We start from the raw sequence: 230,686 nt of genomic DNA, 5'->3' as shown, positions 1-230,686 counted from the left end.
TTTGACTGAATGAGAATGCGCTTGTAACAAGCTTTTCATTTTTATCCCACTCCTTATTTTTCGTAATGTGTTAATACTTCATATCCTTCATTAGTGACAAGTATGTCATCTTCAATTCTTACACCTGCAACACCTGGTACATAAATACCTGGTTCGATTGTAATAACCATGCCAGCTTCTAACAAATTAGAATTAGTACTTGAAACATCTTGATATTCATGTTCTTGTAATCCTAGGCCATGACCTAAGCGATGAGGGAAATATTCACCATAACCTTTTTCTGAAATAATATTTCTAGCGATATGATCGATATCTTTTAAAGGTATTCCAGGTTTAATTGCTTGGATTGCAGATGTTTCTGCTTCTAATACAATATTATAAATTTCTTGTGCTTCTTTGCTAGGTTCACCAAATTTAATGGTACGTGTCATATCGCTACAATAATGCTCATAAATTACACCTAAATCAAATAGTACATATTCATTGCTTTTTAATCTGCGATTTCCTGGTGTGCCATGAGGTGATGCGGCATGATCTCCAAATAAAACCATCGTATCAAAACTCATTTCATTGACGCCATATTGTTTGATAGTTTGCTCAATATGGTTGACTACTTCACGTTCAGTCACACCTTCTTTTAAATAAGAAACACCTATTTCGATACACTTATCTGCTAACTCAGCAGCTTTACGTATTTTGCTAATTTCATCTTCGGATTTAATATTTCTCAATTGTTTGATTGTTAAATCAACATCTCCGAATGAATTGACATTGAAACCAGAGGTTAATTGTTTTTGGCGTGCTACTGTTAAGTGCTCGCTTTCAATTAGTAATTTATTGATTGTTTGAGGATAAAGTGAGAAAGGGTTTTCAGTGTCTAAATATCCAACGATTTCACCTGTGAAAGGTGATGCTTTGACTTCTTCGACTTCCATTTTTGGACAAAATAGTACTTGTTTACCATCTTTCTTAATCAATAATGCAAATAATCTTTCATGGGGTTCGCTACGGTATCCAGTAAAATAATATACATTCAACGGTGTTGTAATCCATGCTGCATCAGCTTGTTGATTGTTCAGTTCGTCTATTATTTTTGATATTTTTGTCATTTTATAAACACTCCTCAACATAATATTACTTCCATTTTATGCCAATTATTATTAGATTTCAAAATCGAGCTAATACATTAACTAGATTTTCAATTTTTAAAATTTGAGAATTTGTTATAATTAAGTGGCAAAAGGGTACTAAATTTATATAGCAATTGATAGGAGGATGCTCAAATGAAGTTATCATTTCATGGTCAATCAACGATTTATTTAGAAGGGAACAACAAAAAGGTTATCGTAGATCCGTTTATTTCAAATAACCCTAAGTGTGATTTGAATATTGAAACAGTGCAGGTAGACTATATCGTTTTAACGCACGGTCATTTTGATCATTTTGGTGATGTTGTGGAACTAGCAAAGAAAACAGGAGCAACAGTAATTGGAAGTGCAGAAATGGCTGACTATCTTTCTTCATATCACGGTGTTGAAAATGTTCATGGTATGAATATTGGTGGTAAAGCAAACTTTGATTTCGGAAGCGTTAAATTTGTTCAAGCATTTCATAGTTCAAGTTTTACACATGAAAATGGTATTCCAGTTTATTTAGGTATGCCAATGGGTATCGTGTTTGAAGTTGAAGGAAAAACAATTTATCATACTGGTGATACAGGTCTGTTTAGTGATATGTCACTTATTGCGAAACGTCATCCAGTTGATGTATGTTTTGTACCAATTGGAGATAATTTTACGATGGGTATTGATGATGCAAGTTATGCTATTAATGAATTTATTAAACCAAAAATTTCTGTACCGATTCATTATGATACATTCCCATTAATCGAACAAGATCCACAACAATTTAAAGATGCTGTTAATGTAGGGGACGTGCAAATTTTAAAACCAGGTGAATCTGTTCAGTTTTAAATAGAATATAGATTTTACACTAAAAAACACCTCGCTAATCTATGTGGAAGTTATCGTCTGCATTTTTTTAGTGGGTGTTTTTATATTCTACTGATTCAGTTACGACGTGGACGGGGGACATCAGTGGTTCTTTATCATTTCTGACCTACTCTCGTAATTTTAGTTTTATACAATTAGACATTGATTATAAATTTACTACGATATAAAAAATCCAGAACCACAGTCATAATCATTTCTTGTGTTTACTCAGTCGTTTGAGACTGCATCATGATTGAAAGATTATTTGTGATTCTGGATAAAAATTTTATTTAACGATTAATACAGGGATAGTCGCACGTTTTGCTACTTTGTGGCTGACACTTCCAAGTACAAATTTCTTTTTGTCTTCTGCTTTACGGTTACTTAAAACAACAATTTCGTATTTACCGCTATTAGCATGTTTTAATAGTTCTTCTTTTGCATTACCACGAACAATTATTTGGTCATAATCAATACCATAATCTTCTAAAGCTTTGCGTGTTTTTTCCAATCGCTTGCTTCGTTCTTCAGTAAGTTTGTTTAAATGAACACCTGCTTTAATTGATGCTTGAGCATCTTGTTCGCTGATTGCGTTTAAAACTGTTACGACTGTACCTTCGCCAGCTAATTTAGACACTTCTTTTAGTGCTTTTTCATTTTTTAACTGAGTGTCTACACCAAGTAATATATTTTTATACATTAGTACATCCCTCCTCACTTACATTCTAATAAATAATAATGGATTTTTCCATTTAAAATTAAAGATTTTGTGATCTTTGTGTTTGTTGTATATTTTCAAAAAATAAAATAGGTGAAACGATCATTATTTCATTTCACTTCAATGCTTTTTATCCAAAATAAAGTTATAATGTAGTTAATACTGTTCGAAAAGAAGAGGTAAAGAATGACAAAACATGAACAAATTTTAGATTATATTGAATCGTTATCTATAGGCTCTAAAATTTCGGTGCGTAAAATCGCTAAATTTTTAAACGTATCTGAAGGGACAGCATATCGTGCAATTAAAGATGCTGATAAAATGGGCATGGTCGCAACGATAGATCGTGTTGGGACGGTTCGAATCGAAAAACGTAATCGTAATGAAATTGAACATTTAACTTTTAATGAAATTGTCAATATTATTGATGGCCAAGTGTTAGGTGGCAACAAAGGTATCACTAAGATGGTATCTAAATTTGCAATTGGAGCAATGGAACTCAAAGATATTTTAAAGTATATTGGTCCAAAGACATTATTGATTGTCGGAAATCGTGAAGATGTGCAGATTGAAGCTTTAAAAAGAGGTACGGCTATATTAATTACTGGTGGATTTAAGCCATCTAATAAAGTTATTAATTTTGCGAATGAACATGATTTACCTGTTCTATCATCAAGTTATGATACATTTCTAGTTGCAAATATTATCAACAAAGCACTTTTTAATCAGAAAATACGAAAAGATATCTTAATAGTTCAAGATATAATGACGCCATTAGATGATTTATCTGTGCTGTTTGATACGATGAAAATAGCAGATTATAAGCGTATGGCGAATCGAACTGGCCATACAAGATTTCCGGTAGTCAATGAGTCTTATAAATTAGTAGGTATTGTAACAAGTCGAGAGATGATTAATACAAAGGACGACGACGAAATAGATAAAGTGATGACGCGAAATCCTATTTATGTAAATGCTATGAGTACAGTAGCAAGTTGTGCGCATATGATGATTTGGGAAGGTATTGAATTGATTCCTGTCGTTTCGAGTAATAAAAAGACAGTGGGTGTGATTAATAGACAAGATGTTTTAAAGTCTATGCAACTTTTAGGAAGACAGCCTCAGATGGGTGAAACAATTAACGATCAAATCGCCAAATATATAACAATGAATCAAGATGGAATTACAGTAGAAGTTTCACCACTTTTAATCAATCATTACGGAACAGTAAGTAAAGCGGCATTTGTAAGTATTATAGAAGAAACAATACAATATGAAATGCGTAAATTTAAAAAAGGTAATGTCATGATAGAGAACTTAAATATCGTGTATATTAAAACAGTACCTATTGAATCACATATAACAGTGCGCTTTGGCATACTAGACGTCGGAAGAAACTTCGCCAAAATAGAAGTGAACATGCATAGTCAAAACGACAAAGTAGCGAGCGCTCTCGTGATATGCCAAATGTTTGACGAAGTATAGGAACTTAGCAGAGAAAATAGGCATAAGATAGATTTCGCACAAACGTTGGGGCCCAACTTGAACATTATAGTAAGCTGACATTACGTCAGCTTCTATGTTGGGGCCCCACCCCAACTTGCATGGTCTGTAGAATTTCTTTTCGAAATTCTCTGTGTTGGGGCCCCTGAATTAAATAAAGCTTGTTATTTGTGCATTTTTATTTGGTCAACTGTTGCTAATATAATATTGCTTGATGTCCTATAATCGTTATGAACTAAATAGTATGAAAATATATATATCTAAATAATTAAAACGGGCAAATAGTTTAATATGGTAGTAACAATTTTTATAATTTAGATATTTTGATATAGACTAATGCTTAAATTAAGCAACTTTTCTAAAAAAGGGAGTATGAAAATGATTAGTACTTTGAATGAAATTATGAAATGTATCGAAGACAACGATACAATTATTATACACAGACATGTTAGACCAGATCCTGATGCATATGGTTCACAACTTGGTTTAAAATACTATATTCAGCAGAAATTTCCGCAAAAGCAAGTATTTGCAGTGGGTGAAGCGGAATCATCATTAAGTTTTATTGGAGAGTTAGATAACATTGATGATAAAACATATCAAGATGCGCTTGTAATTGTATGTGATACTGCCAATGCTCCACGAATTGACGATGAACGTTATAGTACAGGTCGTAAACTTATTAAAATAGATCATCATCCTGCAGTTGATCAGTATGGTGATATTAATTTAGTTAATACGAACGCGTCATCTACAAGTGAAATCATTTACGATTTAATCTCACATTTTAATGATGAAGCAATTGTTAATAAAGATATCGCGAGCGTTTTATATCTTGGTATCGTCGGTGATACTGGGCGATTCCTTTTTAACAATACCTCAGAACATACTATGGAAATTGCTGGAAAGTTAATTGGGCATGATATTGATCATAATGCGCTTTTAAATAAAATGATGGAGAAGGACCCAAAAATGTTGCCGTTTCAAGGTTATGTTTTACAACATTTCGAACTTATGGATGATGGATTCTGCCAAGTTAAAATAACTGAAGATGTATTGGAGCAATTCGGTATTCAGCCAAATGAAGCATCTCAGTTTGTTAATACAATTGCTGACATCAAAGGCTTGAAAATATGGGTATTTGCAGTCGATGAAGGTAATGAAATCAGATGTCGATTACGTTCTAAAGGGCAATTGATTATTAATGATATTGCGCAAGATTTTGGTGGCGGTGGTCATCCGAATGCGTCAGGAGTTTCAGTGGACAGCTGGGATGAATTTGAGCAACTTGCTACAGCTTTACGCACAAAACTTAACTAATAGAAAGGGGCCATTCAATCATGGTGGCATATTTAAATATTCATACGGCTTATGATTTGTTAAATTCAAGCTTAAAAATAGAAGATGCCGTAAGACTTGCTGTGTCTGAAAATGTTGATGCACTTGCCATAACTGACACCAATGTATTGTATGGTTTTCCTAAATTTTATGATGCATGTATAGCAAATAACATTAAACCGATTTTTGGTATGACAATATATGTGACAAATGGATTAAATACAGTCGAAACAGTTGTTCTAGCTAAAAATAATGATGGATTAAAAGATTTGTATCAACTATCATCGGAAATAAAAATGAATGCATTAGAACATGTGTCGTTTGAATTATTAAAACGATTTTCTAACAATATGATTATCATTTTTAAAAAAGTCGGTGATCAACATCGTGATATTGTACAAGTGTTTGAAACCCATAATGACACATATATGGACCACCTTAGTATTTCGATTCAAGGTAGAAAACATGTTTGGATTCAAAATGTTTGTTACCAAACACGTCAAGATGCCGATACGATTTCTGCATTAGCAGCTATTAGAGACAATACAAAATTAGACTTAATTCATGATCAAGAAGATTTTGGTGCACATTTTTTAACTGAAAAGGAAATTAATCAATTAGATATTAACCAAGAATATTTAACGCAGGTTGATGTTATAGCTCAAAAGTGTGATGCAGAATTAAAATATCATCAATCTCTACTTCCTCAATATGAGACACCTAATGATGAATCAGCTAAAAAATATTTGTGGCGTGTCTTAGTTACACAATTGAAAAAATTAGAACTTAATTATGACGTCTATTTAGAGCGATTGAAATATGAGTATAAAGTTATTACTAATATGGGTTTTGAAGATTATTTCTTAATAGTAAGTGATTTAATCCATTATGCGAAAACGAATGATGTGATGGTAGGTCCTGGTCGTGGTTCTTCAGCTGGCTCACTGGTCAGTTATTTATTGGGAATTACAACGATTGATCCTATTAAATTCAATCTATTATTTGAACGTTTTTTAAACCCAGAACGTGTAACAATGCCTGATATTGATATTGACTTTGAAGATACACGCCGAGAAAGGGTCATTCAGTACGTCCAAGAAAAATATGGCGAGCTACATGTATCTGGAATTGTGACTTTCGGTCATCTGCTTGCAAGAGCAGTTGCTAGAGATGTTGGAAGAATTATGGGGTTTGATGAAGTTACATTAAATGAAATTTCAAGTTTAATCCCACATAAATTAGGAATTACACTTGATGAAGCATATCAAATTGACGATTTTAAAAAGTTTGTACATCGAAACCATCGACATGAACGCTGGTTCAGTATTTGTAAAAAGTTAGAAGGTTTACCAAGACATACATCTACACATGCGGCAGGAATTATTATTAATGACCATCCATTATATGAATATGCCCCTTTAACGAAAGGGGATACAGGATTATTAACGCAATGGACAATGACTGAAGCCGAACGTATTGGGTTATTAAAAATAGATTTTCTAGGTTTGAGAAACTTATCGATTATTCATCAAATCTTAACACAAGTCAAAAAAGATTTAGGTATTAATATTGATATCGAAAAGATTCCGTTCGATGATCAAAAAGTGTTTGAATTGTTGTCGCAAGGAGATACGACTGGCATATTCCAATTAGAGTCTGACGGTGTAAGAAGTGTATTAAAAAAATTAAAGCCGGAACACTTTGAAGATATTGTGGCTGTAACTTCTTTGTATAGACCAGGTCCAATGGAAGAAATTCCAACTTACATTACAAGAAGACATGATCCAAGCAAAGTTCAATATTTACATCCGCATTTAGAACCGATATTAAAAAATACTTACGGTGTTATTATTTATCAAGAGCAAATTATGCAAATAGCGAGCACATTTGCAAACTTCAGTTATGGTGAAGCGGATATTTTAAGAAGAGCAATGAGTAAAAAAAATAGAGCTGTTCTTGAAAGTGAGCGTCAACATTTTATAGAAGGTGCAAAGCAAAATGGTTATCACGAAGACATTAGTAAGCAAATATTTGATTTGATTCTGAAATTTGCTGATTATGGTTTTCCTAGAGCACATGCTGTCAGCTATTCTAAAATTGCATACATTATGAGCTTTTTAAAAGTCCATTATCCAAATTATTTTTACGCAAATATTTTAAGTAATGTTATTGGAAGTGAGAAGAAAACTGCTCAAATGATAGAAGAAGCAAAAAAACAAGGTATCACTATATTGCCACCGAACATTAACGAAAGTCATTGGTTTTATAAACCTTCCCAAGAAGGCATTTATTTATCAATTGGTACAATTAAAGGTGTTGGTTATCAAAGTGTGAAAGTGATTGTTGATGAACGTTATCAGAACGGCAAATATAAAGATTTCTTTGATTTTGCTAGACGTATACCGAAGAGAGTCAAAACGAGAAAGTTACTTGAAGCACTGATTTTAGTGGGAGCGTTTGATGCTTTTGGTAAAACACGTTCAACGTTGTTGCAAGCTATTGATCAAGTGTTGGATGGCGATTTAAACATTGAACAAGATGGTTTTTTATTTGATATTTTAACGCCAAAACAGATGTATGAAGATAAAGAAGAATTGCCTGATGCACTTATTAGTCAGTACGAAAAAGAATATTTAGGATTTTATGTTTCGCAACACCCAGTAGATAAAAAGTTTGTTGCCAAACAATATTTAACGATATTTAAATTGAGTAACGCGCAGAATAATAAACCTATATTAGTACAGTTTGATAAAGTTAAACAAATTCGAACTAAAAATGGTCAAAATATGGCATTCGTCATATTAAATGATGGCATTGAAACTTTAGATGGTGTGATTTTCCCTAATCAGTTTAAAAAGTACGAAGAGTTGTTATCACATAATGACTTGTTTATAGTTAGCGGGAAATTTGACCATAGAAAGCAACAACGGCAACTAATTATAAATGAGATTCAAACATTAGCCACTTTTGAAGAACAAAAATTAGCATTTGCCAAACAAATTATAATTAGAAATAAATCACAAATAGATATGTTTGAAGAGATGATTAAAGCTACGAAAGAGAATGCTAATGATGTTATGTTATCCTTTTATGATGAAACGATTAAACAAATGACTACTATAGGCTATATTAATCAAAAAGATAGTATGTTTAATAATTTTATACAATCCTTTAACCCTAGTGATATTAGGCTTATATAACTTTTATCAACTAATAAATTATGATATAGTAAACTGATGGTTAGATATTTTTTAACCATCAGTTTGCGTTTATATTAGTTTTTTATGCTTATTATTTTTATGAGTTTCACTTTACATTATTGATTAATCCATAAGAATAATTAGCACAAAAAGCAGTATACATAAATTGAGTAAAGAATTTTGTCGATATATCGTGCGGAAAAATAATAACTTTTTGATATATTGGTTTTTGCTATCCATTATAATAATTAAAGGTATATCTTTAGATAGTATGGTTTAATGTATCTTTATAAATATTATTTTATTATCGTTTATCGCTATCTGTGTTACATAATCAAAACCATAAATTCTTACTCATTCAGATTTACCCAATATTTTTACTTTTATAATGTAATGCGTTTTATCCAAGTTATTTTTTAAAAATAAATATTGAATTAGGGGCTGATTTCATGTCATTAAGAGATGAAGCATTGGAAATGCACAAACGTAATCAAGGTAAATTAGAAGTTAAACCAAATGTAAAAGTTACTAATAAAGAGGAATTAAGTTTAGCATACTCACCTGGCGTTGCTGAACCGTGTAAAGATATTTATGAAGATAAAAGAAAAGTATATGATTACACAATTAAAGGAAATACAGTTGCAGTTATTACTGATGGAACAGCGGTATTAGGTTTAGGTAACATTGGACCTGAAGCAAGTATTCCTGTAATGGAAGGTAAAGCAGTATTATTCAAAAGCTTCGCTGGTATCAATGGGGTGCCTATTGCGTTAAATACAACTGATACCGAAGAAATCATTAAAACAGTTAAGTTGTTAGAACCTAATTATGGTGGTATTAATTTAGAGGATATTTCGGCACCACGTTGTTTTGAAATTGAAGAACGATTGAAAAAAGAAACTAATATTCCGGTATTCCATGACGATCAACATGGTACAGCAATTGTAACAATGGCAGGTTTGGTAAATGCATTGAGAGTTGTTAACAAAGATATTGCTAAAATAAAAGTTGTACTAAATGGTGCTGGTGCAGCAGGAATAGCCATTGTTAAATTACTATACGCGTATGGTGTAAGAAATATGGTTATGTGTGACTCAAGGGGCGCAATTTTTGAAGGACGTTCATATGGTATGAATCCTACGAAAGATGTTGTAGCTAAATGGACAAATAAAGATAAGATTGAAGGGTCTTTAGAAGAAGTCGTAAAAGATGCAGATGTATTTATCGGAGTTTCTGTAGCTAATGCGCTGTCACAAGATATGGTTAAGAGTATGGCAGATAATCCAATTATATTTGCAATGGCTAATCCAAATCCTGAAATAATACCTGATGATGCCAAAGCGGCAGGTGCACGAGTTGTTGGTACAGGACGTTCAGACTATCCTAACCAAATTAATAATGTATTAGCTTTCCCTGGTATTTTTAGAGGTGCATTAGAGGTTGAAGCTACACATATAAATGAAGAAATGAAAAAGGCAGCTGTAGAAGCGATTGCTGATTTAATCGATAGTTCTGAATTAAATGAAGACTACTGTATCCCAGGACCGTTTGATAAACGTGTAGCGCCATCAGTTGCTCGTAATGTTGCTAAAGCGGCAATGGAATCTGGAGTAGCTAGGATTGAAGTTGATCCGCAAGATGTGTATGATAAAACAATGAAACTTACAGATTTACAATAAAAATAATTAACGTTTAATTAAATTGCTTAAAAGTTAGCAATAAAGAGTCATTAAAATGATGAAAATGAAAGTTTATGATAAACATTCAACAGTCAAACGAATATAAATCAAATAAATTTAAACCCGTTTTTAACTGGTCAAGTTCAGTTTAAGGCTCTAAATGGTTAGAACAGAGGTTATTTGGAGGTTTTCCTATGTTTAAAGATTTTTTTAATCGAACAAAGAAAAAGAAATATCTTACAGTACAAGACTCTAAAAATAATGATGTGCCTGCAGGTATTATGACTAAGTGTCCAAAGTGTAAGAAAATTATGTACACAAAAGAATTAGCTGAAAATTTAAATGTGTGCTTTAATTGTGATCATCATATTGCTTTAACTGCGTATAAACGTATAGAAGCAATTTCTGATGAAGGATCATTTACAGAATTCGATAAGGGAATGACCTCTGCGAATCCATTAGATTTTCCAAGTTATTTAGAAAAAATTGAAAAGGACCAACAAAAGACAGGTCTTAAAGAAGCAGTTGTGACTGGTACAGCGCAATTAGATGGTATGAAATTTGGCGTTGCTGTCATGGATTCACGTTTTAGAATGGGAAGTATGGGATCGGTTATCGGTGAAAAGATATGTCGCATCATTGATTACTGCACTGAGAACCGTTTACCATTTATTCTTTTCTCTGCAAGTGGTGGTGCACGTATGCAAGAAGGTATTATTTCCTTGATGCAAATGGGTAAAACCAGTGTATCTTTAAAACGTCATTCTGACGCTGGACTATTATATATATCATATTTAACACATCCAACTACTGGTGGTGTATCTGCAAGTTTTGCATCAGTTGGTGATATAAATTTAAGTGAGCCAAAAGCGTTGATAGGTTTTGCAGGTCGTCGAGTTATTGAACAGACAATAAACGAAAAATTGCCAGATGATTTCCAAACTGCAGAATTTTTATTAGAGCATGGACAATTGGATAAAGTTGTACATCGTAATGATATGCGTCAAACATTGTCTGAAATTCTAAAAATCCATCAAGAGGTGACTAAATAATGTTAGATTTTGAAAAACCACTTTTTGAAATTCGAAATAAAATTGAATCTTTAAAAGAATCTCAAGATAAAAATGATGTGGATTTACAAGAAGAAATTGACATGCTTGAAGCGTCATTGGAACGAGAAACTAAAAAAATATATACAAATTTAAAACCATGGGATCGTGTGCAAATTGCGCGTTTGCAAGAAAGACCTACGACCCTAGATTATATTCCATATATCTTTGATTCTTTTATGGAACTACATGGTGATCGTAATTTTAGAGATGATCCAGCAATGATTGGTGGTATTGGCTTTTTAAATGGTCGTGCTGTTACAGTTATTGGACAACAACGTGGAAAAGATACAAAAGATAATATTTATCGAAATTTTGGTATGGCGCATCCAGAAGGTTATCGAAAAGCATTACGTTTAATGAAACAAGCTGAAAAATTCAATCGTCCTATCTTTACATTTATAGATACAAAAGGTGCATATCCTGGTAAAGCTGCTGAAGAACGTGGACAAAGTGAATCTATCGCAACAAATTTGATTGAGATGGCTTCATTAAAAGTACCAGTTATTGCGATTGTCATTGGTGAAGGTGGCAGTGGAGGTGCTCTAGGTATTGGTATTGCCAATAAAGTATTGATGTTAGAGAATAGTACTTACTCTGTTATATCTCCTGAAGGTGCAGCGGCATTATTATGGAAAGACAGTAATTTGGCTAAAATTGCAGCTGAAACAATGAAAATTACTGCCCATGATATTAAGCAATTAGGTATTATAGATGATGTCATTTCTGAACCACTTGGCGGTGCACATAAAGATGTTGAACAGCAAGCTTTAGCTATTAAATCAGCGTTTGTTGCACAGTTAGATTCACTTGAGTCATTATCACGTGATGAAATTGCTAATGATCGCTTTGAAAAATTCAGAAATATCGGTTCTTATATAGAATAATCAACTTGAGCATTTTTATGTTAAATCGATACTGGGTTTTACCATAAATTGAAGTACATTAAAACAATAATTTAATATTTAGATACTGAATTTTAACTAAGATTAGTAGTCAAAATTGTGGCTACTAATCTTTTTTTAATTAAGTTAAAATAAAATTCAATATTTAAAACGTTTACATCAATTCAATACATTAGTTTTGATGGAATGACATATCAATTTGTGGTAATTTAGAGTTAAAGATAAATCAGTTATAGAAAGGTATGTCGTCATGAAGAAAATTGCAGTTTTAACTAGTGGTGGAGATTCACCTGGAATGAATGCTGCCGTAAGAGCAGTTGTTCGTACAGCAATTTACAATGAAATTGAAGTTTATGGTGTGTATCATGGTTACCAAGGATTGTTAAATGATGATATTCATAAACTTGAATTAGGATCAGTTGGGGATACGATTCAGCGTGGAGGTACATTCTTGTATTCAGCAAGATGTCCAGAGTTTAAGGAGCAAGAAGTACGTAAAGTTGCAATCGAAAACTTACGTAAAAGAGGGATTGAGGGCCTTGTAGTTATTGGTGGTGACGGTAGTTATCGCGGTGCACAACGCATCAGTGAGGAATGCAAAGAAATTCAAACTATCGGTATTCCTGGTACGATTGACAATGATATCAATGGTACTGATTTTACAATTGGATTTGACACAGCATTAAATACGATTATTGGCTTAGTCGACAAAATTAGAGACACTGCGTCAAGTCACGCACGAACATTTATCATTGAAGCAATGGGCCGTGATTGTGGAGATCTAGCATTATGGGCTGGATTATCAGTTGGTGCTGAGACAATTGTAGTTCCAGAAGTGAAAACAGATATTAAAGAAATAGCTGATAAAATTGAACAAGGTATTAAACGTGGTAAGAAACACTCAATCGTTCTTGTAGCAGAAGGTTGTATGACTGCGCAAGATTGTCAAAAAGAATTATCACAATACATCAATGTTGATAATAGAGTGTCTGTGTTAGGTCACGTTCAACGTGGTGGTAGCCCAACAGGTGCGGATAGAGTTTTAGCATCACGTTTAGGTGGATATGCGGTAGACTTATTAATGCAAGGTGAAACAGCTAAGGGTGTTGGAATTAAGAACAATAAAATTGTAGCAACATCTTTTGATGAAATTTTTGATGGTAAAGATCATAAATTTGATTATAGTCTATATGAACTTGCTAACAAGTTATCTATATAAGATTTCAGGAGGAATTATAAAATGAGAAAAACTAAAATTGTATGTACAATTGGACCAGCTTCAGAATCAGAAGAAATGATTGAGAAATTAATCAATGCTGGTATGAACGTTGCACGATTAAACTTTTCACATGGTAGTCATGAAGAGCATAAAGGTAGAATTGATACAATTCGTAAAGTAGCTAAAAGATTAGACAAAATTGTAGCAATTTTATTAGATACAAAAGGTCCAGAAATTCGTACGCATAATATGAAAGACGGTATCATTGAACTTGAACGTGGTAACGAAGTTATTGTTAGCATGAATGAAGTTGAAGGAACACCTGAAAAGTTCTCAGTAACATATGAAAACTTAATTAACGATGTTCAAGTAGGTTCATACATTTTACTTGATGATGGCTTAATTGAATTACAAGTTAAAGATATTGACCATGCTAAAAAAGAAGTTAAATGTGATATTTTAAACTCTGGTGAGCTTAAAAACAAAAAAGGTGTTAACTTACCTGGCGTAAGAGTAAGTTTACCTGGTATTACAGAAAAAGATGCTGAAGATATCCGTTTCGGTATTAAAGAAAATGTTGACTTCATTGCAGCAAGTTTCGTACGTCGTCCTAGTGATGTTTTAGAAATTCGTGAAATTTTAGAAGAACAAAAAGCTAACATTTCAGTATTCCCTAAAATTGAAAACCAAGAAGGTATTGATAATATTGCGGAAATTCTTGAAGTGTCTGATGGTTTAATGGTTGCACGTGGTGACATGGGTGTTGAAATTCCACCTGAAAAAGTACCAATGGTTCAAAAAGATTTAATCAGACAATGTAACAAATTAGGTAAACCAGTTATTACAGCTACACAAATGTTAGATTCTATGCAACGTAACCCACGTGCTACACGTGCAGAAGCTAGTGACGTTGCCAACGCAATCTATGATGGTACAGATGCAGTAATGTTATCTGGTGAAACTGCTGCTGGTTTATATCCTGAAGAAGCTGTTAAAACAATGAGAAATATTGCTGTATCAGCTGAAGCAGCCCAAGATTACAAAAAGTTATTGTCAGATCGTACTAAATTAGTTGAAACTTCATTAGTGAATGCTATCGGTATTTCGGTTGCACATACAGCTTTAAACTTAAATGTTAAAGCAATTGTAGCTGCTACTGAAAGTGGTTCAACGGCACGTACTATCTCTAAATATCGTCCACATTCAGACATTATTGCGGTGACTCCAAGTGAAGAAACTGCACGTCAATGTTCAATTGTTTGGGGAGTTCAACCTGTAGTTAAAAAAGGACGTAAGAGTACAGATGCATTGTTAAACAATGCAGTTGCAACAGCTGTTGAAACTGGTAGAGTATCTAATGGTGATTTAATCATTATTACTGCTGGTGTACCAACTGGTGAAACTGGAACTACTAATATGATGAAAATCCACCTAGTTGGTGACGAAATTGCTAATGGTCAAGGTATTGGACGTGGATCAGTTGTTGGTACTACGTTAGTTGCTGAAACTGTTAAAGATTTAGAAGGTAAAGATTTATCTGACAAAGTTATCGTTACTAACTCAATCGATGAAACGTTTGTACCTTATGTAGAAAAAGCTTTAGGCTTAATTACAGAAGAAAATGGTATTACATCACCAAGTGCAATTGTTGGTTTAGAAAAAGGTATTCCAACAGTTGTAGGTGTAGAAAAAGCTGTTAAAAACATAAGCAATAACATGTTAGTTACGATTGATGCTGCTCAAGGTAAAATCTTTGAAGGATATGCAAACGTACTATAATTTATAAAAAAACGTCTTTCCATTTATCAACAATGGAAAGGCGTTTTTTGGTTCATCTGGTATTTTATGACGTAATTAATAGGTTATTTGATAATGATAGTGTATGAATGGCAATCTATATAAATGTTTATATCTTTTATACATGTACATTATCACCTTCAAACTTTCACTCATATTACTTTGGAAATTTATTATAAAATAGAAGTATGGATGTATTTCTGAAATGATACATTATTAAATAGATGAGAAAGTAAAAGTTTTGAGCCAAGTACGCAATTTAATATTATAAGTTGCATATAAAAACCCCTGTTGAACTTTAGTATATTCAACAGGGGTAAAACTTGTTGTTATTTATTTGATTTAGCAGCGATACGTTTATATCTTAAGTACATAAATGCTAAAAGTATAAACCAAATCGGAATAAAATAAATTGCACGTCTTGTATCAACATTAATAAATAATAACCCGAACACAAAAATGAAGAATACAAATATTAAGTAGCCCATATATTTGCCACCTAATAGTTTGTACGTAGCATTTTTATGTAGATCTGGGTTTTTACGACTATAATTGATATATGCAATGATAATCAGACCCCATACAACTAAAAATAACACTGTAGAGATGGTAGTCACATACGTAAATACTTTTGTCGCATCTGGGAAAATATAGTTTAGTAATGCTGCCACAAGTAATAATGCTGATGAAGCAAAGATTGCAACATGTGGAACGCCATATTTATTCGTTTTAGAAAAGTTTGGAGGTGCTTGTTGTTGACTTGATAAACCGAAAAGCATACGGCTATTTGAGAATATACCACTATTACATGATGAAGCAGCAGCGGTTAATACTACAAAATTAATCAAGCCCGCAGCAAACGGAATTCCGATCAATGCGAATAATTTTACGAATGGACTGTTATCAGGATCAACTTGCTGCCAAGGAATAATAGACATGATAACAGCTAACGCACCAACGTAAAATATTAAAATTCTAATGGGTACACTGTTAATTGCTTTTGGAATTGTTTTAACTGGATCTTTTGTTTCCCCAGCTGTAACACCAATCATTTCAATTCCTACAAATGAGAATAATGCCATTTGGAAAGACATAAAGAATCCAGAAGCACCTTTAGCGAATATGCCGTGTTCATATAGATTTGTGAAACTGGCATGCCCGAATTGAGTTTTAAATGCAAATAGAATCATGACGAAACCAACTACTATTAAACCAATAATTGTCGCTATTTTAATGATAGAGAACCAAAATTCTAATTCTCCGAAAAGTCTTGCGCTAAGTAGGTTGAATGACATTAATAACAGTACACAAAATAGTGCACTTATCCAGTTTGGAATTTCTGGGAACCAAAAGCTAACATATTTTGCCACAGCCGTTACTTCAGCCATACCTGTAATAATCCAACAGAACCAGTATGTCCATCCGGTAACAAATCCTGCAAAAGGCCCAATATATGTATTGGTTACATCTGCGAAAGATTTAAATTCAGTATTCTGTATAATGATTTCTCCTAAACCTCGCATAAACATAAATAACATAAATCCTATAATGATGTATGTTAATAGAATTGAAGGGCCGGTTAATGCAATCGTTTGACCAGCACCTAAGAATAAGCCTGTACCAATTGCACCGCCAATTGCAATTAATTGTATGTGGCGATTGCTCAGTTCCCTTTGTAATTTTTCAGCCATAATACATCTCCCTTAAATATAGATATGTTTATTATGCACTTATATTGAGATATATACAATTATTTTCGGTAAAAATGTGTAAAATTCCATGTTAATATACTTTGGTTTTTATAATCATATATAATAACCAATTGAAAATTTAATTCTATTGTAAAATTCATGGATTATTCACATCTTGAAAAAGCTTTAATGGTGCTATTTGTGGCTATTCTGTGACATTTACATAGATTTACAAAAAAATTGTTGCACATATAATGCCAGTTTTTATATTTCACAAACGAAATGCGTTTAGCTATAATATTAGTTGAAAGCCATTTCATAAAGAAACAGTAAAGGGGAAATTTATCATGGCAGAATTACAAAGAGGTTTAGAAGGGGTTATCGCAGCGGAGACTAAAATAAGTTCAATTATAGAAAGTCAATTGACTTATGCCGGCTATGATATTGATGATCTAGCTGAAAATGCGCAATTTGAAGAAGTTATTTTCCTATTATGGAACTATAGATTGCCAAACGAAGAAGAGCTTGCTCATCTAAAAGGGAAATTAAATCAATACATGACATTAAATCCTCGTGTGTATACACATTTTGAGGAGTATGTTACAGATCACGTGCATCCAATGACAGCATTACGTACGTCATTATCATATATTGCACATTTCGATCCTGATGCTGAAAATGAATCAGATGAAAATCGTTATGAAAGAGCAATGCGTATACAGGCTAAAGTAGCATCATTAGTTACAGCGTTTGCTCGAGTAAGACAAGATAAAGAACCACTTAAGCCTAATCCTGACTTAAGTTATGCGGCAAACTTCCTATATATGTTACGTGGGGAATTACCAACAGATATAGAAGTAGAAGCCTTCAATAAAGCACTTATTTTACACGCTGATCATGAGTTGAACGCATCTGCATTTACAGCACGTTGTGCGGTATCATCATTGTCAGATATGTACTCAGGTATTGTAGCAGCCGTAGGTTCTCTGAAAGGGCCATTACATGGTGGTGCAAACGAACAAGTTATGACGATGTTATCTGAGATTGGGTCAATTGAAAATGTTGATGCTTACTTAGATGAAAAATTTGCTAATAAAGATAAAGTAATGGGCTTCGGTCATCGTGTATATAAAGATGGTGATCCTAGAGCGAAATATTTAAGAGAAATGAGCCGTCAAATTACGAAAGACGCTGGTCGTGAAGAATTATTTGAAATGTCAGTGAAAATGGAAAAACGTATGGCAGAAGAAAAAGGATTAATTCCTAATGTTGATTTTTATAGTGCGAGTGTTTATCACTGTATGGAAATACCTCATGACTTATTCACGCCAATCTTTGCTGTAAGTCGTTCTGCAGGATGGATTGCTCATATTTTAGAACAATATAAAGATAATAGAATTATGCGTCCTAGAGCGAAATATATTGGCGAAACGAATCGTAAGTATATCCCGCTTGAAGAAAGAAAATAATCAATACAAATTAAAAATGAAGATGTAAAATTTGGAGGTAAAATAACTATGACTGCAGAAAAAATTACTCAAGGAACTGAAGGATTAAACGTACCTAATGAACCAATTATCCCATTTATTATCGGTGATGGAATTGGACCGGATATTTGGAAGGCAGCAAGCCGAGTTATAGATGCTGCTGTTGAGAAAGCCTATAATGGCGAAAAACGCATTGAATGGAAAGAAGTGCTAGCTGGCCAAAAAGCATTTGATACAACTGGTGAATGGTTACCTCAAGAAACACTTGATACAATTAAAGAATATTTAATTGCTGTTAAAGGACCTTTAACAACACCAATTGGTGGTGGTATTAGATCATTAAATGTGGCTTTACGCCAAGAATTAGATTTATTTACTTGCTTAAGACCGGTACGTTGGTTTAAAGGAGTACCATCACCTGTTAAACGTCCACAAGATGTTGATATGGTTATTTTCCGTGAAAATACTGAAGACATTTATGCTGGTATTGAATTTAAAGAAGGTACAACAGAAGTTAAAAAGGTAATTGACTTCTTACAAAACGAAATGGGTGCGACAAACATTCGATTCCCAGAAACTTCAGGTATTGGTATTAAACCAGTTTCTAAAGAAGGAACTGAGCGATTAGTTAGAGCAGCTATACAATATGCTATCGATAATAACCGTAAATCAGTTACTTTAGTTCATAAAGGTAATATTATGAAATTTACAGAAGGCTCATTTAAGCAGTGGGGTTACGATTTAGCATTATCTGAATTTGGTGATCAAGTATTCACTTGGCAACAATATGACGAAATTGTTGAAAAAGAAGGCAAAGATGCCGCTAATGCTGCTCAAGAAAAAGCTGAAAAAGAAGGCAAGATTATCATTAAAGATTCTATTGCTGACATTTTCTTACAACAAATTTTAACTCGTCCAGCTGAGCATGATGTTGTAGCAACTATGAACTTGAATGGTGACTATATTTCAGATGCTTTAGCTGCACAAGTTGGTGGTATTGGTATTGCGCCAGGTGCAAACATTAATTATGAAACAGGTCATGCTATTTTTGAAGCAACACATGGTACAGCTCCAAAATATGCAGGTTTAAATAAAGTGAATCCATCTTCAGTAATTTTAAGTTCTGTATTAATGTTAGAACATTTAGGATGGCAAGAAGCGGCAGATAAGATTACAGATTCAATTGAAGATACAATTGCTTCAAAAGTTGTTACTTATGACTTTGCCCGTTTAATGGATGGTGCTGAAGAAGTTTCTACATCAGCATTTGCAGATGAATTGATTAAAAATTTAAAATAAGCAAAATAAAATTAGGTGAGTCTAGCAACTTTAATTGCTAGGTTCGCCTTTTTAAATGAATTGAAGTTGGCAACAGGATAGAAATAATAAAGAGTCACCAATGATTGATTATGTAGTGTTTCTTAAACATTAGACAAAGCGAATATGTACATAAGCTTAGGAATAAATGAGTAAAACTCATGCATAGGTAGTGGGGTAGAAATGATATTTTTACAAAATTTATTTCGTTGTCCCAGAGTAAATAATGCAAATGATAGAAGGAAATATAAGAAGTATTTTATTTATATGTAAAGTAATGTAAAAAATGTGTAAAGATAATGTGTAGGATGTTATTTTTATAAATAGTTCGGTTATAATGTAAATATAATTATAAGTTAGGGAGGCATACCATGTCGCAAAAAGTGTTGGTAGTAGATGACGAACATTCAATCGTAACATTACTTAAATATAACTTAGAAACAGCTGGTTATGAAGTTGTTGTCGCATTTGATGGTGATGAGGCTTTAGAAAAGGTAGAAAGTGAACAGCCAGATTTAATTATTTTAGATGTTATGCTACCTAAAAAAGATGGCATTGACGTATGTAAGACTGTAAGAACAAATAAAAATTTAGTCCCTATATTAATGTTAACGGCGAAAAATGATGAGTTTGATCGGGTATTAGGTTTAGAATTAGGTGCCGATGACTATATGACTAAGCCTTTTTCACCTAGAGAAGTTGTTGCCCGTGTGAAAGCCATTTTAAGACGTTCTCAATTTGTAAAAGAAGTAGAAGAGATTGATGATGATATTACCATCGGATCGATACGTATTAGACCCGATTATTTTGAAGTATATAAGCATAATGAGTTATTGGAGCTAACACCGAAAGAATTTGAACTCTTGCTTTATTTGATAGAAAGACAAGGCAGAGTCATTACGAGAGAACATATGTTAAATACGGTATGGAATTATGAATTTGCAGGAGACTCAAGAATTGTTGATGTACATATCAGTCATTTAAGAGATAAATTAGAAGATAATCCTAAGAAGCCACAACTTATTAAAACTGTGCGTGGCTTAGGCTATAAATTGGAAAGACCTAAAGAACAATGATGAAGTTTCACCACCGCTTAATGTTATTGATAAGCAGTATATTAATTATCAGTTTTGTTACATTAGGCATTATTATTCACGCTTCCATCACATATGTTTTATCAGAAAAACACGAACAAGCTCTAGCAACAGATGCAAGATCATATATTTATTTAGTCCAAGATAATGAGATTGATAAAGTTAAAGAAATTGTAAAACAGCAAAATATAGATTTATTGATAACTAAGCATGATAAAAAGGTGTTTAGTAGTGGCAAACTGAAAGCTATCCCAAATAGTGATAGCTATATTCAAAAAAGGGACGTTTTTATTTTTAATAAGAAGGTTAACGGTTATCATGTATGGATTAAAGGTTACAATAACGATATTACAGAAATGCATTGGACGTTGTGGAAATATCTTATTTTGACATGTTTAGTTGTACTCATTTGTCTGTATTTTGCAAGCCGTAGTTTTAAGCGTACATTAATCCGTCCCATTCAAGAAGTTACTTATGCAACACAATTGTTGGCAAATGGTTATTATCACATACGTGTACCTGAAAGTAATGTTGTAGAAACTAAAGCGCTTTTTGTGTCTACCAATGATTTAGCACGACGCCTTCAAAAGCTTAATAATGAGCAAAAAATTCAATCCAACCGTTTAAAAACAACGATTGAAAATATTCCAAGTGCTATTTTAATGATAGATCGAAATGGAAAAATCGTTGTTGCAAATAAAGCGTATTATGAACAGTTCAACATCTCGCATAATATTGAACAAGTAGGCTATCACGGTTATGTTAATACTGAAATTGAGCAATTAATTTTAGAAAGTTTTAAAGTTGAAAAACCTATTTATGAACAATTGGAAGTTGCAATAAACCAAGTCCATGCCAAGTACTTTGATATTTCATGCGTTCCGATTTTAACTAGGTCTCAAAAAAGTTTGCAAGGGATTTTAGTTGTGATGCATGACATAACAAATCTGAAACAACTTGAAAATCTAAGACGTGAGTTTGTAGCAAATGTTTCACATGAATTAAAAACACCTATTACTTCAATTAAGGGATTTGCTGAAACGCTTATTGATGGTGCAAAAAATGATGCGGAATCATTAGACATGTTTTTAAACATAATTTTAAAAGAATCAAATCGAATAGAATCTTTAGTAACAGATCTGTTAGATTTATCGCATATTGAGCAACATACAGAGTTAGATACAGACTATATGAATTTATCAGATTTAACGCGGCGTATTATTGATAATATGATGACTCAAGCCAATCAAAAAAATATTTCCATTCATACTGATATTGAAAAAGATGTCATTGTTAAAGCACAAGAAAGTAAAATTGCTCAAGTTATCACGAATTTGTTAACGAATGCAATTAACTATTCTTATGAAGATGGAGATATTAACGTTCGTGTGTATCGAGATGACTTTCGTGTCATTTTCGAAGTACAAGATTTTGGTATAGGTATTAAATTAGAAGACCAACAACGTATTTTTGAAAGATTTTATAGAGTAGATAAAGCACGAAGTAGAGATTCTGGTGGGACAGGTCTTGGATTATCAATTACAAAGCATATAGTAGAGGCCCACCAAGGCAATATTGAAGTGAATAGTCAAGTTGGCAAAGGCTCAACGTTCAAAGTTATTCTAAAAGATTATAAAGAATAAAAATTAAAGTGGTAACAGCGCGTGTATTTTTCACGAAGTTGTTGCTGCTTTTTTATTTCGTTCAAATCTCTATTGGTATTAAATTAGAGTTAATGAAGTGGAATAAATTCGGTTGTCAATTTTGTCATTTGCATATGTCGATTTGTAAGTTATAAGTAATAGATTGTTGTGAATCAAGCAATTTTATAATATATTTATTATAATAAAGAAATTTTAGTAACGCGCTTAAAATAGATGCTTAATTAAAAAGTAATAAGTTTTATTTGAACGGAAATAAATCTTAATTTAAACACTTGAATAGACAAGTGTAATCATTCGTCATAGAAAAAGACGAGGGGCGATTTAGATAAATTGTTGAAAGTAATATTAAATACCTTGTTTATCTAATTTGATTGAGGAAACATGCATAGGTGAAAATTAGAAATACATTAAAAATATTGAATTAATTTTTCGACCTACAAGTTGAGGAAAATTTAACTAGATTTGAGGATTAGCAAAGTGAAAACAATTCAATTACACAAGACAACTTTGATATTAATTGCGATATTATTGTTTTATACTTTTATGGGTATCTTACTACCACTCATGCACGATGATTTACAATGGTTTAGCAATTATAATACTGATATTTTAAAAGTAGGATTTGCATCACTTAATGGTCGCTATATCGGAAATATCTTTGAAATTATAGCTGTACATGTAAGCTGGTTACGTTGGCTTTCATATGGTCTCATTAGTATGGGCATCATTTGGATGATTATGCACATTACACGTTGTAAAGCGTGGACAAGCTATTATTTGTTAGCATTTTCTTTAATGTTAATTTTACCAAGTGCTATTTATGCAGATACATATGGCTGGTTTGCAGGATTTTATAATTATGCGACATCAACACTAATTTCACTCTTTATTATTTATTATTGTATTAATGCAATTATATATAAAGAAAAGCAGCCGGTAAGTGTTACTGTACTATTCTATGTTTTATGCTTCTTCGGTCAATTATTTATGGAGAATGTGACATTATTCCACTGTATCATTTTAATTTTAGCTTTTCTATATGAATTTACTGCAAATCGAACACTTAATTATAAATTATTGTTTTCATTTATGATTGCTACTATAGGTACAATCATTATGTTTTCCAATCCAAATTATCGCAAAATTTTATTTGAAGGATCAGAATATCAACAAGTTTCAAATAATCAAGGTATCTTTTCAAAATTTGCAGAAATGATATCAACGTCACTTCCATATGGTGTCATTTTCAGTCAGATTATAATTTTAAGTATGATTGCAGCGCTTATTATTTATCTACTGCTTAGAAGTGATCGGTATGTACATTTAACAATATTAAAGCGTCGTATCATTATGATAGGATTTATCACTTTACCGCTTTATTATTTACTATTTTACAATCAGTTTTTATTAAATAAAAATACAGATATTGGATTGGTTGGTTTTGTGAACGTAATTGTATGTGGTTACTTTGCGTTTTCGATATTTGTAGGTATTTATTTGTCTATTAATGATCGTAAAACACAAATCACTTTATATTCCTTACTTATTGCAATATGTGTTTCGGCGTCGACACTAGTCATTGTTACTCCAATAGAACCAGGTAATTTTTTGATTGTTTATACGATACATGTAATCATTTTAATTATTTTATTAAAAGAATTTCGGAAATATAAGTCAATCAATGTTAATTTTATTAAAGGTGCATCACTAGTTTTAGCTGTGATATATCTTAGTGCATTTATTTATGTTCATTATGAACATGAAAAAAGAGTTCAGTTATTAAAACAACAAATTAAAGATCATCCACGACAAGAGGTTTATACAGTGGAATCATTGCCGTTTGAACATTATATGCATCATCCGTCACCAATCAATAAAAATTACCAAGAGTGGTTTAATAATTATGAAGAATTACCGAAAATGACCAAAGTTAAATATATTCCATTTGGTTCAGACGATTCATAACTTATTCTTACCTATAAAAATTTAAAATAGCAGCATAAAAATATTAAAAAGTAGACATAATCATGAAATGATAATGTGCATCTCAAAAGTTGGACTTTTAACCTGACTTTATGGAGTGCTCATCAAGAACAATCATGATTATGTCTTTTTTATTTTTTAGCTAAGTCTATATAGGCACTTGTTTTATTTGAAATTAGGTCGTGTATAAATACTCTATGAGATAGTTTCTTTAATTACGACATCACAGTCGAATATGCTAAAATATATATAAATTAGTTCTGGAGGTTAAAATTGTGAATAAATTAGTATTAATCGATGGTAATAGCTTAAGTTTTAGAGCTTTTTATGCATTACCTTTGTTATCAAACAAAGCAGGCATTCATACCAATGCAGTATATGGTTTTGCAATGTTACTAGAGAAGATTTTAAAAGAAGAAAAGCCAAATCATTTTTTAGTAGCGTTTGATGCAGGTAAAACGACTTTCAGACATGAAAAATATAGTGAATATAAAGGTGGACGCCAGAAAACGCCGCCTGAACTAAGTGAGCAATTTCCTTATATTCGCCAATTATTAGATGCTTATCATATTAAACGTTATGAATTAGATAACTATGAGGCAGATGATATTATCGGAACTTTAAGTAAAGAAGCAGATAAAGCGGGCTTTCAGACAATTATTATTACGGGAGACCGAGATTTAACACAACTTGCAACGGATAATGTAACCATTTATTACACTAAAAAAGGTGTTACTGATGTTGATCATTATACACCTGACTTTATTGCTGAAAAATACAACGGGTTAACACCTAATCAAATTATTGATATGAAAGGATTAATGGGAGATACTTCTGATAATATACCAGGTGTTGCAGGTGTTGGAGAGAAAACAGCAATAAAATTGCTAAACCAATTTGACACAGTAGAAGGTGTCTATGAACATTTAGATGAAATTTCAGGTAAAAAGTTAAAAGAAAAACTTCAAAATAGCAAAGAAGATGCATTAATGAGTAAAGAATTAGCAACGATTAATGTAGATAGTCCGATTGAAGTAAAACTTGAAGATACGTTAATGACTCATCAAGATGAACAACAAGAAAAAATCGAATTGTTTAAGAAGTTAGAATTCAAACAATTGTTGGCTGACATTGATCAATCAGCAAGCGTTGAAGATGCAATAGAAAAGACATTTGAAATTGAAACGTCTTTTGATAATATTGATTTTACTTTATTGAAAGAAGCGGCCATCCATTTCGAATTAGACGGTGGTAACTATTTGCGAAATAATATTTTGAAATTCTCTTTATTTACAGGTGAGAAACATATTGTAATTAATGCGGATGACATAAATAATTATGCCGAACTAGTTTCATGGTTAGAAAATCCGAATACGAAAAAAGTCGTATATGATGCTAAAAAAACATATGTAGCATCACATAGATTGGGAATTGATATTCAAAATATTTCTTTCGATATTATGTTGGCCAGTTATATAATTGATCCATCTCGTACGATTAGTGATGTTCAATCAGTTGTTTCATTGTACGGTCAAAGTTTTGTGAAAGACGATGTGAGTATATATGGAAAAGGTAAGAAATTTAAGGTACCTGAAGATGATGTTTTAAATCCATATGTTGCTTCTATTACTGATGCAATTTACTTTGCGAAACCAAATATGGATAAACAATTAGAAGAATACAATCAGGTAGAACTCTTAGCTGATTTAGAGCTACCGCTAGCTAAGATTTTAAGTGAAATGGAAGAAATTGGTATATTTACAGATGTTCATGATTTAGAAGAAATGGAAAAAGAAATTCAAGAAAAATTAGACGTCTTGATTCGAAATATCCATGATGCAGCTGGTGAAGATTTTAATATAAATTCTCCTAAGCAATTAGGTGTTGTATTGTTTGAGACATTACAATTACCTGTTATTAAAAAGACGAAAACAGGATATTCTACTGCTGTAGATGTCTTAGAGCAATTGCAAGGTGAACATCCTATCATTGATTATATTTTAGAATATCGTCAATTATCTAAGTTACAGTCTACTTATGTTGAAGGATTGCAAAAGGTAATTAGTGATGATCAACGTATCCATACACGTTTTAACCAAACTTTAGCGCAAACTGGACGTTTATCAAGTGTAGATCCTAATTTACAAAATATTCCGGTTAGACTTGAAGAAGGGCGTAAAATAAGAAAAGCCTTTAAACCAACTTCAAAAGATAGCGTTATATTATCAGCAGATTATTCTCAAATTGAATTGCGTGTATTAGCACACATTACACAAGATGAGAGTATGAAAGAAGCATTTATCAACGGCGATGATATTCATACAGCAACTGCTATGAAAGTATTTGGTGTAGAAGCTGATCAAGTCGATAGTTTAATGCGTCGTCAAGCAAAAGCGGTTAACTTTGGAATTGTTTATGGGATAAGTGATTATGGTTTAAGTCAAAGTTTAGGTATTACTCGTAAAAAAGCAAAAGCATTCATTGATGATTATTTAGCTAGTTTCCCAGGTGTAAAACAATATATGTCTGATATTGTAAAAGATGCCAAAGCTTTAGGTTATGTGGAAACATTGCTACATCGTCGACGCTATATTCCTGATATTACGAGTCGTAACTTTAATTTACGCGGCTTTGCTGAACGTACTGCTATGAATACGCCAATACAAGGCAGTGCTGCAGATATCATTAAACTGGCAATGGTTAAATTTGCACAAAAAATGAAAGAGACAACATATCAAGCTAAACTATTATTACAAGTACACGATGAATTAATTTTTGAAGTACCTAAGTCAGAAGTAGATTCATTTAGTGAATTTGTAGAAGAGATAATGGAAAATGCATTGCAATTAGATGTTCCATTAAAAGTAGACTCAAGTTATGGTGCAACTTGGTATGATGCAAAATAAAGTGAGGTTAATGGTATGCCCGAATTACCAGAAGTAGAACATGTAAAAAGAGGAATTGAACCCTACGTTATAAATCAAAAAATTGAACACGTTATATTTTCGGATAAAGTAATCGAAGGTAAAGCTCAAGGCAAGGAAACAATTATAAAAGGAATTGAATTAGATACTTTTAAAACTTTATCGGAAGGCTATACCATTACAAATGTAGAACGAAGAAGTAAATATATCGTTTTTCAGCTAGATAATAAACGAGAACAACGTACATTAATTAGTCATTTAGGTATGGCGGGCGGTTTTTTCATTGTAGATGAACTTGAAGATATTATGATACCTAATTATCGTAAGCATTGGCATGTTATTTTTGAGTTGTCAAATGACAAAACGTTAATTTATTCAGATATACGTCGTTTTGGAGAAATTAGAAATGTTGCGTCTGTAGCATCTTATCCTTCATTTTTAGAAATAGCGCCTGAACCTTTTTCAAATGAAGCATTGACGTATTATTTAAATCGAATTCATCAACAGTCTAATAAGAATAAACCAATCAAACAAGTGATTTTGGATCATAAAGTAATCGCAGGTTGTGGAAATATTTACGCATGTGAAGCGTTGTTTCGTGCAGGTGTTTTACCAGATAAAAAAGTAAAAGACTTAACACACCAACAACAAGAAATGGTTTTTTATTATGTTAGAGAAGTACTAGAAGAAGGTATTAAATATGGCGGTACAAGTATTTCAGATTATCGTCATGCTGATGGAAAAACTGGTGAGATGCAATTGCATCTTAATGTATATAAGCAGCCGGTATGCAAAGTGTGTGGAAGTCAAATTGAAACAAAAATCATCGCGACAAGAAATAGTCATTATTGTCCAGTATGTCAAAAATAAAGAAAGAGTGAAATTATGCCGAAAGTTATTGGTCTAACAGGTGGAATCGCCTCAGGAAAATCAACAGTATCAGAACTCTTATCCGTATTCGGTTTTAAAGTAGTAGATGCTGATAAAGCAGCCAGGGAAGCTGTTAAAAAGGGGAGTAAAGGTTTAGCTCAAGTACGAGAAGTCTTTGGTGATGAAGCAATTGATGAAAATGGTGAGATGAATCGTCGTTATATGGGTGATCTAGTGTTTAATCATCCAGAAAAACGCTTAGAATTAAATGCTATCATACATCCTATCGTGCGAGATATTATGGAAGAAGAAAAGCAAGAATATTTAAAACAAGGATATAATGTAATCATGGATATTCCATTATTATTTGAAAATGAATTGGAAAATACAGTAGACGAAGTGTGGGTTGTATACACTTCTGAAAGTATACAAATGGATCGTTTAATGCAACGTAATAATTTGTCATTAGAAGATGCGAAAGCACGTGTCTATAGCCAAATTTCTATTGATAAAAAAAGCCGAATGGCCGATCATGTTATCGATAATTTAGGGGATAAACTTGAATTAAAACAAAACCTTGAGAGATTGTTAGAAGAAGAAGGTTATATTGAAAAGCCGAATTACGGAGAAGAAGATTAATATTACACTATAAATAAGGGCTTGGGACATTAAGTTCTTAGGCAATGTAAAAAAGCTGATTTCTATTAATTACTTGATAGAAATCAGCTTTTTTGATATGTATTTTATAATGTACAGCTCGTTGAGCTGCTATTTTCCTTATATTAAGTGCCATTAATACAAAACCTAGCTCTCGTTTAACTTTATTTATTCCTCGAACTGACTGACATTCGAGTGAAACCCAAAATAGCTTTCATAAATCCAAAAACAGGCTCTACATCAATTTTTTTTTGACTATAGATTTTTTTCGTTTCTGGTTCAGAAAGCTTTTGATTAATTTGGGCTTTAAAGTATTCCCAATTATAATTCTTCATGATTTTCTTATTGGATTTCGAATTTGGCTTCATGCATTGATGTCTCAAAGAACATGATGAACAGTCATCGCATTCATATAGCTTGAAGTCACGTTTAAAACCATATCTATCATTACGGTATGCATATATCTTTTAAAACCTATTCTTTTGTTATTAGGACATATAAATTCATCATTAAGTTCGTCATATTTCCAATTTTGAGTGTTAAAAATGTCACTTTTAAACTTTCTCGTTTTATCTTTAATAAACATGCCATACGTAATAAGTGGCGTTTTATTAAAGTCATCTATAATAGCCATATAGTTTTGCTCACTACCATAACCTGCATCAGCTACAATATACTCCGGTAAATAACTGAAGGTATTTTGAATCATTGTTAAAAATGGAATTAAAGTTCTAGTATCTGTTGGGTTTTGAAATAGGTCATAGGATAAAACAAATTGAGAATTTGTCGCTATTTGTTTTATCCTGGCTTAAGTTGGCCATTTTTCATATGGTCTTCCTTCATTCTCATAAAAGTTGCATCATGATCAGTTTTAGAAAAGCTATTTCTATCTTTAAGAATCGATTTTTGCTCTTCATATTTACGTTTTCTCTCAGAATAATCATCAAATTTCTTTTTGAACTTCTTAATCTCAGTTCTTTTTTTACGGGTCTGTTTTCTAATTTGAGTACTATCTTCGTTCTCAATAGAATGATTTAAATCTTCGATTTCTTTATCTAAATGACTACCAATTAAATCTATTTCTTCTATTGTTAAATCGCTATCTCCATCTTCTTTTATCTCTGGTATTATTTTTTCTTCAACTAAGTCACGATATAATGCTTTTGAATTTTCGTTCAATTTCGATTCGTGATTTTGAATACTTTTCTTCCACACAAATGTATATCTATTGGCATTAGCTTTTACTTTTGTACCATCAATAAAAATTGAATTATCATCAATAAGATTTTGCTTTAAACATTGACTATGGAACTGAATAAATAAAGATTCAATTAACGCATCAGTGTTAGGATTCACTCTAAAACGATTAATAGTTTTATAAGAAGCTGTTTGATTTTGAGCTAACCACATCATTCGAATACTGTCATGAAGTAATTTTTCTATTCTACGACCAGAAAATACAGATTGAGTATATGCATATAAGATAATTTTTAACATCATTTTTGGATGATAGGATGTTGCGCCACGATGATGTCTGAATTCATCGAATTCGCTATCAGGTATCGTTTCAACAATTTCATTAACATATCGCGAAATATCATTTTGAGGGATTCTAACAGAAGTTTCTATTGGTAGTGTAAGTTGGGTCAAGTTATAATTTTTATACATAAGGCACCTCGTTAATTTAGTTTAGTGGTATTTATTAAATTATACGAAGGGACCCAACACAGAAAATTCATTTTATTGAATTTTACATTTATGTGCAAGTTGGGCAAAGTGTCTTATTTTTTTAAAGTATGTAAAAGTAAAATTACATGTTAATACGTAGTATTAATGGCGAGACTCCTGAGGGAGCAGTGCCAGTCGAAGACCGAGGCTGAGACGGCACCCTAGGAAAGCGAAGCCATTCAATACGAAGTATTGTATAAATAGAGAACAGCAGTAAGATATTTTCTAATTGAAAATTATCTTACTGCTGTTTTTTAGGGATTTATGTCCCAGCCTGTATTTTTTATAAAAAAGATAAATAAATCAACGGAAAACGCTTTCAAATTTCATATAATATGCTATACTAATTCCATAAAGTATAACACATAAAAATCAAGGGGTGCTTTTAATGTCAACGAATATTGCAATTAATGGTATGGGTAGAATTGGAAGAATGGTATTACGTATTGCATTACAAAATAAAAATTTAAATGTAGTAGCGATAAATGCTAGTTATCCACCCGAAACAATTGCACATTTAATCAATTACGATACAACACATGGAAAATATAATCTAAAAGTTGAACCGATTGAAAATGGATTGCAAGTTGGTGATCATAAAATTAAATTGGTTGCTGATCGCAATCCTGAAAACTTGCCATGGAAAGAATTAGATATCGATATTGCTATAGATGCAACTGGTAAATTTAATCATGGTGATAAAGCCATCGCACATATTAAAGCAGGTGCCAAAAAAGTATTGTTAACTGGTCCTTCAAAAGGTGGACATGTTCAAATGGTAGTTAAAGGCGTAAATGATAACCAATTAGATATAGAAGCATTTGACATTTTTAGTAATGCTTCATGTACTACTAATTGCATTGGTCCAGTTGCAAAAGTTTTAAATAATCAGTTTGGAATAGTTAATGGTTTAATGACTACTGTTCACGCTATTACAAATGACCAAAAAAATATTGATAATCCACATAAAGATTTAAGACGTGCACGTTCATGTAATGAAAGCATTATTCCTACTTCTACTGGTGCGGCGAAAGCTTTAAAAGAAGTATTACCAGAATTAGAAGGTAAATTACACGGCATGGCATTACGTGTACCAACAAAGAATGTATCGCTCGTTGATTTAGTTGTTGATTTAGAAAAAGAAGTAACTGCAGAAGAAGTAAACCAAGCTTTTGAAAATGCAGGTTTAGAAGGTATCATAGAAGTCGAACATCAACCACTAGTGTCTGTTGATTTTAATACTAATCCAAATTCAGCTATTATTGATGCAAAATCAACAATGGTCATGTCAGGGAATAAAGTAAAAGTTATTGCTTGGTATGATAATGAATGGGGTTATTCAAATAGAGTTGTAGATGTTGCTGAGCAAATTGGAGCACTTTTGACATCAAAAGAAACTGTAAGTGCAAGTTAATACAATTAATTTATAGCCTAACTCTGACTTCGGAGTTAGGTTTTTTATTTTTTAATACAATAATATTGTCATGCAAATTACTTAATAAGTAACGATATAATGTTTTTTATTGTTTCATTATTTGGTTAAATGAATTAAATTGAGGGATTCTTTTTTCATCTCTAGATTTATAGTATAATTAGGCATAATCAAAATAAAGAGGGTGATGTAATGAAATGCCCGAAATGTAATTCTACACAATCTAAAGTTGTAGATTCAAGGCATGCCGATGAATTAAATGCCATTCGAAGACGAAGAGAATGTGAAAATTGTGGAACACGTTTCACTACATTTGAACATATCGAAGTTAGTCAGCTTATAGTTGTGAAAAAAGATGGCACAAGAGAGCAGTTTTCAAGAGAAAAAATACTTAATGGACTTGTGCGTTCTTGTGAGAAACGACCAGTTAGATATCAACAACTTGAAGACATAACAAACAAGGTTGAATGGCAATTACGAGATGAAGGTCATACGGAAGTGTCTTCACGAGATATAGGTGAACACGTTATGAACTTGTTAATGCATGTTGATCAAGTTTCATATGTTAGATTTGCATCAGTCTATAAAGAATTTAAAGATGTTGATCAATTGTTAGCATCGATGCAAGGGATTTTAAGCGAAAACAAACGGAGTGATGCTTAAATGGGACGACAAGCCTTCGAATTCGGCTTAAGACCAAAGGATCAATTCAAAGTTATGCAACACTTTGATTTAAATACGAATCATTTAGAGGTATTGAATCGACTGTATACACCGCTAATTGGAACGCAAGCAGTGGGTTTATATCATTTTATGACTCAATTCGTTAAAGAAAGTCATAATGAAACATTGATTCTTTCTCATTATATTTTTATGAATGAACTTAAAATTAATTTACTAGAGTTTAGACAACAAATGGACTTACTTGAAGCGATTGGATTGTTAAAGGCGTTTGTCAAACATGATGAACAAGAAACACAATTTGTTTACCAATTAATTCAACCGCCTTCAGCACATTTATTTTTTAATGATCCAATGTTGTCAATCTTTTTATATAGTGAAGTCGAGCATCGTCGATTTCATGAGTTGAAGAAATACTTTGAGTATCAACAAATTGATTTGAGTGAATTTAAACAGGTAACAAGACAATTTACTGATGTTTTTAAAGTGCCGTCTACAAAAATAGATATCGATACAAGTGATATTCCGATTAATGAACCGTACCAAGGTATCGATTTATCAAATGAATCTTTTGACTTTGAAATGTTGAGACAAATGTTAGGTAAACATTTTATTAGTCAAGACATTGTTACCAAAGATGCAAAGCGTTTAATTACACAACTCGCGACTTTATATGGTTTAACAGCAGATGGCATGAAGCATGTTATTTTAAATTCAATTACAAGTGGACAACAGTTATCCTTTGAAGAAATGCGTAAACAAGCACGCTCGTATTACTTAATGGAACACGAAAATCAAATGCCTAAATTACAGGTGAAATCTCCTGCTACATCATCTTCGACGGGCAAATCTTCAGAAGTGAATCCAAAGCCACAAAGTGATGAATGGTTTGAGTTACTTGAACAAACGAGTCCAATTGATATGTTAGCTTCTTGGTCTGAATCAGAACCAACTATATCGCAAAAGACAATGGTTGAAGAATTAATTGAACGTGAAAAAATGTCTTTTGGCGTCATTAATATTTTGTTGCAATTTGTCATGTTAAAAGAAGATATGAAACTTCCTAAAGCGTATATTTTGGAAATAGCATCAAATTGGAAGAAAAAAGGTATTAAGACAGCTAAAGAAGCATATAATTACGCTAAAAAAGTTAATCAACCTAAAAATGAGGGTTCTAGCGGAAATTACCAAAAGCGTGGTTCATACTATGGGCAGCGTAATCGTATTTCAAAAGAAAAAACACCTAAATGGTTAGAAAATAGAGATAAAGCTAGTGAAGAAGATTCGGCTAAAGATAATAGCGTAGATGATCAACAATTAGAGCAAGATCGACAAGCATTTCTAGATAAATTATCTAAAAAATGGGAGGAGGACAGTCAATAATGAAGCAATTTAAAAGTATAATTAACACGTCGCAGGACTTTGAAAAAAGAATAGAAAAGATAAAAAAAGAAGTAATCAATGACCCAGATGTTAAGCAATTTTTGGAAGCGCATCGAGCTGAATTAACGAATGCTATGATTGATGAAGACTTAAATGTGTTACAAGAGTATAAAGATCAACAAAAACATTATGACGGTCATAAATTTGCTGATTGTCCAAATTTCGTAAAGGGGCATGTGCCTGAGTTATATGTTGATAATAACCGAATTAAAATACGCTATTTACAATGCCCATGTAAAATCAAGTACGACGAAGAACGCTTTGAAGCTGAGCTAATTACATCTCATCATATGCAACGAGATACTTTAAATGCCAAATTGAAAGATATTTATATGAATCATCGAGACCGTCTTGATGTAGCTATGGCAGCAGATGATATTTGTACAGCAATAACTAATGGGGAACAAGTGAAAGGCCTTTACCTTTATGGTCCATTTGGGACAGGTAAATCTTTTATTCTAGGTGCAATTGCGAATCAGCTCAAATCTAAGAAGGTACGTTCGACAATTATTTATTTACCGGAATTTATTAGAACATTAAAAGGTGGCTTTAAAGATGGTTCTTTTGAAAAGAAATTACATCGCGTAAGAGAAGCAAACATTTTAATGCTTGATGATATTGGGGCTGAAGAAGTGACTCCATGGGTGAGAGATGAGGTAATTGGACCTTTGCTACACTATCGAATGGTTCATGAATTACCAACATTCTTTAGTTCTAATTTTGACTATAGTGAATTGGAACATCATTTAGCGATGACTCGTGATGGTGAAGAGAAGACTAAAGCAGCACGTATTATTGAACGTGTCAAATCTTTGTCAACACCATACTTTTTATCAGGAGAAAATTTCAGAAACAATTGAATTTTAAAATGATTGGTGTATAATGAATACAAATCTAAATCGTTTAAATGATTGAAGACAAGATGATCTAATCAATATTACACAGAAAGCCATTGTTTGATGAGAATATGGTTAATAAATTAGATGATTACTACTTCATTTATGGTATTTGTAATGAATACCCGGATCAAGACCGTTATCTTAAGCAGAGATATTTAATACATAAATTGTATTAGATAACTAGGGTGGTACCACGACGATCTCGTCCCTTGTATAGGGGCGGGATTTTTTGTTTTTTTCAGACATAAATGTTTGTTGGTGTCATATATTCCCTGTTTATTGTTAATAGGTTTAATGTTAAAACGATGATTGTTGTTCAATTTTTTAACGAGGTCAGATAAAAGTATTTATAAAGCAAATAGGAGGGTTTAACATGGAACAAATTAATATTCAATTTCCAGATGGTAATAAAAAGGCGTTTGATAAAGGTATTACTACTGAAGATATAGCACAATCAATTAGTCCTGGATTACGTAAAAAAGCTGTTGCCGGCAAATTTAACGGGCAACTTGTAGATTTAACTAAACCGCTTGAAACTGATGGATCAATTGAAATTGTGACACCAGGTAGTGAAGAAGCGTTAGAGGTATTACGTCATTCTACTGCACATTTAATGGCACACGCAATTAAAAGGTTATATGGTAATGTTAAATTTGGTGTAGGTCCTGTAATAGAAGGTGGATTCTACTATGACTTCGACATTGACCAAAACATCTCATCTGATGACTTTGAACAAATTGAAAAAACAATGAAACAAATCGTTAACGAAAATATGAAAATCGAACGAAAAGTGGTTTCACGAGATGAAGCGAAAGAGTTATTCAGCAATGATGAATACAAATTAGAATTAATCGACGCGATTCCTGAAGATGAAAATGTAACATTATATAGTCAAGGTGATTTTACTGATTTATGTCGTGGAGTTCACGTTCCATCAACAGCTAAAATTAAAGAGTTTAAACTATTATCTACAGCAGGTGCATACTGGCGTGGAGATAGTAACAACAAAATGTTACAACGTATATACGGTACTGCTTTCTTTGATAAAAAAGAATTAAAAGCACATTTACAAATGTTAGAAGAGCGTAAAGAACGTGATCATCGTAAAATTGGTAAAGAGTTAGAATTATTCACAAATAGCCAATTAGTTGGTGCTGGTTTGCCATTATGGTTACCTAACGGTGCAACAATTAGACGTGAAATTGAACGTTACATTGTTGATAAAGAGGTGAGCATGGGTTATGACCACGTTTATACACCAGTACTTGCTAATGTTGATTTATACAAAACATCTGGTCACTGGGATCACTATCAAGAAGATATGTTCCCACCAATGCAGTTAGATGAAACTGAATCTATGGTATTACGTCCAATGAACTGTCCACATCATATGATGATTTATGCGAATAAACCACATTCATATCGTGAATTACCTATCCGTATCGCTGAGCTAGGAACGATGCATAGATATGAAGCAAGTGGTGCTGTATCAGGATTACAACGTGTTCGTGGTATGACTTTAAATGATTCACATATCTTTGTTCGACCTGATCAAATTAAAGAAGAATTCAAACGCGTTGTAAACATGATTATTGATGTGTATAAAGACTTTGGTTTCGAGGATTATAGCTTTAGATTAAGTTATAGAGACCCTGAAGATAAAGAAAAGTACTTTGATGATGATGACATGTGGAATAAAGCTGAAAATATGCTTAAAGAGGCAGCGGATGAGCTTGGCTTATCGTACGAAGAAGCGATTGGTGAAGCGGCATTCTATGGTCCGAAACTAGATGTTCAAGTTAAAACAGCGATGGGTAAAGAAGAGACATTATCAACAGCACAACTTGATTTCTTATTACCAGAACGTTTTGATTTAACTTATATTGGTCAAGATGGTGAACATCATCGTCCAGTTGTTATTCATCGTGGTGTTGTATCAACAATGGAACGATTTGTAGCATTTTTAACTGAAGAAACTAAAGGTGCATTCCCGACTTGGTTAGCGCCAAAACAAGTTCAAATCATTCCAGTTAACGTTGATTTACATTATGATTATGCGCGCCAATTGCAAGATGAATTGAAATCTCAAGGTGTTCGTGTAAGTATTGATGACCGTAATGAAAAAATGGGTTATAAAATTAGAGAAGCTCAAATGCAAAAAATACCTTATCAAATCGTAGTTGGGGATAAGGAAGTTGAAAATAATCAAGTGAATGTGCGTCAATATGGATCGCAAGACCAAGAAACAGTTGAAAAAGATGAATTTATCTGGAATCTAGTTGATGAAATTCGTTTGAAAAAACATAGATAGACAGTTGTCGCAATAAAATGCTTTAAAACTTTTATTGCGTATCAAGTTTTACAGGGTTGATTATGCGTGATGAATCCTGTATATTACAAGTTAGTTAAAATATTAAATTGAGTTAGAGGTTGCATGTTTAATTAGTAACTTGTCAGAAGTATTTATGGTACATAAGTTGAACAAGTGAAAGGTAAAGATGCCGAAATAGATATAAACCATAAATTATATCTATTGGGACAGTTTTCGAATAGGAACTGTACTGTCACAGAATGTGATGTGCTACCTTATATAGATAATTGCCAAAGTGGTTGCATATCTTAAAGGTATGTAGCCACTTTTTTACTTTTAATATCACTATGTTCTGTAAAAAAAGGGTATGAAAGTGAATAAAGGTTATTTATTTCTTGGCCTCTAAAACATGGAAAGGGAGCTTATATGTCAAAAGTTCAAAATGAAAGTAACAATGTTGTCAAAAGGGGACTTAAAGATCGTCATATTTCTATGATTGCGATTGGGGGTTGTATTGGTACAGGTTTATTTGTAACTTCTGGTGGAGCAATTCATGATGCAGGTGCTTTGGGTGCATTAATAGGATACGCAATTATCGGAATAATGGTATTTTTCTTAATGACGTCACTTGGCGAAATGGCTACGTATTTGCCAGTATCAGGTTCATTTAGTACATATGCTACAAGATTTGTTGATCCATCTTTAGGGTTTGCGCTTGGTTGGAACTATTGGTTTAACTGGGTAGTAACTGTAGCAGCAGATATTACGATTGCAGCACAAGTCATTCAATATTGGACACCATTGCAAGGCATACCCGCTTGGGCATGGAGTGCGTTGTTCTTAGTTATAATTTTTAGTCTGAATTCGTTATCAGTTCGCGTCTATGGTGAAAGTGAATACTGGTTGGCATTGATAAAAGTGGTTACAGTTATTGTTTTCATTGCAATTGGTTTATTAACGATTGTCGGAATCATGGGTGGTCATGTTGTAGGATTCGAAATATTTAATAAAGGTGAAGGTCCTATTCTTGGTGGCAACTTAGGAGGAAGTTTGTTATCAATTCTAGGTGTATTCTTAATCGCTGGTTTCTCATTCCAAGGTACTGAGTTAATTGGTATTACGGCTGGTGAATCAGAAAATCCTGAACGTGCTGTGCCGAAAGCAATTAAACAAGTATTCTGGAGAATTTTATTATTTTACATTTTAGCCATTTTTGTTATCGGTATGTTAATTCCTTATGATAGTAGTGCATTAATGGGTGGTAGTGATAATGTAGCAACGTCTCCATTCACATTAGTGTTTAAAAATGCTGGATTTGCGTTTGCAGCATCATTTATGAATGCAGTCATTTTAACGTCTGTGTTATCAGCAGGTAACTCAGGTATGTATGCTTCAACTCGAATGCTATATTCAATGAGTAAAGATAAATTAGCGTTTGAAGCATTTGGTAAAACAAATAAAAACGGTGTGCCATATATGTCGTTACTCGTTACAGCAATCATTGTAGTGATAATTTTCGTATTACAAAGCCTTACAAAAGGTGCATACGAATATATCGTTGCAGCAAGTGGTTTAACTGGTTTTATTGCTTGGGTAGGTATAGCAGTAAGTCATTATCGATTTAGAAGAGCATTTGATAAACAAAATTATGACAAATCTAAATTAAAATATACTGCTAAATTATTCCCATTCGGACCATTATTTGCTGGCTTTTTATGTATTGTAGTAATTATTGGTCAAGATGTTGACTTTATTAAAACAGGAGATTTTAATTTTAGTCGCTTCTTAATTACGTATATGGGAATCCCAGTATTTTTAGCATTCTTTATTTATCATAAGCTTCGATATAAAACGAAAAAAATTCCATTAGAACAAGTAGATTTACGTCAAGACGTGTCAATGGATGAAATAAAAGGTTAAAATAAAAATAATTACAGTTATAGTGTTGACTTAAATGTGAATTGTTGATATGATTAACAACGTTGAATACGAAACGAACCAAGTAGAAGCACCCGCTTCTCACCTGTAGCGACGCATAAAGCAGTTGGCAGGTTAATCACATTACACATAACTGTGTATAAGGAAGAGCGGGTATTTTATACCTGCTCTTCCTTTTTGCTTGGTGCAAATTTCGTAAAAATTTTGGAGGTGTCAACCATAGCAAAAGATCAAACTCAAATCAATGACAAAATTCGTGCAAAAGAATTACGTTTAATCGGTCAAGATGGTGAACAAATTGGTGTTAAATCAAAGCGTGAAGCTTTAGAAATGGCTGAACGTGTAGATTTAGACTTAGTGGTCGTTGCACCGAATGCGAAACCACCAGTTGCAAGAATTATGGATTACGGTAAATTCAAATTCGAACAACAGAAAAAAGAAAAAGAAATGAAAAAGAAACAAAAAATTATCAATGTTAAAGAAATTCGTTTAAGTCCAACAATTGAGGAACATGATTTCCAAACTAAGTTGAAAAACGGACGTAAATTCTTAACTAAAGGCGATAAATGTAAAGTATCTATTCGTTTCAGAGGGCGTGCCATTACGCATAAGGAAATTGGTCAACGTGTGCTAGAAAAATATGCAGATGAATGCAAAGATATAGCAACAGTTGAACAAAAACCTAAAATGGACGGGCGTCAAATGTTTATCATGTTAGCGCCAACAGCTGAAAAATAATTAAAGCTATTACAGGAGGACTTATATTATGCCAAAAATGAAAACTCACCGCGGAGCAGCTAAACGTGTTAAAAGAACTGCTTCAGGTCAATTAAAACGTTCAAGAGCTTTCACATCTCACTTATTCGCAAACAAGAGCACTAAACAAAAACGTCAATTACGTAAAGCTAGATTAGTGTCTAAGAGCGATATGAAACGTGTAAAACAATTATTAGCATACAAAAAATAAGAACAAATACAGAAATCGGTAGGAATTACCTAAGGAGGAATTTTTTATGCCACGAGTTAAAGGTGGAACAGTAACAAGAGCGCGTCGTAAAAAAACGATTAAATTAGCTAAAGGTTACTTCGGTTCAAAACATACATTATACAAAGTAGCTAAGCAACAAGTAATGAAATCAGGTCAATATGCTTTCCGTGACCGTCGTCAACGTAAACGTGACTTCCGTAAATTATGGATTACACGTATCAACGCAGCAGCTCGTCAACATGAAATGAGCTACTCACGTTTAATGAACGGTTTGAAAAAAGCTGGTATCGACATTAACCGTAAAATGTTATCAGAAATCGCAATTTCTGACGAAAAAGCATTTGCTCAATTAGTAACTAAAGCTAAAGATGCTTTAAAATAATAACACTTATAAAAAAGAGATGGCATTGTCATCTCTTTTTTATTTTTTAAATAGCAAAATGCCACATTTAATCGCTAAAATATGACATATTTGCTAAAATGCATTTAAGAGAACAAACATTAAAGTGAGGAGTTTTATACGATGTCTAAATTTGATGAACAAATCATTGTAGTACCTAGAGAAATTATTTTTAATAATGAAAAGAATACTTTCAATGGGTTTTTAAATAAGAATAAACCAGAAGGTCAAAATATTTTTGATGCGCTAAGTCAATATGAAGTTAAGCGACGCGGCGATATGGAAGAGGATCCATCATATAAACAACTCATTTCTTATTGTTTACTTGAAAATGAGCATGGCGAGATATTAGTGTATGAACGATTATCTGGCGGTGGAGAAGCTCGATTGCATGGACAATCTTCAATAGGTGTAGGCGGTCATATGAATGATGTTCCAGGAGCAGAATCTATTAACGAAGTATTGAGAGTTAATGCACAGAGAGAATTAGAAGAAGAAGTAGGTTTAAGTGAGCAAGATTCACAAAATATGGAATATATCGGTTTTATTAATGACGATAATAATGAAGTGGGCAAGGTACATATTGGTGTTGTATTTAAAATCACTGTAAGTACGAATGATGTAGAAGCTAAAGAAACAGATACTTTACGAATAAAATGGGTTGAAAAAGGCAACATAGAGTCATATGATGATTTCGAAACGTGGAGTGCATTAATCCTTCAAGATTTATAATCAAACGAGGTGACATATATGTCAGATATTATTCAGTTTCCTAACTCTTCGAAAAAGTTATATAAAGATATAAAACGTGCTGAACAAGACCAAAACTATGACCTGATGTATGAATATATTGTGCAATATGAACGTCAATTTGAACTCACTGAAGAAATAGCAATGATGAAATGCCGTATGTTATATGAGACGGGGTCATTTCTTGAATTAAGAGAAGAAACAATTGTCTTATTGAAAACTGGCATACAACAATATGATGCATTGATGATTTATTACGTGAAAAGTTTGATTGGTTTGGGACAATATTTTGAAGCGGTAGAAGTAATTCATCAAATTATTGATGAAGTCAAAGATCACAAAACAAGAATGGCATTACATCCTCTTAAAGAATTTGCTAAGTCAAAATTAATTGAAGATGAAAAACGATTGACTCAGTCATTAGCTGATTTTGATACGTTATCAATGAGGGAACAGACGCACTTGATTTTGAAGTTAATAGACAATGGTCATTTTCAATTTCAAGAAACGGTATTATATATATTAAAATCTAATACGTACAGTTATAACCTCATTAGTTTAATGATTGAGTATTTAAGGTTCGCAAATTGTACACAAGAACTGACAATTGAAAAGTATGGTATGGATGTAACTTTTGTACCAGCTAATTTAAAAGGGCTAGAACATACAACACTTAAAGAAAAAGTTATACCTAACGTTATGGAAACATTAAATGATGGTGCTTTACATATCGCTGAAGAAGCACACCATATTATGAATAATCACTCTATCATGATTTATCCAATTGATATTGAAACTTTGTTTGAAACGAATAAATGGATTAATGCATACGAATGTTATTTCAAAAATATGTTAGGACTTAAATGTGAATTACAAAGTATCGATGCATTTAATTTTATTCAGCAATTAGATTTGAATAATAATAGTTAAATTGTTGCAAAATAATACTCAGCATTTTAATATAGTTTTGACGAAAAAAGTTGATTTACAAATATATAAACGTTGTGATTTCAATGTTTGTATAGGGAATAGACCTATGATATAATAGGGAAGTTGAAAAAATAAATTAGTTAATCATGGAGGTATATATACATGACAGCAACTTGGGAAAAAAAGGAAGGTAACGAAGGTTTATTAACTGTTACTGTTCCTGCAGAAAAAGTAAACAAAGCGTTAGATCAAGCATTTAAAAAAGTGGTTAAACAAATTAACGTACCTGGATTCCGTAAAGGTAAAGTGCCACGTCCAATTTTCGAACAACGCTTTGGTGTAGAAGCATTATATCAAGATGCTATCGACATTTTATTACCAGATGCTTATGGTGAAGCAATTGACGAAACTGATATTAAACCAGTTGCACAACCAGAAGTAAGTGTTACTCAAATTGAAAAAGGTAAAGATTTCATTTTTGAAGCAACAGTTACAGTTGAGCCAGAAGTTAAATTAGGAGACTATAAAGGTCTTGAAATTGAAAAACAAGAAACTGAATTATCTGATGATGAGTTACAAGAAGCGATTGACCACAGCTTAGGACATTTAGCTGAAATGGTAGTTAAAGAAGATGGTGTTGTTGAAAATGGCGACACAGTTAACATCGACTTTAGTGGTTCAGTTGACGGAGAAGAATTCGAAGGTGGACAAGCTGAAGGTTACGATTTAGAAATCGGTTCAGGTTCATTCATTCCTGGTTTCGAAGAGCAATTAGAAGGTATGAAAGTTGACGAAGAAAAAGATGTTGTCGTAACATTCCCAGAAGAATACCATGCTGAAGAATTAGCTGGTAAAGAAGCAACTTTTAAAACAAAAGTTAACGAAATTAAATTTAAAGAAGTTCCAGAATTAACAGATGAAATTGCTAATGAATTAGATGCGGAAGCAAATACAGTAGACGAGTACAAAGAAAACTTACGTAAACGTTTAGCTGAACAAAAAGCTACAGATGCAGAAAATGTTGAAAAAGAAGAAGCGATTACAAAAGCTACTGATAATACAACAATCGATATTCCTGAAGCAATGGTTAATACTGAATTAGATCGTATGGTGTCTGAATTTGCACAAAGAATTCAACAACAAGGTTTAGATTTACAAACGTACTTCCAAATCTCAGGTCAAGATGAATCTCAATTAAGAGAGCAAATGAAAGACGATGCAGAACAACGTGTTAAAACTAACTTAACTTTAACTGCGATCGCTGAAGCTGAAAAAATCGAAGCTACTGATGAAGATATCGATAAAGAATTAGAAAAAATGAGTAAACAATTTAATATCTCAGTTGAAGATATCAAAAATACTTTAGGTAATACTGATATCATTAAAAATGATGTTCGTATCCAAAAAGTTATCGATTTATTAAGAGATAACGCAAAGTTCGTTGAAGGAACTAAAGAAGATTAATCTTCATTAAATATTAAATTACAAAAATGAGTAGCAGATGCATAGCTTATGTATCTGCTACTATTCTTTAAGCAAAAAGTTTGTATGTTAATATGTTGCATTGTAATATCCAATCTAGTATAGTCTTTAACGAATAGGGGTGTAAAAAGAATGTTTAAATTCAATGAAGATGAAGAAAATTTGAAATGCTCTTTCTGCGGAAAAGACCAAGATCAAGTAAAAAAACTTGTAGCAGGAAGTGGTGTATATATTTGTAATGAGTGTATTGAATTATGCTCAGAAATCGTCGAAGAAGAATTAGCTCAAAACACTTCTGAAGCGATGACAGAATTACCTACTCCTAAAGAAATTATGGATCATTTAAACGAATATGTTATTGGTCAAGAAAAAGCTAAAAAATCTTTAGCTGTAGCTGTTTATAACCACTATAAGCGTATTCAACAATTAGGACCAAAAGAAGATGATGTTGAATTACAAAAAAGTAACATTGCATTAATTGGGCCAACAGGTAGTGGTAAAACATTATTAGCTCAAACATTAGCCAAGACGTTGAATGTACCATTTGCAATTGCAGATGCGACAAGTTTAACTGAAGCTGGTTATGTAGGCGATGATGTTGAAAATATCTTGTTGAGATTAATTCAAGCAGCTGACTTTGACATTGATAAAGCCGAAAAAGGTATTATTTATGTAGATGAAATTGATAAAATTGCACGTAAATCTGAAAACACATCTATAACACGTGACGTTTCAGGTGAAGGTGTTCAACAAGCATTGCTTAAAATCTTAGAAGGTACGACTGCAAGTGTTCCGCCACAAGGGGGACGCAAACATCCAAACCAAGAAATGATTCAAATTGATACAACAAATATCTTATTTATTCTTGGTGGTGCCTTTGATGGTATTGAAGAAGTGATTAAGCGCCGTCTTGGTGAAAAAGTTATTGGTTTCTCAAGCAATGAAGCTGATAAATATGACGAACAAGCATTATTAGCACAAATTCGCCCAGAAGATTTGCAAGCCTATGGTTTGATTCCTGAATTTATCGGACGTGTGCCAATTGTAGCTAATTTAGAAACATTAGATGTAACTGCGTTGAAAAACATCTTAACGCAACCTAAAAATGCACTTGTGAAACAATATACTAAAATGCTGGAATTAGATGATGTGGATTTAGAGTTCACTGAAGAAGCTTTATCAGCAATTAGTGAAAAAGCAATTGAAAGAAAAACAGGTGCGCGTGGTTTACGTTCAATCATAGAAGAATCGTTAATCGATATTATGTTTGATGTGCCTTCTAACGAAAATGTAACGAAGGTAGTTATTACAGCACAAACAATTAATGAAGAAACTGAACCAGAACTATACGACGCAGAAGGCAATTTAATTAATAATAGTAAAACATCAGCTTAATCATTGATGTGTTATAAAAGTGAAAAGCTCCAATCAAAGTTGACGCTCAAATAGTTTAACTTTGATCGGAGCTTTTTTATAATGTATACCGAAAGATTCAAATATTATATAATGGTAGAGTTGAAAGAGAATATAAAAAAGTGAGGATATAAAATGAAAGTTAATCCTAATAATATAGAATTAATCATTAGTGCAGTAAAAGAAGAACAATATCCAGAAACAGAATTGTCTGAAGTTGCACTGAGCGGTCGATCTAATGTAGGTAAGTCTACATTTATCAATAGTATGATTGGCAGAAAAAATATGGCACGTACATCACAGCAACCCGGCAAAACGCAAACGTTAAATTTTTATAATATAGATGAACAACTTATTTTTGTGGATGTTCCAGGGTATGGATATGCTAAAGTAAGTAAAACACAACGTGAAAAATTTGGGAAAATGATTGAGGAATATATAACTAAGAGAGAGAATTTGCAATTAGTTATTCAATTAGTTGATTTAAGACATGATCCAACACAAGATGATATCTTAATGTACAATTATTTGAAACATTTTGATATTCCTACTTTAGTTATATGCACTAAAGAAGACAAAATTCCAAAAGGTAAAGTTCAAAAGCATATTAAAAATATTAAGACACAATTAGATATGGACCCAGACGATACAATTGTAAGTTATTCATCAATTCAAAATAATAAACAACAACAAATATGGAATTTAATTGAACCGTATATTTCATAGTTTTTGTACGACAAAACTTATACAAAAATTTTAAAAATAATGTAAGCACGAAACTTTTAATTAGTACACAATTGATAACATTTTTCAACGTTCATCATTTTGTCAAAAACTCAAAAGTAAATTAGAAAGATTATAATTTATTTAAGCATCGTACTTAATTGGATTTTAAATTATGTTATAATATTTGTATTGTTAGTATATATGGGGGCGTTTCAAATGCATTTTATTGCAATTAGTATAAATCATCGCACAGCTGATGTTGCACTAAGAGAGCAAGTTGCTTTTAGAGATGATGCCTTACGAATTGCCCATGAAGATTTATATGAAACTAAATCTATTTTAGAAAATGTCATATTATCAACATGTAATCGAACTGAAGTATATGCTGTTGTTGATCAAATTCACACAGGTCGTTACTATATTCAACGATTTCTAGCTCGTGCATTTGGATTTGAAGTAGATGATATTAAAGCAATGTCAGAAGTAAAAGTGGGGGACGAAGCAGTAGAACATTTATTGCGTGTCACTTCTGGTTTAGATTCAATCGTACTTGGAGAAACTCAAATTTTAGGTCAAATAAGAGATGCATTTTTCTTAGCGCAAAGCACAGGTACGACAGGAACAATTTTTAATCATCTATTTAAACAGGCAATTACTTTTGCAAAAAGAGCACATAATGAAACAGATATAGCTGATAATGCTGTAAGTGTGTCTTATGCTGCGGTCGAGTTGGCGAAAAAAGTATTTGGCAAATTGAAAAGTAAGCAAGCTATCATTATTGGTGCAGGGGAAATGAGTGAATTATCACTATTAAATCTTCTTGGTTCTGGAATTACTGATATTACAGTAGTAAATAGAACAATTGAAAATGCTATGAAATTAGCAGCAAAGCATCAAGTGAAATATGATGAACTATCATCATTACCAAATTTACTTGAAAGTGCAGATATTGTGATTAGTTCAACGAGTGCACAATCTTATATCATTACAAATGAAATGATAGAAAGAATTGCAGAAAATAGAAAGCAAGATTCACTAGTATTGATTGATATTGCAGTTCCTCGAGATATTGAACCTGGTATTAGTGCCATCACAAACATCTTTAATTATGATGTTGATGACTTAAAAGGTTTAGTTGATGCAAACTTACGTGAGCGACAATTAGCGGCTGCAACAATTTCGGAACAAATTCCTGCAGAAATACATGCACACAATGAGTGGATTAGTATGTTGGGTGTTGTTCCAGTGATTAGAGCTTTACGTGAAAAAGCTATGGCAATTCAAGTAGAAACGATGGACAGTATTGATCGTAAATTGCCAGGGTTAAGCGAAAGAGAACGTAAAATTATATCTAAACATACAAAAAGTATCATCAATCAAATGTTGAAAGATCCTATTAAACAGGCCAAAGAATTAAGTAGTGATAAGAAAAGTAATGAAAAATTAGAGCTATTTCAAAATATATTTGATATCGAAGCTGAATGTCCTCATGAGCAAGCGAAGCAACAAAAAGAAAGCAAGGTCAAGGAAATTTCAGCGCGACGTATCTTTAGTTTTGAATAAGCATATTAATATGGTGATAATATGCAAGAAAACCTGTTTATTCGATTCAATGAAATTATATTATTAATATACTTAATCAGTATCATTTGCTATTTTTATGATTTTGTACAAAAAAGTCATAAGATTAGAAGTTTAGGCATATATTTATTGGGGATTGTTTGGGTTTTACAAACAATCTCTTTATCTATTTTTATTATACAAACTAGACATATTCCATTAGGGTCTATTTCAGATGTATTCTATACTTTAAGTTGGCTGATTATTTCAATCTCTTTAATTCTTAACCTTATCAAAGTTTTGAATTTCTCTGTGTTTTTCTTGAATTTAATAGGGTTAACACTTTTAGGGATGAATACATTTCAACCGACACATTATACTAATAAGGTTCAGAAAATTGCTGTTGTAGACGAGTTACTGTTAGTCCATATCGGTCTAGCTGTGTTAAGTTATGTCTTCTTTGCCTTAGCTTTTGTCAATGCATTACTGTATATCATGCAATACCGTAATTTGAAGGAAAAACGTTTTGATCAAAAATACTTTAGAATTGGTAGCGTTGCTACACTTGAATCAATTGTGTTTTACTCAACGTTAAGTGGGTGGATAATTCTCATATTTAGTATTATTTTAGGTACACAGTGGGGTGTAATTTCAGTTGGTGAACGTATATTCATTGACCCGAAGGTAATACTCTCTTCAATTATTACAGTATTATATGGAAGTTATATTTTACTTAGAATCAACAAATGGTTGAATTCAAGATATTTAATATACTATAACATTATTTTATTTTGCTTAAATATGATTAATTTATTTTTTGCAACACATTTTGTGAATTGAGAAAATAATCTAGAGCAATCCGTTCCTAGGAGGAATTGAACATGCGTAAATTAGTCGTTGGCTCCAGAAGAAGTAAATTAGCTTTAACACAAAGCCAGCAATTTATTGATAAATTAAAAGCTGTCGAGCCAAATCTAGAAATTGAAATTAAAGAAATTGTCACGAAAGGCGATCGTATAGTAGATAAACAATTGTCTAAAGTCGGAGGCAAAGGCTTATTTGTTAAAGAAATACAACATGAACTTTTTGAAAAAAATATCGATATGGCAATACACTCGCTTAAAGACGTACCAAGTGTAATTCCGGAAGGTTTAACATTAGGTTGTATCCCTGATAGAGAATTACCTTTTGATGCGTATATTTCTAAAACACATACACCACTATCCCAATTGCCAGAAGGCAGTATTATTGGTACTAGTTCATTACGTCGTGGTGCACAAATATTATCTAAGTATCCTAATTTAGAGATTAAATGGATTAGAGGTAATATAGATACACGATTAGAAAAGTTACAAACTGAAGATTATGATGCGATTATTTTAGCTGCAGCTGGTTTAAGAAGAATGGGCTGGTCAGATGATATTGTAACATCTTATCTTGATAGAGATACATTGTTACCTGCAATCGGACAAGGTGCTTTAGGGATAGAATGTCGTAGTGACGATGAAGAACTATTAACATTATTAAGCAAAGTACATAATGATGAGGTTGCAAAATGTGTGACTGCTGAACGAACGTTTTTAGCAGAAATGGATGGTAGTTGTCAGGTGCCAATTGCAGGATATGCTACAATCTCAGATCAAAAAGAAATCGAATTTACAGGTTTAATTATGACCCCAGATGGTAAAGAACGATTTGAATATACAATGAACGGAACAGATCCGGTTGAGTTAGGCAAAACAGTGAGTAACAAATTAAAAGAGCAAGGTGCTTATGAAATTATAAAACGCTTAAATGAACAACATTAAATAATGGAGTGACGTTTAAATATGAAGCCAGTTGTAGTTATGACACAAACAAATGACATGCAAAGTGATTTAGTATCAATTATTCACAAACCCTTTATTGATATAAAGCCACTAAATTTTGATATTCATTTGTTAAATCAACGCTATGACTGGCTTATTTTTTCATCTAAAAATGCTGTGAAATTCTTTTATAAATATCTAAAAGGAATTAATGTTGATAACATTGCTGTGATAGGAAGTAAGACAGCGCAATATTGTGAATCACTTGGCATTCGAGTTGATTTTATGCCAAACGACTTTTCTCAAGAAGGATTTTTAAAATCATTTAATCAAACTAACCAAAAAATACTTTTGCCTTCGAGTGAATTGGCGAGACCATTGTTATTAGCAGCGTTATCTAAAGATAATGAAGTTGTTAAAATAGATTTATATACTTCAGTGCCTAACAAACAAAATATACAAGATGTTAAAGAAATGATAGAACATCAACAAATCGATGCATTAACATTTTCAAGTTCGTCGGCAGTACGTTATTATTTTAATGAAGGATTTGTACCAAAATTCAAGTCGTATTTTGCTATTGGAGAACAAACAGCACGGACCATTAAATCATATCAACAACCAGTAACAATTGCAGAAATTCAAACACTCGAATCACTAATTGAAAAGATTTTAGAAAGTAGGGGCTAAAAATGAAATTTGATAGACATAGAAGATTGAGATCATCAGCGACAATGAGAGATATGGTTAGAGAGAATCATGTAAGAAAAGAAGATTTAATATATCCAATTTTTGTAGTTGAAAAAGACGATGTGAAAAAAGAAATTAAGTCATTGCCAGGTGTATACCAAATCAGTTTGAATTTACTTGAAAGTGAATTAAAAGAAGCTTATGACTTAGGCATACGTGCCATTATGTTTTTCGGTGTTCCAAACTCAAAAGATGATATAGGTACTGGTGCATACATTCACGATGGTGTTATTCAACAGGCAACACGTATTGCTAAAAAAATGTATGATGACTTATTAATTGTTGCAGACACTTGTTTATGTGAATATACTGATCATGGTCATTGTGGCGTGATTGATGACCATACACATGACGTTGACAATGATAAATCATTGCCACTGCTTGTTAAAACAGCAATTTCTCAAGTGGAAGCTGGTGCTGATATTATTGCGCCAAGTAATATGATGGATGGTTTTGTTGCTGAAATTCGTCGTGGATTAGATGAAGCCGGCTATTACAATATTCCTATAATGAGTTATGGTGTCAAGTATGCATCAAGTTTCTTTGGACCTTTTAGAGATGCAGCAGATTCAGCGCCATCATTTGGGGATAGAAAAACGTATCAGATGGACCCTGCTAACCGTTTGGAAGCACTTCGTGAATTAGAAAGTGATCTTAAAGAAGGGTGCGACATGATGATTGTTAAACCTGCTCTAAGTTATTTAGACATAGTTCGAGATGTTAAAAATCATACGAATGTTCCAGTTGTTGCATATAATGTGAGTGGAGAATATAGTATGACTAAAGCAGCGGCACAAAATGGTTGGATAGATGAAGAACGTGTCGTTATGGAACAAATGGTTTCAATGAAACGTGCAGGTGCTGATATGATTATTACGTATTTTGCAAAGGACATTTGTCGCTATTTAGATAAATAAGGTTTTATATGTATGATTTTCCATAAACTATAGGAGGAATTTACTTTATGAGATATACGAAATCAGAAGAAGCAATGAAGGTTGCTGAAACTTTAATGCCTGGTGGTGTAAATAGTCCAGTACGCGCATTTAAATCAGTAGATACACCAGCAATTTTTATGGATCACGGTAAAGGTTCAAAAATTTATGATATCGATGGTAACGAGTATATCGACTATGTACTAAGTTGGGGGCCACTTATTTTAGGACATAGAGACCCTCAAGTTATTAGTCATTTACATGAAGCAATTGATAAAGGTACAAGTTTTGGTGCATCAACATTACTTGAAAATAAATTGGCGCAGCTCGTTATTGACCGAGTACCTTCAATAGAAAAAGTGCGTATGGTGTCATCTGGTACAGAAGCTACATTGGATACTTTAAGATTAGCACGTGGTTATACTGGCAGAAATAAAATTGTGAAATTTGAAGGTTGCTATCATGGTCATAGTGATTCGTTATTAATCAAAGCTGGTTCTGGGGTGGCAACATTAGGATTGCCGGATTCTCCTGGTGTGCCTGAAGGTATTGCTAAAAATACAATTACAGTTCCATACAATGATTTAGATGCACTTAAAATCGCTTTCGAAAAATTTGGAGACGATATTGCTGGTGTAATCGTAGAACCTGTTGCTGGTAATATGGGTGTCGTACCGCCGATTGAAGGTTTTTTACAGGGATTAAGAAATATTACGACTGAATACGGCGCATTGCTAATTTTCGATGAAGTAATGACTGGTTTCAGAGTCGGTTATCATTGTGCACAAGGTTACTTTGGTGTGACACCAGATTTAACTTGCTTAGGAAAAGTTATCGGTGGAGGACTACCTGTAGGTGCTTTTGGTGGTAAAAAAGAAATCATGGATCATATAGCACCATTAGGAAATATTTATCAAGCGGGTACGTTATCAGGAAATCCTCTTGCAATGACAAGTGGTTATGAAACGTTAAGCCAATTAACGCCAGAGACATATGAGTATTTTAATATGTTAGGCGATATACTTGAAGACGGTTTAAAGCGTGTATTTGCTAAACACAATGTACCAATAACTGTAAATAGAGCAGGTTCAATGATTGGTTATTTCTTAAATGAAGGACCTGTAACTAATTTTGAACAAGCGAATAAAAGTGATTTGAAATTATTTGCAGAAATGTATCGAGAAATGGCAAAAGAAGGTGTGTTTTTACCACCATCTCAATTTGAAGGTACATTCCTATCTACGGCACACACGAAAGAAGATATTGAAAAAACGATTCAAGCATTTGATACGGCTTTAAGTCGTATTGTAAAATAAATATACGGACAAATTGAGAGCCTGAACTTTGTTCAGGCTCTTTTTAAATGTATATCAGGCATGGGCGGCGACTTGATAGTGAAAGTCCATATATGCTTTGTAGTCAAAACTGCTAGCGGATATTGTTATCTTAACAAACGTGAAGCTCAAGCAGCAATTTAGTCATTTTATTTTTTATTGAAAGAAGTGGAAAACATGACAATGATATATAGAAATAATTTCATTGTGTTCGTTTTATCATTTTTTATTAGTATTCTACTGTATTCATCGCACGTATTACTCCCATTTATGTTTGGTCCTATTATCGCATCAATCATTTGTGTAAAAGTTTTCAAACTTGATATTAAATGGCCATTCTTACTTAGTGAATTAGGTATTGTACTATTAGGTGTGCAAATCGGATCAACGTTTACGAAAAATGTCGTTATGGATATTAAAGACAATTGGCTTTCGATTATTGTTGTATCTATTTCGATATTATTAATTGCAATAGTAATGGCATTTATTTTTAAAAAAATTGCACGTATTAATACAGAAACAGCTATTTTAAGTGTTATACCAGGAGCACTAACACAAATGCTGGTCATGGCTGAACAAGACAAACGTGCTAATTTGTTAGTTGTTAGCTTAACGCAAACATCACGAATTATATTTGTTGTTGTTTTAGTACCGTTCATTTCATATTTTTTTCATGATGGTAACATGCATGCGAATGGAAAGTTAACAAAAGTCTTGCCTTTATCACAAGTATTAAACATAGGGCAAATAGTTATTTTAGCGATAGCTATCTTTATAGTTTATCTAATTATGTCTAAAATAAAGTTTCCAACATTTCAATTATTAGCACCACTCATTGTATTAATTGTTTGGAATTTTTCTACAGGTTTAACATTTACACTAGATCATTGGTTGTTGAACATGGCACAACTAATATATATGATTAGAATTGGAGTTCAAATTGCGCATTTATTGTCAGATTTAAAAGGTAGACTAGCAATCGCAATTACAATTCAAAATATTATGTTGATAATTGGTGCGCTAATCATGGTTTATGTCATACATTTCTTTGATAATAATCCTATTAATGAATTGTTTCTTGGTGCAGCACCAGGAGGGGTTAATCAGATAGTTTTAGTTGCATTAGCTACTGGTGCCGATGTTGCTATGATTACGAGTTATCATATTTTCCGAATCTTTTTCATCCTATTTATTATTGCACCAGGAATTAATTACTTTTTAAAATATCGTTCGAATAAGCGTGAAGATTAGAAACTATCATCCATTTAAGTTGATTTATGCTTAGGATAGAATTCATTATTAAGGTTTAAGCAAAGGTTGTACATCTATTTTTAGATTAAGATATCTAATATTAGCAGTGCATTAACTTGGAACTTTAACTTATGATTTGAATAAATTTTCACATCAAAAAACGAGACAGTCTATTAGTTAAAAATAGATGATGTCTCGTTTACTTTATGATGCTATAGCAAATTAATTGTGTTTAGGCTTTGATGGACAATCTTTTAAATGTGCATCATATAAACCAGCTGCTTCTAAAAACGAAAATACTGTTACTGGACCTAAAAATTTAAACCCGTATTGTTTTAAATCTTTAGATAGTTGTGTTGCAGTATCATCAACTGTGATACGATCAGAAGCATGTTCATACTGCAAATCTTTAGGCTTACCATTTACATAAGACCATAAAAATTTACTAAAACTACCATATGCTTGTTCAATTTTTAAATACCCTTGAGCTTGATTAACAATTGCTTCTAATTTTTTACGATGATGAACGATATTTGGAAAAGTCATTAAGCGGTCGATATCTTGAGCGGTCATTTGTGCTACCTTTTCTGGTTCGAAATCATAAAATGCTTCTTCATAGGCTTCTTTCTTTTTTAAAATAGTTAACCAAGATAGCCCAGCATGTTGTGATTCTAATGCTAAAAGTTTAAACAATGCCTTGCTATCATAGAGCGGTTGTCCCCATACATGATCATGATAGTTTAAGTAGACTGGATCTTTAGTACCAAATGCGCATTCATTCATTTTATTCCCACCTATACATTGACTTATTTTGTCAATCATTATACTATAAGTTAAGAGTTTAATATAGGATTTGGGAAGAGTAAGTTCAAATTATTTTAAAGAGAGCATATGATTTGGTGTGAGTATGTAAATGATTTTTACTGAAGGTAGCCCACAGAGTATCTTAGCTGAACGTGATTAATAGTAGGCTAAGACGTGTTTGAGCGTTAATCATAATCTAGAGTGCTTGAAGAGATGAAGCATTTCAAATTTCACGATGATAGTATTGGTATGATTATTCCAATTATGTTAAAAGAGTGAATTTGATATTAATCATCCTTCTTGAATATAGGTGGTACCACGGAATATCCGTCCTATTTGTATATAGGATGGATATTTTTATTTTTTTAGGAGGTATAGCAAATGGAAATGAAACCAAAATATGATCCTCGTGAAGTTGAAGCGGGACGTTATGAAGAATGGGTAAAGAATGGTTATTTTAAACCGTCAGAAGATAAATCAAAAGAAACATATACAATTGTTATCCCGCCACCAAATGTAACTGGTAAATTACATTTAGGACATGCATGGGATACGACTTTACAAGATATCATTACACGTATGAAACGTATGCAAGGATACGATACGTTATACTTACCAGGTATGGATCATGCTGGTATTGCGACACAGGCAAAGGTAGAAGCTAAATTAAATGAACAAGGAATAACTAGATATGATCTTGGTCGTGAAAAGTTTTTAGAACAGGCATGGGATTGGAAAGAAGAGTATGCGTCATTTATTCGTGCGCAATGGGCTAAATTAGGTCTAGGTTTAGATTATAGTAGAGAACGTTTTACTTTAGATGAAGGTTTAAGTAAAGCAGTTAAAAAAGTTTTTGTTGATTTATACAATAAAGGAATTATTTATCGTGGCGAACGTATTATAAATTGGGATCCTAAAGCACGTACAGCTTTATCTGATATTGAAGTAATACATGAAGATGTTCAAGGTGCGTTTTATCATTTTAAATATCCTTACGCTGATGGTGAAGGTTTTATTGAAATTGCAACAACAAGACCAGAAACGATGTTAGGTGATACAGCGATTGTTGTTAACCCTAATGACGAACGATACAAAGATGTAATCGGTAAAACTGTTATATTACCAATCGTAGGACGCGAACTGCCTATTTTAGCAGATGAGTATGTTGATATAGACTTCGGTTCTGGTGCTATGAAAGTGACACCAGCACATGACCCTAATGATTTTGAAATTGGTCAAAGACATCAATTAGAAAATATTATCGTTATGGATGAAAATGGTAAAATGAACGACAAAGCGGGTAAATATGAAGGTATGGACCGTTTTGATTGTCGTAAACAGCTAGTTAAAGATTTAAAAGAACAAGATTTAGTTATCAAGATTGAAGATCATGTTCATTCTGTAGGTCATTCAGAACGATCTGGCGCTGTTGTTGAACCATATTTATCAACACAATGGTTTGTGCGCATGGAAGACTTAGCGAAACGTTCATTAGATAACCAAAAAACAGATGATCGTATTGATTTTTATCCGCAACGTTTCGAACATACATTTAACCAATGGATGGAAAATATTAGAGATTGGACGATTTCAAGACAATTATGGTGGGGTCATCAAATTCCGGCTTGGTATCATAAAGAAACAGGCGAAATATATGTTGGAGAAGAAGCGCCAACTGATATTGAAAATTGGCAACAAGATGAAGATGTATTAGATACGTGGTTCTCAAGTGCTTTATGGCCTTTCTCTACGTTAGGTTGGCCTGATTTAGAAAGTGAAGACTTTAAACGATACTACCCAACAAATGCCTTAGTTACAGGTTACGATATTATCTTTTTCTGGGTAGCACGCATGATATTCCAAGGCTTAGAATTTACAGATCGTCGTCCATTTAATGATGTATTATTACACGGTTTAGTTCGTGCTGAAGACGGGCGTAAGATGAGTAAATCATTAGGTAATGGTGTGGATCCAATGGATGTTATTGACGAATACGGTGCTGATAGCTTGCGTTACTTCTTAGCAACAGGTTCATCTCCAGGACATGATTTAAGATACTCAACTGAAAAAGTTGAGTCAGTGTGGAACTTTATCAATAAAATCTGGAATGGGGCACGTTTCAGTTTAATGAATATCGGTGAAGACTTTAAAGTTGAAGATATCGATTTAAGTGGTAACTTATCATTAGCAGATAAATGGATTCTAACACGTTTAAATGAAACGATTGCAACAGTTACTGATTTAAGTGACAAATATGAATTCGGCGAAGTTGGACGTGCATTATATAATTTCATTTGGGATGATTTCTGTGATTGGTACATTGAAATGAGTAAAATTCCAATGAATAGTAATGATGAAGAACAAAAACAAGTTACACGTTCAGTATTGAGTTATACTTTAGACAATATTATGAGAATGCTACATCCATTCATGCCATTTGTAACAGAGAAAATATGGCAAAGTTTACCACATGAAGGTGACACAATTGTTAAAGCTTCATGGCCAGAAGTGCGTGAATCATTGATTTTTGAAGAAAGTAAACAAACAATGCAACAACTTGTTGAAATCATTAAATCTGTAAGACAATCACGTGTAGAAGTAAATACGCCATTGTCTAAAGAAATACCTATTTTAATTCAAGCTAAAGATAAAGAAATTGAAACAACTTTATCACAAAACAAAGATTATTTAATCAAATTCTGTAATCCTAGTACCTTAAATATTAGCACTGACGTGGAAATTCCTGAGAAAGCAATGACATCAGTTGTAATTGCAGGTAAAGTGGTATTACCATTAGAAGGGCTAATTGATATGGATAAGGAAATCAGCCGTTTGGAAAAAGAATTAGCTAAACTTCAAAGCGAATTAGATAGAGTAGATAAAAAGCTCTCTAATGAAAACTTTGTAAGTAAAGCACCTGAAAAGGTTATAAATGAAGAAAAACGTAAAAAACAAGATTATCAAGAAAAATATGATGGTGTGAAGGCAAGAATTGAACAATTAAAAGCATAGGAGTTAGTAACAATGAATTACCTAGAGAGCTTGTATTGGATACACGAAAGAACTAAATTTGGCATCAAACCAGGTGTTAAACGTATGGAATGGATGCTAGCACAATTTAATAATCCTCAAAATAACATTAAGGGTATTCATGTAGGTGGCACAAATGGTAAAGGCTCTACAGTTGCTTACCTTAGAACAGCTTTAGTTGAAAATGGTTATGAAGTAGGTACATTTACGTCGCCGTTTATTGAAACATTTAATGAACGAATTAGTCTAAATGGTGTGCCAATATCAAATGACGCTATTGTAGAATTAGTATCACGTATTAAACCAGTAAGTGAAATGATGGAACGTGAAACAGATTTAGGTGTTGCAACTGAATTCGAAATAATCACAGCGATGATGTTTTTATATTTTGGTGAAATACATCCTGTTGATTTTGTCATTGTTGAGGCTGGATTGGGTATAAAGAACGATTCGACAAATGTCTTTACACCGGTTTTATCAATCTTAACTAGTATCGGTCTAGACCATACAGATATTTTAGGTGGTACTTATCTAGATATTGCTAGGGATAAAGGCGCGATTATAAAGCCTAACGTTCCAGTGATATATGCTGTTAAAAATGAAGATGCATTAAAATATGTTCGTGAACGCGCAATTGAACAACATGCAAAGCCAATTGAATTAGATAGAGAAATTGTTGTTGTATCGCAAAATGATGAATTTACTTACCGTTATAAAGATTATGAATTAGAAACAATCATTTTAAGTATGTTAGGTGAACATCAGAAACAAAATGCTGCATTAGCCATAACAGCTCTTATTGAATTAAATGAACAAGGATTAATTGAATTAGATTTCAATAAGATGATAGACGGTATTGAATCAGTTCGTTGGACTGGACGTATTGAGCAGGTGCATGACAAACCTTTAATCATTTTGGATGGTGCACATAATTCAGAGAGTATAGATGCTCTAATTGATACAATTAAACAGTACCATGATAAAGAAAAAGTAGATATTTTGTTCTCAGCAATAAACGGAAAACCGATTAACGAGATGGTCAAACATTTAAGTTTAATTGCGCATACGTTTTATGCAACTGAATTTGATTTTCCGAAAGCGTTACGCAAAGAAGAAATTGTAGGTAGTATTGAAAATGATGAAATACAATTAGTAGATGACTACGTTGAATTTATAAAAAATTATCAAGGTGATACATTAGTAATTACCGGTAGTCTGTATTTCATAAGTGAAGTTAAATCAAAATTAGACTTTGAAGCATTATAAAACTAAAACTAAAACTAAAATAGCCATGAAGAATCTATTTAATCAATAGGTAGAGCTTCATGGTTATTTTTTATGCTCTAAATCGTATGTGTTTATAAGGTTCAATTTCTTGCCATTATTAATTTTGCCGTGCAGTAATGGGCTATTAAAGTATCCATCAATTATGCTTAGTAATATTAAAAAATTTAAATGAAAAAGAGGTTCAATTCTTGAAAAATAGTGTATATTTACATTTCGGTAATAAGTAACTATACTTTACGTAAGGAGGTTGTCATTTGGTAGTATTGTTATCTTATAGTTGCAGTTGTATCTTTAGTTTTCTATATCAATTTATATCTATAGAAGAAACGTCATTTGATTATTTACATAGAAGATCGAAATGTGATTATTGTAATTCATCACTCAAATGGTATGAATTAATGCCGATTATTAGTTTTTTATTATTAAAAGGGCGATGTCGAAACTGTCGAAAGCGTATTTCCCTAACACATTTCTTAGGGGAAACCTTTGCTTTGATACCTATCGTCTTTATTAAGTATGATTTCACATACGTAAATGCTACGCTATTTATAACTACATATGTTTTTCTGCTTATTTTTACTATGACCGATATCACTTCTTTAATGTTAGATTGTCGCTTAATTATAATTTATTGTATCGTTTCTCTCTCGTTAAGTATGATTTATCCAGTAGCTTTTATCATTATTAGTATGACCACGCATATATTCTACTTTTTATTTCGGGCATATATTGGTTATGGTGACGTTTTACTAATATCTGCACTTTCTTTGTTTTTCCCTCTCCAATTCACTATTTATGTCATTTTATTTACATTTGTCATTGCTGGTTTAGTTGCTTTAATTACCATGATATTTAAGCCGATTAAACTATTACCCCTTGTTCCATTTATATTTATTTCCTTTTTTATCAATTCACTTTTTTATAATGATATCCATCAATTTTTAGGAGGCGTATATTTTTGAAAATTAAAGAAATGGTAACTTCAGAAATGCCAAGAGAACGTTTGTTAAGCCATGGTGCAAAAAGTCTTTCGAATACAGAATTATTAGCTATATTAATTAACACCGGAAGAAAAGGATTCTCGAGCATAGACATTAGTAATGAACTGCTTAAATCTGCTTCGAATCTGAATGAATTGAAAAAATCTTCAATTAACGATTTGATAAAAGTTAAAGGGATTGGATTACAAAAAGCAATTACTTTAAAAGCAGCATTTGAGTTAGGGGAAAGGATGGGGAGAAGAGCTGAAAATAATCGTATAAAAATAACGCAACCAAGTGATGTTGCTGATTATATGATTCCAACAATGAAAGATTTAACACAAGAACATTTTGTCATTTTATTGTTAAATTCAAAAAATGTAGTGATTAAAGAAACCTGTGTTTTTAAAGGTACATTAAATAGTTCGATTGTACATCCACGTGAAATTTTTAGTATTGCGGTGAGAGAAAATGCCAATGCAATCATCGCAGTTCATAATCATCCATCCGGTGATGTATTAACCATAGTATAATAAATAATAGTAGTTAAAGTAGTTTAAGAGGAGATATTAAAGGGATATTTTACTTTAAATAAAAATTAACAAGGTTTATAATTTGTAGTAGTTAAAGTATTTAAAGAGGTGGGAACATGTGAAGGTTCAAAGGATAGAAGTGGAGAATAAGCCGTATCCATTGTATTTATTACTAGATAAAGAATACCAGCTAATAGAACCAGTAATGAAATTTATTAAATACTTAGATAATACTGGTAAGTCTCCTAATACCATTAAGGCATACTGCTATCATTTAAAGTTGCTGTACGAGTTCATGGAACAGAGAGGTGTTATTCTTAATGATATTAACTTTGAGTTGTTAGCAGACTTCGTAGGTTGGTTGAGATATCCTTCAGCATCAAATGTAATTGATCTTCAGTCAAAAAAAGCCATAAGAGAAGAAACGACAGTGAATACAATTTTAAATGTAGTTATGAGTTTTCTTGATTATTTAAGTAGATTAGGAGAATTTAAATCAATTGATGTATTTAAACAAGCAAAGGGAAGAAATTTCAAAGGATTTTTACATCATGTTAATAAGGGTAGATACCAAAAGAATGTCTTAAAGTTAAGGGTTAAAAAGAAACAGATAAGAACATTGAGATCAAAGGAAGTTAAGCAAATTATTGATGCTTGTCATACGAAAAGAGATAAATTAATTTTAATGCTTATGTATGAGGGTGGTTTAAGAATCGGTGAAGTGTTATCGCTTAGGCTTGAAGATATTGTCACTTGGGACAATCAAATCCATTTAACACCTAGAGATGTTAATGTTAATGAAGCTTATATTAAATTAAGGAAGGAAAGAACAATACATGTGAGTAAAGAACTTATGTCACTTTATACAGATTACTTGATATATGAGTATAGTGAGGAATTGGAGCATGATTATGTTTTTATTTCCTTAAAAGAAGGCTATTTTGGGAAACCACTAAAGTACCAAAGTGTTCTTGATCTAGTTAGAAGAATAGTTAAAAGGACTGGAATAGAATTTACATCACATATGCTTCGCCACACTCACGCAACGCAGCTAATTAGGGAAGGATGGGATGTTGCGTTCGTTCAAAAGAGATTAGGTCACGCACATGTTCAGACAACGTTAAATACCTATGTTCATCTTTCAGATCAGGATATGAAAAATGAGTTTAATAAATACCTCGAGAGAAAGGAGCATAAGAAATGAATGCTTCTAGTAAAAGGAAAATTATTAGTCAGAGTGAGATTAGCAAAAAAATAGCTGTAATGAATGAAGAAATGCAGGGGTTTTGGGCTAATAATAGTTGGGATATAAGAAAATGTCCACATCCTTCTGCCATAGAATTAAGTAAGAATCCTGCTTTAAGGAATCGTTGGGTTCGTTTTGAACGTGTTAAAAATCTGTGGTTAAGAACAGAATTGAAATATTTTTATTTTTACCATTTAAACAATGGAATATGGAATGCAAAAACTGTCTGGATTAGAAAAGGAACAGTAATTAATAAAATGTTAGATTTCTTAGATTTAAAGTATCCTAGCATTACTTCAATTACTGAAGTTCCTATTGAAAAAGCAATGACGGAGTATAGAACTTATTTGACAAAACGGGGTGTTAGAATTACCACTACTAATTATAAGATTACTGCTAATCAAGAAAAAACACCTGTAAAAGCTAATTCCTACTATGTTACTAATCTAAAACAATTTATGGAGTTTTATGAGAACTTTTATTTTGATGGAGAGGAGTGGGATAAAGACGTTTGGGATAGACGTAACTTACCTTTGCCAGATGATAAGGTTAACCCAACACAATATGAATATACAATTAACTTTAAAGGGTTTCGGAATACATATTTTAAACAACTTGTAAAAAGATATTGTAAGTTGAGATTGAACGTGGATAGCTTTTCCTATGTAAGTGATATTGCCCAAAGACTTAAAGAGTTCTTTAATTTTCTGGACATGAAATTTAAACAAGTTCAGAGAGTACACCAATTAACGAGAGTGGAAATTGAAGCATATTTAAGTGAACTAAACATGATGGGAATAAAACCTAGTACAATAACTGGGAGGATCTCTATATTGGAAGGACTATTTAGTACCCTTCTTAGGCTAGAATGGGATGATGTTCCTTCCAAAATATTAATTTATTCTGAGGACTATCCGAAAATACCAAGAGCAAAACCACGCTTTATAGATGAATTCGTCCTAGAGCAATTGAACAGTCATCTTGATAAATTACCCGAATATATAGCTACGATGACTATGATTGTTCAAGAATGTGGAATGAGGATAAGTGAATTGTGCACCTTGAAAAAAGGCTGTCTATTAGAGGACAAAGATGGAGATTTCTTTTTAAAGTATTATCAATGGAAAATGAAAAAGGAGCATATAGTTCCAATATCTAAAGAGGTAGCTTTACTTATTAAAGTTCGGGAAGATAAAGTTTCAGAGGAATTTCCAGATAGTGAATACCTCTTTCCAAGAAAAGATGGATCGCCATTAAAACAAGAAACATTTAGAGGTGAGTTAAATAAATTAGCTTATGAGCAAAATATAGTGGATAAATCAGGTGAGATTTATAGATTCCATGCCCATGCCTTTCGCCATACAGTAGGAACAAGAATGATTAACAACGGGATGCCCCAGCATATTGTGCAGAAATTTTTGGGGCATGAAAGCCCAGAAATGACAAGCAGATACGCTCATATCTTTGATGAAACTCTAAAAAATGAATTTACTAAATTTCAGGAAAAACTGGTTACCAATAATGGAGATGTGCTTGATCTAGATGAAGATAATGAAGTCGATGATGTAGAGCTTCAATGGTTCAAGAAAAATATAAATGCACAAGTGCTTCCAAATGGTTATTGTAGATTGCCAGTAGTAGCAGGTGGTTGTCCACATGCGAATGCATGCTTAGATTGCACTCACTTCTGTACCAGTAAGCAATTCTTACCACAGCACGAAGAACAGTTAGAGCGTACAGAAGAGTTATTAGCCATAGCTAAGGATAAACAATGGCAAAGACAAGTAGAGACTAATAGCCGTGTTAAAGAGCGTTTAGAACAAATCATTGGAAGTTTGACGGGGTAATTATCAATGGATAAACAAGTTAGAAATACAACAGAAATTGTACGTTTGGCGAAGCAGAAATCAAAAAAGACAAGGGAAAAAGTAGACAAAGCGATTTCTAAATTTTCGATTGAAGGTAAAGTTATTAATTTTAATTCAATAGCAAAGGAAGCTAATGTTTCTAAATCATGGCTTTATAAGGAACACGATATTAGGCAAAGAATCGAATCCCTTCGTGAGCGTCAAATAACAGCAAATGTAGTCTCAAAACCCAAGAAAAGTTCTCGTTCGGAGGAAATCCTTATTAAAACCTTAAAAAGAAGAGTAATGGAATTAGAAAAAGAAAATAAAAAATTACAGAACCAAATTCAAAAATTATATGGAGATCTGTATAATAAAGAATAATTATTAATCTGTAGACAAATTGTGAAAGGATGTACTTAAACGCTAACGGTCAGCTTTATTGAACAGTAATTTAAGTATATGTCCAATCTAGGGTAAGTAAATTGAGTATCAATATAAACTTTATATGAACATAATCAACGAGGTGAAATCATGAGCAATTTGATTAACGGAAAAATACCAAATCAAGCGATTCAAACATTAAAAATCGTAAAAGATTTATTTGGAAGTTCAATAGTTGGAGTATATCTATTTGGTTCAGCAGTAAATGGTGGTTTACGCATTAACAGCGATGTAGATGTTCTAGTCGTCGTGAATCATAGTTTACCTCAATTAACTCGAAAAAAACTAACAGAAAGACTAATGACTATATCAGGAAAGATTGGAAATACGGATTCTGTTAGACCACTTGAAGTTACGGTTATAAATAGGAGTGAAGTTGTCCCTTGGCAATATCCTCCAAAAAGAGAATTTATATACGGTGAGTGGCTCAGGGGTGAATTTGAGAATGGACAAATTCAGGAACCAAGCTATGATCCTGATTTGGCTATTGTTTTAGCACAAGCAAGAAAGAATAGTATTTCTCTATTTGGTCCTGATTCTTCAAGTATACTTGTCTCCGTACCTTTGACAGATATTCGAAGAGCAATTAAGGATTCTTTGCCAGAACTAATTGAGGGGATAAAAGGTGATGAGCGTAATGTAATTTTAACCCTAGCTCGAATGTGGCAAACAGTGACTACTGGTGAAATTACCTCGAAAGATGTCGCTGCAGAATGGGCTATACCTCTTTTACCTAAAGAGCATGTAACTTTACTGGATATAGCTAGAAAAGGCTATCGGGGAGAGTGTGATGATAAGTGGGAAGGACTATATTCAAAGGTGAAAGCACTCGTTAAGTATATGAAAAATTCTATAGAAACTTCTCTCAATTAGGCTAATTTTATTGCAATAACAGGTGCCTACTTTTAAAACAACCGATTTATTAATAAATATTGAAAATTTTTAGGAAGAATAAAGCGTTCTCTTGTGAAATTAGAGAACGCTTTATTACTTTAATTTACTGAAACAATTTGTAACTATTGAAAATAGAAAGAAATTGTTCCTTCGATAGTTTATTAATATTAGTGACATTTGCATGCTTCAAAGCCTGTCGGAATTGGTTTTTAGTAAAAAGAACGCGATATTCACGGTTTACCCACTTATAAACAAAAGATTGATACTCTTTGTAGTCCTTCTTTAAAATCAATGGTTGATGTCGTTCAAGAACAATCAATACAGAGTCTACATTCGGTTTAGGGTGAAAATATGCTCGTGGCACTTTTTTGAGAACTCTTATGTCCAATTCCACCATCAATAGCAAACCTAAAGCTCGTTTCGTATTTTGTAATCTTTTTGCAAAACCATTCTCCACAATAAGGTAACTATATTTCGAATTGCTTTCAAAAGCAATTTTTTTGACAATATCAGTACTGATGTTAAAGGGGATATTACCAAATATTTTATAGTCTTTGTTTTTGGGGAAGTTAAATTTCAGAATATCCGTATGGATAACTTTTATATTCTGAAAAGGCTTCACGACTTTTTGGGTGACTTGACACAAGTCCTCATCAATTTCTATAGAATCCACCCACCGACTCATTTTGACAAGTTCTTTGGTAAAATGACCTTTTCCTGATCCAATTTCTATTACATTATCTTGTTTATTTATATTCGTATGATTCAATATCTCTTTTACATGCTTTTTAGAAGTAATAAAATTTTGAGTGTCCTTTGGGTTTTTCTGGTTCATTATAACCTTCTCCTTGCCATTTTTTTCATTATGAATGAGATAAAGTAATATCTACTACTGCGATACTAGTGCACATACTTGAAACCTCCTTACGTAACTGATTATATCATTTCTGTTTACTTTTTAGAATAAAGCTCTATATGTAATTTTGCACTTGACACTTCAGTTGGACGTTTTCTTCAAAATAATATGTTTTGAAACTTGATAAGAGAAGCCACTGTCTTTACTAAAAAGTAAAGGCTGCGATAAAGGACAGTGACTTTAATAAAGTTGCACTGTTGTATTGTCTTTGGATAAAATTGTCTAAAGGGAAGTTTTATCCCCAACGAAAAAACATCTAAAGTGGTAAGTAATGAAAGAATGTCGATAAAGTAGGAATGGGGGATCTTTTTGAATACAATAGAATCACAGTTTGATAAGGTTGCAGAAGATTACGATTTCGTGAATGAGCTTTTGAATGATTATTCATTCTTTGTGTCTAATATGTCTCCAAAGAAAGGCAGAGCATTAGATATCGGATGTGGCTCGGGTTTGTTAGTGGAGAAATTAGCAAGTTATTATGATGAAGTGGTAGGGATTGATATTTCTAATCAAATGCTCGATCTTGCCAAATCTAAACGTCAACTAACAAATACGGTCTATCTGAATATGAATGCAGAACAACTTAATTTTAATGAGAAGTTTGATTTTATTGTAAGCCGAACAACCTTTCATCATTTGGATGATATAGCCAGCGTAATACAGCAAATGAAGGAACTGTTGAATGAGGAAGGAAGAATAGTTATTCTTGATAATGTATCTGAAGTCGAGACACCGCCTACCTATGTTTATAAATTAGGGGCAATCCAAGAGTTTTTACCGCATTGTTTCAAATTTGGAATAAAAAATGCGATTAGAATTTATAATCACAACACATCTAAATCATGGCTTGAGCATTTAGCTTCAGATAAGTACCTATCTGAACAAAATTATTACGATTTATATGAAAAGTTGTTGCCTGGATGCCAATTCCATAAAATGGGTTGGGCAATGGGGGTTGTCTGGACAAAATAACTTAAAGCTGTGGCTTTGAAAAGTTGAATTTGTGATTGTTTTCAGAGCTATCGGGTGCTTTAGTATAAATAACAATGAATAAAAAATCAGCCTGTATCTTATGTTACTATTAAGTAATTTAAGATACAGGTTTTACTATTTTTGAAATAAGTACCTTCCACTTCAAATACATGTATTCAAAGTGAAAGTATTGATTTAAATGATTCTTTTGTAATTTACTCTTGATAAGATATATTACCAAGTAAAGCAGATACGATGATGACAGACAGGATGAACAAATTATGTGAATTGATGGGGATTCCTTTAATTGATCACGTGATTGTGGGAGGAGATAATCGAGAGTTTTTTAGCTTCAAGGAAAAAGGGTTGATATCTAATCCAAGAATTACTTTGACGAACGACTATAAAACTCTAGACTTTCCATCCCCAATGATAGCTGAGCGAGGGAAGGTAAGGTGAATGTGAGTGGAGAGGCCAAAATAAGTGGCGCCGTGCTGAGTGGATATAATGCTTCACATTCTATTTAAAGTTTTCAACAGAAGTGCTGACGCTACCGACTGGTGCGCTAGCACTTTTTAATCTCGATATATCCCTTTTCAAAATATGTTATACTATATTATAAAATACTTTTGATCTGTTTCGTAGGTACTTTCTTGATGTTCTTGTTCTAAGCGAATGATGTCATAACCGTCTGCAAAGTAGCCTTCTTCTAATACTTGATGAAATTCTTCTTCTGTCACGTTGATATCGTCACGTTTGAACCAACTCTTTAAGCCGTTTATCATATCGGCTTTACTTTCATATTTTTCTCGGTAGCTCTCGTTAGTTAAGTAGCAATGTCCTTCGATAATGTATGTCATGATGTTTTCCTTCTTTCTTTTTGAGTTTTGATTTCCTACACCTTTTTACTAGAAGATTAGTTGCCATGTTTGATTGGCTTTTTTGAAGGCACAGGCTCTTTTTTGAGCCTATGCTTCTTTTTTCTTCTTAAAATGTTCCTTCTTCTCGAAAACTGTAGTAGCTATTGCTTGTAACAATCAGATGGTCTAATAGTTCAATTCCTAGTATTTCGCCCGCTTGTTTCATTCGTTCGGTGAAGAGACAGTCATTGTTGCTTGGTTGTGGGTTTTATCAAGAGTAAATTACTAAAAATCCATTAACATCAATGTTTTTACTTTAAGAACATATATTTAACGTGTTAAATCAAATGAAAAAATACAATGTAATTATTAGATGACAATTGATTACGGTCAGAAGAATGTACCACAAATAAAAAAACTAATTCCTTTTTATTTTATCGAGGAATTAAGCTTTTGACCTGCAACAATCACGCCCAATTTCGGAATATCTATAATATGATTTCGATCTTAAATTATCTACTTTAACTGACGCTACCTGCTCGTTAAAGAAGACCTATTTAAAAAAGTTTATACTGCACCTGCCTTTATTATGTAAGTAAAAGTAGTAAAGCTTTAAATTGGTTTTCAAAAAAGTAGGGTTGATTATTTCTTTTTCATCAATTATAATTGTGTTATTATCACAATATGAGAAAGGAGGCAAAAAGTAATGGGAATTGATTTCATTAATGTCGAGTTTAGAAAGCATGTAAAAGTTTCAGGGGATTTAGGTACAACGGGATCAGTATGTCCTTTTTCACAAAAACAAAAAATGGAAACACTACCGGAAAACTTTTTGCCTCCTTTTATATAATGGGCAAAAATTTATGAATCTATTGCATTTGTAAAAATGCATACGAATGATTAGGCACCGGTTGTTAAACTGGTGCCTTTTTTTTGTTTGATCAGTTCAGTTAGTTTGGAGAACCGAATCTTTAATCATGCTGTAGAAATATGGTGAGTTCGTTGATTTGGTTTTACAATATAAATAGATATGAGGTGAGGTTTATGGTGAAAGCAGTGGATTTAGCCTCCTAAAATCACAATATATTTTAGGAGGAAATAAAATGAAAAAGGATAGTAAATCTAAAGAAATGATTCAATCTGAAAAAAGGGGTTCTACTAGGCTTTTAATGATGGTACTCTCCCTATCTGTACTTGTAGGTTCAATTACGGCTGATTCAGTCAATCCCGTACTTCCACTAATAAGCAAAGCTTTAGAAGCTTCGAAATCTCAAGTGAGTTGGATAGTTAGTGGTATTGCACTTGTTCTTGCGATTGGAGTTCCGATTTATGGTCGAATCTCAGACTTTTTTGAGTTACGAAAGCTATATATCTTTGCCATTATGATTCTGGCAAGTGGTAGTCTTTTATGTGCAATTGCCCCGAACCTCCCATTGTTGGTTTTGGGAAGAATGGTTCAGGGTGCTGGGATGTCCGCAATTCCAGTTCTATCAGTCATTGCAATTTCGAAGGTTTTCCCACAAGGAAAACGTGGGGGAGCTTTGGGAATTATCGCAGGAAGTATTGGTGTTGGAACTGCTGCTGGTCCAATATTTGGTGGAGTAGTTGGTCAATATTTAGGGTGGAATGCCTTGTTTTGGTTCACATTTTTGTTAGCCATTATGATTGTTATTGGTGCCTACTACGCGTTACCGACAATTAAACCGGCAGAATCCGTAGGAAGCAATAAGAACTTTGATTTCATTGGTGGTTTATTCCTCGGCCTCACAGTAGGATTACTCCTTTTTGGCATCACTCAAGGAGAAACTTCTGGTTTTTCTTCGTTCTCATCGTTAACTAGCCTAATTGGTTCTGTTGTAGCTTTGGTGGGATTTATTTGGAGAATTGTTACCGCAGAAAATCCATTTGTACCACCTGTCCTGTTCAATAACAAGGATTATGTCAATACGGTCATAATTGCATTTTTTTCGATGTTTGCTTATTTCGCTGTTCTTGTGTTCGTCCCATTACTAGTCATTGAGGTGAATGGACTCTCTTCTGGACAGGCTGGAATGATATTGTTGCCAGGTGGTGTGGCTGTTGCAATCTTATCTCCCTTCGTTGGCCGTCTTTCTGATCGATTTGGGGATAAACGTCTGATAATTACTGGGATGACTCTGATGGGGCTGTCTACCTTATTCTTGTCCACCTATGCATCTGGTGCTTCACCTCTGTTAGTTTCCGTGGGGGTCCTCGGAGTAGGGATTGCTTTTGCATTCACGAATTCTCCCGCAAATAACGCCGCAGTAAGTGCACTCGATGCAGACAAGGTTGGTGTCGGAATGGGGATTTTCCAAGGTGCTTTGTACCTTGGAGCAGGAACTGGAGCAGGTATGATTGGAGCATTATTATCCGCTCGACGTGATGCTACTGAGCCGATAAATCCATTATATATATTGGACGCTATGTCCTACTCAGATGCGTTCCTTGCAGCTACAGGGGCAATACTCATTGCCTTAATAGCTGGATTAGGTTTAAAAAAGCGTGGGTAATAACTTAGTTATGTAAAGATTAGTTATTGTTTAGTTCATCTTCTATAGTTTAAGCTGTAAATAAATAGCTTAGGAATCACGCAAATTTGAATTTCTTAGAATAGAATACTTTTAAGTAACTCAACTTTCGTACACTGTTTTATTGGTGCGAAAGTTGAGTATGTTAAGGATGAAACAATGAAAACATTGGTGATCGTTTCTCACCCAGATATGCCAAATTTCTATTGGTATATACGAATCAGTCAATATCAGAAATTAGTGAATATCTTATATTTAACTCACAAAGTTACTTCACATCCGTGTTTAAAAAAGAAACAGGAAAAACGCCTTTTGAATATAGAAAGAGTGATTTGTAAAGCTGATGGCTAATGCAAAGAATCAATTGCGGCAATCCTTTTGTATCTTTTTCCAGTGTGGCTGCGGTTTCTGTTGACGGGAACAGCAGGGTTTATCGGGAATCTGGTGCCAGATGAGATAACAGATCAGTTACTTTACTTTTACCAGAAAGGGTGTAAGCTAAAACTTAGGCTAGCCATTGCGCTAGCGACTTGGTACAATAAGGTGGCAATTGAATTATATTAATAATCGATAGGAGGTAGAAGCAAATGAAATCTACAACTATAGTAACATTTAAAGAACTCCATGTATAGGTGGCTGTGACAAGCTTTACATGGAGTAGAATAATTATTGTCCAAAGCCACCTTTGCAATTGCTAGTACTAACGCAAAGGAGGATATGAAAATGCAATACAAAATAATTAATGGTGCCGTTTACTATGATGGTAATATGGTGTTGGAAAACATCGGTATTGAAATCAATGATAATGAAAAGATTGCTATTGTTGGTAGAAATGGATGTGGAAAAACAACCTTGCTAAAAGCTATTATAGGCGAAATTGAATTAGAAGAAGGAACTGGTGAAAGTGAGTTTCAAGTAATAAAGACCGGTAACCCTTATATTAGCTATTTAAGACAGATGCCTTTTGAAGATGAAAGTATATCAATGGTGGATGAAGTCCGTACGGTATTTAAGACGCTTATTGATATGGAAAACAAGATGAAACAGCTGATAGATAAAATGGAGAATCAATATGATGATAAAATCATCAATGAATACTCTGATATCAGTGAAAGGTATATGGCTCTTGGAGGTCTAACCTACCAAAAAGAATATGAAACGATGATTCGTAGTATGGGTTTTACTGAAGCAGATTATAAAAAACCCATTTCTGAATTTTCAGGTGGTCAGCGAACTAAGATAGCTTTTATAAAAATACTTTTAACAAAGCCAGACATTCTATTACTTGATGAACCTACTAACCACCTTGATATAGAAACAATACAATGGTTGGAGAGTTATTTGAGAAGTTATAAATCTACATTGGTTATTATTTCCCATGATAGAATGTTTCTTAATCGAATTGTGGATAAGGTTTATGAAATCGAATGGGGAGAGACCAAATGTTATAAAGGTAATTATTCAGCCTTTGAGGAGCAAAAACGAGAAAATCATATCAAACAGCAAAAAGATTACGACTTGCAACAGATAGAAATTGAAAGGATTACACGCTTGATTGAACGTTTTCGTTATAAACCTACGAAAGCTAAAATGGTGCAATCTAAAATTAAATTATTACAGCGTATGCAAATATTAAATGCACCAGACCAATACGATACAAAAACTTATATGTCTAAATTTCAACCGAGAATCAGTAGTTCAAGGCAAGTATTAAGTGCTTCAGAACTTGTGATAGGCTATGATACTCCTCTTGCAAAGGTTAATTTCAACCTTGAAAGGGGACAGAAGCTTGGAATTGTTGGGAGTAATGGTATTGGTAAATCCACGTTGCTTAAAACACTTATGGGTGGTGTGGCAGCATTGTCTGGAGATTTTAAATTCGGATACAATGTTGAAATTAGCTATTTTGACCAACAGCTTGCTCAAATCAGTGGAGATGATACACTATTCGAAATTTTTCAAAGCGAATACCCTGAGCTAAATGACACAGAGGTCAGAACTGCTCTTGGCTCATTTCAGTTTAGTGGAGATGATGTTTTTAGACCGGTGTCCTCTTTGTCAGGTGGAGAAAAGGTTAGATTGACATTATGTAAATTATTATATAAACGTACTAATGTTTTAATCTTAGATGAACCGACAAACCACATGGATATTATTGGAAAAGAGAATTTAGAGAATATCTTATGCAGTTATCAAGGTACAATTATTTTTGTGTCACATGATAGATATTTTACTAATAAGATTGCTGACAGATTACTTGTTTTTGATAAGGATGGTGTAGAGTTTGTACAATCTACTTATGGTGAGTACGAGAAAAAAAGGATGAATTCTGAAAAGCCATTTAATAACATTAAAGTTGAGCAGAAAGTAGAGAAAAATAACACAGTAAAAGGCGATCGTAACTCCATTGAGAAGGAGAAGGTTAAGAAGGAGAAACGAATTGAAAAACTTGAAGTGTTAATAAATCAATATGATGAAGAATTAGAAAGATTGAATAAAATTATTTCTGAACCAAACAATTCTTCTGATTATATAGTACTGACGGAAATACAAAAATCAATTGATGATGTTAAAAGGTGTCAGGGTAATTATTTTAATGAATGGGAACAGTTGATGAGAGAATTGGAAGTTATGTAATTTTTGAGTTATGCAATAAGGATGTAAAAGTGTTAATGATACATTCTGGTTGTTGAAAATGTAAAAAAATTAATGAATTTTTATTAGATATAATCGCTATGTGAAGACCTTTTGAGTTTGCCGCATAGCGGTTTTTATTATCTATACTTTGGAATTGTCAAGAAAAGTGTAGTCGTATAAACTCACTAAATTTCCTTTGATTGTTATGCTGCCAGAAGTTGTTCTTCCAGCTGAACAAAATTATTACGATTTATATGAAAAGTTGTTGCCTGGATGCCAATTCCATAAAATGGGTTGGGCAATGGGGGTTGTCTGGACAAAATAACTTAAAGCTGTGGCTTTGAAAAGTTGAATTTGTGATTGTTTTCAGAGCTATCGGGTGCTTTAGTATAAATAACAATGAATAAAAAATCAGCCTGTATCTTATGTTACTATTAAGTAATTTAAGATACAGGTTTTACTATTTTTGAAATAAGTACCTTCCACTTCAAATACATGTATTCAAAGTGAAAGTATTGATTTAAATGATTCTTTTGTAATTTACTCTTGATAAGATATAACGCCCTCACAAGAAGATATCATAACAACAATGAGGTTGAAGGAGTGTGGTTTGATTTTAGGGATAGATTTATTGGATCATATTATAATCGGTGATAATAGATTTACCAGTCTTGTAGAAGCGGGTTACTTTGATGAAAATGATTGAAGTTGATAGAATTAATGACGTATCTTGTGTATAATACCTACGAAGTACTTTCATTGGAGGAAAAATAGTGACTCTATTTATTATTATCGGGGTTCTCGTGCCAATGGTTTATACCATGCAGTTAAATATTAAAAATGAACCTGTAACAAAGCGCAATCTTTTAATAACATTAGCTTTATCTACGTTAGGTATTTTAGTAACCGCGTTAGCAGGTGTAATCGTTACGAAACAAGCTTTTCCTTTATTAAGTGTAGCAATTGGCTCAATTTTTACTGGAATCGTTTGGGGCCTTTTACTAAGTGGTAGCTACGCGCTGATACGATTTTTATCTAACGCATTTGGGCGTAAGTAATAGTAATCTGTTCATCAAGTAGTATCCGTGCTTGAAAACAAATTAAAACTCCTAATGTGGAACTAGTTAAAAAATTCTAAACTAGTACATTAGGAGTTTTGTTATGCAGAATAAATTTAATTGTTAAATTGAAAGTGCGGTAAAAATCCACTATTTATTTGAAAAAAATCGAGCAACCAAATTAAACCTTGATATCCTAAGTAAATACATAATAAAACAAGTCCGACATAAATTAAAAATCGCAAAATAGAAAGTCCAACTCTAAAAAGGAGGATGACTAATAGTGCTATTAAAATAATTGTTAGTATACTCAATGCTACAAACCTCCTAATACGCTTTTAAATCATAACAAAATTATAAGCTATTTTAAATGAACGTGCATCAGTCCTAAGATATATCATGATTAAGGCTGAAGACTGAGGAAAATATACATAATAAAATATATAATTAGATGAAGACATTGGAGGCGAACTATGAGATTGATATTTAGTATGATTAAAAACATTATAGCAGTAATAGCAATTGTGATAATTGTTTATATCGCCTTGAAATACGCACCTTTTTTAAAAGAACAAGATTGGAATCCTGTAAATCACGATAATGATCAAATGAATCAAGTTACGCAACCCACTAATGATGCCCAACATGTTTATGTAAGTGGTGAGAAATATTCATTAAAAGAAAATGATTTAATAAAGAATGTACCATTAAGCCAAATTAAAAATGTATTTAAAATGATAGATAAACAAGAGTTTATGGCTGTGTCTGGAATGAATCGCATGGCTTATAATGATCAATATATTATAGGTCAAAGAGGAGACGAATTTATTCTTTATAAATTTGGAGATGAGTCAATGCGTGTTTACAATACTGAATTTGAAATGCAACAAGACTTAAATGAATTAGGGCAAAATTTACAACTAAAACCCGAAAATGCTTATCAATAGGAAATTATTGCATAAGAAATATATTTTAGTTATCCTGTCACTAGAATAAATTTAAAAGGTTGGTGTAGTTCAAATGGCAGAACAATCAAAACAGAAACAAGCTAATGAACAACAAAAGGCCCAGAACTTATTCGCACGTTGGAGACAACTTCAGAATTCGAACAGTGAATCCTCGAACGATACAAACAAATAATTTTAAAATTTAAATCGATTATTTAAACTACTAGTGACTGGAATGTTTGCTAGTAGTTTTTTGTTTTTAAAATGCCACAAATTTTTTACGGAGTTGTTCATTTTCAAAGTAATTCGTAGTTAGTGCTTTATTTCATAATGGGAGTAATATAAAATAGAAAAGGATATACAATATTTTGACATAATAGAGGTGTTCTGGGTGCTTAAGTTTTTTAAAAATAACAAATTAATTGTTGTTTTATGTGCAATTATCGTTTTTATTGCATTAATTGGGCTGTCCATACGTTCACAATCTCAATCACCTCCTGAACAATATATAGGTGATTCTGTGTCTTTTGGACAACGAGTTGTGAGTTATCCAGTTAATTTTGTTGCTGGTACGATTGGGGACTTTTTTAAAAAAGGAGATTCTAAAGAATCTAAAAATAAGATTAGCCAGTTAGAATCTAAGAACCAACAATTAGAAGCGGAAAATGAAAAATTAAAAAAAGAGCTTGATTTAAAAGATATTTCAAAATTTGATCCTATTTCTACTACGGTTTTGGCAAGAAATCCGGATCAGTGGATGAATACAATTGTAATTGATAAGGGATCCAAATCAGGTATAACTTCAAATATGGCTGTGATGACATCACAAGGTTTTGTTGGAAGAGTTACTAAAGTTAATAAATTTTCTTCACAAGTTGATTTAATCTCAACTAATACACGTGCGGGTAAATTATCTGTAAATATACAACATGGTTCTAAAAATATATTTGGTTTAATTGATCGTTATGATGAAAAGAACTCAGAACTTGTAATTAGTGACATTAATAATAGAGATAATATCTCAAAAGGTGATAAAGTCGTTACAAGTGGATTAGCTGATCAACTACCAAGTAATTTATATATAGGAGAAGTGACTAAGGTTCAAAATGATCAATACGGCTTAGCTAAAGAAGTTAGGGTTAAGACTGGTGCAGACTTAACAGATTTGAGTCATGTTTATGTTGCAAAAAGAGATCCTAAAACAATTCCTGATGATGAAAGCAGGGATAAATAATGCGTACACTGTATTATTTTTTGATAGGTATTTTACTATTTTATATAGATACTGCAATTGGGCTTCTTATTCCAATGCACATAGGTAAGTTTGAACTTGTATTTGTACCACACCTTACATTTATGTATATTTTAATGATGGTAGTGTATCGTGGCTTTGGCGTATCATTATTGCTCAGCATATTTTTAGGCGTAATGACTGATGTATACTTTGGTAGTATTTATGGAGTGTACTTATTTGGTTATATATTGTTATTAGCACTTATAGATCGATTCTTTAAAATTTTTTACAAAGATCATTCGATGTTATTCATTATTATATTAGCCAGCACCATATTATTAGAAGTCTATGTGGCATTAATATACGGTATGTTAGGATTCATTCAATTTGATATTATTCATTTTGTAGTCTTTAGATTATTGCCAACATTAATTATGAATTTTGTACTGTTGATTATGCTTTATCCGTTGATTATAAAGTTCCTTAAAAAAACAAACAATGACATTGACATGAAACGTCGTCAATGGTAAGATGCAATAGTTGAGTAGTTATAAGTAGCTACATACAACCGCTCAAATATAGGTTCAAGAACATTTTTAATGAAGAAAGCGATTGTCAATCAAGGCGTTGAAGGAAGAAATGAGAAGAGTTTATGTTTATAAATGACTCGAGTTGCGACCGAAACAACCTAGAGTGCAAACGCTTGACTCATTTGCAGAAGTTATTGAAAGAAAGCGATTGTCAATCAAGGCGTTGAAGGAAGAAACGAGAAGAGTTTATGTTTATAAATGACTCGAGTTGCGACCGAAACAACGTAGAGTGCAAACGCTTGACTCAATAACGAAATGTCACCTATGTATGGCGTGACTTATTATACAGGAGGTGCAAAGTATGTTTGCTATTATTGAAACAGGTGGAAAACAAATCAAAGTAGAAGAAGGTCAAGAAATCTTCGTTGAAAAATTAGACGTAAACGAAGGAGATACTTTTACATTTGATAAAGTATTATTTGTAGGTGGAGATTCAGTTAAAGTTGGAGCGCCAACAGTTGAAGGTGCAACAGTTACTGCTACTGTTAATAAACAAGGTCGCGGTAAAAAAATTACTGTATTCACATACAAACGTCGTAAAAATTCAAAACGTAAAAAAGGCCATCGTCAACCATACACTAAATTAACAATCGATAAAATCAACGCGTAATTATTATGATTACTGTTGATATTACAGTTAATGATGAAGGCAAAGTAACAGACGTTATTATGGATGGCCATGCTGACCATGGTGAATATGGTCATGATATCGTTTGTGCTGGAGCTTCAGCTGTATTGTTTGGTAGTGTTAATGCGATTATAGGATTGACATCTGAGAGACCAGATATCAATTATGACGACAATGGTGGTCATTTTCATATAAGAAGCGTTGATACAAATAACGATGAAGCGCAACTAATTCTTCAAACAATGCTTGTGTCTTTACAAACTATTGAAGAAGAATATAATGAGAATATTAGATTAAATTATAAGTGAGGTGCATTCCGATGTTAAAATTAAACTTACAATTCTTCGCATCTAAAAAAGGGGTAAGTTCTACAAAAAACGGACGTGACTCTGAATCAAAACGCTTAGGTGCTAAACGTGCTGACGGTCAATTCGTAACAGGTGGTTCAATTTTATATCGCCAACGTGGTACTAAAATTTACCCTGGTGAAAATGTAGGTCGTGGTGGCGATGATACATTATTCGCTAAAATCGACGGCGTTGTTAAATTCGAACGTAAAGGTCGCGACAAAAAACAAGTTTCTGTATATGCAGTAGCTGAATAATTTTGTCTAGTTAACACCAGAAGTGAATCTTCTGGTGTTTTTTACTTTTTATAAAACGTTTTTCATTATTATTTTCATTATGTTATTAAAAAATGGGAATTTTAGACGTTATACTAAATGTGCAACTGTATAAGAGCCCCTAATCGCTAAACTATAAGGGGGACAAAGGAATACAGTTGCAGTATAAAAAGCAAAAAAGTATCATGTTTGGTACTTGGAAATATCAGCAATTTGAGTAAAGTAAACTTAAAAGCAACTGCATAAGAGCCCCTAATCGCTAAACTATAAGGGGCTCTAATATGCTATAATTATTGGGAAAATGAAAATTATATGTAAAAGAGGTGAGATATATGTTTGTCGATCAAGTCAAAATATCTCTTAAAGCCGGTGATGGTGGTAATGGTATTACCGCATACAGAAGAGAAAAATATGTACCATTTGGTGGACCAGCTGGCGGTGACGGTGGTAAAGGTGCTTCAGTCGTATTTGAAGTGGATGAAGGTTTAAGAACGTTATTAGATTTTAGATATCAACGTCATTTTAAAGCAAGCAAAGGTGAAAATGGCCAAAGTAGTAATATGCATGGTAAAAATGCGGAAGATTTAGTATTAAAAGTTCCACCTGGTACAATTATTAAAAATGTTGAAACAGACGAAGTGTTAGCAGATCTTGTTGAAGATGGTCAAAGAGCTGTAGTAGCGAAGGGCGGTCGAGGTGGCCGAGGTAATTCACGTTTTGCAACACCTAGAAACCCTGCACCTGACTTCAGTGAAAAAGGTGAACCAGGTGAGGAATTAGATGTATCTTTAGAATTGAAATTATTAGCTGATGTAGGATTAGTAGGTTTCCCTAGTGTGGGTAAATCGACTTTATTATCTATCGTTTCAAAAGCTAAGCCTAAAATTGGGGCATATCATTTTACAACGATTAAACCAAATCTAGGTGTTGTTTCAACACCTGATCAACGTAGTTTTGTTATGGCAGATTTACCAGGTTTAATTGAAGGTGCATCTGATGGCGTTGGATTAGGACATCAATTTTTAAGACATGTAGAGAGAACAAAAGTTATTGTTCACATGATTGATATGAGTGGTTCTGAAGGTAGAGAACCTATTGAAGATTATAAAGTCATTAATCAAGAATTAGCCGCGTACGAGCAACGTTTAGAAGATAGACCTCAAATCGTAGTAGCTAACAAGATGGATTTACCTGAATCACAAGATAATTTAAACTTGTTTAAAGAAGAAATTGGCGAAGATGTGCCAGTTATTCCAGTTTCAACAATAACGCGTGATAATATTGATCAATTATTATATGCAATAGCAGATAAATTAGAAGAATATAAAGATGTTGACTTCACAGTTGAAGAAGAGGAGTCAGTTGGCATTAACCGAGTATTATATAAACATACACCGTCACAAGATAAATTTACAATTTCAAGAGATGATGATGGTGCTTATGTGGTAAGTGGTAATGCTATTGAAAGAATGTTTAAAATGACTGACTTTAACAGTGATCCAGCAGTACGTCGATTTGCTCGTCAAATGCGTTCGATGGGTATTGATGATGCGCTTAGAGAACGTGGTTGTAAAAATGGTGATATCGTTAGAATTCTTGGCGGAGAATTTGAATTCGTTGAATAGGAGCGTAACATGATGGACAATAAAGATTATAAAAAGTTTTATTTAATTAGAGAAGATGTCTTGCCTGAATCCGTGGTTAAAACATTGAAGATTAAAGATGCCTTAAAAAGTGATCCGACATTGTCCATTTATGATGCCGTTAAACAGTTTGATCTATCTAGAAGTGCTTTTTATAAATATAGAGAAACGATATTTCCAGTAGACGATAAAATGCTTGACCATCGAGAATTTACATTAATTTTATATGTAACAGATATTGTGGGTATGTTGGCACGTGTACTAGATGTTATATCAAAGTTAGAACTATCTGTATTAACGATTCATCAAAGTATTCCAATGGAAGAAAAAGCAACAATAACATTATCACTGAATGCTAAATCTAAAGAAACTTCAGTAGAAGATGTTATTGGCGCTTTGAGAAATTTAGATTATGTATCAAAAGTAGAATTAATTAGTATGAGTATGTAAGGATGTGCCTATAATGTACGCGTATGTCAAAGGTAAGTTAACACATTTATATCCTACACACGTAGTTGTTGAAACTGCTGGTGTTGGTTATGAAATTCAAACACCAAATTCTTATCGTTTTCAAAAGCAACTAGATCATGAAGTTTTAATTCATACATCTTTAATTGTTCGTGAAGATGCACAATTATTGTATGGATTTAGTAGTGAAGAAGAGAAAGATATGTTCTTGAGTTTAATTAAAGTTACTGGTATTGGTCCGAAATCAGCTTTAGCTATTTTAGCGACAAGTACGCCTAATGAAGTAAAACGTGCCATTGAAAATGAAAATGATACGTATTTAACTAAATTCCCAGGAATTGGTAAGAAAACGGCAAGACAGATTGTCTTAGATTTAAAAGGTAAAGTGAAAATCACTGAAGAAGATAGCGATTCATTATTACAAGTAGACGCTACTTCGACGGTGCAAGATCAATTCGTGCAAGAAGCAATGTTAGCGTTAGAAGCATTAGGTTATTCTAAACGAGAGCTTGCAAAAGTTGAGAAAACGTTAAATAAAAATAAATATGACTCAGTTGATGAAGCTGTTAAGGCAGGTCTTCAATTAGTTGTATCTTAATTTTAAATAGATTAATAGGGGAAGTGTTGTCATGAATGAGCGTATGGTTGATCAATCAATGCATAGTGAAGAAACTGATTTCGAATTGTCGCTTAGACCTACGAGATTACGACAATATATTGGTCAAAATTCAATAAAAAGTAATTTAGAAGTATTTATTAAAGCGGCTAAACTTCGTCATGAACCATTAGATCATGTATTGCTTTTTGGCCCCCCTGGATTAGGTAAGACAACATTATCTAATATCATTGCCAATGAAATGGAAGTTAATATACGTACAGTATCAGGGCCTTCATTAGAAAGACCTGGTGATTTGGCTGCAATTTTATCAGGACTTCAACCTGGAGATGTTTTGTTTATTGATGAAATACACAGACTGAGTAGTGTTGTTGAAGAAGTGTTATACCCTGCAATGGAAGATTTCTTTTTAGATATTATCATTGGTAAAGGCGATGAGGCTAGAAGTATCCGTATCGACTTACCTCCATTCACTTTGGTAGGTGCAACAACGCGAGCTGGCAGCTTAACAGGTCCACTAAGGGATCGATTTGGTGTGCACTTAAGATTAGAATATTATAATGAATCAGATTTAAAAGAAATCATTATTAGAACAGCTGAGGTTTTAGGCACAGGTATTGATGAAGAAAGTGCCATTGAACTTGCTAAACGTTCTAGAGGGACTCCAAGAGTAGCAAATCGACTATTGAAGCGGGTAAGAGACTTCCAGCAAGTGAATGAAGATGAACAAATATACATTGAAACAACGAAGCACGCATTAGGTTTACTTCAAGTTGATCAACACGGACTAGATTACATTGATCATAAAATGATGAACTGTATTATTAAGCAGTATAATGGTGGACCTGTTGGTTTAGATACGATTGCCGTAACAATTGGTGAAGAACGTATTACAATTGAGGACGTTTATGAGCCATTTCTTATTCAGAAAGGCTTTTTAGAACGTACGCCACGTGGCAGAAAAGCAACACCATTAGCTTATGAACATTTTGCAAAGTCGAATGAGGAGAGAGAATAACGTGAATATTGAAGAATTTGACTATGACTTACCAGAATCATTAATTGCTCAAACGCCTTTAAAAGATCGTGATCATAGTCGTTTATTAGTCATGGATAGAGAAACTGGTGAAATGAAACATTTACATTTCAAAGATATCATTGAGTATTTTAGACCTGGTGATACATTAGTGCTTAACGATACGCGAGTAATGCCAGCTAGACTTTTTGGTTTAAAAGAAGAAACTGGTGCAAAAGTTGAAATGTTAATGTTAACTCAAATTGAAGGTAATGATTGGGAAGTCTTACTGAAACCAGCTAAGCGTATTAAAGTTGGTAATAAATTGAATTTTGGTAATGGCAAAATTATAGCTGAATGCATAAAAGAAATGGATCAAGGTGGACGCATCATGCGTTTACATTATGAAGGTATTTTACAAGAAAGATTAGATGAATTAGGGGAAATGCCACTGCCACCATACATCAAAGAACGTTTAGATGATCCAGATCGTTATCAAACAGTTTACGCTAAAGAAAGTGGTTCAGCGGCAGCACCAACAGCAGGATTACATTTTACTGATGAGTTATTAACTGAAATTAAAAATAAAGGTGTTAATATCGCATTTGTTACATTACATGTTGGGTTAGGTACGTTTAGACCGGTGAGCGTCGATGATGTGAATGACCACGAAATGCATAGTGAATATTATCAAATGACACAAGAAACAGCTGATTTATTAAATGATACTAAGTCCAAAGGACATCGCATTATATCAGTTGGTACAACTTCAACACGTACACTTGAAACAATTCGACGCGATCATGATAAATTTGTTGAAACGAGTGGCTGGACTAATATATTTATTTATCCAGGATTTGATTTTAAAGCAATTGATGGCCAGATTACTAATTTTCATTTACCAAAATCAACATTAGTTATGCTAGTATCAGCGTTTAGTACTCGTGAAAATGTTCTGAATGCTTATAAAACGGCAGTAAATTTAGAATATAGATTCTTTAGTTTTGGCGATGCAATGTTAATTATATAAAAAGAATGTGAGGATTTTGAATATGCCTGCAGTAACATACGAACACATTAAAACTTGTAAACAATCAGGTGCGCGTTTAGGTATCGTGCACACACCACACGGTTCATTTGAAACACCTATGTTTATGCCAGTTGGTACTAAAGCAACCGTTAAAACAATGAGTCCAGAAGAGTTAAGACAAATTGAAGCAAAAATCATTTTGGGCAACACATATCATTTGTGGTTACAACCCGGAAATGATATTATCAAACACGCTGGGGGATTACATAAATTCATGAATTGGGATGGTCCGATTCTTACAGATTCAGGCGGTTTCCAAGTGTTTAGTTTAAGTAATTTACGTAAAATTACAGAAGAAGGCGTGGAATTTAGACATCATACTAATGGGTCTAAATTATTTTTGAGTCCTGAGAAATCAATGCAAATTCAAAATGATTTAGGTTCTGATATTATGATGGCATTTGATGAATGTCCACCGATGCCGGCTGAATATGATTATGTAAAAAAATCTATTGAACGTACAACACGTTGGGCGAAACGATGTCTAGATGCACACCAAAGACCTGAAGATCAAGCATTGTTCGGCATTATACAAGGTGGCGAATATGAAGATTTAAGAGAACAAAGTGCAAAGGATTTAGTAGAATTAGATTTTCCTGGTTATGCAATCGGCGGTTTGTCAGTTGGTGAACCTAAACCGGTTATGTATAAAATGGTTGAACATACAGAGCAGTTTATGCCTAAAGATAAACCAAGATATTTAATGGGTGTAGGATCTCCAGATGCGTTAATCGAATGTAGTATTCGCGGCATGGATATGTTTGATTGTGTCTTACCGACACGTATTGCCAGAAATGGTACTTGTATGACATCGCAAGGTCGTTTAGTTATTAAAAATGCAAAATTTGCAGATGATTTAAGACCGTTAGATGAGAATTGTGACTGTTATACATGTCAAAACTATTCAAGAGCGTATATACGTCATTTAATCAAGGCAGAGGAAACTTTTGGTATTCGTCTTACTACTATTCATAATTTACATTTTCTGCTAAAATTAATGGAAGATATAAGACAAGCCATTCGAGAAGATCGTCTTTTAGATTTCAAAGAAGAATTCTTCGAGCAATATGGATTAAATGTTGAGAACCCAAAAAACTTTTAAGCAAGAGGAGCGTATAAAATGCAATTTTCATTACTAATATATATAGTCGTAATTTTTGCGGTTATGTATTTCTTGATGATCAGACCACAACAAAAACGTGCGAAACAGCATCGTGAGTTGATTAATAACATTCAATCTGGTCAAAGAATTACAACTATTGGTGGTATTAAAGGTACTGTTAAAGCAGTAGATGAAACAACTGTTGTTATTACAGTTAATGGTCATGGTACTGAATTAACTTTCGAAAAACCTGCTATTAAACAAGTTGACCCTTCATAATGAGAAGTGGTATTAAAAAGGATGAAACGAATAGCGTTTCATCCTTTTTAAGTTATAAGTAGTATGTAGAATAGCTTATTTTTATTCCAAAAAAAGAAATTGTGATACATAATAATTGTTAAATTTAAATTAAATATATCTATGACTATTTTTACTCCCTGCTCTAGTATGTTAATATGTATAAGGCTAATAAATTTTGTAAGAAAGATTTAACTTGCGTTATAAAATAGTATTCAAGTATTCTAAATACATACGTAAATAATGAGGTGTTCATGTGAAGAAAAGTAGTAGAATAATTGCGTTCTTGCTTTTAGTCGTATTGTTGTTTGCCGGAATGGCTGCAACTTATAAAAGTGTTATAAAGAATGTCAATTTAGGACTTGATTTGCAAGGTGGATTTGAGGTGCTTTATCAAGTCGATCCTTTAAATAAAGGCGACAAAATAGATAAAAAAGCCTTACAATCAACAGCGCAAACATTAGAAAATCGTGTTAACGTTTTAGGTGTTTCGGAACCTAAAATTCAAGTTGAAGAACCTAATAGAATTAGAGTACAACTTGCTGGTGTAACAGACCAGAATGAAGCACGTAAAATTTTATCTTCTCAAGCTAATTTAACAATTCGCGATGCAGAAGATAAAGTAAAATTAAGCGGTTCTGATATTAAACAGGGATCTGCCAAACAAGAATTTAAACAGGAAACAAACCAGCCTACAGTTACTTTTAAAGTAAAAGACAAAAACAAATTTAAAAAAGTAACGGAAGAAATCTCTAAGAAACGTGATAATGTCATGGTTGTTTGGTTAGATTTCAAAAAAGGTGACAGCTATAAAAAAGAAGCACAAAAGAAAAACCCTAAATTTATTTCTGCAGCAAGTGTTGATCAACCAATCAATTCTGATAGCGTAGAAATCTCGGGTGGATTTAAAGGACAAGAAGGCGTTAAAAAAGCAAAACAAATCGCCGAATTGTTAAATGCAGGTTCTTTACCAGTTGACTTGAAAGAAATTTATTCAAACTCAGTAGGTGCCCAATTTGGTCAAGATGCATTAGATAAAACTGTGTTTGCATCGTTTATTGGTGTAGCATTAATTTATTTATTCATGCTTGGATTCTACCGATTACCTGGTTTAGTAGCGATTATTGCATTGACAACTTATATCTATCTAACGTTAGTAGCATTTAATTTCATTTCCGGGGTTCTAACTTTACCAGGATTAGCGGCGTTGGTATTAGGTGTAGGTATGGCTGTAGATGCCAATATTATCATGTATGAGCGTATTAAGGATGAACTTCGAATAGGTAGAACGATAAAGCAAGCCTTTTCTAAAGCAAACAAAAGTTCATTCCTAACAATTTTTGATTCTAACTTAACAACAGTTATCGCCGCAGCAGTATTATTCTTCTTCGGTGAAAGTTCAGTTAAAGGTTTCGCGACAATGTTATTATTAGGTATTCTAATGATCTTTGTTACAGCCGTGTTCTTATCAAGATTCTTATTATCATTACTTGTTTCATCAAATATATTCAAAAATCAATTTTGGTTATTTGGTGTTAAAAAGAATAAACGACATGATATTAATGAAGGTGTAGATGTTCATGACCTTAAAACTTCATTCGAGAAATGGAATTTTGTTAAATTAGCTAAGCCATTAATTGGAGTAAGTATTTTAATTGTAGTCGTTGGTTTAGTTATTCTTTATATCTTCAAGTTAAACCTAGGAATTGATTTCTCAAGTGGTACACGTGTAGATTTCCAATCTAAACAAGCAATTACTCAACAAAAGGTTGAGCAAGTTGTAAAAGATAGTGGACTTAAAGCGGATCAAATTCAAATCAATGGTAAAGATAATAAAGTAGCAACTGTTCAATTTAAAGACGATTTAACGCGTGCTCAAGATAATAAATTGAGTGATAATATTAAATCGAAATTCGGTGACACACCTCAAATTAATACTGTATCACCAATTATTGGACAGGAATTAGCAAAAAATGCAATGCTTGCATTAATCTATGCATCGATAGGTATCATCATCTATGTATCATTACGATTTGAATGGCGCATGGGTCTTTCATCTGTATTGGCATTATTACATGATGTATTCATTATAGTAGCGATTTTCAGTTTATTTAGAATTGAAGTAGATTTAACATTTATCGCCGCTGTATTAACAATTGTCGGTTATTCAATTAATGATACAATCGTAACGTTTGACCGTGTACGTGAAAACTTACAAAAGGTTAAAGTGATTACGACAACAGAACAAATTGATGATATCGTTAATAGATCAATTAGACAGACAATGACACGTTCAATTAATACAGTATTAACAGTTATTGTAGTAGTAGTTGCTATACTATTCTTCGGTGCTCCTACGATATTCAACTTTACTTTAGCATTATTTATCGGATTGATTTCTGGTGTATTCTCTTCAATCTTCATTGCCGTTCCGCTATGGGGAATAATGAAAAAACGTCAGTTGAAAAAATCGCCGAAACACAAATTAGTTGTATATAAAGAAAAGAAATCGAACGATGAAAAGATTTTAGTTTAAAATGAATTAAGCGGTATGTGAAACATTAAAGAGTTCACATATCGCTTTTTACTTTATTTAAATTTAACAAAATATATATAAATAAGTTCCCGCATTCATTTTTAAAAAATGGTATAATTAAAGTCTTGATTATTTAGATAAGTGCTTTTTATTTAAAGTAATTTTAGATATAATGTCTTTTGGAAATGAGGCGTAAATATATATGATTAAACCGAAGTATAAGTGGAAATTAACTAAACCAGCTGAATACATAAGTGATGAATTAACATCAAAATTAAAGTTAACGCCAATCGTAAAAAAAATATTAGAAAGTAAATCGATTATTGATGAACAAGCAATTGAATCCATCATTTCAGACACAGATGTCAATCATGATGCATTGCAATTGAGCGATATGACTAAGGCTATTGAAAGAATTAAAAGAGCGATAGCGAATGATGAGAAAATCCTAGTTTATGGTGATTACGATGCCGACGGTGTTACCTCAACTACAATTTTAGTGACAACATTACAACTTTTAGGTGCACAAGTAGGATGGCATATTCCTAACCGCTTTACCGAAGGATATGGACCAAACGAACTAGCATTTAGAAATGCTCATGATGAAGGCATAACATTAATCATAACTGTTGATAATGGCATACAAGGTCATAATGAAATTAAAATGGTTCAAGATTTAGGAGTTGATGTCATTGTAACTGATCATCATGAAATTGGTAGTACATTACCAGAAGCATATGCAATCATACATCCAATGCATCCATCGTTTAATTATCCGTTCCAACAATTGTGTGGTGCAGGTGTTGCATACAAATTAGCACAAGCATTGATTGAAAATGTACCTGATTATTTTAAAGCATTAGTTGCGATAGGTACCATTGCGGATTTAGTATCCTTAACTGATGAAAATCGATCATTAGTGAAACAAGGATTAAAAGTCTTAAATGATCAATGTCCGACCTCTGTTAAAGCATTGCTAAAAGAAGCGGGATACAATGACAATATTGATGAAGAAACAATTGGTTTTATTATTGGACCTAGACTTAATGCTGTAGGTCGTTTAGATGACGCATCATTAGCTTGCGAATTGTTGATGACTGACGACGAAGAAGAAGCTGCATTTTTAGCAGAACAAGTTGAACATTTTAACCGTGAAAGAAAAGATATTGTAGCAACTATCACAGAAGAAGCAATGGCTATGGCAGAAACGAAAGTTAAAAAGGGAGATTTATTTTTACTTTTAGCAAAAGAAAATTGGCATGAAGGTGTCTTAGGTATTGTTGCTTCGAAAATTGTCGAAACATTTGCTTTGCCAACATTAATTTTAAATATTGATAGGGAGCAAAATCATGCAAAAGGCTCCGCCAGATCAATTGATCAAGTGTCGATGTTTGAAATACTATCAGCACATCAAGAGTTAATCGCTAAATTTGGCGGCCATCATATGGCTGCAGGTATGACGATGGATATTGAAAATATAGAATCGTTAGCTGAAGGTTTAAATAAATGGATGAAAGAATTATCTAAAACAACTTCGTTAGATCCCGTAAAGCAAGTAGATGTATTATTAACAGAAAATGATATAACGATTAAAAATATTCGTGATATGAATCGTTTAAGACCCTTCGGAACAGATTTTTCTAGACCTATTTTTGAAATGGATGATTTATCAGTTTCTTCAGTTAAGGCGATAGGTCAACAAAAAAATCATCTAAAATTGACACTTGGTGAAAGTAATATCGCCGCGCTATTTTGGCAAAATGGACACTTAGAACCTGAGTTACAAGATGAACAGCCAATTAATATATTAGGATCTGTTCAAATCAACGAATGGAATGGTAATCAATCACCGCAAATAATTATTCAAGATATTGCGATGAATGAACAGCAAATATTAGATTATAGAAGTAAGCGAAAAAGTTTACCTTTTACAGAAAATGATGAAAATATTGTCGTGCTTATTCATCCTAAAAGTGATAAAGTAAATGCGAATGAATATTATTATGGTGAAGAAATTAAACAACAAACTGATAAAGTAGTATTAAGAGATTTACCAACGTCAATGGAAGACTTGTCTAATTCCTTGCAACAACTGCAATTTTCTCAACTTTATATAGTTTTGCAACATAATCATTCGATTTACTTCGATGGTATACCTAATATGGATATTTTTAAAAAGTGTTATAAAGCATTAATAACTAAACAAGAAACAAATATCCAGAAAGAGGGTATGTTATTGTGTCAACATTTAAGTGTGAAACCAGATACACTTAAATTCATGTTGAAAGTTTTCTTAGACTTAAAATTCGTAACACAAGAAGATGGTTTAATTCGAATCAATCAACAACCTGATAAAAGATCGATTGATTCCAGCAAAGTATATCAATTAAGACAACAACGTATGGATGTTGAAAAGCAATTATTATATCAAGATTTTTCAGAAATAAAAAATTGGATAAAGTCACAATTGTCGTGAGCAATTTAGGAGGAAATATTAATGGATTTAAAGCAATACGTATCAGAAGTTCAAGATTGGCCGAAACCAGGTGTTAGTTTCAAGGATATTACTACAATTATGGATAATGGTGAAGCATATGGCTATGCAACAGATAAAATTGTAGAATACGCAAAAGACAGAGATGTTGATATCGTTGTAGGACCTGAAGCGCGTGGCTTTATCATTGGCTGTCCTGTAGCTTATTCAATGGGGATTGGCTTTGCACCTGTTAGAAAAGAAGGGAAATTACCTCGTGAAGTCATTCGTTATGAGTATGACCTAGAATATGGTACAAATGTTTTAACAATGCACAAAGATGCAATTAAACCAGGTCAACGTGTGTTAATTACAGATGATTTATTAGCTACTGGTGGTACGATTGAAGCAGCAATAAAATTAGTTGAAAAATTAGGCGGTATCGTAGTAGGTATTGCATTTATAATTGAATTGAAATATTTAAATGGTATTGAAAAAATTAAAGATTACGATGTTATGAGTTTAATCTCATACGACGAATAATAAATAATATAATTTTATCAAATGAAATCCTTCATCAAATGTATAAGAACCAATGACTTAATTAAAAAAGTTGTTTAAGTTTTCTTAACATGAGATGTTAGGATTTTTTATTTACTGAAAATGTTAGATGATTGAGCATTATACCTTAATAACATCGTTTATTTATTTCATAAATTGTAGTATCATAGAACTAATATTTAAAAAATGAAACAGTAGATTTAGGTCGAATTTTTGTAAAAGTTTTAAAAGTAGGAATAGTATACAAATTAAACTCGCTCAAGTAAAATTAATATTACGATTAATGACGACAGGATAAATATTTATCGTCGACGGACGTATGATTGGTGTGGGACAAATACTATTCAACAAGAGTACCTAAATCATTGTTTAAGGCGAAGTAATAAATATGAATGGGGTGTATCATATAATGAACAACGAATATCCATATAGTGCAGATGAAGTTCTTCACAAAGCAAAATCATATTTGTCAGCAGATGAATATGAGTATGTTTTAAAAAGCTATCATATTGCTTATGAAGCACATAAAGGTCAGTTCCGAAAAAACGGATTACCATACATTATGCATCCTATACAAGTTGCAGGTATTTTAACAGAAATGCGATTAGACGGACCGACGATTGTCGCAGGTTTTTTGCATGATGTAATTGAAGATACACCGTATACATTTGAAGATGTAAAAGAAATGTTCAATGAAGAAGTTGCTCGAATTGTTGATGGTGTGACGAAGCTTAAAAAAGTAAAATACCGCTCAAAAGAAGAACAACAAGCTGAAAATCATCGCAAGTTATTTATTGCGATTGCCAAAGATGTACGCGTAATTTTGGTGAAATTAGCAGACAGATTACATAATATGCGTACCTTGAAAGCCATGCCGCGTGAAAAACAAATTAGAATTTCTCGAGAAACATTAGAAATTTATGCACCTTTAGCACATCGTCTTGGTATTAATACAATTAAATGGGAACTAGAAGATACGGCTCTTCGTTATATTGATAATGTGCAATATTTTAGAATAGTCAATTTAATGAAGAAGAAACGTAGTGAACGTGAAGCGTATATCGAAACGGCTATTGATAGAATACGTACTGAAATGGACCGAATGAATATCGAAGGCGATATAAATGGTAGACCTAAACATATTTACAGTATTTATCGGAAAATGATGAAGCAGAAAAAACAATTTGATCAAATTTTTGATTTGTTGGCGATACGTGTTATTGTCAATTCTATTAATGATTGTTATGCGATACTTGGGTTGGTGCATACGTTATGGAAACCGATGCCAGGACGTTTTAAAGATTATATTGCAATGCCTAAACAAAATTTGTATCAGTCATTGCATACTACAGTAGTAGGTCCAAATGGAGACCCGCTCGAAATCCAAATACGAACGTTTGATATGCACGAAATTGCTGAGCATGGTGTTGCAGCACACTGGGCTTACAAAGAAGGTAAAAAAGTAAGTGAAAAAGATCAAACTTATCAAAATAAGTTAAATTGGTTAAAAGAATTAGCTGAAGCGGATCATACATCGTCTGACGCTCAAGAATTTATGGAAACCTTAAAATATGACTTACAGAGTGACAAAGTATACGCATTTACCCCAGCGAGTGATGTTATTGAGTTGCCATATGGTGCTGTGCCGATTGATTTTGCTTATGCGATTCACAGTGAAGTAGGTAATAAGATGATTGGTGCCAAGGTGAATGGCAAAATTGTACCAATTGACTATATTTTACAAACAGGCGATATTGTTGAAATACGTACTAGTAAACATTCATATGGACCAAGTCGTGATTGGTTGAAAATTGTTAAATCGTCTAGTGCCAAAGGTAAAATTAAAAGTTTCTTCAAAAAACAAGATCGTTCATCTAATATTGAAAAAGGCCGAATGATGGTTGAAGTTGAAATAAAAGAGCAAGGATTTAGAGTCGAAGATATTTTGACAGAGAAAAATATTCAGGTTGTTAATGAAAAATATAACTTTGCAAATGAAGATGATTTATTCGCAGCTGTAGGATTTGGCGGCGTGACATCCTTACAGATTGTTAATAAATTAACTGAAAGACAACGTATTTTAGATAAACAACGTGCTTTAAATGAAGCACAAGAAGTTACGAAATCATTGCCTATTAAAGACAACATCATTACTGATAGTGGTGTCTATGTAGAAGGTTTAGAAAATGTACTTATCAAGTTGTCAAAATGTTGTAATCCTATACCAGGTGATGATATTGTAGGTTATATCACCAAAGGTCACGGTATTAAAGTACATCGCACTGATTGCCCAAATATTAAGAACGAAACTGAACGACTAATTAATGTTGAATGGGTAAAATCAAAAGACGCAACTCAAAAATATCAGGTTGATTTAGAGGTAACTGCGTATGACCGAAATGGCTTGTTGAATGAAGTACTACAAGCTGTTAGCTCGACAACCGGCAATTTAATTAAAGTTTCAGGACGTTCAGATATTGATAAAAATGCAATAATAAATATTAGTGTCATGGTGAAAAACGTGAATGATGTTTATCGTGTGGTAGAAAAGATCAAACAACTTGGTGATGTTTATACAGTAACAAGAGTTTGGAACTAGAGGTGCAAAATATGAAAGTAGTTGTACAAAGAGTTAAAGAAGCATCGGTGACGAATGATACATTAAATAATCAAATCAAAAAAGGATATTGTTTATTAGTCGGTATCGGTCAGAACTCTACAGAGCAAGATGCAGATGTAATTGCAAAGAAAATTGCTAATGCAAGATTATTTGAAGATGACAATAATAAATTAAACTTTAATATCCAACAAATGAATGGTGAAATACTATCAGTTTCACAATTTACTCTCTATGCAGATGTAAAAAAAGGTAACCGTCCAGGTTTCTCAAATTCTAAAAATCCTGATCAAGCGGTAAAAATTTATGAGTATTTTAATGATGCGCTACGAGCGTATGGTCTTACTGTGAAAACAGGTGAATTTGGAACACACATGAATGTTAGCATAAATAATGATGGTCCAGTCACTATTATTTATGAAAGTCAGGACGGCAAAATTCAATGAAAAAAATAGAGGCATGGTTATCTAAAAAGGGTCTTAAAAATAAACGTACTCTAATAGTAGTGATTGCCTTTGTCTTATTTATCATCTTTTTATTTTTATTGCTGAATAGCAATAGTGAAGATAGTGGGAACATCACGATAACTGAAAATGCTGAATTACGTACAGGTCCAAACGCTGCGTATCCAGTCATATATAAAGTTGAGAAAGGTGACCATTTTAAAAAGATTGGTAAAGTAGGTAAATGGATTGAAGTTGAAGATACATCCAGTAATGAAAAAGGTTGGATAGCTGGATGGCACACAAATTTAGATATTGTCGCGGATAATACGAAGGAGAAAAATCCTTTGCAAGGTAAAACAATAGTGCTTGATCCTGGTCATGGAGGTAGTGACCAGGGTGCTTCAAGCAATACTAAATATAAAAGTTTAGAAAAAGACTATACGTTGAAAACAGCAAAAGAATTGCAGCGTACTTTAGAAAAAGAAGGCGCAACTGTTAAGATGACAAGAACAGACGATACATATGTTTCACTAGAAAATCGTGATATCAAAGGCGATGCCTATTTGAGTATACATAATGATGCATTAGAATCATCTAATGTAAATGGAATGACAGTTTATTGGTATCATGATAATCAAAGAGCTTTAGCAGATACGTTAGACGCTACGATTCAGAAGAAAGGTCTACTTTCTAATCGCGGTTCAAGACAAGAAAATTATCAAGTGTTAAGACAAACAAAAGTTCCTGCTGTTTTATTAGAATTAGGTTATATTAGTAACCCAACTGATGAAACGATGATTAAAGATCAATTACATAGACAAATTTTAGAACAAGCAATTGTTGATGGACTTAAAATTTATTTTTCTGCGTAGGGCTTGCAAAAATATGTGAAAGTAGTTATCATTGATATTGAATTTTATAACTAAAACCGTTAGTATTCTTGAAATGGTAAATGAAATAGGTAGCAATCTAACTAAGATTGTGTAGGAATATAATCCATAGACTGAAAGATTATGCTGAGTAGTTTATATACATTGAACACAAGAAGAGGTGCTTTATGAAAAGTAAAGCCGTTAAACGTACGTTAAACGTTTTGAGTGGGTTTATTTAATGCACGCTTATAAAAAGTAATGATGATTACAATTAGGCATGTTTTTTAAACCAATGAGGGTGGCAACACGGATATTCGTCCCTTGTGCAGTTTCAGGCTGTGCAAGGGCTTTTTCTTTTGCTTTTAAAATTATGATTTATCATGCAAAGTTAAGTGATCGTATATAGTTTTAGTTTTAAAAAGGTAATTAAATAAAATAGTTTGCCGAGGGAGATGTCAAAATGATTAAAATACCTAGAGGGACGCAGGATATTTTACCTGAAGATTCAAAGAAATGGCGTTACATTGAAAATCAATTAGATGAATTAATGACATTTTATAATTATAAAGAAATAAGAACACCAATTTTTGAAAGTACAGATCTTTTTGCAAGAGGTGTTGGTGATTCAACCGATGTCGTACAAAAAGAAATGTATACATTTAAAGATAAAGGCGATAGAAGTATTACATTAAGACCTGAGGGAACAGCTGCAGTTGTGCGTTCATATATTGAACATAAAATGCAAGGTAATCCAAACCAACCAATTAAACTTTATTACAATGGACCGATGTTTAGATATGAACGTAAGCAAAAAGGGCGCTATCGTCAATTTAATCAATTTGGTGTAGAAGCTATTGGTGCTGAAAATCCTAGCGTAGATGCAGAAGTATTAGCTATGGTTATGCATATTTATCAATCATTTGGATTAAAACATTTAAAGCTTGTTATTAATAGTGTAGGGGATATGGCGTCTCGAAAAGAATATAACGAAGCGTTAGTGAAACACTTTGAACCAGTAATTCATGAATTTTGTTCAGATTGTCAATCACGTTTGCATACAAATCCGATGCGAATTTTGGATTGTAAAGTTGACCGTGATAAAGAAGCGATTAAGACTGCACCTAGAATCACTGATTTCTTAAATGAGGAATCTAAGGCATATTATGAACAAGTAAAAGCTTATTTAGATGATTTAGGTATTCCATATATTGAAGATCCTAACTTAGTTCGTGGATTGGATTATTATACACATACAGCATTTGAATTAATGATGGATAATCCTAACTATGATGGTGCCATTACAACGCTTTGTGGTGGTGGCCGTTATAATGGTTTATTAGAATTGCTAGATGGTCCAAGTGAAACAGGTATTGGTTTTGCGCTAAGTATAGAACGATTATTGCTTGCACTTGAAGAAGAAGGTATCGAATTAGATATTGAAGAAAACTTAGATTTATTCATTGTTACAATGGGTGATCAAGCAGATCGATATGCTGTGAAGTTATTAAATCATTTGAGACATAATGGTATTAAAGCAGATAAAGACTACTTACAGCGTAAAATTAAAGGACAAATGAAACAAGCAGACCGTTTAGGTGCCAAGTTTACAATCGTTATTGGTGATCAAGAATTAGAAAATAATAAAATCGATGTTAAAAATATGACAACTGGTGAATCTGAAACAATTGAATTAGACGCATTAGTCGAATATTTTAAGAAGTAGAGAGGGCGTTAAAATATGAGTAAGAGAACAACTTATTGTGGATTAGTTACTGAAGCATTTTTAGGACAAGAAATTACATTAAAAGGATGGGTTAACAATCGTCGTGACCTAGGTGGATTGATTTTCGTTGATTTAAGAGATAGAGAAGGAATTGTACAAGTCGTGTTTAATCCTGCATTTTCAGAAGAGGCATTGAAAATTGCTGAAACAGTACGTTCTGAATATGTTGTAGAAGTTCAAGGTACAGTTACGAAGCGTGACCCTGAAACAGTTAATCCTAAAATTAAAACTGGCCAAGTTGAAGTACAAGTTACAAATATTAAAGTGATTAATAAATCTGAGACACCACCATTTTCTATAAATGAAGAAAATGTTAACGTTGATGAAAATATTCGATTAAAATACCGTTATTTAGATTTACGTCGTCAAGAGTTAGCGCAAACATTTAAAATGAGACATCAAATTACACGTTCTATTCGTCAATATTTGGATGATGAAGGGTTCTTTGACATCGAAACACCAGTACTAACGAAGTCAACACCTGAGGGTGCACGTGACTATTTAGTACCATCTCGTGTTCATGATGGTGAATTTTATGCATTACCACAATCACCACAATTATTTAAGCAATTATTGATGATTAGTGGATTTGACAAATACTATCAAATCGTAAAATGCTTCCGTGACGAAGATTTACGTGCAGATCGTCAACCTGAATTTACACAAGTCGATATTGAAATGAGTTTTGTAGACCAAGAAGATGTGATGCAAATGGGTGAAGAAATGCTTAAAAAAGTTGTTAAAGAAGTTAAAGGCGTTGAAATTAATGGCGCTTTCCCACGCATGACATATAAAGAAGCGATGCGTCGCTATGGTTCTGATAAACCAGATACGCGTTTTGAAATGGAATTAATTGACGTTTCTCAATTAGGACGTGATATGGACTTTAAAGTATTTAAAGATACTGTTGAAAATGATGGTGAAATTAAAGCAATTGTCGCTAAAGGTGCAGCTGAACAATATACTCGTAAAGATATGGATGCTTTAACAGAATTTGTAAACATCTATGGTGCTAAAGGATTAGCGTGGGTTAAAGTTGTGGAAGATGGTTTGACAGGTCCAATTGGACGTTTCTTTGAAACAGAAAATGTTGAAACATTACTTACATTAACTGGTGCTGAAGCTGGTGACTTAGTAATGTTTGTTGCAGACAAACCAAATGTCGTTGCACAAAGTTTAGGTGCATTACGTGTCAAATTAGCTAAAGAATTAGGTTTAATCGATGAAACAAAATTAAACTTCTTATGGGTGACAGATTGGCCATTATTGGAATATGATGAAGATGCGAAACGTTACGTTGCAGCACATCATCCATTTACATCTCCAAAAGAAGCTGATATTGCTAAGCTTGGCACTGCGCCAGAAGAAGCTGATGCAAATGCTTATGACATAGTATTAAATGGTTATGAATTAGGTGGCGGTTCAATCAGAATTCATGATGGTGAGTTACAAGAAAAAATGTTCGAAGTTCTTGGATTTACTAAAGAACAAGCACAAGAACAGTTCGGCTTCTTACTAGATGCATTTAAATATGGTGCACCACCACATGGCGGTATTGCATTAGGATTAGACCGATTAGTCATGTTATTGACTAATAGAACAAACTTGAGAGATACAATCGCATTCCCTAAAACAGCATCTGCTACATGTTTATTAACGAATGCGCCTGGTGAAGTTTCTGATAAACAATTAGAAGAACTTTCTTTGCGAATTCGTCACTAAATTTTAAAAAATCAATAAACTTTGGTTTGTTATAATTTCATTAATTTTAATTATGTGGTAATATAACATCATAAGATAGTCATCTGAGTTGTTCGTAAGTTTGCTTTTTAATTTGGGCCTAACACTCTTTGATCAAGGGAGCCCAATGGGTTTTCTTGCAGCGTACACGCCTTATATGAAGGACGTACAAAACAAGAAACAGGGCACCCACCTGTATATAACAGGCCGAATGATCAAGCTATTATAACTACGGCAATACGGACTCTATCGATACGCAAGACTTTGTCTTGCGTATTTTTATGCGTTTCTTTAAGTTTTTAATAAAGAATTAGTTGGGTTTTATAGCGTTTAATAAATGTTTCCTCGTTGAATTTTGGGAAAATAATCAAAGCGATAATGCTAAATATAAAATTTTAAGTTACTATGTACTTATGTATAAATCAGTGAAAGAGGTAAAATAATGAAACATCAATTTTCAAGAAATGAACTAGCGATTGGACAACAAGGTTTAGATTTATTGAAGCAACAAACTGTTGTCATACTTGGCGTTGGAGGTGTTGGTTCATTTGCTGCTGAAGCATTAGCAAGAACGAATATTGGTCATATTATATTAATAGATAAAGATGATGTTGATATTACAAATGTAAACAGACAATTACACGCTTTAACTACAACGGTAGGACAAAGTAAAGTTTCTTTGATGGAAGAACGTATTAAATTAATTAATCCAGATTGTAAAGTCACGCCCTTACATATGTTTTATACAGAAGAGACATATGAAGAAATTTTCGATAACTACGATATAGATTATTTTGTAGATGCAAGTGATACAATAATGTACAAAGTACACTTAATGAAAGAGTGTCTTGACCGAGGGATTAAAGTGATTTCCAGTATGGGTGCTGCAAATAAAACAGATCCAACACGTTTTACAATTTCTGATATCTCTAAAACACATACCGATCCAATGGCCAAAATTATTCGTCAAAAATTGAAAAAACTAGGAATTCGTAAAGGGATTCCAGTTGTATTTTCAGATGAAAGTCCAATTGTCATAAGAGAAGATGTAAAAGATATAGTTGGAGATAAAAATGCTATCAATCGAAAAGGACAAATGCCACCTTCTTCAAATGCCTTTGTGCCAAGTGTTGTTGGATTAATTTGTGCTAGTTATGTGGTGAATGACGTATTAAAAGATATTCCAGTTCGTCGCATTAAAGACAAAGGGCAATAATTCATTTTGAAAGTCATAATTTTCAACGTAAGGCAAGTGTAACCACACCATAAAACTAAAACTGACTAGTTCGCAAGCATAGTAGAATATGCCTCGTGTACTAGTCAGTTTTGATTTGATTATAGCTAAAATATCAAAGGTAATCGATTTAATCTTATTTTTACGGCCTTTGTTTAAGTAAGTTGTTATATATTTCTTTGAGTTGTTGTTCACTTTTAGATGTCGTTTTTGGTTCATAATAAATTTTGTTTTTAAGTTTATCAGGTAAATATTGCTGTGAAACATAGCCATTAACATATTGGTGTGGATATTTGTAACCAATAGATCGGCCTAGATCTTTAGCACCTTGATAATGTCCATCTTTTAAATGATTTGGAATTTGACCCACATGACCGTTTCTAATATCGGACAATGCACTATCAATGGCACTCATTGCTGAATTTGACTTAGGTGATAAGCATAGTTCGATTACTGCTTGGCTTAGTGGAATTCTAGCTTCTGGTAAACCTAGACGTTCTGCTGATTCAATAGCAGCAAGTGTTCTCTGACCAGCATTAGGTGAGGCTAAGCCTATATCCTCATAGCTAATTACAAGTAATCGTCGAACTATTGTAGGTAAATCTCCAGCTTCAATTAATCGTGCTAAATAATGTAAAGCGGCATTGACGTCGCTACCACGGATAGATTTTTGGAAAGCGCTCATAACATCGTAATGCATGTCACCATCCTTATCACTTACAAATGCACCTTTTTGTAAACAGTCTTTAGCATCTTGCAATGTAACATGTCGATAACCGTCTTTGTCATTATCTGCGCTTAATACAGCTAATTCCAATGCATTTAACGCACTACGAACATCACCTTGGCTTTGTGTAGAAAAGTAGGTCATGGCATCTTCATCAATTTTGGGTTGATATGTTTTCAAACCATTCTCATCATCTTCTATTGCACGAGTTAACGCTTGGCGCACATCTTCGTCATTTAAAGGATATAACTCGAAAATTTGCGCTCTTGAACGAATCGCTGGATTGATAGCATGATAAGGATTTGAAGTTGTAGCACCAATCAAGACGATTTTGCCATTTTCTAAATGAGGTAATAAAAAGTCTTGTTTAGCTTTATCTAGTCGATGTATTTCATCTAACAACAAGATAACTTGACCAGACATTTTAGCTTCTTCAACAACAAGTTGCATATCTTTTTTAGTGTTAGTTACAGCATTCAATTGTCTGAATTTATATTGCGTACTGCCCGAAATTGCTTTGGCAATACTTGTTTTGCCTATACCAGGTGGACCATAAAAAATCATTGAAGTTAATTTTTTTGTGTCAACCATTCTTCTGATAATGCCTTTTGGTCCAACTAAATGTTGTTGGGAAATGATTTCATCTATATTTTTTGGGCGCATTCTCGATGCTAATGGTTCTGTACTCACATTTGTCACACCTTTCTTATACTATCTTAACTCAAAAAATGCTAAAATGGGAATATCAATATTCGAATTAAGTGAGGTTATACAATGAAAATTTCTACTAAAGGGAGATATGGACTTACATTGATGATTTCTCTTGCTAAAAAAGAGGGGCAAGGATGTATATCATTAAAGTCAATTGCTGAAGAAAATAATTTGAGTGATTTATATTTAGAACAGCTTGTAGGTCCTTTAAGAAATGCGGGGTTAATTCGAAGTGTACGCGGTGCTAAAGGTGGATACCAATTAAGAGTACCAGCGGAAGAAATCTCAGCAGGGGATATTATAAGACTGTTAGAAGGTCCAATTACATTTGTTGAAAGTATTGAATCAGAACCACCTGCGCAAAAACAACTATGGATTCGCATGAGAGATGCAGTGAGAGATGTTTTAGATAATACAACATTGAAATATTTAGCGGAATATGTAGATACAAGTGAAGATTTAGACGGATACATGTTTTATATTTAATCGTATAAATACTATACTATAACATAAAAACTTCATATTATAATGTTTAGCGAACCTCCTTAGTGGTATATAAATATATACATCCAAGGAGGTTTCACTATGGCAGACGAAAGTAAGTTCGATCAATTTAAAGGAAATGTTAAAGAAACAGTAGGTAACGTTACTGATAACAAAGAATTAGAAAAAGAAGGTCAGCAAGATAAAGCGACTGGTAAAGCAAAAGAAGTTGTTGAAAATGCTAAAAACAAAATAACTGATGCAATTGATAAACTTAAAAAATAAGTTCAATTAAACTAATCAAATATAAGAGGAGCGATTAATATGAGTTTTATGGATAAAGCTAAAGACGCAGTAGAAAAATTTAAAAATAGCGATAATGAACAAGTTAAAAATGTAAAAGATAAGATAAATGAATATACAGGATCGAATAACGAAGAGAAAAAAGAAAATGAAGATAAAGAGAAATAAATTTCTTTAAATTTTGGATATGCTTTTCAATATTTTGAAAGCGCCCCATCAAATAAACACTAACACAGTGTAAAGTTGAAGGGGCGCTTTCATATTTGCTTTAGAATTTTAAGTGAATTTGAATCATTACTAAAACAAATGATTGAACAATAAAGACATCTTTTATTCAAAATGCTGTTACTGTTTATTTTTATTAATATTATGGATACATACTTTCACTTAGTTTATTTATCACATTATAAAGTGTTTTTTTCATTTATCTGATTTATAACATTCTTGAACCGACGATAAGAGTCTAATTGCATATCTTTATCATAAATATAACTTATTGCCATAATTTCGTTGACTTCACCATAAGTTTCCATAAAATCTTGAATTTTTTGTTGAACAGTATTTTCTGAACCTATTAATGATATTTTCTGTCTTTCCATAGCCATCGCATATTCTCTCGGCGTTAATATATTTTGTAGATCATGTGTTGGCGGTTGAACGGGCTGCATTCTGCCACGAGTGATACTAACCATTACTTGTGCCATAGATGAAGCTAAATATTGTGCTTCGTCATCATTTTCAGCAACGATTGTATTTAAACATACAATAACATAAGGTTCGTCTAATACATCAGAAGGTTCAAATAACGTTTTGTAAATTTCGATAGCTTCTTTCATTTGTTGAGGTGCAAAATGTCCAGCGAACACATATGGAAGCCCTTTGCGAGCAGCTAAATGTGCAGAATCTGTTGAAGAACCAAGAATGTATAAAGGCACATTTTTACCTACTGCTGGATAAGCACGAACATATGCTTGTTGGTGAGCTGGGCCGAAATATTGTTGTAATAATGAAACTTCTTCTGGAAATTTATAAACACCATCATGTTGATCTCGTCTTAATGCACTTGCGGTCATCATATCTGTTCCAGGTGCACGTCCTAATCCTAAATCGACACGATTTGGAAATAATGTTGCCATCGTGCCGAATTGTTCCGCAACGATTAATGGAGCATGGTTAGGTAACATGATTCCTCCAGAACCTACACGTATGTGTTTCGTATGTTCTAACGTATGTTGAATCAATAAAGCAGTTGCTGAACTTACTAGGTTGGGAGCGTTATGGTGTTCAGCAATCCAATATCTTTCATACGATAATTCATCTAAATGTTGTGCGAGCTTAACCATATCATTAATTGCTGTTCGTTCATCGTCACCTTCTCGAATAGGGACAAGGTTTAATGCTGAATATTTAATCGCCATTTTTATATCGTCCTTCCTTTTTTATGATATAAGAAGTATACCAATCGAATAACCAGATAAATATTAAATTGCTCATAACCAAAATAATAGTACGTTACATTTTACAAATGAAAAAATATCTGCAAATACTAAAATTTATAAAAAAGACAAGAATAAAGCGATAAACTTAAAAAAGCCTATCGAAAAGCATGTGTAGAAAATGGTAAAATATAATTAAAAACATTATAAATAAAGTTAAACAGAAAAGTAGAAAAATAGTATGTAAGGTGCTATTATTGGAACATTGATAAAATTGTGAGGAGTGTCCAAACATGGAAATTTATGCAGATTATGCTGCGACCACACCAGTAAAACCTGAAGTAGTAGATGCGATGATGACGATTTACAATTCGCATTATGGTAATCCATCATCAATACATGCTAAGGGAAGAGATGCGCGTAAATATTTAGATGAGTCAAGACGTCAAATTGCACAATTACTTGGTGCAGATACACATGAAATTATATTTACGAGTGGTGCAACAGAATCGAATAATACGGCAATTAAAGGCATAGTAAAAGCAAATGAACAATTGGGTAATCACATTATCACATCGAAGATTGAACATCATTCTGTGTTACATGTTTTTGAACAATTAGAGCGAGAAGGTTTTGATGTAACATATCTAGATGTTGATGATACAGGTGCTATTGATTTAGACCAACTTGAAGAAACAATTACAGATAAGACGATTTTAGTATCTATTATGTTTGTAAATAATGAAGTTGGCACAGTGCAACAAATTTATGATATTCAAGATATTATTGCTGAGACAAATGCATATTTCCATGTTGATGCGGTTCAAGCAATTGGACATCTTGATGTTAAGTTTGACGAATTTGAGATCGACGCAATGAGTATTACTGCTCATAAGTTTGGCGGACCAAAAGGTGTCGGTGCATTACTAGTTAAAGACCATGTTACACTAGATTATCCTCAACTTGGCGGTGAACAAGAATTGAAACGCCGTGCAGGCACTGAAAATCTTGCGCAAATTGTTGGGATGGCTAAAGCATTACAATTAGCAGAAAAGAATCGAGACGATAACAATATTCATTTAATGAATTTAAAAGAACAATTTTTAGTTAAATTACAAGAAAGAGCGATTCCATTTGAATTAAATGGTTCAATGACGGATGCTACAGGCCATATTGTAAATCTATATTTTCCGTTTGTTGAAGTTGAAACGATGTTAACATTGTTGGATATGGCACAAATCTATGTGTCGTCTGGATCTGCATGTACAGCAGGCTCTACACAACCGTCGCATGTTTTAGATGCAATGTTCGAAGATGAGGAGCGATCAAATCATTCGATTCGATTTAGTTTTAACGAATTGACTACTGAAAATGAAATTAATGCAATTGTAGCTGAAATTCATAAAATATATTTTAAATTTAAGGAGGAGTCATAATTGTCAAATAAAGATATACGTGTTGTCGTTGGTATGTCAGGCGGTGTAGATAGTTCTGTAACAGCCCACGTCTTAAAAGAACAAGGTTATGATGTCATTGGCATATTTATGAAAAACTGGGATGACACTGACGAAAATGGCGTATGTACTGCAACTGAAGATTACAACGATGTTATTGAAGTGTGTAATCAAATTGGCATTCCATATTACGCTGTTAATTTTGAAAAAGAATATTGGGATAAAGTCTTTACGTATTTCTTAGATGAATACAAAAAAGGTCGTACTCCAAATCCAGACGTTATGTGTAATAAAGAAATTAAGTTTAAAGCCTTTTTAGATCATGCGATGAATTTAGGTGCAGATTATGTAGCAACAGGACATTACGCACGCATACATCGTCATGAAGATGGTCATGTTGAAATGTTACGTGGTGTAGATAATAATAAAGATCAAACATACTTCTTGAATCAATTATCTCAACAACAACTTTCAAAAGTGATGTTCCCAATTGGCGACATCGAAAAGAGTGAAGTGCGTCGAATTGCTGAAGAACAAGGACTTGTTACTGCTAAGAAAAAAGATTCTACAGGCATTTGTTTTATCGGCGAAAAAAACTTTAAAACATTTTTATCACAATATTTACCTGCACAACCGGGTGATATGATAACACTTGATGGTAAGAAAATGGGTAAACATAGTGGTTTGATGTATTACACAATAGGACAAAGACATGGATTAGGTATAGGTGGAGATGGCGATCCTTGGTTTGTTGTCGGTAAAAACCTAAAAGATAATGTTTTATATGTAGAACAAGGATTCCATCACGATGCATTATACAGTGATTACTTAATTGCTTCAGACTATTCATTTGTAAATCCAGAAGATAATGACTTAGATCAAGGTTTTGAATGTACAGCTAAATTTAGATATCGCCAAAAAGATACGAAAGTTTTTGTGAAACGTGAAAACGACCATGCACTACGTGTTACTTTTGCTGAGCCAGTAAGAGCAATCACACCTGGACAAGCAGTTGTTTTTTATCAAGGTGATGTGTGTCTTGGTGGAGCAACAATTGACGATGTGTTCAAAAATGAAGGTCAATTAAATTATGTTGTATAAACAATGGCAACAATAAATTACTTATTTGAAGTTTCAACGTCGAAAATGACGAAAGACAGTTTTTGATGAGAATAATTCATGATGATAGAGTCTGGGACATCACAATGTCCTAGGCTCTACAATGTTATATTGGCGGGACCACAACATAGAGAAATTGGAACCCCAATTTCAACAGGCAATGGAAGTTGGCGGGGCCCCAACACAGAGAAATTGGAACCCCAATTTCAACAGGCAATGGAAGTTGGGGACGGGGCCCAACACAGAAGCTGACGGAAAGTCAGATTTCAATAATGTGCGAGTTGGGGTAAACGAATTTAATTTTGTTAAAATATCATTTCTGTCCCACTCCCTATGCATGAGTCTAATTATGTATTCCTATTTTTAAGTACATAATAGTAGTGGCTAATGTGGAAGAACCATTACATAATAAACCGTTAATGGTTCTTAATCATTTCTATTCCATTCCCGCTTTTTCATGAATGAAGATGATATTAGATTATATTTTATTCGTTGTTAAGTGATTCGAGACATACAATTTATCAAGATGTTATAATTGATGAGAAATGAGGTTCGTAAATGATAGATCAACAAACAATTTATCAATACATACAAAATGGAAAAATAGAAGAAGCGTTACAAGCATTGTTCGGAAATATCGAAGAAAATCCTACAATTATTGAAAATTATATTAATGCTGGTATCGTACTTGCTGATGCGAATGAGATTGAAAAGGCAGAGCGCTTTTTCCAAAAAGCTTTAACAATAGATCCGAAGAATGGCGTCGTATTTTATAATCTAGCAAATGTATATTATAATCAGCAACGTTATCAAGAAGCTATTAAATTATATCAACAAGCATTACAAACAGAGATTGAACAAGTTGATTGTAATTATATGATCGGTATGGCGTTTAATCAGTTAGAATCATTTAAGCTGGCATTGCCGTATTTAATGACTGCTGCGGAACTAGATAAAGACAAAGATGCAGAAGTTCAATTTCAATATGGTCTGGTATTATGTCAATTAGAAATGTTTAATGAAGCCATAACTCAACTTAAACATGTATTAACGATTGATAAAAATCATGTTGATGCAAGATACAATTTGGGCTTAGCGTTATTTATGAAAAATGAAGATATTGATGAAGCAATAACTCATTTTAAAGAAGCTGTGACTATCGACCCTAAACACTTATTAAGTCAGCATGCGCTGAAAACATTCACTAAAATGAAAGAGGAGGAGTAACATGTCAGACCCTACACTATTTGATTATTCAATGATCAAAGGTACTGTTGAAGCGATATTGTTTCAAAACAGTGATAATTTTTATACAGTGCTTAAAGTAGATACTATTGAAACAAATGAAGACTTTGATACAATGCCAACTGTTGTAGGGTTTCTTCCGAATATTGTTGAAGGCGATGTCTACACATTTAAAGGGCAAGTTGTTGATCATCCACGTTATGGTAAACAATTAAAAGCAGAGACTTTTGAAAAAGAAATGCCACAAACGAAAGAAGCAATTATAAGTTATTTATCTAGTGATTTGTTTAAAGGTGTAGGTAAAAAGACAGCTCAAAATATTGTTAATACATTAGGTGACAATGCGATAAATGATATATTAGATGACCATTCAGTGCTAGAAAAAGTTTCGGGATTATCTAAAAAGAAACAGAAACAAATTGCAGAACAAATTTCAGCAAATCAAGAATCTGAAAAAATAATGATTCGTTTACATGATTTAGGGTTTGGTCCTAAACTTTCAATGGCAATTTATCAGTTTTATCTCGGCGATACACTGACTATTTTAGATCGAAATCCATATCAATTGATTTATGATATTAAAGGTATTGGTTTTAATAAAGCAGATCAACTTGCTAGAAATATTGGTATCGCTTATAACGATAATGAACGATTAAAAGCTGCGTTGCTCTATACGTTAGAAGAAGAATGTATTAAACAGGGACATACATATTTGCCTATCAATGTTGTTATAGATTTAACGGTTGATGTATTAAATTATCAAGATGAAGAGGTCATCGAACCTGAAAAATTAGACGAAATGTTGCAATACTTAAATGAGGAAAAACGACTAATTATTGACAATGAACAAGTTGCAATTCCAAGTTTGTATTATTCTGAAATCAAAAGTGTTCAAAACTTATTCAGAATAAAGACGCATACAAATAAACTTACAGAAATTGAACAGTCAGATTTACAAATGCATATTGGTGAAATAGAAGATGCGAATCAAGTGAACTATGCAGCTTCACAAAAAGAAGCTTTGCAAACGGCTATCAATTCTAAGGTGATGCTATTAACCGGTGGACCGGGAACAGGAAAGACGACAGTAATTAAAGGCATTGTAGAATTATATGCTGAGATTCATGGCTTATCATTAGATTATGATGATTATGTCAATGATGATTATCCAGTTGTATTAGCAGCGCCAACAGGAAGAGCGTCTAAGAGACTACAAGAGTCAACTGGATTAGAAGCAATGACGATTCATCGTTTAATAGGTTGGAATCAAGACACAAAGCCAGAGGATATATTAGAAAATGAAATAAACGCACGACTCATAATCATTGATGAGATGTCTATGGTAGATACTTGGTTGTTCCACCAATTTTTAAGTGCAGTTCCTTTAGATGCACAATTGATATTTGTAGGTGATGAGGACCAATTGCCTTCTGTAGGTCCTGGTCAAGTATTTAAAGATTTAATTGAATCGAAAGCTATACCACGAGTTAATCTGACTGAAGTATATCGTCAACAAGATGGTTCAAGCATTATAGAATTAGCACATCGAATGAAGTTGGGTCAGAAAATTGATATTACACAGCGTTTTCATGATAGAAGCTTTATTAACTGTCAGGCAAACCAAATACCAACAGTTGTTGAGAAGGTAGTTACTAGTGCTGTTAATAAAGGGTATACTATGGCTGATATTCAAGTGCTTGCACCAATGTATAAAGGAAATGCCGGTATTAAACGTTTAAATCAAGTTTTACAAGATATTTTAAACCCTAAAAAGAAAGACACACGAGAAATTGAGTTTGGTGATGTAGTCTTTAGAAAAGGTGACAAAGTATTACAACTTGTTAATAGGCCAAATGATAACATATTCAATGGTGACATAGGAGTTATTGTTGGTATTTTTTGGGCGAAAGAAAATGCCCTTAATAAAGATGTACTTGTTGTGGATTTTGAAGGTAATGAAATTACATTTACGAAACAAGATATGATGGAATTAACGCATGCTTATTGTACATCAATCCATAAATCACAAGGTTCAGAATTTCCTATTGTTATCATGCCTATTGTTAAACAGTATTTTAGAATGTTACAAAGACCGATATTATATACTGGTTTAACTAGAGCGAAAACGAGTTTAGTTCTACTTGGTGATCCAGAAGCATTTGATATTGGATTAAAAACAAATGGTCAAGCGCGTTTAACACAATTATGTACATTGTTGAAAAATTATTTTAATTCAGAAGATGAAGAAATGCTGGAAAACACAGCAACTAATGATACAGGAGCTTCACAAACGACAATAGATGATCAAGTACAAGCGCCAATGTCATCGAATGATAGTGGAGAAGTTACGTCTGATTCAACAAAAACAGATATAAATGTATTAACGGAAGCTACAATGTTTAAAATTGACCCAATGATTAATATGGGAGAAATCACGCCGTATGACTTTATAGAACGTTGACAACAAGCGTAAATGTAACTAAAATAGAATTAAATTCGTATAAAGATGAGTAGTTAATGATTTGTTTATCAGAGATGTACTGGTTGGTGAAAAGTACAACAAACATTAGTGAACGCTACTTTATGCACAACTGTATAGTCGATTTAAAGTGATAAATGTGTTGAATTGCATTTATAACTAGGGTGGTACCGCGATAACGTTCGTCCCTTTTGAGGATGGGCGTTTTTTATTTTTTAATAATAAAAAATGATATTGATTTATACTAGTTTTTCAAATCGACTATCTGTGTCATCAATTTTTATGGAATGGTAATTTAAAAACAGTAAATAGGATGTGTAAATGATGAAAAAGTTAAAAGCGAGTGAAATTAGACAAAAATATCTAGATTTCTTTGTTGAAAAAGGACATATGGTTGAACCTTCTGCACCATTAGTGCCAATTGATGATGATACATTATTATGGATTAATTCAGGTGTAGCAACATTAAAGAAATATTTTGATGGACGTGAAACACCTAAAAAGCCAAGAATTGTAAACTCTCAAAAAGCTATTCGTACAAATGATATTGAAAATGTTGGTTTCACAGCGCGTCACCATACATTCTTTGAAATGTTAGGTAACTTCTCAATTGGTGATTATTTTAAACAAGAAGCGATTGAATTTGCTTGGGAATTTTTAACGAGTGATAAATGGATGGGTATGGAGCCAGATAAATTGTACGTTACGATTCATCCGGAAGATATGGAAGCATACAACATTTGGCATAAAGATATTGGTCTTGAAGAAAGTCGTATTATTCGCATTGAAGGTAACTTCTGGGATATTGGTGAAGGGCCTTCAGGACCAAACACTGAGATTTTCTATGATCGCGGAGAAGCATATGGACAAGACGATCCGGCAGAAGAAATGTATCCAGGTGGAGAAAATGAACGCTATCTTGAAGTATGGAACTTAGTATTTAGTGAATTCAATCATAATAAAGATCATAGTTACACACCATTACCTAATAAAAACATTGATACCGGCATGGGGCTTGAGCGTATGGCCTCAGTTTCTCAAAATGTACGTACTAACTATGAAACAGATTTATTTATGCCTATAATGAATGAAATCGAAAAAGTATCAGGTAAACAATATTTAGTAAACAACGAACAAGATGTGGCATTTAAAGTAATTGCTGACCACATTCGTACGATTGCATTTGCAATTTCTGATGGTGCATTACCTGCCAATGAAGGTAGAGGATATGTATTACGTCGATTGTTACGTCGTGCCGTTCGTTTTAGTCAAACGTTAGGAATCAATGAGCCGTTTATGTACAAACTTGTTGATATTGTTGCAGACATTATGGAACCATATTATCCAAATGTTAAGGAAAAAGCAGATTTCATTAAGCGTGTTATAAAGTCTGAAGAAGAACGATTCCATGAAACATTAGAAGATGGTTTAGCGATTTTAAATGAATTAATTAAAAAAGCTAAAGCGACAACAAATGAAATTAATGGGAAAGATGCATTTAAATTGTATGATACGTACGGGTTCCCAATTGAATTAACTGAAGAAATAGCAGTGCAAGCAGGATTGAAAGTTGATATGACAACATTCGAGTCAGAAATGCAACAACAACGTGATCGTGCACGTCAAGCACGTCAAAATTCTCAATCAATGCAAGTTCAAAGTGAAGTATTGAAAAATATTACATCTGTAAGTACTTTTGTTGGTTATGATACTGCGACAGCTCAAACAACCCTAACACACTTGATATATAATGGTGAAGAAGTTTCACAAGTTGAAGCGGGTGAAACAGTATACTTCATGTTAACGGAAACACCATTTTATGCAGTCAGTGGTGGACAAGTTGCGGATACAGGTATTGTTTATAATGACAATTTTGAAATTGCTGTTAGTGAAGTAACCAAAGCACCAAATGGTCAAAACTTGCATAAAGGAGTAGTACAATTTGGCCAAGTAAATGTTGGCGCTACAGTGTCTGCTGAAGTGAACCAAAATGATCGACGTGACATTCAAAAGAACCATAGTGCAACTCATTTATTACATGCAGCGTTGAAATCAGTACTGGGTGATCATGTTAACCAAGCTGGTTCACTAGTAGAAGCAGATCGTTTACGTTTTGATTTCTCTCATTTTGGTCCAATGACTAATGATGAAATTGATCAAGTTGAACGCTTAGTAAATGAAGAAATTTGGAAAGGTATTGACGTTAACATTCAAGAAATGGATATTGCTTCAGCTAAAGAAATGGGCGCAATGGCATTATTCGGTGAAAAATATGGTGATGTTGTGCGTGTAGTAAATATGGCACCATTTTCAATTGAATTATGTGGTGGTATTCATGTCCGCAATACTTCTGAAATTGGCTTATTCAAAATAGTAAGTGAGTCAGGTACAGGAGCTGGTGTGCGTCGTATTGAAGCATTAACAGGTAAAGCAGCTTTCTTATATTTAGAAGATATTCAAGAGAAATTTAATACGATGAAATCACAGCTGAAAGTGAAATCTGATGATCAAGTAGTCGATAAGTTAACACAATTACAAGATGAAGAAAAAGCATTATTAAAACAATTAGAGCAACGTGACAAAGAAATCACATCACTTAAAATGGGTAATATTGAGGATCAAGTTGAAGAAATCAATGGCTATAAAGTATTGGTTACTGAAGTGGATGTACCAAATGCGAAAGCAATTCGCTCGACAATGGACGATTTTAAATCTAAACTACAAGATACAATTATCATTCTTGCAAGTAATGTTGATGATAAAGTATCGATGGTTGCAACTGTCCCTAAATCTTTAACAAATAACGTTAAAGCCGGTGATCTTATCAAACAAATGGCACCAATCGTTGGTGGTAAAGGTGGCGGTCGTCCAGATATGGCTCAAGGTGGCGGTACACAACCTGAAAATATCTCAAAATCATTAAGCTTTATTAAAGATTACATTAAAAATCTATAATTTAAAGCCATAATATTGTATGATGATAGTGAGTTATATTTGTAATTAAAGGAGTGTCGCAAATGGAAAACTTTGATAAAACAATGAAATTCGACTATGAAGAACTTCCAACGCAAGATGTAAGAGATGTTTTAAATAATGTTTATCGAACATTAGATGAACGAGGATATAATGCCGTAAACCAAATTGTAGGTTATTTATTATCAGGTGACCCTGCGTATATTCCACGCCAAAATGAAGCAAGAAATCAAATTCGTCATATTGATAGAGATGTTATTATGGAAGAGCTTGTTTCTTACTATTTAAAAGAGCAAAATAAATAATTTATGTTACAACATAAAATTTTAGGACTCGATGTCGGTAGTAGAACGGTAGGAATTGCAATTAGTGATATAATGGGTTGGACGGCACAAGGATTAGACACACTCCGAATCAATGAAGAAAATAATGAATTAGGTATTGACCAATTAGTAGACATTATTAAAAAACATAATGTGGGTACAGTCGTAATAGGACTACCTAAAAACATGAATAATTCAATAGGATTTCGAGGCGAAGCTTCGTTAACATATAAAGAAAAATTATTAGAAGCTTATCCTTCTATTGAGATTGTGATGTGGGATGAAAGATTAAGCACAATGGCTGCTGAACGATCATTATTAGAAGCAGATGTTTCAAGACAAAAAAGAAAACAAGTGATTGATAAAATGGCAGCGGTATTTATTTTACAAGGCTATTTAGATTCACTACATTAAAAGGAGATTTTACTATGACTGAACATAATCATGATTCACAACTAGAAATTAATAACGAAGAAGAATTATTAACTTTATTCGATGAAGAGGGAAATGAAGTTTTATACCGAAAAGTTTTAGAATTTTATCATCCTGAATTCAAAAAAGAGTATGTTATCTTAGCTGAAGAAGGTGCTCAATCAGATGAAGACGATATGATTGAGCTTGTACCAATGATCAATGAACCAGATGAGTCAGGTGACGGTGGTAAGTTAGTACCAATCGAAACTGATGAAGAATGGGACATGATTGAAGAAGTTGTAAATACTGAAATGGAAGAATAATTAAAAAGATTTTACTCTTGCTAACCTTAAGATGGGTAGGCAAGAGTATTTTTTTAAGTCAAGCAATGTATAAATAATTAACGCTTATAATTTTATTGAAAATATGGTAAAATATCTAAAGTTAAATTTTATATGAATGATTCGCTTCTATAAATAAAATAGCTTTGCGTCTAACACGAAATCAGTCATTTAATTGGTTGGCAAAATTATAATCAATTGTGAAGGCTGATTTATTTTATTGTCATAATCATATTGACTTATTTTACATAAAGGAAGTTTAAAACATGGATGACCTAAATAAAAAATATTTAATAGATTTACATCAACATCAAAATAGTTCAATCGAAGTTTTGCGTGAATTTGCCGAAGTAAATGAAGTGCCAATTGTAGATCGTTTAACATTAGATTTAATTAAGCAATTAATTCGTATGAATAATGTTAAAAATATTTTAGAAATTGGCACAGCAATCGGCTATAGTTCTATGCAATTCGCTTCTATATCTGATGACATTCATGTCACAACGATAGAGCGTAATGAAACGATGATTCAATATGCTAAACAAAATTTAGCTACTTATCATTTTGAAAACCAGGTTCGAATTATTGAAGGTAATGCTTTAGAGCAATTTGAAAATGTAAATGACAAAGTTTATGATATGATATTTATTGATGCAGCAAAAGCGCAATCAAAGAAATTTTTTGAAATATATACACCACTTTTAAAGCACCAAGGTCTCGTAATTACAGATAATGTTTTATATCACGGTTTTGTATCGGATATTGGGATTGTTAGATCGAGAAATGTAAGACAAATGGTTAAAAAGGTTCAAGATTATAATGAGTGGTTAATAAAGCAACCAGGATATACAACGAATTTTTTAAATATAGACGATGGATTAGCGATTTCAATTAAAGGAGAATGACTATGACAGAATTACTTGTCACACCCAAGTCATTAAGCCATATGGAAACACTTATTGATTTAGGTGCAGATGCTTTTGTAATTGGCGAGCAAAAGTTTGGTTTAAGACTTCCAGGGGAATTCAATAGACAACAAATGACAGAGGCTGTCGCATTAGCTCACAAAAACGATAAAAAAGTATATGCGGCGGTGAATGGATTATTTCATAATTATCATTTAGATGCTGTAGAAGATTATATTAATTTTTTACATGAAATACGAGTTGACAGAATTATTTTCGGGGATCCAGCAGTAGTAATGTATGTGAAGGCGCAAGAAAATCCAATACCACTTCATTGGAATGCAGAGACGTTAGTAACTAATCATTTTCAATGTAATTACTGGGGTAAAAGAGGCGCATCAAGAGCTGTCTTAGCACGTGAGCTGAATTTGGATGAAATTATTAATATAAAAGAAAATTCAAATGTGGAAATTGAGGTTCAAGTTCAAGGAATGACTTGTATGTTCCAATCAAAGCGTATGCTACTAGGCAATTATTATACGTTCCAAGATCGTCAAATGAAAATTGAACGTCGCAATGATGAACAATCTTTATTACTTTATGATGAAGAAAGACAAAATAATTACCCAGTTTACGAAGATTACAATGGTACGCACATTATGTCACCAAACGACATTTGTTTAATTGAAGAATTAGCACCATTTTTTGAGGCGGGTATAGATTCATTTAAAATCGATGGTATTCTACAAACGGAAGAATATATTAATGTGGTAACGGAACAGTATCGTCAAGCGATAGATTTGTACAATGAAGATCCTGAAATCTATGAAGATGAGAAATTTATGTTGATGGACCCAATTGAAGAAATTCAACCTGATCATCGACCATTTGACGAAGGTTTCTTATATAAACAAACAGTATATTAAGGAGGTTAATCATGAAGACAATAGAAGAGATTAAATCAACTCCTAAAACAGTTATGAAGAAACCAGAATTATTAGCACCTGCTGGAAACTTAGAAAAGTTAAAAATAGCAGTACATTATGGCGCTGATGCCGTATTTTTAGGTGGTCAAGAATATGGATTACGTTCAAATGCTGATAATTTCACGATGGAAGAAATAGCTGAAGGTGTTGAATTTGCGAACCGTTACGGTGCCAAAATTTATGTTACGACAAATATTATTGCACATGATGAGAATATTGAAGGTCTAGAATCATATTTGCGTAATTTGGAAAAGACTGGTGCGACAGGTATCATTGTTGCAGATCCTTTAATTATCGAAACATGTAAAGAAGTTGCGCCAAAACTTGAAATTCATTTATCTACTCAACAATCACTTTCTAATTACAAAGCTGTAGAATATTGGAAAGAAGAAGGATTGGATCGTGTTGTATTAGCACGTGAGACCGGCGCGATGGAAATGCGTGAAATGAAGGAAAAAGTAGATATTGAAATCGAAGCATTTATTCATGGTGCTATGTGTATCGCCTATTCAGGTAGATGTACATTAAGTAATCATATGACTGCAAGGGATTCCAACAGAGGCGGTTGCTGTCAAAGTTGCCGTTGGGATTATGAATTATTAGAAGTTGATGATAATGGTGAACTTGATGTTTTTTATAATCAAGGTGAAGTTACACCGTTTGCGATGAGTCCTAAAGATTTAAAATTAATCGAATCAATTCCTCAAATGATGGATATTGGTGTGGACTCATTAAAAATTGAAGGACGTATGAAGTCAATTCATTATATTGCAACAGTTGTCTCAGTATATCGTAAAGTCATTGATGCGTATGCGGCAGATCCTGACAACTTTAAGATTAATCCGGAATGGTTAATTGAGTTAGATAAATGTGCAAATAGAGACACTGCACCAGCATTCTTTGAGGGAACACCTGGTTATGAAGAACAGATGTTTGGTCAACAACAATCTAAAAAATCACCATTTGATTTTTGTGGTTTGGTATTAGATTATAATGAAGATACAAAAATTGCGACTATTCAACAACGAAATAACTTTAAACCAGGTCAAGAAATAGAATTCTTTGGTCCAGAAATTGAAACATTTACACAAGTAGTAGAAGCAATTTATGATGAAGAAGGTAACAGCTTAGACGCGGCGCGCCATCCATTACAAATCGTTCAAATTAAAGTGGATCGCCCGATATATCCAAACAACATGATGAGAAAGGAAATTGGCTAATGAAAGCTACTACAATCATTGGCATAGCTGGTGGATCTGGCTCAGGAAAAACAACTGTAACTAACGAAATTATGAAAAACTTAGAAGGTCATAGTGTCGCTTTACTTGCTCAAGATTACTATTATAAAGATCAAAAGCACTTGACTTTCGACGAGCGCCTAGAAACCAATTATGACCATCCATTTGCATTCGATAATGATTTATTAATTGAAAATCTTAAAGACTTGAAAAATGGTAAAGCAGTAGAAGTACCGACATATGATTATGCTAGTCATACAAGAAGTGACATTACCATTGATTTTAAACCTAAAGATGTTATTATCGTAGAAGGTATTTTCGCTTTAGAAAATAAGGTATTACGTGATATGATGGATGTTAAAATATATGTTGATACAGATGCAGACTTGAGAATATTACGCCGTTTAACACGAGATACTAAAGAGCGTGGGCGTTCAATGGACTCTGTTATCAATCAATATTTAAGTGTTGTTAGACCTATGCATGACCAATTTATTGAACCGACTAAGAAATATGCTGATATAATTATTCCTGAAGGTGGGAGCAATAAAGTTGCAATAGATATTATGACAACAAAAATTCAGTCTTTAGTTAGCAAGCAATAGTATAATTCAGTAAAGGAAGATGACAATATGGAAAATCAAAAGCAATATCCAATGACTCAAGAAGGTTTTGAAAAATTAGAGCGTGAACTTGAAGAATTAAAAACAGTTAAGCGTCCTGAAGTTGTAGAGAAAATTAAAGTTGCACGTTCATTTGGTGACTTATCAGAGAACTCTGAGTATGATGCAGCAAAAGATGAACAAGGATTCATCGAACAAGATATTCAAAGAATTGAGCATATGTTAAGAAATGCATTAATCATTGAAGATACTGGAGATAACAACATTGTTAAAATTGGTAAAACAGTAACGTTTGTAGAATTACCAGGTGATGAAGAGGAAAGTTATCAAATCGTTGGTTCAGCTGAATCAGATGCATTTAATGGTAAGATTTCAAATGAATCACCAATGGCTAAAGCGTTAATTGGTAAAGGTTTAGATGATGAAGTTCGTGTTCCACTACCTAATGGTGGCGAAATGAACGTAAAAATTGTTAATATCCAATAAATGATCAAATAGATTGTTTAATTGCGCGATTGAAGTGTGTTAATGATACTTCGGTCGTGCTTTTTTATATTCAAAATCAAAAAATCGGACAGATGAAAAGTAAAAATTTTCCATCAGACCGAATGATAGCAGAACCTAAATTAGTGTAAGAGTTACAATATTAACTACTCCATTTTAAAAAAGCAAAATATTTCCGAGAAAACAAATTGATTATCATTTGTTATTGTATGCGATTTGAATTACTTATTAAACAACTTGTGCTTCTCAATGATACAATGAAAAGGTATTCAATACTGGTTTATTGCAATACAAAGGGGGATTTAAAGTGGATGTAAGATTTATTAACGAGCAGACAATTATGATTTATTTTGAAAATAAAATATCCGAAGAGACATATCGTAATGTCACAGCAATGGTACGGTGGATACGAGAAAAAGAAATATTAGAAATTCAAGATATTGTCCCTTCGTATCGAGCAGTTCTAATATATTTTGATGAACAAGCTATAACATCTTCTAAATTAATTGAAAATTTAGAACTTAACAAATTTAATGAAAAAAATGTTCATGCTGTGAATCAAACCAATCGTATTATTAAAATACCTGTTCAATATGGTGGTACATATGGACCAGATATTGAAGAAGTAGCAAAGCATAATCGAATAACTGTTGAGCAAGTTATTGAAAAACATACAAGTAAACCTTATTTAATATATATGCTAGGATTTATGCCAGGATTTCCATACTTAGGCGGACTTGATGAACAACTACATACACCTAGACGTAATCAGCCAAGGTTAAAAATTCATGCAGGTTCTGTAGGTATTGCGAATAATCAAACAGGACTATATCCATCAGATTCTCCTGGCGGATGGCAAATTATTGGACGCACACCGTTAAAAGTATTTAGCAGCGAGCGTGAACCAATGTCAATGTACGAAGCAGGAGAATGGATACAATTTTATGCAATAGATGAACAGAAATTTATACAAATCGAAAGAGATATATCAGATGGCAACTTTAATGTTGATGACTGGGTGGTGATTGAAAATGTCAATTAAGATTTTACAACCAGGTCTCTTTTCAACGGTACAAGATCTAGGAAGAAAAGGTTATGAACATATTGGATTTTCAGGCGCAGGTGCCATGGATCAATTTAGTTTTAAGGTTGCGCAGTCATTAATTAACAATGATGGTCCAGCGATTGAATATACTTTGATTGGTCCTACCATTCAATTTAATACGCAAAATACATTTGTTATAACCGGTGGTAGTATTAATGCTTCGCTAAATAATAAAACTATATCAATGAATTCTGTCATATTAGCTGAGAAAGGTGACATTTTAAAAATAGGTGCTATAACCAAAGGTGCACGCGGTTATCTTACTTTTGGTCATTCTATCAACGTACCTTCTATTGCTGAAAGTTATGCAACACATACCCGAAGCAGTATAGGAGGATTCAAAGGTAGAAAGTTATTAGCTAATGATGTAATAACAGTGAAAATAAATAATGACTTTAAAGAAAACATTGGAAAGACTATTCATTTACAGGACGATTTATTGCCAGAAAATAATATTATACACATTCTTCAAGGACCTCAATTCGAGGCATTTTCTGAAGAGGCTAGAGCGAAAATTGTAAATCATCCATATTTAATTACTGAACAATCAGACCGTATGGGCTATCGTTTGGAAGGTGACAGCGTTGCACCAATTAATCAAGCAGATATCATTTCTGAACCGGTTGCTCTTGGTAGTGTTCAAGTACCAAATGATGGTCAACCTATTATTCTGCTTAATGATAAACAAACGATAGGTGGTTATACCAAAATTGCAACTGTATGCAAATTTGATCTGCCAAAGTTAGCACAGATGAAACCACAAGATACAATTCAATTTAAATGGATATCATTCCAAGAAGCTGTAGATAAGAATCGGGAACAAATGTCTCTGTTTAATGAAATTCTTAAGAGTCATCAAAAGACTCCAATTTTTGAAACATCTAGCTTGCGACATACTTCGAAAAAATTAGCAACAATTTTAAAAGGGGATTTGTAAAATGAATATTGAAAAAATCGAACAAATAATCAAATTAGTGAAGGAAAATGATGTTAAGAAATTTAAATATAAAAATTTTGAAGATGAAATAGAAATTGACTTCACTGACTCGAATCATTTGGCTGCACACAGTAATCAATCAAATCAAAGTATGAACAATAATGATTTGACAGCTTCAAAAGCGAATGATAACTCCGATGTTTCGACAAATGATTATCATGACATTAAATCACCAATGGTAGGTACATTCTTTTTACAAGATAGTAAAGAATTAAATGAACCAATTGTGAATGTCGGTGACAAAGTTAACAAGGGAGATATTATAGGATATGTTGAAGCGATGAAAGTATTAAACGAGGTAACAACAGATGTTGCTGGAGAAATTACTGAAATAGTAGCTGATCATGGCACAAATGTTGAATACGACCAAGTTTTGGTACGTATTAAGTAAAGGGGGTAAGTAAATGCTTCGTTGTTTAATTGCGAACAGAGGTGAAATTGCTGTAAGGATTATAAGAGCTTGCAGAGAATATGGGATTGAAACTGTAGCAGTTTATGCAAAAGGGGACGAGCAAAGCTTGCATGTACATTTAGCAGATCAAGCTATATGTATTGGGGAAGCTAATGCTTTAGATAGTTATTTAAATATTGACCGCATCATATCTGCTGCACAAATCACTGGTGCTAATGCAATTCACCCAGGATATGGCTTTTTATCAGAATCAACAAAATTTGCTCAAACCGTTGAGGAACAAGGCATAGCGTTTATAGGGCCTACTAAAAAAACGATGGAAATGATGGGGGATAAAATAACAGCAAGACAAACAGTTCATCATGCAGGTGTTCCTGTGATTCCAGGATCAAATGGTGCTGTGAATCATGTGTCTGAAATTGAGAATCTTGCCAAAGACATCGGTTATCCAGTTGTTATCAAAGCTGCCAGTGGCGGTGGTGGTAAAGGTATACGTATTGTAAAGAAAGCTGATGATTTAGAAAAGGCATTTAAAGAAGCTAAAAGTGAAGGAAAAAAATACTTTGATGATGATCGTGTTTATGTTGAGGCTTTTATACCTGTTGCAAAACATGTTGAAGTTCAAGTTATGGGAGATGGGCAGGATAATTATGTACATTTAGGGGAACGTGATTGTTCTGTACAACGTAAAAATCAAAAATTAATCGAAGAATCTCCTTGTGCAGCATTAACTGAAGAAAGACGACAACAAATATGTAACGATGCTGTTAAAGTTGCACGTGCAGCAAATTATAGAAGTGCAGGTACGATTGAATTTTTAGTAACTGATACCGCACATTACTTTATTGAAATGAATGCTCGAATACAAGTTGAACATACTGTTACAGAGATGCGAGCAGAACGTGATTTGGTTGCAGCACAACTGTATTTATTGGAACATAATCATTTACCTTTTTCACAAAGCGATATTCAATTTAATGGTCATGTGATAGAAGCGAGAATAAATGCCGAAAATCCTGAAAAGAAATTTCAACCAACACCAGGTAAAGTGACAGCGTTACATTTACCTCAAGGCTTTAATGTGCGAGTCGATTCTTTACTATATCACGGTTATCAAGTTTCACCATATTATGATTCTTTAGTAGCTAAAGTAATTGTAAAATCTCATGATAGAGCTTCAGCAATTGATAAGTTGAAAGTCACCTTAGATGAAATGGTGATAGATGGATTTTCTACAACTGCCGATTTTTTATATGCAGTTTTAAATTATCCACTATATCGTGATGGAGATGCAAAAGATGTTGATATTAAATTTTTAGAAAAACATCAAATTGTTAAAGGGGTGGAATTATAATGCGAGTTGATTTGAATTGTGATTTAGGCGAAGCATTTGGAAATTATTCCTTTGGTGGTGATCATCAAATTATTCCATTAATTACAAGTGCGAATGTTGCTTGTGGTTTTCACGCTGGTGATGAAAATGTAATGAATGAAACGGTAAAACTTGCCAAAGCACATAATGTTGCAGTAGGTGCACATCCTGGTTTACCTGATTTGAAAGGCTTTGGCAGACGAAATATAGATATCTCTAACGACGAGATTTATAATTTGATGATTTATCAATTAGGTGCATTACAAGGGTTTTGTCGCATTCATCAAGTTAAAATTAATCATGTTAAACCGCATGGTGCATTGTATCAGATGGGTGCAAAAGACAGAGAAATAGCAAGCGTTATAGCACAAGCTGTTTATGACTTTGATCCATCACTAGTGTTAGTAGGATTAGCAAATTCATATCTAATTTCAGAAGCAAAGAATGTCGGATTAATTACAGCTTCTGAAGTGTTTGCTGATAGACGATACGAAGATGATGGGCAGCTCGTTAGTAGAAAAGAAAGTGATGCTGTGATTACTGATACTGACGAAGCACTTAAGCAGGTTTTAAAGATGGTGAAGGAAAATAAAGTTATTTCAAAAAACAATAAGGAAGTAACGTTACAAGCAGATACAATTTGTGTGCATGGTGATGGAGAACATGCATTATTATTTGTTTCGAAAATTAGAGAAATTTTAATGAAAGAAGGCATTGATATTCAATCCTTATAGGGGGCTAAAAAAATGGGGAGAAATTTAAAGCTTAAAAAAGAAAGTGACTTTGAATTCACAAAAAATCATAAAAGGTTATTATTAGGTTCTGTATTTTTGATGGCAACTTCTGCAATTGGGCCAGCATTTTTAACGCAAACAGCAGTATTTACATCACAATTTTTTGCAAGTTTCGCATTTGCCATATTACTGTCTATCATCATTGACATTGGTGCACAAATTAATATATGGCGCATATTAGTTGTAACTGGTTTAAGAGGTCAAGAAATATCAAATAAAGTTGTTCCTGGGCTTGGTACTGTTATCTCAATATTGATTGCATTTGGTGGTCTAGCTTTTAATATTGGTAATATTGCTGGTGCCGGTTTAGGTTTAAATGCAATTTTTGGATTAGATGTAAAATGGGGCGCAGCTATTACTGCAATTTTTGCAATATTAATCTTTGTAAGTAAAAGTGGCCAAAAAATTATGGACGTTGTTTCAATGATTCTTGGTATTGTGATGATTTTAGTTGTGGCATATGTGATGTTTGTTTCTAATCCACCTTATGGTGATGCTTTTGTGCATACATTTGCGCCAGAACATCCAATGAAATTAGTCTTGCCAATCATTACGTTAGTTGGTGGAACTGTAGGTGGTTATATTACCTTTGCAGGTGCACATCGTATATTAGACTCTGGCATTAAAGGTAAGCAATATTTACCATTTGTAAATCAATCAGCAATTGCTGGTATTTTAACTACAGGTATTATGAGAACGTTACTATTCCTAGCGGTATTAGGAGTTGTTGTAACAGGTGTGACACTAAGTTCTGAAAATCCACCAGCGTCAGTTTTTGAACACGCAATTGGACCAATTGGAAAGAATATTTTTGGTATTGTGTTATTTGCTGCAGCTATGTCATCAGTAATTGGCTCAGCATACACAAGCGCAACATTTTTAAAAACACTTCATAAATCACTTAACGAAAGAAGTAATTTAATTGTGATTGAGTTTATCGTTATTTCAACAATGATTTTCTTATTTATTGGAAAACCAATCAGCCTTTTAATTATAGCAGGCGCGATAAATGGATGGATTTTACCTATTACGTTAGGTGCAATTTTGATTGCAAGTAAAAAGAAATCAATTGTTGGTGATTATAAACACCCAAATTGGATGTTCATCTTTGGTATCGTTGCAGTACTTGTTACAATATTGACAGGTATATTCTCATTCAAAGAAGTACTTCAGTTATTTTAAAAGACATTTCGACTAATAGCATCACTGTAAATGTTGTTAGTATTAGGCAAGATGTATTTTGATTTCCGGTGATTCATTTATAAAGCATAATTAGATATATTAAGAGAGAGTGGTGCATGACAAATGTACTGCTCTTTTTGTTGTGATGAAACTTCTGTTTCAGTTGTTTGGATAAATAGATATTTATATAGTTTTTAAAGAAAAAAAGTGATAATATTTAGCTAATCTAATGAAAATGGATTTATTGGACAAAAAATACATTTTAAATGAGTAGAGGAGGCTGCAAATGGGTTACAGAACTTTAAAAAGTATTTTTCATGAACACAATGAAAGTAAAATGAAGGAAGAGTATACTAAAAGATTTAATTCTTTAGCTTCTTTCAATACTAATATTAATATCATACCTATGGAAAATGGAAAAAAAGTTAATGATTTGGAATATCCTCTATTCTTTATGGTGACTAAAAATCTATCAAAAAAACAAGAATTAATATCAATTAATAGTAGAAAAATTGATAGAGCACTTAATTCTTTACCATATGCAGCTAGAGAACAATATTTTAATGATTTATTAATCGATGAATTACAAAGTACTAATGAAATTGAAAATGTATTTAGTACTAAACAAGAGATTGCACATGCGTTAAATAACCAAGCATCAGAATTTCTTAAGTTCAGAGGCCTCGTGGATCAATATAAAGAGATAGAACTTAATAAAAAAATTAAAGTTGATAATGTAAGAGACATTAGAGCGATTTATGATAAATTAGTTTCAAATGAAATTAACGAACAAGATAAGTTAGATGGAGAGCTATTTCGTAAAAATTTTGTCGGTGTGCATGATGGGTCAACGAATAAATATATACATGTTGGGTTACAACCTGAAACCAAAATTGTTGAATATATAGGTGAAATGCTAACATTTTTAAAATATTTTGATGCGCCTCAGCCGTTCAAAATCATGGCTAGTCATTATCTGTTTGAATATATACATCCTTTTTATGATGGCAATGGTAGAGTTGGAAGATTTATAATTGCCAAGCTCTTGAGTGATTATTATGATAATTATACTGCTTTGACATTTTCATATGTTATAAATAGAAATAAATCGAAATATTACAAGGCGTTTATGACTGCTTCAAATCATTTGAATTGTGGTGATTTGACGGAATTTATTGACACAATGCTTGAGCTATTGATAGCAGGACAAGAAAGAATACTTGATGAGTTAATACCAAAAATGGATGCGACTGAAAAATTAACGCTTTATTTAACTAGTCATTATAAACAGATAGATTATGAATTTTTGTATCTCCTTTCAATGGATAAATTGTTTGGAAATAAAAGAAATAGATTAACATTAATTGATTTAGAAAACATATTGGGAGTAGGAAGAGTAAAAATTAATAATACAATTAAAAAATATGATAACTACTTAGTTAAAATTAAAAGTAGACCAACAATTTATGAGATAAGTGATGAATTTCTAAATTCGATTATAAAATAAATATAATATGTGATTCAGCTATACTTATAGTATTTGTAAGATCGCGTAATTGCTTCATTGAAAAATATATTTGTTGAGAGTGGTGCATGACAAATGTACTGCTCTTTTTGTTGTGTATCAGTATTGTGATGTTTTAATGCGAATATTATATGAATCATTATGAAATTTAATAAAAATAAAAGAAATGATTATCATTTTTTCTGATATACTGTTAAACGGTTTGGAATTTTTATGTTTACACTGTATTGGTTGATATAACTCAACTAATAATTGCGAACAGGGTATTTCAAATTGGAAAGTATTATGAACGTGATACATAATCAAAATTGTAGGCTCAAGGGAGTGGGACAGAAATGATATTTTCGCAAAATTTATTTCGTCGTCCCACCCCGGCAAGGTTGACTAGAATTGAAAAAAGCTTGTTACAAGCGCATTTTCGTTCAGTCAACTACTGCCAATATAACTTCGTAGAGCATAGAACATTGATTTATTTCCCAGCCTGTTTATCATTTATGTCTCGCTCTCAAATGTAAATTAATAATTGTTTTGGGGGAGTTTGAAGTTAAATATTTAACAGGATTTATTTTAATATTATTGTTAGAAGGAATTTTTACAAATTCAGCGAGTGCAATCGAATATTCAGACTTACATCATAAAAGTAAGTTTGATTCAAAGCGTCTAAGTAATGCTAAGATGTCATTCATCAATCCAACTCAGCTTGAAAATAAAAACACAAACGATAGACTGTTGAAGCATGATTTGTTATTTCATGACATGTTCGTAAATGTTGCTTCGAAAAAGGATTTTAAAGTTGAATTCGAAAATGAGGCACTTTCAAAGAAATTTATAAATAAGAATATCGATATATATGCTGGAAGCTATAGCTATGAATGTCATGGGGGAGCAACCAATAAAACGCAATGTAGTTATGGTGGTGTTACTTTAAGTGACAATAATAAATAAGATGATTATAAGAATATACCTTCTAATTTATGGATTGACGGACATCAAACAGAAATAGAACTAACTGCAGTAAAAACGAAAAAAGAAAATTGTTACCATTCAAGAATTAGATGTTCAATTAAGAAATTATTTGAATGAGAAGTATAAGTTGTACGAACAAGGTGGCGACATTGTTAAAGGGTATGTTAAATATCATAATGATGATGAACAAAATGTAGAATATGATTTTTATAATTTAAATGGTGAGTATGGTTATGAGGTATTAAAAATGTATGCTGATAATAAAACTATCAATAGAGACAAATTGCATTTAGATATCTATTTATTCAAATCATAATTTAATTAAGTTAATCATTAATAATCTTTGACAGTGAAATATAAAGTACCTGTCATTATGTTGTTACAAATAAAAACAGCAGTAAGGATGCTAACACTTAGAAAAGTCTTACTGCTGTTTTCTATTAGAATTACCTTTAATGCACACAGGAATTCGATACGAAACAAATATGATTAACTGTGTAATTACAAAATAAAACTACTATAGTAAAAAGAAAATAAAGACGATGATAATAAATGCATCGAATATAATTTTCTTGATGTTTTTATCAACAACATCAGGTAAGGACATAAGTATAAATCCTAGAATTAGAGTGTAGCGACATATGTTCATAATTGTTGCTGTAAACTCGATATTAAATGAAAACTTTAAAAATATACTTATAAATAAAATGACAAACGACGCAATTGCAATAAAACTGCCGTATGTAGCTATCTTTGTTACGAGACTATTTTGATTATTTTCAGCCATTGTAAAATCCTCTTATTTCATCATTATTATTTTAAACATATCATTTTCCTGTTATTTAATAAAGTTTCTTGACACGATTGGTTGATGTAATTGATATGATTAGTTTTTGAAAAATAGACAAATTAGAAGCATCGAATTCACTGTTATGAGTTCAAAAATAATTATTTATGATACCAAGTTATTGAAAGAGCTTTTTATAAAAATAAAGCAAAAGTTTTATACAGTAATGAAAATCATGATACTTGTCGTTGTAGTGATTAAAATGTGATAAAATAACAAATGCTAGGATTTTTTAAAAGAGGTGAATCAAAGGATGATTGGTATAATTGGTGCCATGGAAGAAGAAGTAACAATATTAAAAAATAAATTAACACAATTAAGCGAAATTTCAGTTGCACATGTTAAATTTTATACTGGCATTTTAAAAGATAGAGAAGTAGTGATTACCCAAAGCGGCATTGGAAAAGTTAATGCTGCAATTTCTACGACATTATTAATTAATAAGTTTAAACCGGACGTCATTATTAATACAGGTTCTGCTGGAGCTTTAGATGAAAGTTTAAATGTAGGTGACGTTCTTATAAGTGATGATGTAAAATATCATGATGCGGATGCAACAGCATTTGGTTATGAATATGGACAAATACCACAGATGCCGGTAGCATTTCAATCAAGTAAACCTTTAATAGAAAAAGTATCTCAAGTTGTACAACAACAACAATTAACAGCTAAAGTAGGCTTAATTGTAAGTGGTGATAGCTTTATCGGTAGTGTTGAACAACGCCAAAAAATTAAAAAAGCATTTCCAAATGCGATGGCGGTTGAAATGGAAGCAACTGCAATTGCACAAACATGTTATCAATTTAATGTACCATTTGTTGTAGTTCGTGCAGTTTCAGACTTAGCAAATGGAGAAGCGGAAATGAGCTTCGAAGCATTTTTAGAAAAAGCAGCTGTATCATCAAGTCAAACTGTTGAAGCATTAGTGTCTCAATTATAAAAAGGTAAAGGTGAGTTAAATGGGTTTAGTTCGCAAGTTTTTTATGCCGAATTCATATGTTCAATCAATATTTCAAATTGATTTAGACAAGTTAGTGGACAAAGGCGTTAAAGGTATTATTACAGATTTAGATAATACGCTAGTAGGTTGGGATGTTAAAGAACCTACAGAACGTGTTAAAGCATGGTTTAAGGAAGCTAATGAAAAAGGAATCACTATTACAATCGTGTCTAATAATAATGAGTCTCGTGTTGCTAGTTTTAGTCAGCATCTAGACATCGATTTTATTTTTAAAGCGAGAAAGCCAATGGGGAAAGCGTTTGATAAAGCAATAACTAAGATGAATATCAGACCAGATCAAACTGTTGTTATAGGTGACCAAATGCTTACTGATGTATTTGGTGGTAATCGTCGAGGTCTATATACAATTATGGTTGTTCCAGTTAAACGAACTGATGGCTTTATTACTAAGTTTAATAGATTAATTGAAAGACGATTATTACGTCATTTCAGTAAAAAAGGTTATATCACATGGGAGGAAAATTGATTGTCTGACATTTTAAAATGTATCGGTTGTGGTGCGCCACTTCAATCTGAAGATAAAAATAAACCTGGTTTTGTACCAGAGCATAATATGTTTCGTGATGACGTGATTTGCAGACGTTGTTTCCGCTTGAAAAATTATAACGAAGTTCAAGATGTAGGATTAGAAAGTGAAGACTTTTTAAAATTATTATCAGGACTTGCGGATAAAAAGGGTATTGTCGTCAATGTCGTGGATGTATTTGACTTTGAAGGATCATTTATTAATGCAGTTAAACGTATTGTCGGAAACAAAAAAATCATTTTAGCAGCAAATAAATTGGATTTATTGCCGAAACAAATTAATAAACGTCGAGTTAAAGAATGGTTAAAACGAACAGCAAGAAAATATGGTTTGGAAGCTGACGATGTCGTATTAATTTCAGCTGAAAAAGGCTGGGGCATAGACGACTTATTATCATCAATTGCGAATATTCGAGAAAATGAAGATGTGTATATTGTAGGGACAACGAATGTTGGGAAATCTACATTGATTAATAAACTGATTGAAGCTAGTGTTGGTGAAAAAGATGTAGTAACAACTTCAAGATTCCCTGGAACAACTTTAGATATGATAGATATTCCTTTAGATGAATCATCATTTATGTATGATACACCAGGTATTATTCAAGATCATCAAATGACGCATTTAGTTAGTGAAAAAGAATTGAAAATTATTATGCCTAAGAAAGAAATAAAACAACGCGTATATCAATTAAATGAGGCGCAGACATTATTCTTCGGCGGTCTAGCGCGCATAGATTATGTATCAGGTGGTAAACGTCCGTTAGTTTGTTTCTTTTCTAATGACTTGAATATACATCGTACTAAAACGGAGAAGGCTAATGATTTATGGCGTAATCAACTTGGCGATTTATTAACGCCACCTGGAAATCCACAAAATTTTGATCTTAATGAGGTAAAGGCTGTTAGACTTGAAACAGGCAAAGAGAAACGTGATGTTATGATCTCTGGTCTAGGCTTTATAACTATAGGACCAGGAGCTAAAGTAATCGTTCGTGTTCCTAAAAATGTTGATGTTGTATTAAGAAATTCTATTTTATAAGGTGATTTAAAAAATGAAATTTGCAGTTATCGGAAATCCTATTTCACATTCCTTGTCGCCCGTTATGCATAGAGCAAATTTTAATTCTTTAGGATTAGATGATACTTATGAAGCTTTAAATATTCCAATTGAAGATTTTCATTTAATTAAAGAAATTATTTCGAAAAAAGAATTAGATGGCTTTAATATCACAATTCCTCATAAAGAACGTATCATACCGTATTTAGATTATGTTGATGAACAAGCGATTAATGCAGGTGCAGTTAACACTGTTTTGATAAAAGATGGCAAGTGGATAGGGTATAATACAGATGGTATTGGTTATGTTAAAGGATTGCACAGCGTTTATCCAGATTTAGAAAATGCATACATTTTAATTTTGGGCGCAGGTGGTGCAAGTAAAGGTATTGCTTATGAATTAGCAAAATTTGTAAAGCCCAAATTAACTGTTGCGAATAGAACGATGGCTCGTTTTGAATCTTGGAATTTAAATATAAACCAAATTTCATTGGCAGATGCTGAAAAGTATTTAGCTGAATTCGATATCGTTATTAATACAACACCAGCGGGTATGGCTGGAAATAACGAAAGTATTATTAATTTAAAACATCTTTCTCCCAATACTTTAATGAGTGATATTGTTTATATACCGTATAAAACACCTATTTTAGAGGAAGCAGAGCGCAAGAGAAACCATATTTATAATGGCTTAGATATGTTTGTTTACCAAGGTGCGGAAAGCTTTAAAATTTGGACTAATAAAGATGCTGATATTAATTCTATGAAAACAGCAGTTTTACAACAATTAAAAGGAGAATAACATATGCTTACTGGCAAACAAAAAAGATACTTAAGAAGTTTAGCACACAATATTGATCCGATTTTTCAAATTGGAAAAGGCGGTATCAACGAAAATATGATTAAACAAATAGATGATACGTTAGAAAACAGAGAATTGATTAAAGTACATGTACTACAAAATAACTTTGATGATAAAAAAGAATTAGCTGAAACATTAAGCGAAGCTACGCATAGTGAATTAGTGCAAGTGATTGGATCTATGATAGTGATTTATAGAGAATCTAAAGATAATAAAGAAATTGAATTGCCATAATAATGAAAAAGATAGTACTTTACGGCGGTCAGTTTAACCCTATCCATACTGCACATATGATAGTAGCTAGCGAAGTATTTCATGAATTACAGCCAGATGAATTTTATTTCTTACCTAGTTTTATGTCTCCATTGAAAAAGCACCATGATTTTATAGACGTTCAGCACAGATTAACAATGATACAGATGATTATCGACGAGCTTGGTTTTGGAGATATTTGCGACGATGAAATTAAACGTGGTGGTCAGAGTTATACCTATGACACGATCAAGGCATTCAAGGAGCAACACAAAGACAGTGAGTTGTACTTTGTTATTGGGACGGATCAGTATAACCAACTAGAGAAATGGTATCAAATTGAATACTTAAAAGAAATGGTTACTTTTGTAGTTGTAAATCGAGACAAAAATAGTCAAAATGTTGAAAATGCTATGATTGCAATTCAGATACCTAGGGTAGATATAAGTTCGACAATGATTCGACAAAGAGTTAGTGAAGGGAAATCTATCCAAGTTCTTGTTCCTAAATCCGTTGAAAACTATATTAAGGGGGAAGGATTATATGAACATTGAAAAAGCAAAACGGCTTGCAAAAGAGAAACTGCCAGAGAAACGTTATAATCATTCTTTAAGAGTTGCAGAAACAGCGATTAAATTGGCAGAAATTTATGATGGAGACACTAGTAAAGTAGAATTAGCAGGTGTATTACATGATTTCTGTAAATATGATGATTTAGGTAAAATGTATCAAATTGTTCGACAATACGAATTAGGTAATGATCTACTGAGTTATGGTAGTGAAATATTGCATGGCCCTGTGTGTGCAGCAATCATGGAACATGAATATGGTATCAATGATGAGGAAGTATTAATGGCTATCAAATACCATACTACTGGACGTCAACAAATGACAAAAACTGAAAAACTGATTTTTATTGCTGATTACATCGAACCTGGAAGAACAATCCCAGGAGTTGATGATATTCGAGATATGGCATACAATCAAGGTAGTTTAGATAAGACAATTTATGAAATTTCTAAACGCACAGTACTATTTTTAATACAGAAAGATATTACGGTATATAATAAGACGATTGACTGTTTAAATTATTATAACTATAGTGACGAAAGAATAAAGGATGATTAAATGAATTCACAAGAATTATTAGCAATTGCTGTGGATGCAATTGACAATAAAAAAGGCGAAGATACGATTTCTTTAGAAATGAAAGGTATCAGCGATATGACAGATTATTTTGTTGTAACGCACGGAAATAATGAACGACAAGTTCAAGCGATTGCTAGAGCGGTGAAAGAAGTAGCCAATGAACAAAATATAGAAGTAAAACGTATGGAAGGATACAATGAAGCGCGTTGGATATTAATTGACTTAGCTGATGTTGTGGTACATGTTTTCCATAAAGACGAAAGAAATTATTATAATATTGAAAAGTTATATCAAGATGCACCATTAGAATCATATGGTCAGGTTGCGTATTAATTATGTCGCAATATGCAGAAATGAGCCTAGTGTACGATCAATTGACTCAAGATCAACCATATGAAAAATGGTTTGAAATTGTAAAAAATCACTGCAAAGATGAATCAAATATTTTAGATATTGGATGCGGTACTGGTAGTTTAACAGTTCAATTAGAAGCTTTAGGTAATGTTACTGGTATGGATTTAAGTGTTGATATGTTGACTGTTGCAGCTCAAAAATCAGCAAATGTAAATTGGCTTGAAGGAGATATGACATCTTTTGATTTGCAACAACAATTTGATATCATCACTATTTTTTGTGACTCTCTAAATTATTTGCAAGATGAAACTGCAGTGATTGAAACATTCATCAATGTTTATCATCATCTGACTGATTCAGGTGTATTTATTTTTGATGTACATACTGTTTATAAAATGATGACTTTGTTTAATAATCAAAGTTATATTGATGATAAAGGGGACATTTTTTTAGCATGGGATGCTGTGCAAGGAGATTTACCTTTAAGTGTTTATCATGATATGACATTTTTTATTCGACATGAAGATGAAACATATTCAAGATTTGATGAGTCTCATTTTCAGAGAACATTTGATGAAAAGACATATTTGTCTTGGTTAGCTCAAGTTGGTTTTAAACATGTTGAAACATTTACTGATTTTAATATAGATGAACATAATGAAGATGCAGAAAGATTGTTTTTCATTGCGAAAAAATAAAAGTAAAACCACTCGCTCAGACGTGTATAAAGTTGAGGAGTGGTTTTATTGTATCAATTTTTATTACGCTATAAAGATTTTTTAACTCAGTGGAAGTTATATATTATAAGTGCTGTTGTTTTAATTATGGTATTAATTGGTTTTATATTCTGGAGACAAGATGATTATACTTCAAGAAATTTTGAAAATAAAGATACTGCTCTGAAACAAAGCACTAGTGAAAATAATAGTTTGTCCAAATTAGAAGATGTCCAGGTCAAAGATGGAGATAATTCCAAAAATAAAGGTCCTGTATATGTCGATGTAAAAGGTGCTGTTAAACATCCTAATGTTTATAAAATGACATCTAAGGATAGAGTAGTTGATTTACTTGATAAAGCACAATTATTGGATGATGCAGATGTAAGTCGAATTAATTTGTCTGAAAAATTAACAGATCAAAAAATGATTTTCATACCTCATAAAGGACAAAAGAATGTTGAACCACAAATTGAAGTAAACAGTGTGCACGTAAAAAATGGGAACACAAATAATACTAAAGTAAATTTAAATACGGCATCTGTATCAGAATTGATGTCTGTTCCTGGAGTAGGGCAAGCTAAAGCTAATGCAATTGTTGAATATCGCAACCAACAAGGTGCATTTCAAGAAATTGACGATTTGAAAAAAGTAAAAGGTTTTGGAAGTAAAACTTTTGATAAACTGAAATCTTATTTCACGACATAATGGATTATTTTAATTGCAAATTTTATTTTTTGTGATTAATCTTATATTATTAGAAAATGTTACTAAATTTTAAGTATGGAAGGTGAACATCTTGGAAAGAATCAAATGGGAAGAATATTTTATGGCACAAAGTCATTTGCTAGCATTACGTTCAACTTGTCAAAGATTATCTGTAGGTGCAACGATTGTTAAGGATAATCGTATTATTGCTGGTGGGTATAATGGCTCTGTAGCTGGCGAGGTGCATTGTATAGATGAAGGATGTTTAATTGAAGATGGACATTGTATCAGAACGATACATGCAGAAATGAATGCTTTATTACAATGTGCAAAACAAGGTGTATCTACTGAAGGTGCAACAATCTATGTTACTCATTTTCCATGCCTAAATTGTACAAAGTCAATTATTCAAGCAGGTATAAAGCGTATCTACTATGCAGAAGATTATCATAACCATGAATATGCAACTAAATTACTCAAACAATCTGGTATTGAATTTAAAAAAATTCCATTTTCACCAGAATATGTTGCTAAATATCTGACTAAAGGTTAATGTTTTGCTGTATGTCGCGTTATCAATGATTGTAGGAGTGCTTTGGAATTCTAGCAAAGTGCTCTCTACATTTCTTTTCATTTTACTTTTGTATATTACTTATCGTAAAAATAAAATCGTTTATGCCCCTATTTCTCTCTTTTTAATCATTTTCTCCTCATGGTATTTACATTATTCACAACAAGCAATATTTAATTATATCAATTATATTGAACGTAATTCTCAGTTTAATGAGCGTGCTCAAGTAATCCAAATTCAACGTCAAGGTAGTGACACATATAAAGGTAGGTTGAGTTTAAAAAATGAAATATATCCTTTCTTTTTAACAAATAAAAAGAATTTTGATTTAAAGAAAATTGAAAGTCGTAATTGTATTGTTAAAGGACAATTCAAAGTTAATGACAATAAGTTTGTAACTCTTAAATTACAAAGTATAGTTGTACAAAGCTGCCTAGAATCGAACCGGTCTAATTTAATTGAGAAACATAAACAGTTTATAATGAATCGAATTTATGATTCGGGTATTAAGTTTCCGGATCGTATTATGGCATTGATTACTGGTGACGTAAAAGAAATTAATGAGCAATTTAAGGAACGTGTTAAAGAGATAGGTATATATCATTTGCTGGCAGTTAGTGGCTCGCATATAGCTGCAATTGTATTCTTAATTTACAAACCTTTAAAACGATTAAATTTACCTTTATTTGTCATTAAAGGAATTACAATCATTGTATTAGCTTTATTTGCTCAATACACAAATTATGCACCTAGTGCTGTAAGAGCTATAATAATGACAACTCTTGTACTGCTTATTACTAAGCAAATTAAAATAAAGGGTATTCAGCTATTAGCATTTGCATTTATAATTATGTTTATTTTAAATCCACTAGTTGTTTATGATATTGGATTTCAATTTTCATTCATCATTTCATTTTTTATTATGCTACTTTTTCCTTTTTTACAGCAATTGTCAAAGTTACAATCATTATTCATAATTACGTTTATTGCACAATTAGCTTCATTTATCGTTGCCATTCCAAACTTTCATCAACTTCAATGGGTGGGATTTTTATCTAATTTGATTTTTGTACCGTACTATTCGATTATATTGTTTCCGCTATCTATTTTATTCTTTATTACAAGTCATTTTATTGTGGGATTAACGCCGCTAAATTACTTGGTTGACCTAAGTTTTAATTTTCATGACTGGTTACTAGACCTATTCACAAGAATCAAGCAATCACATTTTTCTGTTCCCAAGTTTAATGATTGGATATTTATAATTTCTGTTTATTACATATTTTGGTTATTGGCTAAACGTAAATATATATTGGTTACGGTTTGGACTATAATTATTCTGACATTATTAATAACGTTTCCAACAAATTCACATCACAAAATTACAATGTTAAATGTGGGGCAGGGAGACAGTATTTTATATGAAGGCGGTAAGAACCAAAATGTCTTGATTGATACAGGTGGGAAAGTGATTGATGATACTAAACAACCTAGTTATTCAATTTCTAAATATCATATTTTACCAACGCTAAATGAAAGAGGGATAAATGAATTAGAGTATCTAATTTTAACACATCCACACAATGACCATATTGGTGAAGTGGAATATATTATTAGTCATATTAAAATTAAACATATAGTGATATACAATAAGGGATATAGTAGTAATACATTGATGTTATTATCGAAATTAAGCCATAAGTACAACATTAAACTTATGGATGTAAGACAAGTTAGTAGTTTTAAACTTGGAGATAGTAGTTTTCTATTTTTTGATAGTTTTATTCCAAATAGCCGAGATAAAAATGAGTATTCGATTATTACTATGATTACATATCAAAATAAAAAAGTTTTATTAATGGGCGATGCTAGTAAAAATAATGAATCTTTACTACTAAAAAAATATAACTTGCCGGAGATTGATATTTTAAAAGTAGGACATCATGTGAGCAAGACAAGTAGTTCTAAAGAATTTATAGAGATGATTAAGCCTAAAATAAGTTTGATTTCTTCTGGGAAGAACAATATGTATCATCTTCCTAATATAGAAGTTGTTAAACGATTGCAAAGGATTCGCAGTCGCATTTACAATAGTCAACAAAACGGTCAAGTTACAATTGACTTAGATGATAATTTAAAAGTTGATTCAAACTCTTATGGAAATGCAAGTGGTTTATAGATACAGAAACATGATATAATCTATTGATGTGTCAAACGAATGAAAGGGTGTAATGAATGAGCGACAATATTGTAGCTATTTATGGAGATGTGCCTGAATTGGTTGAAAAACAAAGTGCAGAAATCATATCACAATTTTTGAAAAGTGATAGAGATGACTTTAACTTTGTGAAATATAATTTATACGAAACAGAGATTGCACCAATTGTTGAAGAAACATTAACATTGCCTTTCTTTTCAGATAAAAAAGCAATTTTGGTTAAAAATGCATATATATTTACAGGTGAAAAAGCGCCAAAAGATATGGCTCATAATGTAGATCAATTAATAGAATTTATTGAAAAATATGATGGCGAAAATTTGATTGTCTTTGAGATATATCAAAATAAACTTGATGAAAGAAAAAAGTTAACTAAAACTCTAAAAAAGCATGCAAGGCTTAAAAAAATAGAGCAAATGTCTGAAGAAGAAATAAAAAAATGGATTCAAAGTAAATTAAATGAGAATTTCAAAGATATCAAAAGAGATGCATTAGATTTATTTATTGAGTTGACAGGTATTAACTTTAATATTGTCTCACATGAGATAGAAAAGTTGATTTTATTTTTAGGCGATAGACCAACAATTAATAAGCAGGATGTTAACCAAATTATTAATAGAAGTTTAGAGCAAAATGTATTTTTACTGACTGAATACATTCAGAAAAGAAAGAAAGAACAAGCAATTCATTTAGTAAAAGATTTAATAACTATGAAAGAAGAACCAATTAAATTACTTGCACTAATTACAAGTAATTACCGATTATTTTATCAATGTAAGATTTTGAGTCAAAAAGGATATAGTGGACAGCAAATTGCTAAAACAATAGGAGTGCATCCATACAGAGTAAAATTAGCGTTAGGACAAGTAAGACATTATCAACTTGATGAATTATTGAATATTGTAGATGCTTGTGCGGAAACTGATTATAAACTTAAATCATCATATATGGATAAACAGTTAATACTGGAATTATTCATTCTATCTTTATAAAAAATAAAAGTTCAAGCATGCGCTTGAACTTTTATTTAAAAAGATTATTTATTTGCAGTCATTAATTGTGATTTAATACGGTCAGCTTTGTTTGAATGTATTAAATTACTTTGAGCAGCTTTGTCTACTAACTTAACTGCTAAGCTTACTAATTCATTTTTATTATCAGCGTTATTTGAAACAGCTGTTTTAGCGTTTTTAACTGCTGTACGCATTGCACTCTTTTGTGAAATGTTGCGTGCTTCAGCTTTTTCAGTTGTTTTTACACGTTTAATTGCAGATTTGATATTTGCCATTTCTGTCACCTCCTAAAAGTGAGTTCATCTTATCAAAATTTTATTTGATTACAACAAGAAATATTTTAACAAAAGTCTAACCGTTGTGCAATCATTTATTTGATGGGGTTAGTTTAAAATTTTGCAGATTTAATAAATTGTGTTGGAAACACAATCAATACGTTTTATAATTATAAGTACGTAATTAACATATTAACATATCGCAAGTATGTATTTAAATAAAGATTGTTATAATTTCAAAGTTCATCCAAGATTATGGCGTTTGCATTTACCTATTAAAAACGTTATTATATCAAAGATGCGAAAGATAATACGGGTTTATTTTATGAAAGTGAGAAGGATAAAATGGATAATGAGCAACGCTTAAAAAGAAGAGAGAATATAAGGAATTTCTCGATTATAGCACATATTGACCACGGAAAATCTACATTGGCTGATAGAATTTTAGAAAATACCAAATCAGTTGAAACAAGAGATATGCAAGATCAGTTACTAGATTCAATGGATTTAGAAAGAGAACGTGGTATTACAATCAAATTAAACGCAGTTCGTTTAAAGTACGAAGCTAAAGATGGAAATACTTATACATTCCATTTAATCGATACGCCTGGACACGTCGATTTTACATATGAAGTGTCACGTTCTTTGGCAGCTTGTGAGGGTGCGATTTTAGTAGTAGATGCGGCTCAAGGTATCGAAGCACAAACATTAGCAAATGTTTATTTGGCATTAGATAATGAGTTAGAGTTAATGCCTGTTATTAACAAAATTGATTTACCTGCTGCAGAACCTGAACGCGTGAAACAAGAAATTGAAGATATGATAGGTTTAGACCAAGACGATGTTGTTTTAGCAAGTGCTAAATCTAACATTGGAATTGAAGAGATACTAGAGAAAATAGTTGAAGTTGTACCAGCTCCAGATGGTGACCCAGAAGCACCACTAAAAGCATTAATATTTGATTCTGAGTATGATCCATATAGAGGGGTAATTTCATCGATAAGAATTGTAGACGGTGTTGTTAAAGCCGGAGATAAAATTCGAATGATGGCCACTGGTAAAGAGTTCGAAGTAACAGAAGTTGGAATTAATACACCTAAGCAGCTTCCAGTTGATGAATTAACAGTTGGTGATGTTGGTTATATTATTGCAAGTATTAAAAATGTTGATGATTCTAGGGTTGGTGACACCATCACATTAGCTAGTAGACCTGCATCAGAACCATTGCAAGGTTATAAGAAAATGAATCCAATGGTATATTGCGGACTGTTCCCAATAGATAACAAAAATTATAATGATTTAAGAGAAGCATTAGAAAAATTACAATTGAATGATGCATCATTAGAATTTGAGCCTGAATCGTCACAAGCATTAGGTTTTGGTTATAGAACTGGTTTCTTAGGTATGTTACACATGGAAATAATTCAAGAAAGAATTGAAAGAGAATTTGGTATTGAATTAATTGCAACCGCACCATCTGTAATTTATCAATGTATTTTAAGGGACGGTTCAGAAGTGACGGTTGATAACCCAGCACAAATGCCAGATCGTGATAAAATTGATAAAATATTTGAGCCATATGTTCGTGCAACTATGATGGTTCCAAATGACTATGTCGGTGCAGTAATGGAATTATGTCAACGTAAACGTGGACAATTTATAAATATGGACTATTTAGATGATATTCGTGTAAATATTGTTTATGAATTACCTTTAGCTGAAGTTGTATTTGATTTCTTCGATCAACTTAAATCTAATACTAAAGGATATGCATCATTTGATTATGAATTCATCGAAAATAAAGAAAGTAATTTAGTCAAGATGGATATTTTATTAAATGGTGATAAAGTGGATGCGCTAAGCTTCATAGTTCATAGAGATTTTGCATATGAACGTGGTAAAGCATTAGTTGAAAAACTTAAAACGTTAATTCCAAGACAGCAATTTGAAGTACCTGTACAGGCTGCAATAGGACAAAAAATTGTAGCGCGTACAAATATTAAATCAATGGGTAAAAACGTTTTAGCTAAATGTTATGGCGGTGACATAAGCCGTAAACGTAAATTACTTGAAAAACAAAAAGCAGGTAAAGCTAAGATGAAAGCAGTTGGTAATGTTGAAATTCCACAAGATGCTTTCTTGGCTGTATTGAAAATGGATGATGAATAATTTTAAAAAATCAATTAACAATTTACAATGAATAAAGTTTAATAACTAAAAAGAGGGAGCCTAGGATAAATTAACGTCCTGGGCTTTACAATGTTATATTGGCAGCCATCGACAGAGTTAAAATGAGCTTATAACAATGGGGCCCCAACATAGAAGCTGACGAAAAGAAATTCTACAGGCAATGCAGGTTGGGGTGGGACGACGAAATAAATTTTGCGAAAATATCATTTCTGTCCCACTCCCTTATGCATGAGTTTTACTCATGTAATTTTATTTTTAAGGACATATTACATCTGGCTAATGTGTAAGAGCCACTACATAATAAATCATTAGTGGTTCTTTATTATTTCTATCTCACTCCCTCTAAACAAGAATAAATATCAAAATGAATCGATATATTAGACAACCATTGATTAAACGTTAAAGTTAAAAGTAAGAATAACAGCAGATAGTCCAACAGGATGTAGCCGATTGGATAAACAGTCTGAGAAGCGGGGCATTAAAATGACGGTACAAAGTGCATATATACATATTCCATTTTGTGTAAGAATATGTACATATTGTGATTTCAATAAATATTTTATACAGAATCAACCTGTAGATGAGTACTTAGATGCACTAATAACAGAAATGTCTACAGCAAAATATAGGAACTTAAAGACCATGTATGTAGGTGGCGGCACACCAACGGCCCTTTCTATTAATCAGTTGGAAAGATTACTTAAAGCAATACGTGATACGTTTACAATCACAGGCGAGTATACATTTGAAGCAAATCCTGATGAGTTAACTAAAGAGAAAGTCCAACTATTAGAGAAATATGGAGTAAATAGAATTTCAATGGGCGTTCAAACATTCAAACCGGAGTTATTGTCTGTTTTAGGTAGAACGCACAATACTGAAGATATTTACACTTCGGTGTTAAATGCTAAAAACGCAGGTATTAAATCAATCAGTTTAGATTTAATGTATCATTTACCGAAACAGACGATTGAAGATTTTGAACAAAGTTTAGATCTAGCTTTAGATATGGATATTCAACATATTTCGAGTTACGGCTTAATACTTGAACCTAAAACCCAATTTTATAATATGTATAGAAAAGGGTTGCTTAAACTTCCTAATGAGGATTTAGGTGCTGACATGTATCAGTTGTTGATGTCTAAGATAGAACAATCTCCTTTCCATCAATACGAAATATCTAATTTTGCATTAGATGGCCATGAATCAGAACATAATAAGGTTTACTGGTTTAATGAGGAATATTATGGATTTGGAGCAGGTGCAAGTGGTTATGTAGATGGTGTGCGTTATACGAATATCAATCCAGTGAATCATTATATCAAAGCTATAAATAAAGAAAGTAAAGCAATTTTAGTATCAAATAAACCTTCTTTGACTGAGAGAATGGAAGAAGAAATGTTTCTTGGGTTGCGTTTAAATGAAGGTGTGAGTAGTAGTAGGTTCAAAAAGAAGTTTGACCAATCTATTGAAAGTGTCTTTGGTCAAACAATAAATAATTTAAAAGAGAAGGAATTAATTGTAGAAAAGAACGATGCGATTGCACTAGCAAAGCGAGGGAAAGTCATAGGTAATGAGGTTTTTGAAGCTTTCCTAATAAATGATTAAAAAAAATTGAAATTTCGAGTCTTTAACATTGACTTACTTTGACCAATTTGATAAATTATAATTAGCACTTGAGATAAGTGAGTGCTAATGAGGTGAAAACATGATTACAGATAGGCAATTGAGTATATTAAACGCAATTGTTGAGGATTATGTTGATTTTGGACAACCCGTTGGTTCTAAAACACTAATTGAGCGACATAACTTGAATGTTAGTCCTGCTACAATTAGAAATGAGATGAAACAGCTTGAAGATTTAAACTATATCGAAAAGACACATAGTTCTTCAGGGCGTTCGCCATCACAATTAGGTTTTAGGTATTATGTCAATCGTTTACTTGAACAAACATCTCATCAAAAAACAAATAAATTAAGACGATTAAATCAATTGTTAGTTGAGAATCAATATGATGTATCATCAGCATTGACATATTTTGCAGATGAATTATCAAATATATCTCAATATACAACTTTAGTTGTTCATCCTAATCATAAACAAGATATTATCAATAATGTACATTTGATTCGTGCTAATCCTAATTTAGTTATAATGGTTATCGTATTTTCATCAGGTCATGTTGAGCATGTACATCTTGCTTCAGACATACCGTTTAGTAATGATAAACTAAATACAATATCAAATTTTGTTACTAACAAACTAACTGAGTTTAATCAGAATTTACAAGATGATATTGTCTCTTTTGTTCAATCAGAGCAGGAAGAAATATTTATCAATAAATTGATAAATACGATGAATAATCATATTTCTAATCAAAGTAATAGCATTTATATGGGTGGAAAGGTTAAACTTATTGATGCATTGAATGAAAGTAATGTATCTTCAATTCAGCCCATTCTACAATATATAGAATCAAATAGAATTGCAGAATTATTACAAGATATATCTTCACCAAATATTAATGTAAAAATTGGTAATGAAATTGATGACAGCTTAAGTGATATTTCAATTGTAACAAGTCAATATCATTTTGATGAAACGTTAAAAGGTCAAATCGCTGTGATTGGACCTACAGCTATGCATTATCAAAATGTCATTCAATTATTAAATAGAATTTGGTAATGATGGATTAGAAAGTATTGGAGGACAGAAAATGACAAATAAAGACGAATCAGTTGAAAAAAACACTGAATCAACAGTTGAAGAAACAAACATCAAACAAAATATTGATGATTCAGTTGAACAAGCTGAAGAAAGTAAAGGTCATTTACAAGATGAAGCAATAGAAGAAACGTCTGACGAGAATGTTATTGAAGAAATAGATCCAAAAGATCAAAAAATTAATGAACTTCAACAATTAGCAGATGAAAACGAAGAGAAATATTTAAGGCTCTACGCTGAGTTTGAAAATTATAAGCGTAGAATTCAAAAAGAAAATGAAATAAATAAAACATATCAAGCACAACGTGTGTTAACAGATATTTTACCAGCAATAGACAATATAGAACGTGCACTTCAAATTGAAGGTGATGATGAGACTTTTAAATCTCTTCAAAAAGGTGTACAAATGGTGTATGAAAGTTTGATTAACGCACTAAAAGATAATGGTCTTGAAGTTATTAAAACTGAAGGTGAAGCATTTGATCCAAATATTCACCAAGCTGTAGTTCAAGATGATAACCCTGATTTTGAATCTGGCGAAATCACTCAAGAACTACAAAAAGGATACAAGCTTAAAGATAGAGTATTAAGACCATCAATGGTCAAAGTAAACCAATAACTTAAATTTGGCGAAAAGACATTGTTTAAAATTAAATTAATTTAATGATTAAATGGAGGAATTTTATTATGAGTAAAATTATTGGTATAGACTTAGGTACAACAAATTCATGTGTAACAGTATTAGAAGGCGATGAGCCAAAAGTAATTCAAAACCCTGAAGGTTCACGTACAACACCATCTGTTGTAGCTTTCAAAAATGGAGAAACTCAAGTTGGTGAAGTAGCTAAACGTCAAGCTATTACAAACCCAAACACTGTTCAATCTATTAAACGTCATATGGGTACTGATTATAAAGTAGATATTGAAGGTAAATCATACACACCACAAGAAATCTCAGCTATGATTTTACAAAACTTAAAAAATACAGCTGAAAGCTATTTAGGTGAGAAAGTTGACAAAGCTGTAATTACAGTACCTGCATACTTTAACGACGCTGAACGTCAAGCAACTAAAGATGCTGGTAAAATTGCTGGTTTAGAAGTTGAGCGTATCATTAATGAACCAACAGCTGCAGCATTAGCATATGGTTTAGATAAAACTGATAAAGATGAAAAAGTTCTTGTTTTTGACTTAGGTGGCGGTACATTTGACGTATCTATCCTAGAATTAGGTGACGGTGTATTCGAAGTACTATCAACAGCCGGTGACAACAAACTTGGCGGTGATGATTTTGACCAAGTAATTATTGACTACCTAGTTGCAGAATTCAAAAAAGAAAATGGCGTAGACTTATCTCAAGATAAAATGGCATTACAACGTTTGAAAGATGCTGCTGAAAAAGCTAAAAAAGACTTATCAGGTGTATCACAAACTCAAATCTCATTACCATTTATCTCAGCTGGTGAAAACGGTCCATTACACTTAGAAGTAAACTTAACTCGTTCTAAATTTGAAGAATTATCAGATTCATTAATTAGAAGAACAATGGAACCTACACGCCAAGCAATGAAAGACGCTGGCTTAACAAACTCAGATATCGATGAAGTTATCTTAGTTGGTGGATCAACTCGTATTCCAGCAGTACAAGAAGCTGTCAAAAAAGAAATCGGTAAAGAACCTAACAAAGGTGTAAACCCGGACGAAGTAGTGGCAATGGGAGCTGCAATCCAAGGTGGCGTTATCACAGGTGACGTTAAAGACGTAGTATTATTAGACGTAACACCACTATCTTTAGGTATTGAAATTTTAGGTGGACGTATGAATACGTTAATTGAACGTAACACTACGATTCCTACATCTAAATCTCAAATCTATTCAACAGCAGTAGATAATCAACCATCAGTAGATGTACACGTATTACAAGGTGAACGTCCAATGGCTGCGGATAATAAAACACTTGGTAGATTCCAATTGACTGATATTCCACCAGCTGAACGTGGTAAACCTCAAATTGAAGTAACGTTTGATATCGATAAAAACGGTATTGTAAATGTAACTGCAAAAGACTTAGGTACAAATAAAGAACAAAGAATTACAATTCAATCAAGTTCTTCATTATCAGACGAAGAAATCGACCGTATGGTAAAAGATGCTGAAGTTAACGCTGAAGCAGATAAAAAACGTCGTGAAGAAGTAGACTTAAGAAACGAAGCTGACAGTCTAGTATTCCAAGTTGAAAAAACTTTAACTGATTTAGGCGAAAATATTGGTGAAGAAGATAAAAAATCTGCTGAAGAGAAAAAAGACGCTCTTAAAACTGCTTTAGAAGGTCAAGATATAGAAGATATTAAATCTAAAAAAGAAGAACTTGAAAAAGTGATTCAAGAATTATCAGCAAAAGTATATGAGCAAGCGGCTCAACAGCAACAACAAGCACAAGGTGCAAATGCTGGTCAAAACAACGATAGTACTGTAGAAGATGCTGAATTTAAAGAAGTAAAAGACGACGACAAAAAATAATTAAACAATACAATTAGAATGTTGTCATGATCTGAAAAGTCAAAGTCAATAGAACATTGGCTTTGGCTTTTTATTTGGATAGTATGACATATTACGTTAAACTATATGAGTTAATTAAGAAAAGGAGAGATAGCTGTGGCCAAAAGAGACTATTATGAAGTTTTAGGCATTAGTAAAGATGCTTCAAAAGATGAAATCAAAAAAGCGTATCGAAAGCTTTCGAAAAAATATCATCCAGATATTAACAAAGAAGAAGGTGCAGATGAAAAGTTTAAAGAAATTTCTGAAGCCTATGAAGTTTTAAGTGATGATAATAAACGCGCAAGCTATGATCAATTTGGACATGATGGTCCAAAAGGTTTTGGTGGACAAGGATTCAATGGCTCTGACTTTGGCGGTTTTAGTGGCTTCGGTGGCGGCGGTTTTGAAGATATCTTTAGCTCTTTCTTCGGTGGCGGCAGACAAAGAGATCCAAATGCACCGCAAAAAGGTGATGATCTTCAGTATACAATGACATTAACATTTGAAGAAGCGGTATTTGGTACAACAAAAGAAATTTCAATCCGTAAAGATGTAACATGCGAAACATGTCATGGTGATGGTGCAAAGCCTGGAACAAGTAAAAAGACTTGTAGTTACTGTAATGGCGCTGGTCATGTAGCTGTAGAACAAAACACAATTTTAGGTAGAGTTCGTACTGAACAAGTTTGTCCTAAATGTAATGGAAGTGGTCAAGAATTTGAAGAAGCTTGTCCAACATGTCACGGAAAAGGTACTGAAAATAAAACAGTTAAATTAGAAGTGAAAGTACCTGAAGGTGTCGACAATGAACAACAAATTAGATTAGCTGGTGAAGGCTCTCCAGGCGTGAATGGAGGACCTGCTGGTGATTTATACGTAGTATTTAGAGTTAAACCATCTGAAACATTTAAACGTGATGGTGATGATATTTATTACAAATTAAATGTTAGCTTCCCACAAGCAGCTTTAGGCGATGAAATAAAAATACCAACATTAAATAATGAAGTTATGTTAACAATCCCTGCTGGTACACAAACAGGTAAGCAATTCCGCTTAAAAGAAAAGGGTATAAAAAATGTTCATGGCTATGGATACGGAGATTTATATGTTGATATTAAAGTAGTAACGCCTACTAAATTAACAGATAGACAAAAAGAACTAATGAAAGAATTTGCCCAATTAAATGGTGAAGAAATTAATGAACAACCTTCGAATTTTAAAGATAGAGCAAAAAGATTCTTTAAGGGAGAATAAAGTATGAACTGGACAGAGCTTTCAATTATTATTAATCATGAAGCAGTAGAATTGGCTACCAATATACTTGAAAATCATGGATCAAATGGTGTCGTGATAGAAGATTCAGATGATTTAATTAACCAACCAGAAGATAAATACGGTGAAATTTACGCTTTGAAAAAAGAGGATTATCCAGATAAGGGAGTAAGATTGAAAGCCTATTTTAATGAAATGACTTATGATGATAAGTTGCGACAGCAAATTAAAGATGAGTTATTAAATTTAGATGAACTTGATCAACATAACATTCAATTCAGTGAGCAAATTATTGCAGAGACGGATTGGGAAAATGAATGGAAAAACTATTTCCATCCATTCCGAGCGTCGAAGAAGTTCACAATAGTTCCTAGTTGGGAAACATATGCTAAAGAAGCGGATGAAGAGCTTTGCATTGAGCTCGACCCAGGTATGGCTTTTGGAACAGGCGATCATCCGACTACAAGTATGTGTTTGAAGGCAATAGAAACATATGTATTGCCACAGCATTCAGTAATTGATGTTGGTACTGGCTCAGGTATATTAAGTATTGCAAGTCATCTAATCGGTGTAAAACGTATTAAAGCGTTGGATATTGATGAAATGGCAGTGAGTGTAGCTAAAGAAAACTTCAGAAGAAATCATTGTGAAACGTTAATTGAAGCTGTTCCAGGTAACTTATTGAAAGACGAAACAGAAAAATTTGATATTGTAATAGCAAATATTTTAGCGCATATTATTGATGAAATGATTGAAGATGCTTATAATACTCTAAATGAAGGCGGTTATTTTATTACTTCTGGTATTATAAAAGAGAAGTATGAAGGTATACAGTCACATATGGAGCGTGTAGGTTTTAAAATTATTTCAGAACAACATGACAATGGTTGGGTTTGTCTTGTTGGCCAGAAAGTGAGTGAATAATGTGCAACGTTATTTCATAGACCAAAACGCTGATGTAAGTCAGCGTTTTTTTATTACAAAAAAAGAAGATATTCATCATATAACAAATGTAATGAGATATGATGTTGGTAGTAAAATTATTTTAACTTTTAATGATCAAACAGTTTATTTATGTGAAATTGCTGACATAACAAGTGATAAAATTGCAGTTGATTTAAAAGAAAAACAAAATATTAATACAGAATTGCCAGTTGATGTTACGATTTGCAGTGGACTAATTAAAGCTGACAAATATGAGTGGTTGCTACAAAAAGCTACTGAATTGGGTGCTTCATCATTTATAGCTGTGAGCATGGAACGCTCAATTGTTAAATTAAACGAGGCGAAAGTTGCCAAAAAGATAGAGCGTTGGCAAAAAATAATTAAAGAAGCTGCTGAACAAAGCTATCGTTTAGTGATTCCATCTATTCAATTCGAGTCGAATTTAAAATTAATTTGTGATACTATTGATAATTATGACTATATTCTTATTGCATATGAAGAGGAAGCAAAAGATGGTGAGTTAAGCAATTTCAAGCAAACTTTACAACAATTCAAGGCTCAGGATAAAGTGTTGATGATTTTTGGTCCTGAGGGTGGTTTGTCAGAAAATGAAATTTCATTATTTAGTAATACTAGTACAGTTGTTGGTCTTGGACCGAGAATTTTACGGGCAGAAACTGCGCCATTGTATGCGTTAAGTGCAATAAGTTATGAAAAAGAATTAATGGGGTGAATATTTATGTCAACAGTTGCGTTTCACACATTAGGTTGTAAAGTAAACCATTATGAAACTGAAGCAATCTGGCAATTATTTAAAGAAGCAAACTATGAGCGCGTTGACTTTGAAGCGAATGCTGATGTATTTGTTATTAATACTTGTACAGTAACGAATACAGGTGATAAAAAAAGTCGTCAAATAATTAGACGTGCAATAAGACAAAATCCTGATGCTGTAATCTGTGTATCAGGTTGTTATGCGCAAACTTCATCAGCTGAAATTATGGAAATTCCTGGTGTCGATGTAGTAGTTGGTACACAAGATAGACATAAACTATTAGGTTACATTGATGAATTCCGTAAAGAACGCCAACCAATTAATGGTGTTGGAAATATCATGAAAAATCGTAAATATGAAGAATTAGATGTCCCATATTTTACAGATAGAACACGTGCGTCATTAAAAATTCAAGAAGGTTGTAACAACTTCTGCACATTCTGTATTATTCCATGGGCTCGTGGCTTAATGCGTTCAAGAGATCCGGAAAAAGTAGTTGAACAAGCGACGCAACTAGTGAATTCAGGATATAAGGAAATTGTATTGACGGGAATTCATACAGGTGGATATGGTCAAGATTTAAAAGATTATAACTTGGCCCAATTATTACGTGATCTTGAAACGATTAATGGATTAGAACGAATTCGAATTTCTTCAATTGAAGCAAGTCAACTTACAGATGAAGTAATTGACGTTTTAGAACGTTCAACAAAAGTTGTGCGTCATTTGCATATTCCATTACAATCTGGTTCAGATACAGTATTAAAACGTATGAGACGTAAGTATACAATGGATAGATTTTCAGAACGATTAACAAAATTGCATAAAGCTTTACCAGACTTGGCAGTTACGAGTGATGTAATTGTTGGTTTCCCAGGTGAAACTGAAGCAGAGTTCCAAGAAACATATGATTTTATCGTAAAGCATAAGTTCTCTGAACTGCATGTTTTCCCTTATTCTCCTAGAATTGGCACGCCAGCTGCAAGAATGGATGACCAAATTGATGAAGAAATTAAAAATGAACGGGTGCATAAGTTAATTACGCTAAGCAATCAACTCGGAAAGTTATATGCGTCTAAATTTGATCAAGATGTGCTTGAAGTAATTCCTGAGGAACAGGGTGACACAGAAGGCACATTAGTTGGATATGCAGATAATTATATGAAAGTACAATTTGAAGGTGACGAATCACTCATAGGTCAAATTGTAAAAGTTAAAATTACGCAAGCAAATTATCCATTAAATGAAGGGCAAGCAATTAAAGTTGTTGATTTCGCAACAAATAAATCTGATAGAGAAGTTTTAGTTTAAGTATTCCTTGATTCATACCATAAGGTTCCGTATTAAAGATATAGGTTTTGTAACGTTGTTTTAACGGCTTCACAATTTACTATATAAGCAACTCTTCTCATTAAATAAATTATTAAGAGATTTTTAGAACAAAATCTAAAAGTCTTTGTGATTTTGATGTGAAATATGTTTCAAATAAAAAACAATTTACTAATTGACCATAAATTACAGATATATTATACTTATAAATGCATAGTTTTACTGTGCAATTGACTATAAAGTTCCGTTGATATTTGGAGGGAGGGAAATACAGATGTCTAAAACAGTAGTACGTAAAAATGAATCACTTGAAGATGCGTTACGTAGATTTAAACGTTCAGTTTCTAAAAGTGGAACAATCCAAGAAGTACGTAAACGTGAATTTTACGAAAAACCAAGCGTAAAACGTAAAAAGAAATCAGAAGCTGCACGTAAACGTAAATTCAAATAATTAATACCTCTGTTGACTCCCTCAACACGAATATTAATTATATAAAACAAACATCACAAGTTAGTGTCTTACACTAATATGTGATGTTTTTTTGTTGTCAATTTTTAATTAAAAAAAGTTATATAGTTTATAAATAATCAAATTGATATTCTATAGGTTCTTATAACTATAAAGTATATTCAATTTCATGTATAATTAATGTGAGGGCGAGGTGAAATTGTGAGTTATAATAATTTTTTACAAATGACAACTATCTTGGAATCAACGGCTGGAGATACTTGGGTTGAACAAGTTAGTAATATAATTGTTCAACCTATTTTTACGTTAATATTAACCTGTTTGACATTCTTAGGATTTGTATATCAACTTTACTCTAAAAAAATCAATGCAGCTGGTATTATCGCCACATTATCATTACTTATTTTATTTTTGGGATTTCTAATCCAAGGAAATGTCAATATGCATTCTATCTTAATATTCTCAATTGGCGTTATATTAGTTGTAATTGAATTATTTGTAGTTGGTGCAGTAATTGGTATTATTGGCATGATACTGATAACTATAAGCATAACAACGCTCGGTGATAATTTGCTATTTATGCTTGCGAATGTTATCGTTGCCTTGATTTTAACGATTGTAGAATGGGTGATATTAGTGAAGATTTTCAACAGAAAGATTCCGTTTTTGGATAAAGTTATCTTAAAAGATTCAACTAATTCTGAGTCAGGTTACAATTCTCATGATAACCGCTCGCACCTCGTAGGAAAGACTGCTCAAACAGTTACAGATCTTCGACCTGCAGGGATTATTTTTTGTGAAAACGAACGTATTGATGCTGTTTCAGATGGCAACTTTATTTTACGCAATAAAACGGTGAAAATCCTTGAAGTTGAAGGAACAAGAGTAGTTGTGAGGGAAGTAGATTAATTAAAAGGAGCGATACCATGTTTAGTTTAAGTTTTATCGTAATAGCAGTTATTATAGTAGTTGCATTACTTATTTTATTCTCATTTGTACCCATTGGTTTATGGATTTCAGCGTTAGCAGCTGGCGTTCATGTTGGTATAGGTACATTGGTTGGTATGCGTTTACGTCGTGTATCTCCAAGAAAAGTTATAGCGCCATTAATTAAAGCGCACAAAGCAGGACTAGCATTAACAACAAACCAATTAGAATCGCATTATCTAGCAGGAGGAAATGTTGACAGAGTTGTTGACGCTAATATTGCTGCACAACGTGCTGACATTGATCTTCCTTTCGAACGTGCTGCTGCAATTGACCTTGCAGGACGTGACGTATTAGAAGCGGTTCAAATGTCTGTTAATCCTAAAGTCATTGAAACACCATTTATCGCAGGTGTAGCAATGAACGGTATTGAAGTGAAAGCCAAAGCTCGTATCACAGTTAGAGCTAATATTGCACGACTTGTTGGTGGTGCTGGTGAAGAAACAATCATCGCACGTGTTGGTGAAGGTATCGTTTCAACAATTGGTTCTAGTAAGCATCATACAGAAGTACTTGAAAACCCAGATAATATTTCTAAAACAGTATTAAGCAAAGGTTTAGATTCAGGTACTGCATTTGAAATTTTATCAATTGATATTGCTGACGTTGATATTAGTAAAAATATTGGTGCAGACTTACAAACTGAACAAGCTTTAGCAGACAAAAATATTGCACAAGCAAAAGCTGAAGAACGTAGAGCTATGGCTGTAGCAACTGAGCAAGAAATGAAAGCGCGTGTACAAGAAATGCATGCTAAAGTAGTTGAAGCCGAATCTGAAGTACCATTAGCTATGGCTGAAGCATTACGTTCAGGTAATATCAGTGTTAAAGATTATTATAATTTGAAAAATATCGAAGCTGATACAGGCATGAGAAATGCAATTAATAAACGAACTGATCAAAGTGATGATGAGTCACCTGAACATTAAGTCGAGAGGTGATTAAATGAGTGTCGGTATTCTAATTTTTGTCATATCAGTGATCATTTCTATCATTACTACTATGCGCGAAAATAGTCATAAAGATAGACAAAATCAAAAGCCACCTCAAAAAACATCTACCGATAATGAACCAAAAAAAGGTGGCTTTTTTGAAGAAATTGAGCGAACGTTTAAAGAAATAAGTGAAGAATTAAATGAAGAAGAAAAGAAATCATCGAAACGAAAATATGATGATACGTTACCACCTTTATTCGATGAACTTCCAAAAGAAGAGCCTAAATCGAAACCTGTTGTAGAACCTATGGCACCTAAAAAACAACCAGAAACAAAACCGATGACAGAGAAACCAATTACAGTGCCTAAAGCAGAACCGGTGGAGCAGAAACATAGACCTTCTAGACAAGATAATTCTGACGAAATTAGACGTCAATTAGAAAAATCACTTAGAGATGATATTAAAACGATTCGTACTGACATTGATAGAGAAAAAGAAAAGCAAATTGCTAAAATGGAAAAACGTGCTAGAGATATTATTGAGGATAAATACTTATCTGAACGTACAAAGCGTTTGAAATTAAAGCAGTTGCTTAATTCTCAAAATGTCGAAAAAGATTTGACTAAATCAGCGTTCCAATTTGATAAAGATGAAGTAATCAATGGTATGATATGGTCAGAAATTTTAGCTAAACCAAAACAATTATAAAATTTTTTGAAAACAAGCACTATCGTAATGGTAGTTGCTTGTTTTTTTACGTTAAGAAAAATTGAAAAACAAAGAGAATCTTTCGAGAAATATTAGTTATTTAAATTACAACAAAAAATTGATTAGTCTAAAATTGAATCTGCTTTTATGACAAGGTGAAAAGTATAAATGATTATTTTAAATTAAAGAAAAATGAGTAAGTCAATGCAAAGATGTTTAAATCAATCAATTGCATGATATAATTAAGTAGATATTAAAGCATCATAGAATGAATATAAATGATATATGAAAAGGAGCGCGTGTATGCCTGGAATTATACAAATAGACGATATGAACCAATCTCAAGCTTTAATTGGAAATAATGATGAACATTTAAAAGCAATTGAAGAGAGTTTCGATGTTGTCATCCATGCAAGAGGACAAGAAGTTGCCGTTAAAGGTACAAAAATAGAAAACGTAGAAAAAGCGGAATCAGTATTAATCAATTTGCTGAAGGTTATTGATTTAGGTAATAATATTACAATTAAAGATGTTGAAGCAGCTATTAAAATGGCGCATAATAACACAATTCAACATCTGTTAGATTTATATGATGAAGAGATAACTAAAGATGCATTTGGTAAGACGATTCGTGCGAAAACGATGGGGCAACGTATATATGTTAATGCCATGAAAAATAATGATTTAGTATTTGGTATAGGTCCTGCTGGTACAGGTAAGACATTCTTAGCTGTAGTTTATGCAGCAAAGCAACTCCGTAAAGGTGCTGTTAAACGTATTGTATTAACAAGACCTGCTGTTGAAGCAGGAGAGTCACTTGGATTTTTACCAGGAGATTTGAAAGAAAAGGTAGATCCATATTTAAGACCTTTATATGATGGTCTATATACTGTTCTTGGGCGTGAACAAACAGAGCGATTTATTGAAAGAGGCATTATCGAAATAGCGCCACTTGCATATATGCGCGGACGAACATTAGAAGATGCATTTGTAATTCTTGATGAGGCGCAGAATACGACACATGCGCAAATGAAAATGTTTTTAACAAGACTAGGTTTTGGCTCAAAAATGGTAGTTACTGGTGACCAAACTCAAATCGATTTACCTAAAGGTGTTAAAAGTGGACTTAAGGAAGCGGTCAGTAGGTTACACAACGTTAAAGGTATAAGTATATTGAAATTAGATCAGAGCGATGTAGTAAGACATCCATTGGTAAGTAAGATCATTGAACATTATGAAGGAGAGAATTAAATGTTTACGATAGATTTTAGCGATCACACAGGCTTAGTTAAAGATGCTTGGTATAAACAAATTGAAGATTTATTAGAATTTGCTAAAAAAGAAGAGCATATAGAAGACGATGCTGAGCTTTCTGTTACATTTGTAGATAAACAAGAAATACAAGAAATTAATCGAACATATAGAGATAAAGATAAAGTTACAGATGTAATCTCATTTGCTTTAGAAGAAGATGAGCCAGAGATTGATTTTAGTGGTCTTGATATACCACGTGTTTTAGGGGATATAATTATCTGTACGGATGTAGCGCAAGAACAAGCAAACAATTACGGACATTCTTTTGAACGAGAATTAGGATTTTTAGCATTACATGGATTTTTGCATCTATTAGGTTATGATCATATGACTGAAGCGGATGAAAAGGAAATGTTTGGTCGACAAGATACAATATTAAACGCATATGGATTAACACGAGACTAATTATGAAAAGGTTTAAATATGCACTTGATGGGCTGAAAATCTTAATTCAAAAAGACTATAAATTTCTTTTACATGTGTTTGCAATGATTGTTGCTATTGTCTTTGGTCTCGTACTAAATATTAATCGGATTGAGTGGATATTTATACTCATTGCTATTGCATTAGTTCTCACTGTTGAAGCTTTAAACACTGCTATTGAATATGTTGTCGATTTAGTGACCGTTGAATATCATGATTTAGCTAAATACGCAAAAGATATAGCGGCTTTTAGTGTACTTATAGTTTCAATATTAGCATTTATTATAGGTTTAATAGTATTTTTACCACATTTTATAGCGTTATTTTAGGGAGGCATATATGAGTTATCAACCTCATTATTTTCAAGAAGTTAGAAAAGCACAACAAGAATCATATTCGCCATACAGTCAATTTAAAGTAGGGGCTTATTTAAAAACGAAAGACGGTAGAACTTTTTATGGTACCAATGTAGAAAATGCTTCTTATCCATTATCGATATGTGCTGAACGAGCTAGTTTGGTATCGGCAATTTCTCAAGGATACAGACCAGGTGATTTTGAATCAATAACTGTAACCGTAGATGCAGATAAACCGTCATCACCTTGTGGTGCATGTCGTCAAGTTTTAAAGGAATTATGTGATGATGATATGCCTGTGTATATGACAAATCATAAAGGAGATATGGTTATGATGACAGTCGCAGAGTTACTACCATTTGGATTTTCAGGAAAGGATTTAGAATAAATGACAGAACATAAATCAGGATTTGTTTCAATTATAGGTAGACCAAATGTAGGGAAGTCAACATTTGTTAATAGAGTGATCGGCCATAAAATAGCAATCATGTCCGATAAAGCTCAAACAACTAGAAATAAAATTCAAGGTGTTATGACAAGAGATGACGCGCAAATTATATTCATTGATACGCCAGGTATTCATAAACCTAAACACAAATTAGGTGACTATATGATGAAAGTCGCTAAAAATACATTATCTGAGATAGATGCAATCATGTTTATGGTTAATGCCAATGAGGAAATTGGACGAGGCGATGAATATATTATAGAAATGTTGAAAAATGTTAAGACACCAGTATTTTTAGTATTAAATAAAATAGATTTAGTGCATCCAGATGAATTAATGCCAAAGATTGAAGAATATCAAAGTTATATGGACTTTACAGAGATTGTACCTATTTCAGCATTAGAAGGGCTAAATGTAGATCATTTTATTGATGTTTTAAAGACGTATTTACCCGAAGGACCTAAATATTATCCAGATGATCAAATTTCAGACCATCCTGAACAATTTGTAGTGGGTGAAATCATTCGTGAAAAAATCCTTCATCTTACAAGTGAAGAAATCCCTCATGCGATTGGTGTTAATGTGGACCGTATGGTTAAAGAAAGCGAAGATCGTGTTCATATCGAAGCAACTATATATGTTGAAAGAGATTCGCAAAAAGGAATTGTCATTGGAAAAGGCGGTAAAAAGTTAAAAGAAGTAGGGAAACGTGCGAGACGTGATATAGAAATGCTTCTAGGCTCTAAAGTTTACTTAGAATTATGGGTCAAAGTTCAAAGAGACTGGCGAAACAAAGTTAACTTTATTCGCCAAATTGGTTATGTTGAAGACCAAGATTAATCTTAAAAGTGGTGAAGATAATTGTTAATGCGCCAAAAAGGGATTATCATCAAAGCAGTTGATTATGGTGAATCTGATAAAATTATCACGATTTTAAATGAGCATGGTGCAAAAGTACCACTTATGGCAAGGCGTGCTAAAAAAGTTAAGACGGGTTTACAAGCGCAAACGCAATTGTTTGTTTATGGTTTGTTTATTTACAATCAGTGGCGAGGTATGGGAACGTTAAATTCTGTAGATGTTATTAGTCAACATTATAAATTACAAATGGACCTTTACGTAAGCAGTTATGCCTCTCTGGCAGCTGAAACTATTGAGCGCTCAATGGATGAAGGTGACATTGCACCATATAACTATCAATTATTACAATTTGTTCTTGAAAAAATAGAATCAGGTACATCTGCACAGTTAATGTCAGTCGTAGTTATGTTAAAGTGCATGAAACGATTTGGTTTTACTGCATCATTTAATCGCTGTGCTGTGAGTGGTAATGACACACAAGCAGATTTAATAGGTTATAGTTTTAAGTTTGACGGTGCGATTTCAAGGCAAGAGGCTTCTAAAGATGTACATGCAGTTATATTATCGAATAAAACACTATATTTATTAGATGTATTACAAAAATTACCGATAGATAAAATGAATTCATTGAATATCCATCAAGAAATTATTGATGAAATGTCAGATATCATTTTAATGTTATATCGTGAATATGCAGGTATGTTTTTTAAAAGTCAGAAACTAATCAACCAATTAAAAAGATTGGAACAATAACATAAAATAATAAAAGGTATTCAAGTAGCCACATAGATGTGTTTATTTGAATACCTTTTTGAATAGAAAAGAGATACTGGCAATTTTACTAACCAGTATCTCTTTTTATAAATTATATAGCCACCACATATGGTGGAAAGTCTTTTTAATTAGAATTTTGTTTTTTCAGTTAAGAAAGCTTCTAACTCTGAGATTGGCATACGAACTTGTTCCATTGAATCTCTGTCACGTACTGTAACTTGATTATCTTCTAATGAATCAAAGTCGAATGTTACACAATAAGGTGTACCGATTTCATCTTGACGACGGTATCTTTTACCGATAGATTGTGATTCATCGAAATCGATTGAGAATTTAGAACTTAATTGCTCAAAAATCTTAATCGCTTCGCCAGATAATTTCTTACTTAAAGGTAAAATCGCTGCTTTATATGGTGCTAATGCAGGATGGAAGTGTAAAACTGTACGTGCATCTTTACTACCTTCAACGCCTTCTTCATCATATGCATCACATAAGAAAGCTAATGTTACACGATCTGCACCAAGTGATGGCTCGATACAATATGGAATATATTTTTCGTTCGTTTCTGGATCATGGTATCTGAAATCTTCACCAGAGTGTTCAGCATGTTTACGTAAGTCGAAGTCTGTACGACTTGCGATACCCCATAACTCACCCCAACCAAATGGGAATTTATATTCAATATCAGTTGTTGCATTTGAGTAATGAGATAATTCATCTTCATCATGATCACGTAAACGCATATTTTCACTGCTCATATTTAAGCTTGTTAACCAGTCACTTGCAAAAGTTTTCCAATAATTTTGCCATTCGATTTCTTCTCCAGGTTTACAGAAGAATTCAAGTTCCATTTGTTCAAATTCTCTTGTTCTGAAAATGAAGTTACCTGGAGTGATTTCATTACGGAATGATTTACCAATTTGACCGATACCAAATGGTAATTTTTTACGCATTGAACGTTGCACGTTTTTATAGTTTACAAAAATACCTTGTGCTGTTTCAGGACGTAAGAAAATTTCATTTGTAGAATCTTCAGTTACACCTTGGAATGTTTTAAACATTAAATTGAATTGGCGAATTTCAGTCCAGTTAGCAGTTTTACTTACAGGACAAACAATACCTTCATCGTCAATAATTTTTTTCATTTGTTCAAAACTTAAACCATCGGCAATGAAGTTTTCATCACCTTTAACATCTTGCATATAATCTTCAATTAATTTATCAGCGCGATATCGAATTTTACTATCTTTATTATCAATCATTGGGTCGTTGAAGTTGTTTAAGTGTCCTGAAGCTTCCCATACTTTTGGATTCATTAAGATTGCAGCATCGATACCAACGTTAAACGGTGATTGTGTAATGAATTTTTGCCACCAAGCTTTTTTAACATTATTCTTTAATTCAACACCTAAAGGACCATAATCCCATGTGTTTGATAAACCACCGTAAATATCACTACCAGGGAACACAAAACCTCTGTGTTTTGCTAATGAAACAATTGTATCCATATCTTTTGCCATAATTACCTCTCCTCATACATGAAAACGCCCCATGGAAAATAACAGCATAGTAAATATGCTTTACTTCCATGGGACGAGTTAATATTTTAAATTGTATATAATACAAAATAAGTTACGTATTTAACCCGCGGTTCCACCCAAATTAGTGTAGTCACTCGCTTTTATTTTAAAATGATTCGTTGCGCCAATCTTATTGTTAAGCTTACACTATCCTTAACTCGCTGTACGTTTATTCTAATTGATAGATTATTTAAAGGCAAGTAAAATTAATGTGTTTGTGACATGAAAGAAATATCGGTATAATAATAAGTGAATAAAAAAGGGGTGAAGACCTATAGAACTCAGTCAAAGACAAGAACGAATCATCGAAATTGTTAAAACTAAAGGACCCATTACTGGTGAACAAATAGCAGATAAGTTGAATTTAACAAGAGCAACGCTTAGACCAGATTTAGCGATATTAACAATGTCAGGTTTTTTAGAAGCGCGTCCCCGAGTTGGATATTATTATTCAGGTAAATCAAAAGGCAAATTTTTTAATGAAAAACTTCGACAATTTGAGGTTAAGGACTATATGTCTCAACCTGTTGTGCTAAGAGAGAATACAACAGTTTATGACGCTATTTGTACAATTTTTTTAGAAGATGTAAGTACATTATTTATTATTAATGAAGATAACGATTTTGTTGGTGTGTGTTCAAGAAAAGATTTATTAAGAGCTTCAATGATTGGAGCAGATATTCATACAGTACCTATCAGTGTAAATATGACACGTATGCCTAATGTCACTTATTTAGAGGAAAGCGAATTAGTCATATACGCAGCAGATAGAATGATTGAAAAAGAAATTGATTCGATTCCAATTGTAAGAAAAAAAGATAATCAAAAGTATGAAGTAATTGGAAGAATTTCCAAAACAACAATAGCTAAGTTATTAGTAGCATTATATAAAGAATAGGTGAGAAGTAATGGAAAAAATTAAAATTATCGTAGCCTCAGATTCTATAGGTGAAACGGCAGAGTTAGTTGCTAGGGCAGGTATTTCACAATTTAATCCTAAGCAATGTAAAAATGAATTATTAAGATATCCATATATTGAATCTTTTGAAGATGTTGATGAAGTGATTCAAGTTGCAAAAGATACAAATGCTATCATTGTTTATACACTTATTAAACCTGAAATGAAGCAATATATGAGTGAGAAAGTAGCAGAATTCCAATTGAATTCCGTTGATATCATGGGGCCATTAATGGATTTATTATCAGCATCGGTTGAAGAAAAACCTTATAATGAGCCAGGTATCGTTCATAGATTAGATGATGCATATTTCAAGAAAATTGATGCGATAGAGTTTGCGGTTAAATATGATGATGGTAAAGATCCTAAAGGATTACCTAAAGCTGATATTGTTTTACTTGGTATTTCGAGAACTTCAAAGACACCATTATCTCAGTATTTAGCGCATAAGAGTTACAAAGTTATGAATGTACCGATTGTACCAGAAGTGACACCGCCAGATGGCTTATATGATATTGATCCTAAGAAATGTATCGCACTTAAAATAAGTGAAGAAAAATTAAATCGCATTAGAAAAGAGCGATTAAAACAATTGGGACTAGGTGACACAGCTCGTTATGCAACAGAAGCTCGAATCCAAGAAGAATTGAATTACTTTGAAGAAATCGTAAGTGAAATTGGATGTCCTGTCATTGATGTTTCTCAAAAAGCAATCGAAGAAACAGCAAACGATATAATCCATTATATTGAACAAAATAAATCGAAATGATTTCATTTTTGTCAAAAATTAGGTATAATAGTATAACTAATGCTTAATAGGTGATTTAATTTGCGAATAGATCAATCGATCATTAATGAAATAAAAGATAAAACCGACATTTTAGACTTGGTAAGTGAATATGTAAAACTAGAAAAGAGAGGACGCAATTATATAGGTTTGTGTCCTTTTCATGATGAAAAGACACCTTCATTTACAGTTTCTGAAGATAAACAAATCTGTCATTGTTTTGGTTGTAAAAAAGGTGGCAATGTTTTTCAATTTACTCAAGAAATTAAAGACATATCATTTGTTGAAGCGGTTAAAGAATTAGGTGATAGAGTTAATGTTGCTGTAGATATTGAGGCAACACAATCTAACTCAAATGTTCAAATTGCTTCTGATGATTTACAAATGATTGAAATGCATGAGTTAATACAAGAATTTTATTATTACGCTTTAACAAAGACAGTCGAAGGCGAACAAGCATTAACATACTTACAAGAACGTGGTTTTACAGATGCGCTTATTAAAGAGCGAGGCATTGGCTTTGCACCCGATAGCTCACATTTTTGTCATGATTTTCTTCAAAAAAAGGGTTACGATATTGAATTAGCATATGAAGCCGGATTATTATCACGTAACGAAGAAAATTTCAGTTATTACGATAGATTTCGAAATCGTATTATGTTTCCTTTGAAAAATGCGCAAGGAAGAATTGTTGGATATTCAGGTCGAACATATACCGGTCAAGAACCAAAATACCTAAATAGTCCTGAAACACCTATCTTTCAAAAAAGAAAGTTGTTATACAACTTAGATAAAGCGCGTAAATCAATTAGAAAATTAGATGAAATCGTATTACTAGAAGGTTTTATGGATGTTATAAAATCTGATACTGCTGGCTTGAAAAACGTTGTTGCAACAATGGGGACACAGTTGTCAGATGAACATATTACTTTTATACGAAAGTTAACATCAAATATAACATTAATGTTTGATGGGGATTTTGCGGGTAGTGAAGCAACACTTAAAACAGGTCAAAATTTGTTACAGCAAGGGCTAAATGTATTTGTTATACAATTGCCATCTGGCATGGATCCGGATGAATACATTGGTAAGTATGGCAACGACGCATTTACTACTTTTGTAAAAAATGACAAAAAGTCATTTGCACATTATAAAGTAAGTATATTAAAAGATGAAATTGCACATAATGACCTTTCATATGAACGTTATTTGAAAGAACTGAGTCATGACATTTCACTTATGAAGTCATCGATTTTGCAACAAAAGGCTATAAATGATGTTGCGCCATTTTTCAATGTTAGTCCTGAGCAGTTAGCTAACGAAATACAATTCAATCAAGCACCAGCCAATTATTATCCAGAAGATGAGTATGGCGGTTATATTGAACCTGAGCCAATTGGTATGGCACAATTTGACAATTTGAGCCGTCAAGAAAAAGCGGAGCGAGCATTTTTAAAACATTTAATGAGAGATAAAGATACATTTTTAAATTATTATGAAAGTGTTGATAAGGATAACTTCACAAATCAGCATTTTAAATATGTATTCGAAGTCTTACATGATTTTTATGCGGAAAATGATCAATATAATATCAGTGATGCTGTGCAGTATGTTAATTCAAATGAGTTGAGAGAAACACTAATTAGCTTAGAACAATATAATTTGAATGACGAACCATATGAAAATGAAATTGATGATTATGTCAATGTTATTAATGAAAAAGGACAAGAAACAATTGAGTCATTGAATCATAAATTAAGGGAAGCTACAAGGATTGGCGATGTAGAATTACAAAAATACTATTTACAGCAAATTGTTGCTAAGAATAAAGAACGCATGTAGCATGTGATTTTAAAGAATAATACGAATAATGATTATGTCAAAATGTATAAGGGTAAATGATAGTTACCGCATTTAAACAACACTATTGAAAAATAAATATTGGGATTAGTTCCAATTTGTAAAATAAAATTAAAAATATGGATGAATTAATTAAGAATTTAGTTTAAAATAGCAATATTGAATAAATTTCGAATGTTCATATTTAAAATCGGGAGGCCGTTTCATGTCTGATAACACAGTTAAAATTAAAAAACAAACAATTGATCCGACATTAACATTAGAAGATGTTAAGAAGCAATTAATTGAAAAAGGTAAAAAAGAGGGTCATTTAAGTCATGAAGAAATTGCTGAAAAACTTCAGAATTTTGATATCGACTCTGATCAAATGGATGATTTCTTTGATCAATTAAATGATAATGATATTTCACTAGTTAATGAAAAAGATAGTTCAGATACTGACGAGAAACTGAATCCAAGTGATCTTAGTGCCCCTCCAGGTGTTAAAATAAATGACCCAGTTCGTATGTACCTTAAAGAAATTGGGCGTGTTAACTTATTAAGTGCACAAGAAGAAATCGAATTAGCCAAACGTATTGAACAAGGTGATGAAGTAGCAAAATCAAGACTTGCAGAAGCGAACTTACGTTTAGTTGTAAGTATTGCTAAAAGATACGTAGGTCGTGGTATGTTATTCCTTGATTTGATCCAAGAAGGTAATATGGGTCTTATTAAAGCTGTTGAAAAATTTGACTTTAACAAAGGATTTAAGTTTTCAACATATGCAACATGGTGGATTAGACAAGCAATTACTCGTGCAATTGCTGACCAAGCACGTACGATTCGTATCCCTGTGCATATGGTAGAAACAATTAATAAATTAATTCGTGTTCAACGTCAATTATTACAGGACTTAGGTCGAGATCCAGCACCAGAAGAAATTGGTGAAGAAATGGATTTACCAGCAGAAAAAGTTCGTGAAATTTTAAAAATTGCGCAAGAACCTGTTTCATTAGAAACACCAATTGGTGAAGAAGATGATAGTCATTTAGGAGACTTTATTGAGGATCAGGAAGCACAAAGTCCTTCAGATCATGCAGCTTATGAATTATTAAAAGAGCAATTAGAAGATGTGCTTGATACATTAACTGATAGAGAAGAAAATGTATTACGATTAAGATTTGGTCTTGATGACGGCAGAACAAGAACACTTGAAGAAGTTGGTAAAGTTTTCGGTGTTACACGTGAACGTATTCGACAAATCGAAGCAAAAGCACTTAGAAAATTAAGACATCCAAGTCGTAGTAAACGTTTGAAAGACTTTATGGATTAATTTATATCAATTTTAATGATTGATACCAAGACATGAATAAGCGCTTATTTATTTTTAGATTAAGATTTAACTTGAGTGAGGTTGGTACATTGAATAATGTTCAACCTCTTTTTTCATAAAGGAGAATAAAATGATTTCGTTAAATAACCGATTAACGACGGTAAGTCGATTTTTAAAACAAGGTACAATCGCGGATATTGGCTCAGATCATGCTTATTTGCCAATCTATGCAATTCAAAACCATTTATGCGATTACGGTATTGCAGGAGAAGTTATTCAAGGCCCTTTTCAAGCTGCTGTGAAAAATGTAGCTGCAAACCAATTAGTAGATAGAATTGATGTACGTTTAGGGGATGGCTTAAGTGTTATTCATCCTGAGGACGTAATCGATAATATCACAATATGTGGTATGGGCGGACCACTTATTGCTAAAATTTTAAAAGATGGGCAAGATAAGTTAAGTCAACATCCAAGGTTGATTTTACAAAGTAATATACAAACTGAAAATTTAAGACAAACATTACAACAATTGAATTATGAAATAATTGATGAAATAATAATGGAAGAAAAAGGCCATATTTATGAAATTGTTGTAGCAGAATATTCTACACAATTAATAGAGCTATCATCTGATGAATTGAAATTCGGACCAAAATTGCTGAACAACAAAAATGAATATTTTATAAAAAAATGGCAAAGAGAGTTAGAAGCACTTTATCATATTAAATCGAAACTCAATACTGAACAACATCATCAACGTTTAGCTCAAATTAATGACGAAATTGCTGTAATTGAAAGGGTGTTATAGTAATGAAAATAGCTGATTTAATGACATTGTTAGATCATCATGTGCCATTTAGTACTGCTGAATCTTGGGATAATGTAGGATTGTTAATAGGTGATGAAGATGTTGAAGTTACTGGTGTTTTAACAGCATTAGACTGTACGTTGGAAGTAGTAAATGAAGCAATCGAAAAAGGTTATAATACTATTATTAGTCATCATCCTCTAATCTTTAAAGGCGTAACATCATTAAAAGCTAATGGTTATGGTTTGATCATTAGAAAACTAATTCAACATGACATTAATTTAATAGCGATGCATACAAATTTAGATGTAAATCCGTATGGTGTCAATATGATGTTGGCGAAGGCGATGGGTTTGAAGAACATTTCAATAATAAATAATCAACAAGATGTATACTATAAAGTTCAAACATATATACCTAAGGATAATGTTGGACCATTTAAAGATAAGCTTAGTGAAAATGGATTAGCGCAAGAAGGTAATTATGAATATTGTTTCTTTGAAAGTGAAGGAAGAGGGCAATTCAAACCAGTTGGTGAAGCTAATCCAACAATAGGACAAATTGATAAAATTGAATATGTAGATGAAGTTAAAATTGAATTTATGATAGATGCATATCAAAAGTCAAGGGCTGAGCAATTAATTAAACAATACCATCCATATGAAACACCGGTATTTGATTTTATTGAGATAAAACAAACATCCCTTTATGGACTTGGCGTTATGGCAGAAGTGGATAATCAAATGACATTGGAAGATTTCGCAGCTGATATTAAATCTAAATTAAATATCCCAAGTGTCCGTTTTGTTGGTGAGTCTAATCAGAAAATTAAACGTATTGCAATTATTGGTGGTTCAGGTATTGGATATGAATATCAAGCTGTCCAACAAGGCGCAGATGTCTTTGTAACAGGTGATATTAAACATCATGATGCCTTAGATGCTAAAATTCATGGTGTGAATTTAATTGATATTAATCATTACAGCGAATATGTGATGAAAGAAGGTTTAAAAACGTTACTAATGAATTGGTTCAATACAGAAAAAATAAATATAGATGTTGAAGCATCTACAATTAATACAGATCCATTTCAATATATTTAAACTAAAATCTCGGGATTTCTAAATTTTGAAATTTCGAGGTTTTAATATTTTTATTTAAAATAGCACATTTATACTTTATAATAGTAAAGATGAACATATAAGGAGGCCAAATCATGGCAAAACATCCATTCGAACAATTTAATCTAGAATCTAGTTTAATTGACGCTGTGAAAGACCTTAATTTTGAAAAACCAACTGAAATTCAGAATCGAATTATTCCAAGAATACTAAAGAGAACAAATTTAATTGGTCAATCTCAAACGGGTACAGGGAAATCTCATGCATTTTTATTACCATTAATGCAGTTAATTGATAGTGAAATAAAAGAACCACAAGCAATCGTAGTTGCACCAACAAGAGAACTTGCACAACAACTATACGATGCAGCGAACCATTTAAGCCAATTTAAAGCTGGTGTTTCAGTTAAAGTTTTTATTGGTGGTACAGATATAGAGAAAGATAGACAACGTTGTAATGCACAACCACAATTGATTATAGGCACCCCTACTAGAATTAATGACTTAGCTAAAACGGGACATTTACATGTGCACTTAGCATCATATTTAGTTATTGATGAAGCGGATCTTATGATTGACTTAGGATTAATTGAAGATGTAGATTACATTGCTGCAAGATTGGAAGATAATGCAAATATTGCGGTGTTTAGTGCTACAATTCCACAACAGTTACAACCATTTTTAAATAAATATTTAAGTCATCCAGAATATGTAGCTGTCGACAGTAAAAAACAAAATAAAAAGAACATCGAATTCTTTTTAATACCTACTAAAGGTGCAGCTAAAGTTGAAAAGACTTTAAATTTAATTGATATACTAAATCCATACTTATGTATTATTTTCTGTAATAGTAGAGATAATGCAAATGATTTAGCACGTTCACTAAATGAAGCTGGTATTAAAGTTGGTATGATTCATGGTGGCTTAACGCCACGTGAACGTAAACAACAAATGAAACGTATACGTAATTTAGAATTCCAATACGTTATTGCCAGCGATTTAGCATCTCGTGGTATTGATATTGAAGGTGTTAGTCATGTCATCAATTTCGATGTGCCAAATGATATTGACTTCTTTACACATAGAGTCGGCCGAACTGGCCGTGGGAATTATAAAGGTGTAGCAATTACGCTTTATAGTCCTGATGAAGAACACAATATTTCATTAATAGAAGATCGCGGTTTTGTATTCAATACTGTTGATATTAAAGATGGTGAGTTAAAAGAAGTTAAAGCGCACAATCAGCGTCAAGCAAGAATGCGCAAAGATGACCATTTAACTAATCAAGTGAAGAACAAAGTTCGAAGTAAAATTAAAAACAAAGTTAAACCAGGTTATAAGAAGAAATTTAAACAAGAAGTTGAAAAAATGAAACGTCAAGAGCGTAAACAATTTAGTAAGCAGCAAAATAGACAAAAACGTAAGCAAAACAAAAAAGGTTAGGTGTGTTTTATGTTATTAGGATCACATGTTTCAATGAGTGGTAAAAAGATGTTAGAAGGTTCTGCTATAGAAGCGTATGAATATGGTGAAACAACATTTATGATTTATACTGGTGCACCTCAAAACACGCGCCGTAAAAGTATTGAAGATTTAAATATAACTAAAGGTCATGAAGTGATGGAAAAATATGGCTTATCTAATATTGTTGTTCATGCACCATACATCATTAATATTGCAAATACAACCAAACCAGAAACGTTTAATCTTGGTGTAGATTTCTTGCAACAAGAAATTGAAAGAACGCAAGCTATAGGCGCTAAAGATATTGTATTACATCCAGGTGCGCATGTTGGAGCTGGTGTTGATGCCGGAATTAATAAGATTATTGAAGGATTAAATGAAGTTTTAACGAATGACAATAATGTACGTATTGCGCTTGAAACGATGGCAGGTAAAGGTACAGAGATTGGTCGCTCGTTTGAAGAGTTAGCACGTATTATTGATGGAGTTCATAATAACGAACGTTTATCAGTATGTTTTGATACATGTCATACGCATGATGCTGGATATAATGTGAAAGAGGACTTTGATGGCGTATTAAATGAATTTGATAAAATTATTGGAGTCGACAGAATCAAAGTTGTTCATGTCAATGATTCTAAAAATGACCGTGGCGCTCAAAAAGACCGACATGAAAATATTGGCTTCGGTTACATTGGTTTTGATGCATTAAATTACATTGTGCATCATGATAGTTTTAAAGATATTCCGAAAATCTTAGAAACACCTTATGTTGGTGAAGATAAGAAAAATAAAAAACCGCCATATAAACTTGAAATTGAAATGTTAAAACAACAGCAATTTGACCCAGAATTAAAAAATAAGGTTATGCAACAATAAAATGATAATGCTCTCTTCAAGAAATGCGATAAATAAAACTTGAAGGGGGCATATCTCTTTATTTTGTCTAATTTTGAGTCGTAAACATTACTGTTTACATATGTTACTAGGAGTTGTATAGTTGAATGCGAGGTGAGAATACGATGACACCAGTCTTTGAATTGAAAAATGTCAATTACTACTATGATCATAAAAAAGTGTTAGAAAATATAAACATTAAAATAAATAAAGGTGAATTTTTAGCGATTGTTGGACCAAATGGTGCTGGTAAATCAACATTATTGAAGTTGATTCTAGGGTTATTACCTTTACAAAGTGGTGAGATTTTTGTTGAAGGTATTGATTTTAAAAATAAGAAAACATCAATTAAATTAAGCTATGTATCACAAAAAGCAAATGCCTTTAATTCAGGTTTCCCAGCAAGTGTTAAAGAAGTTGTTTTAAGCGGATTAACAAAGACAAAACGTCTTTTCCAAACATTTAATAGCAAAGATAATGAAAAAGTGATTAAAGTACTAGAAAGACTGAATATAAGTGATTTAATTCATAAAAATATAGCAGAATTATCAGGTGGTCAACAACAACGTGTAATGATTGCCCGAGCATTGATTTCAGAACCTGCAGTATTAGTACTTGATGAACCAACGAATGGTATTGATGCAAAACATGTAAGTGAATTTTATAATACTTTAGATCAATTAAAACAAGAAGGTATCACCATTATCTTAGTTACTCATGATATCGGTGTTGTAGCAGATACTGCTACTGAAGTAGCATGTTTAAATAAGCATTTGCATTTCCATGGTACAACTGATGAGTTTAAATCACTTGATGAAGTTGAAATTTCAAAAATTTATGGACATCCTGTACGTTTTGTCGATCATCAGCATAATCGAGAATGTTGTAATTAATAAAGATTTGAGTTTATTTAAAATGGAAAGGCGTGTCACAATTGATAGATGCATTATTGAATTTTGATTTTATGAGGTACTCTTTAATTAGTGGTATCTTGATAGGTTTTATTGCGCCTCTAATCGGTGCTTTTATCGTTGTTAGACGACTATCACTTATAGCTGATGCTCTAAGTCATGTAACTTTAGGTGGTATATCCTTCGGTATGTTTTTACTTACTATTATGCCAACACTAGTATTTATTAATCCAATGTGGTTTGGAATCTTATTCGCAATAGTAGGTGCGCTTCTAATTGAAAAATTAAGAACGTCATACACTGCTTACCAAGAAATTGCTATTCCAATTATAATGAGTGCTGGTATCGCCTTGAGTGCAATCTTTATTTCATTAGCTGATGGGTTCAATCAAGAAATTGTTGGATTGCTATTTGGCTCAATAAGCGCAGTGAATATAAGTGATTTAACAACGATTATTGTCATTGCCATCATAGTTGTTCTGTTTATTACATTGTTTTATAAAGAATTATTTATATTGTCATTTGATGAGGAATATAGTAAAGTCATTGGTATTCCTAAATGGATTCAATTTTTATTTATTGTTATTGTAGCGATGGTTATTTCTGCCTCAATGCGTGTTGTAGGGATACTGTTAGTAAGTGCTTTAATCACGTTACCAATTGCAATAAGTATGCGAATAACAAAAAGTTTTAAGCAATTGATATTACTAAGTGTATTTTTAGGTGAATTATCAGTAATATTAGGCTTAGTCCTAGCTTTCTATATGGACATTTCTCCGGGTGGTGTAATTGTAGTTCTACTAGTTATTTTACTTATGGTTACAATGGCTTATCAGAAAATGCGAATGAAGTTTAAAAAGGGAGCTAATATCAATGAATACAAATGATGCTATTAAAATTTTAAAAGAGAACGGTTTAAAATATACAGATAAACGTAAAGATATGTTAGATATTTTTGTCGAAGAAGATAAGTATATAAACGCAAAGTATATACAACAAGTTATGGATGAAAATTATCCTGGAATTTCATTCGACACAATATATAGAAACCTGCACTTATTTAAAGATTTAGGGATTATTGAAAATACAGAACTTGATGGTGAAATGAAGTTTAGAATCGCTTGTACAAACCATCATCATCATCATTTTATCTGTGAAAAGTGTGGAGATACAAAGGTAATAGATTATTGTCCAATAGATCAGATAAAGTTATCACTACCTGGTGTTAATATTCACAAACACAAACTTGAAGTTTATGGTGTATGTGAGTCTTGCCAAGATTAATATAAAGAAATGAGATTTATGCACATTTGGTCAGATGTATGCATAAATCTCATTTTTTAAATTATAGAAGATAAAGGTTCATTTCATACTCCGTTCGTATGATTTTATGGCAAATCTGTTAACTTTTTATATACAAAATGTTTAATTATTTTTGATTTGAGTTATATTAAATGAGTAGAGAAAATAATAAGTAGTAGAATTTAAGCAAATTCTTTGTTGAACCAGTCACTGCTTGTTATTATTTACTTACAGACATTTTAGGAGGATGATTATTTATGGCTTTTGAATTACCAAAATTACCATACGCATTTGATGCATTAGAACCACATTTTGACAAAGAAACTATGGAAATTCACCATGACAGACATCATAACACGTATGTTACGAAATTAAATGCTGCAGTAGAAGGTACAGATTTAGAATCTAAATCTATTGAAGAAATTGTTGCTAATTTAGACAGTGTACCAGCTAACATCCAAACTGCTGTACGTAATAATGGCGGTGGACATTTAAACCATTCATTATTCTGGGAGTTACTTTCACCAAACTCAGAAGAAAAAGGTACTGTAGTAGAAAAAATTAAAGAACAATGGGGTTCTTTAGAAGAATTTAAAAAAGAATTTGCTGACAAAGCAGCTGCACGCTTTGGTTCAGGTTGGGCTTGGTTAGTCGTAAACAATGGCCAGTTAGAAATTGTGACTACACCAAACCAAGATAATCCATTAACTGAGGGTAAAACACCTATTTTAGGTTTAGACGTATGGGAACACGCTTATTACCTAAAATATCAAAACAAACGCCCTGACTACATTGGCGCATTTTGGAATGTAGTTAACTGGGAAAAAGTTGACGAATTATATAATGCAACAAAATAAAGTATGATTACTTGTTCGGTCTCTTAAATGAGACCGTTATTTTTTTGTCAAAAAGATAGAAATAATTTCTAAATTCATATATGATTTAAAGTGAAAGACTTTGAATAGAGGTAGGTAGTTTTGTTAAAAAGACTAAAAGAAAAATCAAATGATGAAATCGTTCAAAATACAATTAACAAGAGAATTAACTTTATATTTGGTGTGATTGTATTTATTTTTGCAGTACTAGTACTACGTTTAGGTTATTTACAAATCGCACAAGGCTCACATTATAAACAAATTATAAAAAATGATGAAAACATTACAGTGAATGAGTCTGTGCCAAGAGGTCGTATTTTAGACAGAAATGGGAAAGTTTTAGTTGATAATGCTTCTAAAATGGCTATTACATATACTAGGGGTCGAAAAACAACACAATCGGAAATGTTGGATACGGCTGAAAAGTTATCAAAGCTAATCAAGATGGATACTAAGAAAATTACAGAACGTGATAAGAAAGATTTCTGGATTCAGTTGCATCCTAAAAAAGCAAAAGCAATGATGACAAAAGAACAAGCTATGTTAGCAGATGGAAGTATTAAACAAGATCAATATGATAAACAACTGTTATCGAAAATCGGAAAATCACAATTAGATGAATTGTCTTCTAAAGATTTACAAGTTTTAGCTATTTTTCGAGAGATGAATGCAGGAACAGTTTTAGATCCACAAATGATAAAAAATGAAGATGTCAGTGAAAAAGAGTATGCAGCAGTTTCTCAGCAACTTTCCAAATTACCAGGTGTTAACACGTCTATGGATTGGGATAGAAAATATCCATATGGCGATACTTTAAGAGGTATATTCGGAGATGTATCGACACCTGCTGAAGGTATTCCAAAAGAATTGACAGAACATTACTTATCCAAAGGATATTCACGCAATGATCGTGTTGGAAAATCTTACCTAGAATATCAATATGAAGATGTATTGCGTGGTAAGAAGAAAGAAATGAAATACACAACGGACAAATCTGGTAAAGTTACATCTTCAGAAGTGTTAAATCCTGGCGCTCGCGGTCAAGATTTGAAATTAACGATCGATATAGATCTTCAAAAAGAAGTAGAAGCATTATTAGATAAACAAATTAAGAAGCTTCGCAGCCAAGGTGCAAAAGATATGGATAATGCTATGATGGTTGTACAAAATCCTAAAAATGGAGACATTCTTGCGCTTGCCGGAAAGCAGATTAATAAGAGTGGTAAAATGACTGATTATGACATTGGTACGTTTACTTCTCAATTTGCGGTTGGATCTTCTGTAAAAGGTGGAACATTATTAGCTGGTTATCAGAATAAAGCTATCAAAGTTGGAGAAACAATGGTCGATGAACCATTACATTTCCAAGGTGGTTTGACAAAACGATCATACTTCAATAAAAACGGGCATGTATCTATTAATGATAAGCAAGCTTTGATGCATTCATCAAACGTATATATGTTTAAAACAGCATTAAAATTAGCGGGAGACCCTTATTATTCTGGTATGGCTTTACCTTCAGACATAAGTTCACCTGCCCAAAAGCTAAGAAGAGGATTAAATCAAGTAGGCTTAGGTGTGAAAACAGGGATAGATTTACCAAATGAAACAAGAGGTCAAATCGAACCATTAACAAATAATCCAGGTAATTATCTAGATTTATCAATTGGTCAATATGATACCTATACACCATTACAATTATCACAATATGTTTCAACTATAGCGAATGATGGTTATAGAATACAGCCACACATTGGATTAACGATTCATGAATCAACTAATAAAGATGAGGTTGGTCCACTCAAGAAGAAAATTAATGGCACTGTCTTGAACAAGGTTAATAATACTGAAAAAGAAATCAAACAAATTCAAGAAGGATTCAAAATGGCATTTAATGATAAAGATGGTACAGGATATGTTAGTTTTAAAGATACAGTAGTACCTACTGCTGGTAAAACGGGTACCGCAGAAGTGTTCCAAAACGGAGAGCCAAGAGTTAACTCTACTTATATAGGATACGCGCCAATTGATGATCCAAAATTAGCGTTTTCAATTGTATATACAAATCAGCCTGTACCACCACCATGGTTAACAGGTGGAGACTTAGGTAGAGATGTAATTAATTACTACTTTAAGCAGTTAGGTAAAGATGATAAAAATAAAGACAAAGACAAATAAAATTTAACCTGACGATTGTGTAGCGTATGGTTGTAAAATTTTAACTTTGCAAATATTATAGATGTTGGTATAATAATAAAGTCGTATTTAGAAATGATAAGGAGGAATAACCATGCGCGTAAACGTAACTTTAGCTTGTACGGAATGTGGTGACAGAAACTACATTACAACTAAGAACAAAAGAAATAATCCAGAACGTGTTGAAATGAAGAAATTCTGTTCACGTGAAAACAAACAAACTTTACACCGTGAAACAAAATAATCATTAAAATTAAATTTAAATTAACAATAAAAAAGGTGAAATCTCAAAATAAGAGGTTTCACCTTTTTAATTATGCACACGTATGAAATGATAAAAGATTTTCAATTGAAATAATAAATTTTAGAATTGTCGCATAATTCATCATGACAACATAATGACATGTATTGTTATTAACGATATAATAGAATTGAATAAAGTGGGTGATAATGTGACTAAAAATGAGATTAGAAAATACATTTTACATAAAATGAAGAATTTTAATAAAGCTGAAAAGCGAAAAGCAGACACATGGTTAAGAAATCAATTTTTTGCAACTGAAGAATACAAAGAAGCAAACGCAATTGCGCTAGTTCTTTCTTTTAATCATGAAGTAGATACTTTTTCTATTATTGAACAAGCCTTAATGGATCATAAACGTATTTTTGTACCGAAAATGGATTATTTAAATCATCAAATGGCTTTTAAAGAAATATTTAATCTCAAAGATATTGATGTCGATAATAAGGGGATTTACTATCCAACTTCAAAAGGTGAAACAACGAATAACCTAGATTTAATTGTTGTTCCTGGTGTTGGATTTCAAGACGATGGATATAGAATTGGGTATGGTGGTGGCTATTACGACAGGTTTTTAGCTAATTATCAGACAAAGACAATAAGCTTATTATACGATTTTCAAATAACATCATTTGAACCGGAATCATTCGATCAACCAGTCGATAAATTGATTATATATTAATCAGCATAGTGGAGGACTAAATGAACATAGACAAACAATTTTGGAAAACAATATATTATTGGATTAGGTACTTGAATTTTGATATTGTCAGTAGGGAAAAAGATGACCAAGAAATTTGGTTAGCCCATAAAAGAAAAAAACAAGTAGTCATTTTTAAACAACATATCAAGTCTACCCAAGAAATACGTTTTGACAAAGCGAAAGTGCTTGAACACAAAGATGAAATAGCAAATTTTATTTCTTTCGAACCACAAAGTTTTGAATTTTATTATTTTACAGAATCGGAATTTTCAGAAGAACAATTAAATGAAGTTTCGCCAATTAGAATTAAATTCAATGTTATAAGACACACAAAAGATTTGATAAAGCATATGCCGAATATATTTTTGGCTAGACTTATTTCAGAAGATAATGATAAAAAGACATATATGTTCTATAAACGCAAAGTATTAACCGATAACTTTTTAGATAAATATATGCAGAAATTTTCACCGGCAACATATACAATAATATTTGTAAATGTCTTAATATGGTTATGTATGATTTTATATTTAAATAATTTTTCGGATGTAAAATTATTAGATGTTGGCGGGTTAGTGCATTTTAATGTCGTACATGGTGAATGGTATCGAATTGTTACATCGATGTTTTTACATTTTAGTTTTGAACATATACTTATGAATATGCTTTCATTATTTATTTTTGGTAAAATAGTCGAAGCAATTATTGGTTCATGGCGGATGTTAACTGTATACTTTATTGCAGGGTTGTTTGGAAACTTTGTATCACTATCATTTAATACGACTACAATTTCAGTTGGGGCTAGTGGTGCTATATTTGGTCTGATTGGATCAATTTTTGCGATGATGTATGTTTCAAAAACATTTAACAAAAAAATGTTAGGACAGTTATTAATTGCATTAGTGATATTAGTTGGTGTTTCTCTGTTTATGTCAAATATAAATATTGTGGCGCATATTGGAGGATTCATTGGTGGTTTATTAATAACTTTAATTGGCTATTACTATAAAGTGAATCGTAATATTTTTTGGATTTTACTAATTGGTATGCTTGTTATATTTATTGCACTTCAAATTAGAATTTTTACAATTAAAGAAGATAATATTTATAATAAATTGATCAAAGATGATATGACTAGTGGTAATTATGATAATGCTCAAAATATTGTGAAGCAGACAATAAATAAAAATTATGCCGATGATCAAACATATTATTTAAGTGGTATGATTATGGCTACTATCAATTCTAAGTCTGAAGGTATGACAGAATGGGAGCGAGGACTTAGAATGTTTCCTAAATCAGGTTTATTAAATTTTGAGTTAGCGATAGCAAATCGTTCATTAAATGATGATGAAAAAGCATTAAAATATGTGCGTAAAGCATTAAATGCAGACCCTAAAAATACAGATTATATTAACTTAGAAAAAGAGTTGACTAAATCAAATGAGTCGAAAAATAAATAACTTTTATGATGTACAACAGTTATTGAAAAGTTACGGATTTCTAATATATTTTAAAAATCCAGAAGATATGTACGAAATGATTCAACAGGAGATTTCATCATTGTATCAATATGAACTGTTATCTAAGGAAGAATATTTGAAATGTACGTTGATAATTAATCAGAGAAGGAATGAACAGAAATGACAAAAATTATTTTAGCAGCTGATGTAGGCGGGACGACTTGTAAATTAGGTATTTTCACACCTGAATTAGAACAATTACATAAATGGTCTATTCACACTGATACATCTGATAGTACAGGATATACACTTTTGAAAGGAATTTATGATTCGTTTGTTGAAAAAGTAAATGAAAATAATTATAATTTTTCAAATGTACTTGGCGTAGGTATTGGTGTACCAGGTCCTGTTGACTTTGAAAAAGGTACAGTAAATGGAGCAGTAAACTTATATTGGCCAGAAAAAGTTAATGTACGTGAGATTTTTGAACAATTCGTTGATTGTCCAGTGTATGTAGATAATGATGCTAACATAGCTGCTTTAGGGGAGAAACACAAAGGTGCTGGTGAAGGTGCCGATGATGTTGTTGCCATCACACTTGGTACAGGTCTAGGTGGAGGAATTATTTCAAATGGTGAAATCGTACATGGTCATAATGGCTCTGGCGCAGAAATAGGTCATTTTAGAGCAGACTTCGATCAACGATTTAAATGTAATTGTGGTCGTTCTGGATGTATTGAAACAGTTGCTTCAGCGACAGGCGTTGTTAACTTAGTTAACTTCTACTATCCGAAGTTGACGTTTAGATCTTCTATATTAGAATTGATTAAAGAAAATAAGGTTACAGCAAAAGCTGTTTTTGATGCGGCAAAAGCTGGTGACCAATTCTGTATTTTCATTACTGAAAAGGTTGCAAACTATATTGGATATTTATGTAGTATTATTAGTGTTACAAGTAATCCGAAATATATCGTTCTAGGTGGAGGAATGTCTACTGCAGGACCTATTTTAATTGAAAATATTAAAACAGAATATCATAATTTAACATTTGCACCTGCTCAATTTGAAACTGAAATTGTACAAGCGAAATTAGGTAATGATGCAGGTATTACAGGAGCAGCAGGATTAATCAAGACCTATGTATTAGATAAAGAGGGGGTAAAATAATGGCTATTGTTGATGTGGTTGTTATTCCAGTTGGAACGGAAGGTCCGAGTGTTAGTAAATATATTGCAGATATTCAGAAAAAACTTCAAGAATATAAAGCAATGGGTAAAATTGATTTTCAATTAACACCAATGAATACTCTAATTGAAGGTGAATTAAGCGATGTATTAGAAGTTGTGCAAGTGATACATGAATTACCTTTTGATAAAGGTTTAAGTAGAGTTTGTACAAATATCCGTATTGATGACCGACGAGACAAATCTAGAAAAATGAATGATAAACTAACATCAGTACAAAAACATTTAGAAAATAGTGGTGAAAACCTATGAGGATTTCAAGCTTAACTTTAGGCTTAGTTGATACTAATACGTATTTCATCGAAAATGACAAAGCTGTTATTCTGATTGACCCTTCAGGTGAAAGTGAAAAAATTATTAAAAAATTAAACCAAATAAATAAACCGTTAAAAGCTATTTTATTAACACATGCACACTTTGATCATATCGGAGCAGTCGATGATATAGTTGATCGATTCGATGTCCCGGTTTATATGCATGAAGCAGAGTTTGATTTTCTAAAAGATCCCGTTAAAAATGGGGCAGATAAATTTAAGCAATATGGATTACCAATTATTACAAGTAAGGTAACTCCTGAAAAGTTAAACGAAGGTAGCACAGAAATAGAAGGATTTAAGTTTAATGTGTTACACACACCTGGACATTCACCAGGAAGTTTAACATATGTGTTCGATGAATTCGCAGTTGTTGGAGATACATTATTTAATAATGGAATCGGACGTACAGATTTATATAAAGGTGATTATGAAACGCTAGTTGATTCTATTCAAGATAAAATATTTGAATTAGAAGGCGATTTACCTTTATTCCCTGGACATGGTCCATATACGACGGTTGATGATGAACAATTAAATCCATTTTTACACGGTTAAATTGAAGTAATAAAAACACCTCCTACGTGATTATATGTAGGAGGTGTTTTTTTGAAGATTCTATTTCAAGAAATAATTAATAAAGCGATAGAAATGAAAGCGAGTGATGTACATTTTATTCCAGTTAAAAATGAAGTAAGTATTAAATTTAGAATTAATGATAACTTGGAGCAGTATGAACAAATTGGGAATAGCATTTATCAAAAGTTATTAGTTTATATGAAGTTTCAAGCTGGGCTTGATGTTTCTACACAGCAAGTCGCACAGAGCGGTCGATATAGTTACCTTTTCAATAAAATATATTTTTTGAGAATATCAACTTTACCATTGTCACTTGGCCAAGAAAGTTGTGTTATCAGAATTGTACCTCAATTTTTTCAACCACAGAAATCAACTTATAAATTCAATGATTTTAAACACCTCATGAATAAGAAACAAGGATTACTATTGTTTAGTGGACCAACTGGTTCAGGAAAGAGTACATTAATGTATCAAATGGTCTCATACGCGAATAAAGCCTTGAATTTAAATGTAATTTCTATAGAGGATCCTGTAGAGATGCAAATTCCTGGTATCGTCCAAATTAATGTGAATGATAAAGCTGGCATAAACTATGTAAATTCGTTTAAAGCTATTTTAAGATGTGATCCTGATGTTATTTTAATAGGTGAAATCAGAGATAAAGATGTTGCCAAGTGTGTTATACAGGCTAGTTTAAGTGGTCACCTTGTTCTGACTACATTGCATGCAACTGATTGTAAAGGTGCTATTTTAAGGCTATTAGAAATGGGCATTTCTGTACAAGAATTGATACAGGCAACTAACTTAATTATAAACCAACGACTTGTAACTACTATTAAGCAACAGCGACAATTAGTATGTGAAATTCTATCTCAGCAACAACTCCGATATTTCTTTTCCCATAATCATTCATTACCATCATCATTTAAGAACTTAGAAGATAAACTTGATGATATGACAAAAGCAGGTGTCATTTGTGAAACTACAATGGATAAATACATTTAAACTACATTCTAAGAAGCGACAATTAAGTAAGGCCCAACAAATCGACTTACTTTCAAATTTATGTAATTTGTTGAAATATGGTTTCACTCTGTATCAAAGTTTTCAATTTTTAAATCTTCAAATGACATATAAAAATAAGCAATTAGGTACCACCATTCTAAGTGAAATTTCAAATGGTGCACCATGCAATCAAATATTATCACTGATAGGTTATAGCGATACTATCGTCATGCAAGTATATTTGGCAGAAAGATTTGGCAATATTATAGACGTTCTAGAAGAAACCGTAAATTATATGAAAGTGAATAGAAAGTCAGAACAACGATTGTTAAAGACACTGCAATATCCCTTAATACTAGTTTCTATCTTTATTGCTATGATTATTATATTAAACCTCACAGTAATTCCACAGTTTCAACAATTATATACTTCTATGAATATTCAACTATCTTCTTTTCAAAAAACATTGTCTTTTTTCATTACCAGCTTACCTACTATAATTGTAGTAATGCTCATAATAGTATCTATGTTGGCTATTATTATGAAATTAATTTATAACAATTTAAATATGCTCAATAAGATAAACTTTGTGATGAAACTACCGCTAATATCAGGCTATTTCCAATTATTTAAAACTTATTTTGTAACTAATGAATTAGTGTTGTTTTATAAAAATGGTATTACACTTCAATCAATAGTAGACGTTTATATTAACCATAGTAGTGATCCATTTAGACAGTTTCTAGGTAAATACTTATTAACTTATTCAGAAATGGGATATGGTTTGCCTCATATTTTAGAAAAACTAAAATGCTTTAAGCCTCAATTAATTAAGTTTGTGCTACAAGGTGAAAAGAGAGGGAAGCTAGAAGTAGAACTAAAGTTATATTCGCAAATATTAGTAAAACAAATAGAAGATAAAGCGATAAAACAGACTCAGTTTTTACAGCCTATTTTATTTTTGATTTTAGGTTTATTTATTGTCGCAATTTATTTAGTAATTATGTTACCAATGTTTCAAATGATGCAAAGTATAAAATAATGGAGGTTAATATATGTTTAAATTTCTTAAGAAAACTCAAGCGTTTACATTGATAGAGATGCTATTAGTGTTATTAATCATCAGTTTATTATTAATTTTAATCATTCCAAATATTGCTAAACAAACTGCTCACATACAATCAACAGGTTGTAATGCACAGGTAAAAATGGTTAATAGTCAAATTGAAGCGTATGCATTGAAACATAATAGAAATCCATCGTCTATTGAAGACTTAATTGCAGATGGTTTTATAAAAGAAGCACAAAAGACATGTAAATCAGGAGAGACAATCACAATTAGTAATGGAGAAGCAGTTGCAAATTAGAAAGCAGTCAGCATTTACTATGATTGAGATGCTTGTGGTAATGATGTTAATCAGTATATTTCTACTTTTGACAATGACATCTAAAGGATTAAGCAATCTTAGAGTAATAGATGATGAGGCAAATATCATTTCTTTTATTACTGAATTGAATTATATTAAGTCGCAAGCTATAGCAAATCAAGGATATATCAATGTTAGATTTTATGAAAACAGTGACACTATTAAAGTAATAGAGAATAATAAAATACGATTTCTAAAATTAAAAGTAGGCAAAATAATTAATGTTGCAAAAGTTGATATTATTGCCTTTGATAAAAAAGGGAATATCAATAAATTTGGTAGCATAACAATTTACAATAACAATTCAATTTATAGAATAATATTCCATATTGAAAAAGGAAGAATTCGTTATGAAAAGCTATAAGTGTAAAGGTTCATTCTTAATAGATAGTATGGCTGGATTTTTGCTAATTGGATTGATTACATTACTATTGATACCAATGATGAATCAAATGCAAGCGAGTATAAACCATAAACTACAAACAATTGATGCTTCTAAAGTAATTTTGACGACTGTATCTAAAATTAATAAAGAAGAACTTAAGAAGGGGGTAACTATAGGGAAGTATGATATTAAGCAAAGTGACCAACAAATTTGTGCTATTTCAAAAAATACCACTTCTTATCAAAAGACATGTATACAGTATTAATGTCAAAGCTTTTTCGCTCATTGAAATGTTAGTAGCGATGATGGTTATAAGTATAACTTTACTAATTGTTCCAGACTTAATTAGACTTAGTAAAACTTTTCTAATTGAAAGTAGGGATTTAACAACTGTAGATTTCGAATTTTTCTCAAGAGATATTCTAGATGATTTTAAAGGAGTAGATAGAAACGATATTGAAATTAGGCAACACCGTATCATTTTACATAAAGGTGAAGAAATGATCGAATACAAATTAATTAATAATAAAATTATTAAAGTTGTAAATGACAGAGGAAATATAACAATGATTAATAATGTTACAGCATTTACTGCAAATATCTACTATAAATCCATTATTAAAATAACGATAACAGTTAAAGTCGGTACAAATGTGCAGACTAAAACTATTTATGTATAACTTACTAGTATTTAAATGAGTACTATTAAAAAGGATGTGAAATAATTTATTAATTTTGATTTATATAAAGAAAAAGGATATGTTACGCCGTTCTTATTGATGCTAACAGCAATTTATTTTTCTATTTTCACTTTTTATATCAGTCAATATAGTTTAAAATTAAAGACATTATATAATATTGAAACTGACTATAACTATAAGATTGTTTTGTTATTGAAAGAAGGGAAAACGCATGAATCATGATAAATCACCAATAATTTTAATTGGTTTCATGGGTACCGGTAAATCTACGATTGGTAAATACGTTGCAGATGAGCAAAATTTATCATTTATTGATATAGATTCATATATCGAAGAGAAGTATAAGTTAACAATACCAGAAATATTTAGTAAACATGGTGAACAATATTTCAGGAATTTAGAGTTCACATGTTTGCAAGAATGTATTAACACTGCAGATATAATTGCTACTGGTGGTGGTATTATTGAGAGTGAAGAGGCATTTAATTTTTTGAAAAATCAAAAAAACATTATTTGGTTAGATTGTAATATTGATATTATATATAGTCGAATCAATGATGACCCACATCGACCTAATGCAAATAATAAGACAATCAAGCAGTTAAATGACTTGTATTGCTCGCGGAATTTAAGATATAATGAAATCGCATTCAAGAAATTTGATAGTCATTTGCTATCAATTTCAGAAATATATTATGAATTGCTAAATTTAATAAAAGCGAGTGATCAGTATTAGAGAGAATAGAGCGTTAAGACTCTATCGCCGAAGGTGCAAGTAATTTATTACGAAACTCTCAGGCAAAAGGATAATACTGTAACGCGTTCCTGAATTGGTGATTTATAAACAGGGTAGCGATTGCTATCCTGTTTTTATAATTTTAAGGGGGTATTTCAATGTCAAGTGATTTAAAACAAACACCTTTATATCAAAATTATGTTGATAGAGGTGCAAAAATTGTGGAATTCGGAGGATGGGCGATGCCTGTTCAATTTTCAAGTATTAAAGAGGAGCATAATGCTGTTCGATACGAAATTGGCCTGTTTGATGTTAGTCATATGGGTGAAATTGAAGTAACAGGTAAAGATGCTAGTCAGTTTGTGCAATATTTATTATCAAATGATACTGATAATTTAACTACTTCAAAAGCATTATATACTGCTTTATGTAATGAAGAAGGCGGTATTATTGATGATTTAGTAATATATAAATTAGCTGACGACAATTATTTATTAGTTGTTAATGCTGCTAATACTGAAAAAGATTTTAATTGGATTTTAAAACACAAAGAGAAATTTGATGTTGAAGTACAAAATGTATCAAACCAATATGGTCAATTAGCAATACAAGGACCAAAAGCTAGAGATTTAATTAATCAATTAGTTGATGAAGATGTAACTGAAATGAAAATGTTTGAATTTAAACAGGGTGTCAAATTATTTGGAGCAAACGTCATTTTATCTCAGTCAGGTTACACAGGTGAAGATGGGTTTGAAATTTATTGTAATATCGATGATACTGAAAAAATTTGGGATGGTTTATTAGAGTATAATGTTATGCCATGTGGGTTAGGCGCTCGTGATACATTAAGATTAGAGGCTGGATTGCCATTACATGGACAAGATTTAACTGAATCAATTACACCATATGAAGGTGGTATCGCTTTTGCAAGTAAACCATTAATTGATGCTGATTTTATTGGTAAATCTGTATTAAAAGATCAAAAAGAAAATGGTGCACCAAGAAGAACAGTGGGATTAGAATTACTTGAAAAAGGAATTGCAAGAACTGGTTATGAAGTTATGGATTTAGATGGAAATATTATTGGAGAAGTAACTTCAGGAACTCAGTCTCCATCATCAGGAAAATCAATTGCACTTGCAATGATAAAAAGAGATGAGTTTGAAATGGGTAGAGAGTTGCTTGTTCAAGTTCGTAAGCGTCAATTAAAAGCGAAAATTGTTAAGAAAAATCAAATTGATAAATAATTAAAAAGGGGTGTGCATTGTGAGTCATCGTTATATACCTTTAACTGAAAAAGACAAGCAAGAAATGTTACAAACAATTGGTGCAAAATCTATAGGAGAATTATTCGGTGATGTACCAAGTGACATTTTATTAAATAGAGATTTAAATATTGCTGAAGGCGAAGCGGAAACAACGTTACTTAGAAGATTAAATCGCATTGCAAGCAAGAATATCACTAAAGAAACGCATACATCATTTTTGGGTGCTGGTGTTTATGATCATTACGCGCCATCAGTTGTGGATGCTATGATTTCAAGATCAGAATTTTACACAGCATATACGCCATATCAACCGGAAATTTCTCAAGGTGAATTACAAGCCATTTTTGAGTTCCAAACTTTAATTTGTGAATTAACAGATATGGATGTAGCAAATTCTTCTATGTATGATGGGATGACTAGCTTTGCTGAAGCATGTATCTTAGCATTTAGTCAAACAAAGAAAAATAAAATTGTAGTCTCAAAAGGTTTACATTATCAAGCATTACAAGTACTTCATACTTATGCTAAGACGCGTAAGGAATTCGAAGTAGTGGAAATCGATTTAGATGGCACTGTTACAGATTTGAAAAAATTAGAAACAGCAGTGGATGATGAAACAGCAGCTGTTGCAGTACAATATCCAAACTTTTACGGTTCAATTGAAGATCTTGAAAAGATTCATAGCTTTATTGAAGATAAAAAAGCATTATTTATCGTATATGCAAATCCATTAGCATTGGGATTACTTACACCTCCAGGTTCATTTGGTGCAGATATTGTTGTAGGTGATACTCAGCCATTCGGAATTCCTGCTCAATTCGGTGGGCCACATTGTGGATATTTTGCAACGACGAAAAAGTTAATGCGTAAAGTGCCAGGTAGATTAGTCGGTCAAACACAAGATGATGAAGGTAATCGTGGCTTTGTATTAACATTACAAGCACGTGAACAACATATTCGACGCGATAAAGCGACATCTAATATTTGTTCTAACCAAGCATTAAATGCTTTAGCGTCATCAATTGCAATGTCAGCACTTGGTAAACAAGGTATCTATGATATTGCAGTTCAAAATATAGAACATGCTAACTATGCTAAACAACAATTTATTAAAAAAGGTTTTGAAGTATTAGATGGTACATCTTTCAATGAGTTTATAGTCAAATTTGACAAACCAATTCAACAAGTTAACGAGGAATTAGTGAAGTACAATATTATCGGTGGTTTTGATTTAGGTGTTGTTTCAGACGACTTTAAAAATCACATGTTAATAGCTGTAACTGAATTAAGAACAAAAGATGAAATCGATACATTTGTAGAAAAGGCTGGTGAGTTAAATGACTAGTAAATCAAGTCCATTAATTTTTGAAAGATCTCGTGAAGGCAGATATGCATATTCATTACCAAAAAGTGATATTAAAACAAATTCTGTTGAGTCATTGTTAGATGATAAATTTATTCGTAAAAACAAAGCGGAGTTTCCTGAAGTTGCTGAACTAGACTTAGTACGTCATTATACTGAACTTTCAAATAAAAATTTTGGTGTAGACAACGGATTTTATCCATTGGGTTCATGTACGATGAAGTATAACCCTAAAATTAATGAAAAGGTTGCTAGAATACCAGGATTTAGTGAATCACATCCATTACAAGATGAAGATCAAGTTCAAGGTTCATTAGAAATTATTTATAGTTTGCAAGAAGAATTAAAAGAAATTACTGGTATGGATGAGGTGACATTACAACCAGCTGCTGGCGCACATGGTGAATGGACTGCATTGATGATATTTAAAGCTTACCATGAGAATAATGGTGAAGGTCATCGTGATGAAGTCATTGTGCCAGATTCTGCGCATGGTACGAATCCAGCCTCAGCTTCATTTGCAGGATTTAAATCAGTTACTGTAAAATCAAACGAACGTGGCGAAGTTGATATTGATGACTTGAAACGTGTTGTAAATGAAAATACAGCAGCTATTATGTTAACTAATCCAAACACTTTAGGTATTTTCGAAAAAAATATTATGGAAATCCGTGAAATCGTCCATAATGCTGGTGGTCTATTATATTATGATGGTGCGAATTTAAACGCTATTATGGACAAAGTTCGCCCAGGAGATATGGGATTTGATGCTGTTCATTTAAACTTGCATAAAACATTTACTGGTCCACATGGTGGTGGCGGTCCTGGTTCAGGTCCAGTCGGTGTAGTAAAAGAACTAGCAAGTTACTTACCAAAGCCAATGGTTATTAAAGATGGCGACAAATTTAAATATGATAATGACATTAAAAATTCTATCGGACGTGTAAAACCATTTTATGGTAACTTTGGTATTTACTTAAGAGCTTATACGTATATTCGAACTATGGGAGCAACTGGACTTAAAGAGGTTTCTGAAGCAGCGGTTCTTAATGCGAATTATATTAAAGCACGTTTATCTGAACACTTTGAAATACCTTATAAACAATATTGTAAACACGAGTTTGTGTTAAGTGGTGTGCGTCAAAAAGAATTTGGTGTACGTACTTTAGACATGGCTAAGCGATTATTAGATTTCGGTGTACATCCACCAACAATATACTTCCCATTAAATGTTGAAGAAGGTATGATGATTGAACCGACTGAGACAGAGTCTAAAGAAACACTTGATTATTTTATCGATACATTAATTAGTATTGCTGAAGAAGCTAAAAATGATCCTGATAAAGTGCTAGAAGCACCACATACAACTGTGATTGATCGATTAGACGAAGCTACAGCTGCTCGTAAACCAATATTAAAGTTTGAAAATCTTAAACAGGAAAAATAAAGTATTAAACACATATTCCGAGAATTATTATTCTAACTTTGTATGAAGATTTAAGGATAATGGTTTCAAAATCAATTGAAAAAGACAATTTCTATTTAAACAAGAAAACTAAACCGAAGTAATAACTCTTAGGGTTTAGTATTATTCTTTCATAGAAATTGTCTTTTCATTTTTTAGATTGCGGTAATTGAATCGTATTGAAAATGAGCTGAAGTTTCTTTAATATGCTGAAACTAAGTTTAATGATCAGTGAAGCTAGAGAAATATAGTAACAGACTTTGTTAAAAAATTAAAATCTGAGTATTGTTATTGATGATCAATTAACACTCAGATTTTATTAAATCGTATATTAAATTTACAAAAACTATTTTTTAGACTTTATTTTTCCAGTCCATTTTTTATAGCCGCCTTTTAACATATAGATATCTGTATATCCATTCTTTTTCAAAATACGAGCGGCTCTATAGCTAGCAATCCCATTGGCATCACATAAGTATACCGGTTGATCTTTTCTTAATCCTTGGAATCGTTGCCTGAACATTGTCATAGGAATATTGCGAGACCCATTAATGTGACCGTAGTCATAGTCAACTTTCTCTCTAACATCGATGACTTGAGCTTTTCTAATCCCATTATGGAATTCATTTTGATCTAATTCTTTAACAGCTCGCTTGTTAAGAATTTGTTGAACAATCATATAAGCAATAATTGCTATAACTAAAATTATTGCGATGTACAAACTAGCACTCATCTTGCATCCTCCCTAATTAAACGATAATATAATTATAAGACTGTTAGGTCAAATTATCAAAATATTTCACTAAAGAATTACAATTATTATTCATTTAGTTAAATTGATTAATTAGCGAATCAAATATTATACATTTTGCTGATAGGAGTTCTTGAATATGACTGAAACTTGGAATTTTATTAATACAGGAAGTAAAGACCCATATTATAATATGGCAATGGATGAAGCGTTATTAAATTTTGTCTCTAGAGGTGAAATTGATCCAGTTATACGTTTTTACACATGGAATCCTGCAACATTATCAATAGGGTATTTCCAAAGGCTACAAAAAGAAATTGATATTGATAAGGTTAAAGAGAAAGGTTTTGGTCTCGTAAGGCGTCAAACTGGTGGCCGTGGGGTGCTACATGATAAAGAGTTAACTTACAGTGTGATTGTGCCTGAATCGCATCCGAATATGCCTTCTACAGTTACAGAAGCGTACAGAGTGATTTCACAAGGATTATTAGAAGGATTTAAAAACTTAGGATTTGATACTTATTTTGCGGTACCTAAAACGCCTGAAGAGCGTCAAAAATTAAAACAACCTCGAAGTTCAGTGTGTTTTGATGCACCAAGTTGGTATGAGCTAGTTGTTGAAGGCCGTAAGATTGCTGGGAGTGCTCAAACGAGACAAAAGGGCGTAATCCTCCAACACGGTTCGATTTTACAAGATATTGATATTGATGAACTGTTTGATATGTTTATTTATAAAAATGAAAGATTAAAATTAAAAATGAAAGAGGCATTCGTTGAAAAAGCAGTTGCCATCAATGATATTTCAGATGAACACATTACTATTAGTCAAATGGAAGAAGCTTTCGAGAAAGGTTTTAAGAAAGGTTTAAATATAGAATTAAAGCCACTTGAATTAACAGAAGCTCAATTGGCAGAAGTGGAAGAATTAACTGAAAAATATCGTTCAGATGAATGGATGTTTAGAAAGTAGTTTTTAGAATAAAAAATGGAAGCACGTAGACTATTTTACCTACAAGTGCTTCCGTTTTTTTATCTATTTTCTTCTTTGATTTCTTTTATACTTACGCATTGCTTTGCGATATTTGCGTTGGTCTTCAGTTAAGATGAAGAAATAATAAATCAGATAAATAATACCAGCTATTACAGCAAAGCTGATTAACATTCTGACGATTGAAAAAATAAAGGCATCTAGATTCATTACTAATCCAATCGCAGCAATAATAAGTACAAGATAAAATATTATATTACGCATTAAAAGACTCCTATCATGATTTTGCATTTAAGTTTAATTTTGACAACGCTTGTTGTCCTTTTGTAAGTTGTTTTTTATCTTTATTTTGATAGCCATTTTTAATATCATCAAATGCATGATTCAAATCAGAGTTTAATTTATCGATATTTTTAGACGTTTTTTTATCATCATCACTAAGTGATAAACCATCGATAGCATCTTTGTATGAAGTGTGAGCACTTTGAATATCATTAGAAATTTGATTTAATTTCGATTGAACATTCTTATCGCCTTTGTTTTTACTTACATCTTTCTCAATATCGTTATAGGATTTCAAAGCTTTAGCAACTTTGTCGTAGTATGTTGATGTAACATTCATCAATTTAATTTTCGTATTATTAGATGCAGTTTTTTTACTGTTTTCTTTATCCTTTTCAAGCCCTTTAATTTTAGATTTAGAATCACTAATTTGTTGATTAAGTTCTTGAATATCTAGTTTGAGTTGATGATTATCTTCTCTTAAATCTGTTGTTTTTTCTTCTAATGGTGCTAAATTTTGTGATCCACATCCAGCTAACAATAATGTTGCGCCAACAATTGAAACCAATTTTTTCATTACTATCTCCCTAAAATCAATATCTATTATTTTTTATCCTTATTATGATATTATTTTAATGTATAAAGTTGAAATGCACAAACGTTTCACTAGGAGGTAATAAGATGAGCAGAATAACACAAGTGCATCGTATTTTAGAACAAAAACATTTAGATGCGATTATCATTCTTTCGGATTACAATAGAAGATATTTATCAGGTTTTACTGGTACCAGTGGAGCACTTATCATATCTAAAGATAAACAATATTTGATAACAGACTTTAGATATATTGATCAAGCAACTAAGCAGGCGCCAAATTATGAAATTATTAATCGTAAATCTACTATTATTGGTGAGATTAAAGAATTGCTACACCAAGAAAATTTTGAAAATGTAGGTTTTGAGGGGCATCATGTAAGTTATGATACATACCTTGAATTAAATAAAAGCCGTATATCATTAATAAGCATTTCTAATACTGTAGATAAAATTAGAGACGTCAAAGATGCTGACGAAATTGCTTTAATTCAAAAAGCAGCTAATATTGTTGATGAAACATATGAATATATTTTAACTGTTGTAAAAGCAGGCATGACTGAAAAAGAATTAAAGGCAATATTAGAAAGCAAAATGCTAGAATTAGGAGCAGATGGACCATCATTCGATACGATTGTAGCATCTGGTCATAGAGGTGCATTACCACATGGTGTTGCAAGTGATAAAATTATTGAAAAAGGCGACATGATTACATTAGATTTTGGCGCGTATTATAACGGCTATTGTTCAGATATTACTAGAACATTTGCTATTGGAGAACCAGATCCTAAACTGAAAGAAATATATCAAATAGTACTTGAATCTCAAATGAAAGCAATTAATGAGATTAGACCTGGCATGACTGGTGCAGAAGCTGATGCCATTTCAAGAAACTATTTAGAGTCAAAAGGGTATGGAAAAGAATTTGGACATTCACTAGGACATGGTATTGGTTTAGAAATCCATGAAGGGCCAATGCTGGCTCGTACGATACAAGATAAACTTCAAGTTAACAACTGTGTTACAGTAGAACCTGGTGTTTATATAGAAGGTTTGGGCGGTATAAGAATAGAAGATGATATTTTAATTACAGAAAATGGTTGTCAAGTCTTTACTAAATGCACAAAAGACCTTATAGTTTTAACATAAGCGTGTAAAATGAGGAGGAAACTGAATGATTTCGGTTAATGATTTTAAAACAGGTTTAACAATTTCTGTTGATAACGCTATTTGGAAAGTTATAGACTTCCAACATGTAAAGCCTGGTAAAGGTTCAGCATTCGTTCGTTCAAAATTACGTAATTTAAGAACTGGTGCAATTCAAGAGAAAACGTTTAGAGCTGGTGAAAAAGTTGAACCAGCAATGATTGAAAATCGTCGCATGCAATATTTATATGCTGACGGAGATAATCATGTATTTATGGATAATGAAAGCTTTGAACAAACAGAACTTTCAAGTGATTACTTAAAAGAAGAATTGAATTACTTAAAAGAAGGTATGGAAGTACAAATTCAAACATACGAAGGTGAAACTATCGGTGTTGAATTACCTAAAACTGTTGAATTAACAGTAACTGAAACAGAACCTGGTATTAAAGGTGATACTGCAACTGGTGCTACTAAATCGGCAACTGTTGAAACTGGTTATACATTAAATGTACCTTTATTTGTAAACGAAGGTGACGTTTTAATTATCAACACTGGTGATGGAAGCTACATTTCAAGAGGATAATCTCTAATTTGTTAACAAATAGCTTGTATTCACTATACTGATTTAACGTAAGATATTCTAAATAAGTCTCATAAAGCTATTGCCTAAAATGATTATAGGTTATATGCTGATATGAGGCTTTTTATTTTTAAAATAATTTTTAAAATATAAAACGAATCGTCTAATTGGTAGTGAAAAAACATAGACATAAGTAAAGGTATATATCTACATATCATATTGTTGAGGATAAAACATAATAGCTAATAAAAATAACATTGATATGTTTAACTGAATGCATAAAATTTTTAATCAAGAGTTAAGATGAGTCAATGTTAAGTAATAAATACACAAGTGTTTTTAATTTAAAATGTGGTTTTATTATAACTTTGGGATAGACTTATAATGTCGCCAGCAATATGAACATGCTTGAATTGAAGAGTTGTCTCAAGTAAAATAGACGGGTAGATGAAAACAAACTGAAGGAGTCAGTAATAATGAACTTTAAAGAAATCAAAGAATTAATTGAAATTCTGGATAAATCAACTTTAACGGAAATCAATATTGAAGATACTAAAGGCAAAGTGACGCTTAAGAAAGAAAAAGAAACTGAGATTATCACGCCACAAATCTCACAAATGCCAGTTGAAGCTGCGGCAATGCCTATGCCTCAAGCACAATCAACTGATAGCAATAAAACTGAAGCTCCAAAGCCAACTTCAGATAATCACAAAACAATTAATGCACCTATGGTAGGTACATTTTACAAATCGCCATCTCCAGACGAAGAAGCATATGTGCAAGTTGGGGACACTGTTTCAAATGAAACAACAGTGTGTATTTTAGAGGCAATGAAACTATTTAATGAAATTCAAGCAGAAATTTCAGGTGAAATTGTTGAAATCTTAGTAGAAGACGGACAAATGGTAGAGTATGGCCAACCGTTATTTAAGGTGAAATAATGAAAAAGGTTTTAATTGCAAACCGCGGTGAAATCGCAGTTAGGATTATTCGCGCTTGTCGTGATTTAGGCATCCAAACTGTTGCAATCTATTCTGAAGGGGATAAAGATGCGCTACATACTCAAATTGCTGATGAAGCATATTGCGTAGGTCCCACTTTGTCTAAAGATTCATATTTAAATATTCCGAACATCTTATCTATTGCAACTTCTACAGGTTGTGATGGCGTTCATCCGGGTTATGGCTTTTTAGCTGAAAATGCTGATTTTGCAGAATTATGCGAAGCATGCCAATTGAAGTTCATTGGACCAAGTTATCAATCTATCCAAAAAATGGGTATCAAAGATGTTGCTAAGGCAGAAATGATCAAAGCCAATGTTCCAGTTGTTCCTGGTAGTGACGGTTTAATGAAAGACGTCTCAGAAGCTAAGAAAATCGCTAAGAAAATTGGCTATCCGGTCATCATTAAAGCTACTGCTGGTGGTGGCGGAAAAGGTATCCGTGTTGCTCGTGATGAAAAAGAACTTGAAACTGGCTTCCGAATGACAGAACAAGAAGCTCAAACTGCATTTGGTAATGGTGGACTTTATATGGAGAAATTCATCGAAAACTTCCGCCATATTGAAATCCAAATTGTTGGGGACAGCTATGGTAATGTAATTCATTTAGGAGAACGTGATTGTACAATTCAAAGACGTATGCAGAAATTAGTGGAAGAAGCACCTTCCCCAATTTTAGATGATGAAACACGTCGTGAAATGGGAAATGCCGCAGTTCGTGCAGCGAAAGCTGTAAATTATGAAAATGCGGGAACAATTGAGTTTATATATGATTTAAATGATAATAAATTTTATTTTATGGAAATGAATACACGTATTCAAGTAGAACATCCTGTAACTGAAATGGTAACAGGAATTGATTTAGTTAAATTACAATTACAGGTTGCTATGGGTGACGTGTTACCGTATAAACAAGAAGATATTAAATTAACAGGACACGCAATTGAATTTAGAATTAATGCTGAAAATCCTTACAAGAACTTTATGCCATCACCAGGTAAAATTGAGCAATATCTTGCACCAGGTGGATATGGTGTTCGAATAGAGTCAGCATGTTATACTAATTATACGATACCGCCATATTATGATTCGATGGTAGCGAAATTAATCATACATGAACCGACACGAGATGAAGCGATTATGGCTGGCATTCGTGCATTAAGTGAATTTGTGGTTCTTGGTATTGATACAACTATTCCATTCCATATTAAATTATTGAATAACGATATATTTAGAAGCGGTAAATTTAATACAAACTTTTTAGAGCAAAATAGCATTATGAATGATGAAGGTTAATAGGAGGTCAATCCATGGTCAAAGTAACTGATTATTCAAATTCAAAATTAGGTAAAGTAGAAATAGCGCCAGAAGTGCTATCTGTTATTGCAAGTATAGCTACTTCGGAAGTCGAAGGCATCACTGGCCATTTTGCTGAATTAAAAGAAACAAATTTAGAAAAAGTTAGTCGTAAAAATTTAAGCCGTGATTTAAAAATCGAGAGTAAAGAAGATGGCATATATATAGATGTATATTGTGCATTAAAACATGGTGTTAATATTTCAAAAACTGCAAACAAAATTCAAACGTCAATTTTTAATTCAATTTCTAATATGACAGCGATAGAACCTAAGCAAATTAATATTCACATTACACAAATCGTTATTGAAAAGTAATGTCATACCTAATTCAGTAATTAAATAAAGAAAAATACAAACGTTTGAAGGAGTTAAAAATGAGTCGTAAAGAATCCCGAGTGCAAGCTTTTCAAACTTTATTTCAATTAGAAATGAAGGACAGTGATTTAACGATAAATGAAGCGATAAGCTTTATTAAAGACGATAATCCAGATTTAGACTTCGAATTTATTCATTGGCTAGTTTCTGGCGTTAAAGATCACGAACCTGTATTAGACGAGACAATTAGTCCTTATTTAAAAGATTGGACTATTGCACGTTTATTAAAAACGGATCGTATTATTTTAAGAATGGCAACATATGAAATATTACACAGTGATACACCTGCTAAAGTCGTAATGAATGAAGCAGTTGAATTAACAAAACAATTTAGTGATGATGATCATTATAAATTTATAAATGGTGTATTGAGTAATATAAAAAAATAAAATTGAGTGATGTTATATGTCAGATTATTTAAGTGTTTCAGCTTTAACGAAATATATTAAATATAAATTTGATCAAGATCCACATCTCCAATCTGTATTGATTAAAGGTGAGCTTTCAAATTTCAAAAAGCATTCAAGTGGTCATTTATACTTTAATGTGAAAGATAAAGAAAGCGTTATAAGTGCCATGATGTTCAAAGGTAGTGCTTCTAAATTAAATTTCGAACCTAAAGAAGGAGATGAAGTCTTATTAGAAGCACGTGTTTCTGTTTTTGAACGTCGTGGAAACTATCAAATTTATGTAAATAAAATGCAATTAGATGGTATAGGGAACTTATATCAAAAATTAGAAGCATTAAAGAAAAAATTAACTGAAGAAGGTTGTTTTGATAAAGCGAATAAGAAATCAATACCTAAGTTTCCTAAAAAAATTGCAGTTTTAACAGCGAGTACAGGTGCCGCAATTCGAGATATCCATTCAACGATAAATAGTCGTTTTCCATTAGCTGAACAAATACAAATTAGTACTTTGGTTCAAGGTGAAAAAGCAAAGGACGACATTATTGAAAAAATTGAATATGCAGATAGTTTAGGTGTAGATACCATTATTGTAGGTCGAGGCGGTGGATCCATAGAAGATTTATGGAATTTTAACGAAGAAGCTGTCGTCCGTGCAATATATAATTGTAAGACACCGATTATATCAGCAGTAGGTCATGAAACAGACTTTACATTAAGTGATTTTGCTGCAGACATCAGAGCTGCGACTCCAACTCAAGCTGCTGTTATTGCAACACCAGACCAATATGAATTGCTGCAACAAATACAGCAATATCAGTTTACATTGACTCGTTTCATCAAGAAACATTTAGAACAACAACGTAAACATGTTGAACATTTGTCATCGTATTACAAGTTTAAACAACCAACTTTATTGTATGATCAACAGATACAACGTCGAGATGATTTAGAAAAGAGACTGAAACAACAAATTCAGGCAACTTTTGAACAACAGAGACATCGATTAATGCTGTTGCAACAACGTTATAATTTAAAAGCATTACTAAGTAGTGTTAATCAAGAACAACAAAATAATCTTCAATTGACAAACCAACTTGTTAAATTATTGAATTCTAAGATATTAAGTTATAAAAATGATTTGAAAAATAAAGTAGAAAACTTAAACAATTTAAGTCCAACTAATACAATGTTGCGTGGATATGCAATTGTTAATAAAAAAGACGAAGTCATTACGAGTACTAAAGATTTAACAGAAAATGATCAATTGACGTTAACAATGAAAGATGGCTTAGTAGATGCAAAAGTTACGAAAGTAAGGTGTAATAATGACTAAAGAAACGCAAAGTTTTGAAGAAATGATGCAAGAATTAGAGCAAATTGTTCAAAAATTAGATAATGAAACAGTATCTTTAGAGGAATCATTAGATTTATATCAACGTGGTATGAAACTATCAGCAGCTTGTGACACAACTTTAAAAAATGCCGAAAAAAAGGTGAATGACTTAATAAAAGAAGAAGCTGAGGATGTAAAAAATGACGAATCTACCGATGAATAAATTAATAGATGAAGTCAATAATGAATTATCGGTTGCGATAAATAAATCAGTAATGGATACTCAGCTAGAAGAAAGTATGTTGTATTCATTAAATGCTGGAGGTAAACGCATCCGACCAGTTCTGTTATTACTCACTTTAGATTCACTAAATACCGAGTATGAGTTAGGTATGAAGAGCGCAATTGCACTAGAAATGATTCATACATATTCACTTATTCATGATGACCTACCAGCGATGGATAATGATGATTATCGACGAGGAAAATTAACAAATCATAAAGTATATGGTGAGTGGACTGCGATATTAGCAGGTGATGCTTTATTAACTAAAGCATTTGAACTTATTTCAAGTGATGATAGATTAACTGATGAAGTAAAAATAAAAGTTCTACAACGGCTGTCAATAGCAAGTGGTCATGTTGGAATGGTCGGCGGTCAAATGTTAGATATGCAAAGCGAAGGCCAACCAATTGATCTTGAAACTTTGGAAATGATACACAAAACAAAAACAGGAGCATTATTAACTTTTGCGGTTATGAGTGCAGCAGATATCGCTAATGTCGATGATGCAACTAAAGAACATTTAGAAAGTTATAGTTATCATTTAGGTATGATGTTCCAGATTAAAGATGATTTATTAGACTGCTATGGTGATGAAGCAAAGTTAGGTAAAAAAGTGGGCAGCGATCTTGAAAATAATAAAAGTACGTACGTGAGTTTATTAGGGAAAGATGGCGCAGAAGATAAATTGACTTATCATAGAGACGCAGCAGTGGATGAACTAACGCAAATTGATGAACAATTCAATACAAAACACTTATTAGAAATCGTTGATTTATTTTATAGCAGGGATCACTAAAAGCAAATATATCGATTAGCAACAATTGTAAAGTTTGAAATGTCTCAAAAGGCATATTCAACTGACGTTGTTTGTTAATCGATTTTTCTCATGTTGAAACTTAAAATTATGTTGAAGACTTTCATTTAAAAAATAGAATTTTCAATTTCTATACGACAATATTCGTATCTGTGATATCAATGTGATTTTAATTAAATATGTTCAAACAATTGACGCTTATTAAATCTAATAATTAGCAAGTTTATTACACATATATTCATTTTTATACATATTTTAAGCAATTGTTATGCGTAATATGAAAAATATTTATAAATAGATAACCAAGATAGATAAACCATGTTTACCCTTTTTACGTAAAGGTGTTTAGTAGTCGTAAATCAGTGCATGTGTTAAAATAAATGTATAAATATTCGTAATCAGAGGTGTTTACTGTGCCCAAAAAATCGGTTAGGCATATAAAAATTAGAGAAATTATTTCAAATGAACAGATAGAGACACAAGATGAATTAGTTAAACGATTAAACGATTATGATTTAAATGTCACTCAAGCAACTGTTTCTCGTGATATTAAAGAACTACAACTTATTAAAGTACCTATACCTTCAGGTCAATATGTTTATAGTTTACCAAATGATAGAAAATTCCATCCTTTAGAAAAATTGGGACGTTATTTAATGGATTCCTTTGTTAATATAGATGGTACTGATAATTTACTTGTTCTAAAAACATTACCTGGTAATGCACAATCTATTGGAGCTATATTAGACCAAATCAATTGGGAAGAAGTACTAGGCACAATTTGTGGTGATGATACTTGTTTAATTATTTGTCGAAGCAAAGAGGCAAGTGATGAAATCAAGTCAAGAATTTTCAATTTGTTATAAGGATGCGATGAGTTTATGTTACAAACCTTATCAATCAAGCAATTTGCTATTATTGAAGAGTTAGAAATTCAATTTTCTGATGGTTTAACTGTTTTAAGTGGTGAAACGGGTTCAGGTAAGTCAATTATTATAGATGCAATTGGACAATTAATTGGAATGAGAGCTTCATCTGATTTTGTAAGACATGGTGAAAAAAAGGCTGTCATCGAAGGTATATTTGATATTGACGAGAGTAAAGATGCTATACATATATTGAAAAATATGGATATTGATGTAGATGAAGATTTTTTATTAGTTAAACGGGAAATTTTCAGCTCTGGTAAAAGTCTTTGTAAAATTAATAATCAAACAGTTACTTTACAAGATTTACGAAAAGTTATGCAAGAATTATTAGATATTCATGGCCAACATGAAACGCAGTCTTTGTTGAAACAAAAATACCATTTAACATTATTGGATAATTACGCAGAATCACGTTATCAAGATTTGTTGGATAAATATCATCAAACTTTTCAAAATTATAAAGCCAAAAAGCAAGAGTTAGAAGATTTAGAATCAGCAGACCAAGCATTGCTGCAGCGTTTAGATTTAATGAAATTCCAATTAGAAGAATTGTCTGAAGCACATCTAAAAGAAGGCGAAATAGAGCAACTTGAAATAGATATTAAACGCATTCAAAACTCTGAAAAATTAAGCTTAGCGCTTAATAACGCACATATGACATTAACGGATGAAAATGCTATCACTGATCGTTTGTATGAACTAAGCAACCATTTGTTAACAATAAACGATATAGTTCCAAACAAATATGACAAATTAAAAGAAGATATTGATCAATTTTACTACATTTTAGAAGATGCAAAACATGAGTTATATGATGAAATGGCTAATACAGAATTCGACGAACAAGTGTTAAACGAGTATGAATCTCGTATGAATTTGCTGAATAATTTAAAACGTAAATATGGAAAAGATATTTCAGAATTAATCGCATATCAAGAAAAGCTTAATAATGAAATCAATAAAATTGAAAACTATGAACAAAGTACATCGCAGTTACGAGAAGAAATAAATGCATTGTATAATCAAGTTATAGAGGTTGGACAAGCGTTATCAAAGCAGCGTCGTATAGTCGCTAGGGAGTTAAGAGACCACATTGTATCGGAAATTCAAAACTTACAAATGAAAGACGCAAATCTTGAGATTTCATTTAAAAAATTAGAAGAACCGAATATTGATGGAATCGAATTTGTAGAATTTTTAATCAGTCCAAATAAAGGGGAACCATTAAAAAGTTTAAATAAAATTGCGTCAGGTGGAGAACTTTCTAGAATTATGTTAGCGTTAAAAAGTATTTTTGTTAAATCGAGAGGTCAAACTGCAATTTTATTCGATGAGGTTGACTCAGGTGTATCTGGACAAGCTGCACAAAAAATGGCAGAGAAAATGCGAGATATAGCTGAATATATACAAGTTATTTGTATCTCTCACTTACCACAAGTTGCATCGATGAGCGACCATCATTTATTAATTTCGAAATCATCAAAAGATGATCGTACAACAACACAAGTTCAAGAGTTAATTAGCGATGATAAAGTAGATGAAATTGCACGAATGATTTCAGGTGCAAGTGTTACTGATTTAACTCGAGAAAATGCAAGAGAAATGATACAACACAATCAAAGACGTAGATAATTTCCAAAGTGTGTTGAATACTCATTTATGGATTTATTTATGTGCATTCAAACTAAATAGACAATCATGTAAAATAGGTAATTAATGGACATGAAAACTATGTATTAATAAATTTTCAATGGATATATATCATTAGTTAGGAGTAAGAACATGTCAGAGAAACAATATGATTTAGTCGTTCTCGGTGGAGGTACTGCAGGATATGTTGCTGCGATACGTGCGTCTCAATTAGGTAAAAAAGTGGCAATAGTAGAACGACAACTATTAGGAGGTACTTGTCTCCATAAAGGTTGTATTCCTACTAAATCGCTGCTTAAATCTGCTGAAGTATTTCAAACAGTAAAACAGGCAGCAATGTTTGGCGTTGATGTCAAAGATGCTAATGTTAATTTTGAAAATATGTTGGCACGAAAAGAAGACATTATTAATCAAATGTATCAAGGTGTAAAGCATTTAATGCAACACAATCACATTGACATTTATAATGGCACGGGACGTATTCTAGGTACATCTATATTTTCACCTCAAAGTGGCACAATTTCTGTCGAATATGAAGATGGTGAATCAGACTTATTACCAAACCAATTTGTATTAATTGCAACTGGTTCTTCGCCTGCAGAGTTGCCATTCTTATCATTTGATCATGATAAAATTTTATCTAGCGATGATATATTATCATTAAAGACGTTACCATCAAGAATTGGTATTATTGGTGGTGGTGTTATCGGAATGGAATTTGCATCATTGATGATAGATTTAGGTGTTGACGTAACAGTTATAGAAGCAGGTGAAAGAATTTTACCAACTGAAAGTAAACAAGCTTCACAACTATTAAAAAAATCATTGTCAGCACGTGGTGTTAAATTCTATGAGGGAATAAAACTTTCTGAAAATGATATAAATGTTAACGAAGATGGTGTTACGTTTGAAATTTCCTCAGACATAATTAAAGTAGATAAAGTGTTGCTATCGATTGGTAGAAAACCTAACACATCAGATATAGGTTTAAACAACACTAAAATAAAACTTTCAACATCAGGACATATTTTAACGAACGAATTTCAACAAACTGAAGATAAACATATTTATGCAGCTGGTGATTGTATTGGAAAATTACAATTGGCACATGTTGGATCAAAAGAAGGTGTTGTGGCTGTCGATCATATGTTTGAAGGGAACCCAATCCCAGTAAACTATAACATGATGCCTAAGTGTATTTATTCACAACCTGAAATTGCTTCTATCGGTTTAAACATTGAGCAGGCAAAGGCAGAGGGAATGAAAGTTAAAAGTTTTAAAGTACCATTTAAAGCAATTGGTAAAGCAGTGATTGATAGCCATGACGCAAACGAAGGGTATAGCGAAATGGTGATTGATCAATCAACTGAAGAAATTGTGGGTATTAATATGATTGGTCCACATGTAACAGAATTGATTAATGAGGCATCACTGTTACAGTTCATGAATGGCTCGGCATTAGAATTAGGACTAACAACACACGCACATCCTTCCATCTCTGAAGTGTTGATGGAATTAGGATTGAAAGCAGAAAGTAGAGCTATTCACGTATAAATAGGAGGATTTAACATGATTGATTATAAATCATTAGGCCTTAGCGAAGAAGACCTAAAAGTAATATATAAATGGATGGATTTAGGTAGAAAAATAGATGAAAGACTGTGGTTATTGAACCGTGCAGGTAAAATTCCATTTGTTGTAAGTGGTCAAGGACAAGAAGCAACTCAGATTGGGATGGCATACGCATTAGAAGAAGGTGATATTACAGCGCCTTATTATAGAGATCTAGCTTTCGTTACTTATATGGGTATCTCAGCGTATGATACGTTTTTATCAGCGTTTGGAAAGAAAGACGATGTTAACTCTGGTGGAAAACAAATGCCATCACACTTTAGTAGTAGAGCTAAGAATATTTTGTCTCAAAGTTCACCGGTAGCAACTCAAATACCCCATGCTGTTGGTGCTGCTTTAGCTTTAAAAATGGATGGTAAGAAGAAAATTGCAACAGCAACTGTTGGTGAAGGTAGCTCAAACCAAGGTGACTTCCATGAAGGTTTAAACTTCGCGGGTGTACACAAACTTCCTTTTGTATGTGTCATTATAAATAATAAATATGCAATTTCAGTACCTGATTCATTACAATACGCAGCTGAAAAATTATCGGATAGAGCACTTGGTTACGGTATACATGGTGAACAAGTAGATGGTAATGATCCATTAGCAATGTATAAAGCGATGAAAGAAGCAAGAGATCGAGCTATTTCTGGTCAAGGTTCAACTTTGATTGAAGCAGTAACAAGTCGTATGACAGCTCATTCATCAGATGATGACGACCAATATCGTACGAAAGAAGAGCGTGAAGCGCTTAAAAAAGCAGACTGCAATGAAAAGTTCAAAAAAGAGTTGCTTTCAGCTGGCATTATCGATGATGCTTGGTTGGCAGAAATAGAAGCGGAGCATAAAGACATCATCAATAAAGCGACAAAGGCTGCTGAAGACGCGCCATATCCAAGTGTCGAAGAAGCCTATGCATTTGTGTACGAAGAAGGGAGTCTTAACTAATGGCTAAATTATCTTATTTAGAGGCGATACGCCAGGCACAAGACTTAGCATTACAACAAAATAAAGATGTGTTTATTCTTGGTGAAGATGTTGGTAAAAAAGGTGGCGTATTTGGTACTACTCAAGGACTACAACAACAATATGGTGAAGACAGAGTTATCGATACGCCATTAGCTGAGTCAAATATTGTTGGAACTGCCATTGGTGCAGCTATGGTAGGTAAAAGACCAATTGCAGAAATTCAATTTGCAGATTTTATTTTACCTGCGACAAATCAAATTATTAGTGAAGCTGCGAAAATGCGTTATCGTTCAAATAATGATTGGCAATGCCCATTAACGATTCGTGCACCATTTGGTGGCGGTGTTCACGGAGGACTATATCATTCACAAAGTATTGAAAGTATATTTGCTTCATCACCAGGTTTAACAATTGTTATTCCTTCCACACCGTATGATGCTAAAGGGCTTTTATTATCATCTATCGAATCAAATGATCCAGTATTGTACTTTGAGCATAAAAAAGCTTATCGTTTCTTAAAGGAAGAAGTGCCAGAAGAATATTACACTGTACCTTTAGGAAAAGCAGATGTTAAACGTGAAGGTGAAGATTTAACAGTATTTTGTTATGGATTAATGGTCAATTATTGTTTACAAGCAGCGGATATTTTAGCTGCAGACGGTATCAACGTTGAAGTCGTTGATTTACGAACTGTTTATCCATTAGATAAAGAAACAATTATTGATCGTGCTAAACATACAGGTAAAGTTTTACTTGTAACTGAAGATAATTTAGAAGGTAGTATTATGTCAGAAGTGTCAGCGATTATTGCAGAGCATTGCTTGTTCGATTTAGATGCACCAATCATGCGTTTAGCTGCTCCAGATATACCATCTATGCCATTTTCTCCTGTATTAGAAAATGAAATTATGATGAATCCAGAAAAAATCTTAAATAAAATGCGTGAATTAGCAGAATTCTAGGGAGGGAAAGTCATGGAAATAACAATGCCTAAGTTAGGTGAGAGTGTTCATGAAGGTACCATTGAACAATGGTTAGTTTCTGTTGGTGATCATATTGATGAATATGAACCATTATGTGAAGTTATAACAGATAAAGTGACAGCTGAAGTCCCTTCCACGATATCAGGAACAATTACAGAAATTTTAGTTGAAGCGGGGCAGACAGTAGCTATTGATACAATTATCTGTAAAATTGAAACTGCTGATGAAAAGACAAATGAAACAACTGAAGAGATACAAGCAAAAGTGGATGAGCATACTCAGAAATCTACTAAAAAAGCTAGTGCAACAGTAGAACAGACATCTACTGCTAAACAAAATCAACCTCGTAATAATGGTCGCTTTTCACCTGTTGTATTTAAACTCGCTTCAGAGCATGACATTGATTTATCACAAGTTGTAGGTAGTGGATTTGAAGGTCGTGTAACTAAGAAGGATATAATGTCAGTTATTGAAAATGGTGGTACCACAGTTCAATCTGACAAACAAGTTCAAACAAAATCAACATCAGTAGATACATCAAGTAACCAATCATCTGAAGACAATAGTGAAAACAGCACAATACCAGTAAATGGTGTGCGTAAAGCAATTGCGCAAAATATGGTTAATAGTGTAACAGAGATTCCACATGCATGGATGATGATTGAAGTAGATGCTACAAATCTTGTGAATACGAGAAATCATTATAAAAACAGCTTTAAAAATAAAGAAGGATATAATCTAACTTTCTTTGCTTTCTTTGTAAAAGCTGTAGCAGATGCTTTAAAAGCATATCCTTTATTAAATAGTAGCTGGCAAGGAAATGAAATTGTCTTACATAAAGACATTAATATTTCAATTGCTGTTGCTGATGAAAATAAATTATACGTACCTGTGATTAAGCATGCAGACGAAAAGTCAATCAAAGGTATAGCTAGAGAAATTAATACTTTAGCAACGAAAGCGCGTAATAAGCAATTGACAGCTGAAGATATGCAGGGCGGTACATTTACGGTAAATAATACTGGTACATTTGGTTCAGTATCATCAATGGGTATTATAAATCATCCTCAAGCAGCGATTTTACAAGTAGAATCAATCGTTAAAAAGCCAGTAGTAATTAATGATATGATTGCAATTCGTAACATGGTTAATTTATGTATTTCAATTGATCATCGTATTTTAGATGGTTTACAAACAGGTAAATTTATGAATCATATTAAACAGCGTATCGAACAGTATACTTTAGAAAATACAAATATATATTAGTGATAACATAGATGCATCTATCGACAACTTGTTTTATCTTGTTTTTGTCGATGGATGTATTATTTTTTGGCAATAAAATATGTGCAATAAATTCAAAAAAAGATAAAGAACAATAATCAACATGGTTGAATGCATTTTTGCAGTAAAGTCAAAATAATACATCATACTTGAAACATATTAATGAAAACAGGTGAACAAATTAGTTACCATGATTTTAAGCACAATAATGTTTGGTATATTGTTAAAATTGTGTCTAAATATTGGTGTGATTCAGATTAGTTTATTGAACAATATGTTATTAATTAGTAGAATGAGGATAGTTTAAATATAAAGGGATAGGTGATTGAACTTATGGACATGAATTTCGATTTATACATGAACGGTGTTGTAGAACAAGCAAGGAATGAAATTGAATCTGCGGGATATGAGCAATTAACTACTGCAGAAGATGTTGACAAAGTTCTTAAACAAGATGGTACAACACTAGTTATGATCAATTCTGTATGTGGTTGTGCAGGTGGTATCGCAAGACCAGCAGCATCACATGCTTTACATTATGACGTATTACCTGATCGTCTAGTGACAGTATTTGCTGGACAAGATAAAGAAGCGACACAAAGAGCGCGTGAATACTTCGAAGGTTATGCGCCTTCAAGTCCGTCATTTGCATTAGTAAAAGATGGAAAGATTACAGAAATGATTGAAAGACATCAAATCGAAGGTCATGATGTGATGAACGTAATTAATCAATTACAAACATTATTCAATAAATATTGTGAAGAAAGATAAGAGGCGCTAACCCATGTTAAAGTTAAATCCTTACAAGATTGGATTTAGAACAATAAAAACAGCAGTGGGTATGACTTTAGGTGTAATTATTAGTAAGCTGTTAGGTTTAGATAATTATGCTTCAAGCGCCATATTAGTCGTATTATGTATTAAACATACAAAAGTACATTCGCTACAAGCGATTATTTCAAGATTAGTATCATGTTTTTTAGTATTGTTTTTAGGTTCAGCAATATTTAGTTTATTAGGTCAGAGTCCAATTGTACTCGGTATTATCGTATTGTTATTTATACCATTAACTGTCGTATTAAAAGTACAAGAAGGTGTCATTACGAGTTGCGTTATATTACTTCATGTTTTTAATGCAAAATCAATTGATGCACATTTAATTGTTAATGAAACATTATTACTGTTAATTGGACTAAGCATTGCATTTACAATGAATTTAATGATGCCAAGTTTAGACAAACAACTAGACGAATACAAATGTAAAATTGAGCAACAAATTGCTGATATTTTTAGTAAATATAGTTATATTTGTGAAAAATATGAAGATACCATTGCGATTGAATTTGAAGTGTTACTTTTAAATATTAAAAAGGCGAAGTCTATCGCGTTCCGAGATGTTAAAAATCATTTTGTTAGAAACGAAAATTCATACTATCATTATTTTGATATGCGAGAAGAGCAAGTGGAATTGTTAATGAGAATGAAACCGCTCATCGAAAGTATCTGTCATAAAGATCCGCTTTTAAATGATGTTGCGTCACTGCTGAAAGAAATTGGTCTAAATGTGAATAGTAATGACTATACAGCAATGCGTTTACACAATTTGTATGAGACGCGTTTGAAATTGGATGAACTGCCATTGCCAACAACACACAAAGCGCTTAACTCGAGAGCAAGTATTATTCAAATATTAAATGAATTAGAAGAATATTTACAAATCAAATCGCAATTTGGTTCATTGAAAATGCATAGTGAAGTAGCTTAAAAAATAATCCATCCGTATGACCCATGTTTGAAAGTAATCGTTGCAATACGATAACTTATTAATACATGCGTTTATAACGGATGGATTTTTAATTGTATGATTTTGTATAGGTAGTTGAGATATAGTTTATAAAATTGGAATGATACTCGTTAATAACAATGCTAATACAACTGATACAAGCATAACGATAATGATAATTCTTAAAACTTTATTTTGCATTTTGTGTGCCTCCAAATGAATAACCTTTGTATTAATAATTACGACATAAGATATAAAACTTTTAACTTGAGACGATATAACTAGCAATCATCATTAAGGAATATAATAAAAAACATGAGTAAGTTTGCTTATGTCATTTTCCTCATTATACGATATCTTTGAAAAATCAATCAATATATTTTTGACAAAGCTTAGTTTGAGTTACAATAAATATATATAATAAATTGAAAATAATATGACACAATTTACAAGCCTGATAAATCTGTGTAACGTCAATTACTGTAACATTTTATTTCATCAATTTTTACCGTTTGGCGTACATGAAAATTTTGATAAAAGGGGTTCCATTATGATTAATGAGCAAAGATTACTTAATACGTTTTTAGAACTTGTAAAAATCGATTCTGAGACAGGGAATGAATCAACAATCCAACCTATTTTAAAAGAAAAATTCATAGCATTAGGGTTAGATGTTAAAGAAGATGAAGCGGCTAAACATCCTAAATTAGGTGCCAATAATCTAGTGTGTACAATGAATAGTACTATCGAAGAAGGCGAAGTACCTAAATTATATTTGACGAGCCATATGGATACTGTTGTACCCGCAATTAATGTAAAGCCAATTGTAAAAGATGACGGCTACATATACTCTGATGGTACGACTATACTAGGTGCAGATGATAAAGCAGGATTAGCAGCGATGCTTGAAGTTTTGCAAGTGATAAAGGAACAACAAATCCCACATGGACAAATTCAATTTGTGATTACTGTTGGGGAAGAATCAGGTTTAATTGGTGCTAAAGAATTAAATTCAGAGTTGTTGGACGCGGACTTTGGTTATGCTATTGATGCAAGTGCTGATGTCGGTACTACGGTTGTAGGTGCACCGACGCAAATGTTAATTTCAGCTAAAATTTTTGGCAAAACGGCTCATGCAAGTACGCCAAAAGAGGGTGTTAGTGCTATTAATATTGCGGCGAAAGCAATTAGTCGAATGAAATTAGGACAAGTTGATGAAATAACTACTGCCAATATTGGTAAGTTTCATGGCGGTTCAGCTACGAATATTGTTGCAGATGAAGTCATTTTAGAAGCAGAGGCACGTTCTCACGATCCAGAAAGAATAAAAACACAAGTCAAACATATGACTGATGTGTTTGAAACTACTGCATCAGAATTAGGTGGGAAAGCAGTAGTTACAGTGGAGCAAAGTTATCCAGGATTTAAAATTAATGATAATGAAGCGGTAGTTAAAATTGCACAAGAAAGTGCTCGTAATTTAGGATTATCTGCAAATACAATTATTTCTGGTGGCGGTTCAGACGGCAGTATTATTAATACATTTGGTATTCCTTCAGTCATTTTAGGAGTGGGTTATGAAAAAATCCATACAACAAATGAGAGAATGCCGATTAAATCATTGAACTTGCTTGCAAGTCAAGTGTTAGAAATAATCAAAATAGTTGCGCGACAATCGAAATGATTTAGTGTAGTGTATGTCTATTTTGTGATACAATACTAATGAAAAATCAACAAGTGAGGTAAGTAATATGACACAACAAATTGGAGTTATTGGTTTAGCCGTTATGGGTAAAAACCTAGCTTGGAATATTGAATCACGCGGATATAGTGTATCTGTATTTAACCGCTCAAGTGAAAAAACTGATTTAATGGTTGAAGAATCAAAAGGGAAAAATATTCATCCAACGTACTCATTGGAAGAATTTGTTAATTCTTTAGAAAAACCACGTAAAATTTTATTAATGGTTCAAGCAGGTAAAGCTACGGATGCAACGATTGATAGTTTGTTACCTTTATTAGATGATGGAGATATTTTAATTGATGGTGGTAATACAAACTATCAAGATACTATCAGACGTAATAAAGCATTAGCACAAAGTGCAATCAACTTTATTGGTATGGGCGTTTCTGGTGGTGAAATTGGAGCGTTAACTGGTCCGTCATTAATGCCGGGTGGACAAGAAGAAGCTTATAACAAAGTTGCAGATATTCTTGATGCAATTGCTGCAAAGGCAAAAGACGGTGCTTCATGTGTTACTTATATTGGACCAAATGGTGCTGGACACTATGTGAAAATGGTACATAATGGTATTGAATATGCTGACATGCAATTAATTGCAGAAAGTTATGCTATGATGAAAGAATTATTAGGCATGTCTCATGAAGACATTGCTCAAACGTTCAAAGACTGGAATGCTGGTGAATTAGAAAGTTATTTAATTGAAATCACTGGTGATATTTTCATGAAATTAGATGAAAATAAAGAAGCATTAGTTGAAAAAATTCTTGATACTGCAGGTCAAAAAGGTACAGGAAAATGGACTTCAATTAACGCATTAGAATTAGGTATTCCATTAACAATCATTACTGAATCTGTATTTGCACGTTTTATCTCTTCAATCAAAGAAGAGCGCGTAAATGCTTCTAAAGAATTAAATGGTCCAAAAGCATCATTTGATGGTGACAAGAAAGACTTTTTAGAAAAAATTCGTAAAGCATTATATATGAGTAAAATTTGTTCTTATGCACAAGGTTTCGCGCAAATGCGTAAAGCAAGTGAAGATAATGAATGGAATTTAAAACTTGGTGATTTAGCTATGATTTGGAGAGAAGGTTGCATTATCCGTGCACAATTCTTACAAAAGATCAAAGATGCTTACGATAATAATCCAGGATTACAAAACTTATTGCTAGATCCTTACTTTAAAAACATCGTTACTGAATATCAAGATGCGTTACGTGATGTTGTCGCAACTGGTGTTCAAAATGGTGTACCAACACCTGGTTTCTCATCAAGTATTAATTACTATGATAGTTACCGTGCAGCTGATTTACCTGCAAACTTAATTCAAGCACAACGTGACTACTTCGGTGCTCATACGTACGAAAGAAAAGATAAAGAAGGCGTATTCCATACACAATGGATTGAAGAATAATATTGATTAAAGGATAGTTGAAAGATACTATCCTTTTTTATATCTTTTGATAAATATAAAAGAGAGTGTGATAGAGTAGCTACAACCTATAAAAAATTACACAAGCAATATCTATTACCTTAAAAGCATCCCGCCATATTTTTAAGCATTTTGTGAAGTAATAAAATATTTACTGTGTTATGATAGCATGTACTATAGAGAAATAGAGGTATTAACTTATGGAAAAGTTAAATCAAGTTATGTTATATGTTGATGATGTTGACAAAGCGAAAGCATTTTGGACAGAAACTTTAGAATTTGTTGTTGTAAGTGAAACACCGTTAGCTGAGGACTATGTTGCAGTTGAAGTATCACCTACGAAAGATGCTGAAACCTCATTGACGATTATGGCAAAAGAATTTATTGAAAAGTATAGCCCGGAAGTGAACCTAGGAACACCATCTTTAATGTTTAAAGAGAAAAACTTTGATGCATTATACTCAAAATTAAATGATTTAGGTTTAACTGGGCATGATATAGTAGAAATGAATGGTCAACGTGTATTTAATTTTCAAGATGGCCAAGGTAACTATTTTGCAGTTAGTGACTAAACAATCGATTTTAATATTTATACAAACCTATATATTGATTTTCGGATTGAATTTCAGTATGAAGGTTTTATTTTTATCGTTTTATGCAATCGTTTGCACAAATCTTTTGACTTTTTTAGAAAGTGTGACTAAACTGGTATTATACAGTGGTTGGAAGCGTTTTCCGATGCAGAAATTAACAGGAGGTGATTAAATGGTTACGATTAAAGATGTTGCACTAAAAGCCGGTGTTTCTCCTTCGACAGTTTCAAGAGTTATAAAAGGAAATCAACGTATTAGCGAAGCGACAATTTCAAAAGTGAAGAAAGTTATGGAAGAATTGAATTATTTTCCTAATACCGCTGCTAGAACTTTAATTACAAACCAAACATATAAAATTGGTTTAGTGTTAAAAGGGTCTGAGGAGCCTATTCGACTGAATCCATTCTACATCAATGTATTGCTAGGAATTTCTGAAACGTGTAACCAGCATGGCTATGGTACACAAACGACAGTCTCAAATAATATGAATGATTTAATGGATGAAGTTTATAAAATGATTAAACAACGAATGGTTGATGCGTTTATACTGCTTTATTCAAAAGAAAATGATCCAATTAAACAAATGTTAATTGATGAAAGCATGCCATTTATTGTGATTGGTAAGCCTACATCGGATATAGATCATCAATTTACACACATAGATAATGATAATATATTAGCTTCTGAAAATTTGACACGACATGTTATTGAACAAGGTGTAGATGAATTAATATTTATTACAGAAAAAGGCGATTTTGAAGTTTCGAAAGACAGGATTCAAGGATTTGAAACAGTTGCATCACAATTTAATCTGGATTATCAAATTATTGAGACTAGTAATGAAAGAGAAGTTATTTTTAATTACATGCAAAATCTACATACGCGTTTGAAGGACCCAAATATTAAACAGGCAATCATTTCGTTAGATGCTGTGTTACATTTAGCGATTTTAAGTGTCCTATATGAACTTAATATTGAAATTCCGAAAGATGTAATGACAGCAACGTTCAATGATTCTTATTTAACCGAAATTGCGTCACCACCTCAAACCAGTATTGACATCAAGCCTCGAATGTTAGGTCAACAGGCTGGTGCAGCAATTTTAAATATATTAAAAAATAAAGCACAGGATGTTATTGAACTCGTCATTATAGATACAGAATTAAAAATAAGAAAATCAACACAGCGATAGCAAAGGAGTTTTAAAATGAATAAGCAATGGTGGAAAGAAGCAGTAGCATATCAAGTATATCCAAGAAGTTTTAATGATAGTAATCACGATGGTATTGGGGATTTACCTGGAATGATTGATAAATTGGACTACTTAAAAGATTTAGGTATCGATGTCATTTGGCTCAGTCCAATGTTTAAATCACCTAATGATGACAATGGTTATGATATTAGTGACTACCAAGAGATTATGGATGAATTTGGAACGATGGAAGACTTTGATCGTTTATTAAAAGGTGTTCATGATAGAGGCATGAAGCTTATTTTAGATTTAGTTGTAAATCATACATCTGATGAACATCCTTGGTTTATAGAATCCAAATCTAGTAAAGACAATCCCAAACGTGATTGGTACATTTGGCAAGATCCAAAGCCAGATGGCTCTGAACCTAACAACTGGGAAAGTATATTTAATGGATCTACATGGGAATATGATGCTAATACTGAGCAATATTATTTCCATTTATTCAGTAAAAAACAACCTGATTTGAATTGGGGTAATCCGGAAGTTAGAGATGCTGTATTTGAAATGATGAACTGGTGGTTTGATAAAGGCATTGATGGATTTAGAGTAGATGCAATTACGCATATTAAGAAGACGTTTGAAGCGGGTGACTTACCTGTACCTGAGGGTAAAACATATGCCCCAGCATTTGATGTAGATATGAATCAGCCAGGTATACAAACTTGGTTACAAGAGATGAAAGATCGCTCATTAAGTAAGTATGACATTATGACTGTTGGTGAAGCGAATGGTGTAAGCCCTGATGATGCTGATGACTGGGTCGGGGAAGAAAATGGTAAATTTAATATGATATTCCAATTTGAACATTTGGGACTGTGGAATAGTGGTGATTCTCACTTTGATGTAAATTCGTATAAATCTGTATTAAATAGATGGCAAAAACAACTTGAAAATAAAGGTTGGAATGCGTTGTTTATTGAAAATCACGACCAACCACGACGTGTATCGACGTGGGGTGACGATGACAAGTATTGGTATGAATCAGCAACAAGTCATGCAGCTGTTTATTTCTTGCAACAAGGTACGCCATTCATTTATCAAGGTCAAGAAATTGGTATGACGAATTATCCATTTGAAAGTATTGAAACGTTTAACGATGTTGCTGTTAAAAATGACTATCAAATAGTGAAAGCTCAAGGTGGAGATGTAGACGCTTTACTTGCGAAATATAAAGATGAGAACCGAGATAATTCTCGCACACCAATGCAATGGGATGATACGTTAAATGGAGGATTTACAAATGGTGAACCGTGGTTCCCAGTGAATCCGAATTATAAAACTATCAATGTTGCACAACAATTAGAAGATGAGCATTCAGTATTACAATTTTATAAAGATTTAATTCAATTAAGAAAGTCTAATGATGTATACGTATATGGTCAATTTGATTTAGTAGATGCTGAAAATTCACAAGTTTTTGCGTACACGAGAACATTAAATGAAAAGCAAGTTCTTATTGTAGGTAATCTTACTAACCACGAAGCAGAATTAACTGTACCATTTGATTTAAGCCATGGAGAAGTAAAGCTATTTAATTATGATGCCAAAGTTAATTTAAAACAGTTACGTCCATATGAAGCATGTGTTATCGAACTAAATTAACATATTAATATGCCCCCTAATAGAATCTGAGGCCATTTGTAGACCTATAGATATATTAGGGGGCTTCTTTGTTTTTAATTTTTAATCTTCGTCATAAGGACTCTGTTTAACAGGAATCCAAAGCTGAATTTTAGTGAATGGGTCATTAAATGAAATATCGAGAGGGTACACTTCAACATATAAATCATTTCGTTCATATGGCAATGTTAACTGCAAACTTGATTCAATATAGTACCAAGCTTCATTAGTTGCATAATCAATTTCACCTTGTAAATTGAATTTCGCACAATGTTTGCCAGGTAAAAATCGACTTTCTAAGTGTGCAGGATAACGTTCACTTGGTACACCTACAAATATTTCTAAACCATTTTCAAGAGGACAACTAATAACAAATAGTTCAAATGGACTAACGTCATTATATCGTCGTAACTCTTTAATTTTACCATCAATGAGCAAGTCTTCTAAAAAATCCGGAACATTAAAAGGATGTGACAAATACTTAGTGTCTATAAATCGTGCATATCCAACCAATGAAATATCATCTGTCTCTTCTAATCTGTATGGATAGGGTGCTCTCTCAGTAGTTGATAATTTGATATATAATCGCTCTTGAATTTGTAATTCATCTTTTTTAGTAGAAGCTTGAATAGGTGATACGCCGTGAAAATCACTAAAATCATTTGCAAAATCATTTGAATTTGCATAGTGATATTTTTTAGCGATATCTACAAGTCGTGTAGCACCATTAATCACATCATTTGCAGCGAGTGTCATTTTACGCGCGCGTGCATAAGCTTCTGGAGATAAGCCGACAATCATTTTAAATGATTGATCAAGATGGTATGGCGAAAGACCAACGTAATCACTTAATTCTTGCAAATTGAAAGGCTCTAATAAACGATCTTCAATATAAACAATTGCCTGTTGTATTTGCTTGATAACGTCCAAAACTTTCACTCCAATTAATTCAATCATTTATTTTTATTCTACATTATTTCTATAAATTATACACCCATTTGTTCAATGATTATTAAAATAGTTTTGGGCATTGTAAAATATAATTTCATAATATAGTCTAGAAAAAAAGCGAATGATAGAACAATTGATTTACTTGATTCGTAATCAATCCTTGTCATTCGCTCATTTATTTTTGTTTAACATGTGCGTTTTAATTCAATTATTGAATATCGTCCCACCAATGGTTACCATCACGAGCAAGTAGTAAATCACTTTCTAATGGACCATTAGTACCTGATTCATAGTTAGGGAATTCTGGATCAACCATATTCCATTCATCTTGAATTGCATCAACAAATTTCCATGTTGATTTTAATTCTTCCCAGTGCGTGAAGTTAGTGGCATCCCCTTTAAGACAATCGAATAATAGATTTTCATATGCATCTACAGTATTCATTTTATCTTGAGCGCTCATTGAATAAGACAATTGAACAGGTTCAGTTTCGATACCTTGTGTATTTTTCTTAGCATTTAGATGTAAAGATACACCTTCATTAGGTTGGATATTGATTACTAATAGGTTTGAATCTAATAGTTTATCAGTTTCATAGTATAAGTTCATTGGTACTTCTTTAAATTCAACGACAACTTGAATTGTTTTAGATTTCATACGTTTACCAGTACGAATATAGAATGGTACACCAGCCCATCTAAAGTTATCAATTGTTAATTTACCTGAAACAAAGGTAGGTGTGTTAGAGTCATCTGCAACGCGATCTTCATCACGGTATGCTTTAACTTGTTTACCATCGATATAGCCTTCGCCATATTGACCACGAACAAAGTTCTTTTTAACATCTTCAGATTGGAAATGACGCAGTGATTTAAGTACTTTTACTTTCTCAGCACGGATATCTTCACTATTTAAACTAATAGGTGCTTCCATAGCTAATAATGCAACCATTTGTAACATGTGGTTTTGCACCATATCTTTTAGCGCGCCACTTGATTCATAATAACCACCACGATCTTCAACACCTAGTATTTCAGAAGATGTAACTTGGATGTTTGAAATATATTTGTTATTCCATAATGGTTCAAACATCGCATTCGCAAAACGTAATACCTCGATATTTTGAACCATGTCTTTTCCTAAATAGTGGTCAATACGATAAATTTCTTCTTCTTTAAATGATTTACGAATTTGATTGTTTAATGCTTCGGCTGATTTTAAATCACTACCGAATGGTTTTTCGATAACAAGGCGTTTAAATCCTTTTGTATCAGTAAGACCAGAAGATTTTAGATAATCAGAAATAACGCCAAAGAATTGTGGTGCCATTGCTAAATAGAATAGTCGATTACCTTTTAATTCAAATTGGCTATCTAATTCATTACTAAAATCTAGTAATTCTTGATAGCTTTCTTCATTACTAACATCATGTCTATGATAGAAGACATGTTCCATAAACGCGTCAATTTTGTTTGTATCTTTTACGTGCTTTTGAATTGATGATTTTACTTGATTACGGAAATCATCATTAGTAATGTCACGACGTCCAATACCGATGATGGCAATATGTTCATCTAAATTGTCTTGTTGGTAGAGATGGAATATTGATGGAAACAACTTACGATGGCTTAAGTCACCAGTTGCACCAAAGATTGTGATTAAACAAGGGATGTGTTTGTTTTTAGTACTCAAGATTAAAACCTCAATTCTTAATTAGATATATGATTTATTATTATAAGATAATCCATTCAGCAGGTCATTCAATATGCTCGACAGTATGCAGTGTCTTAAATGAAATATCGATTCATGTATCATGTTTAATGTGATACTTATTAATGATAAGTATAACGTAATTGTCAAAATTTATATAGTTATGTCTACGTTAAAGTTAGAAAAATTAACTAGCAAAGACGAATTTTTAACAGATTTTGATTCAAGTATAAATTAAAACTAAATTGATACAAATTTTATGATAAAATGAATTGAAGAAAAGGAGGGGCATATATGGAAGTTACATTTTTTGGAACGAGTGCAGGTTTGCCTACAAAAGAGAGAAATACACAAGCAATCGCCTTAAATTTAGAACCATATTCCAATTCCATATGGCTTTTCGACGTTGGTGAAGGTACACAGCACCAAATTTTACATCATGCAATCAAATTAGGAAAAGTGACACATATATTTATTACTCATATGCATGGCGATCATATTTTTGGTTTGCCAGGATTACTTTCTAGTCGTTCTTTTCAGGGCGGTGAACAAAAGCCGCTTACATTAGTTGGACCAAAAGGAATTAAAGCATATGTGGAAATGTCTATGAATTTATCAGAGTCACATTTAAACTATCCAATTACATATATTGAAATCGATGATCATCTAACATATCATCATGATGGTTTTACTGTAGAAGCGCATTTACTTAATCATGGTATTCCATCATATGGATATAGAGTAATGGCACCTGAAACTACAGGTACAATCAATGTTGAAGCGTTAAAAAACATTGGTCTTGAACCAGGTCCTAAATATCAAGAAGTAAAATCTCATGATACATTTGAACATAATGGTCAAGTTTATCAATCAAAAGATTTTAGAGGTGAGTCCAAACAGGGTCCAGTTGTAGCAATTTTTGGTGATACAAAACCATGTTCTAATGAACGTGTGATTTCTAGAGATGCTGATGTGATGGTACATGAAGCGACCTATATAGATGGTGAAAAGCATTTAGCCAACAATTATCATCATAGCCATATTGAAGACGTATTTGCATTGATAAAAGAAGCCAATGTTAAACGTACGTTGATTACACATTTGAGCAATCGCTATAATACAGAAGATATAAATGAAATTTATCAAACATTGATACAAAATGAAGATACACCTAATTTTAATTTTGTAAAAGATTTTGATAGTTTTAAAGTCTAATGACAAAGTAATAAACAATGCTTGCCAAATAGTAATAATTTATAAAAATAACCCGTCAAACACAATGCTTGCGATGATGCATACATGTGTTGGCGGGTTTGTTTTTATTGGTCTTCTACATTAGAAAGTTCAATACTGCGGTCGACGGCAGCATTTAGACAATCTTCGAAAATAGATACTAAATCATATTGTGACAATGTATCAAGGCCAGCTTGTGTCGTACCACCTTTAGAGGTAATATTTTTTCTTAATTGAGCCATGCTCAAATCTGAACGTTCAATCATCTTACTTGTACCTATAATAAGGTTGCGTATAGATTCTTCAACTTGTTCTTTTTCTAGACCAAGTTTCGTACCAGCTTTAACGTATTGCTCGAATACATGATATAAAAATGCTGGGCCGCTTCCGGTGATAGCTGTTACTTGATGTAAATGATCTTCTGAAACTTCAATTACAGAACCAAATGCTTTAACTAAATCGTTAATTTCATCTTTAGATTTAGGGTCAAAGTTGTTTGAAAAACTAATGCCAGTAACAGAGTGTCCGACTTGCGCATTTGTGTTTGGCATAATTCTAGCAACTGGATTTTGGCATTCTAATTGTTGTTTAATATAATCAATCGGAATACCTGCCATAATTGAAATGAAGCAATTGTCTTTTGTAATATGTGGTTTGATGCGTGTTGCTAGAGCATCAAAGTCATGTGGTTTGGTACCTAAAAATACATAATCTGCATCTTTTAATAATGTCGCATCATCATAACTATAGTTAACACCTAGTTTTTCAGCGAATGCTTTTAAAGCTTGTTCATTAGATTTATTTGTTAAATATATATCATTGGCATCTAAGTTGCTTGAGTTAATAATTCCTGTAAATATAGCTTGTGCCATATTACCAGCTCCATAAAATACGAGTTTCATTAACGTCACATCCCTTTAGTTTTTGATTTGTATGTTATATTTTCTTATTATTGTATATATATTAGGAAAGATAATCAACTTGTCTCAATTATACAGAGACGATAAATTGCATTCTATATAATTGAAAAGGAAGGTTAATTGATGAAAGGACAACATTTTATAGTGACTGGTGGTACGAGTGGTTTAGGTTTATCGATTGTCCGAAAGTTACTAGAAAATAAAGTGCATGTAACGTTGTTGGTGCGTGATGTTGATAAAGCAACTAGAATCTTTGAACAAGAATTGGGGAAAACTATAAATGTTATTCCTTGTGACTTAAATGATTTGAAGTCGATACAGGCACTGCAATTTGAAGACAATACATCATTCGATGGATTCATTTATAGTGCAGGTTTAGGTTATTTCAAATCTATTTCAGACCATAGTTTTTCAGAAATGATTGAAACGTATCAGCTTAATTTAATTAGTTTTAATGTTTTATATACTGTGTTGAGACCATATTTAACATCTAACGCACATATTGTAGGTATTTCAAGTCAAGCTGCATTTTCCACACAAGCAAATGCTGCACATTATGGGGCATCGAAAGCAGGGTTTTATGCATTAATGAATGCTTTAAGACTAGAGTCACCAAACTTACATATCATGACAGTTAATGTTGGCCCGATTGATACACCTTTTCATCAAAAAGCCGACCCATCAATGAAGTATGCTAAAAAGATGGGGGAAATTATGCTTGATGCTAATCAGCTTGCAGAAGATATCATTTATGGCATTAAAACAAAACAATTGGAAATTAATCGGCCTAAATGGATGCATCATGCGTTGAAAATGTATCAAATTGCGCCTAGATTTTTTGAACGATGTTTCCCTAAATTATTTAAAAATAAAGCATAAATAGGTGGGATGGCAATGAACTGTCAATCGGAGAGTGTGGTAAGACTTTGTGTACGATATGCGGAACAACTATCAGTATTTGAAGAATTTACAGTGCTGGATATTTTAGGCGATATTTCTGTAGACCAAATTTCAGACGGTACATTATATTATACTTGTGAAAAATTCAAACTACTTGTGTTGCAAGGAAATGTGTTGGGTGTACAAATAATAACTAATAATGATGAATCAACATGCGAAGTGAAATATAGAAAGATGTTTTAATAAAATTATTAAGAGATGAAGTGGCAGAAGTTTGCTTAAGGCAATGCCGCAAGGCGAAATTACTAAATACTGATGCGTGAGGACAACGCTTTAATTTCTATCATAAGTGAGTAATCATAATCATAAATTATAGCGAATTGTACATAAACAACAGCAGTAAGGCATTTTTATAATGAAACGCCTCATGCTGCTGTTTTTATTACTGAAAATGACTTCTACACTAAATGATTGGTATATTCCAAATCCTTTACACGAGCTCTTGCTGTTTTAATCTGATCTAAACTAACTTTAGTATGATAGTTTTCAATATTTTCTTTTAATTGGTCGACGCTACTTGCACCTACAATGATGGAACCAAGCACGTCATGTGATGTTAAATAACTAAATGTCAATGCAGATAAATTACTTTCAATTTCTTTAATAGAGGCTATTGTTTCACCCAATTCATCATGAGAATAATCAAAAATACCATCTTTAAATTTATTGTCGAGCACATTAACACTGTTTGAAGTTAATAATCCTTTAGACACAGGTCCTCTTGCCAATACTTTAACATCATTGTTGTGAATTGCATCTAATAATGATTCTGGACGATTATCAATCAAATTGAATTGAGACATTATCGTTTCGATTTGACTATGTTTTAAATAATAATCAATTACATTTGGGCGAATAGAAGAAATACCGTAAGCACGTATAATTCCTTCTTGTTTCAATTCATCAAATGCGCTTATTGTTTCGTCTAATGGGTCATCAATGGTTCCGCCATGAAGTTGATATAAATCGATATGATCGATACCTAAACGTTTTAGTGAACCTTTAACTGCCTCTTTAATATAGGATTTACTCGGATCCCATGTTGTACTGCCATCTTTTGTTAAACGATTGCCTACTTTTGTACCAATGAAAATATCATCGCGTTGTTGATATTTAAGAAGTGCCTTACCAACAACTGATTCATTTATACCTTTATCGTACATATCTGCTGTATCAAAATAAGTGATACCATTTTCAACAGCACAATCTATAATTTGTTCGGCTTTTTTTAAATCTGTACCTAAACTCATGCAACCTAGACCTAATTCAGATAATGAAATACCACTTTTTAATATATTTTTTTGCATGTCTGTTCTCCTTTCGATACACTTTAGCTAACAAGCATAGTGTATCAATATATAATGTGAATTTAAAGGAACGTGATTATAATGGATTTAAATGAAAAAACAATTGATCGAACAGTTATTTATAATGGCAAAATTGTAGATGTAGAAATTCATACAGTGACATTACCAAACGGTGAAACGTCAACAAGAGAATTAGTTTATCATAATGGTGCAGTTGCTGTTTGTGCAGTGACACCTAAAAAAGAAGTCGTATTAGTGAAACAGTATCGTAAACCAGTAGAAAAACCATTGCTAGAAATTCCAGCTGGTAAATTAGAAGATGATGAAGATAGAGTCGAAGCGGCAAAGCGTGAATTAGAAGAAGAAACAGGATATATTGCCAAAGAGTTAACACATGTTGTAGATATGTATGGTTCACCAGGTTTTTGCGATGAACAATTATCAATATATTTTACGGATAATTTAGAAGAAGGTACAGTTCACTTAGATGAAGATGAATTTGTCGAAGTCATTAAAGTTCCGATTGAGAATGTTAAATCGATGCTAATGAATAAAGAAATAGAAGATGCGAAGACTATCATTGCATTGCAACACCTATTATTAAATTATAATCATTCTAAATAACAAATGAGAAAAGCTTGCATTTTATTGAGAAAACTGTTAGTTTTAATTGTGAAGTTTGAAATAATTTGTAATGATTTTAATTATTAGTAGGGGAGTGGACATCGTTGGAAGAACGATTAAATCGCGTTAAGCAACAATTACAACAATCATCATATAAGCTAACGCCACAACGCGAAGCTACTGTTAGAGTTCTAATTGAAAATGAAAAAGATCATCTAAGTGCTGAAGACGTATATCTGAAAGTAAAAGACAAAGCGCCTGAAATTGGCTTGGCGACAGTATACAGAACGTTAGAGTTGTTAGCTGAACTAAAAGTTGTCGACAAAATTAACTTTGGTGATGGCGTCGCTCGTTTTGATTTAAGAAAAGAAGGCGCAAAACATTTCCACCATCATTTAGTATGTATGGAATGTGGTCGTGTAGATGAAATCGATGAAGATTTGTTACCAGAAGTTGAAAATCGAGTTGAAAATGAGTTCAATTTTAAAATTTTAGATCATCGTTTAACTTTCCATGGTGTGTGTGAAACGTGCCAAGCTAAAGGTAAAGGATAGTAAATTGCGTAGGTTAAATTAACCTTCGCTTTTTTTAGAGGTGTGGTTATGGAAACAATTATTGAAGAATATTTGCGTTTTATACAAATTGAAAAAGGACTAAGTTCTAACACAATTGGTGCTTATAGACGTGATTTGAAAAAGTATCAAGATTATATGACTGAACATCATATCTCGCATATTGATTTTATAGATCGACAATTAATTCAAGAGTGTTTGGGGCATTTAATAGACCAAGGGCAATCTGCTAAATCTATTGCGCGATTTATTTCAACAATCCGTAGTTTTCATCAATTTGCTATAAGAGAAAAATATGCGGCGAAAGATCCAACGGTATTATTAGATTCACCAAAATATGACAAAAAATTGCCTGACGTTTTAAATGTTGACGAAGTGTTGGCTTTATTAGAAACGCCGGATCTAAATAAAATTAATGGTTATCGTGATCGTACGATGTTAGAACTTCTGTACGCAACGGGAATGCGTGTATCTGAATTGATACATTTAGAGTTAGAAAACGTGAACTTAATAATGGGATTTGTACGCGTATTTGGTAAAGGCGATAAAGAAAGAATTGTACCATTAGGCGACGCAGTCATTGAGTACTTAACTACTTATATTGAAACGATTAGACCGCAACTTTTAAAAAAGACTGTTACCGAAGTCTTATTTTTAAATATGCATGGTAAACCTTTATCACGACAAGCAATATGGAAAATGATTAAACAAAATGGTGTAAAGGCAAACATTAAAAAGACGTTAACGCCACATACGTTACGCCACTCTTTTGCGACACATTTATTGGAAAATGGCGCAGATTTAAGAGCAGTGCAAGAGATGTTAGGTCACTCTGACATATCTACTACGCAACTCTATACACATGTTTCAAAATCTCAAATTAGAAAAATGTATAACCAATTTCATCCTAGAGCATAAAGTGAACCATAACTCAAAAGTCACAATACACATGACTAAAAATGTCTGTGCTATTGTGGCTTTTTTAAATTGGTTGATTAATTACGTCTATGTTTTCTTAATTGAATCGCTTCTTCTTTTGCTGAAATCACTTCTGAACGATCACGCCGCATGTGATGGTCTACAATAAAAGGATCTGTTGATGTTTCCTGATTATAATCATAGTCTGGATAGTTGGCCTTGATGATGCGTTCAAAGTCTGGAGTTATTGGTAATATAACAGATGAAAAAGGCTTTGCTGCATTCAATTTTGCAATCTGTTGCTCAATTAACAATTGATAATCATTTAAATTAAGGTATAACACATCTCTATCTTTAGCATTTTGTATTATTTCTTTAGATTTATTAAAAGACTTATAGGCGCCTTTTAAATTATTGCGGCGATAATGATAACAGGCAGTTGCAAACAAGATTAAACTAACGACTGCATCTTGCTTACTGTAGTTATTTTCAGCTTTCCATGCATCTTCTAAAATGTCATGACATAGGAAATAATGTTGCTTAGTATGAAATTGATAATAGAAATTTATCAGTGCCTGTTGCATTTTGTTATCACCCCAATTTAAAAGAAAGTTATTTTCATGCTATAATATTTTAGAGAATTATGCACATATGACGCAATACGAGGTAGATATTATGTATGAAGTTAAATTAGATGCTTTCAATGGACCATTAGATTTATTGTTGCATCTTATCCAAAAATTTGAAATAGATATTTATGATATTCCTATGCAAGCATTAACAGAGCAGTATATGCAGTACGTTCATGCAATGAAACAGCTTGAAATTAATATTGCAAGTGAATACCTAGTATTAGCGTCAGAACTCTTAATGATTAAAAGTAAGATGCTATTACCACAATCAACATCAGATATGGATGTTGATGATGACCCACGGGAAGATTTAGTTGGGCGTTTAATAGAATATCAAAATTATAAAGAATATACTGCTATTTTAAATGACATGAAAGAAGAAAGAGATTTTTATTTTACAAAAAGACCGACAGATTTATCTCATTTGGAAACAGATGAATCTTGGGATCCAAACCATACGATTGATTTAACTGAATTAATTGTAGCTTATCAAAGAGTTAAAAATAGAGTTGCATTAAACACACCTAAATCTGTTGAAATTCGGAAAGAGACATTTACCATTCAACAAGCTACAGAACAAGTGACATCGAGATTGAAAGATAAAGATCATTTTAACTTCTTTAGTCTGTTTACGTTTTCTGAGCCAATTGAACAAGTAGTCACTCACTTTTTAGCTATTTTAGAGATGTCAAAAGCAGGAATAATTAATATTGAGCAACAACGTAATTTTGAAGATATTAACATTATTAGAGGAGTGAACTACCATTTTGGATAATCATGGTATATTAGAGTCGCTTTTATTTACAGCTGGCGATGAAGGTTTAGATGAAAAACAACTATTAGAAATATTAGATATGTCGAAAAATCAACTCGTTGAATTAATTGAAAATTATTCATCACATGGATTAATGATACAACGATTTGGAACGACGTATGTTTTAACGACTAAAAAAGAAGCGGCAACGTATATTGAACAATTAATTGAACAAAAGTCACAAATGAAATTATCACAAGCAGCAATGGAAGTACTATCAATTATTGCTTATAACCAGCCATTATCAAGAAGTGATATTGAATTAATTCGTAGTATCAATTCAGATGGTGCAGTTAAGACATTGATTGCCAAAGGACTAGTTGAGGCTAAAGTGGTTAATGAACAGCGTAGCCAACAGTTAATTACTACTGATTTATTTTTAAATGTATTTGGTATTTCCAATATAGAAGATTTGCCGACAACTGAAGAAGACGATGAAGAAATGGATGCTTTTTTCAGTAATCTAGTCAATCAAAAAGGAGAAAATAATGACTAAAGAATTAGAACGATTACAAAAACGTATAGCTAATAGCGGTTATACTTCAAGACGTAAGGCAGAAACTTTAATTTCTGAAGGAAAAGTGAAAGTGAATGGTACGACTGTCACTGAATTAGGAACAAAAGTGAAGCCATCAGATACGATTGAAGTTGAAGGTATTAAAATAGAACTAGAAGACAAAATTTACATTTTATTCCATAAACCAACTCAAGTGATAACAAGTGTATCTGATGATAGAGGACGTACAGTGGTTACAGATTACTTTAAAGATATAGAAGCACGTATTTATCCTGTTGGTCGTTTAGACTATGATACTTCTGGATTGTTATTACTCACAAATGATGGTGAATTTACTAATTTAATGACACATCCAAGATATCAAATTAAGAAAAAATATGTTGCGAAATTAAAAGGTTATTTAATGAGAGAAGAAGTGAAAGCGCTAGAAAAAGGTATTGAATTAGAAGATGGTATGACGCAACCGGCTGAAGTGAAAGTTAAGAAACAAGATAAAGATAAAAACACAACATTGGTTGAAATTACAATTACAGAAGGTCGTAATCGCCAAGTCAGAAGAATGTTCGAACATTTTGGTCATCAAGTGACGAAACTGTCTCGTATTGAATATGGGCCTTTAAATGTTGTCGGTTTGAATGCTGGTGAAGGACGTGTATTGACGCCTCATGAAGTAAAAGTGATGCGTCATTTAGCAGAACATGGGAAATAATTAAATAAAATATGTATTTATCACAAAGTTTGAGAATTTTTTCACAAAATTTTAGGTTTTTAATAACTGTATGCGCTTTCCTGTGATATAATACTTTTGTAAAGAAAAGCATGTGTGGGAGGTATGACCTGTATGTCGAACGAAATACTTATCGTAGATGATGAGGATAGAATCAGAAGATTACTTAAAATGTATTTAGAAAGAGAATCTTTTGAAATCCATGAAGCAAGTAATGGCCAAGAGGCTTATGAACTTGCAATGGAGAATAATTATGCTTGCATACTACTAGATTTAATGTTGCCTGAAATGGATGGTATCCAGGTGGCAACTAAATTGCGTGAACATAAACAAACACCGATTATTATGTTGACTGCTAAAGGTGAAGAAACAAACCGTGTTGAAGGTTTTGAATCTGGTGCAGATGATTATATCGTCAAACCATTTTCACCAAGAGAAGTAGTCTTAAGAGTTAAAGCACTTCTAAGAAGAACGCAATCTACAACTGTAGAACAAAGCGAACCTCACGCACGTGATGTGATTGAATTTAAACATTTAGAAATAGATAATGATGCACATCGCGTACTTGCTGATAATCAAGAAGTTAATTTGACTCCTAAAGAGTACGAATTATTAATATATTTAGCTAAAACACCAAATAAAGTATTTGACCGTGAACAATTATTAAAAGAAGTTTGGCATTATGAATTCTATGGTGATTTAAGAACAGTTGATACTCATGTTAAACGACTTAGAGAAAAGTTAAATCGTGTGTCTAGCGAAGCTGCGCATATGATTCAAACAGTCTGGGGCGTTGGGTATAAATTTGAGGTTAAATCTAATGATGAGCCGGCTAAATAGTGTCGTAATTAAACTGTGGTTAACTATTATTTTAATAGTGACGACAGTTTTAATTTTATTAAGTATTGCTTTAATTACCTTTATGCAATACTATTTCACACAAGAAACCGAAAATGCCATAAGAGAAGATGCTAGACGTATAAGTTCACTGGTCGAACAATCACATAATAAAGAAGAAGCAATAAAATATAGTCAAACATTAATTGAAAATCCTGGTGGGTTGATGATTATAAATAATAAACATCGTCAATCAACGGCTTCACTTTCTAATATTAAAAAGCAAATGTTGAATGAAGTAGTCAACAACGACCATTTTGACGATGTGTTTGATAAAGGTAAATCTGTTACTCGAAATGTAACGATTAAAGAAAAGGGCTCATCTCAAACATATATTTTGTTAGGCTATCCAACAAAAGCACAGAAGAATAGTCATAGCAAATATAGTGGAGTCTTTATATATAAAGACTTGAAATCAATCGAAGATACAAATAATGCTATTACGATTATCACCATAATTACGGCTGTTATTTTCTTAACAATTACAACAGTCTTTGCGTTTTTCTTATCGTCAAGAATTACAAAACCTTTAAGACGTTTAAGAGACCAAGCTACACGTGTATCTGAAGGGGATTACTCTTATAAACCTTCTGTCACAACGAAAGATGAAATTGGTCAATTATCGCAGGCATTTAATCAGATGAGTACAGAAATCGAAGAGCATGTCGACGCATTATCCACATCTAAAAATATTAGAGACAGCTTAATTAACTCTATGGTAGAAGGTGTCCTAGGTATTAATGAGAGTCGACAAATTATCTTATCTAATAAGATGGCGAATGATATTATGGACAATATTGATGAAGATGCTAAAGCTTTCTTATTAAGACAAATAGAAGATACTTTTAAATCAAAACAAACTGAAATGCGCGATTTAGAAATGAATGCACGATTCTTTGTTGTGACCACAAGCTATATCGACAAGATTGAACAGGGAGGTAAAAGTGGTGTTGTTGTGACAGTTCGTGATATGACTAATGAGCACAATCTAGATCAAATGAAGAAAGATTTCATTGCTAATGTATCACATGAATTACGTACACCGATATCATTACTTCAAGGTTATACTGAATCAATTGTAGATGGTATTGTTACAGAACCGGATGAAATAAAAGAATCGCTTGCCATTGTCCTTGATGAATCGAAACGTTTAAATCGTTTAGTTAATGAATTGTTAAATGTCGCACGCATGGATGCTGAAGGGTTATCCGTAAATAAAGAAGTTCAGCCTATTGCAGCGTTACTAGATAAGATGAAAATTAAGTATCGCCAACAAGCTGATGATTTAGGTCTAAATATGACTTTTAATTATTGTAAGAAGCGTGTTTGGAGTTATGATATGGATCGCATGGACCAAGTACTAACGAACTTAATTGATAATGCATCACGTTATACGAAACCTGGAGATGAAATTGCAATTACTTGTGATGAAAATGAAAGCGAAGATATTTTATACATTAAAGATACAGGTACAGGCATTGCACCAGAACATTTACAACAAGTATTTGATCGTTTTTATAAAGTTGATGCAGCGAGAACGCGAGGTAAACAAGGTACCGGTTTAGGTTTGTTCATTTGTAAAATGATTATCGAAGAGCATGGTGGTTCCATAGATGTTAAAAGCGAATTAGGGAAAGGCACAACATTTATTATTAAACTACCAAAACCAGAATAAAATTGAATATAGTTATTTCAGAACGCATGTTATTGATTAGAGACTCTAATTTATAGCATGCGTTTTTTGATTGATGTGGGGAATTTTGTATGTGGATTAGAACTTAGGGTTTTTGCGAATATCAACTATTAAATATATTACTAATTTATACAAAAATATAAAGTTTGATAAAGTTATTTATTTGATTATAAAAATAGGGTAAAATATAGATATATTGTATTAATTAAATTATTCGAGGTGTCATATGAAAAAATTCATTGGATCAGTTTTAGCTACGACATTAATTTTAGGGGGATGTTCCACGATGGAAAATGAATCAAAAAAAGACACAAAAACAGAAACAAAATCTGTACCAGAAGAAATGGAAGCTTCAAAATATGTAGGCCAAGGCTTCCAACCACTTGCAGAAAAAGATGCGATTGAATTTGCGAAGAAGCATAAAGATAAAATTGCCAAACGAGGCGAACAATTTTTTATGGATAACTTCGGTTTAAAAGTTAAAGCTACCAATGTTGTAGGTAGTGGCGACGGTGTAGAAGTATTCGTGCATTGTGATGACCACGACATCGTATTTAATGCGAGTATTCCATTCGACAAATCAATTATTGACAGTGATAGCTCATTAAGAAGTGAGGACAAAGGTGATGATATGAGTATGATGGTGGGTACAGTACTAAGTGGCTTTGAATATCGAGCGCAAAAAGAAAAGTATGATAACTTATATAAATTTTTCAAAGATAATGAAGAGAAATACCAATATACAGGCTTTACAAAAGAAGCAATAAACAAGACGCAAAATGTCGGATATAAAAATGAATATTTTTATATCACCTACTCGTCAAGAAGCTTAAAAGAATATCGTAAGTATTACGAACCATTGATTCATAAAAATGATAAAGAATTTAAAGAAGGAATGGAACAAGCCAGAAAAGAAGTGAATTACGCTGCTAATACAGATACAGTAACAACATTGTTTAGTACAAAGAAAAATTTTACTAAAGATAATACAGTTGATGATGTAATTGAACTGAGTGATAAATTATATAATTTTAAAAATAAGCCAGAAAAATCTACAATTACAATTCAAATAGGAAAGCCTACTATTAATACTAAAAAAGCCTTTTATGATGATAATGATCCAATAGAATATGGAGTGTATCGTAAAGATGAATAAAATTAATGATAGAGATTTAACTGAGTTAAGTGGTTACTGGGTTTATCAAGATATAAATACAAATAAAGAAATTAAAGTTAATGGAAAACGATTTATGCAAGTAGATAGTTACAATGATGATAAAAATAGGAATTTGAATGGTGCTGCTGATATTAAAATATATGAGTTGTTAGATGATAAAAGTAAACCAACAGGCCAACAGACTATCGTCTATCAAGGAACTTCTAATGAGGCAATTAATCCTAAAAACCCACTTAGGTCTAAAAATATCGGTGATGATTGGATACAAAACATCAAATTAATGAATGATTCAAATATGTCCACACAATATTTGAATCAAGCGGATGAATTTTCAAATCAATATAAGAAAAAAATAGAAGATGCAAATAAATTATCAAAAAGTGAATTTCTTAGAAAATATAATACAAATCCTAAAAATTACAAGCACAAAAGCATTGTAGCTGACGGTGGTAATTCCGAAGGTGGCGCAGGAGCAAAATATCATGGGGCCAAACATCAAAATGAAAATATAGTTGCTTCTAATCCTGCTATGTTACCATATGCTTCATGGGAACAATATAAAAATTCAAAATTTAAAAATATGATTAGTTTTCATAGTACAAATGACTTACTATCATGGTTACAAGATCCATTTGCGAAAGAAATGCCAGGTAAAAGAATTAATATAAGAGATGGTGTTCCAACTTTAAATGGATTAATTGATAGTCATCTTGGTTTTAAAAGGGAATTCAATTCGAAAACTAATGAATATAAGGATATACCTGTTCATAAAATAGAATCGGTCAAGGATACAGAGATTAAAAATGGAAAAGAAGTGAAAAAGGTTATAAATATAAATCTAGACATGGATGGTAGAATTCCAATAAATGTTTGGACAGGGGATTCAATAGCGAGGTCAGGTAAAGGGGGAAATATTAAGTTAGATATTGAGAAATTAGGTGATTTATACCAACTTGTTACAGGGGAAACAAGCATTATGTTACAAGAATGTGTGACATTTTTAAATGAAAGTTTTAATATATCTCAGTCGGAAAATTCTTATTTTGGAGATAGAAAGCATAAGTTAAAACAAAAATTTAAGAATGTAATTGAAATTGATGTTTTAGAAAATATGAGTAGAGACATTACATCTAAAAAGAATGAGTTATTTGAAAGTATAGATTCTTTTATGGATAAAATTGGACCTATTGCAATTTTAGTTCCAGCTTTAAACTTGAAACCGTTAAAGTGGGGTATTAATAAGGTCGATAGTCAACTCCAGAGTGGAATAGAAAGAATTCACGACTCAATCGATAAAATATTAGTAAAAATGTTTAAAAATTTAGATCATGATTTACAAGATGGTGTGACGGAAGAAATGATGAAACATTTAAAAATCGTTAGCGAAAATATCGTTCTAATTAAAAATCAAAATGACATTTATGGTAATCAAATTGCTGATATAAAAAGTATCATGTCCTATCAAGATGCTACTATTATGGATGGAAACCTAAATATCAATTATAATGGTCAACATATGGTTTCGGGTAAAGTTAACCTTTCAAAATATTTATCAAGAAAAATGACTATTTTAAAAAATCATATTGATAATGCTGTTGAAGAATTATCTGATTATATTCAAAAAGTTTATAATGAAAATTTCAAAGAGTTAGTAAGAAATATAAATAACACAACAGAAATTATAAAAGGAATTATAGATGGTCTTAATTTATTAATTACAATGTTATACGAAAAAAGAATCATTGATGGTTTAAAAGAATCCTCTATTGATCGAAAACAATTTGAAAATTCAATAGAAGAATTAAAAATAAACCTAACAAAATGGACAGATTTTTTACATGATTTAAAGGCAGCATCGCCGATTTTAGAAAATCACTTAGATGATATAGTTAGAAATATGAAACCGTTAATTGTTAATCAGATTTTTGAACCATCTCATTATGATGATATGTTTATTTTAAACACTCAAGCTCATGCACGTCTTGATCAAATGGCACAACAGTTTGAAGTTGTTTGTAATGGTTTGAACGAAAATGAAGGGCAAGCTATTCAAACAATGGATCAATCTGCTTCGTTAATTCGTTCAAACTTAATTCAAGTTAAAGAACAATTAGAAAAACTAGCAGTATACTAATTAATTTATTAAAAGCTACTTGTTTTCATTGAGAATAAGTAGTTTTTTCAAACATAAAAGTTTTACAAACACATAAATGGGTGATGTGCTATGTTTAAAAGAACTAAACTAATCTTAATAGCAACGATACTACTATCAGGATGTTCAACTACCAATAACGAATCCAACAATGAAACAAAATCAGTACCAGAAGAAATGGAAGCTTCCAGATATGTAGGACAAGGCTTCCAACCACCTGCAGAAAAAGATGCGATTGAATTTGCGAAGAAGCATAAAGATAAAATTGCTAAACGAGGCGAACAATTTTTTATGGATAACTTTGGTCTAAAAGTTAAAGCTACCAATGTTGTAGGTAGTGGAAAAGGCGTAGAAGTATTCGTGCATTGTGATGACCACGATATCGTATTTAATGCAAGTATTCCATTTGACAAATCAATTATTGACAGTGATAGCTCAATAAAAAGTGAGGATAAAGGCGATGATATGAGTACTTTAGTTGGTACAGTGTTGAGTGGCTTTGAATATCGAGCACAAAAAGAAAAGTATGACAATTTATATAAATTTTTCAAAGATAATGAAGAGAAATATCAATATACAGGCTTTACTAAAGAAGCAATCAACAAGACACAAAATGTCGGATATAAAAATAAATATTTCTATATTACATACACGACTATAAGTTTAGATGAATATCGTAAGTATTATGAACCATTGATTCAAAAAAATGATAAAGAATTTAAAGAAGGAATGGAACGAGCAAGAAAAGAAGTAAATTACGCTGCTAATACAGATACAGTAACAACATTGTTTAGTACAAAGAAAAATTTTACTAAAGACAATACAGTTGATGATGTAATTGAACTGAGTGATAAACTATATAATTTTAAAAATAAGCCAGAAAAATCTACAATTACAATTCAAATAGGAAAGCCTACTATTAATACTAAAAAAGCCTTTTATGATGATAATGATCCAATAGAATATGGAGTTTATCGTAAAGATGAATAAATTTTTTTTAAAATGCTTTTTAATATTCTATATAAACACATAAATGGGTGATGAGATATGTTTAAAAAGGCGAAATTAATCTTAACAGCAACGCTACTGTTATCAGGATGTTCCGCGATGAATAATGAATCAAAAAAAGACACAAATACAGAAACAAATACAGAAATAAAATCAGTACCAGAAGAAATGGAAGCTTCAAAATATGTAGGCCAAGGTTTCCAACCACCTGCAGAAAAAGATGCGATTGAATTTGCGAAGAAGCATCGTAAAGAATTTGAAAAAGTAGGTGAACAATTCTTTAAAGATAACTTTGGACTAAAAGTTAAAGCTACAAATGTTGTAGGTAAAGATGATGGTGTAGAAGTTTATGTGCATTGCGAAGATCATGGCATTGTATTTAATGCAAGTTTACCTTTGTACAAAGATGCCATCCATCAAAAAGGATCAATGCGTAGTAATGACAACGCTGATGATATGAGTATGATGGTAGGTACAGTACTCAGTGGCTTTGAATATCGAGCGCAAAAAGAAAAGTATGATAACTTATATAAATTCTTTAAAGAAAATGAAGAGAAATATCAATATACAGGATTTACAAACGAGGCAATTAACAAGACACAAAACGTCGGGTATCAAAATGAATACTTTTATATTACATATTTATCAAGAAACTTAAAAGAATATCGTAAATATTATGAACCATTGATTCATAAAAATGATAAAGAATTTAAAGAAGGTATGCAACGAGCCAGAAAAGAGCTAAATTATACTGCAAATACTGATGCTGTTTCTACACTTTTTTCTACTAAGAAAAACTTTACTAAAGACAATACAGTAGATGATGTGATTGAATTGAGTAATAAATTAAAGGATAAACCCAATATGCCTCAAAAATCTCAAGTTACTATTCAATTAGGAAAACCAAGTATAAATACTAAAAAGCCGTTTTATGACGATATAAATCCAATTGAAGGGTGAGTGAATATAAAGTGAATAAAATAAATGATAGAGACATAGCAGAATTGAGCAGTTATTGGGTTTATCAAGATATAAATGAAAAAAGTTTTTAAAGTAAATGGAAAACGGTTCAAACAAATAGATTATTATAATGATAAAAATAACGATAATATGAAAGATGCAGTTGATATAAAAACCTACGAGCTACTAAATGATCAGGGGGAACCAACTGGTCAACAGACGATAATTTATCAAGGAACATCTAAAGAGGCAATTAATCCAGATAATCCATTAAAATCATTGGGTATTGGAGATGATTGGCTGCAAAATGCTAAATTAATGAATAATTAAATTAAAATCAGAGATTGTTTAACGCAAGTAGATGTATTTGAAGATTTATATAGAAATAAACTA

At 32.4% G+C, this 230,686-nt stretch carries 225 protein-coding genes, 1 other RNA gene, 6 pseudogenes, 2 riboswitches and 3 other annotated features (1 of these 237 running past the window's edge); of the genes and pseudogenes, 209 read left to right on the top strand and 23 right to left on the bottom strand.

The window, feature by feature from the left end; all coding sequences use genetic code 11:
• Window positions 1-53 precede the first annotated feature (53 nt).
• A complete protein-coding gene (locus KI230_RS08585; protein ID WP_000161676.1) occupies window positions 54-1,109 on the bottom strand; it encodes a M24 family metallopeptidase in 1,056 nt (351 codons plus the stop codon).
• A gap of 174 nt (window positions 1,110-1,283) precedes the next feature.
• Here KI230_RS08585 and KI230_RS08580 point away from each other — a divergent pair, with 174 nt between their 5' ends.
• Entirely contained in the window at window positions 1,284-1,973 is a 690-nt protein-coding gene (locus tag KI230_RS08580) for a metal-dependent hydrolase (protein WP_000777188.1), read from the top strand.
• Window positions 1,974-2,277: 304 nt separating this feature from the next.
• On the opposite strand, the gene KI230_RS08575 is transcribed toward KI230_RS08580, so the two are convergent.
• Window positions 2,278-2,691, bottom strand: coding sequence for a universal stress protein (locus KI230_RS08575; protein WP_000277602.1), 414 nt, complete (start codon window positions 2,689-2,691; stop codon window positions 2,278-2,280).
• A 204-nt stretch (window positions 2,692-2,895) separates the two neighbouring features.
• On the opposite strand from KI230_RS08575, the gene KI230_RS08570 reads away from it, so the two are divergent.
• The 8 genes from KI230_RS08570 to pyk all read left to right on the top strand — a co-directional run bounded on the left by KI230_RS08570 (window position 2,896) and on the right by pyk (window position 15,441).
• Complete coding sequence (locus KI230_RS08570) at window positions 2,896-4,194, top strand: CBS domain-containing protein (protein WP_000160435.1); 1,299 nt, start codon at window positions 2,896-2,898, stop codon at window positions 4,192-4,194.
• A gap of 396 nt (window positions 4,195-4,590) precedes the next feature.
• Window positions 4,591-5,532: a pApA hydrolase Pde2 gene (gene pde2, locus KI230_RS08565; RefSeq protein WP_000626074.1), complete on the top strand. Its 942-nt coding sequence runs from the start codon at window positions 4,591-4,593 to the stop codon at window positions 5,530-5,532.
• 20 nt (window positions 5,533-5,552) lie between these two features.
• Window positions 5,553-8,750, top strand: coding sequence for a DNA polymerase III subunit alpha (locus tag KI230_RS08560; RefSeq protein ID WP_000226912.1), 3,198 nt, complete (start codon window positions 5,553-5,555; stop codon window positions 8,748-8,750).
• Window positions 8,751-9,199: 449 nt separating this feature from the next.
• Window positions 9,200-10,429, top strand: a complete 1,230-nt coding sequence (ystJ, locus tag KI230_RS08555; protein ID WP_000058389.1) for an NADP-dependent malic enzyme — start codon at window positions 9,200-9,202, stop codon at window positions 10,427-10,429.
• Window positions 10,430-10,623: 194 nt separating this feature from the next.
• On the top strand, window positions 10,624-11,481 hold the full coding sequence (accD, locus tag KI230_RS08550; RefSeq protein ID WP_000471571.1) for an acetyl-CoA carboxylase, carboxyltransferase subunit beta: 858 nt from the start codon (window positions 10,624-10,626) through the stop codon (window positions 11,479-11,481).
• Complete coding sequence (locus tag KI230_RS08545; protein ID WP_000883648.1) at window positions 11,481-12,425, top strand: acetyl-CoA carboxylase carboxyltransferase subunit alpha; 945 nt, start codon at window positions 11,481-11,483, stop codon at window positions 12,423-12,425. Before accD ends, KI230_RS08545 begins: the two co-directional genes overlap by 1 nt.
• A gap of 268 nt (window positions 12,426-12,693) precedes the next feature.
• Window positions 12,694-13,662, top strand: a complete 969-nt coding sequence (gene pfkA, locus KI230_RS08540) for a 6-phosphofructokinase (protein ID WP_000717561.1) — start codon at window positions 12,694-12,696, stop codon at window positions 13,660-13,662.
• A 21-nt stretch (window positions 13,663-13,683) separates the two neighbouring features.
• Complete coding sequence (pyk, locus tag KI230_RS08535; RefSeq protein ID WP_001232648.1) at window positions 13,684-15,441, top strand: pyruvate kinase; 1,758 nt, start codon at window positions 13,684-13,686, stop codon at window positions 15,439-15,441.
• A gap of 347 nt (window positions 15,442-15,788) precedes the next feature.
• On the opposite strand, the gene KI230_RS08530 is transcribed toward pyk, so the two are convergent.
• Complete coding sequence (locus KI230_RS08530; protein WP_000818525.1) at window positions 15,789-17,150, bottom strand: amino acid permease; 1,362 nt, start codon at window positions 17,148-17,150, stop codon at window positions 15,789-15,791.
• 347 nt (window positions 17,151-17,497) lie between these two features.
• Here KI230_RS08530 and KI230_RS08525 point away from each other — a divergent pair, with 347 nt between their 5' ends.
• The 8 genes from KI230_RS08525 (at window position 17,498) to coaE (ending at window position 29,128) form a co-directional block, all read left to right on the top strand.
• Complete coding sequence (locus tag KI230_RS08525; RefSeq protein ID WP_000829167.1) at window positions 17,498-18,619, top strand: citrate synthase; 1,122 nt, start codon at window positions 17,498-17,500, stop codon at window positions 18,617-18,619.
• Window positions 18,620-18,667: 48 nt separating this feature from the next.
• Window positions 18,668-19,936 carry an NADP-dependent isocitrate dehydrogenase gene (gene icd, locus KI230_RS08520; protein WP_000123163.1) on the top strand — a complete coding sequence of 423 codons (1,269 nt, stop codon included), beginning with the start codon at window positions 18,668-18,670 and terminating at the stop codon, window positions 19,934-19,936.
• Between the two features lie 389 nt (window positions 19,937-20,325).
• Complete coding sequence (locus KI230_RS08515) at window positions 20,326-21,030, top strand: response regulator (RefSeq protein WP_000080028.1); 705 nt, start codon at window positions 20,326-20,328, stop codon at window positions 21,028-21,030.
• Entirely contained in the window at window positions 21,030-22,691 is a 1,662-nt protein-coding gene (gene pnpS, locus KI230_RS08510; RefSeq protein WP_015445861.1) for a two-component system histidine kinase PnpS, read from the top strand. Before KI230_RS08515 ends, pnpS begins: the two co-directional genes overlap by 1 nt.
• Window positions 22,692-23,189: 498 nt before the next feature.
• Entirely contained in the window at window positions 23,190-24,677 is a 1,488-nt protein-coding gene (locus tag KI230_RS08505; RefSeq protein ID WP_000849439.1) for a hypothetical protein, read from the top strand.
• Window positions 24,678-24,970: 293 nt separating this feature from the next.
• Window positions 24,971-27,601 (top strand): DNA polymerase I, encoded by a 2,631-nt coding sequence (polA, locus tag KI230_RS08500; RefSeq protein ID WP_001038305.1) that lies wholly within the window; start codon window positions 24,971-24,973, stop codon window positions 27,599-27,601.
• A 15-nt stretch (window positions 27,602-27,616) separates the two neighbouring features.
• A complete protein-coding gene (gene mutM, locus KI230_RS08495; RefSeq protein ID WP_045177843.1) occupies window positions 27,617-28,489 on the top strand; it encodes a bifunctional DNA-formamidopyrimidine glycosylase/DNA-(apurinic or apyrimidinic site) lyase in 873 nt (290 codons plus the stop codon).
• 15 nt (window positions 28,490-28,504) lie between these two features.
• Complete coding sequence (gene coaE / locus KI230_RS08490; protein ID WP_001127167.1) at window positions 28,505-29,128, top strand: dephospho-CoA kinase; 624 nt, start codon at window positions 28,505-28,507, stop codon at window positions 29,126-29,128.
• Here the strand turns inward: coaE and KI230_RS08485 are convergent.
• Window positions 29,078-30,814, bottom strand: a pseudogene (locus KI230_RS08485) (IS1182 family transposase). The gene coaE and the pseudogene KI230_RS08485 sit on opposite strands and share 51 nt — an antisense overlap.
• A gap of 448 nt (window positions 30,815-31,262) precedes the next feature.
• Between KI230_RS08485 and gap the strand changes: the two are divergent.
• The 24 genes from gap (at window position 31,263) to KI230_RS08365 (ending at window position 53,905) form a co-directional block, all read left to right on the top strand.
• Window positions 31,263-32,288, top strand: coding sequence for a type I glyceraldehyde-3-phosphate dehydrogenase (gene gap / locus KI230_RS08480; protein WP_000106141.1), 1,026 nt, complete (start codon window positions 31,263-31,265; stop codon window positions 32,286-32,288).
• A gap of 210 nt (window positions 32,289-32,498) precedes the next feature.
• A complete protein-coding gene (nrdR, locus tag KI230_RS08475) occupies window positions 32,499-32,969 on the top strand; it encodes a transcriptional regulator NrdR (protein WP_000650082.1) in 471 nt (156 codons plus the stop codon).
• A complete protein-coding gene (gene dnaB / locus KI230_RS08470) occupies window positions 32,970-34,370 on the top strand; it encodes a replicative helicase loading/DNA remodeling protein DnaB (protein WP_045177839.1) in 1,401 nt (466 codons plus the stop codon). It abuts the gene before it with no gap.
• A complete protein-coding gene (gene dnaI, locus KI230_RS08465; RefSeq protein ID WP_000808621.1) occupies window positions 34,370-35,290 on the top strand; it encodes a primosomal protein DnaI in 921 nt (306 codons plus the stop codon). The genes dnaB and dnaI overlap by 1 nt, the downstream gene beginning before the upstream one ends.
• A 92-nt stretch (window positions 35,291-35,382) precedes the next feature.
• Window positions 35,383-35,505: a hypothetical protein gene (locus KI230_RS08460; protein ID WP_001790562.1), complete on the top strand. Its 123-nt coding sequence runs from the start codon at window positions 35,383-35,385 to the stop codon at window positions 35,503-35,505.
• 197 nt (window positions 35,506-35,702) lie between these two features.
• Window positions 35,703-37,640, top strand: coding sequence for a threonine--tRNA ligase (gene thrS / locus KI230_RS08455; protein ID WP_000435123.1), 1,938 nt, complete (start codon window positions 35,703-35,705; stop codon window positions 37,638-37,640).
• A 105-nt stretch (window positions 37,641-37,745) separates the two neighbouring features.
• Window positions 37,746-37,921: riboswitch (Lysine riboswitch) on the top strand.
• Between the two features lie 145 nt (window positions 37,922-38,066).
• Window positions 38,067-39,560, top strand: coding sequence for an amino acid permease (locus KI230_RS08450; protein ID WP_000049154.1), 1,494 nt, complete (start codon window positions 38,067-38,069; stop codon window positions 39,558-39,560).
• Window positions 39,561-39,634: 74 nt separating this feature from the next.
• Window positions 39,635-39,760, top strand: a sequence feature (ribosomal protein L20 leader region).
• Window positions 39,761-39,788: 28 nt separating this feature from the next.
• Window positions 39,789-40,316 carry a translation initiation factor IF-3 gene (gene infC / locus KI230_RS08445; RefSeq protein WP_001791162.1) on the top strand — a complete coding sequence of 176 codons (528 nt, stop codon included), beginning with the start codon at window positions 39,789-39,791 and terminating at the stop codon, window positions 40,314-40,316.
• 28 nt (window positions 40,317-40,344) lie between these two features.
• On the top strand, window positions 40,345-40,545 hold the full coding sequence (gene rpmI, locus KI230_RS08440; protein WP_001125540.1) for a 50S ribosomal protein L35: 201 nt from the start codon (window positions 40,345-40,347) through the stop codon (window positions 40,543-40,545).
• Between the two features lie 46 nt (window positions 40,546-40,591).
• A complete protein-coding gene (gene rplT, locus KI230_RS08435) occupies window positions 40,592-40,948 on the top strand; it encodes a 50S ribosomal protein L20 (protein ID WP_001138360.1) in 357 nt (118 codons plus the stop codon).
• 141 nt (window positions 40,949-41,089) lie between these two features.
• A complete protein-coding gene (locus KI230_RS08430; RefSeq protein ID WP_000032657.1) occupies window positions 41,090-41,698 on the top strand; it encodes an NUDIX domain-containing protein in 609 nt (202 codons plus the stop codon).
• Between the two features lie 18 nt (window positions 41,699-41,716).
• Complete coding sequence (locus tag KI230_RS08425; protein ID WP_001280018.1) at window positions 41,717-42,646, top strand: hypothetical protein; 930 nt, start codon at window positions 41,717-41,719, stop codon at window positions 42,644-42,646.
• 4 nt (window positions 42,647-42,650) lie between these two features.
• Window positions 42,651-42,761: a hypothetical protein gene (locus KI230_RS08420; RefSeq protein ID WP_001790560.1), complete on the top strand. Its 111-nt coding sequence runs from the start codon at window positions 42,651-42,653 to the stop codon at window positions 42,759-42,761.
• Between the two features lie 47 nt (window positions 42,762-42,808).
• Complete coding sequence (gene tig / locus KI230_RS08415; RefSeq protein WP_000127572.1) at window positions 42,809-44,110, top strand: trigger factor; 1,302 nt, start codon at window positions 42,809-42,811, stop codon at window positions 44,108-44,110.
• 150 nt (window positions 44,111-44,260) lie between these two features.
• Entirely contained in the window at window positions 44,261-45,523 is a 1,263-nt protein-coding gene (gene clpX / locus KI230_RS08410; RefSeq protein WP_000472302.1) for an ATP-dependent Clp protease ATP-binding subunit ClpX, read from the top strand.
• Between the two features lie 153 nt (window positions 45,524-45,676).
• Entirely contained in the window at window positions 45,677-46,267 is a 591-nt protein-coding gene (yihA, locus tag KI230_RS08405) for a ribosome biogenesis GTP-binding protein YihA/YsxC (RefSeq protein WP_000867697.1), read from the top strand.
• A gap of 216 nt (window positions 46,268-46,483) precedes the next feature.
• Window positions 46,484-47,830 carry a glutamyl-tRNA reductase gene (gene hemA, locus KI230_RS08400; protein ID WP_045177828.1) on the top strand — a complete coding sequence of 449 codons (1,347 nt, stop codon included), beginning with the start codon at window positions 46,484-46,486 and terminating at the stop codon, window positions 47,828-47,830.
• A gap of 21 nt (window positions 47,831-47,851) precedes the next feature.
• The gene (ccsA, locus tag KI230_RS08395) at window positions 47,852-48,667 is read left to right on the top strand and encodes a cytochrome c biogenesis protein (protein WP_001157329.1); all 816 of its coding nucleotides are present in this window, start codon (window positions 47,852-47,854) and stop codon (window positions 48,665-48,667) included.
• 41 nt (window positions 48,668-48,708) lie between these two features.
• Entirely contained in the window at window positions 48,709-49,635 is a 927-nt protein-coding gene (gene hemC / locus KI230_RS08390; RefSeq protein WP_001230226.1) for a hydroxymethylbilane synthase, read from the top strand.
• A 21-nt stretch (window positions 49,636-49,656) separates the two neighbouring features.
• Window positions 49,657-50,325, top strand: coding sequence for a uroporphyrinogen-III synthase (locus tag KI230_RS08385; protein ID WP_000805950.1), 669 nt, complete (start codon window positions 49,657-49,659; stop codon window positions 50,323-50,325).
• A gap of 2 nt (window positions 50,326-50,327) precedes the next feature.
• On the top strand, window positions 50,328-51,302 hold the full coding sequence (hemB, locus tag KI230_RS08380) for a porphobilinogen synthase (protein ID WP_000667126.1): 975 nt from the start codon (window positions 50,328-50,330) through the stop codon (window positions 51,300-51,302).
• A gap of 47 nt (window positions 51,303-51,349) precedes the next feature.
• Complete coding sequence (gene hemL, locus KI230_RS08375) at window positions 51,350-52,636, top strand: glutamate-1-semialdehyde 2,1-aminomutase (RefSeq protein ID WP_001270867.1); 1,287 nt, start codon at window positions 51,350-51,352, stop codon at window positions 52,634-52,636.
• Between the two features lie 60 nt (window positions 52,637-52,696).
• Entirely contained in the window at window positions 52,697-52,798 is a 102-nt protein-coding gene (locus KI230_RS08370; protein ID WP_001788970.1) for a hypothetical protein, read from the top strand.
• 33 nt (window positions 52,799-52,831) lie between these two features.
• Window positions 52,832-53,905: an AbrB family transcriptional regulator gene (locus KI230_RS08365; protein WP_000178003.1), complete on the top strand. Its 1,074-nt coding sequence runs from the start codon at window positions 52,832-52,834 to the stop codon at window positions 53,903-53,905.
• 222 nt (window positions 53,906-54,127) lie between these two features.
• On the opposite strand, the gene KI230_RS08360 is transcribed toward KI230_RS08365, so the two are convergent.
• Window positions 54,128-54,688: a DNA-3-methyladenine glycosylase I gene (locus KI230_RS08360; RefSeq protein ID WP_001001237.1), complete on the bottom strand. Its 561-nt coding sequence runs from the start codon at window positions 54,686-54,688 to the stop codon at window positions 54,128-54,130.
• 57 nt (window positions 54,689-54,745) lie between these two features.
• Window positions 54,746-55,047, top strand: a binding site (T-box leader).
• Window positions 55,048-55,090: 43 nt separating this feature from the next.
• Here KI230_RS08360 and KI230_RS08355 point away from each other — a divergent pair.
• The 8 genes and pseudogenes from KI230_RS08355 (at window position 55,091) to KI230_RS08320 (ending at window position 64,949) form a co-directional block, all read left to right on the top strand.
• Window positions 55,091-57,721 (top strand): valine--tRNA ligase, encoded by a 2,631-nt coding sequence (locus KI230_RS08355; RefSeq protein ID WP_000425353.1) that lies wholly within the window; start codon window positions 55,091-55,093, stop codon window positions 57,719-57,721.
• 12 nt (window positions 57,722-57,733) lie between these two features.
• The gene (locus tag KI230_RS08350) at window positions 57,734-59,005 is read left to right on the top strand and encodes a bifunctional folylpolyglutamate synthase/dihydrofolate synthase (protein WP_001108346.1); all 1,272 of its coding nucleotides are present in this window, start codon (window positions 57,734-57,736) and stop codon (window positions 59,003-59,005) included.
• A gap of 275 nt (window positions 59,006-59,280) precedes the next feature.
• On the top strand, window positions 59,281-59,988 hold the full coding sequence (locus KI230_RS08345) for a prepilin peptidase (RefSeq protein ID WP_000261115.1): 708 nt from the start codon (window positions 59,281-59,283) through the stop codon (window positions 59,986-59,988).
• Window positions 59,985-60,524 (top strand): annotated as a pseudogene (gene radC / locus KI230_RS08340) (RadC family protein); the annotation flags it as partial. The gene KI230_RS08345 and the pseudogene radC, both read left to right, overlap by 4 nt.
• 133 nt (window positions 60,525-60,657) lie before the next feature.
• Window positions 60,658-61,743 carry a phage lytic cycle repressor MrpR family protein gene (locus tag KI230_RS08335; protein WP_000868132.1) on the top strand — a complete coding sequence of 362 codons (1,086 nt, stop codon included), beginning with the start codon at window positions 60,658-60,660 and terminating at the stop codon, window positions 61,741-61,743.
• On the top strand, window positions 61,740-63,632 hold the full coding sequence (locus tag KI230_RS08330; RefSeq protein ID WP_001557544.1) for a site-specific integrase: 1,893 nt from the start codon (window positions 61,740-61,742) through the stop codon (window positions 63,630-63,632). The genes KI230_RS08335 and KI230_RS08330 overlap by 4 nt, the downstream gene beginning before the upstream one ends.
• 6 nt (window positions 63,633-63,638) lie before the next feature.
• The gene (locus KI230_RS08325; RefSeq protein WP_000361059.1) at window positions 63,639-64,016 is read left to right on the top strand and encodes a DUF6262 family protein; all 378 of its coding nucleotides are present in this window, start codon (window positions 63,639-63,641) and stop codon (window positions 64,014-64,016) included.
• A 150-nt stretch (window positions 64,017-64,166) separates the two neighbouring features.
• The gene (locus KI230_RS08320; RefSeq protein ID WP_000067268.1) at window positions 64,167-64,949 is read left to right on the top strand and encodes an aminoglycoside nucleotidyltransferase ANT(9)-Ia; all 783 of its coding nucleotides are present in this window, start codon (window positions 64,167-64,169) and stop codon (window positions 64,947-64,949) included.
• A gap of 124 nt (window positions 64,950-65,073) precedes the next feature.
• Here KI230_RS08320 and erm(A) read toward each other — a convergent pair whose 3' ends face one another.
• Entirely contained in the window at window positions 65,074-65,805 is a 732-nt protein-coding gene (erm(A), locus tag KI230_RS08315; protein WP_002360844.1) for a 23S rRNA (adenine(2058)-N(6))-methyltransferase Erm(A), read from the bottom strand.
• A 390-nt stretch (window positions 65,806-66,195) separates the two neighbouring features.
• On the opposite strand from erm(A), the gene KI230_RS08310 reads away from it, so the two are divergent.
• Together KI230_RS08310 and KI230_RS08305 are read left to right on the top strand one after the other, a co-directional pair.
• Window positions 66,196-66,858 carry a class I SAM-dependent methyltransferase gene (locus KI230_RS08310; protein ID WP_001092058.1) on the top strand — a complete coding sequence of 221 codons (663 nt, stop codon included), beginning with the start codon at window positions 66,196-66,198 and terminating at the stop codon, window positions 66,856-66,858.
• A gap of 231 nt (window positions 66,859-67,089) precedes the next feature.
• The gene (locus tag KI230_RS08305; RefSeq protein WP_285801429.1) at window positions 67,090-67,317 is read left to right on the top strand and encodes a JAB domain-containing protein; all 228 of its coding nucleotides are present in this window, start codon (window positions 67,090-67,092) and stop codon (window positions 67,315-67,317) included.
• A 152-nt stretch (window positions 67,318-67,469) separates the two neighbouring features.
• Here the strand turns inward: KI230_RS08305 and KI230_RS08300 are convergent, their stop codons facing one another.
• The gene (locus KI230_RS08300; RefSeq protein ID WP_116495223.1) at window positions 67,470-67,718 is read right to left on the bottom strand and encodes a hypothetical protein; all 249 of its coding nucleotides are present in this window, start codon (window positions 67,716-67,718) and stop codon (window positions 67,470-67,472) included.
• A 127-nt stretch (window positions 67,719-67,845) separates the two neighbouring features.
• Window positions 67,846-67,974: pseudogene (locus KI230_RS08295) on the bottom strand (JAB domain-containing protein); the annotation flags it as partial.
• Window positions 67,975-68,424: 450 nt separating this feature from the next.
• Here KI230_RS08295 and KI230_RS08290 point away from each other — a divergent pair.
• From KI230_RS08290 to KI230_RS08265, 6 genes and pseudogenes are all read left to right on the top strand, one after another.
• Window positions 68,425-68,568, top strand: coding sequence for a hypothetical protein (locus KI230_RS08290; RefSeq protein ID WP_002360221.1), 144 nt, complete (start codon window positions 68,425-68,427; stop codon window positions 68,566-68,568).
• Between the two features lie 253 nt (window positions 68,569-68,821).
• Window positions 68,822-70,249 carry a chloramphenicol/florfenicol efflux MFS transporter FexA gene (gene fexA / locus KI230_RS08285; protein ID WP_065813868.1) on the top strand — a complete coding sequence of 476 codons (1,428 nt, stop codon included), beginning with the start codon at window positions 68,822-68,824 and terminating at the stop codon, window positions 70,247-70,249.
• Window positions 70,250-70,434: 185 nt separating this feature from the next.
• Window positions 70,435-70,605, top strand: a complete 171-nt coding sequence (locus KI230_RS08280) for a helix-turn-helix domain-containing protein (RefSeq protein ID WP_105461295.1) — start codon at window positions 70,435-70,437, stop codon at window positions 70,603-70,605.
• Window positions 70,606-70,990: 385 nt separating this feature from the next.
• Window positions 70,991-72,904 (top strand): ABC-F type ribosomal protection protein OptrA, encoded by a 1,914-nt coding sequence (gene optrA, locus KI230_RS08275; RefSeq protein ID WP_229023510.1) that lies wholly within the window; start codon window positions 70,991-70,993, stop codon window positions 72,902-72,904.
• 553 nt (window positions 72,905-73,457) lie between these two features.
• A pseudogene (locus KI230_RS08270) lies at window positions 73,458-73,610 on the top strand (JAB domain-containing protein); the annotation flags it as partial.
• 67 nt (window positions 73,611-73,677) lie between these two features.
• Window positions 73,678-73,962, top strand: coding sequence for a hypothetical protein (locus KI230_RS08265; protein WP_000171859.1), 285 nt, complete (start codon window positions 73,678-73,680; stop codon window positions 73,960-73,962).
• 116 nt (window positions 73,963-74,078) lie between these two features.
• Here KI230_RS08265 and KI230_RS08260 read toward each other — a convergent pair whose 3' ends face one another.
• Window positions 74,079-74,276 carry a hypothetical protein gene (locus tag KI230_RS08260; RefSeq protein ID WP_000025835.1) on the bottom strand — a complete coding sequence of 66 codons (198 nt, stop codon included), beginning with the start codon at window positions 74,274-74,276 and terminating at the stop codon, window positions 74,079-74,081.
• Between the two features lie 159 nt (window positions 74,277-74,435).
• On the opposite strand from KI230_RS08260, the gene KI230_RS08255 reads away from it, so the two are divergent.
• The 25 genes from KI230_RS08255 (at window position 74,436) to KI230_RS08135 (ending at window position 98,458) form a co-directional block, all read left to right on the top strand.
• Window positions 74,436-74,909 carry a DUF4930 family protein gene (locus tag KI230_RS08255; RefSeq protein WP_001236734.1) on the top strand — a complete coding sequence of 158 codons (474 nt, stop codon included), beginning with the start codon at window positions 74,436-74,438 and terminating at the stop codon, window positions 74,907-74,909.
• 73 nt (window positions 74,910-74,982) lie between these two features.
• Window positions 74,983-75,102, top strand: coding sequence for a hypothetical protein (locus KI230_RS08250; protein WP_000840602.1), 120 nt, complete (start codon window positions 74,983-74,985; stop codon window positions 75,100-75,102).
• Window positions 75,103-75,300: 198 nt separating this feature from the next.
• Window positions 75,301-76,143, top strand: coding sequence for a rod shape-determining protein MreC (gene mreC, locus KI230_RS08245; RefSeq protein WP_000911041.1), 843 nt, complete (start codon window positions 75,301-75,303; stop codon window positions 76,141-76,143).
• A complete protein-coding gene (mreD, locus tag KI230_RS08240; protein WP_045177814.1) occupies window positions 76,143-76,673 on the top strand; it encodes a rod shape-determining protein MreD in 531 nt (176 codons plus the stop codon). The genes mreC and mreD overlap by 1 nt, the downstream gene beginning before the upstream one ends.
• 361 nt (window positions 76,674-77,034) lie before the next feature.
• Window positions 77,035-77,343 carry a 50S ribosomal protein L21 gene (gene rplU / locus KI230_RS08235; RefSeq protein ID WP_000457386.1) on the top strand — a complete coding sequence of 103 codons (309 nt, stop codon included), beginning with the start codon at window positions 77,035-77,037 and terminating at the stop codon, window positions 77,341-77,343.
• A 5-nt stretch (window positions 77,344-77,348) separates the two neighbouring features.
• Complete coding sequence (locus KI230_RS08230) at window positions 77,349-77,669, top strand: ribosomal-processing cysteine protease Prp (protein ID WP_000633692.1); 321 nt, start codon at window positions 77,349-77,351, stop codon at window positions 77,667-77,669.
• 11 nt (window positions 77,670-77,680) lie between these two features.
• Window positions 77,681-77,965 carry a 50S ribosomal protein L27 gene (gene rpmA / locus KI230_RS08225; protein WP_000916187.1) on the top strand — a complete coding sequence of 95 codons (285 nt, stop codon included), beginning with the start codon at window positions 77,681-77,683 and terminating at the stop codon, window positions 77,963-77,965.
• Between the two features lie 350 nt (window positions 77,966-78,315).
• On the top strand, window positions 78,316-79,608 hold the full coding sequence (gene obgE, locus KI230_RS08220) for a GTPase ObgE (protein WP_000496100.1): 1,293 nt from the start codon (window positions 78,316-78,318) through the stop codon (window positions 79,606-79,608).
• 12 nt (window positions 79,609-79,620) lie between these two features.
• Entirely contained in the window at window positions 79,621-80,076 is a 456-nt protein-coding gene (locus KI230_RS08215) for an ACT domain-containing protein (protein ID WP_000368902.1), read from the top strand.
• A gap of 13 nt (window positions 80,077-80,089) precedes the next feature.
• Entirely contained in the window at window positions 80,090-80,692 is a 603-nt protein-coding gene (ruvA, locus tag KI230_RS08210; RefSeq protein WP_000271551.1) for a Holliday junction branch migration protein RuvA, read from the top strand.
• A gap of 31 nt (window positions 80,693-80,723) precedes the next feature.
• Window positions 80,724-81,728 (top strand): Holliday junction branch migration DNA helicase RuvB, encoded by a 1,005-nt coding sequence (gene ruvB / locus KI230_RS08205; RefSeq protein WP_001005767.1) that lies wholly within the window; start codon window positions 80,724-80,726, stop codon window positions 81,726-81,728.
• A gap of 1 nt (window position 81,729) precedes the next feature.
• Window positions 81,730-82,755, top strand: a complete 1,026-nt coding sequence (gene queA / locus KI230_RS08200; protein ID WP_001019178.1) for a tRNA preQ1(34) S-adenosylmethionine ribosyltransferase-isomerase QueA — start codon at window positions 81,730-81,732, stop codon at window positions 82,753-82,755.
• A gap of 22 nt (window positions 82,756-82,777) precedes the next feature.
• Window positions 82,778-83,917 (top strand): tRNA guanosine(34) transglycosylase Tgt, encoded by a 1,140-nt coding sequence (gene tgt / locus KI230_RS08195; protein WP_001112045.1) that lies wholly within the window; start codon window positions 82,778-82,780, stop codon window positions 83,915-83,917.
• A gap of 18 nt (window positions 83,918-83,935) precedes the next feature.
• The gene (gene yajC, locus KI230_RS08190; protein WP_001160682.1) at window positions 83,936-84,196 is read left to right on the top strand and encodes a preprotein translocase subunit YajC; all 261 of its coding nucleotides are present in this window, start codon (window positions 83,936-83,938) and stop codon (window positions 84,194-84,196) included.
• Between the two features lie 274 nt (window positions 84,197-84,470).
• Complete coding sequence (gene secDF / locus KI230_RS08185; RefSeq protein WP_000749795.1) at window positions 84,471-86,750, top strand: protein translocase subunit SecDF; 2,280 nt, start codon at window positions 84,471-84,473, stop codon at window positions 86,748-86,750.
• Between the two features lie 202 nt (window positions 86,751-86,952).
• On the top strand, window positions 86,953-89,226 hold the full coding sequence (gene recJ, locus KI230_RS08180; RefSeq protein WP_045177803.1) for a single-stranded-DNA-specific exonuclease RecJ: 2,274 nt from the start codon (window positions 86,953-86,955) through the stop codon (window positions 89,224-89,226).
• A gap of 21 nt (window positions 89,227-89,247) precedes the next feature.
• The gene (locus KI230_RS08175) at window positions 89,248-89,766 is read left to right on the top strand and encodes an adenine phosphoribosyltransferase (RefSeq protein ID WP_000364542.1); all 519 of its coding nucleotides are present in this window, start codon (window positions 89,248-89,250) and stop codon (window positions 89,764-89,766) included.
• Window positions 89,767-90,193: 427 nt separating this feature from the next.
• The gene (locus KI230_RS08170) at window positions 90,194-92,383 is read left to right on the top strand and encodes a RelA/SpoT family protein (RefSeq protein ID WP_001058591.1); all 2,190 of its coding nucleotides are present in this window, start codon (window positions 90,194-90,196) and stop codon (window positions 92,381-92,383) included.
• An 11-nt stretch (window positions 92,384-92,394) separates the two neighbouring features.
• Window positions 92,395-92,847, top strand: coding sequence for a D-aminoacyl-tRNA deacylase (dtd, locus tag KI230_RS08165; protein ID WP_000869983.1), 453 nt, complete (start codon window positions 92,395-92,397; stop codon window positions 92,845-92,847).
• Complete coding sequence (locus KI230_RS08160) at window positions 92,844-93,719, top strand: N-acetylmuramoyl-L-alanine amidase family protein (RefSeq protein WP_045177799.1); 876 nt, start codon at window positions 92,844-92,846, stop codon at window positions 93,717-93,719. The genes dtd and KI230_RS08160 overlap by 4 nt, the downstream gene beginning before the upstream one ends.
• Window positions 93,720-94,179: 460 nt before the next feature.
• Window positions 94,180-95,442 carry a histidine--tRNA ligase gene (gene hisS, locus KI230_RS08155; protein ID WP_000590826.1) on the top strand — a complete coding sequence of 421 codons (1,263 nt, stop codon included), beginning with the start codon at window positions 94,180-94,182 and terminating at the stop codon, window positions 95,440-95,442.
• Between the two features lie 15 nt (window positions 95,443-95,457).
• A complete protein-coding gene (gene aspS, locus KI230_RS08150) occupies window positions 95,458-97,224 on the top strand; it encodes an aspartate--tRNA ligase (RefSeq protein WP_053520966.1) in 1,767 nt (588 codons plus the stop codon).
• 77 nt (window positions 97,225-97,301) lie between these two features.
• Window positions 97,302-97,492: non-coding RNA, 6S RNA (gene ssrS, locus KI230_RS08145), on the top strand.
• 64 nt (window positions 97,493-97,556) lie between these two features.
• On the top strand, window positions 97,557-97,685 hold the full coding sequence (locus KI230_RS08140) for a hypothetical protein (protein ID WP_001790559.1): 129 nt from the start codon (window positions 97,557-97,559) through the stop codon (window positions 97,683-97,685).
• On the top strand, window positions 97,685-98,458 hold the full coding sequence (locus tag KI230_RS08135) for a tRNA threonylcarbamoyladenosine dehydratase (protein WP_000682646.1): 774 nt from the start codon (window positions 97,685-97,687) through the stop codon (window positions 98,456-98,458). Before KI230_RS08140 ends, KI230_RS08135 begins: the two co-directional genes overlap by 1 nt.
• Window positions 98,459-98,618: 160 nt before the next feature.
• Here KI230_RS08135 and KI230_RS08130 read toward each other — a convergent pair whose 3' ends face one another.
• A complete protein-coding gene (locus KI230_RS08130) occupies window positions 98,619-99,893 on the bottom strand; it encodes a replication-associated recombination protein A (protein ID WP_000102729.1) in 1,275 nt (424 codons plus the stop codon).
• Between the two features lie 84 nt (window positions 99,894-99,977).
• On the opposite strand from KI230_RS08130, the gene cymR reads away from it, so the two are divergent.
• From cymR to KI230_RS08115, 3 genes are all read left to right on the top strand, one after another.
• Window positions 99,978-100,400 (top strand): cysteine metabolism transcriptional regulator CymR, encoded by a 423-nt coding sequence (gene cymR / locus KI230_RS08125; protein WP_000704122.1) that lies wholly within the window; start codon window positions 99,978-99,980, stop codon window positions 100,398-100,400.
• A gap of 99 nt (window positions 100,401-100,499) precedes the next feature.
• Entirely contained in the window at window positions 100,500-100,682 is a 183-nt protein-coding gene (locus KI230_RS08120; RefSeq protein WP_000752909.1) for a CsbD family protein, read from the top strand.
• A gap of 39 nt (window positions 100,683-100,721) precedes the next feature.
• Window positions 100,722-100,868 (top strand): SAS049 family protein, encoded by a 147-nt coding sequence (locus KI230_RS08115; protein WP_000009238.1) that lies wholly within the window; start codon window positions 100,722-100,724, stop codon window positions 100,866-100,868.
• Window positions 100,869-101,104: 236 nt separating this feature from the next.
• On the opposite strand, the gene KI230_RS08110 is transcribed toward KI230_RS08115, so the two are convergent.
• Window positions 101,105-102,118, bottom strand: a complete 1,014-nt coding sequence (locus KI230_RS08110) for an LLM class flavin-dependent oxidoreductase (protein WP_000985878.1) — start codon at window positions 102,116-102,118, stop codon at window positions 101,105-101,107.
• Between the two features lie 311 nt (window positions 102,119-102,429).
• Here KI230_RS08110 and KI230_RS08105 point away from each other — a divergent pair, with 311 nt between their 5' ends.
• The 21 genes and pseudogenes from KI230_RS08105 (at window position 102,430) to KI230_RS08005 (ending at window position 125,409) form a co-directional block, all read left to right on the top strand.
• Complete coding sequence (locus KI230_RS08105; protein WP_000409167.1) at window positions 102,430-103,572, top strand: cysteine desulfurase family protein; 1,143 nt, start codon at window positions 102,430-102,432, stop codon at window positions 103,570-103,572.
• On the top strand, window positions 103,573-104,691 hold the full coding sequence (gene mnmA / locus KI230_RS08100; protein WP_000066097.1) for a tRNA 2-thiouridine(34) synthase MnmA: 1,119 nt from the start codon (window positions 103,573-103,575) through the stop codon (window positions 104,689-104,691).
• A gap of 576 nt (window positions 104,692-105,267) precedes the next feature.
• Window positions 105,268-105,936, top strand: coding sequence for a tetratricopeptide repeat protein (locus KI230_RS08095; RefSeq protein WP_000567030.1), 669 nt, complete (start codon window positions 105,268-105,270; stop codon window positions 105,934-105,936).
• A 1-nt stretch (window position 105,937) separates the two neighbouring features.
• Window positions 105,938-108,415, top strand: coding sequence for an SF1B family DNA helicase RecD2 (gene recD2 / locus KI230_RS08090; protein WP_001283315.1), 2,478 nt, complete (start codon window positions 105,938-105,940; stop codon window positions 108,413-108,415).
• Between the two features lie 33 nt (window positions 108,416-108,448).
• Window positions 108,449-108,626 (top strand) — a binding site (T-box leader).
• A gap of 131 nt (window positions 108,627-108,757) precedes the next feature.
• Window positions 108,758-111,388 carry an alanine--tRNA ligase gene (gene alaS / locus KI230_RS08085; RefSeq protein ID WP_000734080.1) on the top strand — a complete coding sequence of 877 codons (2,631 nt, stop codon included), beginning with the start codon at window positions 108,758-108,760 and terminating at the stop codon, window positions 111,386-111,388.
• A 62-nt stretch (window positions 111,389-111,450) separates the two neighbouring features.
• Window positions 111,451-111,711 (top strand): IreB family regulatory phosphoprotein, encoded by a 261-nt coding sequence (locus KI230_RS08080; RefSeq protein WP_000426912.1) that lies wholly within the window; start codon window positions 111,451-111,453, stop codon window positions 111,709-111,711.
• Between the two features lie 3 nt (window positions 111,712-111,714).
• Window positions 111,715-112,143 (top strand): Holliday junction resolvase RuvX, encoded by a 429-nt coding sequence (gene ruvX, locus KI230_RS08075; RefSeq protein ID WP_000939059.1) that lies wholly within the window; start codon window positions 111,715-111,717, stop codon window positions 112,141-112,143.
• A gap of 14 nt (window positions 112,144-112,157) precedes the next feature.
• Window positions 112,158-112,466 (top strand): DUF1292 domain-containing protein, encoded by a 309-nt coding sequence (locus tag KI230_RS08070; RefSeq protein ID WP_000134779.1) that lies wholly within the window; start codon window positions 112,158-112,160, stop codon window positions 112,464-112,466.
• 284 nt (window positions 112,467-112,750) lie between these two features.
• A complete protein-coding gene (locus KI230_RS08065; RefSeq protein ID WP_000342266.1) occupies window positions 112,751-113,389 on the top strand; it encodes an O-methyltransferase in 639 nt (212 codons plus the stop codon).
• A gap of 2 nt (window positions 113,390-113,391) precedes the next feature.
• Window positions 113,392-114,315 carry a peptidase U32 family protein gene (locus tag KI230_RS08060; RefSeq protein ID WP_000137775.1) on the top strand — a complete coding sequence of 308 codons (924 nt, stop codon included), beginning with the start codon at window positions 113,392-113,394 and terminating at the stop codon, window positions 114,313-114,315.
• An 11-nt stretch (window positions 114,316-114,326) separates the two neighbouring features.
• Window positions 114,327-115,595 (top strand): peptidase U32 family protein, encoded by a 1,269-nt coding sequence (locus tag KI230_RS08055; RefSeq protein ID WP_000848304.1) that lies wholly within the window; start codon window positions 114,327-114,329, stop codon window positions 115,593-115,595.
• Window positions 115,595-116,218: a uridine kinase gene (gene udk / locus KI230_RS08050; RefSeq protein ID WP_000648617.1), complete on the top strand. Its 624-nt coding sequence runs from the start codon at window positions 115,595-115,597 to the stop codon at window positions 116,216-116,218. Before KI230_RS08055 ends, udk begins: the two co-directional genes overlap by 1 nt.
• Window positions 116,219-116,245: 27 nt before the next feature.
• The gene (greA, locus tag KI230_RS08045) at window positions 116,246-116,722 is read left to right on the top strand and encodes a transcription elongation factor GreA (RefSeq protein ID WP_000431309.1); all 477 of its coding nucleotides are present in this window, start codon (window positions 116,246-116,248) and stop codon (window positions 116,720-116,722) included.
• A gap of 325 nt (window positions 116,723-117,047) precedes the next feature.
• Complete coding sequence (gene pxpB, locus KI230_RS08040) at window positions 117,048-117,782, top strand: 5-oxoprolinase subunit PxpB (protein ID WP_000383180.1); 735 nt, start codon at window positions 117,048-117,050, stop codon at window positions 117,780-117,782.
• Window positions 117,772-118,782 (top strand): 5-oxoprolinase subunit C family protein, encoded by a 1,011-nt coding sequence (locus tag KI230_RS08035; RefSeq protein WP_000023326.1) that lies wholly within the window; start codon window positions 117,772-117,774, stop codon window positions 118,780-118,782. Before pxpB ends, KI230_RS08035 begins: the two co-directional genes overlap by 11 nt.
• Before the next feature lies 1 nt (window position 118,783).
• The gene (locus tag KI230_RS08030; protein ID WP_001019338.1) at window positions 118,784-119,233 is read left to right on the top strand and encodes an acetyl-CoA carboxylase biotin carboxyl carrier protein; all 450 of its coding nucleotides are present in this window, start codon (window positions 118,784-118,786) and stop codon (window positions 119,231-119,233) included.
• Window positions 119,234-119,246: 13 nt separating this feature from the next.
• Window positions 119,247-120,608 carry an acetyl-CoA carboxylase biotin carboxylase subunit gene (locus KI230_RS08025; protein WP_214958249.1) on the top strand — a complete coding sequence of 454 codons (1,362 nt, stop codon included), beginning with the start codon at window positions 119,247-119,249 and terminating at the stop codon, window positions 120,606-120,608.
• Entirely contained in the window at window positions 120,608-121,360 is a 753-nt protein-coding gene (pxpA, locus tag KI230_RS08020) for a 5-oxoprolinase subunit PxpA (protein ID WP_001261797.1), read from the top strand. Before KI230_RS08025 ends, pxpA begins: the two co-directional genes overlap by 1 nt.
• A gap of 12 nt (window positions 121,361-121,372) precedes the next feature.
• Entirely contained in the window at window positions 121,373-122,602 is a 1,230-nt protein-coding gene (locus KI230_RS08015; protein WP_000533237.1) for an NRAMP family divalent metal transporter, read from the top strand.
• A 286-nt stretch (window positions 122,603-122,888) separates the two neighbouring features.
• Window positions 122,889-124,109, top strand: coding sequence for a Fic family protein (locus KI230_RS08010; RefSeq protein ID WP_000542320.1), 1,221 nt, complete (start codon window positions 122,889-122,891; stop codon window positions 124,107-124,109).
• Window positions 124,110-124,655: 546 nt separating this feature from the next.
• Window positions 124,656-125,409 (top strand): annotated as a pseudogene (locus KI230_RS08005) (exotoxin).
• A gap of 201 nt (window positions 125,410-125,610) precedes the next feature.
• Here the strand turns inward: KI230_RS08005 and KI230_RS08000 are convergent.
• On the bottom strand, window positions 125,611-125,880 hold the full coding sequence (locus tag KI230_RS08000; protein WP_000829750.1) for a hypothetical protein: 270 nt from the start codon (window positions 125,878-125,880) through the stop codon (window positions 125,611-125,613).
• 313 nt (window positions 125,881-126,193) lie between these two features.
• Between KI230_RS08000 and mtnN the strand changes: the two genes are divergently transcribed.
• From mtnN to holA, 13 genes are all read left to right on the top strand, one after another.
• Complete coding sequence (gene mtnN / locus KI230_RS07995) at window positions 126,194-126,880, top strand: 5'-methylthioadenosine/S-adenosylhomocysteine nucleosidase (RefSeq protein ID WP_000579275.1); 687 nt, start codon at window positions 126,194-126,196, stop codon at window positions 126,878-126,880.
• A gap of 19 nt (window positions 126,881-126,899) precedes the next feature.
• Window positions 126,900-127,427, top strand: coding sequence for a YqeG family HAD IIIA-type phosphatase (locus KI230_RS07990; RefSeq protein WP_000524902.1), 528 nt, complete (start codon window positions 126,900-126,902; stop codon window positions 127,425-127,427).
• On the top strand, window positions 127,428-128,528 hold the full coding sequence (gene yqeH / locus KI230_RS07985; RefSeq protein WP_001280138.1) for a ribosome biogenesis GTPase YqeH: 1,101 nt from the start codon (window positions 127,428-127,430) through the stop codon (window positions 128,526-128,528).
• 13 nt (window positions 128,529-128,541) lie between these two features.
• Window positions 128,542-129,348 (top strand): shikimate dehydrogenase, encoded by an 807-nt coding sequence (aroE, locus tag KI230_RS07980; protein ID WP_214958248.1) that lies wholly within the window; start codon window positions 128,542-128,544, stop codon window positions 129,346-129,348.
• A gap of 3 nt (window positions 129,349-129,351) precedes the next feature.
• On the top strand, window positions 129,352-129,642 hold the full coding sequence (yhbY, locus tag KI230_RS07975; protein ID WP_000955231.1) for a ribosome assembly RNA-binding protein YhbY: 291 nt from the start codon (window positions 129,352-129,354) through the stop codon (window positions 129,640-129,642).
• Between the two features lie 2 nt (window positions 129,643-129,644).
• Window positions 129,645-130,214 (top strand): nicotinate (nicotinamide) nucleotide adenylyltransferase, encoded by a 570-nt coding sequence (gene nadD, locus KI230_RS07970; RefSeq protein ID WP_000725162.1) that lies wholly within the window; start codon window positions 129,645-129,647, stop codon window positions 130,212-130,214.
• Window positions 130,204-130,788: a bis(5'-nucleosyl)-tetraphosphatase (symmetrical) YqeK gene (gene yqeK / locus KI230_RS07965; RefSeq protein ID WP_001019324.1), complete on the top strand. Its 585-nt coding sequence runs from the start codon at window positions 130,204-130,206 to the stop codon at window positions 130,786-130,788. Before nadD ends, yqeK begins: the two co-directional genes overlap by 11 nt.
• Window positions 130,789-131,142, top strand: a complete 354-nt coding sequence (gene rsfS, locus KI230_RS07960) for a ribosome silencing factor (RefSeq protein ID WP_001088020.1) — start codon at window positions 130,789-130,791, stop codon at window positions 131,140-131,142. It abuts the gene before it with no gap.
• 2 nt (window positions 131,143-131,144) lie between these two features.
• Window positions 131,145-131,861, top strand: a complete 717-nt coding sequence (locus KI230_RS07955) for a class I SAM-dependent DNA methyltransferase (protein ID WP_000084829.1) — start codon at window positions 131,145-131,147, stop codon at window positions 131,859-131,861.
• A gap of 39 nt (window positions 131,862-131,900) precedes the next feature.
• Window positions 131,901-132,587, top strand: a complete 687-nt coding sequence (locus KI230_RS07950) for a ComEA family DNA-binding protein (protein ID WP_001788928.1) — start codon at window positions 131,901-131,903, stop codon at window positions 132,585-132,587.
• A 91-nt stretch (window positions 132,588-132,678) separates the two neighbouring features.
• Window positions 132,679-133,140 carry a ComE operon protein 2 gene (locus tag KI230_RS07945; protein ID WP_000439693.1) on the top strand — a complete coding sequence of 154 codons (462 nt, stop codon included), beginning with the start codon at window positions 132,679-132,681 and terminating at the stop codon, window positions 133,138-133,140.
• A 4-nt stretch (window positions 133,141-133,144) separates the two neighbouring features.
• Window positions 133,145-135,337 carry a DNA internalization-related competence protein ComEC/Rec2 gene (locus tag KI230_RS07940; RefSeq protein WP_214958247.1) on the top strand — a complete coding sequence of 731 codons (2,193 nt, stop codon included), beginning with the start codon at window positions 133,145-133,147 and terminating at the stop codon, window positions 135,335-135,337.
• Window positions 135,338-135,393: 56 nt separating this feature from the next.
• Window positions 135,394-136,368, top strand: a complete 975-nt coding sequence (gene holA, locus KI230_RS07935) for a DNA polymerase III subunit delta (protein ID WP_001282561.1) — start codon at window positions 135,394-135,396, stop codon at window positions 136,366-136,368.
• 44 nt (window positions 136,369-136,412) lie between these two features.
• Here the strand turns inward: holA and rpsT are convergent, their stop codons facing one another.
• Window positions 136,413-136,664, bottom strand: coding sequence for a 30S ribosomal protein S20 (gene rpsT / locus KI230_RS07930; RefSeq protein WP_001274017.1), 252 nt, complete (start codon window positions 136,662-136,664; stop codon window positions 136,413-136,415).
• Window positions 136,665-137,009: 345 nt separating this feature from the next.
• Here rpsT and lepA point away from each other — a divergent pair, with 345 nt between their 5' ends.
• From lepA to recO, 19 genes are all read left to right on the top strand, one after another.
• Window positions 137,010-138,833 carry a translation elongation factor 4 gene (gene lepA / locus KI230_RS07925; RefSeq protein ID WP_000368345.1) on the top strand — a complete coding sequence of 608 codons (1,824 nt, stop codon included), beginning with the start codon at window positions 137,010-137,012 and terminating at the stop codon, window positions 138,831-138,833.
• Between the two features lie 504 nt (window positions 138,834-139,337).
• Entirely contained in the window at window positions 139,338-140,462 is a 1,125-nt protein-coding gene (gene hemW / locus KI230_RS07920) for a radical SAM family heme chaperone HemW (RefSeq protein ID WP_214958357.1), read from the top strand.
• A gap of 100 nt (window positions 140,463-140,562) precedes the next feature.
• On the top strand, window positions 140,563-141,540 hold the full coding sequence (gene hrcA / locus KI230_RS07915) for a heat-inducible transcriptional repressor HrcA (RefSeq protein WP_000627144.1): 978 nt from the start codon (window positions 140,563-140,565) through the stop codon (window positions 141,538-141,540).
• 31 nt (window positions 141,541-141,571) lie between these two features.
• Window positions 141,572-142,198, top strand: coding sequence for a nucleotide exchange factor GrpE (gene grpE, locus KI230_RS07910; protein ID WP_045176758.1), 627 nt, complete (start codon window positions 141,572-141,574; stop codon window positions 142,196-142,198).
• A gap of 68 nt (window positions 142,199-142,266) precedes the next feature.
• Window positions 142,267-144,099: a molecular chaperone DnaK gene (gene dnaK / locus KI230_RS07905; protein ID WP_000034716.1), complete on the top strand. Its 1,833-nt coding sequence runs from the start codon at window positions 142,267-142,269 to the stop codon at window positions 144,097-144,099.
• A 135-nt stretch (window positions 144,100-144,234) separates the two neighbouring features.
• Window positions 144,235-145,374: a molecular chaperone DnaJ gene (gene dnaJ / locus KI230_RS07900; RefSeq protein ID WP_045176762.1), complete on the top strand. Its 1,140-nt coding sequence runs from the start codon at window positions 144,235-144,237 to the stop codon at window positions 145,372-145,374.
• A gap of 3 nt (window positions 145,375-145,377) precedes the next feature.
• Entirely contained in the window at window positions 145,378-146,316 is a 939-nt protein-coding gene (gene prmA, locus KI230_RS07895; RefSeq protein WP_001104607.1) for a 50S ribosomal protein L11 methyltransferase, read from the top strand.
• Between the two features lies 1 nt (window position 146,317).
• A complete protein-coding gene (locus tag KI230_RS07890) occupies window positions 146,318-147,070 on the top strand; it encodes a 16S rRNA (uracil(1498)-N(3))-methyltransferase (protein ID WP_001190118.1) in 753 nt (250 codons plus the stop codon).
• A 6-nt stretch (window positions 147,071-147,076) separates the two neighbouring features.
• On the top strand, window positions 147,077-148,423 hold the full coding sequence (gene mtaB, locus KI230_RS07885; RefSeq protein ID WP_045176765.1) for a tRNA (N(6)-L-threonylcarbamoyladenosine(37)-C(2))-methylthiotransferase MtaB: 1,347 nt from the start codon (window positions 147,077-147,079) through the stop codon (window positions 148,421-148,423).
• A gap of 292 nt (window positions 148,424-148,715) precedes the next feature.
• A complete protein-coding gene (gene rpsU, locus KI230_RS07880; protein WP_000048060.1) occupies window positions 148,716-148,892 on the top strand; it encodes a 30S ribosomal protein S21 in 177 nt (58 codons plus the stop codon).
• Between the two features lie 243 nt (window positions 148,893-149,135).
• Window positions 149,136-149,819 carry an NfeD family protein gene (locus tag KI230_RS07875; RefSeq protein WP_001802667.1) on the top strand — a complete coding sequence of 228 codons (684 nt, stop codon included), beginning with the start codon at window positions 149,136-149,138 and terminating at the stop codon, window positions 149,817-149,819.
• A gap of 17 nt (window positions 149,820-149,836) precedes the next feature.
• Complete coding sequence (gene floA / locus KI230_RS07870) at window positions 149,837-150,826, top strand: flotillin-like protein FloA (protein ID WP_000492114.1); 990 nt, start codon at window positions 149,837-149,839, stop codon at window positions 150,824-150,826.
• Window positions 150,827-150,842: 16 nt separating this feature from the next.
• The gene (locus KI230_RS07865) at window positions 150,843-151,541 is read left to right on the top strand and encodes an SPOR domain-containing protein (protein ID WP_000110600.1); all 699 of its coding nucleotides are present in this window, start codon (window positions 150,843-150,845) and stop codon (window positions 151,539-151,541) included.
• Window positions 151,542-151,844: 303 nt separating this feature from the next.
• Window positions 151,845-152,792, top strand: coding sequence for a PhoH family protein (locus tag KI230_RS07860; protein WP_001117767.1), 948 nt, complete (start codon window positions 151,845-151,847; stop codon window positions 152,790-152,792).
• Complete coding sequence (gene ybeY / locus KI230_RS07855) at window positions 152,793-153,260, top strand: rRNA maturation RNase YbeY (RefSeq protein WP_000494134.1); 468 nt, start codon at window positions 152,793-152,795, stop codon at window positions 153,258-153,260. It abuts the gene before it with no gap.
• A 2-nt stretch (window positions 153,261-153,262) separates the two neighbouring features.
• The gene (locus KI230_RS07850) at window positions 153,263-153,607 is read left to right on the top strand and encodes a diacylglycerol kinase family protein (RefSeq protein WP_000819532.1); all 345 of its coding nucleotides are present in this window, start codon (window positions 153,263-153,265) and stop codon (window positions 153,605-153,607) included.
• A gap of 10 nt (window positions 153,608-153,617) precedes the next feature.
• Window positions 153,618-154,022, top strand: a complete 405-nt coding sequence (gene cdd, locus KI230_RS07845; protein ID WP_000121875.1) for a cytidine deaminase — start codon at window positions 153,618-153,620, stop codon at window positions 154,020-154,022.
• Window positions 154,023-154,922, top strand: a complete 900-nt coding sequence (gene era / locus KI230_RS07840) for a GTPase Era (protein WP_000134765.1) — start codon at window positions 154,023-154,025, stop codon at window positions 154,920-154,922.
• Between the two features lie 27 nt (window positions 154,923-154,949).
• Window positions 154,950-155,696, top strand: coding sequence for a DNA repair protein RecO (recO, locus tag KI230_RS07835; protein WP_001557361.1), 747 nt, complete (start codon window positions 154,950-154,952; stop codon window positions 155,694-155,696).
• Window positions 155,697-155,845: 149 nt separating this feature from the next.
• Here recO and KI230_RS07830 read toward each other — a convergent pair whose 3' ends face one another.
• The gene (locus KI230_RS07830; protein ID WP_001030080.1) at window positions 155,846-157,237 is read right to left on the bottom strand and encodes a glycine--tRNA ligase; all 1,392 of its coding nucleotides are present in this window, start codon (window positions 157,235-157,237) and stop codon (window positions 155,846-155,848) included.
• Between the two features lie 334 nt (window positions 157,238-157,571).
• On the opposite strand from KI230_RS07830, the gene ccpN reads away from it, so the two are divergent.
• The 31 genes from ccpN (at window position 157,572) to gcvPB (ending at window position 184,726) form a co-directional block, all read left to right on the top strand.
• Window positions 157,572-158,195, top strand: coding sequence for a transcriptional regulator CcpN (ccpN, locus tag KI230_RS07825; RefSeq protein ID WP_001797828.1), 624 nt, complete (start codon window positions 157,572-157,574; stop codon window positions 158,193-158,195).
• A gap of 10 nt (window positions 158,196-158,205) precedes the next feature.
• On the top strand, window positions 158,206-159,024 hold the full coding sequence (locus KI230_RS07820; RefSeq protein WP_000411301.1) for a pyruvate, water dikinase regulatory protein: 819 nt from the start codon (window positions 158,206-158,208) through the stop codon (window positions 159,022-159,024).
• A 60-nt stretch (window positions 159,025-159,084) separates the two neighbouring features.
• The gene (gene dnaG / locus KI230_RS07815) at window positions 159,085-160,884 is read left to right on the top strand and encodes a DNA primase (RefSeq protein WP_001217262.1); all 1,800 of its coding nucleotides are present in this window, start codon (window positions 159,085-159,087) and stop codon (window positions 160,882-160,884) included.
• 223 nt (window positions 160,885-161,107) lie between these two features.
• A complete protein-coding gene (gene rpoD, locus KI230_RS07810; RefSeq protein ID WP_001283055.1) occupies window positions 161,108-162,214 on the top strand; it encodes an RNA polymerase sigma factor RpoD in 1,107 nt (368 codons plus the stop codon).
• A 130-nt stretch (window positions 162,215-162,344) separates the two neighbouring features.
• Window positions 162,345-163,022, top strand: coding sequence for a TrmK family tRNA methyltransferase (locus KI230_RS07805; protein ID WP_000624570.1), 678 nt, complete (start codon window positions 162,345-162,347; stop codon window positions 163,020-163,022).
• Window positions 163,023-163,024: 2 nt separating this feature from the next.
• Window positions 163,025-164,125 (top strand): Nif3-like dinuclear metal center hexameric protein, encoded by a 1,101-nt coding sequence (locus tag KI230_RS07800; protein ID WP_000683933.1) that lies wholly within the window; start codon window positions 163,025-163,027, stop codon window positions 164,123-164,125.
• Between the two features lie 113 nt (window positions 164,126-164,238).
• Window positions 164,239-165,585 carry a DEAD/DEAH box helicase gene (locus KI230_RS07795; protein WP_001062177.1) on the top strand — a complete coding sequence of 449 codons (1,347 nt, stop codon included), beginning with the start codon at window positions 164,239-164,241 and terminating at the stop codon, window positions 165,583-165,585.
• A 9-nt stretch (window positions 165,586-165,594) separates the two neighbouring features.
• The gene (locus tag KI230_RS07790; protein WP_000924220.1) at window positions 165,595-166,485 is read left to right on the top strand and encodes a deoxyribonuclease IV; all 891 of its coding nucleotides are present in this window, start codon (window positions 165,595-165,597) and stop codon (window positions 166,483-166,485) included.
• A 125-nt stretch (window positions 166,486-166,610) separates the two neighbouring features.
• Window positions 166,611-167,396 (top strand): metal ABC transporter ATP-binding protein, encoded by a 786-nt coding sequence (locus tag KI230_RS07785; RefSeq protein ID WP_001213908.1) that lies wholly within the window; start codon window positions 166,611-166,613, stop codon window positions 167,394-167,396.
• Between the two features lie 41 nt (window positions 167,397-167,437).
• Window positions 167,438-168,301 carry a metal ABC transporter permease gene (locus tag KI230_RS07780; protein ID WP_049296600.1) on the top strand — a complete coding sequence of 288 codons (864 nt, stop codon included), beginning with the start codon at window positions 167,438-167,440 and terminating at the stop codon, window positions 168,299-168,301.
• On the top strand, window positions 168,288-168,698 hold the full coding sequence (locus KI230_RS07775) for a Fur family transcriptional regulator (RefSeq protein WP_001095260.1): 411 nt from the start codon (window positions 168,288-168,290) through the stop codon (window positions 168,696-168,698). The genes KI230_RS07780 and KI230_RS07775 overlap by 14 nt, the downstream gene beginning before the upstream one ends.
• Before the next feature lie 275 nt (window positions 168,699-168,973).
• Window positions 168,974-169,573, top strand: coding sequence for a superoxide dismutase (locus KI230_RS07770; protein ID WP_000863556.1), 600 nt, complete (start codon window positions 168,974-168,976; stop codon window positions 169,571-169,573).
• 120 nt (window positions 169,574-169,693) lie between these two features.
• Window positions 169,694-171,769, top strand: a complete 2,076-nt coding sequence (locus tag KI230_RS07765) for a peptidoglycan D,D-transpeptidase FtsI family protein (protein WP_000919769.1) — start codon at window positions 169,694-169,696, stop codon at window positions 171,767-171,769.
• Window positions 171,770-171,881: 112 nt separating this feature from the next.
• Window positions 171,882-172,031 carry a 50S ribosomal protein L33 gene (rpmG, locus tag KI230_RS07760; RefSeq protein WP_001265709.1) on the top strand — a complete coding sequence of 50 codons (150 nt, stop codon included), beginning with the start codon at window positions 171,882-171,884 and terminating at the stop codon, window positions 172,029-172,031.
• A gap of 208 nt (window positions 172,032-172,239) precedes the next feature.
• Entirely contained in the window at window positions 172,240-172,770 is a 531-nt protein-coding gene (locus KI230_RS07755) for a 5-formyltetrahydrofolate cyclo-ligase (RefSeq protein WP_072384884.1), read from the top strand.
• Between the two features lie 20 nt (window positions 172,771-172,790).
• Window positions 172,791-174,254, top strand: coding sequence for a rhomboid family protein (locus KI230_RS07750; protein WP_001017867.1), 1,464 nt, complete (start codon window positions 172,791-172,793; stop codon window positions 174,252-174,254).
• On the top strand, window positions 174,235-174,438 hold the full coding sequence (locus KI230_RS07745; RefSeq protein WP_000087561.1) for a YqgQ family protein: 204 nt from the start codon (window positions 174,235-174,237) through the stop codon (window positions 174,436-174,438). Before KI230_RS07750 ends, KI230_RS07745 begins: the two co-directional genes overlap by 20 nt.
• On the top strand, window positions 174,435-175,421 hold the full coding sequence (locus KI230_RS07740; protein ID WP_000161314.1) for an ROK family glucokinase: 987 nt from the start codon (window positions 174,435-174,437) through the stop codon (window positions 175,419-175,421). Before KI230_RS07745 ends, KI230_RS07740 begins: the two co-directional genes overlap by 4 nt.
• A complete protein-coding gene (locus KI230_RS07735; protein WP_001018871.1) occupies window positions 175,421-175,750 on the top strand; it encodes an MTH1187 family thiamine-binding protein in 330 nt (109 codons plus the stop codon). Before KI230_RS07740 ends, KI230_RS07735 begins: the two co-directional genes overlap by 1 nt.
• A complete protein-coding gene (locus KI230_RS07730) occupies window positions 175,747-176,370 on the top strand; it encodes an MBL fold metallo-hydrolase (RefSeq protein WP_001223008.1) in 624 nt (207 codons plus the stop codon). The genes KI230_RS07735 and KI230_RS07730 overlap by 4 nt, the downstream gene beginning before the upstream one ends.
• 51 nt (window positions 176,371-176,421) lie before the next feature.
• On the top strand, window positions 176,422-177,396 hold the full coding sequence (gene comGA, locus KI230_RS07725) for a competence type IV pilus ATPase ComGA (RefSeq protein WP_000697227.1): 975 nt from the start codon (window positions 176,422-176,424) through the stop codon (window positions 177,394-177,396).
• Complete coding sequence (gene comGB / locus KI230_RS07720; RefSeq protein WP_045176802.1) at window positions 177,368-178,438, top strand: competence type IV pilus assembly protein ComGB; 1,071 nt, start codon at window positions 177,368-177,370, stop codon at window positions 178,436-178,438. Before comGA ends, comGB begins: the two co-directional genes overlap by 29 nt.
• Window positions 178,439-178,451: 13 nt before the next feature.
• The gene (gene comGC, locus KI230_RS07715) at window positions 178,452-178,763 is read left to right on the top strand and encodes a competence type IV pilus major pilin ComGC (protein WP_000472256.1); all 312 of its coding nucleotides are present in this window, start codon (window positions 178,452-178,454) and stop codon (window positions 178,761-178,763) included.
• Entirely contained in the window at window positions 178,741-179,187 is a 447-nt protein-coding gene (comGD, locus tag KI230_RS07710; protein WP_001790850.1) for a competence type IV pilus minor pilin ComGD, read from the top strand. The genes comGC and comGD overlap by 23 nt, the downstream gene beginning before the upstream one ends.
• The gene (locus tag KI230_RS07705; protein WP_000844413.1) at window positions 179,174-179,473 is read left to right on the top strand and encodes a hypothetical protein; all 300 of its coding nucleotides are present in this window, start codon (window positions 179,174-179,176) and stop codon (window positions 179,471-179,473) included. Before comGD ends, KI230_RS07705 begins: the two co-directional genes overlap by 14 nt.
• Window positions 179,391-179,888 carry a competence type IV pilus minor pilin ComGF gene (locus KI230_RS07700; RefSeq protein WP_001789864.1) on the top strand — a complete coding sequence of 166 codons (498 nt, stop codon included), beginning with the start codon at window positions 179,391-179,393 and terminating at the stop codon, window positions 179,886-179,888. The genes KI230_RS07705 and KI230_RS07700 overlap by 83 nt, the downstream gene beginning before the upstream one ends.
• Window positions 179,889-179,984: 96 nt before the next feature.
• Entirely contained in the window at window positions 179,985-180,131 is a 147-nt protein-coding gene (locus KI230_RS07695; protein ID WP_001789879.1) for a hypothetical protein, read from the top strand.
• The gene (locus tag KI230_RS07690; RefSeq protein ID WP_001015121.1) at window positions 180,121-180,645 is read left to right on the top strand and encodes a shikimate kinase; all 525 of its coding nucleotides are present in this window, start codon (window positions 180,121-180,123) and stop codon (window positions 180,643-180,645) included. The genes KI230_RS07695 and KI230_RS07690 overlap by 11 nt, the downstream gene beginning before the upstream one ends.
• Window positions 180,632-180,729: riboswitch (glycine riboswitch) on the top strand. Its footprint overlaps the gene before it by 14 nt.
• 74 nt (window positions 180,730-180,803) lie before the next feature.
• Window positions 180,804-181,895: a glycine cleavage system aminomethyltransferase GcvT gene (gcvT, locus tag KI230_RS07685; protein ID WP_000093349.1), complete on the top strand. Its 1,092-nt coding sequence runs from the start codon at window positions 180,804-180,806 to the stop codon at window positions 181,893-181,895.
• A 19-nt stretch (window positions 181,896-181,914) separates the two neighbouring features.
• Complete coding sequence (gene gcvPA / locus KI230_RS07680; RefSeq protein ID WP_045177127.1) at window positions 181,915-183,261, top strand: aminomethyl-transferring glycine dehydrogenase subunit GcvPA; 1,347 nt, start codon at window positions 181,915-181,917, stop codon at window positions 183,259-183,261.
• Window positions 183,254-184,726 carry an aminomethyl-transferring glycine dehydrogenase subunit GcvPB gene (gene gcvPB / locus KI230_RS07675; RefSeq protein WP_000202188.1) on the top strand — a complete coding sequence of 491 codons (1,473 nt, stop codon included), beginning with the start codon at window positions 183,254-183,256 and terminating at the stop codon, window positions 184,724-184,726. Before gcvPA ends, gcvPB begins: the two co-directional genes overlap by 8 nt.
• A gap of 364 nt (window positions 184,727-185,090) precedes the next feature.
• Here gcvPB and KI230_RS07670 read toward each other — a convergent pair whose 3' ends face one another.
• Window positions 185,091-185,477, bottom strand: a complete 387-nt coding sequence (locus KI230_RS07670; protein WP_001276571.1) for a rhodanese-like domain-containing protein — start codon at window positions 185,475-185,477, stop codon at window positions 185,091-185,093.
• 157 nt (window positions 185,478-185,634) lie between these two features.
• Between KI230_RS07670 and lipM the strand changes: the two genes are divergently transcribed.
• Complete coding sequence (lipM, locus tag KI230_RS07665; protein ID WP_000141109.1) at window positions 185,635-186,465, top strand: octanoyltransferase LipM; 831 nt, start codon at window positions 185,635-185,637, stop codon at window positions 186,463-186,465.
• A 63-nt stretch (window positions 186,466-186,528) separates the two neighbouring features.
• Here the strand turns inward: lipM and KI230_RS07660 are convergent, their stop codons facing one another.
• Together KI230_RS07660 and KI230_RS07655 are read right to left on the bottom strand one after the other, a co-directional pair.
• Window positions 186,529-186,747, bottom strand: coding sequence for an SA1362 family protein (locus tag KI230_RS07660; RefSeq protein WP_001244298.1), 219 nt, complete (start codon window positions 186,745-186,747; stop codon window positions 186,529-186,531).
• A gap of 13 nt (window positions 186,748-186,760) precedes the next feature.
• Window positions 186,761-187,342 (bottom strand): hypothetical protein, encoded by a 582-nt coding sequence (locus tag KI230_RS07655; RefSeq protein ID WP_000737686.1) that lies wholly within the window; start codon window positions 187,340-187,342, stop codon window positions 186,761-186,763.
• A 104-nt stretch (window positions 187,343-187,446) separates the two neighbouring features.
• Between KI230_RS07655 and KI230_RS07650 the strand changes: the two genes are divergently transcribed.
• From KI230_RS07650 to KI230_RS07570, 17 genes are all read left to right on the top strand, one after another.
• Complete coding sequence (locus KI230_RS07650) at window positions 187,447-188,508, top strand: M24 family metallopeptidase (protein WP_000087107.1); 1,062 nt, start codon at window positions 187,447-187,449, stop codon at window positions 188,506-188,508.
• A 25-nt stretch (window positions 188,509-188,533) separates the two neighbouring features.
• A complete protein-coding gene (efp, locus tag KI230_RS07645) occupies window positions 188,534-189,091 on the top strand; it encodes an elongation factor P (protein ID WP_000626504.1) in 558 nt (185 codons plus the stop codon).
• A 473-nt stretch (window positions 189,092-189,564) separates the two neighbouring features.
• Window positions 189,565-190,029 carry an acetyl-CoA carboxylase biotin carboxyl carrier protein gene (accB, locus tag KI230_RS07640; RefSeq protein ID WP_001009516.1) on the top strand — a complete coding sequence of 155 codons (465 nt, stop codon included), beginning with the start codon at window positions 189,565-189,567 and terminating at the stop codon, window positions 190,027-190,029.
• The gene (gene accC / locus KI230_RS07635) at window positions 190,029-191,384 is read left to right on the top strand and encodes an acetyl-CoA carboxylase biotin carboxylase subunit (RefSeq protein WP_000756612.1); all 1,356 of its coding nucleotides are present in this window, start codon (window positions 190,029-190,031) and stop codon (window positions 191,382-191,384) included. Before accB ends, accC begins: the two co-directional genes overlap by 1 nt.
• 14 nt (window positions 191,385-191,398) lie before the next feature.
• Window positions 191,399-191,761 (top strand): Asp23/Gls24 family envelope stress response protein, encoded by a 363-nt coding sequence (locus KI230_RS07630; RefSeq protein ID WP_000241588.1) that lies wholly within the window; start codon window positions 191,399-191,401, stop codon window positions 191,759-191,761.
• A 59-nt stretch (window positions 191,762-191,820) separates the two neighbouring features.
• Window positions 191,821-192,210, top strand: a complete 390-nt coding sequence (nusB, locus tag KI230_RS07625; RefSeq protein ID WP_000087385.1) for a transcription antitermination factor NusB — start codon at window positions 191,821-191,823, stop codon at window positions 192,208-192,210.
• 16 nt (window positions 192,211-192,226) lie between these two features.
• Window positions 192,227-193,564 (top strand): exodeoxyribonuclease VII large subunit, encoded by a 1,338-nt coding sequence (gene xseA, locus KI230_RS07620; RefSeq protein ID WP_001286928.1) that lies wholly within the window; start codon window positions 192,227-192,229, stop codon window positions 193,562-193,564.
• Window positions 193,557-193,787, top strand: a complete 231-nt coding sequence (locus tag KI230_RS07615) for an exodeoxyribonuclease VII small subunit (protein ID WP_000159865.1) — start codon at window positions 193,557-193,559, stop codon at window positions 193,785-193,787. Before xseA ends, KI230_RS07615 begins: the two co-directional genes overlap by 8 nt.
• Window positions 193,765-194,646: a polyprenyl synthetase family protein gene (locus KI230_RS07610; protein ID WP_000183375.1), complete on the top strand. Its 882-nt coding sequence runs from the start codon at window positions 193,765-193,767 to the stop codon at window positions 194,644-194,646. The genes KI230_RS07615 and KI230_RS07610 overlap by 23 nt, the downstream gene beginning before the upstream one ends.
• A 431-nt stretch (window positions 194,647-195,077) precedes the next feature.
• Window positions 195,078-195,530 carry a transcriptional regulator AhrC/ArgR gene (ahrC, locus tag KI230_RS07605; protein ID WP_001124985.1) on the top strand — a complete coding sequence of 151 codons (453 nt, stop codon included), beginning with the start codon at window positions 195,078-195,080 and terminating at the stop codon, window positions 195,528-195,530.
• Between the two features lie 15 nt (window positions 195,531-195,545).
• Window positions 195,546-197,225 carry a DNA repair protein RecN gene (recN, locus tag KI230_RS07600; RefSeq protein WP_000942211.1) on the top strand — a complete coding sequence of 560 codons (1,680 nt, stop codon included), beginning with the start codon at window positions 195,546-195,548 and terminating at the stop codon, window positions 197,223-197,225.
• 150 nt (window positions 197,226-197,375) lie between these two features.
• Complete coding sequence (gene lpdA, locus KI230_RS07595) at window positions 197,376-198,797, top strand: dihydrolipoyl dehydrogenase (RefSeq protein ID WP_214958246.1); 1,422 nt, start codon at window positions 197,376-197,378, stop codon at window positions 198,795-198,797.
• 15 nt (window positions 198,798-198,812) lie between these two features.
• Window positions 198,813-199,805, top strand: coding sequence for a thiamine pyrophosphate-dependent dehydrogenase E1 component subunit alpha (locus tag KI230_RS07590; protein ID WP_000568351.1), 993 nt, complete (start codon window positions 198,813-198,815; stop codon window positions 199,803-199,805).
• Entirely contained in the window at window positions 199,805-200,788 is a 984-nt protein-coding gene (locus tag KI230_RS07585) for an alpha-ketoacid dehydrogenase subunit beta (protein ID WP_001096630.1), read from the top strand. Before KI230_RS07590 ends, KI230_RS07585 begins: the two co-directional genes overlap by 1 nt.
• Before the next feature lie 12 nt (window positions 200,789-200,800).
• Window positions 200,801-202,075 (top strand): dihydrolipoamide acetyltransferase family protein, encoded by a 1,275-nt coding sequence (locus tag KI230_RS07580; RefSeq protein WP_000406848.1) that lies wholly within the window; start codon window positions 200,801-200,803, stop codon window positions 202,073-202,075.
• Window positions 202,076-202,426: 351 nt separating this feature from the next.
• A complete protein-coding gene (gene brxB / locus KI230_RS07575; protein WP_000367419.1) occupies window positions 202,427-202,864 on the top strand; it encodes a bacilliredoxin BrxB in 438 nt (145 codons plus the stop codon).
• A 13-nt stretch (window positions 202,865-202,877) separates the two neighbouring features.
• Window positions 202,878-203,858, top strand: coding sequence for an aromatic acid exporter family protein (locus KI230_RS07570; protein ID WP_000916195.1), 981 nt, complete (start codon window positions 202,878-202,880; stop codon window positions 203,856-203,858).
• Window positions 203,859-203,984: 126 nt separating this feature from the next.
• Here KI230_RS07570 and prli42 read toward each other — a convergent pair whose 3' ends face one another.
• Entirely contained in the window at window positions 203,985-204,164 is a 180-nt protein-coding gene (prli42, locus tag KI230_RS07565; RefSeq protein WP_001789875.1) for a stressosome-associated protein Prli42, read from the bottom strand.
• A 262-nt stretch (window positions 204,165-204,426) separates the two neighbouring features.
• On the opposite strand from prli42, the gene KI230_RS07560 reads away from it, so the two are divergent.
• The 6 genes from KI230_RS07560 to KI230_RS07535 all read left to right on the top strand — a co-directional run bounded on the left by KI230_RS07560 (window position 204,427) and on the right by KI230_RS07535 (window position 210,502).
• Window positions 204,427-205,560: a tripeptidase T gene (locus KI230_RS07560; protein WP_000606680.1), complete on the top strand. Its 1,134-nt coding sequence runs from the start codon at window positions 204,427-204,429 to the stop codon at window positions 205,558-205,560.
• Window positions 205,561-205,627: 67 nt separating this feature from the next.
• The gene (gnd, locus tag KI230_RS07555) at window positions 205,628-207,034 is read left to right on the top strand and encodes an NADP-dependent phosphogluconate dehydrogenase (protein WP_000193707.1); all 1,407 of its coding nucleotides are present in this window, start codon (window positions 205,628-205,630) and stop codon (window positions 207,032-207,034) included.
• A 218-nt stretch (window positions 207,035-207,252) separates the two neighbouring features.
• Window positions 207,253-207,624: a VOC family protein gene (locus KI230_RS07550; RefSeq protein ID WP_000413427.1), complete on the top strand. Its 372-nt coding sequence runs from the start codon at window positions 207,253-207,255 to the stop codon at window positions 207,622-207,624.
• Complete coding sequence (locus KI230_RS07545) at window positions 207,563-207,817, top strand: hypothetical protein (protein ID WP_001837949.1); 255 nt, start codon at window positions 207,563-207,565, stop codon at window positions 207,815-207,817. Before KI230_RS07550 ends, KI230_RS07545 begins: the two co-directional genes overlap by 62 nt.
• Window positions 207,818-208,837, top strand: a complete 1,020-nt coding sequence (locus tag KI230_RS07540; RefSeq protein WP_000256336.1) for a LacI family DNA-binding transcriptional regulator — start codon at window positions 207,818-207,820, stop codon at window positions 208,835-208,837.
• Window positions 208,838-208,852: 15 nt separating this feature from the next.
• Window positions 208,853-210,502: a glycoside hydrolase family 13 protein gene (locus KI230_RS07535; protein ID WP_001041928.1), complete on the top strand. Its 1,650-nt coding sequence runs from the start codon at window positions 208,853-208,855 to the stop codon at window positions 210,500-210,502.
• Window positions 210,503-210,583: 81 nt separating this feature from the next.
• Here KI230_RS07535 and KI230_RS07530 read toward each other — a convergent pair whose 3' ends face one another.
• A complete protein-coding gene (locus KI230_RS07530; protein ID WP_000382585.1) occupies window positions 210,584-211,450 on the bottom strand; it encodes an AraC family transcriptional regulator in 867 nt (288 codons plus the stop codon).
• Between the two features lie 229 nt (window positions 211,451-211,679).
• Window positions 211,680-213,164: a glucose-6-phosphate dehydrogenase gene (gene zwf / locus KI230_RS07525; RefSeq protein WP_000105070.1), complete on the bottom strand. Its 1,485-nt coding sequence runs from the start codon at window positions 213,162-213,164 to the stop codon at window positions 211,680-211,682.
• A 312-nt stretch (window positions 213,165-213,476) separates the two neighbouring features.
• Here zwf and rnz point away from each other — a divergent pair, with 312 nt between their 5' ends.
• A complete protein-coding gene (gene rnz, locus KI230_RS07520; RefSeq protein WP_000454065.1) occupies window positions 213,477-214,397 on the top strand; it encodes a ribonuclease Z in 921 nt (306 codons plus the stop codon).
• A gap of 104 nt (window positions 214,398-214,501) precedes the next feature.
• Here the strand turns inward: rnz and proC are convergent, their stop codons facing one another.
• On the bottom strand, window positions 214,502-215,317 hold the full coding sequence (proC, locus tag KI230_RS07515; protein ID WP_000779749.1) for a pyrroline-5-carboxylate reductase: 816 nt from the start codon (window positions 215,315-215,317) through the stop codon (window positions 214,502-214,504).
• Window positions 215,318-215,458: 141 nt separating this feature from the next.
• Between proC and KI230_RS07510 the strand changes: the two genes are divergently transcribed.
• Both KI230_RS07510 and KI230_RS07505 read left to right on the top strand, forming a co-directional pair.
• Window positions 215,459-216,214 carry an SDR family NAD(P)-dependent oxidoreductase gene (locus KI230_RS07510; RefSeq protein ID WP_000678232.1) on the top strand — a complete coding sequence of 252 codons (756 nt, stop codon included), beginning with the start codon at window positions 215,459-215,461 and terminating at the stop codon, window positions 216,212-216,214.
• Window positions 216,215-216,229: 15 nt separating this feature from the next.
• Window positions 216,230-216,478, top strand: coding sequence for a hypothetical protein (locus KI230_RS07505; RefSeq protein WP_000995800.1), 249 nt, complete (start codon window positions 216,230-216,232; stop codon window positions 216,476-216,478).
• 215 nt (window positions 216,479-216,693) lie between these two features.
• On the opposite strand, the gene KI230_RS07500 is transcribed toward KI230_RS07505, so the two are convergent.
• Window positions 216,694-217,602 (bottom strand): aldo/keto reductase, encoded by a 909-nt coding sequence (locus KI230_RS07500; protein WP_001171351.1) that lies wholly within the window; start codon window positions 217,600-217,602, stop codon window positions 216,694-216,696.
• 81 nt (window positions 217,603-217,683) lie between these two features.
• Here KI230_RS07500 and KI230_RS07495 point away from each other — a divergent pair, with 81 nt between their 5' ends.
• The 3 genes from KI230_RS07495 (at window position 217,684) to xerD (ending at window position 219,716) form a co-directional block, all read left to right on the top strand.
• Window positions 217,684-218,226 carry an NUDIX hydrolase gene (locus tag KI230_RS07495; RefSeq protein WP_000365246.1) on the top strand — a complete coding sequence of 181 codons (543 nt, stop codon included), beginning with the start codon at window positions 217,684-217,686 and terminating at the stop codon, window positions 218,224-218,226.
• Window positions 218,227-218,330: 104 nt separating this feature from the next.
• Window positions 218,331-218,780, top strand: a complete 450-nt coding sequence (fur, locus tag KI230_RS07490; RefSeq protein ID WP_000392691.1) for a ferric iron uptake transcriptional regulator — start codon at window positions 218,331-218,333, stop codon at window positions 218,778-218,780.
• A gap of 48 nt (window positions 218,781-218,828) precedes the next feature.
• Entirely contained in the window at window positions 218,829-219,716 is an 888-nt protein-coding gene (xerD, locus tag KI230_RS07485) for a site-specific tyrosine recombinase XerD (protein ID WP_000447733.1), read from the top strand.
• A gap of 77 nt (window positions 219,717-219,793) precedes the next feature.
• On the opposite strand, the gene KI230_RS07480 is transcribed toward xerD, so the two are convergent.
• Complete coding sequence (locus tag KI230_RS07480; RefSeq protein ID WP_001183438.1) at window positions 219,794-220,300, bottom strand: DUF309 domain-containing protein; 507 nt, start codon at window positions 220,298-220,300, stop codon at window positions 219,794-219,796.
• Window positions 220,301-220,391: 91 nt separating this feature from the next.
• On the opposite strand from KI230_RS07480, the gene KI230_RS07475 reads away from it, so the two are divergent.
• The 10 genes and pseudogenes from KI230_RS07475 to KI230_RS07430 form a co-directional block, all read left to right on the top strand.
• Window positions 220,392-221,123 (top strand): segregation and condensation protein A, encoded by a 732-nt coding sequence (locus tag KI230_RS07475; RefSeq protein WP_000273369.1) that lies wholly within the window; start codon window positions 220,392-220,394, stop codon window positions 221,121-221,123.
• Window positions 221,116-221,658 carry an SMC-Scp complex subunit ScpB gene (gene scpB / locus KI230_RS07470; protein WP_000368657.1) on the top strand — a complete coding sequence of 181 codons (543 nt, stop codon included), beginning with the start codon at window positions 221,116-221,118 and terminating at the stop codon, window positions 221,656-221,658. Before KI230_RS07475 ends, scpB begins: the two co-directional genes overlap by 8 nt.
• Window positions 221,651-222,388, top strand: a complete 738-nt coding sequence (locus tag KI230_RS07465) for a pseudouridine synthase (RefSeq protein WP_000159577.1) — start codon at window positions 221,651-221,653, stop codon at window positions 222,386-222,388. The genes scpB and KI230_RS07465 overlap by 8 nt, the downstream gene beginning before the upstream one ends.
• A gap of 132 nt (window positions 222,389-222,520) precedes the next feature.
• Window positions 222,521-223,246, top strand: coding sequence for a two-component system response regulator SrrA (gene srrA, locus KI230_RS07460; protein WP_000064078.1), 726 nt, complete (start codon window positions 222,521-222,523; stop codon window positions 223,244-223,246).
• Window positions 223,227-224,978 carry a two-component system sensor histidine kinase SrrB gene (gene srrB / locus KI230_RS07455; RefSeq protein ID WP_000987769.1) on the top strand — a complete coding sequence of 584 codons (1,752 nt, stop codon included), beginning with the start codon at window positions 223,227-223,229 and terminating at the stop codon, window positions 224,976-224,978. The genes srrA and srrB overlap by 20 nt, the downstream gene beginning before the upstream one ends.
• A 244-nt stretch (window positions 224,979-225,222) precedes the next feature.
• On the top strand, window positions 225,223-226,152 hold the full coding sequence (locus KI230_RS07450; RefSeq protein ID WP_001622322.1) for a DUF1672 domain-containing protein: 930 nt from the start codon (window positions 225,223-225,225) through the stop codon (window positions 226,150-226,152).
• A complete protein-coding gene (locus tag KI230_RS07445) occupies window positions 226,145-228,307 on the top strand; it encodes a hypothetical protein (protein ID WP_045177160.1) in 2,163 nt (720 codons plus the stop codon). Before KI230_RS07450 ends, KI230_RS07445 begins: the two co-directional genes overlap by 8 nt.
• A gap of 90 nt (window positions 228,308-228,397) precedes the next feature.
• The gene (locus KI230_RS07440) at window positions 228,398-229,315 is read left to right on the top strand and encodes a DUF1672 domain-containing protein (protein ID WP_214958245.1); all 918 of its coding nucleotides are present in this window, start codon (window positions 228,398-228,400) and stop codon (window positions 229,313-229,315) included.
• A 57-nt stretch (window positions 229,316-229,372) separates the two neighbouring features.
• Entirely contained in the window at window positions 229,373-230,293 is a 921-nt protein-coding gene (locus KI230_RS07435) for a DUF1672 domain-containing protein (RefSeq protein ID WP_045177162.1), read from the top strand.
• An 11-nt stretch (window positions 230,294-230,304) separates the two neighbouring features.
• Window positions 230,305-230,686, top strand: a pseudogene (locus KI230_RS07430) (hypothetical protein); its annotated part runs 18 nt beyond the window's last position; the annotation flags it as partial.

Source organism: Staphylococcus sp. MZ3 (genome assembly GCF_018622755.1).
Taxonomy (GTDB): domain Bacteria; phylum Bacillota; class Bacilli; order Staphylococcales; family Staphylococcaceae; genus Staphylococcus; species Staphylococcus aureus.
The sequence above is the reverse complement of the archived record's forward strand: the minus strand, read 5'-3'. Positions and strand labels throughout refer to the sequence as shown.

Bases quoted from the DNA above. Each gene is read 5' to 3' on its own strand.
- KI230_RS08025 (WP_214958249.1), top strand. From the start codon at position 119,247: ATGCTTCGTTGTTTAATTGCGAACAGAGGTGAAATTGCTGTAAGGATT.
- cdd (WP_000121875.1), top strand. From the start codon at position 153,618: ATGAGTTATCAACCTCATTATTTTCAAGAAGTTAGAAAAGCACAACAA.
- ruvX (WP_000939059.1), top strand. From the start codon at position 111,715: ATGTTACAACATAAAATTTTAGGACTCGATGTCGGTAGTAGAACGGTA.
- recJ (WP_045177803.1), top strand. From the start codon at position 86,953: ATGATTAAACCGAAGTATAAGTGGAAATTAACTAAACCAGCTGAATAC.
- pde2 (WP_000626074.1), top strand. From the start codon at position 4,591: ATGATTAGTACTTTGAATGAAATTATGAAATGTATCGAAGACAACGAT.
- ruvB (WP_001005767.1), top strand. From the start codon at position 80,724: ATGAATGAGCGTATGGTTGATCAATCAATGCATAGTGAAGAAACTGAT.
- KI230_RS07590 (WP_000568351.1), top strand. From the start codon at position 198,813: ATGATTGATTATAAATCATTAGGCCTTAGCGAAGAAGACCTAAAAGTA.
- accD (WP_000471571.1), top strand. From the start codon at position 10,624: ATGTTTAAAGATTTTTTTAATCGAACAAAGAAAAAGAAATATCTTACA.
- KI230_RS07875 (WP_001802667.1), top strand. From the start codon at position 149,136: ATGACAACTATCTTGGAATCAACGGCTGGAGATACTTGGGTTGAACAA.
- KI230_RS07585 (WP_001096630.1), top strand. From the start codon at position 199,805: ATGGCTAAATTATCTTATTTAGAGGCGATACGCCAGGCACAAGACTTA.
- nrdR (WP_000650082.1), top strand. From the start codon at position 32,499: ATGAAATGCCCGAAATGTAATTCTACACAATCTAAAGTTGTAGATTCA.
- KI230_RS08560 (WP_000226912.1), top strand. From the start codon at position 5,553: ATGGTGGCATATTTAAATATTCATACGGCTTATGATTTGTTAAATTCA.
- KI230_RS08060 (WP_000137775.1), top strand. From the start codon at position 113,392: ATGACAGAATTACTTGTCACACCCAAGTCATTAAGCCATATGGAAACA.
- comGD (WP_001790850.1), top strand. From the start codon at position 178,741: ATGGAGAAGCAGTTGCAAATTAGAAAGCAGTCAGCATTTACTATGATT.
- KI230_RS08515 (WP_000080028.1), top strand. From the start codon at position 20,326: ATGTCGCAAAAAGTGTTGGTAGTAGATGACGAACATTCAATCGTAACA.
- rpsU (WP_000048060.1), top strand. From the start codon at position 148,716: ATGTCTAAAACAGTAGTACGTAAAAATGAATCACTTGAAGATGCGTTA.
- recN (WP_000942211.1), top strand. From the start codon at position 195,546: ATGTTACAAACCTTATCAATCAAGCAATTTGCTATTATTGAAGAGTTA.
- mreD (WP_045177814.1), top strand. From the start codon at position 76,143: ATGCGTACACTGTATTATTTTTTGATAGGTATTTTACTATTTTATATA.
- KI230_RS08095 (WP_000567030.1), top strand. From the start codon at position 105,268: ATGATAGATCAACAAACAATTTATCAATACATACAAAATGGAAAAATA.
- KI230_RS07655 (WP_000737686.1), bottom strand. From the start codon at position 187,342: ATGAAAAAATTGGTTTCAATTGTTGGCGCAACATTATTGTTAGCTGGA.
- KI230_RS08230 (WP_000633692.1), top strand. From the start codon at position 77,349: ATGATTACTGTTGATATTACAGTTAATGATGAAGGCAAAGTAACAGAC.
- KI230_RS07730 (WP_001223008.1), top strand. From the start codon at position 175,747: ATGAGGATTTCAAGCTTAACTTTAGGCTTAGTTGATACTAATACGTAT.
- KI230_RS07545 (WP_001837949.1), top strand. From the start codon at position 207,563: ATGGTCAACGTGTATTTAATTTTCAAGATGGCCAAGGTAACTATTTTG.
- alaS (WP_000734080.1), top strand. From the start codon at position 108,758: ATGAAAAAGTTAAAAGCGAGTGAAATTAGACAAAAATATCTAGATTTC.
- KI230_RS08580 (WP_000777188.1), top strand. From the start codon at position 1,284: ATGAAGTTATCATTTCATGGTCAATCAACGATTTATTTAGAAGGGAAC.
- cymR (WP_000704122.1), top strand. From the start codon at position 99,978: ATGAAAATTTCTACTAAAGGGAGATATGGACTTACATTGATGATTTCT.
- KI230_RS07690 (WP_001015121.1), top strand. From the start codon at position 180,121: ATGAATCATGATAAATCACCAATAATTTTAATTGGTTTCATGGGTACC.
- KI230_RS07865 (WP_000110600.1), top strand. From the start codon at position 150,843: ATGAGTGTCGGTATTCTAATTTTTGTCATATCAGTGATCATTTCTATC.
- hemB (WP_000667126.1), top strand. From the start codon at position 50,328: ATGAAATTTGATAGACATAGAAGATTGAGATCATCAGCGACAATGAGA.
- srrB (WP_000987769.1), top strand. From the start codon at position 223,227: ATGATGAGCCGGCTAAATAGTGTCGTAATTAAACTGTGGTTAACTATT.
- KI230_RS08135 (WP_000682646.1), top strand. From the start codon at position 97,685: ATGAAACATCAATTTTCAAGAAATGAACTAGCGATTGGACAACAAGGT.
- KI230_RS08530 (WP_000818525.1), bottom strand. From the start codon at position 17,150: ATGGCTGAAAAATTACAAAGGGAACTGAGCAATCGCCACATACAATTA.
- KI230_RS08120 (WP_000752909.1), top strand. From the start codon at position 100,500: ATGGCAGACGAAAGTAAGTTCGATCAATTTAAAGGAAATGTTAAAGAA.
- floA (WP_000492114.1), top strand. From the start codon at position 149,837: ATGTTTAGTTTAAGTTTTATCGTAATAGCAGTTATTATAGTAGTTGCA.
- KI230_RS08330 (WP_001557544.1), top strand. From the start codon at position 61,740: ATGAATGCTTCTAGTAAAAGGAAAATTATTAGTCAGAGTGAGATTAGC.
- mtnN (WP_000579275.1), top strand. From the start codon at position 126,194: ATGATTGGTATAATTGGTGCCATGGAAGAAGAAGTAACAATATTAAAA.
- KI230_RS07705 (WP_000844413.1), top strand. From the start codon at position 179,174: ATGAAAAGCTATAAGTGTAAAGGTTCATTCTTAATAGATAGTATGGCT.
- KI230_RS07475 (WP_000273369.1), top strand. From the start codon at position 220,392: ATGTATGAAGTTAAATTAGATGCTTTCAATGGACCATTAGATTTATTG.
- hemC (WP_001230226.1), top strand. From the start codon at position 48,709: ATGCGTAAATTAGTCGTTGGCTCCAGAAGAAGTAAATTAGCTTTAACA.
- KI230_RS07790 (WP_000924220.1), top strand. From the start codon at position 165,595: ATGTTATTAGGATCACATGTTTCAATGAGTGGTAAAAAGATGTTAGAA.
- hemW (WP_214958357.1), top strand. From the start codon at position 139,338: ATGACGGTACAAAGTGCATATATACATATTCCATTTTGTGTAAGAATA.
- pnpS (WP_015445861.1), top strand. From the start codon at position 21,030: ATGAAGTTTCACCACCGCTTAATGTTATTGATAAGCAGTATATTAATT.
- KI230_RS08000 (WP_000829750.1), bottom strand. From the start codon at position 125,880: ATGGCTGAAAATAATCAAAATAGTCTCGTAACAAAGATAGCTACATAC.
- KI230_RS08010 (WP_000542320.1), top strand. From the start codon at position 122,889: ATGGGTTACAGAACTTTAAAAAGTATTTTTCATGAACACAATGAAAGT.
- KI230_RS07660 (WP_001244298.1), bottom strand. From the start codon at position 186,747: ATGCGTAATATAATATTTTATCTTGTACTTATTATTGCTGCGATTGGA.
- KI230_RS08160 (WP_045177799.1), top strand. From the start codon at position 92,844: ATGAAAAAAATAGAGGCATGGTTATCTAAAAAGGGTCTTAAAAATAAA.
- KI230_RS08115 (WP_000009238.1), top strand. From the start codon at position 100,722: ATGAGTTTTATGGATAAAGCTAAAGACGCAGTAGAAAAATTTAAAAAT.
- KI230_RS08110 (WP_000985878.1), bottom strand. From the start codon at position 102,118: ATGGCGATTAAATATTCAGCATTAAACCTTGTCCCTATTCGAGAAGGT.
- mtaB (WP_045176765.1), top strand. From the start codon at position 147,077: ATGTCAACAGTTGCGTTTCACACATTAGGTTGTAAAGTAAACCATTAT.
- optrA (WP_229023510.1), top strand. From the start codon at position 70,991: ATGCAATACAAAATAATTAATGGTGCCGTTTACTATGATGGTAATATG.
- KI230_RS07435 (WP_045177162.1), top strand. From the start codon at position 229,373: ATGTTTAAAAAGGCGAAATTAATCTTAACAGCAACGCTACTGTTATCA.
- KI230_RS08325 (WP_000361059.1), top strand. From the start codon at position 63,639: ATGGATAAACAAGTTAGAAATACAACAGAAATTGTACGTTTGGCGAAG.
- lpdA (WP_214958246.1), top strand. From the start codon at position 197,376: ATGTCAGAGAAACAATATGATTTAGTCGTTCTCGGTGGAGGTACTGCA.
- rpsT (WP_001274017.1), bottom strand. From the start codon at position 136,664: ATGGCAAATATCAAATCTGCAATTAAACGTGTAAAAACAACTGAAAAA.
- KI230_RS08170 (WP_001058591.1), top strand. From the start codon at position 90,194: ATGAACAACGAATATCCATATAGTGCAGATGAAGTTCTTCACAAAGCA.
- KI230_RS07750 (WP_001017867.1), top strand. From the start codon at position 172,791: ATGAACATAGACAAACAATTTTGGAAAACAATATATTATTGGATTAGG.
- KI230_RS08030 (WP_001019338.1), top strand. From the start codon at position 118,784: ATGAATATTGAAAAAATCGAACAAATAATCAAATTAGTGAAGGAAAAT.
- KI230_RS07570 (WP_000916195.1), top strand. From the start codon at position 202,878: ATGTTAAAGTTAAATCCTTACAAGATTGGATTTAGAACAATAAAAACA.
- xseA (WP_001286928.1), top strand. From the start codon at position 192,227: ATGTCAGATTATTTAAGTGTTTCAGCTTTAACGAAATATATTAAATAT.
- KI230_RS08175 (WP_000364542.1), top strand. From the start codon at position 89,248: ATGGATTTAAAGCAATACGTATCAGAAGTTCAAGATTGGCCGAAACCA.
- xerD (WP_000447733.1), top strand. From the start codon at position 218,829: ATGGAAACAATTATTGAAGAATATTTGCGTTTTATACAAATTGAAAAA.
- KI230_RS07795 (WP_001062177.1), top strand. From the start codon at position 164,239: ATGGCAAAACATCCATTCGAACAATTTAATCTAGAATCTAGTTTAATT.
- KI230_RS08065 (WP_000342266.1), top strand. From the start codon at position 112,751: ATGGATGACCTAAATAAAAAATATTTAATAGATTTACATCAACATCAA.
- udk (WP_000648617.1), top strand. From the start codon at position 115,595: ATGAAAGCTACTACAATCATTGGCATAGCTGGTGGATCTGGCTCAGGA.
- KI230_RS07440 (WP_214958245.1), top strand. From the start codon at position 228,398: ATGTTTAAAAGAACTAAACTAATCTTAATAGCAACGATACTACTATCA.
- KI230_RS08450 (WP_000049154.1), top strand. From the start codon at position 38,067: ATGTCAAAAGTTCAAAATGAAAGTAACAATGTTGTCAAAAGGGGACTT.
- lepA (WP_000368345.1), top strand. From the start codon at position 137,010: ATGGATAATGAGCAACGCTTAAAAAGAAGAGAGAATATAAGGAATTTC.
- mutM (WP_045177843.1), top strand. From the start codon at position 27,617: ATGCCCGAATTACCAGAAGTAGAACATGTAAAAAGAGGAATTGAACCC.
- KI230_RS07560 (WP_000606680.1), top strand. From the start codon at position 204,427: ATGATTAATGAGCAAAGATTACTTAATACGTTTTTAGAACTTGTAAAA.
- yhbY (WP_000955231.1), top strand. From the start codon at position 129,352: ATGCTTACTGGCAAACAAAAAAGATACTTAAGAAGTTTAGCACACAAT.
- greA (WP_000431309.1), top strand. From the start codon at position 116,246: ATGGAAAATCAAAAGCAATATCCAATGACTCAAGAAGGTTTTGAAAAA.
- KI230_RS08570 (WP_000160435.1), top strand. From the start codon at position 2,896: ATGACAAAACATGAACAAATTTTAGATTATATTGAATCGTTATCTATA.
- KI230_RS07735 (WP_001018871.1), top strand. From the start codon at position 175,421: ATGGCTATTGTTGATGTGGTTGTTATTCCAGTTGGAACGGAAGGTCCG.
- aspS (WP_053520966.1), top strand. From the start codon at position 95,458: ATGAGTAAGAGAACAACTTATTGTGGATTAGTTACTGAAGCATTTTTA.
- KI230_RS08585 (WP_000161676.1), bottom strand. From the start codon at position 1,109: ATGACAAAAATATCAAAAATAATAGACGAACTGAACAATCAACAAGCT.
- KI230_RS07650 (WP_000087107.1), top strand. From the start codon at position 187,447: ATGAGCAGAATAACACAAGTGCATCGTATTTTAGAACAAAAACATTTA.
- rnz (WP_000454065.1), top strand. From the start codon at position 213,477: ATGGAAGTTACATTTTTTGGAACGAGTGCAGGTTTGCCTACAAAAGAG.
- KI230_RS07990 (WP_000524902.1), top strand. From the start codon at position 126,900: ATGGGTTTAGTTCGCAAGTTTTTTATGCCGAATTCATATGTTCAATCA.
- pxpA (WP_001261797.1), top strand. From the start codon at position 120,608: ATGCGAGTTGATTTGAATTGTGATTTAGGCGAAGCATTTGGAAATTAT.
- KI230_RS08525 (WP_000829167.1), top strand. From the start codon at position 17,498: ATGGCAGAATTACAAAGAGGTTTAGAAGGGGTTATCGCAGCGGAGACT.
- proC (WP_000779749.1), bottom strand. From the start codon at position 215,317: ATGAAACTCGTATTTTATGGAGCTGGTAATATGGCACAAGCTATATTT.
- KI230_RS07955 (WP_000084829.1), top strand. From the start codon at position 131,145: ATGTCGCAATATGCAGAAATGAGCCTAGTGTACGATCAATTGACTCAA.
- hrcA (WP_000627144.1), top strand. From the start codon at position 140,563: ATGATTACAGATAGGCAATTGAGTATATTAAACGCAATTGTTGAGGAT.
- KI230_RS08430 (WP_000032657.1), top strand. From the start codon at position 41,090: ATGTCTAAATTTGATGAACAAATCATTGTAGTACCTAGAGAAATTATT.
- KI230_RS07860 (WP_001117767.1), top strand. From the start codon at position 151,845: ATGCCTGGAATTATACAAATAGACGATATGAACCAATCTCAAGCTTTA.
- KI230_RS08575 (WP_000277602.1), bottom strand. From the start codon at position 2,691: ATGTATAAAAATATATTACTTGGTGTAGACACTCAGTTAAAAAATGAA.
- KI230_RS08015 (WP_000533237.1), top strand. From the start codon at position 121,373: ATGGGGAGAAATTTAAAGCTTAAAAAAGAAAGTGACTTTGAATTCACA.
- KI230_RS08070 (WP_000134779.1), top strand. From the start codon at position 112,158: ATGACTGAACATAATCATGATTCACAACTAGAAATTAATAACGAAGAA.
- KI230_RS07610 (WP_000183375.1), top strand. From the start codon at position 193,765: ATGACGAATCTACCGATGAATAAATTAATAGATGAAGTCAATAATGAA.
- KI230_RS07505 (WP_000995800.1), top strand. From the start codon at position 216,230: ATGAACTGTCAATCGGAGAGTGTGGTAAGACTTTGTGTACGATATGCG.
- KI230_RS08370 (WP_001788970.1), top strand. From the start codon at position 52,697: ATGGGCGGCGACTTGATAGTGAAAGTCCATATATGCTTTGTAGTCAAA.
- grpE (WP_045176758.1), top strand. From the start codon at position 141,572: ATGACAAATAAAGACGAATCAGTTGAAAAAAACACTGAATCAACAGTT.
- KI230_RS07540 (WP_000256336.1), top strand. From the start codon at position 207,818: ATGGTTACGATTAAAGATGTTGCACTAAAAGCCGGTGTTTCTCCTTCG.
- rsfS (WP_001088020.1), top strand. From the start codon at position 130,789: ATGAATTCACAAGAATTATTAGCAATTGCTGTGGATGCAATTGACAAT.
- KI230_RS07510 (WP_000678232.1), top strand. From the start codon at position 215,459: ATGAAAGGACAACATTTTATAGTGACTGGTGGTACGAGTGGTTTAGGT.
- holA (WP_001282561.1), top strand. From the start codon at position 135,394: ATGAGCGACAATATTGTAGCTATTTATGGAGATGTGCCTGAATTGGTT.
- yqeK (WP_001019324.1), top strand. From the start codon at position 130,204: ATGAACATTGAAAAAGCAAAACGGCTTGCAAAAGAGAAACTGCCAGAG.
- KI230_RS08080 (WP_000426912.1), top strand. From the start codon at position 111,451: ATGGAAAACTTTGATAAAACAATGAAATTCGACTATGAAGAACTTCCA.
- KI230_RS07830 (WP_001030080.1), bottom strand. From the start codon at position 157,237: ATGGCAAAAGATATGGATACAATTGTTTCATTAGCAAAACACAGAGGT.
- gap (WP_000106141.1), top strand. From the start codon at position 31,263: ATGTCAACGAATATTGCAATTAATGGTATGGGTAGAATTGGAAGAATG.
- KI230_RS08360 (WP_001001237.1), bottom strand. From the start codon at position 54,688: ATGAATGAATGCGCATTTGGTACTAAAGATCCAGTCTACTTAAACTAT.
- srrA (WP_000064078.1), top strand. From the start codon at position 222,521: ATGTCGAACGAAATACTTATCGTAGATGATGAGGATAGAATCAGAAGA.
- dnaK (WP_000034716.1), top strand. From the start codon at position 142,267: ATGAGTAAAATTATTGGTATAGACTTAGGTACAACAAATTCATGTGTA.
- aroE (WP_214958248.1), top strand. From the start codon at position 128,542: ATGAAATTTGCAGTTATCGGAAATCCTATTTCACATTCCTTGTCGCCC.
- KI230_RS07820 (WP_000411301.1), top strand. From the start codon at position 158,206: ATGGAAAAAATTAAAATTATCGTAGCCTCAGATTCTATAGGTGAAACG.
- gnd (WP_000193707.1), top strand. From the start codon at position 205,628: ATGACACAACAAATTGGAGTTATTGGTTTAGCCGTTATGGGTAAAAAC.
- brxB (WP_000367419.1), top strand. From the start codon at position 202,427: ATGGACATGAATTTCGATTTATACATGAACGGTGTTGTAGAACAAGCA.
- KI230_RS07615 (WP_000159865.1), top strand. From the start codon at position 193,557: ATGACTAAAGAAACGCAAAGTTTTGAAGAAATGATGCAAGAATTAGAG.
- KI230_RS08105 (WP_000409167.1), top strand. From the start codon at position 102,430: ATGGAAATTTATGCAGATTATGCTGCGACCACACCAGTAAAACCTGAA.
- recO (WP_001557361.1), top strand. From the start codon at position 154,950: ATGCGCCAAAAAGGGATTATCATCAAAGCAGTTGATTATGGTGAATCT.
- dnaI (WP_000808621.1), top strand. From the start codon at position 34,370: ATGAAGCAATTTAAAAGTATAATTAACACGTCGCAGGACTTTGAAAAA.
- KI230_RS07445 (WP_045177160.1), top strand. From the start codon at position 226,145: ATGAATAAAATTAATGATAGAGATTTAACTGAGTTAAGTGGTTACTGG.
- hisS (WP_000590826.1), top strand. From the start codon at position 94,180: ATGATTAAAATACCTAGAGGGACGCAGGATATTTTACCTGAAGATTCA.
- accC (WP_000756612.1), top strand. From the start codon at position 190,029: ATGAAAAAGGTTTTAATTGCAAACCGCGGTGAAATCGCAGTTAGGATT.
- era (WP_000134765.1), top strand. From the start codon at position 154,023: ATGACAGAACATAAATCAGGATTTGTTTCAATTATAGGTAGACCAAAT.
- ruvA (WP_000271551.1), top strand. From the start codon at position 80,090: ATGTACGCGTATGTCAAAGGTAAGTTAACACATTTATATCCTACACAC.
- dtd (WP_000869983.1), top strand. From the start codon at position 92,395: ATGAAAGTAGTTGTACAAAGAGTTAAAGAAGCATCGGTGACGAATGAT.
- KI230_RS08255 (WP_001236734.1), top strand. From the start codon at position 74,436: ATGAGATTGATATTTAGTATGATTAAAAACATTATAGCAGTAATAGCA.
- lipM (WP_000141109.1), top strand. From the start codon at position 185,635: ATGACTGAAACTTGGAATTTTATTAATACAGGAAGTAAAGACCCATAT.
- KI230_RS08545 (WP_000883648.1), top strand. From the start codon at position 11,481: ATGTTAGATTTTGAAAAACCACTTTTTGAAATTCGAAATAAAATTGAA.
- fexA (WP_065813868.1), top strand. From the start codon at position 68,822: ATGAAAAAGGATAGTAAATCTAAAGAAATGATTCAATCTGAAAAAAGG.
- yihA (WP_000867697.1), top strand. From the start codon at position 45,677: ATGAAAGTTAATCCTAATAATATAGAATTAATCATTAGTGCAGTAAAA.
- KI230_RS07670 (WP_001276571.1), bottom strand. From the start codon at position 185,477: ATGAGTGCTAGTTTGTACATCGCAATAATTTTAGTTATAGCAATTATT.
- KI230_RS07785 (WP_001213908.1), top strand. From the start codon at position 166,611: ATGCGAGGTGAGAATACGATGACACCAGTCTTTGAATTGAAAAATGTC.
- KI230_RS07450 (WP_001622322.1), top strand. From the start codon at position 225,223: ATGAAAAAATTCATTGGATCAGTTTTAGCTACGACATTAATTTTAGGG.
- ystJ (WP_000058389.1), top strand. From the start codon at position 9,200: ATGTCATTAAGAGATGAAGCATTGGAAATGCACAAACGTAATCAAGGT.
- KI230_RS07500 (WP_001171351.1), bottom strand. From the start codon at position 217,602: ATGCAAAAAAATATATTAAAAAGTGGTATTTCATTATCTGAATTAGGT.
- KI230_RS08290 (WP_002360221.1), top strand. From the start codon at position 68,425: ATGGGAATTGATTTCATTAATGTCGAGTTTAGAAAGCATGTAAAAGTT.
- rplT (WP_001138360.1), top strand. From the start codon at position 40,592: ATGCCACGAGTTAAAGGTGGAACAGTAACAAGAGCGCGTCGTAAAAAA.
- KI230_RS07480 (WP_001183438.1), bottom strand. From the start codon at position 220,300: ATGCAACAGGCACTGATAAATTTCTATTATCAATTTCATACTAAGCAA.
- KI230_RS08350 (WP_001108346.1), top strand. From the start codon at position 57,734: ATGAATTACCTAGAGAGCTTGTATTGGATACACGAAAGAACTAAATTT.
- gcvT (WP_000093349.1), top strand. From the start codon at position 180,804: ATGTCAAGTGATTTAAAACAAACACCTTTATATCAAAATTATGTTGAT.
- accB (WP_001009516.1), top strand. From the start codon at position 189,565: ATGAACTTTAAAGAAATCAAAGAATTAATTGAAATTCTGGATAAATCA.
- comGC (WP_000472256.1), top strand. From the start codon at position 178,452: ATGTTTAAATTTCTTAAGAAAACTCAAGCGTTTACATTGATAGAGATG.
- pyk (WP_001232648.1), top strand. From the start codon at position 13,684: ATGAGAAAAACTAAAATTGTATGTACAATTGGACCAGCTTCAGAATCA.
- yajC (WP_001160682.1), top strand. From the start codon at position 83,936: ATGCAATTTTCATTACTAATATATATAGTCGTAATTTTTGCGGTTATG.
- KI230_RS08300 (WP_116495223.1), bottom strand. From the start codon at position 67,718: ATGACATACATTATCGAAGGACATTGCTACTTAACTAACGAGAGCTAC.
- nusB (WP_000087385.1), top strand. From the start codon at position 191,821: ATGAGTCGTAAAGAATCCCGAGTGCAAGCTTTTCAAACTTTATTTCAA.
- gcvPB (WP_000202188.1), top strand. From the start codon at position 183,254: ATGACTAGTAAATCAAGTCCATTAATTTTTGAAAGATCTCGTGAAGGC.
- rplU (WP_000457386.1), top strand. From the start codon at position 77,035: ATGTTTGCTATTATTGAAACAGGTGGAAAACAAATCAAAGTAGAAGAA.
- thrS (WP_000435123.1), top strand. From the start codon at position 35,703: ATGGAACAAATTAATATTCAATTTCCAGATGGTAATAAAAAGGCGTTT.
- KI230_RS08250 (WP_000840602.1), top strand. From the start codon at position 74,983: ATGGCAGAACAATCAAAACAGAAACAAGCTAATGAACAACAAAAGGCC.
- clpX (WP_000472302.1), top strand. From the start codon at position 44,261: ATGTTTAAATTCAATGAAGATGAAGAAAATTTGAAATGCTCTTTCTGC.
- KI230_RS08355 (WP_000425353.1), top strand. From the start codon at position 55,091: ATGGAAATGAAACCAAAATATGATCCTCGTGAAGTTGAAGCGGGACGT.
- KI230_RS07850 (WP_000819532.1), top strand. From the start codon at position 153,263: ATGAAAAGGTTTAAATATGCACTTGATGGGCTGAAAATCTTAATTCAA.
- KI230_RS08215 (WP_000368902.1), top strand. From the start codon at position 79,621: ATGGACAATAAAGATTATAAAAAGTTTTATTTAATTAGAGAAGATGTC.
- hemL (WP_001270867.1), top strand. From the start codon at position 51,350: ATGAGATATACGAAATCAGAAGAAGCAATGAAGGTTGCTGAAACTTTA.
- KI230_RS08425 (WP_001280018.1), top strand. From the start codon at position 41,717: ATGTCAGATATTATTCAGTTTCCTAACTCTTCGAAAAAGTTATATAAA.
- KI230_RS07535 (WP_001041928.1), top strand. From the start codon at position 208,853: ATGAATAAGCAATGGTGGAAAGAAGCAGTAGCATATCAAGTATATCCA.
- rpmG (WP_001265709.1), top strand. From the start codon at position 171,882: ATGCGCGTAAACGTAACTTTAGCTTGTACGGAATGTGGTGACAGAAAC.
- KI230_RS07740 (WP_000161314.1), top strand. From the start codon at position 174,435: ATGACAAAAATTATTTTAGCAGCTGATGTAGGCGGGACGACTTGTAAA.
- KI230_RS07495 (WP_000365246.1), top strand. From the start codon at position 217,684: ATGGATTTAAATGAAAAAACAATTGATCGAACAGTTATTTATAATGGC.
- KI230_RS07550 (WP_000413427.1), top strand. From the start codon at position 207,253: ATGGAAAAGTTAAATCAAGTTATGTTATATGTTGATGATGTTGACAAA.
- rpoD (WP_001283055.1), top strand. From the start codon at position 161,108: ATGTCTGATAACACAGTTAAAATTAAAAAACAAACAATTGATCCGACA.
- KI230_RS07770 (WP_000863556.1), top strand. From the start codon at position 168,974: ATGGCTTTTGAATTACCAAAATTACCATACGCATTTGATGCATTAGAA.
- tig (WP_000127572.1), top strand. From the start codon at position 42,809: ATGACAGCAACTTGGGAAAAAAAGGAAGGTAACGAAGGTTTATTAACT.
- rpmA (WP_000916187.1), top strand. From the start codon at position 77,681: ATGTTAAAATTAAACTTACAATTCTTCGCATCTAAAAAAGGGGTAAGT.
- tgt (WP_001112045.1), top strand. From the start codon at position 82,778: ATGCCTGCAGTAACATACGAACACATTAAAACTTGTAAACAATCAGGT.
- rpmI (WP_001125540.1), top strand. From the start codon at position 40,345: ATGCCAAAAATGAAAACTCACCGCGGAGCAGCTAAACGTGTTAAAAGA.
- nadD (WP_000725162.1), top strand. From the start codon at position 129,645: ATGAAAAAGATAGTACTTTACGGCGGTCAGTTTAACCCTATCCATACT.
- KI230_RS08055 (WP_000848304.1), top strand. From the start codon at position 114,327: ATGAAGACAATAGAAGAGATTAAATCAACTCCTAAAACAGTTATGAAG.
- dnaB (WP_045177839.1), top strand. From the start codon at position 32,970: ATGGGACGACAAGCCTTCGAATTCGGCTTAAGACCAAAGGATCAATTC.
- obgE (WP_000496100.1), top strand. From the start codon at position 78,316: ATGTTTGTCGATCAAGTCAAAATATCTCTTAAAGCCGGTGATGGTGGT.
- efp (WP_000626504.1), top strand. From the start codon at position 188,534: ATGATTTCGGTTAATGATTTTAAAACAGGTTTAACAATTTCTGTTGAT.
- prmA (WP_001104607.1), top strand. From the start codon at position 145,378: ATGAACTGGACAGAGCTTTCAATTATTATTAATCATGAAGCAGTAGAA.
- ccsA (WP_001157329.1), top strand. From the start codon at position 47,852: ATGCAAGAAAACCTGTTTATTCGATTCAATGAAATTATATTATTAATA.
- recD2 (WP_001283315.1), top strand. From the start codon at position 105,938: ATGTCAGACCCTACACTATTTGATTATTCAATGATCAAAGGTACTGTT.
- KI230_RS08365 (WP_000178003.1), top strand. From the start codon at position 52,832: ATGACAATGATATATAGAAATAATTTCATTGTGTTCGTTTTATCATTT.
- KI230_RS07805 (WP_000624570.1), top strand. From the start codon at position 162,345: ATGATTTCGTTAAATAACCGATTAACGACGGTAAGTCGATTTTTAAAA.
- KI230_RS07630 (WP_000241588.1), top strand. From the start codon at position 191,399: ATGGTCAAAGTAACTGATTATTCAAATTCAAAATTAGGTAAAGTAGAA.
- coaE (WP_001127167.1), top strand. From the start codon at position 28,505: ATGCCGAAAGTTATTGGTCTAACAGGTGGAATCGCCTCAGGAAAATCA.
- KI230_RS07800 (WP_000683933.1), top strand. From the start codon at position 163,025: ATGAAAATAGCTGATTTAATGACATTGTTAGATCATCATGTGCCATTT.
- KI230_RS07465 (WP_000159577.1), top strand. From the start codon at position 221,651: ATGACTAAAGAATTAGAACGATTACAAAAACGTATAGCTAATAGCGGT.
- KI230_RS08385 (WP_000805950.1), top strand. From the start codon at position 49,657: ATGAAGCCAGTTGTAGTTATGACACAAACAAATGACATGCAAAGTGAT.
- KI230_RS07700 (WP_001789864.1), top strand. From the start codon at position 179,391: ATGATATTAAGCAAAGTGACCAACAAATTTGTGCTATTTCAAAAAATA.
- KI230_RS07580 (WP_000406848.1), top strand. From the start codon at position 200,801: ATGGAAATAACAATGCCTAAGTTAGGTGAGAGTGTTCATGAAGGTACC.
- KI230_RS07745 (WP_000087561.1), top strand. From the start codon at position 174,235: ATGAGTCGAAAAATAAATAACTTTTATGATGTACAACAGTTATTGAAA.
- ybeY (WP_000494134.1), top strand. From the start codon at position 152,793: ATGTTTACGATAGATTTTAGCGATCACACAGGCTTAGTTAAAGATGCT.
- pfkA (WP_000717561.1), top strand. From the start codon at position 12,694: ATGAAGAAAATTGCAGTTTTAACTAGTGGTGGAGATTCACCTGGAATG.
- hemA (WP_045177828.1), top strand. From the start codon at position 46,484: ATGCATTTTATTGCAATTAGTATAAATCATCGCACAGCTGATGTTGCA.
- KI230_RS07775 (WP_001095260.1), top strand. From the start codon at position 168,288: ATGAATACAAATGATGCTATTAAAATTTTAAAAGAGAACGGTTTAAAA.
- KI230_RS08035 (WP_000023326.1), top strand. From the start codon at position 117,772: ATGTCAATTAAGATTTTACAACCAGGTCTCTTTTCAACGGTACAAGAT.
- KI230_RS08320 (WP_000067268.1), top strand. From the start codon at position 64,167: ATGAGCAATTTGATTAACGGAAAAATACCAAATCAAGCGATTCAAACA.
- icd (WP_000123163.1), top strand. From the start codon at position 18,668: ATGACTGCAGAAAAAATTACTCAAGGAACTGAAGGATTAAACGTACCT.